This is a genomic window from Agrobacterium fabrum str. C58, assembly GCF_000092025.1.
GTDB classification, from domain to species: domain Bacteria; phylum Pseudomonadota; class Alphaproteobacteria; order Rhizobiales; family Rhizobiaceae; genus Agrobacterium; species Agrobacterium fabrum.
Genome location: NC_003063.2, coordinates 56927 through 286480, shown reverse-complemented (window position 1 = coordinate 286480; position 229554 = coordinate 56927). Strand labels below are relative to the sequence as shown.

206 protein-coding genes (1 of these 206 running past the window's edge) are annotated in these 229554 nt (G+C 59.7%); 121 read left to right on the top strand and 85 right to left on the bottom strand.

What is annotated here, in order from left to right; all coding sequences use genetic code 11:
* The 3 genes from ATU_RS15090 to ATU_RS15080 form a co-directional block, all read left to right on the top strand.
* A protein-coding gene (locus ATU_RS15090; RefSeq protein ID WP_006314855.1) for an ABC transporter permease crosses the window boundary here: on the top strand, positions 1-339 show its 3' end. The gene continues 537 nt to the left of window position 1, outside the view; the window shows 339 of its 876 coding nt (coding positions 538-876); the start codon falls outside the window, past its left edge; its stop codon occupies positions 337-339.
* 1 nt (position 340) lies between these two features.
* The gene (locus ATU_RS15085; protein ID WP_010972896.1) at positions 341-1564 is read left to right on the top strand and encodes an amidohydrolase/deacetylase family metallohydrolase; all 1224 of its coding nucleotides are present in this window, start codon (positions 341-343) and stop codon (positions 1562-1564) included.
* 83 nt (positions 1565-1647) lie between these two features.
* Positions 1648-2142 carry a RidA family protein gene (locus ATU_RS15080; RefSeq protein WP_006314849.1) on the top strand — a complete coding sequence of 165 codons (495 nt, stop codon included), beginning with the start codon at positions 1648-1650 and terminating at the stop codon, positions 2140-2142.
* A gap of 6 nt (positions 2143-2148) precedes the next feature.
* On the opposite strand, the gene ATU_RS15075 is transcribed toward ATU_RS15080, so the two are convergent.
* Positions 2149-2985 (bottom strand): IclR family transcriptional regulator, encoded by an 837-nt coding sequence (locus ATU_RS15075; RefSeq protein ID WP_035257411.1) that lies wholly within the window; start codon positions 2983-2985, stop codon positions 2149-2151.
* An 89-nt stretch (positions 2986-3074) separates the two neighbouring features.
* On the opposite strand from ATU_RS15075, the gene ATU_RS15070 reads away from it, so the two are divergent.
* The 4 genes from ATU_RS15070 (at position 3075) to ATU_RS15055 (ending at position 9098) form a co-directional block, all read left to right on the top strand.
* Positions 3075-4271, top strand: coding sequence for an aminotransferase class V-fold PLP-dependent enzyme (locus ATU_RS15070; protein ID WP_010972893.1), 1197 nt, complete (start codon positions 3075-3077; stop codon positions 4269-4271).
* Positions 4272-4326: 55 nt separating this feature from the next.
* A complete protein-coding gene (locus ATU_RS15065; RefSeq protein WP_010972892.1) occupies positions 4327-6162 on the top strand; it encodes an ABC transporter ATP-binding protein in 1836 nt (611 codons plus the stop codon).
* A 100-nt stretch (positions 6163-6262) separates the two neighbouring features.
* Positions 6263-8083, top strand: coding sequence for a TRAP transporter large permease (locus ATU_RS15060; RefSeq protein ID WP_010972891.1), 1821 nt, complete (start codon positions 6263-6265; stop codon positions 8081-8083).
* Between the two features lie 16 nt (positions 8084-8099).
* Entirely contained in the window at positions 8100-9098 is a 999-nt protein-coding gene (locus tag ATU_RS15055) for a TRAP transporter substrate-binding protein (RefSeq protein WP_010972890.1), read from the top strand.
* 53 nt (positions 9099-9151) lie between these two features.
* Here the strand turns inward: ATU_RS15055 and ATU_RS15050 are convergent, their stop codons facing one another.
* Positions 9152-10663: an aldehyde dehydrogenase (NADP(+)) gene (locus ATU_RS15050; RefSeq protein ID WP_010972889.1), complete on the bottom strand. Its 1512-nt coding sequence runs from the start codon at positions 10661-10663 to the stop codon at positions 9152-9154.
* Between the two features lie 243 nt (positions 10664-10906).
* On the opposite strand from ATU_RS15050, the gene ATU_RS15045 reads away from it, so the two are divergent.
* Positions 10907-11260, top strand: coding sequence for a hypothetical protein (locus ATU_RS15045; protein ID WP_035257548.1), 354 nt, complete (start codon positions 10907-10909; stop codon positions 11258-11260).
* 27 nt (positions 11261-11287) lie between these two features.
* On the opposite strand, the gene uxuA is transcribed toward ATU_RS15045, so the two are convergent.
* The 7 genes from uxuA to ATU_RS15010 all read right to left on the bottom strand — a co-directional run bounded on the left by uxuA (position 11288) and on the right by ATU_RS15010 (position 18284).
* A complete protein-coding gene (gene uxuA / locus ATU_RS15040) occupies positions 11288-12496 on the bottom strand; it encodes a mannonate dehydratase (RefSeq protein ID WP_010972887.1) in 1209 nt (402 codons plus the stop codon).
* A gap of 16 nt (positions 12497-12512) precedes the next feature.
* The gene (locus tag ATU_RS15035; protein ID WP_010972886.1) at positions 12513-13559 is read right to left on the bottom strand and encodes an L-idonate 5-dehydrogenase; all 1047 of its coding nucleotides are present in this window, start codon (positions 13557-13559) and stop codon (positions 12513-12515) included.
* 75 nt (positions 13560-13634) lie between these two features.
* Positions 13635-15041 (bottom strand): TRAP transporter large permease, encoded by a 1407-nt coding sequence (locus ATU_RS15030; protein WP_035257417.1) that lies wholly within the window; start codon positions 15039-15041, stop codon positions 13635-13637.
* Positions 15042-15045: 4 nt separating this feature from the next.
* Positions 15046-15618, bottom strand: coding sequence for a TRAP transporter small permease (locus ATU_RS15025; protein ID WP_010972884.1), 573 nt, complete (start codon positions 15616-15618; stop codon positions 15046-15048).
* A gap of 60 nt (positions 15619-15678) precedes the next feature.
* Positions 15679-16653: a sialic acid TRAP transporter substrate-binding protein SiaP gene (locus tag ATU_RS15020; RefSeq protein WP_010972883.1), complete on the bottom strand. Its 975-nt coding sequence runs from the start codon at positions 16651-16653 to the stop codon at positions 15679-15681.
* 62 nt (positions 16654-16715) lie between these two features.
* Positions 16716-17432 carry a FadR/GntR family transcriptional regulator gene (locus ATU_RS15015; RefSeq protein ID WP_010972882.1) on the bottom strand — a complete coding sequence of 239 codons (717 nt, stop codon included), beginning with the start codon at positions 17430-17432 and terminating at the stop codon, positions 16716-16718.
* A 165-nt stretch (positions 17433-17597) separates the two neighbouring features.
* Positions 17598-18284, bottom strand: a complete 687-nt coding sequence (locus ATU_RS15010) for an HAD family hydrolase (protein WP_010972881.1) — start codon at positions 18282-18284, stop codon at positions 17598-17600.
* Positions 18285-18693: 409 nt separating this feature from the next.
* Between ATU_RS15010 and minC the strand changes: the two genes are divergently transcribed.
* Genes minC through minE form a run of 3 tightly spaced genes read left to right on the top strand, consistent with a single transcriptional unit; the run spans position 18694 to position 20530 of the window.
* Positions 18694-19422: a septum site-determining protein MinC gene (minC, locus tag ATU_RS15005; protein ID WP_035257422.1), complete on the top strand. Its 729-nt coding sequence runs from the start codon at positions 18694-18696 to the stop codon at positions 19420-19422.
* Positions 19423-19457: 35 nt separating this feature from the next.
* On the top strand, positions 19458-20273 hold the full coding sequence (gene minD / locus ATU_RS15000; protein ID WP_006314831.1) for a septum site-determining protein MinD: 816 nt from the start codon (positions 19458-19460) through the stop codon (positions 20271-20273).
* A complete protein-coding gene (gene minE / locus ATU_RS14995; RefSeq protein WP_006314830.1) occupies positions 20270-20530 on the top strand; it encodes a cell division topological specificity factor MinE in 261 nt (86 codons plus the stop codon). Before minD ends, minE begins: the two co-directional genes overlap by 4 nt.
* Positions 20531-20572: 42 nt before the next feature.
* Here the strand turns inward: minE and ATU_RS14990 are convergent, their stop codons facing one another.
* The 3 genes from ATU_RS14990 to ATU_RS14980 form a co-directional block, all read right to left on the bottom strand.
* The gene (locus ATU_RS14990; RefSeq protein WP_010972878.1) at positions 20573-21475 is read right to left on the bottom strand and encodes an amino acid ABC transporter substrate-binding protein; all 903 of its coding nucleotides are present in this window, start codon (positions 21473-21475) and stop codon (positions 20573-20575) included.
* 71 nt (positions 21476-21546) lie between these two features.
* Complete coding sequence (locus ATU_RS14985; RefSeq protein WP_010972877.1) at positions 21547-22440, bottom strand: amino acid ABC transporter substrate-binding protein; 894 nt, start codon at positions 22438-22440, stop codon at positions 21547-21549.
* A 30-nt stretch (positions 22441-22470) separates the two neighbouring features.
* A complete protein-coding gene (locus tag ATU_RS14980; RefSeq protein WP_010972876.1) occupies positions 22471-24789 on the bottom strand; it encodes an EAL domain-containing protein in 2319 nt (772 codons plus the stop codon).
* A 310-nt stretch (positions 24790-25099) separates the two neighbouring features.
* On the opposite strand from ATU_RS14980, the gene ATU_RS14975 reads away from it, so the two are divergent.
* Positions 25100-26461 (top strand): amidase, encoded by a 1362-nt coding sequence (locus ATU_RS14975; protein ID WP_010972875.1) that lies wholly within the window; start codon positions 25100-25102, stop codon positions 26459-26461.
* A 41-nt stretch (positions 26462-26502) separates the two neighbouring features.
* On the opposite strand, the gene ATU_RS14970 is transcribed toward ATU_RS14975, so the two are convergent.
* The 3 genes from ATU_RS14970 to ATU_RS14960 are packed head-to-tail and all read right to left on the bottom strand — an operon-like array spanning position 26503 to position 29514.
* Positions 26503-27144 (bottom strand): ThuA domain-containing protein, encoded by a 642-nt coding sequence (locus ATU_RS14970; RefSeq protein WP_004438834.1) that lies wholly within the window; start codon positions 27142-27144, stop codon positions 26503-26505.
* A gap of 17 nt (positions 27145-27161) precedes the next feature.
* Positions 27162-28262: a Gfo/Idh/MocA family protein gene (locus ATU_RS14965; RefSeq protein WP_006314820.1), complete on the bottom strand. Its 1101-nt coding sequence runs from the start codon at positions 28260-28262 to the stop codon at positions 27162-27164.
* 52 nt (positions 28263-28314) lie between these two features.
* Complete coding sequence (locus ATU_RS14960; RefSeq protein WP_010972874.1) at positions 28315-29514, bottom strand: ROK family transcriptional regulator; 1200 nt, start codon at positions 29512-29514, stop codon at positions 28315-28317.
* 194 nt (positions 29515-29708) lie between these two features.
* Here ATU_RS14960 and ATU_RS14955 point away from each other — a divergent pair, with 194 nt between their 5' ends.
* From ATU_RS14955 to ATU_RS14930, 6 genes are all read left to right on the top strand, one after another.
* Positions 29709-31010, top strand: coding sequence for an extracellular solute-binding protein (locus ATU_RS14955; protein ID WP_010972873.1), 1302 nt, complete (start codon positions 29709-29711; stop codon positions 31008-31010).
* Between the two features lie 71 nt (positions 31011-31081).
* Positions 31082-32014, top strand: a complete 933-nt coding sequence (locus tag ATU_RS14950; protein ID WP_010972872.1) for a carbohydrate ABC transporter permease — start codon at positions 31082-31084, stop codon at positions 32012-32014.
* Positions 32007-32855 carry a carbohydrate ABC transporter permease gene (locus ATU_RS14945; protein WP_004438848.1) on the top strand — a complete coding sequence of 283 codons (849 nt, stop codon included), beginning with the start codon at positions 32007-32009 and terminating at the stop codon, positions 32853-32855. Before ATU_RS14950 ends, ATU_RS14945 begins: the two co-directional genes overlap by 8 nt.
* 17 nt (positions 32856-32872) lie before the next feature.
* Positions 32873-33946, top strand: a complete 1074-nt coding sequence (locus ATU_RS14940; protein ID WP_010972871.1) for an ABC transporter ATP-binding protein — start codon at positions 32873-32875, stop codon at positions 33944-33946.
* Between the two features lie 144 nt (positions 33947-34090).
* On the top strand, positions 34091-35143 hold the full coding sequence (locus tag ATU_RS14935; protein WP_010972870.1) for a sugar phosphate isomerase/epimerase family protein: 1053 nt from the start codon (positions 34091-34093) through the stop codon (positions 35141-35143).
* A 21-nt stretch (positions 35144-35164) separates the two neighbouring features.
* Positions 35165-36352, top strand: coding sequence for a Gfo/Idh/MocA family protein (locus ATU_RS14930; protein WP_010972869.1), 1188 nt, complete (start codon positions 35165-35167; stop codon positions 36350-36352).
* A 111-nt stretch (positions 36353-36463) separates the two neighbouring features.
* Here the strand turns inward: ATU_RS14930 and ATU_RS14925 are convergent, their stop codons facing one another.
* The 3 genes from ATU_RS14925 to ATU_RS14915 form a co-directional block, all read right to left on the bottom strand.
* Positions 36464-36712 carry a hypothetical protein gene (locus ATU_RS14925; RefSeq protein ID WP_035216164.1) on the bottom strand — a complete coding sequence of 83 codons (249 nt, stop codon included), beginning with the start codon at positions 36710-36712 and terminating at the stop codon, positions 36464-36466.
* A 119-nt stretch (positions 36713-36831) separates the two neighbouring features.
* Positions 36832-38103: a glycerate kinase type-2 family protein gene (locus ATU_RS14920; RefSeq protein WP_035257427.1), complete on the bottom strand. Its 1272-nt coding sequence runs from the start codon at positions 38101-38103 to the stop codon at positions 36832-36834.
* A 5-nt stretch (positions 38104-38108) separates the two neighbouring features.
* Positions 38109-38462, bottom strand: a complete 354-nt coding sequence (locus ATU_RS14915; RefSeq protein WP_035257550.1) for a DUF1304 domain-containing protein — start codon at positions 38460-38462, stop codon at positions 38109-38111.
* Between the two features lie 217 nt (positions 38463-38679).
* On the opposite strand from ATU_RS14915, the gene ATU_RS14910 reads away from it, so the two are divergent.
* From ATU_RS14910 to ATU_RS14900, 3 genes are read left to right on the top strand one after another with little or no spacing between them, the layout of a single operon-like run.
* Entirely contained in the window at positions 38680-39444 is a 765-nt protein-coding gene (locus ATU_RS14910; protein ID WP_010972865.1) for an ImuA family protein, read from the top strand.
* Complete coding sequence (locus ATU_RS14905) at positions 39359-40876, top strand: Y-family DNA polymerase (protein WP_035257431.1); 1518 nt, start codon at positions 39359-39361, stop codon at positions 40874-40876. Before ATU_RS14910 ends, ATU_RS14905 begins: the two co-directional genes overlap by 86 nt.
* Complete coding sequence (locus ATU_RS14900; RefSeq protein ID WP_010972863.1) at positions 40873-44148, top strand: error-prone DNA polymerase; 3276 nt, start codon at positions 40873-40875, stop codon at positions 44146-44148. Before ATU_RS14905 ends, ATU_RS14900 begins: the two co-directional genes overlap by 4 nt.
* A 7-nt stretch (positions 44149-44155) precedes the next feature.
* Here ATU_RS14900 and ATU_RS14895 read toward each other — a convergent pair whose 3' ends face one another.
* The 6 genes from ATU_RS14895 to ytfQ form a co-directional block, all read right to left on the bottom strand.
* A complete protein-coding gene (locus ATU_RS14895) occupies positions 44156-45094 on the bottom strand; it encodes an AraC family transcriptional regulator (protein ID WP_010972862.1) in 939 nt (312 codons plus the stop codon).
* A gap of 217 nt (positions 45095-45311) precedes the next feature.
* Positions 45312-46046: a FadR/GntR family transcriptional regulator gene (locus tag ATU_RS14890; RefSeq protein WP_010972861.1), complete on the bottom strand. Its 735-nt coding sequence runs from the start codon at positions 46044-46046 to the stop codon at positions 45312-45314.
* 17 nt (positions 46047-46063) lie between these two features.
* Positions 46064-47044, bottom strand: coding sequence for a galactofuranose ABC transporter, permease protein YjfF (gene yjfF, locus ATU_RS14885; RefSeq protein ID WP_010972860.1), 981 nt, complete (start codon positions 47042-47044; stop codon positions 46064-46066).
* Entirely contained in the window at positions 47041-48084 is a 1044-nt protein-coding gene (locus tag ATU_RS14880; protein WP_035257554.1) for an ABC transporter permease, read from the bottom strand. The genes yjfF and ATU_RS14880 overlap by 4 nt, the downstream gene beginning before the upstream one ends.
* Positions 48084-49607 carry a sugar ABC transporter ATP-binding protein gene (locus tag ATU_RS14875; RefSeq protein WP_010972858.1) on the bottom strand — a complete coding sequence of 508 codons (1524 nt, stop codon included), beginning with the start codon at positions 49605-49607 and terminating at the stop codon, positions 48084-48086. The genes ATU_RS14880 and ATU_RS14875 overlap by 1 nt, the downstream gene beginning before the upstream one ends.
* A 69-nt stretch (positions 49608-49676) precedes the next feature.
* Positions 49677-50636: a galactofuranose ABC transporter, galactofuranose-binding protein YtfQ gene (gene ytfQ / locus ATU_RS14870; protein WP_006314797.1), complete on the bottom strand. Its 960-nt coding sequence runs from the start codon at positions 50634-50636 to the stop codon at positions 49677-49679.
* A 227-nt stretch (positions 50637-50863) separates the two neighbouring features.
* On the opposite strand from ytfQ, the gene ATU_RS14865 reads away from it, so the two are divergent.
* Positions 50864-51103, top strand: a complete 240-nt coding sequence (locus tag ATU_RS14865) for a hypothetical protein (protein WP_162180332.1) — start codon at positions 50864-50866, stop codon at positions 51101-51103.
* A 57-nt stretch (positions 51104-51160) separates the two neighbouring features.
* Positions 51161-52972, top strand: a complete 1812-nt coding sequence (locus ATU_RS14860; protein ID WP_006314796.1) for an IlvD/Edd family dehydratase — start codon at positions 51161-51163, stop codon at positions 52970-52972.
* Positions 52973-53399: 427 nt separating this feature from the next.
* Here the strand turns inward: ATU_RS14860 and ATU_RS14855 are convergent, their stop codons facing one another.
* The 7 genes from ATU_RS14855 to ATU_RS14825 all read right to left on the bottom strand — a co-directional run bounded on the left by ATU_RS14855 (position 53400) and on the right by ATU_RS14825 (position 59890).
* Positions 53400-53588, bottom strand: a complete 189-nt coding sequence (locus ATU_RS14855; protein ID WP_006314794.1) for a hypothetical protein — start codon at positions 53586-53588, stop codon at positions 53400-53402.
* A gap of 164 nt (positions 53589-53752) precedes the next feature.
* On the bottom strand, positions 53753-54871 hold the full coding sequence (locus ATU_RS14850) for a pyridoxal-phosphate-dependent aminotransferase family protein (RefSeq protein ID WP_010972854.1): 1119 nt from the start codon (positions 54869-54871) through the stop codon (positions 53753-53755).
* A gap of 3 nt (positions 54872-54874) precedes the next feature.
* On the bottom strand, positions 54875-55660 hold the full coding sequence (locus tag ATU_RS14845; protein ID WP_010972853.1) for an ABC transporter ATP-binding protein: 786 nt from the start codon (positions 55658-55660) through the stop codon (positions 54875-54877).
* Entirely contained in the window at positions 55657-56460 is an 804-nt protein-coding gene (locus ATU_RS14840; protein ID WP_010972852.1) for an ATP-binding cassette domain-containing protein, read from the bottom strand. Before ATU_RS14840 ends, ATU_RS14845 begins: the two co-directional genes overlap by 4 nt.
* Positions 56457-57287 carry an ABC transporter permease gene (locus tag ATU_RS14835; protein WP_010972851.1) on the bottom strand — a complete coding sequence of 277 codons (831 nt, stop codon included), beginning with the start codon at positions 57285-57287 and terminating at the stop codon, positions 56457-56459. The genes ATU_RS14840 and ATU_RS14835 overlap by 4 nt, the downstream gene beginning before the upstream one ends.
* Entirely contained in the window at positions 57284-58273 is a 990-nt protein-coding gene (locus ATU_RS14830) for an ABC transporter permease (protein WP_010972850.1), read from the bottom strand. Before ATU_RS14830 ends, ATU_RS14835 begins: the two co-directional genes overlap by 4 nt.
* Positions 58274-58282: 9 nt before the next feature.
* Entirely contained in the window at positions 58283-59890 is a 1608-nt protein-coding gene (locus ATU_RS14825; RefSeq protein ID WP_035257436.1) for an ABC transporter substrate-binding protein, read from the bottom strand.
* Between ATU_RS14825 and ATU_RS14820 the strand changes: the two genes are divergently transcribed.
* From ATU_RS14820 to ATU_RS14810, 3 genes are all read left to right on the top strand, one after another.
* On the top strand, positions 59889-60113 hold the full coding sequence (locus ATU_RS14820; RefSeq protein ID WP_035257438.1) for a hypothetical protein: 225 nt from the start codon (positions 59889-59891) through the stop codon (positions 60111-60113). The two genes, ATU_RS14825 and ATU_RS14820, sit on opposite strands and share 2 nt — an antisense overlap.
* Positions 60114-60267: 154 nt before the next feature.
* Entirely contained in the window at positions 60268-63000 is a 2733-nt protein-coding gene (locus ATU_RS14815; protein WP_010972848.1) for a DNA translocase FtsK, read from the top strand.
* A gap of 281 nt (positions 63001-63281) precedes the next feature.
* Positions 63282-64358, top strand: a complete 1077-nt coding sequence (locus ATU_RS14810) for an Ldh family oxidoreductase (RefSeq protein ID WP_035257444.1) — start codon at positions 63282-63284, stop codon at positions 64356-64358.
* A gap of 37 nt (positions 64359-64395) precedes the next feature.
* Here the strand turns inward: ATU_RS14810 and ATU_RS14805 are convergent, their stop codons facing one another.
* Positions 64396-66390, bottom strand: a complete 1995-nt coding sequence (locus tag ATU_RS14805; protein WP_010972846.1) for a putative bifunctional diguanylate cyclase/phosphodiesterase — start codon at positions 66388-66390, stop codon at positions 64396-64398.
* 315 nt (positions 66391-66705) lie between these two features.
* On the opposite strand from ATU_RS14805, the gene ATU_RS14800 reads away from it, so the two are divergent.
* The 9 genes from ATU_RS14800 (at position 66706) to ATU_RS14760 (ending at position 79596) form a co-directional block, all read left to right on the top strand.
* Complete coding sequence (locus ATU_RS14800; RefSeq protein WP_035257447.1) at positions 66706-67752, top strand: class I SAM-dependent methyltransferase; 1047 nt, start codon at positions 66706-66708, stop codon at positions 67750-67752.
* A 91-nt stretch (positions 67753-67843) separates the two neighbouring features.
* Positions 67844-68668, top strand: a complete 825-nt coding sequence (locus tag ATU_RS14795; RefSeq protein WP_035257451.1) for a bifunctional allantoicase/(S)-ureidoglycine aminohydrolase — start codon at positions 67844-67846, stop codon at positions 68666-68668.
* Between the two features lie 169 nt (positions 68669-68837).
* A complete protein-coding gene (locus ATU_RS14790; protein ID WP_035257454.1) occupies positions 68838-70343 on the top strand; it encodes a sensor domain-containing diguanylate cyclase in 1506 nt (501 codons plus the stop codon).
* A 341-nt stretch (positions 70344-70684) separates the two neighbouring features.
* Positions 70685-71899 (top strand): efflux RND transporter periplasmic adaptor subunit, encoded by a 1215-nt coding sequence (locus ATU_RS14785; RefSeq protein ID WP_010972842.1) that lies wholly within the window; start codon positions 70685-70687, stop codon positions 71897-71899.
* Between the two features lie 12 nt (positions 71900-71911).
* Positions 71912-75046, top strand: coding sequence for an efflux RND transporter permease subunit (locus tag ATU_RS14780; protein WP_010972841.1), 3135 nt, complete (start codon positions 71912-71914; stop codon positions 75044-75046).
* A 129-nt stretch (positions 75047-75175) separates the two neighbouring features.
* Entirely contained in the window at positions 75176-75799 is a 624-nt protein-coding gene (locus ATU_RS14775; protein WP_010972840.1) for a TetR family transcriptional regulator, read from the top strand.
* A gap of 193 nt (positions 75800-75992) precedes the next feature.
* Positions 75993-77516, top strand: coding sequence for a sugar ABC transporter ATP-binding protein (locus ATU_RS14770; RefSeq protein ID WP_010972839.1), 1524 nt, complete (start codon positions 75993-75995; stop codon positions 77514-77516).
* A 52-nt stretch (positions 77517-77568) separates the two neighbouring features.
* Positions 77569-78570 carry an ABC transporter permease gene (locus ATU_RS14765; RefSeq protein ID WP_010972838.1) on the top strand — a complete coding sequence of 334 codons (1002 nt, stop codon included), beginning with the start codon at positions 77569-77571 and terminating at the stop codon, positions 78568-78570.
* A 72-nt stretch (positions 78571-78642) separates the two neighbouring features.
* Positions 78643-79596 carry a substrate-binding domain-containing protein gene (locus ATU_RS14760; protein ID WP_006314766.1) on the top strand — a complete coding sequence of 318 codons (954 nt, stop codon included), beginning with the start codon at positions 78643-78645 and terminating at the stop codon, positions 79594-79596.
* A gap of 72 nt (positions 79597-79668) precedes the next feature.
* Here ATU_RS14760 and ATU_RS14755 read toward each other — a convergent pair whose 3' ends face one another.
* Entirely contained in the window at positions 79669-80562 is an 894-nt protein-coding gene (locus tag ATU_RS14755; protein ID WP_010972837.1) for a LysR family transcriptional regulator, read from the bottom strand.
* A gap of 536 nt (positions 80563-81098) precedes the next feature.
* Here ATU_RS14755 and odc2 point away from each other — a divergent pair.
* The 7 genes from odc2 (at position 81099) to ATU_RS14720 (ending at position 87643) form a co-directional block, all read left to right on the top strand.
* The gene (gene odc2 / locus ATU_RS14750) at positions 81099-82232 is read left to right on the top strand and encodes an ornithine/lysine decarboxylase (RefSeq protein WP_006314764.1); all 1134 of its coding nucleotides are present in this window, start codon (positions 81099-81101) and stop codon (positions 82230-82232) included.
* Between the two features lie 250 nt (positions 82233-82482).
* Positions 82483-83052, top strand: coding sequence for a GNAT family N-acetyltransferase (locus tag ATU_RS14745; protein WP_006314763.1), 570 nt, complete (start codon positions 82483-82485; stop codon positions 83050-83052).
* 146 nt (positions 83053-83198) lie between these two features.
* Positions 83199-83600, top strand: coding sequence for a MarR family winged helix-turn-helix transcriptional regulator (locus tag ATU_RS14740; protein ID WP_010972836.1), 402 nt, complete (start codon positions 83199-83201; stop codon positions 83598-83600).
* 69 nt (positions 83601-83669) lie between these two features.
* Positions 83670-84965 carry an MFS transporter gene (locus tag ATU_RS14735; protein ID WP_006314759.1) on the top strand — a complete coding sequence of 432 codons (1296 nt, stop codon included), beginning with the start codon at positions 83670-83672 and terminating at the stop codon, positions 84963-84965.
* Between the two features lie 273 nt (positions 84966-85238).
* A complete protein-coding gene (locus tag ATU_RS14730; protein ID WP_010972835.1) occupies positions 85239-85925 on the top strand; it encodes an OmpW/AlkL family protein in 687 nt (228 codons plus the stop codon).
* Between the two features lie 209 nt (positions 85926-86134).
* Positions 86135-86578, top strand: coding sequence for a glyoxalase superfamily protein (locus ATU_RS14725; RefSeq protein WP_010972834.1), 444 nt, complete (start codon positions 86135-86137; stop codon positions 86576-86578).
* A gap of 321 nt (positions 86579-86899) precedes the next feature.
* Positions 86900-87643 (top strand): class I SAM-dependent methyltransferase, encoded by a 744-nt coding sequence (locus ATU_RS14720; protein ID WP_010972833.1) that lies wholly within the window; start codon positions 86900-86902, stop codon positions 87641-87643.
* A 60-nt stretch (positions 87644-87703) separates the two neighbouring features.
* Here ATU_RS14720 and ATU_RS14715 read toward each other — a convergent pair whose 3' ends face one another.
* From ATU_RS14715 to ugpB, 4 genes are all read right to left on the bottom strand, one after another.
* Positions 87704-88765: a sn-glycerol-3-phosphate import ATP-binding protein UgpC gene (locus ATU_RS14715; protein ID WP_010972832.1), complete on the bottom strand. Its 1062-nt coding sequence runs from the start codon at positions 88763-88765 to the stop codon at positions 87704-87706.
* Positions 88765-89613, bottom strand: coding sequence for a sn-glycerol-3-phosphate ABC transporter permease UgpE (gene ugpE / locus ATU_RS14710; protein ID WP_010972831.1), 849 nt, complete (start codon positions 89611-89613; stop codon positions 88765-88767). The genes ATU_RS14715 and ugpE overlap by 1 nt, the downstream gene beginning before the upstream one ends.
* Positions 89614-89622: 9 nt before the next feature.
* The gene (ugpA, locus tag ATU_RS14705; protein ID WP_010972830.1) at positions 89623-90504 is read right to left on the bottom strand and encodes a sn-glycerol-3-phosphate ABC transporter permease UgpA; all 882 of its coding nucleotides are present in this window, start codon (positions 90502-90504) and stop codon (positions 89623-89625) included.
* Between the two features lie 70 nt (positions 90505-90574).
* Positions 90575-91885: a sn-glycerol-3-phosphate ABC transporter substrate-binding protein UgpB gene (gene ugpB / locus ATU_RS14700; protein WP_006314481.1), complete on the bottom strand. Its 1311-nt coding sequence runs from the start codon at positions 91883-91885 to the stop codon at positions 90575-90577.
* A gap of 318 nt (positions 91886-92203) precedes the next feature.
* Here ugpB and ATU_RS14695 point away from each other — a divergent pair, with 318 nt between their 5' ends.
* The 3 genes from ATU_RS14695 to ATU_RS14685 all read left to right on the top strand — a co-directional run bounded on the left by ATU_RS14695 (position 92204) and on the right by ATU_RS14685 (position 94156).
* Positions 92204-93355 (top strand): CobW family GTP-binding protein, encoded by a 1152-nt coding sequence (locus ATU_RS14695; protein WP_046033624.1) that lies wholly within the window; start codon positions 92204-92206, stop codon positions 93353-93355.
* Positions 93352-93621 (top strand): hypothetical protein, encoded by a 270-nt coding sequence (locus ATU_RS14690; protein WP_010972827.1) that lies wholly within the window; start codon positions 93352-93354, stop codon positions 93619-93621. The genes ATU_RS14695 and ATU_RS14690 overlap by 4 nt, the downstream gene beginning before the upstream one ends.
* A gap of 97 nt (positions 93622-93718) precedes the next feature.
* Positions 93719-94156 (top strand): YqaA family protein, encoded by a 438-nt coding sequence (locus ATU_RS14685; protein WP_010972826.1) that lies wholly within the window; start codon positions 93719-93721, stop codon positions 94154-94156.
* A gap of 78 nt (positions 94157-94234) precedes the next feature.
* On the opposite strand, the gene zigA is transcribed toward ATU_RS14685, so the two are convergent.
* Positions 94235-95437 carry a zinc metallochaperone GTPase ZigA gene (gene zigA / locus ATU_RS14680; RefSeq protein ID WP_010972825.1) on the bottom strand — a complete coding sequence of 401 codons (1203 nt, stop codon included), beginning with the start codon at positions 95435-95437 and terminating at the stop codon, positions 94235-94237.
* Positions 95438-95737: 300 nt separating this feature from the next.
* Between zigA and aztA the strand changes: the two genes are divergently transcribed.
* The 10 genes from aztA to ATU_RS14630 all read left to right on the top strand — a co-directional run bounded on the left by aztA (position 95738) and on the right by ATU_RS14630 (position 105526).
* Positions 95738-96571: a zinc ABC transporter ATP-binding protein AztA gene (aztA, locus tag ATU_RS14675; protein WP_010972824.1), complete on the top strand. Its 834-nt coding sequence runs from the start codon at positions 95738-95740 to the stop codon at positions 96569-96571.
* Positions 96564-97430 carry a zinc ABC transporter permease AztB gene (gene aztB / locus ATU_RS14670; protein ID WP_010972823.1) on the top strand — a complete coding sequence of 289 codons (867 nt, stop codon included), beginning with the start codon at positions 96564-96566 and terminating at the stop codon, positions 97428-97430. Before aztA ends, aztB begins: the two co-directional genes overlap by 8 nt.
* A 28-nt stretch (positions 97431-97458) precedes the next feature.
* Positions 97459-98472 (top strand): zinc ABC transporter substrate-binding protein AztC, encoded by a 1014-nt coding sequence (gene aztC, locus ATU_RS14665; protein ID WP_010972822.1) that lies wholly within the window; start codon positions 97459-97461, stop codon positions 98470-98472.
* 170 nt (positions 98473-98642) lie between these two features.
* Positions 98643-99116: a ribonuclease H family protein gene (locus ATU_RS14660; protein ID WP_010972821.1), complete on the top strand. Its 474-nt coding sequence runs from the start codon at positions 98643-98645 to the stop codon at positions 99114-99116.
* 240 nt (positions 99117-99356) lie between these two features.
* Positions 99357-100049, top strand: coding sequence for a FadR/GntR family transcriptional regulator (locus ATU_RS14655; protein WP_006314470.1), 693 nt, complete (start codon positions 99357-99359; stop codon positions 100047-100049).
* Positions 100046-101218: a PLP-dependent transferase gene (locus tag ATU_RS14650; protein ID WP_010972819.1), complete on the top strand. Its 1173-nt coding sequence runs from the start codon at positions 100046-100048 to the stop codon at positions 101216-101218. The genes ATU_RS14655 and ATU_RS14650 overlap by 4 nt, the downstream gene beginning before the upstream one ends.
* Positions 101219-101256: 38 nt before the next feature.
* A complete protein-coding gene (locus ATU_RS14645) occupies positions 101257-102516 on the top strand; it encodes an ABC transporter substrate-binding protein (protein WP_010972818.1) in 1260 nt (419 codons plus the stop codon).
* A 150-nt stretch (positions 102517-102666) separates the two neighbouring features.
* Entirely contained in the window at positions 102667-103611 is a 945-nt protein-coding gene (locus tag ATU_RS14640) for a carbohydrate ABC transporter permease (protein ID WP_035257563.1), read from the top strand.
* Positions 103612-103614: 3 nt separating this feature from the next.
* On the top strand, positions 103615-104445 hold the full coding sequence (locus tag ATU_RS14635; protein ID WP_010972816.1) for a carbohydrate ABC transporter permease: 831 nt from the start codon (positions 103615-103617) through the stop codon (positions 104443-104445).
* Positions 104446-104449: 4 nt separating this feature from the next.
* On the top strand, positions 104450-105526 hold the full coding sequence (locus tag ATU_RS14630; protein WP_010972815.1) for an ABC transporter ATP-binding protein: 1077 nt from the start codon (positions 104450-104452) through the stop codon (positions 105524-105526).
* Between the two features lie 10 nt (positions 105527-105536).
* Here ATU_RS14630 and ATU_RS14625 read toward each other — a convergent pair whose 3' ends face one another.
* The 5 genes from ATU_RS14625 to ATU_RS14605 form a co-directional block, all read right to left on the bottom strand.
* A complete protein-coding gene (locus ATU_RS14625; protein ID WP_010972814.1) occupies positions 105537-106535 on the bottom strand; it encodes an ABC transporter ATP-binding protein in 999 nt (332 codons plus the stop codon).
* Positions 106536-106547: 12 nt separating this feature from the next.
* Entirely contained in the window at positions 106548-107372 is an 825-nt protein-coding gene (locus ATU_RS14620; RefSeq protein ID WP_006313219.1) for a carbohydrate ABC transporter permease, read from the bottom strand.
* 12 nt (positions 107373-107384) lie between these two features.
* Entirely contained in the window at positions 107385-108257 is an 873-nt protein-coding gene (locus tag ATU_RS14615; RefSeq protein WP_010972813.1) for a carbohydrate ABC transporter permease, read from the bottom strand.
* 123 nt (positions 108258-108380) lie between these two features.
* Positions 108381-109658, bottom strand: coding sequence for a D-tagatose-bisphosphate aldolase, class II, non-catalytic subunit (locus ATU_RS14610; protein WP_010972812.1), 1278 nt, complete (start codon positions 109656-109658; stop codon positions 108381-108383).
* On the bottom strand, positions 109655-110662 hold the full coding sequence (locus ATU_RS14605; RefSeq protein ID WP_035257467.1) for a tagatose kinase: 1008 nt from the start codon (positions 110660-110662) through the stop codon (positions 109655-109657). Before ATU_RS14605 ends, ATU_RS14610 begins: the two co-directional genes overlap by 4 nt.
* Positions 110663-110963: 301 nt before the next feature.
* On the opposite strand from ATU_RS14605, the gene ATU_RS14600 reads away from it, so the two are divergent.
* From ATU_RS14600 to ATU_RS14555, 10 genes are all read left to right on the top strand, one after another.
* Positions 110964-112277 carry an ABC transporter substrate-binding protein gene (locus tag ATU_RS14600; RefSeq protein WP_035257469.1) on the top strand — a complete coding sequence of 438 codons (1314 nt, stop codon included), beginning with the start codon at positions 110964-110966 and terminating at the stop codon, positions 112275-112277.
* Between the two features lie 259 nt (positions 112278-112536).
* The gene (locus ATU_RS14595; protein ID WP_010972809.1) at positions 112537-113307 is read left to right on the top strand and encodes a galactitol 2-dehydrogenase; all 771 of its coding nucleotides are present in this window, start codon (positions 112537-112539) and stop codon (positions 113305-113307) included.
* 16 nt (positions 113308-113323) lie between these two features.
* Positions 113324-114334, top strand: coding sequence for a D-altritol 5-dehydrogenase (locus tag ATU_RS14590; protein WP_010972808.1), 1011 nt, complete (start codon positions 113324-113326; stop codon positions 114332-114334).
* A gap of 114 nt (positions 114335-114448) precedes the next feature.
* Positions 114449-115462: a LacI family DNA-binding transcriptional regulator gene (locus ATU_RS14585; RefSeq protein WP_010972807.1), complete on the top strand. Its 1014-nt coding sequence runs from the start codon at positions 114449-114451 to the stop codon at positions 115460-115462.
* A gap of 262 nt (positions 115463-115724) precedes the next feature.
* Positions 115725-117083: an NAD(P)H-dependent oxidoreductase gene (locus tag ATU_RS14580; protein ID WP_035257566.1), complete on the top strand. Its 1359-nt coding sequence runs from the start codon at positions 115725-115727 to the stop codon at positions 117081-117083.
* A gap of 17 nt (positions 117084-117100) precedes the next feature.
* Positions 117101-117403, top strand: a complete 303-nt coding sequence (locus ATU_RS14575) for a putative quinol monooxygenase (protein WP_010972805.1) — start codon at positions 117101-117103, stop codon at positions 117401-117403.
* An 11-nt stretch (positions 117404-117414) separates the two neighbouring features.
* Entirely contained in the window at positions 117415-118341 is a 927-nt protein-coding gene (locus tag ATU_RS14570) for an NAD(P)-dependent oxidoreductase (RefSeq protein ID WP_035257568.1), read from the top strand.
* Positions 118342-118442: 101 nt separating this feature from the next.
* A complete protein-coding gene (locus ATU_RS14565) occupies positions 118443-119438 on the top strand; it encodes a DctP family TRAP transporter solute-binding subunit (RefSeq protein WP_010972803.1) in 996 nt (331 codons plus the stop codon).
* Positions 119439-119578: 140 nt separating this feature from the next.
* Positions 119579-120130, top strand: a complete 552-nt coding sequence (locus ATU_RS14560; protein ID WP_006313206.1) for a TRAP transporter small permease — start codon at positions 119579-119581, stop codon at positions 120128-120130.
* 3 nt (positions 120131-120133) lie between these two features.
* The gene (locus ATU_RS14555) at positions 120134-121414 is read left to right on the top strand and encodes a TRAP transporter large permease (RefSeq protein ID WP_006313207.1); all 1281 of its coding nucleotides are present in this window, start codon (positions 120134-120136) and stop codon (positions 121412-121414) included.
* Positions 121415-121438: 24 nt separating this feature from the next.
* Here the strand turns inward: ATU_RS14555 and ATU_RS14550 are convergent, their stop codons facing one another.
* Positions 121439-122335 (bottom strand): LysR substrate-binding domain-containing protein, encoded by an 897-nt coding sequence (locus ATU_RS14550; RefSeq protein WP_010972802.1) that lies wholly within the window; start codon positions 122333-122335, stop codon positions 121439-121441.
* Between the two features lie 83 nt (positions 122336-122418).
* Complete coding sequence (locus tag ATU_RS14545; protein ID WP_010972801.1) at positions 122419-123615, bottom strand: MFS transporter; 1197 nt, start codon at positions 123613-123615, stop codon at positions 122419-122421.
* A 125-nt stretch (positions 123616-123740) separates the two neighbouring features.
* Between ATU_RS14545 and ATU_RS14540 the strand changes: the two genes are divergently transcribed.
* Entirely contained in the window at positions 123741-124595 is an 855-nt protein-coding gene (locus tag ATU_RS14540; RefSeq protein WP_010972800.1) for an AraC family transcriptional regulator, read from the top strand.
* 192 nt (positions 124596-124787) lie between these two features.
* On the opposite strand, the gene ATU_RS14535 is transcribed toward ATU_RS14540, so the two are convergent.
* A complete protein-coding gene (locus ATU_RS14535; RefSeq protein ID WP_010972799.1) occupies positions 124788-125678 on the bottom strand; it encodes a helix-turn-helix domain-containing protein in 891 nt (296 codons plus the stop codon).
* 92 nt (positions 125679-125770) lie between these two features.
* On the opposite strand from ATU_RS14535, the gene ATU_RS14530 reads away from it, so the two are divergent.
* From ATU_RS14530 to ATU_RS14505, 6 genes are all read left to right on the top strand, one after another.
* Positions 125771-127042 (top strand): ABC transporter substrate-binding protein, encoded by a 1272-nt coding sequence (locus tag ATU_RS14530; RefSeq protein WP_010972798.1) that lies wholly within the window; start codon positions 125771-125773, stop codon positions 127040-127042.
* 257 nt (positions 127043-127299) lie between these two features.
* Complete coding sequence (locus tag ATU_RS14525; RefSeq protein ID WP_006311850.1) at positions 127300-128160, top strand: carbohydrate ABC transporter permease; 861 nt, start codon at positions 127300-127302, stop codon at positions 128158-128160.
* Positions 128157-128993 (top strand): carbohydrate ABC transporter permease, encoded by an 837-nt coding sequence (locus tag ATU_RS14520; RefSeq protein WP_006311851.1) that lies wholly within the window; start codon positions 128157-128159, stop codon positions 128991-128993. The genes ATU_RS14525 and ATU_RS14520 overlap by 4 nt, the downstream gene beginning before the upstream one ends.
* Positions 128994-129002: 9 nt before the next feature.
* Positions 129003-130088, top strand: a complete 1086-nt coding sequence (locus tag ATU_RS14515; RefSeq protein WP_010972797.1) for an ABC transporter ATP-binding protein — start codon at positions 129003-129005, stop codon at positions 130086-130088.
* A gap of 35 nt (positions 130089-130123) precedes the next feature.
* Positions 130124-132127, top strand: a complete 2004-nt coding sequence (locus ATU_RS14510) for an aldo/keto reductase (protein WP_010972796.1) — start codon at positions 130124-130126, stop codon at positions 132125-132127.
* A 234-nt stretch (positions 132128-132361) separates the two neighbouring features.
* Positions 132362-133594 carry a M24 family metallopeptidase gene (locus tag ATU_RS14505; protein ID WP_010972795.1) on the top strand — a complete coding sequence of 411 codons (1233 nt, stop codon included), beginning with the start codon at positions 132362-132364 and terminating at the stop codon, positions 133592-133594.
* Between the two features lie 22 nt (positions 133595-133616).
* Here ATU_RS14505 and ATU_RS14500 read toward each other — a convergent pair whose 3' ends face one another.
* From ATU_RS14500 to ATU_RS14490, 3 genes are all read right to left on the bottom strand, one after another.
* Positions 133617-133934 (bottom strand): cupin domain-containing protein, encoded by a 318-nt coding sequence (locus ATU_RS14500; protein WP_006311855.1) that lies wholly within the window; start codon positions 133932-133934, stop codon positions 133617-133619.
* A 50-nt stretch (positions 133935-133984) separates the two neighbouring features.
* Positions 133985-134722: a FadR/GntR family transcriptional regulator gene (locus tag ATU_RS14495; protein WP_010972794.1), complete on the bottom strand. Its 738-nt coding sequence runs from the start codon at positions 134720-134722 to the stop codon at positions 133985-133987.
* 89 nt (positions 134723-134811) lie between these two features.
* The gene (locus tag ATU_RS14490; RefSeq protein ID WP_010972793.1) at positions 134812-135609 is read right to left on the bottom strand and encodes an NAD-dependent epimerase/dehydratase family protein; all 798 of its coding nucleotides are present in this window, start codon (positions 135607-135609) and stop codon (positions 134812-134814) included.
* 138 nt (positions 135610-135747) lie between these two features.
* On the opposite strand from ATU_RS14490, the gene kduI reads away from it, so the two are divergent.
* The 8 genes from kduI (at position 135748) to ATU_RS14450 (ending at position 143368) form a co-directional block, all read left to right on the top strand.
* Positions 135748-136572 (top strand): 5-dehydro-4-deoxy-D-glucuronate isomerase, encoded by an 825-nt coding sequence (gene kduI / locus ATU_RS14485; protein WP_010972792.1) that lies wholly within the window; start codon positions 135748-135750, stop codon positions 136570-136572.
* The gene (gene kduD / locus ATU_RS14480; RefSeq protein WP_010972791.1) at positions 136569-137312 is read left to right on the top strand and encodes a 2-dehydro-3-deoxy-D-gluconate 5-dehydrogenase KduD; all 744 of its coding nucleotides are present in this window, start codon (positions 136569-136571) and stop codon (positions 137310-137312) included. The genes kduI and kduD overlap by 4 nt, the downstream gene beginning before the upstream one ends.
* Before the next feature lie 113 nt (positions 137313-137425).
* Complete coding sequence (gene kdgD, locus ATU_RS14475) at positions 137426-138337, top strand: 5-dehydro-4-deoxyglucarate dehydratase (protein WP_010972790.1); 912 nt, start codon at positions 137426-137428, stop codon at positions 138335-138337.
* A 25-nt stretch (positions 138338-138362) separates the two neighbouring features.
* A complete protein-coding gene (locus ATU_RS14470; RefSeq protein WP_010972789.1) occupies positions 138363-139499 on the top strand; it encodes a D-galactarolactone cycloisomerase in 1137 nt (378 codons plus the stop codon).
* Complete coding sequence (locus ATU_RS14465; protein ID WP_010972788.1) at positions 139496-140374, top strand: D-galactarolactone isomerase; 879 nt, start codon at positions 139496-139498, stop codon at positions 140372-140374. The genes ATU_RS14470 and ATU_RS14465 overlap by 4 nt, the downstream gene beginning before the upstream one ends.
* A gap of 143 nt (positions 140375-140517) precedes the next feature.
* Positions 140518-141495, top strand: a complete 978-nt coding sequence (locus ATU_RS14460) for a TRAP transporter substrate-binding protein (RefSeq protein ID WP_010972787.1) — start codon at positions 140518-140520, stop codon at positions 141493-141495.
* 70 nt (positions 141496-141565) lie between these two features.
* Positions 141566-142087: a TRAP transporter small permease gene (locus ATU_RS14455; RefSeq protein ID WP_010972786.1), complete on the top strand. Its 522-nt coding sequence runs from the start codon at positions 141566-141568 to the stop codon at positions 142085-142087.
* Positions 142088-143368, top strand: a complete 1281-nt coding sequence (locus ATU_RS14450) for a TRAP transporter large permease (RefSeq protein WP_010972785.1) — start codon at positions 142088-142090, stop codon at positions 143366-143368.
* A 29-nt stretch (positions 143369-143397) separates the two neighbouring features.
* On the opposite strand, the gene ATU_RS14445 is transcribed toward ATU_RS14450, so the two are convergent.
* On the bottom strand, positions 143398-144324 hold the full coding sequence (locus ATU_RS14445; protein ID WP_010972784.1) for a helix-turn-helix domain-containing protein: 927 nt from the start codon (positions 144322-144324) through the stop codon (positions 143398-143400).
* A gap of 212 nt (positions 144325-144536) precedes the next feature.
* On the opposite strand from ATU_RS14445, the gene ATU_RS14440 reads away from it, so the two are divergent.
* The 7 genes from ATU_RS14440 to ATU_RS14410 all read left to right on the top strand — a co-directional run bounded on the left by ATU_RS14440 (position 144537) and on the right by ATU_RS14410 (position 152745).
* Complete coding sequence (locus ATU_RS14440) at positions 144537-145418, top strand: carbohydrate ABC transporter permease (protein ID WP_006311867.1); 882 nt, start codon at positions 144537-144539, stop codon at positions 145416-145418.
* Positions 145419-145422: 4 nt separating this feature from the next.
* Entirely contained in the window at positions 145423-146307 is an 885-nt protein-coding gene (locus ATU_RS14435; RefSeq protein WP_010972783.1) for a carbohydrate ABC transporter permease, read from the top strand.
* Between the two features lie 2 nt (positions 146308-146309).
* On the top strand, positions 146310-147410 hold the full coding sequence (locus ATU_RS14430; RefSeq protein WP_010972782.1) for an ABC transporter ATP-binding protein: 1101 nt from the start codon (positions 146310-146312) through the stop codon (positions 147408-147410).
* A gap of 43 nt (positions 147411-147453) precedes the next feature.
* Positions 147454-148722 carry an ABC transporter substrate-binding protein gene (locus ATU_RS14425; protein WP_010972781.1) on the top strand — a complete coding sequence of 423 codons (1269 nt, stop codon included), beginning with the start codon at positions 147454-147456 and terminating at the stop codon, positions 148720-148722.
* Between the two features lie 112 nt (positions 148723-148834).
* Positions 148835-150388, top strand: a complete 1554-nt coding sequence (gene pglA / locus ATU_RS14420) for a polygalacturonase PglA (RefSeq protein WP_010972780.1) — start codon at positions 148835-148837, stop codon at positions 150386-150388.
* Between the two features lie 8 nt (positions 150389-150396).
* Positions 150397-151494, top strand: a complete 1098-nt coding sequence (locus ATU_RS14415; RefSeq protein WP_010972779.1) for a glycoside hydrolase family 88/105 protein — start codon at positions 150397-150399, stop codon at positions 151492-151494.
* Between the two features lie 153 nt (positions 151495-151647).
* Positions 151648-152745, top strand: a complete 1098-nt coding sequence (locus tag ATU_RS14410; RefSeq protein ID WP_010972778.1) for an acyltransferase family protein — start codon at positions 151648-151650, stop codon at positions 152743-152745.
* A 391-nt stretch (positions 152746-153136) separates the two neighbouring features.
* On the opposite strand, the gene ATU_RS14405 is transcribed toward ATU_RS14410, so the two are convergent.
* The 12 genes from ATU_RS14405 to ATU_RS14360 form a co-directional block, all read right to left on the bottom strand.
* Positions 153137-153424 carry a hypothetical protein gene (locus ATU_RS14405; RefSeq protein ID WP_010972777.1) on the bottom strand — a complete coding sequence of 96 codons (288 nt, stop codon included), beginning with the start codon at positions 153422-153424 and terminating at the stop codon, positions 153137-153139.
* 553 nt (positions 153425-153977) lie between these two features.
* Complete coding sequence (locus tag ATU_RS26570; RefSeq protein ID WP_006311876.1) at positions 153978-154115, bottom strand: hypothetical protein; 138 nt, start codon at positions 154113-154115, stop codon at positions 153978-153980.
* 47 nt (positions 154116-154162) lie between these two features.
* Positions 154163-154378: a hypothetical protein gene (locus ATU_RS14400; protein WP_006311877.1), complete on the bottom strand. Its 216-nt coding sequence runs from the start codon at positions 154376-154378 to the stop codon at positions 154163-154165.
* A gap of 36 nt (positions 154379-154414) precedes the next feature.
* A complete protein-coding gene (gene rpsU, locus ATU_RS14395; RefSeq protein WP_010972776.1) occupies positions 154415-154651 on the bottom strand; it encodes a 30S ribosomal protein S21 in 237 nt (78 codons plus the stop codon).
* 28 nt (positions 154652-154679) lie between these two features.
* Complete coding sequence (locus ATU_RS14390) at positions 154680-154970, bottom strand: cold-shock protein (RefSeq protein ID WP_006311879.1); 291 nt, start codon at positions 154968-154970, stop codon at positions 154680-154682.
* A gap of 111 nt (positions 154971-155081) precedes the next feature.
* Entirely contained in the window at positions 155082-155291 is a 210-nt protein-coding gene (locus tag ATU_RS14385; RefSeq protein WP_003508146.1) for a cold-shock protein, read from the bottom strand.
* Positions 155292-155551: 260 nt separating this feature from the next.
* Positions 155552-155722 carry a hypothetical protein gene (locus ATU_RS26565; protein WP_162854811.1) on the bottom strand — a complete coding sequence of 57 codons (171 nt, stop codon included), beginning with the start codon at positions 155720-155722 and terminating at the stop codon, positions 155552-155554.
* Between the two features lie 332 nt (positions 155723-156054).
* Positions 156055-157290 (bottom strand): Gfo/Idh/MocA family protein, encoded by a 1236-nt coding sequence (locus tag ATU_RS14380; RefSeq protein WP_010972774.1) that lies wholly within the window; start codon positions 157288-157290, stop codon positions 156055-156057.
* An 18-nt stretch (positions 157291-157308) separates the two neighbouring features.
* Positions 157309-158130 carry a sugar phosphate isomerase/epimerase family protein gene (locus tag ATU_RS14375; RefSeq protein WP_010972773.1) on the bottom strand — a complete coding sequence of 274 codons (822 nt, stop codon included), beginning with the start codon at positions 158128-158130 and terminating at the stop codon, positions 157309-157311.
* 24 nt (positions 158131-158154) lie between these two features.
* On the bottom strand, positions 158155-159318 hold the full coding sequence (locus tag ATU_RS14370; protein WP_010972772.1) for a dihydrodipicolinate synthase family protein: 1164 nt from the start codon (positions 159316-159318) through the stop codon (positions 158155-158157).
* A 10-nt stretch (positions 159319-159328) separates the two neighbouring features.
* Positions 159329-160471, bottom strand: a complete 1143-nt coding sequence (locus ATU_RS14365; protein ID WP_035257480.1) for a Gfo/Idh/MocA family protein — start codon at positions 160469-160471, stop codon at positions 159329-159331.
* Positions 160472-160716: 245 nt separating this feature from the next.
* Positions 160717-161415: a TetR/AcrR family transcriptional regulator gene (locus ATU_RS14360; protein ID WP_010972770.1), complete on the bottom strand. Its 699-nt coding sequence runs from the start codon at positions 161413-161415 to the stop codon at positions 160717-160719.
* 117 nt (positions 161416-161532) lie between these two features.
* Here ATU_RS14360 and ATU_RS14355 point away from each other — a divergent pair, with 117 nt between their 5' ends.
* From ATU_RS14355 to ATU_RS14340, 4 genes are all read left to right on the top strand, one after another.
* The gene (locus ATU_RS14355) at positions 161533-162822 is read left to right on the top strand and encodes an ABC transporter substrate-binding protein (protein ID WP_010972769.1); all 1290 of its coding nucleotides are present in this window, start codon (positions 161533-161535) and stop codon (positions 162820-162822) included.
* Positions 162823-162894: 72 nt separating this feature from the next.
* A complete protein-coding gene (locus ATU_RS14350) occupies positions 162895-163782 on the top strand; it encodes a carbohydrate ABC transporter permease (RefSeq protein WP_010972768.1) in 888 nt (295 codons plus the stop codon).
* Positions 163775-164650 (top strand): carbohydrate ABC transporter permease, encoded by an 876-nt coding sequence (locus ATU_RS14345; RefSeq protein ID WP_010972767.1) that lies wholly within the window; start codon positions 163775-163777, stop codon positions 164648-164650. The genes ATU_RS14350 and ATU_RS14345 overlap by 8 nt, the downstream gene beginning before the upstream one ends.
* A 91-nt stretch (positions 164651-164741) precedes the next feature.
* Positions 164742-165815 (top strand): ABC transporter ATP-binding protein, encoded by a 1074-nt coding sequence (locus ATU_RS14340; protein WP_010972766.1) that lies wholly within the window; start codon positions 164742-164744, stop codon positions 165813-165815.
* A 174-nt stretch (positions 165816-165989) separates the two neighbouring features.
* Here ATU_RS14340 and ATU_RS14335 read toward each other — a convergent pair whose 3' ends face one another.
* The 4 genes from ATU_RS14335 to ATU_RS14320 are packed head-to-tail and all read right to left on the bottom strand — an operon-like array spanning position 165990 to position 170725.
* Positions 165990-166778: a sugar phosphate isomerase/epimerase family protein gene (locus tag ATU_RS14335; protein WP_010972765.1), complete on the bottom strand. Its 789-nt coding sequence runs from the start codon at positions 166776-166778 to the stop codon at positions 165990-165992.
* Positions 166775-167791 carry a hydroxyacid dehydrogenase gene (locus tag ATU_RS14330; RefSeq protein WP_010972764.1) on the bottom strand — a complete coding sequence of 339 codons (1017 nt, stop codon included), beginning with the start codon at positions 167789-167791 and terminating at the stop codon, positions 166775-166777. Before ATU_RS14330 ends, ATU_RS14335 begins: the two co-directional genes overlap by 4 nt.
* A complete protein-coding gene (locus tag ATU_RS14325) occupies positions 167788-169659 on the bottom strand; it encodes a DUF2264 domain-containing protein (RefSeq protein WP_035257574.1) in 1872 nt (623 codons plus the stop codon). The genes ATU_RS14330 and ATU_RS14325 overlap by 4 nt, the downstream gene beginning before the upstream one ends.
* Positions 169660-169663: 4 nt before the next feature.
* Positions 169664-170725 carry a LacI family DNA-binding transcriptional regulator gene (locus tag ATU_RS14320; RefSeq protein WP_010972762.1) on the bottom strand — a complete coding sequence of 354 codons (1062 nt, stop codon included), beginning with the start codon at positions 170723-170725 and terminating at the stop codon, positions 169664-169666.
* A 112-nt stretch (positions 170726-170837) separates the two neighbouring features.
* Between ATU_RS14320 and ATU_RS14315 the strand changes: the two genes are divergently transcribed.
* The 7 genes from ATU_RS14315 to ATU_RS14285 all read left to right on the top strand — a co-directional run bounded on the left by ATU_RS14315 (position 170838) and on the right by ATU_RS14285 (position 179091).
* Entirely contained in the window at positions 170838-172130 is a 1293-nt protein-coding gene (locus tag ATU_RS14315; RefSeq protein ID WP_035257484.1) for an ABC transporter substrate-binding protein, read from the top strand.
* 193 nt (positions 172131-172323) lie between these two features.
* Entirely contained in the window at positions 172324-173253 is a 930-nt protein-coding gene (locus ATU_RS14310; protein ID WP_006311907.1) for an ArsR/SmtB family transcription factor, read from the top strand.
* Positions 173254-173373: 120 nt separating this feature from the next.
* Positions 173374-174885, top strand: a complete 1512-nt coding sequence (arfA, locus tag ATU_RS14305) for an arabinosylfuranosidase ArfA (RefSeq protein WP_010972760.1) — start codon at positions 173374-173376, stop codon at positions 174883-174885.
* Positions 174886-174892: 7 nt separating this feature from the next.
* The gene (locus ATU_RS14300; RefSeq protein ID WP_006311909.1) at positions 174893-175966 is read left to right on the top strand and encodes an ABC transporter ATP-binding protein; all 1074 of its coding nucleotides are present in this window, start codon (positions 174893-174895) and stop codon (positions 175964-175966) included.
* Between the two features lie 72 nt (positions 175967-176038).
* Positions 176039-177313: an extracellular solute-binding protein gene (locus ATU_RS14295; RefSeq protein ID WP_010972759.1), complete on the top strand. Its 1275-nt coding sequence runs from the start codon at positions 176039-176041 to the stop codon at positions 177311-177313.
* A 69-nt stretch (positions 177314-177382) separates the two neighbouring features.
* A complete protein-coding gene (locus ATU_RS14290) occupies positions 177383-178267 on the top strand; it encodes a carbohydrate ABC transporter permease (protein WP_006311911.1) in 885 nt (294 codons plus the stop codon).
* A complete protein-coding gene (locus tag ATU_RS14285) occupies positions 178264-179091 on the top strand; it encodes a carbohydrate ABC transporter permease (RefSeq protein ID WP_010972757.1) in 828 nt (275 codons plus the stop codon). Before ATU_RS14290 ends, ATU_RS14285 begins: the two co-directional genes overlap by 4 nt.
* 72 nt (positions 179092-179163) lie before the next feature.
* Here the strand turns inward: ATU_RS14285 and ATU_RS14280 are convergent, their stop codons facing one another.
* The 5 genes from ATU_RS14280 to ATU_RS14260 all read right to left on the bottom strand — a co-directional run bounded on the left by ATU_RS14280 (position 179164) and on the right by ATU_RS14260 (position 184259).
* Complete coding sequence (locus ATU_RS14280) at positions 179164-180285, bottom strand: sn-glycerol-3-phosphate import ATP-binding protein UgpC (protein ID WP_010972756.1); 1122 nt, start codon at positions 180283-180285, stop codon at positions 179164-179166.
* Between the two features lie 31 nt (positions 180286-180316).
* The gene (locus ATU_RS14275; protein WP_010972755.1) at positions 180317-181201 is read right to left on the bottom strand and encodes an ABC transporter permease subunit; all 885 of its coding nucleotides are present in this window, start codon (positions 181199-181201) and stop codon (positions 180317-180319) included.
* A 7-nt stretch (positions 181202-181208) separates the two neighbouring features.
* Positions 181209-182099 (bottom strand): carbohydrate ABC transporter permease, encoded by an 891-nt coding sequence (locus ATU_RS14270; RefSeq protein ID WP_010972754.1) that lies wholly within the window; start codon positions 182097-182099, stop codon positions 181209-181211.
* Between the two features lie 82 nt (positions 182100-182181).
* A complete protein-coding gene (locus tag ATU_RS14265; RefSeq protein WP_010972753.1) occupies positions 182182-183525 on the bottom strand; it encodes an extracellular solute-binding protein in 1344 nt (447 codons plus the stop codon).
* 260 nt (positions 183526-183785) lie between these two features.
* Positions 183786-184259, bottom strand: coding sequence for a VOC family protein (locus ATU_RS14260; protein ID WP_006311917.1), 474 nt, complete (start codon positions 184257-184259; stop codon positions 183786-183788).
* Between the two features lie 236 nt (positions 184260-184495).
* Between ATU_RS14260 and ATU_RS14255 the strand changes: the two genes are divergently transcribed.
* From ATU_RS14255 to ATU_RS14245, 3 genes are all read left to right on the top strand, one after another.
* Positions 184496-186280 carry a methyl-accepting chemotaxis protein gene (locus tag ATU_RS14255; RefSeq protein WP_010972752.1) on the top strand — a complete coding sequence of 595 codons (1785 nt, stop codon included), beginning with the start codon at positions 184496-184498 and terminating at the stop codon, positions 186278-186280.
* Between the two features lie 418 nt (positions 186281-186698).
* On the top strand, positions 186699-187592 hold the full coding sequence (locus ATU_RS14250; protein ID WP_010972751.1) for a transglycosylase SLT domain-containing protein: 894 nt from the start codon (positions 186699-186701) through the stop codon (positions 187590-187592).
* Between the two features lie 168 nt (positions 187593-187760).
* On the top strand, positions 187761-188174 hold the full coding sequence (locus ATU_RS14245; RefSeq protein WP_035257489.1) for a hypothetical protein: 414 nt from the start codon (positions 187761-187763) through the stop codon (positions 188172-188174).
* A gap of 36 nt (positions 188175-188210) precedes the next feature.
* Here ATU_RS14245 and ATU_RS14240 read toward each other — a convergent pair whose 3' ends face one another.
* Positions 188211-189113: a hypothetical protein gene (locus ATU_RS14240; protein WP_010972749.1), complete on the bottom strand. Its 903-nt coding sequence runs from the start codon at positions 189111-189113 to the stop codon at positions 188211-188213.
* 191 nt (positions 189114-189304) lie between these two features.
* On the opposite strand from ATU_RS14240, the gene ATU_RS14235 reads away from it, so the two are divergent.
* The 12 genes from ATU_RS14235 (at position 189305) to chrA (ending at position 201335) form a co-directional block, all read left to right on the top strand.
* Positions 189305-190285, top strand: a complete 981-nt coding sequence (locus ATU_RS14235) for a 3'-5' exonuclease (RefSeq protein WP_010972748.1) — start codon at positions 189305-189307, stop codon at positions 190283-190285.
* Positions 190286-190510: 225 nt separating this feature from the next.
* The gene (locus ATU_RS14230; RefSeq protein ID WP_010972747.1) at positions 190511-191596 is read left to right on the top strand and encodes an ABC transporter ATP-binding protein; all 1086 of its coding nucleotides are present in this window, start codon (positions 190511-190513) and stop codon (positions 191594-191596) included.
* A gap of 30 nt (positions 191597-191626) precedes the next feature.
* Positions 191627-192916: an ABC transporter substrate-binding protein gene (locus ATU_RS14225; protein WP_010972746.1), complete on the top strand. Its 1290-nt coding sequence runs from the start codon at positions 191627-191629 to the stop codon at positions 192914-192916.
* Between the two features lie 237 nt (positions 192917-193153).
* Positions 193154-194065, top strand: a complete 912-nt coding sequence (locus tag ATU_RS14220) for an ABC transporter permease (RefSeq protein ID WP_010972745.1) — start codon at positions 193154-193156, stop codon at positions 194063-194065.
* A gap of 3 nt (positions 194066-194068) precedes the next feature.
* Positions 194069-194887 (top strand): ABC transporter permease, encoded by an 819-nt coding sequence (locus ATU_RS14215; protein WP_010972744.1) that lies wholly within the window; start codon positions 194069-194071, stop codon positions 194885-194887.
* 11 nt (positions 194888-194898) lie between these two features.
* Positions 194899-195642 carry an aspartate/glutamate racemase family protein gene (locus ATU_RS14210; protein WP_010972743.1) on the top strand — a complete coding sequence of 248 codons (744 nt, stop codon included), beginning with the start codon at positions 194899-194901 and terminating at the stop codon, positions 195640-195642.
* Positions 195643-195793: 151 nt separating this feature from the next.
* Positions 195794-196336, top strand: coding sequence for an RNA polymerase sigma factor (locus ATU_RS14205; RefSeq protein WP_006311931.1), 543 nt, complete (start codon positions 195794-195796; stop codon positions 196334-196336).
* Positions 196333-196773, top strand: coding sequence for a hypothetical protein (locus tag ATU_RS14200; protein WP_010972742.1), 441 nt, complete (start codon positions 196333-196335; stop codon positions 196771-196773). Before ATU_RS14205 ends, ATU_RS14200 begins: the two co-directional genes overlap by 4 nt.
* Positions 196770-197219, top strand: a complete 450-nt coding sequence (locus tag ATU_RS14195; RefSeq protein ID WP_010972741.1) for a periplasmic heavy metal sensor — start codon at positions 196770-196772, stop codon at positions 197217-197219. Before ATU_RS14200 ends, ATU_RS14195 begins: the two co-directional genes overlap by 4 nt.
* A gap of 76 nt (positions 197220-197295) precedes the next feature.
* Positions 197296-198789, top strand: a complete 1494-nt coding sequence (locus ATU_RS14190; RefSeq protein ID WP_010972740.1) for a DUF1800 domain-containing protein — start codon at positions 197296-197298, stop codon at positions 198787-198789.
* A gap of 2 nt (positions 198790-198791) precedes the next feature.
* The gene (locus ATU_RS14185) at positions 198792-200015 is read left to right on the top strand and encodes a DUF1501 domain-containing protein (protein ID WP_010972739.1); all 1224 of its coding nucleotides are present in this window, start codon (positions 198792-198794) and stop codon (positions 200013-200015) included.
* A 102-nt stretch (positions 200016-200117) separates the two neighbouring features.
* Complete coding sequence (gene chrA / locus ATU_RS14180; protein ID WP_010972738.1) at positions 200118-201335, top strand: chromate efflux transporter; 1218 nt, start codon at positions 200118-200120, stop codon at positions 201333-201335.
* A 9-nt stretch (positions 201336-201344) separates the two neighbouring features.
* Here the strand turns inward: chrA and ATU_RS14175 are convergent, their stop codons facing one another.
* Positions 201345-202223 carry a LysR family transcriptional regulator gene (locus ATU_RS14175; protein ID WP_010972737.1) on the bottom strand — a complete coding sequence of 293 codons (879 nt, stop codon included), beginning with the start codon at positions 202221-202223 and terminating at the stop codon, positions 201345-201347.
* 134 nt (positions 202224-202357) lie between these two features.
* Between ATU_RS14175 and ampC the strand changes: the two genes are divergently transcribed.
* Both ampC and ATU_RS14165 read left to right on the top strand, forming a co-directional pair.
* The gene (gene ampC / locus ATU_RS14170; protein ID WP_010972736.1) at positions 202358-203515 is read left to right on the top strand and encodes a class C beta-lactamase; all 1158 of its coding nucleotides are present in this window, start codon (positions 202358-202360) and stop codon (positions 203513-203515) included.
* 255 nt (positions 203516-203770) lie between these two features.
* On the top strand, positions 203771-205093 hold the full coding sequence (locus ATU_RS14165; protein ID WP_010972735.1) for a solute carrier family 23 protein: 1323 nt from the start codon (positions 203771-203773) through the stop codon (positions 205091-205093).
* Positions 205094-205191: 98 nt separating this feature from the next.
* Here the strand turns inward: ATU_RS14165 and ATU_RS14160 are convergent, their stop codons facing one another.
* Positions 205192-205836, bottom strand: a complete 645-nt coding sequence (locus ATU_RS14160) for a TetR/AcrR family transcriptional regulator (RefSeq protein WP_010972734.1) — start codon at positions 205834-205836, stop codon at positions 205192-205194.
* An 87-nt stretch (positions 205837-205923) separates the two neighbouring features.
* Here ATU_RS14160 and ATU_RS14155 point away from each other — a divergent pair, with 87 nt between their 5' ends.
* The 3 genes from ATU_RS14155 to ATU_RS14145 all read left to right on the top strand — a co-directional run bounded on the left by ATU_RS14155 (position 205924) and on the right by ATU_RS14145 (position 211794).
* Positions 205924-206697, top strand: coding sequence for an SDR family NAD(P)-dependent oxidoreductase (locus tag ATU_RS14155; RefSeq protein WP_006311944.1), 774 nt, complete (start codon positions 205924-205926; stop codon positions 206695-206697).
* 205 nt (positions 206698-206902) lie between these two features.
* Positions 206903-207595, top strand: coding sequence for an aspartate/glutamate racemase family protein (locus ATU_RS14150; protein ID WP_010972733.1), 693 nt, complete (start codon positions 206903-206905; stop codon positions 207593-207595).
* A gap of 209 nt (positions 207596-207804) precedes the next feature.
* Entirely contained in the window at positions 207805-211794 is a 3990-nt protein-coding gene (locus ATU_RS14145; protein WP_197541448.1) for a Pls/PosA family non-ribosomal peptide synthetase, read from the top strand.
* A gap of 473 nt (positions 211795-212267) precedes the next feature.
* On the opposite strand, the gene ATU_RS14140 is transcribed toward ATU_RS14145, so the two are convergent.
* From ATU_RS14140 to ATU_RS14130, 3 genes are all read right to left on the bottom strand, one after another.
* Complete coding sequence (locus ATU_RS14140) at positions 212268-212753, bottom strand: cupin domain-containing protein (protein ID WP_010972731.1); 486 nt, start codon at positions 212751-212753, stop codon at positions 212268-212270.
* A gap of 103 nt (positions 212754-212856) precedes the next feature.
* Positions 212857-214098, bottom strand: a complete 1242-nt coding sequence (locus ATU_RS14135; protein WP_010972730.1) for a Zn-dependent hydrolase — start codon at positions 214096-214098, stop codon at positions 212857-212859.
* Positions 214099-214112: 14 nt separating this feature from the next.
* Positions 214113-214955 (bottom strand): BtpA/SgcQ family protein, encoded by an 843-nt coding sequence (locus ATU_RS14130; protein WP_010972729.1) that lies wholly within the window; start codon positions 214953-214955, stop codon positions 214113-214115.
* 24 nt (positions 214956-214979) lie between these two features.
* On the opposite strand from ATU_RS14130, the gene ATU_RS14125 reads away from it, so the two are divergent.
* A complete protein-coding gene (locus tag ATU_RS14125) occupies positions 214980-215876 on the top strand; it encodes a ribokinase (RefSeq protein ID WP_010972728.1) in 897 nt (298 codons plus the stop codon).
* Between the two features lie 9 nt (positions 215877-215885).
* On the opposite strand, the gene ATU_RS14120 is transcribed toward ATU_RS14125, so the two are convergent.
* The 7 genes from ATU_RS14120 to ATU_RS14090 all read right to left on the bottom strand — a co-directional run bounded on the left by ATU_RS14120 (position 215886) and on the right by ATU_RS14090 (position 223576).
* Complete coding sequence (locus ATU_RS14120) at positions 215886-216656, bottom strand: glutamine amidotransferase (protein WP_010972727.1); 771 nt, start codon at positions 216654-216656, stop codon at positions 215886-215888.
* A 24-nt stretch (positions 216657-216680) separates the two neighbouring features.
* Positions 216681-217748 (bottom strand): phosphotriesterase family protein, encoded by a 1068-nt coding sequence (locus ATU_RS14115; RefSeq protein WP_010972726.1) that lies wholly within the window; start codon positions 217746-217748, stop codon positions 216681-216683.
* Between the two features lie 4 nt (positions 217749-217752).
* Entirely contained in the window at positions 217753-218757 is a 1005-nt protein-coding gene (locus tag ATU_RS14110) for an ABC transporter permease (RefSeq protein WP_010972725.1), read from the bottom strand.
* Positions 218754-219557 (bottom strand): ATP-binding cassette domain-containing protein, encoded by an 804-nt coding sequence (locus ATU_RS14105; RefSeq protein ID WP_006311955.1) that lies wholly within the window; start codon positions 219555-219557, stop codon positions 218754-218756. The genes ATU_RS14110 and ATU_RS14105 overlap by 4 nt, the downstream gene beginning before the upstream one ends.
* Entirely contained in the window at positions 219554-220507 is a 954-nt protein-coding gene (locus ATU_RS14100) for an ABC transporter substrate-binding protein (protein ID WP_010972724.1), read from the bottom strand. The genes ATU_RS14105 and ATU_RS14100 overlap by 4 nt, the downstream gene beginning before the upstream one ends.
* 32 nt (positions 220508-220539) lie before the next feature.
* Positions 220540-221568, bottom strand: coding sequence for a LacI family DNA-binding transcriptional regulator (locus ATU_RS14095; protein ID WP_006311957.1), 1029 nt, complete (start codon positions 221566-221568; stop codon positions 220540-220542).
* Between the two features lie 238 nt (positions 221569-221806).
* Positions 221807-223576, bottom strand: coding sequence for a diguanylate cyclase (locus ATU_RS14090; RefSeq protein ID WP_010972723.1), 1770 nt, complete (start codon positions 223574-223576; stop codon positions 221807-221809).
* A 252-nt stretch (positions 223577-223828) separates the two neighbouring features.
* Here ATU_RS14090 and ATU_RS14085 point away from each other — a divergent pair, with 252 nt between their 5' ends.
* Positions 223829-225793: an ABC transporter ATP-binding protein/permease gene (locus ATU_RS14085; RefSeq protein ID WP_010972722.1), complete on the top strand. Its 1965-nt coding sequence runs from the start codon at positions 223829-223831 to the stop codon at positions 225791-225793.
* A 282-nt stretch (positions 225794-226075) separates the two neighbouring features.
* Here ATU_RS14085 and ATU_RS14080 read toward each other — a convergent pair whose 3' ends face one another.
* The gene (locus ATU_RS14080; RefSeq protein WP_006311961.1) at positions 226076-227659 is read right to left on the bottom strand and encodes a Na+/H+ antiporter; all 1584 of its coding nucleotides are present in this window, start codon (positions 227657-227659) and stop codon (positions 226076-226078) included.
* Between the two features lie 300 nt (positions 227660-227959).
* Between ATU_RS14080 and ATU_RS14075 the strand changes: the two genes are divergently transcribed.
* Positions 227960-229540: an HlyD family secretion protein gene (locus tag ATU_RS14075; RefSeq protein WP_230060536.1), complete on the top strand. Its 1581-nt coding sequence runs from the start codon at positions 227960-227962 to the stop codon at positions 229538-229540.
* Positions 229541-229554 lie beyond the last annotated feature (14 nt).

Genomic DNA, 229554 nt, shown 5'->3' with positions numbered 1-229554 from the left:
CCCTATGTGGAAGCGGCCAGGGCGCTCGGCATCTCCACCTTCCACATCATGACGCGGCATGTCCTGCGCAATCTGGTCTCGCCGATCCTCGTGCAATGCACCTTCCTTTTCGCCAGTGCCATGCTGGCCGAGGCCGGCCTGTCGTTTCTGGGGCTCGGTGTCAGCCCTGAAATTCCAACCTGGGGAACCATGATCTCCGCTGGTCGCCAATATATCGGTCAGGCTGACTGGATGACCTATTTCCCCGGCTTTGCCATCATTCTTTCCGTGCTGTCGCTGCAAATGGTCGGCGACGGGCTGCGGGACATGCTCGACCCAAGACTGCGAAGGGATTTGTAAGATGACATCAGGTGAACAGGCAAAAACGCCTCTTCAAGCTCCCATTCTTCTCACCAATGTCAAACCTGTCGGTTTCGGAAAGGGGGCGTCCCAATCCTCGACCGATATTCTGATCGGCGGCGACGGCAAGATCGCCGCGGTAGGTTCTGCCCTGCAGGCGCCTGCGGATACGCAGCGCATTGATGCCAAAGGCGCCTTCATTTCACCCGGCTGGGTCGATCTGCATGTGCATATCTGGCATGGCGGCACCGATATTTCCATCCGCCCCTCCGAATGCGGGGCGGAACGCGGCGTCACGACGCTGGTGGATGCCGGCTCGGCGGGGGAGGCGAATTTCCATGGTTTCCGCGAATATATCATCGAACCTTCGAGAGAGCGCATCAAGGCTTTCCTCAATCTCGGTTCCATCGGCCTCGTCGCCTGCAACCGCGTGCCGGAACTGCGCGACATCAAGGATATCGACCTCGATCGTATCCTCGAATGTTACGCCGAAAACAGCGAACATATTGTCGGCCTGAAGGTGCGGGCGAGCCATGTCATCACCGGTTCCTGGGGTGTGACGCCGGTGAAGCTCGGCAAGAAGATCGCCAAGATCCTCAAAGTGCCGATGATGGTGCATGTGGGCGAACCGCCCGCACTTTATGACGAGGTGCTGGAAATCCTCGGTCCCGGGGATGTCGTGACCCATTGCTTCAACGGCAAGTCGGGCTCCAGCATCATGGAAGACGAGGACCTGTTCAACCTTGCCGAACGCTGCGCGGGTGAAGGCATCCGGCTGGATATCGGCCATGGCGGCGCATCCTTCTCCTTCAAGGTGGCGGAGGCGGCGATTGCGCGCGGCCTGTTGCCGTTCTCGATCTCGACGGATTTGCACGGCCATTCGATGAATTTCCCGGTCTGGGACCTGGCGACGACCATGTCGAAGCTGCTGTCGGTTGATATGCCTTTCGAAAACGTCGTCGAGGCAGTCACCCGCAATCCGGCCTCCGTCATCCGCCTTGACATGGAAAACCGCCTCGATGTCGGCCAGCGGGCGGATTTTACGGTTTTCGATCTTGTCGATGCCGATCTGGAAGCCACGGATTCCAATGGTGACGTGTCGCGTCTGAAGCGCCTGTTCGAGCCGCGTTACGCGGTCATCGGTGCGGAAGCCATAGCCGCCAGCCGTTACATTCCAAGGGCGCGCAAGTTGGTGCGCCATAGCCATGGTTATTCCTGGCGCTGAACCCGACTGGAATGGCGCAGGGTCTGCCCTGCGCCTTCCGCAGACAAGGCGGGATACCCATCCCGGCATTATGAGGAATTCGCGTGAAACAGTCTTTGCTTGATGCTGAAGGGCACCTTTCGCCCTATGACCGGCTCGCTGCGCTCGGCATCTCTCTGCCGCCGCCGCCGCCGCCGATTGCCAATTTCGTCACCCATGTGGTGGAAGGCAACATGCTCTATCTTTCGGGGCAGGGGCCGCGGGAAGAAAACGGCCATCTTTACGCCGGCAAGGTTGGCGCGGAAATCGGGCTGGAAGAGGCCTATAATCATGCGCGCCTCACCGGCATCAACCTGCTTGCTGTCATGCATGAGGCGCTGGGGGACCTGTCGCGGGTGAAGAAGGTGGTCAAGCTGCTCGGCATGGTCAATGCCGTCAGCGATTTCCGCGATCATCCGAGCGTCATCAACGGCTGCTCCGATCTGTTCATCGACGTGTTCGGCGATGCGGGGCAGCATGCCCGCTCCGCCGTGGGTTTTGGCTCGCTGCCGGGCAACATTACCGTTGAAATCGAAGCCATCGTCGCGCTGAAGGGTTGAGGCTATTTAATGGTTGCGCCAGCCCATCAGCTTTTCGATCCGTTCCGCCGAGACCCTGACCTGTTCGGTATAGTGGTTTTCGTCCGCCAGCACCTTCTGTTCCGGCAGCACGATGGAAATCGTCGCGACGCATTCACCGTTGATGTCGCAGATCGGCGAGGCGATGCAGGCGACGGCGTAATCGGATTCGGCGACCTGTATCGACAGGCGGTCATGAAAAGCGGCCGCCGCCGATTGCGACAGGGTCTCGGGATTGATTTCCGCACGGCCCGTGGGCGAGGAGCGGGCGCAACGCCTGAAAAGTTCGAGGCGTTCGGTTTCCGGCAGATGACCGACGAGCAGGCGGCCGGATGCCGTCCAGTTCAGCGGAACACGGGTGCCGACGCGGGACGCAACCTGAAAGTGGCTGGGTCCATCGGCCATCGCCAGCACAAGCATATGATCACCATCGCGTCCGCAAAGCTGCACGGTTTCGCCGGCATGGCGGCACAGATCATGCATTTCATGGGTGGCGACACCCATGAAATCCAGCGAGCGCGCATAGGCGAGGCCATAGTGGTAAAGCCGTGCGCCAAGCCAGATGTTGCCGTCGGCGTTGCGCGCCAGCATGGTCTTCTCGACGAGATCGTCGACGATCACATAGACGGTGGAAAGCGGCGCCTTGATGGCCTTGGCAATCGCGTAAGCGCCGGCTGGCGATCCGGTTTCGTAAAGGTAGTCAATCACCTGCAGCGCACGGTCGATGCCGCTGACGCGCGAGCGCTTGGCCGCCTTCACGTCCGGGTTTTCCGCTGTGTCGGAAAGGGCGGTTGAAGCTATTTCGTCCAGTCGATGGGCGTCCAAATTCCGGCTCCTCATGCATTTTGAGAAGCTATTACATTATTATGGCATATATGTCGATGCCCATCGCATCGCAAAGACAGGAGAAAGACATGACCGAGGATATCAGAAGCAGGATCGGCCTTCGCCCGGTCATCAACGTCTCGGGCACAATGACGTCGCTCGGTGCTTCCATCGTCGTCCCCGAGGCGGTCGAGGCCATGGCGGCGATCCTTCCGCAATTCGTGGAGATCAACGATCTGCAGCGCAAGGCGAGCGCGATCATCGCGAGGCTGACGGGCGGCGAGGCCGGCTTCGTCACGGCGTCCTGCTCGTCCGGCATCAGCCTTGCTGTGGCGGGTGCGATTACCGGCAATAATCTGCTCGCCATCGAAAAATTGCCCGATATCGCGCCTGAAAAGAACGAGGTTCTGGTCCAGATGGGCCATGTGGTGAGCTACGGCGCGCCGGTGGATCAGGCGATCCGGCTCGGCGGTGGCAAGGTGGTGCTGGTCGGGCAGGCGACATCAACCCATCGCTACCACATGGAAAACGCCATCACTGAAAAAACCGCGGCAGCGGTCTATGTGGTCTCGCATCATGTGGTCGATTATGGGTTGCTGCATCTGTCCGAATTCGTCGAAATCGCCCATGCGAAGGGCGTGCCTGTCATCGTCGATGCGGCCTCCGAATATGATCTGGAGTTGTTTCTGGCGACGGGCGCGGATGTGGTGCTCTATTCCGGCCACAAGTTCCTTGGCGGCCCCACGTCCGGCATCGTCGCCGGAAGCAAGGAACTGGTGCGGCATGCCTTTCTGCAGAACATGGGCATCGGCCGCGGCATGAAGGTCGGCAAGGAAAGCATCTATGGCGTGATGGCGGCGCTGGAAGCCTGGGAAAAACGCGACCATGCCGGCATTCGCGAGCGCGAAACCGGCTATCTCAATCTCTGGAAAAAGACGCTGGACGGACGCCCGGGCGTGACGGCGCTGATCGAGCCCGACCCGACCAACAATCCGCTCGACCGCATGCGTGTCATCATCGATGCCGACGAAGCGCATATCACCGCCTGGGACCTGACGACGGCGCTGGCCAGAGGCAATCCGCCGATCATCACCCGCGATCACGAGGTCGAGCATCGCTATTTCTATCTCGACCCCTGCAACCTGCATCCCGGTCAGGAAACCATCGTGGCTTCCCGGCTGGCCGAGGAGCTGGACAAGGCACGCGCCTCCAACGAGATGATTGCGACACCGTTCGAAGACCGCAGCCGCCACCGCTTCGACGGCATGCTGTGCTGGCCGGACTGAGTAAGCGAGCGGGTGCCGCGAGCATTGCAACGACAATAAAGAGAAGGGAACGATCATGACCATGCCGCAGGCAGCACCGCTTGGTGCCGAAGATGCCGTGCTTTCCGTCCGCAATCTCACCACGTCCTTTCACGTGGATGGCGGCTGGAAACCGGTGGTGCGTGATATTTCCTTCGATGTCGGGCCGGGCGAGACCGTCGCGATCGTCGGTGAAAGCGGTTCGGGCAAGAGCGTGACGTCGCTCTCCATCATGCGGCTGCTGGATCGGGAAAGCAGCAGGGTTCAGGGTGAGATCTTGCTCGGCGGTCGCAACCTGCTGTCCCTTTCCGAAGACGCCATGCGGCGGGTCAGGGGTAACGAGGTCGCCATGATCTTTCAGGAGCCGATGACCAGCCTCAATCCGCTGTTCACCATCGGTGACCAGATTTCCGAAGCTCTGCTCTGCCACCAGCCAATGTCGAAAGCAGAGGCAAGAGCGGAGACGGTCCGCCTTCTTGAAAAGGTACGAATCCCTTCCGCTGCGTCCCGTTTCGATGAATATCCGCACCGCTTTTCCGGTGGCATGCGCCAACGCGTGATGATCGCCATGGCGCTTGCCTCAAAACCAAAGTTGTTGATCGCAGACGAACCGACGACTGCACTTGACGTCACGATCCAGGGCCAGATTCTCGACCTTATCAAGACGCTTCAGGAAGAGGAGGGCACCTCCGTCCTGTTCATCACCCATGATATGGGCGTGGTGGCCGAAATCGCCGACCGCACCGTCGTCATGTATCGCGGCGAGCAGGTGGAGGTCGGCGCGACGGCCGATATCTTCCATCGCGGCAAACACCCCTATACCCGTGCGCTTCTGTCCGCAGTTCCGGTTCTGGGGTCGATGAAGGGTGAAGAAAGGCCGCTCCGCTTCCCCATCGTCAACACCGCGACGGGGGAAACGCAGGAACCGGTTCGTCCGGCCGATACCGTCGATGCCAGCGCCCAGCCGGTGCTGAAGGTGGAGGGGCTGACCAAGCGTTTCGACATTCACTCCGGCCTGTTGGGACGGCTCAGCGGCCGGGTCCATGCGGTGGAGAATGTGTCGTTCGATCTCAGGGCCGGCGAAACATTGTCATTGGTCGGTGAAAGTGGCTGCGGCAAGTCCACCACCGGTCGCGCCATCATGCGGCTGATCGAGCCGGATGCCGGTTCTGTGGTGGTCAATGGCGAGAATATTCTTACCCTCGACAAATCAGGCATGCGCGAGATGCGCAAGACGGTGCAGATGATCTTTCAGGATCCTTTCGCCTCGCTCAATCCGCGTATGACGGTGGGGGCTGCGATTGCCGAACCTTTTCTGGAGCATCGCATGGGCAGCGCTCGCGAGGCGAAGGAGGTGGTCGCCGACATGCTGAACAAGGTCGGCCTCTCCCCTGATATGGCGGCGCGTTACCCGCACGAATTTTCCGGCGGCCAGCGTCAGCGCATCTGCATTGCCCGCGCGCTGGCATTGCAGCCGAAGGTCATCGTTGCCGATGAAAGCGTGTCGGCGCTTGACGTGTCGATCAAGGCGCAGGTCATCAACCTGATGCTGGATCTGCAGCAGAGCCTTGATCTCGCCTTCCTGTTCATTTCCCATGACATGGCGGTGGTGGAACGCGTGAGCCATCGCGTGGCGGTGATGTATCTCGGCGAGATCGTCGAAATCGGCCCGCGCGCTGATGTCTTCGACAATCCGCAGCATGATTACACCCGCAAGTTGATGGCCGCAGTGCCGGTGCCGGACCCGGACCGCCGGAATACGCGGCGTGGTGCGGCGAATGATGAGCTGAAAAGCCCGATCCGTCCGGTGGATTACACAGCCAATCCGCGGGCGTATCGCGAGGTTTCACCCGGCCACCTCGTGGCGCTCTGACTGCTGCCCCGTTTTCCCGGAGCGCGGCGCTTTACACCGGGGAACATTCTTCTATACCGCTTCTGGCCGCGTGACACCGATCACGCGCGGAAGGCGGATCATGGCGGTAGCGGAAAAGCAGAGGCGCAAAGGCTTCGAGACGGCGGCAGCGGTGATGCTGTCGCGCTTCGATGCCGTGCTCGGCGCGGTGGCCGCGTTGATCCTTGCGGCCCTTCTCTTGGTGGTGCTGATCAATGTCACCCTGCGATATCTGTTCCACACCGGCTTCATCGGCGCGGAAGATCTAGGCATATGGCTCAATGTGGCGATGATCGCCGTTGGCGCACCGCTCAGCCTCAAAAGCGCATTGGCGATGCGGCTTGATGTCTTCGTGCGCTTCCTGCCGCCGCGGTTTCATGCCGCCACTGAAATTCTCGCCGATGCCTTCTCCTTTGTTGCGGCGCTCATCCTCGCTTTGGGTGGGGTGGAGATCGCGGCGATGCTGGGTGGTACTTCGCCGACGCTCGGCCTGCCGGAATGGGTGCGTTTCGGTTTTCTTGGCGCAGGCGGCGCGCTTATCTTTGTCTATCTGACGCTTCAGCGTTTCAGCGAAGGCAAGACATTCGCCGTTCTGCTGTCCATGACCATCGCACTTGTGGCCTATGTCGGACTGCCGCAAATATTCGTTGATACGACCCTGCCGCCCAGCCTGTTTCTGGCGCTGACGGCGGCGGTGGGACTGGTTCTGGCGGCACCGCTCGCTCACGCTTTTCTTGCTGCCGCTTATGTGGCGATTGCCTTTGGCAGCACCTTGCCCGAGCCGGCGATCGTTTCCTCGACCGTAACGGGCATGTCGAAATTCCTGCTGCTCGCCATCCCCTTCTTCCTGCTGGCCGGAAGCCTGCTGACAATATCGGGTGTCGCCAACCAGCTCGTCCGTTTCGCCGCTTCCGTGGTCGGCCACCGCCGGGCGGGTCTGGCGCAGACGACGCTTTTGACCAGCGTGCTGTTTTCCGGCGCGTCCGGTTCATCGGTCGCCAACGCCGCCTTCGGCGCGTCCACCTTTCAGCCGGAACTCGTCAAACACGGCTATCCGCCGGCGCAGGCGGGCGCGATTATTGCCGCGACATCCGTGCTCGACAATGTCATTCCGCCGTCCATCGCTTTCCTGATCCTCGCCACGGCCACCAATCTTTCGGTGGGCTCGCTGCTGGTCGGCGGCTTTTTCGCCGGTGGGCTGATGGCGGTCTGCCTCGGCGTGGCGATCCATTTGAGCGTGCGCAGCGTCGATACCCTGCCACGCGCCACCGGGGCAGAGCGATGGCGCTCGGCCATCGCGGCCATACCGGCCTTCGGCCTCGGCGTCATCGTGGTGGTTGGCATCCGTATCGGCATCGTCACAACCACGGAAGCGGCGGCCCTTGCGGCGCTCTATACGCTGCTCCTTGGCTTCGGTTACCGGCTGGGCGTGGGCCGCATTTTCGCGACCTTCCGGCAATCGGCTGGGGAGGCGGCAGCAATTGGTCTTCTGATCGGCACCGCCGGTCCTTTCGCCTTTCTGCTGGCAGTGGACAATGTCTCCGGCCTCGTCACGGATTTTGTCACTGTGCTTGGCGGCAGCAAGATCACCGTATTGCTGCTCTCCAATCTCATCCTGCTCGCGGTCGGTCTGGTGCTGGATATCGGCGCGGCGATCCTGCTCTTCGGGCCCATCCTGCTGCCCGCCGCCGTGGCGGCCGGCATCGATCCCATTCATTTCGGTGTCATTCTGGTGGTTAATCTGATGATCCACGGCCTGACACCGCCGCTCGGCATGCTCATTTTCGTGGTCAGCGGCGTGACCCGTGTTCCGGCGGCAGCACTTTTCCGGGCGGTCATTCCCTATCTCGTCTCGCTGCTCGTTGCCCTCGCCATTTTATGCCTATGGGCCATATTGTTTTAAGTCAGAGGTTTTTGTCATGACCATTATCGATCGCCGTCATCTCCTCAAACTCTCCGCTCTCGGTGCCGCGACGCTTGCCGCACCGGCCCTGATGCGCCCGGCGCAGGCCAGGACCCGCCGCCTCACGGTCGCATCGCTATTTGCCGACGACAAGCCCGAGACGAAGATCTGGGTGAAGATCAGCGAGCTGGTGGAGGCGAAATTGCCCGGCCGTTTCCACTTCAACATCGTCAAGAGCGGGGCCCTGGGCGGCGAAAAGGAGGTGGCAGAAAACATCCGCCTCGGATCGGTTCAGGCGAGCCTCTCCACCGTCTCTTCCCTGTCCGGCTGGGTGCCGGAACTGCAGATCCTCGATCTGCCCTTCTTGTTTCGAGATAGTGAACATGTGCGCAAGGTGGTGACGGGTGAGACCGGCGAAGAACTGAAGACAAAGCTTGCCGCACAGCAATTCGTCGCCGCCGATTTCATCAATTACGGCGCACGTCATCTTCTGGCCAAGGAGCCTGTGACCCGGCCGGAACAGTTGAAGGGCAAGAAAATCCGCGTCATTCAGAGCCCGCTGCACACCAAATTGTGGAGCGCCTTCGGCATGACACCGGTCGGCATTCCGATCACCGAAACCTATAATGCGCTGGCGACCGGGGTGGCCGACGCCATGGACCTCACCAAATCGGCCTATGCCGGTTTCAAGCTTTACGAGGTCGTGCCTTATCTGACCGAGACCGGCCATATCTGGGCCACGGGCGTTGTTTATTACGGTGCAGCCTTCTGGAACCAGCTGGACGATGAGGAAAAGAAGGTCTTCTTGGAAGCCTCCAGCGAAGGTGCCCGTTATTTCAACCAGTTGATCGTGGAAGATGAAGTAAAGTCCGTCGACCTCGCGCTCTCGAAGGGTGGCAAGGTGCTGCAGCCGGAAATGCTGGATGAATGGCGCAAGGGCGCGCAGGGCGTCTGGCAGGATTTTGCCGGAATTGTCGGCGGTCTCGAAAAGATCGAAGCGATCCAGTCTATCTGAGTCAGCCGCATCGGACGTGAAAGGGAAGGCGCTTTTGCGCCTTCCCTTTTGTTTTAGCGGATGTCTTCGGGCAGAACGTCCGAAGGGATGTTCTGGTAGGAAACCGGGCGCATGAAGCGGCGGATCGACATGGTGCCGACAGAGGTTGCGCCGAAGTTCGTCGAGGCCGGGTAGGGGCCGCCGTGAACCATGGCTTCGGACACTTCCACGCCGGTCGGGAAACCGTTGGCAAGAACGCGGCCGGCCTTGCGCTCCAGGATCGGCAGCAGCTTGCGGCCGAGTTCCGCGTCGCCGGCATCCAGATGCATGGTCGCCGTCAGCTGGCCTTCGAAGCTCTTGGCGACTTCAAGCATTTCTTCCGCGCTATCAACAGTCACGATCAGGCCGAGTGGTCCGAAGACTTCTTCAGCAAGCGCGTGGTTGGCAACCCAGTCCTTGCCGGCAACACGGTAGAGATAAGGCGTTGCATTGCGCAGATTGCAGGTGGTCGTCAGCACGTCGCGCACGCCGTTGCCGGCAGCGATACGGTCGCGACCGTCACGATAGGCGGCGGCGATGCCGTCCGTCAGCATGACCTGCGGGCCGACTTCGGAAAGTGCTGCGCGGGCGGTTTCAGCCACGGCATCCGCCTGCTCGGAGAGAATGACGGCGATGCCGGGATTGGTGCAGAACTGGCCCGCACCCATGGTGAGCGAACCGGCCCAACCCTTGGCGATGGCTTCACCACGGGCGGCAACTGCTTCCGGCAGCAGGAACATCGGGTTGACGGAACCGAGTTCGCCGAAGAACGGGATCGGCTCGGGGCGTTGGGCGCAGAGATCGAACAGTGCGCGACCGCCGGCGAGCGAGCCGGTGAAACCGACCGCCTTGATGCGTGGATGCTGCACGAGTGCGGAACCGACATCGCGGCGACCGCCCTGGATCAGCGAGAAGACGCCGGGATGCAGATTGTGCTTCTTGACGGCAGCAAGCACGGCTTCGGCAACGATTTCACCGGTGCCGGGATGGGCGGAATGGCCCTTGACGACGACGGGGCAGCCGGCAGCCAGAGCAGCGGCGGTATCACCACCGGCCGTGGAGAAGGCGAGCGGGAAGTTGGAAGCGCCGAAGACGGCGACGGGGCCGATCGGACGCTGCATCAGGCGGATATCCGGGCGCGGCAGCGGCTGGCGATCCGGCAGGGCTTCGTCGTGGCGGCGGTCGAGATAATCGCCCTTGCGGATATGCGATGCGAAAAGGTGTAGCTGACCAACGGTGCGGCCACGTTCGCCCTGCAGGCGTCCGGCGGGCAGGCCGGTCTCGGACGAGCCGATTTCGGTGATGGCGTCGGCGCGGGCTTCGATTTCATCGGCGATGGTGTCGAGGAATGCGGCGCGCTCTTCGCGGGTGGTATAGCCGTAGCTCCAGAAGGCCTCTTCGGCTGCTTCTGCGGCCGCATTCACCAGATCGACGGTGCCGACCGAAAAATCGAAAGCTTCGCCATGTGCAGGCTCACTGCGGAATTTTGCTTCCGTTGCGACCCATTCTCCTGCAACCAGATGTTTGCCATGCGGCTTGAAACTCATTGTGCTCTTCCCTGAAAATCTGATCCTGTGTGGAAAATCCACCGATACCGTGACATCGCATCGAAAGGCGACAGCGCCAAGGCCATCAGCCACGATCCTCGTCCGGTTGCCTTCTGCCTTAGCCCGTGTGGGGCCTGAGCGAAAGCCGGTTTTTGAACTATCTGACCAAAAAGTGTGATTAATTGGGCGAGGCGTGAAAAAGACGTGCTTCCGTTTGCGCGGGTGGCACTCTATTGTTACGCCATGATGACAAACAGACTTCCAAAATATATCGCCTGGTCGGTTCTTCTACTGATCGTGATCGTTACAATCTGCCCGATCGGCTTTCGTCCGCACACGCTGACGAGTGTTGGCCTCGATCGCGCGGCTGCCTTTGCCTTCTGTTCGGCGGCCTTCGTGCTGGCCTATCCGCGTTATTGGCTGGCGATCATCGTGGCGGGTATTGTTGCGGCGTTCGGTATCGAGGCGTTGCAATTCCTCTCGCCGACACGCCACCCGCATCTGATGGACGCCACCGTGAAAGCCGCTGGAGCGGTTGCCGGCGGACTTGCAACCTTCTCCTATCTCACGTTCCGGGCGCGGTTGGCCGCAGGCTGACGCATCGCCTGCGGTCAATTTTCCCGCTCAGCCTTTGCCGGTCGCAAGGCCGAAACGGCCATGCGACAGCGTGCGCTCGATGCCGCGCAGCTCCGCCAGCCCCTTCAGCCTGCCGATGGCGGGATAACCGGGCTGCGCGCCGCGCGTCAGGTCGTCGAGTATTTCCTGACCGTGGTCGGGCCGCATCGGAATGGTATGGTCGTCGCGGCCCTCCGCCCGGCGACGGGCCTCTTCGGTGATGAGTGCGGCGATGACGGCGACCATATCAGTTCCGCCCTCCAGATGCTCGTCCTCGAAGAAGGAGCAGGGAACGGTATCGGTATCGCGCGTCACATTGCGCAGATGCACGAAATGAATACGATCGGCAAAACGGCCGGCAATGAAGGGCAGATCGTTATCGGCGCGCGCCCCGAGGGAGCCGGTGCACAGCGTCACGCCATTGGCGCGGCTGTCGACCTGAGACAGCATATGGGCGTAATCCGCTTCCGTTGACAGAATGCGCGGCAGGCCGAGCAGCGGCCATGGCGGATCGTCGCCATGGGCGCAGATGTTGATACCGACCTCTTCCGCAACCGGCGTCACTTCGGAGAGAAAGTCGATCAGGTTCTGCTGCAGTCTTCCCCGGTTGATGCCGTGATAGGAGCGCAGCTTTTCCAGAAGCTGGGCGAGCGTATAACCATCCGCCGACCCGGGCAGGCCCGCACCGATATTGCGCCCCAGAGCGGCAATTTTCGTATCCGGCATCTCGGCAAAACGTTTTGCCGCTTCCTCCAGCAGCCAGTCCGGATAATCTGCCTTTGCGTCAGGGCGTTTCAGAATATGAATGTCGAAAGCGGCGAAATCGGTGAGATCGAAACGCATCGCCCTTGCGCCATGTCTGGTTTCCCAGCGCAGGTCGGTGCGCGTCCAGTCCAGCACTGGCATGAAATTGTAACAAACGGTGCGGATGCCGGAGGCGGAGAGGCGGCGTAGCGTCTCCTGCCAGTTGGCGATGTGATTTTTCCAGTCGCCGGTCTGGGTCTTGATATCCTCGGAAACCGGCACGCTTTCCACCACGTCCCAATAAAGCCCGCCGGCCTTGATTGCTTCATGTCGTTTGGTGATTTCGTCCACCGGCCAGACATCGCCGGTTGTTATGTGATGCAGCGCGCTGACGATGCCTTCCGCGCCCGCCTGAGCCGCATCCTGAACCGTGACCTTGTCGACCGGGCCGAACCAGCGCCATGTATGTCTCATCTTTGATCCTCAAATATCAGTCTGCGGAAAATGTCAGCTGCACCTTGCAGGCGGCGGAGCGGTCTCCGGCCTGTTCGAATGCCGCTTTGGCGTCGCCAAGCGGGAAGCTGTGGGAAATGATCGGTCGCACATCGATTTTGCGCGACGAGATGAGCCCGGCGGCTATGGCGAATTCGTCATGGAAACGCTGCGACCCACGCCAGACAATCTCTTTGCCCACCAGCGCATTAAGCGGAATGGTGACGTCGCCTGTCACCCCCACCTGCACGATGGTGCCGCGCGGGCGGACGCAGGCGAAGGCGGAGCGGAGCGCGGGACCGGCGGCTGAACAATCGAAAATGACGTCGAAATAACCTTTGTTGTCCTGATAGGGCAAAAGCGCATCGGCGTCCTTTGCGACATTGATGGTGCGGTCCGCACCCATGGCGGGGGCCCGTTCCAGCGCCGCATCGGTGAGATCGGTGGCGACGATGATGCCTGCGCCGGCCTGGCGGGCAGCGGCTATGGTGAGGAGGCCGATGGGGCCGGCACCGGTCACCAGTACCTTCGCACCTGCCAGATCGCCAGCCTGTGCGACGGCATGCAGGCACACCGCAAGCGGCTCGGTACAGGCGGCCTCGGCGGGCGAGGTAGCGTCCGAAAATGTCGCGCATTGTTTTGCGGGAACAACCAGCCGGTCGCGGAACATGCCCTGCTCATGCGGCAGGCGCATGGCGCTGCCCATGAAGCGCATGTCGAGGCAATGGATCGGCTGGCCCTTCAGGCAGAACTGGCAGTGGCCGCAGGGCTGCGAGGGATTGACGGCGACGAGTTGGCCGATGGCAAGCCCACTGACACCCGCACCCAAAGCCGCGATATGGCCGGATGCCTCATGACCGCAGATGATCGGCTCGCGCACCCGCACCGGGCCGAAACCGCCATCCTGATAATAATGCAGATCGGAGCCGCAAATGCCACCTGCCGCCATGGCAAGCAACACTTCGCCGGGGCCGGGGGGCGCAACGTCCTGCGTTTCGACGCGGATATCTTCACGGGAATATAGACGTGCCACGCGTGTCTGCATGACGATGCCCTCATATAGTCTGTGTGTGGAAGGAATGAACCCGCACGGCGAACCGCGCGGGCGATGATGTTTGCCTTAGCGGATCAGGCCCATTTCGGTCGGCAGCCACAAGGTGATTGCCGGAATGAAGGTGATCAGCAGCAGCGCCACGAATAGCGGCACCAGCCAGGGCAGGATGGCGATGGTCGTGCGCTCGACCGAGAGTTTCGCCACGCGCGAGAGCACGAACAGCACCATGCCGAGCGGTGGATGCAGCAGCCCGATCATCAGGTTGAGCGTGATGATGAGGCCGAAATGCACCGGATCGATGTTGAATTGCAGCACCAGCGGCAGAAGGATCGGCACGAGGATGGTGATAGCCGCAATCGTGTCGAGGAAGCAGCCGACGAACAGCATCAACAGGTTGACCAGCACGAGGAAAATCCACTTGCTGTCAGTGATCGTCAGGATCGCCGCCGACAGAAGCTGTGCCGCCTGACTGACCGTCAGCAACCATGCGAAGACCGAGGCTGCCGCAACGATGAAGAGCACCGATGCGGTCGTCTCGATGGTGTCGAAGGTCGATTTCGCCAGCGTCTTGAAGGTCATCGTGCGATAACGGACGAGGCCGAGGAACAGCGACCAGAGAACGGCCGCAACGGCTGCCTCCGTCGGTGTAAACCAACCCATCGTCATGCCGCCGATCAGGATCACCGGCGTCATCAGCGCCATGACGGCGGAGAAATCGAAATACCAGTCGCAGGCAAGCAGGATGACCAGCACGATCAGGATCGACAGGTTGAGCGACAGGCCAAATGCCGTGAGGATATAGATGCCGAGCGGCACCATCATGACAACGAGGACTTCAAGCGATGCGCCGAAGATTGTCCTGAGATTAAACGGCGTATCGGAACCCCAGCCCTTGATATAGGCAAAGACCGCAACCGTGATCATCATCAGCAGCGTCATGACGACGCCCGGAACGATGCCGGCCATGAACAGCGCACCGATCGAGACATTCGCCATCATGCCGTAGATGACGAAGGGCAGGGACGGCGGGAAGATCGGCCCGAGCGTTGCGGAAGCGGCGGTGACGCCGACGGCCGCCTCGACCGGATAACCATGATCCTTCATGGCCTTGATTTCGATGGTGCCGATGCCGGCAGCATCGGCCAGTGCGGTGCCGGACATGCCGGAAAAGATCACCGAACCGATGATGTTGACCTGCGCGAGGCCGCCCTTCATCCAGCCGACGAGCGCGACAGCGAAGGAATAGATACGTCCCGTTACACCTGCCGTATTCATGAGATTGCCGGCAAGGATGAAGAAGGGAACCGCTAGGAGCGGGAAGCTTTCCACACCCGCAATCAGGCGCTGCGCCGCGATGATATCAGGCGCGACATTATAAAAGACGATGTAGAGCAGCGAAGCCGAGGCCATGGAAATGGCGACCGGAAGGCCGATCAGCATCAGAAGAAGGAATGAGCTGATGAGAAGCAACATGTGATCAATCCCCCGCGCTCTGGAATTCTTCTGGCCGTTCCAGAACGGAATAGCCACGTCGCATATTTTCAATGAAGACCTGCACGGAGCGGAAGAACATCAAAACGAAAGCCGCCAGAACGGTGTAGAAGACGATATTGCGCGGCAGCGCCACGGTGACCATCTCCTCATCCGCAACGATTTCCAGATAACGCCACATCAGCCAGGATGTGTAGGCGAAGAACAGGATGCGCAGCACATCGACCAGGATCGACATGGCGTGGGCCACCTGCGGCGGTACATAATGATAAAGCACATCCACCTGGATGTGGCGCGACATGCGCACGCACATGACGGAGCCTAAAAACACCACGCCAATCAGGCAGTTGACGGCGATTTCTTCCGTCCAGGCGTAGCTGTTGTTGAGAACGTAGCGGGTGAAGAACTGAAGGAACACGCAACCCGTCATCAACCAGAACAGGGCGAGCGTGACCCAGTCCTCGAAGGCGTAGACCTTGAGATCGACCTCGGGCGGTGCCTCGTCGAACGTATGGGCGAGTTCCTCAGGCGTGACCTGAGTATGGATTTCCTGCGACATTGAGATATCCCGTCTGGAGAGAAAGGGCGGTGCGGCGCAAGGGCCGCACCGGATCTTGGCTCACTTGACGGCGCGAATGGCTTCCCAGTCGGCCTTGTCGTAACCGAAGTCCTCGAACTTCACCTTCTCGATGACATTCTTTTCGAAGTCGGCCTTGTCGACCTCGGCGACGTTCAGGCCACGCTTCTTGAAGTCTTCCACGAGGCTTTTTTCGCGTCCTTCGATGGTCTTTGTGGTCCGCTCGGCGGCCTCTTGCATGACATCAGTGAAAATTTTCTTGTCTTCATCGGAAAGCTTGGACCATAGGTTCTTCGAGACAACCGTGTTGAGATGGTCAACGATGTGGCCCGTCAACACGATGTTCTTCTGCACTTCGAAGAACTTCTTCGCCTCGATGGTCGTCAGCGGGTTTTCCTGTGCATCGACGGTGCCGTTCTGAAGCGCCAGATAGACTTCCGCAAATGCAATCGGTGTCGTGTTGGCGCCGCAGGCGCGCGGCATGGCAAGATAGGCAGGAACGTCGGGAACGCGCATCTTTAAGCCAGCCATATCGGCGCAGGCGGCAATCGGCTTGTTGGATGTTGTGTGGCGCGTGCCGTAATAGCTGACAGCGGCGATGTGGTTGCCGGTCTTGTCTTCATAACCCTTGGCGAGGCGCTTGAAGATATCGCTCTTGGTATAGGCGATCAGATGGCTCGGATCGCGGAAGATGTAAGGGAAATAGGTGACGCCGATCGGCTTGAAGTCACGCGCGGCAAAGCTCGAACCGGAGATGATGATGTCAACGGTGCCGATCTTGAGACCCTGGTTGATATCGGCTTCCTTGCCAAGCTGCGAGGCCGGGAAAACATCCACCTTGTAACGGCCGTCGGTGCGTTTGGCGATTTCTTCCGCAGCCCAGACCGAATCCGTGTGGAACGGTTCGGATGTTTCGTAGACATGCGCCCATTTCAGAGTGGTTTCCGCCTGCGCCGCTAAGGCGGAAAGCAGGATGGCGGCTGTTGCGCCCATCAAAGTCGACAATCTGATTTTCATTCTTAACTCCTCCCGAATTAAAGCCAGATTTCTGTTTTTTCCCGACGCCGATCACGGCGCGGTCACTCTTCTCCGATCGTTTCCTCCCCGAAACTTTCGGAAAATCTCTTTTGCGACAGCGTCAGATGCTGTCGCATCGCCTCACGAGCCCCTTCCGGGTCGTTGGCGGCAATGGCGTCGCGGATCGCTCGGTGTTCCTGAACGGCGAGGTTCCAGGTGTACGGGCCCTCGAAATAGCTGGCGAGCTTTTCGAAAAAGGGCGACAGGCTGCGCTCGTCATAAATCAGGCCGGTGAAGCGATTGAGCGCCGAATTGCCGATGATGTCGGCGATGGCGGTGTGGAAGGCCCGGTCGAAATTGAGCGCCTGTGGCGAACTGTCGAGCGCGCCGGCCATGCGTTCGATGATGTCATCGAGCTTGGCGATGCATTCCGGCGTCGCAAGTCGCGCGGCTTCCTCCGCAATCGCGCTCTCGATGATGCAGCGCGCCTGCAGGATTTCGAATGGGCCATGCGCGTCTGGCACCGGCGGCTTTTCCCTCGCCTGCCTGCCGGCAGCGTTGACGTAAACGCCCGAACCCATGCGGATATGGATGTGGCCTTCCACTTCCAGAACGATGAGGGCTTCACGAACGGTAGGGCGGGAAACGCCGAAGCGTTCCGCAAGGTCACGCTCTGCCGGCAGGCGCTGACCTTCGGTCAGCTCCCCGCTCTCGATGAGCAAGCGAATTTGTTCCGCGACCAGCCGGTAAAGGCGGCGCGGCTCCAGAGCCACAAACATGATGTCCTCCCAGCGCGAAGGTCTCCCCCCGTTCGCGCAAGCGGTAAGATGGTCTTACCAATTTTATTAGGACGTATTTATGGATGGCTGTCAATTAGCCGTCTTGGAAAAGCTTACAGGTTATGCTTGAGGGCAGCTCAGCCGGTCGGTGGTCGCCGGCAGCTCTTAGGCTTTGCTGCTGGTCAGCTTCAGGCCACCATTCCCGTCGATCACCACATCCAGTTCACCGTAACTGCCGATGGCAAGATGCGGCGTCTCGATCGGGTGGGAATGGGTCACGTTGATGACCACCACCGCAGCCCCCATGCGTTCGCCGGCCTGGATGCCCGCGGGCGCATCTTCGAAGACGACGCAGCTTTCCGGCGCAACGCCGAGCCTTTCGGCGGCCTTCCGGTAACCTTCGGGATCGGGCTTGCCGTTGACCACATCGTCGGCGCAGATCATCACGGGTGGCGGTGTGATGCCGGCCGCCGCGAGCCGTTTTTCCGCCAGTTCACGCACGGCGGAGGTGACGATAGCCCATTTTCCCGCGGGCAAAGACGCAAGAAAGTCTGCGGCGCCCGGTATCGGAATGATGCCCTCCACGTCATCCATCTCGGCGCGCAAGATCATGTCGGCCTCGGCATCCACGTCCAGGCCGGGAACCGCCTCGCGGCGTATTACCTCGGAAGCCCGCATGCCATGGATACGTTGCAGAAATGCGTTCGGCTCGATACCGTTTGCAACGGCCCACTCCCGCCAGACGCGCTCGACAACGGCAATCGAATTGACCAGCGTTCCGTCCATGTCGAACAGGAAGGCCGCGAACTCTTGCGAAAATATCTGGGTCTGCGGCGGGACTTTGCTGTGCATCTTATTCTTCCGTTGGAACTCTCGGGTATAGCCGTATCTACAGTATCCGGAGACATAACGGAATCGCTTTTCGGCCGCCAGAAGCAGATGATCGTCTCCTGAGTGTTGAAAGAATGTTGTTCCAGAATCGGACGCTGCGTGATGCCTGCGAGTCGAGCCCGAAAAGCGGGGAGGGCGAGGGTTGCCTGCTGAAAGGAGGCGTCAGCTTGCAGCAAGGATGCTCTGCTATCATGCGTCTTCATTTGCAAGGCAGTGACATGAATTCAAGGCGTAACAGCTGTTTTCGAATGTTTTGCGCGAAGGCTTTTGCAAGCGGAATTTTATTAACGAATTCATCGCTTCAGGGGCTGCGTTAACCATTTGTTAACCATATTCGAGGTACCTAATTGTCAACGATTTGTTTACCAAGATGACCAAAGTGCTAACAGACCAGCGTTCGATCCGTATCAAAGGCCGCTCCTTCCTCGCGGTCGTCCTGTCCCCCGAATCTCCGGTCGATCAATGGCTCGAAAGGCTTGATGATCTGGCTGCCCGCTCGGCCGGGTTCTTCCTGTCGCGGCCGGTGGTTCTCGATGTGTCGGAGCTGTCGCTCGACAAGGCGGGCCTGAAGGAACTGCTGGCGGCGCTGAGAGAACGCAATGTCGGCATCATGGGCATTGAGGGTGTTCGCCCGTCGATGATCGAGCCGGGCATGCCGCCGTCGCTGAAGGGTGGCAAGCCTGCTTCCGATGTCGAGGTGGAGCCGGTCGCCGTAGCTGCCGAATTGCCGGAAGACAAGCCGCACGCTTCGGGCGAAGTTCGCGCCGTCGTGCAGTCGCTGGTCATCAATGAGCCGGTGCGCTCTGGTCAGTCGATCATGTTTCCGGAAGGTGACGTCACCGTCATCGGTTCGGTCGCCTCGGGCGCTGAAATCATCGCCGGCGGTTCGGTGCATATTTACGGTGCGCTGCGCGGACGGGCCATGGCGGGTTCGCTCGGCAATGTCTCGGCGCGCATCTTCTGCCGCAAGCTTGAAGCGGAGCTTTTGGCCATCGACGGCGTCTACAAGGTTGCCGAGGACATTGACGACAAGCTGCGCGGCCAGCCCGTTCAGCTCTGGCTGGAAAACGATACGATCAAGGCCGCGAAGCTCGGCTGATAACAGAGAAACGAACAGGAACAGGAGAGAGCCATATGGGGAAGGTAGTCGTTGTAACTTCCGGCAAGGGCGGGGTCGGCAAGACCACCTCGACCGCAGCGCTTGGCGCCGCATTGGCGCAGAACAAAGAGAAGGTCGTGGTCGTCGATTTTGATGTCGGGCTGCGCAATCTCGATCTCGTCATGGGTGCTGAACGCCGCGTGGTTTACGATCTCGTCAACGTCATCCAGGGCGACGCCAAGCTGACGCAGGCGCTGATCCGCGACAAGCGGCTCGAGACGCTGTTCCTTCTGCCGGCCTCGCAGACCCGCGACAAGGACAATCTGACGCCGGAAGGTGTCGAATGGGTCATCGCCGAGTTGAAGAAGCACTTCGACTGGGTGATCTGCGACAGCCCGGCCGGTATCGAACGCGGCGCAACGCTGGCCATGCGCCACGCGGATGTGGCTGTCGTCGTCACCAATCCGGAGGTCTCTTCGGTGCGTGACAGCGACCGCATCATCGGCCTGCTCGATTCCAAGACGCTGAAGGCCGAACGCGGCGAGCGCATGGAAAAGCACCTGCTCCTGACGCGTTATGATTCCGTCCGCGCCGAACGCGGCGACATGCTGAAAGTGGATGACGTCCTCGAAATCCTTTCCATTCCGCTGCTCGGCATCATTCCGGAAAGCACGGATGTGCTGCGTGCTTCGAACGTCGGTGCGCCTGTCACGCTGGCGGATGCCCGTTGCGCGCCGGCCATGGCCTATTTCGACGCCGCCCGTCGCCTCTCCGGCGAGGATATTCCGGTCGTCATCCCGGGCGAGAAGCGTGGCATCTTCTCCAAGATCTTCGCAAGGAGGGCTGCATGAGCATCTTCAGTATCTTCCGTAAACAGAAGTCCGCACCGCTTGCGCGTGAACGCCTGCAGGTGCTGCTCGCCCACGAAAGGGCGTCGTCGGGAACCGATCTCGTCGCCGTTCTGCGGGAAGAAATTCTTAGCGTCATCGCCAAGCATGTACAGATCGACAATGACCGGGTGCATGTGAAAATGGATCGCGACGAACATGTCTCCATATTGGAGATCGATGTCGAAATTCCGTTGGGCGCCCATCTGCGCGCTGCATAAGGCACTTGATAAGAGACTCCGCCCACCTCCGGGCGGCGTTTCTCATTCTGCCGTCGTATCCACAGGGCTTCGAAACGCTTCTGCCAGATCGCCGGGCAGCGGGCGTTTCAGGTTGATGCCATTCGGCGGGATCGGCGCGTTGAACCATTTGTCGTAGATTTTTTCGATTTCGCCGCTTTGATAAATCTGCCCCAGCGCTTCGTTGACGGCGTCCCGGAAGCCGGTATCGCCGTGCCGCAGCATCAGGCCATAGGGCTGCGGCGGGGCAAGATATTCGTTCGAGATGACGTAATCTTCCGGCCTGCCGGTCTCGGCGATGAAGGATCGCAGGAGGATATCGTCCATGACGAAGGCAGAGGCGCGATTTTCCGTCACCATGTCGAAACTGCCCTCCGTGCTGTCATTCTGCAGGACGGCGATGTTCATTCCCAGTTTGCGATTGAGCACGTTGAGCTGGCTGATATTGATGGTGCCTGTCGTCACCACCACCGTTCGCCCGGCAAGATCGGCGACAGTGTTCAGGCCGCTTGATTTCAGCGCGACATAACGCGTGCCGGTGATGAAGTGGCTGTAGGAAAACCAGACGGCCTTGCGTCTTTCCTCCGTATTCGTGCTCGCCACGCATTCCATGTCTATGGTGCCGTCATTGAGAAGCATGATGCGGTTGCTGGGCGTGCGCTTGACGAATTCGACCTTCAGTTCCGGCAGGGCGAGCTTTCTCTTGATGGAATCCGCCACGCGGAGGCACAGTTCGATGCTGTAGCCGATCGGCTCCGGGCCGGTGCCCAGATAGGAAAAGGGAATATTGCGATCGGCAAAACCGAGCCGGATCGTGCCGGTCCTGGCAATGGTTTCAAGTGTCGGTGGTTGGGCATTGTCGCTGGCCGCCGCCACGGGCAGAAAGCTCAGGAAAAACAACAACAGCCACAATGTCGATCTCTGCATCGCGCATCTCCAGCTAAAACAATCCGTTAAAACATCGTCATCAAATCAATGCGGTTCGGCGTCTTGCGCTTTCAGTCCTGGTATTCGCTCGGATGGTCGTAGGCCTGTTTCAGGGAGGCGGCCATCGGCAGGTTCAGGTTCATGCCGTTCGGCGGAATGGGTTTGGTGAACCACTTTTCATAAAGGCCGTGAATGGTCGAACTGGTGTACATATGCCGAAGACTATCATTGACCGCCGCCTTGAACGCCGGGTCGTTCCGCCGGAAAACCAGACCATAGGGTTCGGGAGCGCTGAGCGTTTCCTCGGAGAGTGCATAAAGGTCAGGATTTTCCGAGGTCGCCGCCAGCGCCGCCAGCAATATGCCATCCATCACGAAGGCGGAGGCCTTGCCGGCAACAACGAGGTCGAAGGCTTCTTCATTGGTCTTGGTCGGCATGACAGAGATATTGAGGTTCTTCGCCCGGTTCACGGCGTTCAGCTGTTCGATATTGACGGTGCCGGAAGCGGATGTGACGGATCGCCCGGCGAGATCGGCAAGGCTTTTCAAATTGTCCTGCTTGCGGGAGAGAAACTGTGTCGCGGTCATGAAATTGGGATAGGAGAAATCGACGATCTTGCGACGTTCGCTATTATTGGTCGTGGCGGCGCATTCAATGTCGATCTGGCCACTGCGGACAAGAATGAAGCGGGTCGCGGGCGTTGCCTTGACATATTCGAGCTCGATCTTGTCGAGCTTCAGCTTGCTGCGAATATCCTCGCTGATTGCCCTACAGAGATCGGTAGAGAAACCGGTGATTTCCCCGTTTGGCAATTGATAGGAAAAGGGCGGTTCGGCCTCGCGATAACCGATACGGATTTTTGCGGTTTTGGCAATCTGCTGAAGCGTGTCGCCTTCATCGGCGGCCTGCAGCGGGGTAACAGGAGCAAAGCATGTGAGGAAAAGGCAAAATACTGAAAGGCGCATTTTATGTCCTTTTGGTCGGCGGCTGGTTTCTCAAATCGCTTTTTGTGGTGGATGATAAGAACCCGGTGCCGACCGACCGGCATCGCCGTACTCGTCCTTGGCGGCCGGGGTAATAACAGCGCGGTTTTTGAAGATTCGGGCCAGAGGGGCAGGTTCAGCAAAATAATAGCCTTGCGCCTCATCGCATCCCGAAAGCTTGAGGGCTTCGACCTGATCCCTGTTTTCAACGCCCTCGGCGGTCACCTTCAGGCCGATCTGCTCGGCCATGTCGATGATGGTGTTGACGATGGCCGAACACATGGGATTGGTGGGCAGGCCGGAAACAAATTCGCGGTCGATCTTGATCTTGTCGAAGGCGACATGGGTCAGCGTGCTGAGCCCGGCATAACCGGTGCCGAAATCATCAAGTGCTAAACGGACGCCTCTTTCCTTCAGCAGTTTCAGCGCTTTCGTACTGCTGTCGCGCTCCAGCATCGCGGTTTCCGTCACTTCAAGCTCCAGCCGCTCGGCCGGGAAGCCGGATTTTTCCAATGCCCGGTCGACAACAGGGACGATATCGTCATTGGAGAGCTGAACGGCGGACAGATTGACGGCAAGCCTGATATCTTTCGGCCAGGTCATGGCATCCATGCAGGCCTGTGCCAGAACCCATTCACCCAATGGTTTGATGAAGTTGTTTTCTTCGGCGAGGGTGATGAAGCGGTCCGGGGTAATGAGGCCGAGTTTGCTGTGCCGCCAGCGGGCCAGCGCCTCGTAAGCGACGATGCGGCCGCTCTGCAGATTGACCACGGGCTGGTAATACAGCTCGAATTCCTGGTTTTCGAGCGCGGATTTCATGTCTATTTCCAGCGCATGCTTGTGCTTCGCCGCCATGTCCATGCCCGGCTCGTAAAACACGAAATAACCGCAGCCCATGGATTTTGCACGGTAAAGGCCAAGATCAGCATGTTGCAGAAGTTGTGTGGCCGATGTGCCATGGACCGGCGCGCAGGCGATGCCGATGCTGGTATCGATGCTGATGGTGCTGCCTTCCAGGCTGAAACTGCGCGAGACCGCGTGCACCACCCGCGCCGCCAGCATCGCTGCATCGCTCTCGCAGTCGGCGTTTGTTGACTGGATGATCGCGAACTCGTCGCCGCCAAGACGGCTCACCATGTCGTTTTCACCGAGCACGGCGGAAATGCGCGAGGCCACCGCCACCAAGAGGGCATCGCCTGCGGCGTGTCCCAGCGTGTCGTTGACGGCCTTGAAGCGGTCGAGATCGAGCAGCATGACATTGAATGGCTGGCCTGACGCGGAAAGATGTTCCAGCCTGGTTTCCAGCGTCTTCATCAGCAGCACGCGGTTGGGCAGTCCGGTCAGCGCATCGTGATGGGCCATATGTTCGAGTTGCTGCGCCATATCGCGTATCTGCCGCAGACGTCCGCGCTCCAGTACCGCCTCACGCAGCGTTTCGATGGCGGTCGCCATATCGCCGATCTCGTCCCGTCGTTCCTGAAACGGTGTGACGACGTCGGTTTCTTCGCGGGCAATTCGAAGTGTGGCCTGCACCAGCGCCGGGACCGGTTTGAGGAAATGCCGGGCAATGACGGTCACAAGCACGCCGGTGACGGTCAGGACCACGATCAGCGCGGCGAGCGAATTATAGATCAGCTTGCGCTGTGCGCCATAAAGCGCGTCCGAACCGCCGATGCTGACGGCGACCGCGCCGATGGGTTTCTTCGTTTCCGTGCTGATGATCGGCAGCAGGCCGATATAATGGCTGGACTCGCCGATGGTGGCAAAACCGGTCGAAAAACGCGCGGCAACTGCATCCCTCGAAAAGATGGGGTCGGTGGCAAGCGGTTTTTCGTTGTCGTCGGTGGCATTGTCAAAGGCCGCGGCGATCTGCCTGAAACCGGCATCGTCCTCGTCATAACGAAAAAGCCAGACGGCATTTTTTGTCTGTGCGCCGATGAGGGCGAGAACGTCGCTAGGATTGAAGCCGGTAACGAGAATGGATCCGTCGTCGCCAATCGGCTTGTCGCTCAATATGCCGTTGACCTGTCCGTCCGCATCGGCGGTGACGCTGACATAGGTATAGATGCTGCGCAACGTCGCGCTGGCGATCTGTGAATTGACGCGGGCCTGATTGAGCCATTGTTCGCTGGAGGCAGCCACGAACATGTACCAGCCGACGAGTGCACCAATACTGTAGGAAAAAATCACACCACCAAGGAATATCAGGGTTATCTTGCTGGCGAGCGAGCGCCGCCGCGAAAACCGGCCCATTTCCGGCTGCGTCGTTGAGCGAAGCGTTTGGCCGGGTTCAATCTGTCTATCTGTCCCCTGATAGGCAGTCTCTTCCATTCGCGATAGTCCCCCGCGATGTCGCGTTATAATTGTTTTATGGAATTTTTATAGGGCATGTATTTCGGCGGTGTCTGCTAAATAATTCAACAAAGTTTAGATGCGATTAAGAATTAGTCCGTCTTTTTATAGTCGTTGCTGATACGCTGCGTCACGGGCCTGTACCTGTGGTTGAAAAAACCGGTCTGGCGGAAACGCAGCGCGGGGTTATTTTACGCCGCCCGGTTGATCATGGCTGTGGTGATTGGCCTTGCCAAGTGGCCGAGAAACGGCATGTTGAGCGCGACATGCGGGTTTCAGGGAAGATATCATGGCTCACCGGGGCAAAAACATCGCGCAGCTTTCCGTTCTTATCCAAAGCGGCCATCTCGATCCGCGCGCCTTGGCGGAGGAGACGCTGGATGCGATCGGCAAAGAGGATGACCAGGCGATCTTTGTCAGCGTAACATCGGCGCGGGCCATGGCGGAGGCGGAAAGCGCCTCGAAACGCATTCGCGAGGGCCGTTCCTGCGGCGTGCTCGATGGGATTCCGGTGGCCTGGAAGGATCTGTTCGATCTCGAGGGGATGCCCACGACTGCCGGGTCGAAGGTATTGTCGGATGATGCGCCTGCGTCCCGCGATGCGGATGTGGTGGCGGCGCTGAAGCAGGCCGGAATGGTTTCCATCGGCCGCACCAATATGAGCGAGTTCGCTTTTTCCGGTCTCGGCATCAACCCGCATTACGGTACGCCGCGCAATCCCGTCTCCACGGATGGCCATCGCCTGCCGGGCGGTTCTTCATCGGGAGCGGGCGTTGTCGTTGCCGCCGGTCTGGTGCCGGTGGCTATCGGTACGGATACGGGTGGATCGGTGCGCATTCCGGCCGCCTTCAATGGCGTGGTTGGATATAAGGCGAGCCGTGGCCGCTATTCGATGCATGGGGTTTATCCTCTGGCGAAAAGCCTCGATTCGCTCGGGCCGCTTACCCGCACCGTGCAGGACGCCGTCTGGGTGGATGCCGCCATGCGCGGCAGAACGGCTGCGGATCTGGCGCGCATGCCTTTGTCCGGCGTGTCGTTGGTGGTGCCGGAAACGGTGGTTTTTGATGGCATCGAGCCGGGCGTCGCGGCCGCATTCGAACAGGCGGTGGAACGGTTGGTCCGTGCCGGCGCTTCGGTTCGGCGGCAGGCATTTCCGGTTTTTTCGGAATTGTTCGATCTCATCAGGGAAAAGGGCGCGCTGGTGACGGCGGAAGCCTTTTCCCTGCACAAAGCCCGACTTGAAGGTGCCGACGCCGCGCGCATGGACCCGCGCGTGGTCGTGCGAACAAGGCTCGGAGCGAATATCTCCATGCCTGATTATATCGCCATCATCGAGGCGCGCGACCGGATGATGGCGGCGTTTTCCGCCATGATCAGCAGGGACGAGATTCTGATTTCACCGACATTGCCACATGTCGCGGCCAAGGTGGCGCCGCTGGTTGAAAATGACGATGCCTTTTTCGCGATGAATGCCAAGACCTTGCGTAACACCCAGATCGGCAATTTCCTGGATCACTGTGGCGTGTCTATTCCCTGCGGAACCGGCGAGGCAGGCATGCCGGTCGGCCTGCTGCTTTCGGGCCTGTATGGAACGGACGACCGTCTGCTGGGTGTTGCGATGGCTGCGGAAGAAATTATCCGTGACTGGTAAGATGGAAGAGCGGCCTTTCAGGGCCGCTCTCGATGCAACCGTTAGCGTGCGGCCCAGTTGGCGCCGCGGCGGAACATGGTCTTCATCTGCGGCACGGAAAATTCCTTGGCCTGATGGCCGAGTGCCGAATAAAAGACGCGGCCCTTGCCGTATTTGCGCTTCCAGACGACCGGCATCACCACGCCGTCGATCCACCAGGCGTGATCGCCGGTGAATGTCGTTGTCGCCAGAACCTCGTTCGAGGGGTCGACATGCATGTAATATTGTTCCGACGTATAGGGGAAATCGGAAATCCCCTCCATCAGCGGATCATCCGGCCGGGTGATATTGACCGTGTAATCGATGATATTGCCGGGATGGGCGACCCACTGGCCGCCGATCATGAACTGATATTCCACACATTCGCGGAAACTGTCGCCTGCACCGCCATGGAAGCCGGCAATGCCGACGCCGTTTTCGACGGCGGCCGTCAGGTTCTTGATTTCTTCCTTCTCGATCTTCGACATGGTGACGATCGGCACCACAAGGCTGAGATCATGCACTGAAGGATCGGCGAAGGCTTCGGTGCTATGCTCGACATAGACCTTGAACCCGTCTTCCTCCAGAATGTCCTTGACGATGGTGGCACATTCCTGTGGCTCGTGGCCGCTCCAGCCGCCCCAGACGATGAGTGCTTCGCGCATTTATTTCCTCCTCAGGATTATTTGCCGAGCTGGCCGTCGACCAGCGATGTTTCAAGCGGAGCAGGGCGCTCCACCTTGGTGGTGATGGAAACGGTGGTGCCACTGTCCGATGCCGTCTGGAAAGCTTCCATGACCTCCAGCACATGTAGCGCAAGATCGCCATTGGCGCGGTGCGGACGGTTTTCGCGGATCGCATGGGCCATGTCCGCCACGCCGATCGAGCGGTAATTGCCATCAGCATAGGGGGATGACAGCGCCTGCGGTTCGAACTGGCCGCCCTTTTTCAGCAATTGCACCTCGCCGCCGAAGTGGTTGGGGTCGGGCACGATCAGTGTGCCTTCCGTGCCGTAGATTTCCAGCGGCACATGTTTATGGCCGGCGACATCGAAGCTCATTCCCACTTGCACCACAGCGCCATTCTCAAACGCCAGAACGCCGGAGACATGAGTCGCGACATGAACAGGGATTTTCTCGCCGTTCTTCGGTTCGCTGGTGATAAGACGCTCATTGCGCGGCGCAATGGCAAAGCCTGCGACCTTGGCGACCGGGCCGAACAGATTGACGAGATCGGTGATGTAATAGGGGCCCATGTCCAGCATAGGCCCGCCGCCAACCTCGTAATAGAAGGCGGGGTTGGGGTGCCAGCGCTCATGGCCGGGGCACATGAAAGTGGCCGTTCCGCCGACCGGCTGGCCCAGCACCCCCTCGTCGATCAACCGGCGTGCTGTCTGGTGGCCACCGCCGAGGAATGTATCCGGCGCCGAGCCGATACGCAGGCCCTTTGCTTTTGCCGCATCCGCAAGACGTTTGCCTTCGGTGAAATTGATGCCCAGCGGTTTTTCGGAATAGGCATGTTTGCCGGCGTCCAGCGCTCGCAGACCCACTTCCACATGCGCCTTGGGGATCGTCAGGTTGACGATGATTTCCACTGAAGGGTCAGAAAGAAGCGCGTCGACGCTTGTTGCCTGAAGGCCAAATTCTGCCGCGCGGGCCTTCGCCACCTCCTCGTTCATATCCGCCAGACCGCGAATATCGAGAATTGGAAACGAGGCCATGGCCTTGAGATAGGCGCTGGAAATGTTGCCGCAGCCGATGATGCCGATACCGACCTTTTTCATGTGATTCCTCCCGTAAATCAGAAATGCCGAATCCTGTGCACGAGCCTTTCGGCTAGAGCGCCGGCCCCGTGGTGTTCCATGGCGATTCGTAAAGTTCATAAAGCGCGACGGCCGCAGCCCCCTGCGCCCATAAGTCGTCGCTCGCAATGTCGAAAACCAGCTCCGCTACGCCGGCCAGTGATGGCGGCACGGCAGCATTGTAGCTGTTTCGAATGCTGGTGATGAAGGGCTCGCCAAGCTCCAGACTGGAGCCCGTGATGATGACCCGCGGCGGCGCAAACAGCGTGACGATATTGGCAAGTGTCAGGCCGAGGGCCGCACCGGCGCGCAACGCCGCAGCGATGAGATCGTGGTCTTCCGCCGCAATCAGCGCATGGGCATGCTGCATGCCGCGACCGAGCCGGATCGCCTCGGCAAAACGTCCGTCCACCGGACGAGAGCCAAGAATGGCATTTTCGCCCGCCTGGCTTGCCAGCCGCACCGTGCCTTCATTGGCAAGGCCGATGACGAGATCGCCGAGATTGTGGCTGAGGCCGCCCGCACCGCGGAAGAGCTGGTTCTGATGCAGCACGCCAAGCCCGAGCGTCTGTTCGAGCGAAATCAGCACCATGTCTTCGAGGTCACGCGCATGGCCGAACCAGTGGTGGGCGAGCGTGATGGCGTGGGCGTCGCTTTCGATGATGGTCGGCGAATTCAGCCGCGCCGTCATTTCCTCGGCGAAATTGACGTTTACTTCCCGCAGGATAGGGCTGCTGCGGATCCTGCCGGTGCGATGTTCGATGACGCCTGGCAGGCCAAGGCAGACCATGTCCACATCTTCCAGCGACAGTCCGGCATCGACCACGCAACGTCGCACCCCGTCTTCCACCAGATCGGCAATGACGCCGATCGGCTGGCGGTCTACACGGATCGGCAGGGCAAGAGTGGACAACACATTGCCGCAGAAATCAGTGACGACGAAAACCATGCGGTTCGCGGCGATCTTGGCACCCACTACGCGGGCGGCATCCGGGTTCAGCTCCAGCATCACGCGCGGTCTGCCGCGTGCGCCTTCGGTGCGGATATCGCCGATATGGCGGGTAAGGATAAGCCCGTCATCCAGCAGCGAGGCGGTGATCGCCGAAACGGTCGTGGTGGAGAGCTGCGTTCTTTCGCTGATTTCCACCCGCGAGATCGGCCCGTGGCGGCGGATGCTGTCCAGCACGCTCAGCCTGTTGATCGCGCGCATCAATTCTGGGTCTGCGGTCTTCATGGTGTCCTGCTGCGATCAATGCCGTTGCTTCCCGATTTATATCGGAATGCGGATTAAATAACGGGGTGGGGGTGGGGTGTGTCAAGCGTTAAGCGCAAAAAATCGGCATTGTGCCTTGACAATGAGCGAACCCTGATATGAATTAATCCGCATTGGGGAATAAATGAGGAAATCCCCGAGGGAGGATCACCATCATGACGATTTGGCACGCAGGCGCAAGCCTGGGCGGCAAGCTGACAGGCTTTGCCACAACGACAAGTATTGCTCTCATGCTCGGCGCCGCAAGCGCCTCGGCCGCGACGGTCGTTAAATGGATGCATGTGGAGCTTGACCCGAAATCCGTGGCTGTCTGGGAGGAGATTGCCAAGGAATATGAGGCCAAGCACCCCGATGTCGATGTTCAGCTGCAGTTCCTTGAAAACGAGGCCTTCAAGGCAAAATTGCCGACGCTGCTGCAATCCAACGACGTGCCTGACTTCTTTTACAGCTGGGGCGGCGGCGTCCTTGAAGAGCAGTCCAAAACCGGAGCGCTGAAGGACCTGACCGAAGTTTTCGATGCCGATGGCGGCAAGCTGCGCCAGGCCTATAATGCCTCCGCAATCGACGGCCTGTCTTTTGACGGCAAGGTCTGGGCCGTGCCGTATCGGGTCAGCCTCGTCAGCTTCTTTTACAACAAGGAGCTGTTCGCCAAGGCCGGCGTGAAGGCCGAGGATATCAAGACCTGGGCGGATTTCAGCACAACAGTCAAGAAGATCAAGGACGCGGGCATCGTGCCGATTGCCGGCGGTGGCGGTGAGAAATGGCCGATCCATTTCTACTGGAGCTACCTCGTCATGCGCAATGGCGGGCAGCCCGTGTTTGACGCCGCCCGCAAGGGCGAAGGCGAAGGCTTCATGGACCCTGCCATCATCAAGGCGGGTGAGCAACTGGCCGAGTTCGGCAAGCTCGAACCTTTCCAGCCCGGTTATCTCGGCTCCACCTGGCCGCAGGCGCTCGGCGTCTTCGGGGACGGCAAGGCGGCGATCATCCTCGGCTTCGATAATACCGAAGCCAACCAGCGCAAGAATGCCGGCGACGGCAAGGGGCTCGCCCCCGAAAATATCGGCCGCTTTGCCTTCCCGGTCGTTGAAGGCGGCGCCGGCAAGGCCACCGATACGCTGGGCGGCCTGAACGGTTGGGCGCTCACCAAGAACGCTTCCAAGGAAGCGATCGATTTCGCGACCTTCCTGACCAGCAAGGCAAGCGAAGAGAAGATGGCGACCGCTGGCATGATCCTGCCGGTTGCAACGGGCGCTGCCGGTGCGGTGAAAAACCCGCTGCTCGCGGATTCCGCCAAGCAGCTTGCCGCCTCCACCTGGCACCAGAACTTCTTCGACCAGACGCTGGGTGCTGCCGTCGGCCGCGTCGTCAACGACGTCTCGGTTGAGATCGTGTCCGGCCAGATGACCGCAGAGGAAGGCGCCAAGCAGATTCAGGACGCATTCGAACTGCGCTGATCTGACGATTTCCATGGTGGCGCCGCCGAATATGTGGCGCCGCCTATCTGCCTCCATGAAAGCGGATAGAGATGACGGATATTTCCATGACTTCTGCGTCCATACCGGCGCGGCGCGCGGCAAAGCGCAAGCAAAGCTCGGTCGCACATGACCGGGCGCTGACCCTGCTGGTGTTTCTGCCGCCGGCACTTCTGCTCTTTACCCTGTTCGTCATCCTGCCCATGGGCGAGGCGGCGTGGTACAGCCTTTATCGCTGGAACGGATACGGCACGCCGACCGATTTCGTGGGCTTGAAGAATTTCCAGGTCCTGTTCGGCAATGCCGCCTTCTCGCAGGCCTTGATGAATAATGGCCTGATCATCCTTATCTCGATCCTGATCCAGATTCCGCTGGCGATCTGGCTCGCCATGATGCTGGCGCACCGTATTCCCGGCGTCGTCGCCTTCCGGCTGGTGTTCTTTTTGCCCTATGTTTTGGCTGACGTTGCGGCGGGTCTGATCTGGCGTTTCGTTTATGATGGCGATTACGGTCTTTTCGCCGCCATCTCCAATTTCTTCGGCTTCGCCAATCCCTACGTGCTGGCCGACAAGGATGTGGCGATCTATGCCGTGCTCGGCGTCATCGTCTGGAAATATTTCGGTTTCCACATGATGCTGTTTATCGCTGGGCTTCAGTCCGTCGACAAGAACGTGCTGGAAGCGGCAGAAATCGACGGCGCGTCGGGCTGGCAGAAATTCCGTTACGTCACGCTGCCGATGCTTGGCTCCACGGTGCGCCTTTCCGTGTTCTTTGCGGTCATCGGCTCGCTGCAGCTGTTCGACATGATCATGCCGCTCACCGGCGGTGGCCCCTCCAACTCCACGCAGACCATGGTCACCTTCCTTTACACCTACGGCGTCATGCGCATGCAGGTGGGGCTTGGCAGCGCGGTCGGCGTCGTTCTCTTCGTCATCTGCGTAACGCTCGCCTTCGGTTACAAAAGGATTTTCATGCGCCATGACTGACACCTCCACCTCCGTCCGCATGCCGCTGCAAACCAAGCTTTATCTTTATATATCGCTGAGCCTGATTGCGGCCATCGTGCTCATCCCGCTTCTGACAACGGCGCTTGGCGGCTTCAAGACGCTGGGGGACCTGCGCGTCAACCCCTTCGGCATTCCGGCCGAATGGCAATGGGCCAATTACGGCGATATTCTCTTCGGCAAACGCTACTGGCTGCAAATCTTCAATTCGCTTGTTATCGCGCTGTTGACGGTGTTCCTGACGCTGACCGTCTCGGCCATGGCGGCTTTCACCTTCGCGCATGTGAAGTTTTTCGGCTCGTCCTTCCTGCTCAATTATTTCCTGCTGGGGCTGATGTTCCCGGCGGCCACCGCCATTCTGCCGCTGTTCATCCGCATCCGCGATCTCGGCCTGCTCGACACCTATTGGGGCGTGGTTCTGCCGCAGGTGGCCTTCGGGCTGGGCATGAGCATCCTTCTGTTCCGCAATTACTTCCGTAATCTGCCGGACGAGCTGTTTCAGGCAGCCTTCGTGGATGGCTGCGGTTATCTACGGTTCTTCTGGCATATTTCCGTGCCGCTTTCGCGGCCGATCGTGGCGACCGTTGGCATCGTTTCGTTTGTCGGCAGCTGGAACAGCTACATCCTGCCGCTGATCATGCTGAATTCGGAATCGAAATATCCCTGGCCGCTCGGCATCATGGTCTATCGCGGCGAATTCGGCACCGAATGGCAACTCGTGCTCGCCTTCATCACGCTGACGATCCTGCCGACTGTCATCGTCTTCTTCCTCGCCCAGAAACACATCATCGCGGGCCTGACGGCCGGTGCCGTCAAATCGTGACTTGAAAGGAGCAAAATATGGCTTCCGTCGAACTTAGGGATATCCGCAAGTCCTATGCCGCACTCGATGTCATTCACGGCATCTCGCTTGATATAGCCGACGGCGAATTCATCGCGCTGGTCGGGCCTTCGGGCTGCGGCAAGTCCACGCTGCTGCGCATGATCGCCGGGCTGGAGGAAATCACCGATGGGGATATTCTCATCGGCGACAAGGTAGTCAATTCCATGACCCCGCGAGAACGCAACATCGCCATGGTGTTCCAGTCCTATGCGCTTTATCCGCATATGACGGTGGCCGAAAACATGGGCTTCAACCTGAAGCTCGCCGGCCAGCCGAAAAACGTCATCGAGGAGCGCGTGGCGGAAGCCGCCCGCATGCTCGATCTCGGCAAGCTTCTGGATCGCAAGCCCTCGCAGCTTTCCGGCGGCCAGCGCCAGCGTGTCGCCATGGGCCGCGCAGTGGTGCGCAATCCGGCGGTTTTCCTGTTCGATGAGCCGCTCTCCAACCTGGATGCCAAGCTCCGCGTACAGATGCGGAGCGAAATCAAGGCTTTGCACCAGAAGGTCGGCACGACATCCATCTATGTCACCCATGACCAGATCGAAGCCATGACGCTGGCGGACCGGGTGGTGGTGCTCAATCACGGCCGCATCGAACAGCAGGGCACGCCGCTCGAGCTTTACAAGACGCCCGCCAATCTCTTCGTTGCCGCCTTTATCGGCTCACCCGCCATGAACCTCATCGAAGGCGTGGTCGACGGCGAGGGCGACCAGCCCGCTGCCCGGCTGAAGGATGGAACCGCGATCCGCATTGCCGCCTCCAGAAAGGTCAAACGCGGCCAGCCGGTGACGATTGGCTTGAGACCGGAACATATCGGCTCGAGCATCGGCGGCGATATTGCGCTATCCGGACGAACGGTGCTGGTGGAACCGACCGGCGCGCAGACGCATGTGGTCTTTGAATTGGCGGGTGATCAGGTGACGGCGGTGGTGGATGGCGAGCAGCCGGTGAAGGTCAATACGCCCTTCGCCGCCACCGTGCATCATGAGCGTGTGCATGTCTTCGACAGGGCGAGCGGCCTGGCGCTTTAAGCGCCATGTGCATTTTTAGTGGAGTGCGAAAATTCTTTTGTCCCTCCGCTTTTGGGGCTTGTTTGAAAACTACGAGCGGTTAGCTTGGCGCTGGAGAAAAAAGCGGGTTACCGCGCAACTGTATCGATGCAGGAGGAGATTTTAATGAGAACGATCAAGGGCCCGGGTCTTTTTCTCGGCCAGTTTGCCGGTGATGTTGCCCCCTTCAACAGCTGGGATGCCATCACCAAATGGGCGGCGGAAAAAGGTTATGCCGGCGTGCAGGTGCCAAGCTGGGCAGGCCAGCTGATCGATCTCAAAAAAGCGGCGGAATCGAAGGATTATTGCGACGAGTTCGCCGGTGTAGCGCGCCAGAACGGCGTGGAAGTAACGGAGCTTTCCACCCACTTGCAGGGCCAGCTCGTTGCGGTTCACCCCGCTTATGACGAAGCCTTTGATGGTTTTGCCGCACCGGAAGTGCGCGGCAACCCCAAAGCGCGCCAGGAGTGGGCGGTTGAGCAGGTGAAGTTTGCGCTGAAAGCCTCGAGGAATCTCGGCATCAAGGCGCATGCGACCTTTTCCGGCGCGCTTGCCTGGCCGTTCGTCTACCCGTGGCCACAGCGCCCGGCTGGTCTGGTGGAAACCGCCTTTGACGAGCTGGCAAAACGCTGGACGCCGATCCTTGATTATGCCGATGAGCAGGGCGTCGACGTCTGCTACGAAATTCATCCCGGCGAAGATCTGCATGACGGCGTCACCTTCGAGATGTTCCTGGAGCGGGTGAAGAACCATCCCCGCGCCAACATGCTCTACGACCCCTCGCATTACGTGCTGCAATGCCTTGATTATCTTGACAATATCGACATCTACAAGGATCGCATCAAGATGTTCCACGTCAAGGATGCGGAGTTCAATCCGACCGGACGGCAGGGCGTGTATGGCGGGTATCAGGGCTGGGTGAACCGTGCCGGCCGTTTCCGCTCGCTGGGCGACGGGCAGGTTGATTTCGGTGCGATCTTCTCGAAAATGGCGGCCAATGATTTCGACGGCTGGGCCGTGGTCGAGTGGGAATGCGCGCTGAAACACCCTGAAGATGGCGCGCGCGAAGGCGCCGAGTTCGTCAAGGCACATATCATCCGCGTCACGGAAAAGGCCTTTGACGATTTCGCATCTGGTGGCACCGACGATGCGGCCAACCGCCGTATGCTTGGGCTTTGAAAGCATTTCAGGGGAAATATTATGGCTATTGAAGGAAAGACAACCGACGTGGCGAACAAGCGGATTCGCCTCGGCATGGTCGGCGGCGGTTCGGGCGCATTCATCGGCGGCGTTCATCGCATGGCAGCGCGGCTCGACAATCGCTTCGATCTCGTGGCGGGGGCCCTGTCCTCGACACCGGAAAAATCCCTAGCTTCCGGGCGTGAGCTGGGGCTCGACTCTGAGCGTTGCTACGGCTCGTTTGAAGAAATGGCCGAAAAAGAAGCGCTGCGCGAGGATGGTATCGAGGCGGTGGCGATCGTCACCCCCAACCATGTGCACTATCCCGCTGCAAAGGCCTTCCTGGAGCGCGGCATCCATGTCATCTGCGACAAGCCGCTGACTTCCAATCTCGAAGACGCGAAAAAGCTGAAGGACGTGGCCGATAAGGCCGATGCGCTGTTCATCCTGACGCATAACTACACCGGTTATCCAATGGTGCGGCATGCGCGCGAGCTGGTGGAGGCCGGTGCACTCGGCAATATCCGTCTGGTGCAAATGGAATATCCGCAGGACTGGCTGACGGAGGCGGTGGAACAGACCGGCGCGAAACAGGCAGTCTGGCGTACCGATCCGGCCCAATCTGGCGTTGGCGGTTCCACCGGTGACATCGGCACCCATGCCTATAATCTCGGCTGCTTCATTTCCGGTCTCGAAGCGGATGAGCTGGCGGCGGATGTGCATACCTTCGTCGAAGGCCGTCGGCTCGATGACAATGCTCATGTGATGATGCGCTTCAAGCCCAAGGGCGGCAAGCAACCCGCCAGGGGCATGCTCTGGTGCAGCCAGGTGGCAGTCGGCCATGAAAATGGGCTGAAGATCCGCCTTTATGGCGACAAGGCCGGTCTCGAATGGACGCAGGCCGATCCGAATTATCTGTGGTTTACGAAGCTCGGCGAACCGAAGCAGTTGATCACCCGCGGCGGGGCCGGGGCAGGGGCCGCAGCCGCTCGCGTTACCCGCATACCCTCCGGCCATCCGGAAGGATATCTGGAAGCCTTCGCTACCATCTATACCGAGGCTGCGCATGCCATTGAGGCGCGCCGCACCGGTTCGGCGCTGGATAAGGCGGTCATCTATCCGACGGTGGATGACGGCGTCAAAGGTGTGGCCTTCGTCACGGCCTGCATCGAGTCAGGCAAGAAGAATGGCGGCTGGGTGAAGCTGTAAAACAACGTTGCGGCCTGGTTTCTTCTCCCCCTCGGGGGAGAAGCGGCCTCCGCTCGCTTCTTTCCTTTGCGATACGCCTCCGTGCTCCAGAGCCTGATCTGCCTCGACACATCAATTAACGCGTGTCGACTGCTGCTGTGTCCGCTCTGTCACCGGGCAGCCATCCTCGATCTTGGTCCAGGACGAAACATTGAGCTTCATCTCGCAGCGCGCGAGATAAGAAGCACCATCGACCTTCAGGCAGGATGTCTGGCCGAGTTCGAACATGGTGCCGCGATTTCGGCATTTGCAATTATGGGCATCCGCCAAGGCGGGGCTAAGGGCCACTATCAGGCCGGGTACGAGCACTCCAAGACGCATGGCTGAGGCTCCCAAGGATATGCCGCCAATTTATACCTCTCCGGCGGCATAGTCAAAAACGGCCTCTGCCTGAGGATACGCACGGCCGGACGGGAGAGCCGGCTCGAACGCTTACACCTTCACCATATCAAAATCGCCCTGATATCATTCACATTCGTCAGGGTCGGACCGGTCACGACAAGATCGCCCGCCGCCTTGAAAGCGGTATAGCTATCATGGCTCACCAGCGATTGGCGCGGATCGACACCGGCGGCGCGAATACGGTCAAGCGTATCCGGCGTCACCACGGCACCTGCCGCATCTTCCACGCCGTCTATGCCGTCGCTATCGCCTGCAATCGCCCAGATGCCGTCTGCGCCTTTCAGCGTCAGCGCGAGGCTCAGCAGGAACTCCGTGTTGCGGCCGCCCTTGCCGGCCGGTCCCTTGCCAATCGTGACCGTGGTTTCGCCGCCTGAAAGCAGCACGGCCGGACCTTTGACCGGCAGGCCCTTGCGGCTGGCGGAGGACGCGATGCCGGCCATGACGGCACCGACATCCCTGGATTCGCCTTCGAGGGAATCCCCGAGGATAAGCGGCGTCAGGCCGAGCTTCACGGCCTCATACGCCGCCGCCTGCAGGGCAAGCGAGGGCGCCGCGATCATCCTGACATCCTCTTCGATATCACCAGACTTCGGGGTTTCCTCACCCTTTTCCAGCACTTTGCGCACGGTTTCGGGAAGATCGAGCCCGTATCGGGCGACGATTTCGCGCACGGTCGCGATATCACTCGGATCGGCAACCGTCGGGCCGGAGGCGATCTCGGAGGGGTCGTCTCCGGGCACGTCGGAAATCAGCAGCGAAACAACCTTGGCCGGTTTGGCGGCCAGCGCCAGCCGTCCGCCCTTGATGCGGGAGAGATGTTTGCGCACGGCGTTCATTTCCGAAATTGTCGCACCGCTGGCAAGCAAAGCACGATTGACGGCCATCTTGTCGGCAAGCGTCATGCCTTCGGCCGGCGCCACCATCAGCGCCGAACCGCCGCCGGAAATCAGCGCGATGACCATATCGTCGGCAGTCAGTCCCTCAACGGCGGCGAGAATGCGTTTGGCCGCTTCCGCACTTTTGTCATCAGGTACGGGATGGGAGGCCTCGATGATCTCGATACGGGAGGTCGGAACCGCATGGCCATAACGCGTCACCACCACACCGGAGAGATCGACATGCGGCCATGCCTCTTCCAGCGCTGCGGCCATGGCGGCTGAGGCCTTGCCTGCACCGACGACCACGCAGCGACCCTTGGGTGGGGATGGGAGATGCTTTTGCAACACCTTCGCCGGATCAGCACTTGCGACTGCCGCCATGAATATCCGGTTGAGGGCATCTTTGGCGCGGGTGTCGTTCCATGCGGTCATCGGGTTCATGCTCCGATCCAGAGAAATCCGAGTGCAAACAAGGCTGGCAGTGCCTGAATGAACAGGATCTTCATATTGGCGGTAACGGCGCCGAAAATACCGGCCACCAGGACACACAGCAGGAAAAACACCTTGAAGCTCAGCCCTTCATCGCCCTGTGTGAGCCCATAGATCAGCCCGGCCGCCAGAAACCCGTTATAAAGCCCCTGATTGGCGGCGAGCACTTTCGTCTGCCGGGCAAAATCCGCCGAGAGACCGAAGGCCTTGCGGCCGGCCGGTTTTTCCCACAGCAGCATTTCCAGGATGACGATGTAGATATGGATGGCCGCAACCACGGCAATCAGAATGCTGGCGATCATCGGCGGTTCCTCCAAACCATGGTGTCCGGCGCCCGCGGTTTTCACAGGGCGAGCAGACATTTCCGTTTTAACGGCGGGACGAAGCGCTGCAAGGCCAGAATCCCCTCTTTCCGTGCAAACTGTTGAAGACCGGCAGCCTGTTGCTTGACTCTTTACTGAAATAGGAACAAAACAAGAACAGCAAGATTGAAAATCCGGAATTGAAACCTGTCATGCCATGCAAAAACGCGCGGACCAGTTGCTCGTTGTCGAAGAGCTGCGTGAAAGGCTGGAAAGGATCGGTAACGGCCCTGAGCGGCTGCACGAGACCTTGCCTTTCGGCGTGGATGCCATTGACCATCACCTGCCGGGAGGCGGGTTGAAGCTCGGTTGCCTGCATGAGCTGAGCGGCGGCGGCAATGGCGCTGCCGATGGCGCGGCAGCAGCGCTGTTTGCAGCCGGTGTGGCGGCAAGGCTTTCCGGCAAGGTTTTATGGTGTGTCACCCGTCGGGACCTGTTCATGCCGGGCCTGACGCAGGCCGGCCTGTCGCATAACCGGCTCATCATCGTTGAATGCCGCGATGAAAAAGGCGTGCTCGACTGTTTCGAGGAGGGACTGCGCTGCAACGGTTTCGGCGCGGTGATGGGTGAATTGTCAAAGTTGCCGATGACCGCCTCGCGGCGGCTGCAACTGGCAGCGGAAACCTCCGGTGTGACCGGCATTGCCATCCGCCGTTTCCGGCGTCCGGCCGATGCGGCGCTGTTCGGCGAACCGACGGCGGCCGTCACCCGCTGGCGTATCTCCGTGCGGCCCTCTTCGCCCCTGCCGGTGCCGGGGGTGGGCAGGCCACGCTGGTTTCTGGAACTCTTGCGATGTCGCGGCGGCGAAAGCGCCGAATTTGAAGTGGAAGCCTGTGATGCAAAGGGTCGTCTCGCTCTACCTGCCGACATGGCCGACGGATCGTTTCCGGCGTCTTTCGGGCAAGGACGCGCCGCCGGTTGAAACGCCGCTGGTCATGATCGGCCGCCAGGGCAGCCGCCGGCTGGTGCAGGCGCTCGACAAGGCGGCCAGGGCGGCGGGCATCCGGCCCGGCACGCCGGTCAGCAAGGCGCAGGCACTGGTGCCGGGCCTCCTCGTTGAAGATCTGGATGCGGCTGGTGATGCCCGCGCCCTGCAGCAGCTGGCCTTTCATTTCCTGCGCATCTATGCCCCGATCGTCGCCGCAGACCCGCCGGACGGGCTGGTGCTGGACACATCAGGCGCGGACCATCTTCACGGCAATGAGGCGCTGATGCTGAGCAGCATGCTCAACCGCCTGCACGCCGCCGGTTTTGCCGCCCGCGCCGCCATTGCCGATAGCTGGGGGGCGGCCCATGCGCTGGCGCGTTTTAGCCGCGAGGAGATCAGTATCGTGCCGCCGGGTGGCCAAAGAGCGGCGATCAGCGGCTTGCCGCTTTCCGCGTTGAGGCTGGAGGACCGTATCGTTTCCGGGCTGAAGGTGCTCGGTTTCCGCACCATTGGCGAGCTTGCCGAAGCCCCGCGAGCGCCGCTCACCCTGCGTTTCGGCCCCGAACTCGTCCGTCGTCGTTCCCAGGCTTTCGGGGAGATCGGCGACCCCATCGAACCGGTGAGAGTGGCCGAACTGGTGGAGGTGCGGCGCGTCTTTCCTGAGCCGATCGCTGCGGCGGAGACGATTGCCCGTTATAGCCAAAAGCTGGTAACGGCGCTTTGCGCCTCGCTGGAAAAGCGCGGTCTCGGCGCCCGCCGGGTCGATCTGGTGCTGCACCGGGTGGATAGCGGCCTGCAGGCCATACGGGCCGGCACCTCCAGGCCGGTGCGCGATGTCAAACAGCTTGTCCGACTTCTGACCGACCGTATCGACACCATCGATCCCGGCTTCGGCATCGAGATGATGGTGCTGACCGCCACCCATGCCGAGCCGCTTGTCGCCGCGCAGGCTCGTTCTTCACTGCTGGACGAGGGGCGTGCGGAAATCGCCGATACGGTCGATGTCATCCTCAATCGCGGCCACAGGGTCTATCGTTATGCGGCGGTGGCAAGCGACGTGCCGGAACGTTCTCTTGCCCGCGTTGCGGCGCTTGCGCCTGAGGATACGCTCGGCTGGCCCGGCCACTGGCCGCGCCCGGTCCGGCTTTTTGCAAGGCCGGAACCCATCGAGACGCTGGCCCTGCTGCCGGACCACCCGCCGCGTTATTTCCTCTGGAAGGGCGAGCGCCATAATGTGCGGCGCGCCGACGGGCCGGAACGGGTGTTCGGTGAATGGTGGAAACGCGACCGGGAAAAGGCCGCCGTGCGCGATTATTTCACGGTGGAAAATGAAGGCGGAGAACGCTTCTGGATTTTCCGCTCCGGTGATGGCGAACATGCCGAAACGGGCTCACAGGGCTGGTTCATCCACGGGGTCTTCGCATGAGCGCGCCCCGTTATGCCGAGCTTCAGGTGACCACGCATTTTTCCTTTCTGCGCGGTGCAAGCTCCTGCGATGAGCTTTTCGAACAGGCCAAAAACCTTGGCATAGAGGCGCTTGGCGTCGTTGATCGCAACAGCCTTGCGGCTATCCCCCGGGCCTATGAGGCCGCCAATAATCATGGCGTCCGCCTCGTCATCGGCTGCCGCCTCGATCTGGATGACGATCTTTCCGTGCTTGTTTATCCCATGGATCGTGCGGCTTACGGGCGGCTTTGCCGGCTGCTGTCGGTGGGCAAGAAACGGGGCGGCAAGGGGAAATGCCGGCTGAGTTGGGACGATCTCGTTGCCTATGGCGAAGGCCTGATCGTGGTGCTGCTCGCCGATCTGGCCGATGATCTCTGCGCGCTTCGCCTGCGTCGGTTGAAGGCAGCTTTTGCCGACCGGGCCTATATGGCGCTCAGTCTTCGAAGACGACCCAACGACCAGATGCGTCTTTTCGAGCTGTCAGGGATGGCGCAAGCCGCAGGCGTGCCGACTGTTGTTACCAATGACGTGCTGTTTCATGTGCCCGAACGGCGCATGCTGCAGGATGTCGTCACCTGCATAAGGCACAATTGCACCATCGACGAGGCGGGCTTCCGCCGCGAACGCCATGCCGACCGCTATATGAAACCGCCGGAAGAGATGCACCGGCTGTTTGCCCGTTACCCCGAAGCGCTCTCCCGCAGCCTCGAAATTGCAAAACGCTGCAAATTTTCGCTGAAGGAACTGGTCTATCAATATCCCGAGGAGCGCAGCCTGCCGGGACTGACGGCGCAGCAGGCGCTGGAGAAGATGGTCTGGGAGGCGGTGCCGGGGCGTTATCCGAACGGTTTGCCGGAGAAAGTGGAGAAGGCGCTGCATCATGAGCTGGATGTTGTCGGCAGATTGCAATATGCCTCCTATTTCCTGACCGTGAATGCCATTGTCCGTTATGCGCGTTCAAAAGATATTCTATGTCAGGGGCGTGGTTCGGCGGCCAATTCGGTTATCTGTTTTGTGCTTGGCATCACCGCCATCGATCCCGCTCTTTTCAGCAATCTCGTCTTCGAACGGTTCGTTTCCGAGAACCGGGGAGAACCGCCGGATATCGACGTGGATTTCGAACACCAGCGGCGTGAAGAGGTCATTCAGTGGGTCTATGACACCTATGGTCGTGACAAGGCGGCGCTCTGTTCCGTCGTTACCCGTTATCGCGGGCGTGGGGCGCTGCGCGATGTCGGCAAGGTTCTGGGCCTGCCGGAGGATTTGACCAAACTTCTGTCCTCGCAAGTCTGGCGCTGGAGCGAAGGAGTGGGCGAAAAACAGGTGAAGGAACTAAACCTCAATATGGAGGATCGTCGCCTGAAACTGGCTTTCGAGCTTGCCAACCAGCTTGTTGGCACGCCACGCCATCACAGTCAGCATCCGGGCGGCTTCGTACTTTCCCATGATAGGCTGGATGAGCTCGTGCCGATCGAACCAGCCGCCATGAATGATCGACAGATCATCGAATGGGATAAAGACGATATTGATATCGTGAAGTTCATGAAAATGGATTGCCTGGCGCTTGGAATGCTTTCCTGCATGAAGCGGGGCTTCGATCTGCTGGAGGCTCGCACAGGGGAAAAATACGATCTTGCTGCGATGCCACCGGATGATCCCGCAACGTTTGCAATGATCCAAAAAGCCGACACGCTAGGCACTTTCCAGATCGAAAGCCGGGCGCAGATGTCGATGTTGCCGCGCTTGAAGCCCGCCAAATTTTACGATCTTGTTATTCAGGTCGCTATCGTTCGTCCCGGCCCCATTCAGGGAGATATGGTACATCCCTATCTGCGGCGGCGTCAGGGTAAAGAGCCCGTTTTGTATGAAAAACCGCAACTTGAAAATATTCTAAAAAAGACGCTGGGGGTTCCGCTGTTTCAGGAACAGGCCATGCGGATTGCCATGGATTGCGCCGATTTCACCGCAGATGAGGCTGACCAGTTGCGCCGGGCCATGGCGACGTTCAAGAACGTTGGCACTATTTCCAAATTCAAGGAAAAACTGGTCACCGGCATGGTGGCGAATGGCTATGACAAGGAATTCGCCGAACGCATCTTCAAGCAGCTGGAAGGGTTCGGCAGTTATGGTTTCCCTGAAAGCCATGCGGCCTCTTTCGCGCTGATTGCCTATGCCTCCTCATGGCTGAAATGCCATCACCCCGATATTTTCTGTACGGCCATTCTCAATTCGCAGCCGATGGGGTTTTACGCCCCGGCGCAGATCGTGCGTGATGCGCGCGACCATGGCGTCGAGGTGCGCCCGGTCTGCGTTAATAACAGCCGCTTTGATTGTACGCTGGAGCCCACGGGCAAGAAGAATGACAAGGGTGAGGAGCGGTTTGCCGTGCGGCTTGGCCTGCGTATGGTGAAGGGGCTCTCCAACGATCACGCCGCCGATATTGTCGCCGCCCGGCAGGATCGGCCTTTCGCCTCCGTCGATGATCTCTGGCGAAGGGCGGGCGTTCCAGCTGCTGCCCTTGTGTGTCTTGCCGAAGCCGATGCCTTCCTGCCCTCGCTTCGTCTTGCCAGACGCGAGGCGCTGTGGGCCATTAAGGCCCTGCGGGATGAGCCGCTGCCGCTTTTCGCCGCCGCCGCCATCAGGGAAAATGCCGTTATCGAAGAGCTTCAGGAGCCTTCCGTTGCGCTTCGGCCCATGACTGATGGCGGCGAGGTGGTGCAGGATTACGGCCATGTGGGGCTGACCCTGCGCGAACACCCCATGACCTTCCTGCGGCGCGATCTTTCCCGCCGCCGCATCGTCACCTGTGCGGAGGCGGTGCGTGTGCGGGATGGCACATGGCTGGAAACGGCGGGTCTGGTGCTGGTGCGCCAGCGTCCCGGCTCGGCAAAGGGCGTGATCTTTATGACGCTGGAGGATGAGACGGGTATCGCCAATGCGGTTCTATGGGTGAAAACCTTCGAAAAATACCGGCGCGTGGTGCTGTCCGCTGGCATGGTCGGCATTTACGGCAAGATCCAGCGGGAAGGCGAGGTGGTGCATCTGGTCGCCCACCGGCTGACCGATCTGTCGCATGCGCTGGCGAGCGTGGGCGAGCGCAACAATGCTTTTCCCCTGCCGCACGGGCGTGGCGACGAATTCCACCACGGCATGCCGGATGATCATCGTGCTATCAGGAAACGTCCGCCGCCCTCCAACCATGATGACGATGAGGTCGAGCGGATAAAGGTCATTTCCCGCAATTTCCACTGACAAGCTTTTAAGCTGCTTCCTCCAGCCCGGCCGCATCCTTCCTGCGGAACTGGCTGGGCGGCGCGCCGAGTACACGTTTGAAGGCGCGGCTGAAGGAGGCCTCGGAATCATAGCCGAGCTTTTCCGCTGCCACTGTCACGCGCATGCCTTCGCGCAGCCACAGCCGTGCCTGATGCATGCGTACGCGCACCACATAACGCGCCGGGCTTTCGCCCACCACGCGGGTGAAGCGTTCCGCGAAACTGGAACGGGATGCACCCATCAACGATGCGAGTTCTTCCACGCTCCAGTCCTTTTCGGGGTTGAGATGGATAGCGGCCAGCACGCGGCCGAGTTCGGGATTGCGCACGGCGGCAAGCCAGCCGCTGGAATCGCCGCAGCCATGTTCCACCCATGTGCGGATCAGGGTTGCGGTCAATACATCGGCAAGCCTTGCCAGAATGCCGCCTGCGCCGACGCGATTGAGCTCCACCTCGCGCGTCATGGCTTCCAGCAAATGCGGAATGGCCGGATCGCTTTTGGCCAGATCGCTGGTCAACATCACATCCGGCATCAGTTGCAGGAGTGGGTGCAGATTATCCATGTTGAAACGCATCGAAGCGGTAAAGGCCACGGTATCACCGCCGGCGCTCGCGCATTGCAAGTCGAAAACACCCTGACAGACTTCCTTTTTGCCGAAGTGATCAAAGGGAGACGGCGTCACACTCTCACCACTGCCCAGCACATGGGCGTGGCCCCGGGGCAGAAGAACGGCATCGCCGCATGTCAGCGTCAGCCATTCGCCGGAAGGTTTCTGCAGTTTCGCCTGACCGACGCCGATGAAATGAAACCGCGCCGCGTCCTGTTCGGGAAAAGCCGTCGCCCAGGGTGTCGCCAGGCGGCAGCGGCCATACTCCACGCCGTCGAGCCTCAGGCCACGCAGCATTTCTGTCAGGGCATCATTCATGGCAGCTCTCGCAAATTCAGACGATTGGTTAAGGAATTTTGGTTTTATGGCATGAAAACGCCTGGATGTCACGCGTAGCGTGCAGAGTCGGATGCAAAGTGGTCAGCCGCGGTTTCGCTTAGGACTCACGTCTTCGGGCTGGTGGCAGCGGAGTTTCTGCCGGTCAGCCGCCTTCCCGGCGGCAAGGCGCAGACACCCGCGCCAGAGGCGCGCGCCTTCAGGTCGTCTTGATCGCGTTCTGCGTCCGGTCCTTGCCCACCTCGATCACATGACGCATGGCTTTCACCGCCGCATCCGTATCACGCGCGGCAATCGCATGCACGATGCGCAGATGGTTGGAGGCGATCTCGGCGATGGTGCCGGGCGAGGCGGCGGGCGAGGAAAGCTGGAAGGAAATGGCAAGGGCCGCTTCGATCAGCCCGCTTGCCGAGCGCATGAAGGGATTGCCGGACATATGCGCCACGGCCAGGTGGAATTCGAGATCGACCTTGGCGATGGTTTCCGGCGTATGTTTCGGATTGTCGAATTTGGCGGCGATGACATAGAGGGACACGATGTCGTCATTGGAGGCCTGCAGGGCCGCTGCTGCTGCCGCCGCCGGTTCCAGCGCCAGACGGATTTCCGCCAGATGCTTGACGAATTCCTGGTCTATGCCGGCCTCGCAGCGCCAGCCCAGCACGTCGGGATCGAAGAAATTCCAGCTTGAGCGATCAAGAACGCGGGTGCCGACCTTGGCCTTGGGTTCCACCAGCCGTTTGGCCGCCAGTGTCTTCATGGTTTCGCGCAACACTGTGCGCGAAACGCCGAAGCGCATGGAGAGTTCGGCATCATTGGGCAGCAGCGAGCCCTCCGCAATCCTGCCCGAGACGATGGCGCTGCCGAGTTCGGAGACCACATGGGCGTGGCTGTTCCGGCGTTTTCGCCCGCTTATCGTCGTTTCGAGCAGCCCCAAGAAAGCCTCCGTTTGCGTTATGCCGGATGTGGTCCGGCCAGTCTCCTGTTTGAATACCAGATGATTGCGCGCTGCAACACGATGAAGACGAAAAGCAGCACGCCAATGACGATTTTCGTCCACCAGGATGACAGCGTTCCGTCAAAAACGATGTAGGTCTGGATCAGCCCCTGGATCAGCAGGCCGACAAAGGTTCCCGCCACAAGTCCCGTGCCGCCTGTGAGAAGCGTGCCGCCGATGACGACTGCGGCGATGGCATCCAGCTCCACGCCAACCGTCGCCAGCGAATACCCCGACGAGGTGTAGAGCGTGTAGACGATGCCAGCGAGGCCGGAAAGGAAACCGGAAAGCGCATAGATGCCGATCGTCGTGCGCCCGATCGGAACGCCCATCAGTTCGGCCGATTGCGGGTTGCCGCCCAGCGCATAGACATTGGCGCCGAAGCGGGTGCGGCTGGCAATCAGCATGCCGGCGGCAAAGACGATGAGCATCAGCATGGCGAGCGCCGTCAGCCTGCCACCGCCCGGAAAGCGGAAATAAAAGCCTTGGATCTCGTCGATGAAGGGGTGCGAAATCGGCACCGATTGCGTGGAGATCAGATAGGCTGCACCGCGCGCCAGAAACATGCCCGCCAGCGTCACCACGAAAGGCGGGATCGACAGGAAGCGGATCATCGCTCCCATCAGGCAGCCGAACAGCGTGGAGACCACGAGCACGATGGCGAAGGCCAGAAGCGGGTGAATATTATAGGTGCCGACCATCACGGCCACGAAAACACTGGTGAAGGCGATGACCGAGCCGATGGACAGATCGATGCCGCCCGACAGGATGACGAAGGTCATGCCGACGGCGGCAATGCCGAGAAAGGCATTGTCGGTCAGAAGATTGCCTATCACCCGTGTCGACAGGATAGCCGGATATTGCAGCACGCACAGCAGATAGGCGATCACGAAGATCATCAGCGTGGTGAGGAAGGGCAGGTTGCGGCTGTGGATCATCGCGCGGTTCCTTCCTTGGTCATGCCGTTGGCAGCAGCCGGTTTTGCGTGCGGCTTGGGTGTTCTGACGAAGCCGAGAACCGCCATGATCGCCGGCGACTGCAGCGTCAGGACGACCATGATGATGCCGGCCTTGATGATGAGGTTGAATTCCGGCGGGAAACCGGAAACCAGAATGCCGGTATTGATGGTCTGGATGATGAGCGCCCCGATCAGCGATGCGGTGATGGAGAAGCGGCCGCCATTCAGCGATGTGCCGCCGATCACCACCGCCAGGATGGCGTCAAGTTCCAGCCACAGCCCGGCATTATTGGCATCCGCGCCGCGAATATCCGCAGTCACGATCATGCCGGCGATGGCCGCGCAGAGACCGGAGACGGCATAGACGAAAAACAGCAGGAAGCGCGCCCGCACCCCGGCAAGCGCCGCCGCGCGGCGATTGATGCCGGTCGCCTCGATCAGGAAGCCGAGCGCGCTCTTGCGCACCAGAACGCCGATGACGAGAGCCGCCGCCACCCAGATGATGACGGGCAGGGGAACGCCGGCAAAAGAGCCGGAGCCGATCGCGGCAAAGCCGTCATCGTTGAAGGTAAGGATGACACCTTCCGTGATGAGCTGGGCAATGCCGCGTCCCGCCACCATCAGGATCAGCGTGGCGATGATCGGCTGGATATCGAGAAGGGCGACAAGCACGCCGTTCCACAAGCCGCAGGCAATGCCAACCGCAAGCGAGACGGCAAGGACCGCGGGGATGGAATGGCCGTTGCTGATGAGCGTGGCGGCCACCGCGCCGCAAATGGCGATGACCGCGCCGATCGACAGATCGATGCCCTTGGTGGCGATCACCAGCGTCATGCCGATGGTCAAAAGCGCCACGGGGGCAGCGCGCACGAGAATATCGATCAGACTGCCATAGAGCCGCCCGTTCTGAAGCGAGACATCAAGAAAGCCAGGCGAAATGATTGTAATCGCTGCCAGAATGATGAAGAGGGCGGCGAGCTGGGGTGCAAGCCTCTTGAGGCGTCGTGTCACGGCCACCATCATGCCGCCTCCGTTTTCGCCGCCTCGGCGATCGCCCGCATGATGTTATCGGCGGTGACGTCACCACCCTTCAATTCGCTGACGTGGCGGCGGTCGGAGAGCACGACGACGCGATGGGCAACGGCGGTCAGCTCTTCGAGTTCGGACGAGATGACCACAAGCGACATGCCCTCGGTACAGAGTTTTTCGATCATTTTGAGAATTTCTGCATGGGCGCCGATATCGATGCCGCGGGTTGGTTCATCGAGAATCAGAAGCCGGGGATGGGTGGCGAGCCAGCGTGCCAGAATGGCTTTCTGCTGGTTGCCGCCGGACAGGAATTTTATCGGCCGGTTGGGATCGGCGGGACGGATATCGAGCGATTTGATGAAGCTTTCGGCAAGCTCCGCTTTTTGCCGACGGGACAATGGCCGTGCCCAGCCCTGACGGGCCTGAAGTGCCAGCGCAATATTGTCGGTCACCGAAAAATCGCCGATGATGCCGTCCGTCTTGCGCTCTTCCGGACAGAAGCCGAAGCCGGCGGTGATGGCGGCTTCGGGTGAGGAAATCGCCACCGTCTTTCCGTCTATCGTGGCCTTGCCGGTATCGGGCTTGTCGACGCCGAACAGCAGGAAAGCCGTTTCGGTGCGGCCGGAGCCGAGAAGACCGGCGACGCCGACGATTTCGCCGGGACGAATGCCAAGGTCGAAAGGGGCGATGCTGCCGCGTTTGCCGTAACCTTCGAAATGGATAGGCGGTTCGCCATCAACGACCGTATCATCCGCCGCCTGATGTTCGTGGGTGATGTGCTGCAATTCGCGGCCCAGCATCATCGCGATGAGTTCGGATCTGGGCAGGCTGCCGATATCGCGCGTGCCGACGAGACGACCATTGCGCAGAACCGTCACGCGGTCGGCGATATCATAGACCTGATTGAGGAAATGGGTGATGATGATGATACCGATGCCGCGCGCGCGCAGGTTTTTCAGCACGCCGAACAACATCTCGACCTCATGGGCGTCGAGACTGGCGGTCGGCTCGTCCAGCACCAGCACCTTGCCGGAAAGATCGACAGCGCGGGCAATGGCGATGATCTGGCGGATGGCGACGGAATAGCTGGACAGCAGGGCGTTGACGTCGATGGAAAGCCCGTATTGTGTTAGCAGCGCCTGGGACTGCTTCTGCATCGAGGCCCGGTCGATCATGCCGAAGCGATGCGGCTGGCGGCCGAGAAATAGGTTTTCCGCAACCGTGAGATTTTCGAGAAGGTTTACTTCCTGATAAACGGTGCCGATACCGAGCGCCTGTGCCTCGCCGACATTGGCGGGCGATATCTCGCTTCCGTCGAGAAAGATCGAGCCGCTGTCGCGGTGGTAAACGCCGGTCAGGATTTTGATGAGCGTCGACTTGCCCGCGCCGTTTTCGCCGAGAAGCGCATGGATTTCACCGCGTGCAAGCGAAAAATCAACGCCGTCCAGCGCCGTGATCCCCAGAAAGGATTTACCGATGGCGCGTGCTTCCAGAAGTGGTGCAGTTTCGGACATTGATGAGGTCCCGGATAAGAATGCGACGACGGAGCGGCACGGGGAGGTGCCGCTCCTCGAAGAAATGGCTTAGTAACCCAGGCCCTTCTTCGCCTCGTAGACCTTCATCGGGTCATCAGATGCCGTGTAGAGCTTGGATTCGGTCTGAATCCACTTCGCCGGTGCCTTCTTGTCTTTCAGATAGGCTTCAAGCGCGTCGAAGGCAGGGCCTGCCATGTCGGGTGTCAGTTCCACCGTCGCATTGGCTTCACCGGCAGCCATGGCCTTGAAGATATCAGGAACAGCATCGATGGAGACGACCTTGATGTCGGTTCCGGGCTTCAGGCCGGCTTCCTTGATGGCCTGGATTGCGCCGACGGCCATGTCGTCATTGTGGGCGTAAACGGCACAGATATCCTTGCCGCCGCCTTCAGCCTTGATGAAGCTTTCCATTACTTCCTTGCCCTTGGTACGGGTGAAGTCACCCGTCTGCGAGCGCACGATCTTGATGTTCTTGTGCGAAGCAATGGCTTCTTCGAAGCCCTTCTTACGGTTGATGGCAGGCGAAGAGCCGGTCGTGCCCTGAAGTTCGACGACCTTGCAATCCTTCGAACCGACATCCTTCACCAGCCAGTCGCCGGCAACCTTGCCTTCGTGGACCTGGTCCGAGGTAACGGCTGTCAGATAAAGATCGTCAGGCGCTTCGATCTGGCGATCAAGCAGGATGACGGGGATCTTTTCTTCCTTGGCTTCTTTCAGAACGGCGTCCCAGCCGGTTGCGACGACCGGTGCGATCAGGATTGCATCGACGCCCTGCGCGATAAAGCCGCGAACGGCCTTGATCTGGTTTTCCTGCTTTTGCTGCGCGTCGGCGAATTTCAGCGTAACGCCGCGTTTCTCGGCTTGCTGCTTGGTGACCGTGGTTTCAGCTGCACGCCAGCCGGATTCCGAACCGATCTGCGAGAAACCAACGGTGAGCGATTTTGCGGAAACACTGGATGCAAGGCACAGCGAAACGGCGACAGTGACTGTCGCGAGAGCTTTTCTCATCTTATTCCTCCCAGAGATGATGTCAGCGTGACGGACACACTATGAGCATATAGTAATACTCTTGAAAAGGGGCATTTTCGCATATTTCAATTTTAAAATGATGCCAAAATCATGAAATTCTGGAATAAGTTTATATAAATCAATAGTATAAGATATTCACGTTTTCTGGTTCGAACAGCCGGCATCCCCGCTTTGTCAAGCGCTATATCGCTTGACAGGATGTGGCAATGTCTAATAGTAATACAAATAAGAAGATGATTTTTGTCGGAATTTTGGGTCACAGTACCCGTGATTCAACCGGCAAAAGAGGGAGGGAGATTCCGTTGCGCAGTTCCGCGATGGCCGTAAATACCGAAAAATATTCGGTTAAAGCCGAAGAGCAGCCCAATGCCACTCGTCTGGGCTTGCACTGTCGGTTATGCGTGATCTCCGAGAAGCTGATTCCATTTTTCTTGCGCACAACATAAGCTTGTCGCATTTCGTAATATTTTACCGTTGGCCACTTCCGGCTGGAGACCCGCATCATGACGACATCTGATAATCTTCCTGCAACTCAGGGCAAGCTCCGTTCGCGCGCCTGGTTCGACAACCCAGCCAATGCGGACATGACCGCGCTTTATCTCGAGCGTTACATGAACTTCGGTCTCAGCCAGGCCGAGCTTCAGTCCGACCGCCCGATTATCGGTATTGCGCAGACCGGTTCCGACCTTTCGCCCTGCAACCGTCATCATCTGGAACTCGCCAACCGTCTGCGTGAAGGCATTCGTGAAGCCGGCGGCATCGCCATCGAATTCCCGGTGCATCCGATCCAGGAAACCGGTAAGCGTCCGACAGCGGGCCTTGATCGCAACCTGGCTTACCTCGGCCTCGTGGAAGTGCTTTATGGCTATCCGCTCGACGGCGTTGTTCTGACCATCGGCTGCGACAAGACCACGCCTGCCTGTCTTATGGCGGCGGCCACCGTCAACATTCCGGCCATCGCCCTTTCCGTCGGTCCCATGCTGAACGGCTGGTTCCGCGGTGAGCGCACCGGTTCCGGCACCATCGTCTGGAAGGCCCGCGAACTGCTGGCGAAGGGCGAGATCGATTACCAGGGCTTCGTCAAGCTCGTTGCCTCGTCTGCCCCGTCCACCGGCTATTGCAACACCATGGGCACGGCAACAACCATGAACTCGCTCGCCGAAGCGCTCGGCATGCAGCTTCCCGGCTCCGCCGCCATTCCGGCGCCTTACCGTGACCGTCAGGAAGTCTCTTACCTCACCGGCCTGCGCATCGTCGACATGGTCAGGGAAGACCTGAAACCATCAGACATCATGACCAAGGATGCCTTCATCAACGCCATCCGCGTTAATTCGGCGATCGGCGGTTCCACCAACGCGCCGATCCATCTAAACGGCCTTGCCCGCCATGTCGGCGTCGAGCTGACGGTGGATGACTGGCAGACCTATGGCGAAGACGTGCCGCTGCTCGTCAACCTGCAGCCGGCAGGCGAATATCTCGGCGAGGACTATTACCATGCCGGCGGCGTTCCCGCTGTCGTCAATCAGCTGATGACCCAAGGGCTGATCATGGAAGACGCCATGACCGTCAACGGCAAGACCATCGGCGACAATTGCCGTGGCGCGATCATCGAAGACGAGAAGGTCATCCGCCCCTATGAGCAGCCGCTCAAGGAGCGTGCCGGCTTCCGCGTTCTGCGCGGCAATCTGTTCTCCTCGGCCATCATGAAGACAAGCGTGATTTCGGAAGAATTCCGCGGTCGTTACCTCTCCAACCCTGATGATCCGGAAGCCTTCGAAGGCCGCGCCGTGGTGTTCGATGGTCCGGAGGATTACCATCATCGCATCGACGATCCGTCGCTTGGCATCGACGCCAACACCGTCCTGTTCATGCGCGGCGCCGGTCCGATCGGTTACCCGGGCGCAGCGGAAGTGGTGAACATGCGCGCGCCGGATTACCTTCTGAAGCAAGGCGTCAGTTCGCTGCCCTGCATCGGCGATGGCCGCCAGTCCGGCACGTCGGGCAGCCCATCCATCCTCAATGCCTCGCCGGAAGCGGCGGCCGGCGGCGGTCTGTCTATTCTGCAGACGGGTGACCGCGTCCGCATCGATGTGGGCCGCGGCAAGGCCGATATCCTGATATCAGGTGAAGAGCTCGCCAAGCGTTACGAGGCGCTGGCAGCTCAGGGCGGTTATAAGTTCCCCGACCACCAGACGCCGTGGCAGGAAATCCAGCGCGGTATCGTCAGCCAGATGGAAACCGGCGCGGTTCTGGAACCGGCCGTAAAGTATCAGCGCATCGCCCAGACCAAGGGCCTGCCGCGCGATAACCACTGAGGCGGCGTGGTTGACGTTTCAATGATGGGGAGGGCTTGCTCCTCTCCATCGTTATTCCCGCCTGTGCCGCAGCTGTCAGGTCTAATTGATCAGATATGCTGGATTATATTGATTTAGCAGGTGTTTGGAGGCGTTCGCAACGCTGCGGACGTAAACCGGGCACGACGTCATCAAATGAATGCCGAGGCTTGCTAGACCCTCAGTCGTCATCCTCGGGCTTGTCCCGAGGATCTGCAACCGATTGATTTTATTAGACGTGATTAGAACCTCGGCACAGGCCGAGGATGACGCTAAGGGGGTATCTACCGTCCCCGACCGGCGTCAGGCCTTAATGAAAATACAAACCGGATAGCAGTGTTTCCTTACGAGGACGCCGACTGTGGTTTTGGCACTCTTGGCGACGCGTTCGCGGCCTGCAGTCACAAACTTAAATCACCGGATAAAGCGACCAGAAGAACAGTTCATATTCCTGATCGCGGTCGTCGTCATGCGGTTCGTTGTCCGGTCTGCGCGGTGTTTTGTCCTGAAACTCGGTCTCCACCCGCTCATTGACGACGGGCATTCTTCGGCCGATGCCAAAGAGGTCAAAGGAGAGCATATTGAACCCTGCTACCATGGCCAGTTCCCTTCTTCACGCGAGTTAACGGGATGTTAAGTTTCGCGCGTTGCCATGATTTCGTCAAGATTGGCCATGGAATTTGTCTACCAATTTTAACAACAATGTCGTGATTGGCGTTTCACCGGGGCCGGATTTCACGCAATGAATGTTTATCCCTGCCGTCAGACCTCCTTCGCTGGGGCTTCGGAATAACCCTTCTCGGCCGCTTCCAGCGCGGAATCGGTGTTTGTTGAATGACCGAGGGTCTTCAGGGCGTTCGCGACGGCGGCGATATTGGCTTTCACCGCCTGCGGATGCGCGCGCCGGCCGGTGTGGTTGAGCCTTATCAACCGTTCCGCGCCGGGGCCGACGCCGACGGAAATATCCGCGCCATGCTGTCTGGATACAGCGGCGTGAAACGCTCCGGCTTCGACGCTATCCGGAAGGACGGCCGTGGAAACGAGGGCTGAGGCATGCGTTTCCTCCACCCAGTTGGCGATGCCGAGCGCCCTGATGCCATGACGGGTGGCAGCCGCTGCCCGCTCGTGGCGCGCATTGGCGGCTGGCAGACCCTCCGCCTCGATCCTGTCGAGTGCGGCGTCCAGCGCGTAAAATTCCAGCGGTGCTGGCGTTCCGGGCAGTGCGCCACGGCCGGCATCCAGCCAGAGCTGCTTCTGGTCGAGAAGCGAAAGCATGGAATTGGTGGGCGCCTTGTCGTGCGAAAGAAACTCCCATGCCTTCGGGCTGACCGAAATGGCCGATACGCCTGCCGGGCCGGCCAGCGCCTTCTGCGGCCCGATGACGGCGATATCAATACCCAGCTGGTCAACCTCGAAAGCGTGGCCGCCAATTGAGGCGACGGCATCCACCAGCGTGACGACGCCTCTGGTCTGCGCCAGCGCGGCGATGGCGGGCAGGGGGTTGAGAATGCCGCTTGCCGATTCCGCATGTACGATAGCGAGAAGATCGAAACCCGGCCCGTCATCCAGCGCCCGCTCCACCTCGGCGAGCGTCACCGGCTTTGCCGGGCTGGCCGTCAGGTTGCGCACCGTCGCGCCGCCGCGTTCCAGCCAGCCGCCGAACCATGCACCATAGGGGCTGGTGATGATGTTGAGCGCCCTCAGCCCCGGCCGCGCAAGGCTTGTCGCCGCTGCCTCCAGCGCCAGCACGGCTTCCGCCTGTATCAGCAGCACGTCGTTTTTTGTGCCCATCAGCGCCGCCAGCCGGTCGGCCAGCATGGCGTAACGCTCTGCAGGGAAAGCGGGCGGGTCGAGGAGCAATGCGTAATCCGGGGCAGGCATGTCTTATCCTTGCATGGTGGTGATGAGCCGCGGTGCGGCGTCGATCAGGCTTCTGGCGGTCGAGGATTGCGGCGCGGAAATGATCGCCCCCGTCTCGCCGATTTCGACGATCCGCCCCGTCTCCATGATCGCGACGCGGTGGCAGACGGCGCGGATGACCGCGAGATCGTGGGACACGAAAATACAGGAAATCGCCATTTCCCGCTGGATTTCCACCAGCAGTTCGAGAATCTGCCGGCGAACCGAAACATCGAGCGCCGATACCGCTTCGTCCAAAATGAGCAACGATGGCTTGAGTGCGATGGCGCGGGCAATCGCCACACGCTGCCTTTGCCCGCCCGAAAGCTCGAAAACGGAGCGGCCGGCATAGGCGGCGGGCAGGCCGACACGATCGAGAAGGCGGGATATTTCCGCCGCACGGTCGCGTCTTTTAACGATACGGTGAATGCGCAGCGGCTCGCTTATGGCATCTTCAACGGTGGCGCGTGGATTGAACGCACCATGCGTATCCTGAAACACCATCTGCATCTGCTGCCGCGCGGCTCGCAATTCGCTGCCGCCAAGCGCAAGCCAGTCGCGGTTTTCAAAACGCACAGTGCCCTCGTCGGCAGGAATAAGCCGCATGAGAATGCGTGCCAGCGTCGATTTTCCGCAGCCGGAGGGGCCGGCCAGCCCCAGCGTCTCGCCGCGCTTGAGCGAAAACGAGATATCGGAGAGCGCCGTCACCGTTCTTGCGCCGGTGCGGTAGGTCTTGGACAGGCCATCCACGCTCAGAAGGGCTTCGTTCATGGCGCGGCCTCGCTGATGAGCGGCGGGGTCGAAAGATCGAGATAATCGGCAAGCAGCGTGCGGGTGTAAGGATGTGTGGGTGCGGAAAGTACCCGGCGGGCCGGGCCGTGTTCCACAAGCTCTCCGGCGCTCAGAACCGCGATGTCATCGGCAAGGCTGGAGGCAAGGCCGATATCATGGGTGATGAAAACAAGCGTTGTTTCCTCTTCGCGTACGAGACCATCCAGCAGGGCGGCGATGGCTGCTTGCGTGACGGTGTCGAGAGCGCTCGTCGCCTCATCGGCAATCAGGATCGCGGGACGCGCCGCAATGGCGGCGGCAATCGCCACACGTTGCCTCTGCCCGCCGGACAGCTGGTGCGGATAGGCGGAAAGCAGGTGTGAAGGATGTGGCAGCCGCACCCTTTCCAGAAGATCGCGGGCAAGATCGCGCCCCTGCCGCCAAGAGAGACCGAGATGCCGCACTGCCCCTTCGGCCACCTGTTCGCCGATGGTCAGAACCGGGTTCAGCGTTGCGCCGGTATCCTGAAAGATCGTGCCGATATCGCGGCCCGGCATCGGTCTGCCGGTGAAAAGACCGCTGTCACGGCTCCAGGAAATATCACCCGAAACCTGCGCTCTTGCGGGCAGAAGCCCGGCGATTGCCTTGCCGAGTGTGGATTTGCCCGAGCCGCTTTCACCGATGATCGCCAGCCGCTGTCCCTGCCGTATCGTCAGTGAAGCCTTGCGCAGTGCCGGTGCGTCGGCCGCTGCATAACGGACGCTGAGATCGTCGATCCGGCAAAGCGCGTTGCCGCTCATGGCGCTTGCCTCCTCGTCGCCATTGCCCGGTTGATGCCTTCTCCGAAAAGATAGACGCCGAGCACGGTCACCAGCAGGCCGATGCCGGGGATGACGGACAGGAACGCCGCCGAGCGGAGCACGTTGCGTCCCTCGGCGATCATCGACCCCCAGGTAACGATATTGGGATCGCCAAGCCCGAGGAAGGACAGCGCCGCCTCGGTGAGGATGGCAGCGGCGACGATGATGGCGGCCAGCGCCAGAACCGGCGGCAGGGCGTTGGGCAATATTTGCCGGAAGGCGATTTCCAGCGGGTGCATGCCGATGGCGCGGGCGGATTGCACATAGTCCCGCTCGCGGATACTTAGCACCTGCGCCCGCATCAACCGCGCCGGATCCGCCCACGCACCGAGCGCAATGGCCAGAATGACAATGGGCATGGAAGGGCCGATGGTGCTGACGAAGGCGAGCGCCAGCAGGAAATTCGGCACGATCTGAAAGGCATCGGTGACGCGCATCAGCGCTTCATCCACGAGGCCGCCGGCAAAACCGGCAATCGTGCCGATGACGGTGCCGATGACAAGGGCGGCAGCGGCCGCACCCATGCCGACGAGCAGGGAGGCCTGCGCGCCATGGGCAAGCTCGGCCAGCACATTGCGGCCGAGCCGGTCAGTGCCGAGCGGCAGGGCCGCATCCGTGAAAGGCGCAATCAGCGGCTCTCCGATAATGGCCAGCGGATCGCCGGGAAACGCGAGAGGCGCGGCGAGCGCAGTCACCACAAGCAGTGCGAGAATGATGAAGCCAGTCACGCCTTCGAAACTGCGCAGGAGCCGGAGAGCGAAATTCATGCCGCACTCTCCCCGCTGCCGATGCGTGGATCGAAAACGGCATAGAGAATGTCGACGGCGAGATTGACGAGGATGACGAAGACGGCGCTGGTGAGGATAATGCCCATCAGGAGCGGCGTGTCGCGGCCGCTGACAGCCTCCTGCGCCAGCCGGCCGAAACCCGGAATGGCAAAGACACTTTCGATCACCACGCTGCCGCCCAGCATGGTGGCGGCCTGCAGGCCAAGCACGGTGACGAGCGGCAGCGCCGCGTTGCGGGCAACGTGACGCAGCACGATGCGCCGTCTGGAAAGCCCCTTGGCTTCTGCAAAAAGCACGAAATCCAGTGGCCAGATCGCCGCCATGGCGGTGCGCATGACGCGCAGGAACAGCGCCAGATAGATGAGGCCGAGGCTGGCGACGGGCAGGACGAGATGGCGGGCGATATCCAGCGCCCTTGCAAAACCCTGCTTGCCCGAGGCGATTGTTTCGATGCCTGAGGTTGGCAGCCAGCGAAGCTGTACGGCAAAGACGATGGCAAGCACGAGGCCGAGCCAGAAGCCGGGCGTGGCGTAAAGTGCAAGCGAAAGTGTTGAAAGGACACGGTCCATCAGCCCGCCGGGGCGCGCGCCGGCGACGATGCCGAGCGTGGTGCCGAGGATGAAGGCGAGTGCCGTGGCGCTGCCCATCAGGAGCAGCGTGTTCGGCAGTCGCTCGAGGATCAGTCCCAGCACCGGCCGATCAAAGGCAAGCGACCAGCCGAAATCGAGCCGCAGCACCGAACTGGCATAAAGCCAGAAACGGGCGAGCATCGAACCATTGAGGCCATATTGCTCGCGCAGCGCATCCCGCAGCCCGGCATCGCCGCCGCCGATGGAAACGAGATAGGCATCCACCGCATCACCGGAGGCATTTTCAAGAAGGACGAAGGTGAAGATGAGAACGATCAGCAACACCGGAATGGCGCTGATCGCCCTTCGCCGCAGTAATGTCGCCGCGCGTCTCACGGCGCTGCCTCAGCTATCGACCGCCGTATCCGCCCAGTTGGAAACTGCCCAGCGCGGATTGCTGGCGACATGTTTGACCGTGTCGCGCGCCACCGTGATGAAACCCCATTCTGCGACGTTTATCAGCGGCAGATCGGCGGCGACCTGTTTCTGGAAATCCTTGTAAAGTGCGGTGCGCGCAGCCGCATGCACGGTTTCCGCCGCCTTGTCGATCAGCGTATCGAGCGTCTTGTTCTCATACCCGCCCTGATTGGAGAAGCCGACGCCGGCCGGAATGCCGGAGCGCACAAGAATGGTGGTCGAGATCGCCGGATCGCCACGGAACACCGGCGGTGCAATGGCGAGATCGAAGGCGTGGTCGGTATAAACGGCCTTCTGGTGCGCGGCGGCGTCGTTATTGACCAGCTCGGCATCGATGCCAATCTCCTGGAGCGCCTGACGCAGATAGGAGCCGAACTGCTTGGTTTCGTTGAAATAGGGGGCGGGCAGAAGTTTCAGCGCAAAACGTGTGCCGTCCGGGCCGCGCGCATAACCGGCCTCGTCGAGCAGGGCGTTGGCCTTGGCGACGTCGAAGTCATAGGTCTCGACATCGTCGGTATAAAATTCCGGCGCGTTTTTCGGCACGGGGCCTGTCGATGCCGTGGCATAACCCAGGAACACCTTGTCGATGACGAATTTCTTGTCGATGGCGTGGGCGATGGCCTTTCTGACCTTCAGATCGGCCAGTTCCTTGCGGCGGTGGTTGATTTCCACCACCAGCTGATAGGTCAGCGCCTCGTAACCATCGGCGATCACCTTGATGCCCGGCTGCTTGGCAATGCGGGCGAGATCGGCCAGCGGTACGGCGGAGAAAGCTGCCAGCTGGATTTCTTCCGCTTCCAGCGCCGAAGCAGCGCCCGCGCGGTCGGGCAGGACGCGATAGATGATCTCGTCGAGCTGCGGCTGGTTCTTGGCCCAGTAATTGGGATTGCGGGTCAGGCGGTAATATTCGCCGGGCTTATATTCGGCAAACACGAATGGCCCGGTGCCGACCGGTTTGGTATTGGCCGGATTGGTGGCGATATCGGTGCCTTCATAGAGATGTTTCGGCACGACGCTGGTGACCACCGGCAAGGCATTGCGGATTAGCTGGAACGGCGTGGGCTTGGAAAAATGGAAGACGGCCGTGTGGTCGTTGGGCGTTTCCACCTTTTCGAGATTGGCGAAGACCAGCCGCCCGAGGTTCTGCAGCGGTTTCCACACGGAGAGCGCCGAAAAGGCCACGTCCGCCGAGGTGAAGGGTTTGCCGTCATGCCAGGTCACGCCCTCGCGCAGCTTGAAGGTGGCGCTGAGGCCATCATCCGATCCCTGCCATTCGGTCGCAAGCCGCGGCTCCAGCCCGCCCTTGCCGTTAAAGGAGGCTTCCGCCAGCGGCTCGACGATCTTGCTGGCGATATAAAACACGCCGTTGGAGGCCACGATGGCCGGATTGAGGTTTTTCGGCTCGGAATCGGCCGCAACTATTAACCGCCCCCCGGATTTCTCCTGCGCTGCGGCAATTCCCGCCAGTCCCGTGGTTGCGGCAAGAGCAAGCGAGGTCTTGAGAAGCGAGCGGCGGGAAAGCTGGACAGGCGACATGAATTTCACTCCGGAAATGAGGGCGAGACGGGCCTTTCCGCTTGGCCCGCGGCGCGCCGATCTTAAGGCTGCAACCTCGGCAGTGTCCACGTTAATTCGCGGGGTTTACAGCAATGATTTTACGTTGCGCGCGCCTTGGCTGAAACAATATGCCTTAAAGCGGCAATCGCTTTTCTCCCGCCGTGTCCAATACCTGATGGCGCCACCCAAAAACTGGATTTAATCCAGTAAAATGAGCGGCTTGGGATGGTATTTTCTCCGCAGGACGCGCCGCTCTTTGGCTGTGGAAGAGTTGAAAATCTGTTGCCATGGCCCGGTTTGGAAAGGGGTAATTAACCTTTATTTTCTATTTCAGGGAGACCGAAATATGTACGTTTATGATGAGTGTGCACGCTGCCATGAGCTTCTCCCGATCCAGATTCCAGAATTCGTCCAATAACGCAGGGGAGGGGAGCGACAACGCTCGTCATGCCGGCGGCAAGGCGGTTGCCGGGCAGCAGACGGCGATGAAAGCGGGTGCGACGCCCCGGCCGAATGCCGATGTCAGCGCGGCCGACGCCATTGAAGGCCGCACGGAGATGCCTGGCTGGCAGAATGCTTTTGTGCTTGGCCCCAATGTGCGCTTTACCCGTACGCCGGAAAGCGCCTTTAATCGACGCATGCCGGTCGAGACGCCGAATATTCCGGAAGAGCCCGAGATTTCCGATGAGGGAGTGGTTGCTGTCGCCGCGCCAGAGATGCTGGAGCCAGAGGCAGTAACGCAGGAAGAAACCACTGTCGCATCACAGCCGGTCGTAAAACCGGCGGAGCAGCGTGTGCCGCCGCAGCGCATGCCGTTTCTGCCGCAGCCGCCCGATGCGCGCGGTGCAAGGGCGCTGACCTATAAATTGCGTCTGGAACTTGCCCGCAAGCAGGCAGAAGAAGCCGCGACCGCCGCGCTGGCGCCGGCTCAGCCGCTGACGGCGGCGCCCTTGGTGGAAGCGCTGGCACAGCGGGTATTTTCCCCTGTTCAGCCGATGCCCGACGTACAGCCAGCGGCTGCGCCGCAGGCTACCGTGCCGGCTGCGTCCGTCCCAGCCTTTGCCGCCCATCTGCCGGATGAGCTGTTTTGGGAAGTCATGACGCTCGATCTGCCGGGTGGGGCAGTGGAGACCATTCCAGCCTATATCCGCGCCAATTTTGCCGATCCCACCTTCGTAAGCCCCGCTTTGACGAACCCGGCGCTGACGGCGTCCATCCCTGCTGTTTCCATGCCCGCTGCCGCTGCCGTCGTGCTTTCGTCCGAACCTCCGGTCGTCACCGTGCCGGGTGGTTCCGCGATCCGGATGTATCGGGAAATCGGTGTGCGTCAGGCCATCGTTCCTGCCGCCGAACAGGAGATCACGCAACAGCCGTTGGCGGAGGCCCCCGTGCTCGTCGAGCCGCAGCGGCCCGTCGAGCAGGTCAAGCCGATTGAAAGCCAGCCGGCAGAAAGAATAGTGGCGGAGCCGCGTTTCACCGTTCGCGCACCCATTCAGGCGTCGCAGCCAATGTTCCGCGAAGCGCCGGTCTTTGCCGAGGGAGAATATGAATATCCCTCCATCGATCTTCTGCAGCAGGCACGCGTCCAGCAGACCACGACCATGACGCCCGAAGCGCTGGAACAGAGCGCCGGGCTTCTCGAAAGCGTGCTTGAGGATTTTGGCATCAAGGGCGAGATCATCGATGTTCGCCCCGGCCCGGTCGTGACGCTTTACGAGTTCGAGCCGGCCCCCGGCGTCAAATCCTCGCGCGTCATCGGTCTGTCCGACGATATCGCCCGCTCCATGTCGGCGCTCTCGGCGCGTGTCGCCGTCGTGCCCGGCCGCAATGTCATCGGCATCGAACTGCCGAATCCCGTGCGTGAGACGGTCTATCTGCGTGAACTGATCGAAGCGACGGATTACGCCGAGACACGCCAGAAGCTCGCGCTCTGCCTCGGCAAGACCATCGGCGGCGAACCCGTCATCGCCGAACTGGCGAAGATGCCGCATCTACTCGTCGCCGGCACCACCGGTTCCGGCAAGTCGGTCGCCATCAACACCATGATCCTGTCGCTGCTCTACCGTCTGAAACCGGAAGAATGCCGCCTGATCATGGTCGATCCGAAGATGCTTGAGCTTTCCGTTTATGACGGCATCCCGCATCTCCTGACGCCCGTTGTCACCGATCCGAAAAAGGCGGTCATGGCGCTGAAATGGGCCGTGCGCGAAATGGAAGACCGCTATCGCAAGATGTCGCGTCTCGGCGTGCGCAATATCGACGGTTACAATGCAAGGGCGGCTGCCGCCCGCGCGAAGGGGGAGACGGTATTCTGCAACGTGCAGACCGGTTTTGACCGTGCGACAGGCGAAGCGGTTTACGAGCAGGAGGAAATGGATCTCACCGCCATGCCTTACATCGTCGTCATCGTCGATGAAATGGCCGACCTGATGATGGTCGCCGGCAAGGAGATCGAAGGCGCGATCCAGCGTCTGGCGCAGATGGCACGCGCTGCCGGCATCCACCTGATCATGGCGACCCAGCGCCCGTCAGTCGATGTCATTACCGGCACGATCAAGGCGAACTTCCCGACCCGTATCTCCTTCCAGGTGACCTCAAAGATCGATAGCCGCACCATCCTTGGCGAACAGGGCGCGGAGCATCTGCTCGGCCAGGGCGACATGCTGCACATGATGGGCGGCGGCCGCATTGCCCGTGTCCACGGTCCGTTCGTTTCGGACGAAGAAGTGGAAAAGGTCGTGGCGCATCTGAAGACCCAAGGTCGCCCGGAATATCTCGGCACCGTTACGGAAGACGCCGATGAGGCCGATGAAGAGGTCGAAGAGGATGCCGCTGTTTTCGACAAGACCGCCATGGGCGAGGATGACAGCGACGATCTCTATGAAAAGGCGGTCAAGGTGGTGATGCGCGACAAGAAGTGCTCGACCTCCTATATCCAGAGGCGCCTGTCCGTGGGTTATAATCGCGCTGCCTCGCTGGTGGAACGCATGGAGCAGGAAGGCATTGTGGGCCCGGCCAACCATGTCGGCAAACGCGCCATCATCGCCGGTGAGCGTGGTGGTTTCGAAACGGTCGGCGCGGACGACTGATTTCACACCGGTTCTACGGTGAGGATTTCAAGTGCCGCTCCTGCGACCTCGTGATGCCGGGCTCGACCCGGCATACAGCCACGTCGCGTGTGCGACGTGGAAGGGACTTCTTAGATCAAGGACTTGATCGCACTGGTTTCCGGCGCAAACCCGGAATCATGGATATGAGGTTGTCGTATCTTGAGCGCTTATTGGCGTTTCGGTCGCGATATTCGATTGCAAAAACGCGCCCCGTGAATAGCCTGTGCGGCATAGATTCTGGAATTGGGTAGGGTTCCCTTATGGCGCACGGTAACGAAAAGGCCACTGTTCTGGCGAGGCTGGACGAGTTGGAGCGGTTCTGCCGCGCCGTTTTTCTGGCCGTCGGCACCGATGAGGAAACGGCCGATGCGGCGACCCGCGCCATGATGCACGGCACAAGGCTCGGCGTGGACAGCCATGGCGTGCGCCTGCTTGCCCATTATGTCACGGCCCTTGAAGGCGGGCGCCTCAATCGGCGGCCGCAGATCAGCCGCGTGTCCGGTTTCGGTGCCGTGGAAACGATCGATGCCGATCATGCCCATGGCGCCCGCGCCACCTATGCGGCCATGGAGAATGCCATGGCGCTTGCGGAAAAATTCGGCATTGGCGCGGTGGCGATCCGCAACTCCTCGCATTTCGGCCCGGCCGGCGCTTATGCGCTGGAAGCGGCCCGGCAGGGTTATATCGGCCTTGCCTTCTGCAATTCGGACAGTTTCGTGCGTCTGCATGATGGTGCCATGCGGTTTCACGGCACCAACCCGATTGCCGTCGGTGTGCCGGCAGCGGATGACATGCCCTGGCTGCTGGATATGGCCACAAGCGCCGTGCCCTATAACCGTGTTCTGCTATACCGCAGCCTCGGCCAGCAACTGCCGCAAGGCGTCGCCTCGGATGGCGACGGCGTCGATACGCGCGACCCCAATGCCGTCGAGATGCTTGCCCCCGTTGGCGGTGAATTCGGTTTCAAGGGGGCGGCGCTGGCGGGAGTGGTCGAGATTTTCAGCGCAGTTCTCACCGGCATGAGGCTCAGTTTCGATCTCGCCCCCATGGGCGGGCCGGATTTTTCAACGCCGCGTGGGCTTGGAGCCTTCGTGCTGGCGCTGAAGCCGGAGGCCTTCCTGGAGCGGGACGTGTTCGACGAGAGCATGAAACGTTATCTCGAAGTGCTGCGCGGATCACCCGCCCGCGAAGATTGCAAGGTCATGGCGCCGGGCGACCGGGAATGGGCGGTTGCGGCAAAACGGGAGAGGGAAGGCGCGCCGGTCGATCCCGTCACACGGGCGGCCTTTTCGGAGCTTGCGGAAAAATTCTCGGTCAGCCCACCCACCTATCATTAAAGCCGCCTATGGATGACGACGGCCTACCATCGTGGGCTCAGGCGGGGCGCATCCGCATGTTTGGGCGCGGGTAGGGCGTTGCCGCCGCGCCCAGCCGTTCGGCGACGACCGGGCGGCCGATATAATAGCCCTGCGCGTAGTCGATCTCCATCTGGCGTACGAGTCTTAGCTGGTCTTCCGTCTCCACCCCTTCGATGAGGATATTGTGGCCGCGATTGCGGATGAGGCGGATCATGTCCTGCAGCATCGCCCGGCCGCGCGGCGTGTTGCTGTCCTGCAGGAAGGAGCGGTCGATCTTGACGGTGTCGAAATCCGTCATGCGCAGCCATGAAAGGCCGGCGAAACCGGTCCCGAAATCATCCAGCCAGATATTGATGCCAAGCGTCTTCAGGTCGCTCAGGCAGCGTAAAACGTCGGAATGCATCTCCATGTCGACGCCTTCCGTGATCTCGAAGGCAAGCCTGTTGCCGGCAATACCGGCCTCCACGAGGATGGCCGCAACCGAGGTGGCAAAACCCGGATTTTTCAATTGCATCGGCGAGACATTGACGCTGACGACATCCACCCTGTCATCGGCAAGAAGCTGCTTGCAGACGGTCTTGATGGTCCAAAGGCCCAATTCCATGATCGTGCCGGTGCGTTCGGCAATCGGAATGAAAATACCGGGCGACACCAGATTGCCGTCCAGCAGGCGAAGCCGCATCAGGGCCTCGACGCCTGCGGTCTCATTGGTCGAGACGTTGAGGATCGGCTGATAGACGAGGGAAACGAGATTTTCCGCGATGGCGATCTTCAGCAGGGCGGCAATGTTCTCGGTCTCATCGCTGGTCTGCGGATCTTCAGGATCGAACAGCTTCATGCAGTTGCGGCCGTTGCCCTTGGCGATATAGAGCGCGCGGTCGGCTTCGTTGATGATTTTCTCAAGCTTGCCGTCGGGATTGGGGCGAGTGAAAGAGGCGCCGATGCTGACGGTGACGATGAAAGTGCCGTCGCGACGTTGGTCATGCGCCAGCGAAAGCTCTTCAACGGTGTGGCGGATCGTCTCGGCAAGCTCGCCCACCTGCTGCTTGGATTTGAACGGCACCAGCACGATGAATTCTTCACCGCCGTAGCGGCCGATCGAGGCGCCGTGGTCGATGATTGCATCCTGCAGCGCGTTGCCCACCGTCATCAGGCATTTGTCGCCTTCCTGGTGGCCGTAGCGGTCGTTGTATTTCTTGAAGAAGTCGACGTCGATCAGAAGGACGGCGAAACCCTCTCCCTTTTTGCTCCAATTGTCCCACAGCAGCCGCAGATGATGGTCGATGGCGCGGCGGTTCTGCAGGCCGGTCAGGGAATCGGTATTGGAGAGCCGCAGCAGCGCCTGTCCACGCTCATCCGCTGCCTTCTGCTGCGCCTTTGCTTCCAGCGCGTTGAGGAAGACGTGGTAACGCTCGCGGTTGAGGTTCCAGTTCACATAGGAGGTGAAGACGAAGCACGAAATGTAGAAGGTGCCGAACGCGAATTTGTAGAAAACATCCTCGGGAAACTGCGTCGACGCCAGAAAATAGGTGACGAGAATGATGCCTGATGACACCAGCGACAGATGGAAGCGGAAGCTGAAAAACAGATTAGCGCCCATCATGAAGATAGCCCCGAAAACCATGTAGTAGGACATGTTTTCGATATTGTCGGTGAAAAGCGAAGGCACCAGCCAGCCGATATAGCCCATGACCAGCGCGGTGGCGCAGGTGAGATCAAGGGCTGCCGTGCTTGCGCCCTTGCGCAGCTGGATCTCTAGCGTCAGCAAAGAGGACAGGACGACGACGAAACGTGCGAAAATGGTATAAAATGCGACGTCGGGTATCAGAATGATGTCGGTTGCGGCAAACAGCAGATAGATAAAAACGGCCGTCCACAGGCCTCGCCGAATTGAACCGCGGCGACTGCGCTCGCCTTCCTGTTGGTAAAGGGCAAGAAGTTCATCAGAAAACCGGGAGTCCGGCCGCCGATAGTCTTGCTGTCCACTCACCTCTCCCAATGTGTGCTTCATGCACTTTCCCATAGTGTTGCGTATACTTAATCAAGTAACTGCTTATTCCACTTTTCCGTGTGCTAATGCACTGGCGCGGGTTCTCGTCAATCTCTCCCAATGCGAGCGGAAAACACCGGGAAGAAGAACGCATCATACGTTCGCAACATTAAGTTTCACTAAATCACGTATCCGCTTTCTCCCCTGCCCACGAGTGTGACCAAAAAAGTACGCTAATTTACTAATGTATCCCTACACCGCTGAAAAATCGAAAGCGAGTGGCCATCCGTCTCCCAGAAACGTATAGTTAACAATGTGTTAATACTGGAGGCTGATGTGGTGCGGGTAAAGAAGAAAAATCTTGACGGGGCAAGTCTGATCACCCCGGATACTGTCGCAAAAGAGATTTTTGCGCGAAGGACGGAAACTTTCGATGAGCAATTTGCGGTCGCGAAAGCAGAAATCGCGCTCATTCTCGAATTGGCACAGCAGCAATTCGACAATCGTGTTTCGGCTCATGAGATAATACATCGGACCGCGGGGGCGCTGCACGGTCTGCGAGAGAAGCTCCACTCAAGCGTGTGGGCTGAACTGATTCCGCTGGTACAGAATCACCCCGTGTCGGGCCGTTTTCTGGAAGACCCGTTCACGCGCTGGTCCTTCGAAAAGCCGCGCGGTTATTCGGGCGACGCGCAATTGCTGGATTTTATCTATGGTCATCCCAGCGTCGCCGAGCAGGTGAACAGGGCTACCCCGCTCGGTGCGGCCCTTTATGACTATACGAAGGATGCCAGTTCCTCGGTCGCTGTGCGCGAGCGGCGCGATTTGCTGACGCGTTTTGTTGACGAGGCCGCCGCCCGGCACGGCAAGGACACGGAAATCCTCACCATCGCTTCCGGCCATCTGCGCGAGGCCGATGCCTCCGCAGCGCTGAAAGAAGGCGCTATCAAGCGCTGGGTGGCGCTCGACCAGGACCCGCTCAGCGTCGGCTCCGTCGCGCGCGATTTCAACGGCACCTGCATCGAGGCGATCGACGGCTCGGTACGCGATATTGTGCTGCGCACGCAGGAACTCGGTAGCTTTGATCTCATCTATGCGGCTGGTCTTTACGATTATCTGAACGACCGCGTGGCGATCAAACTGACGCGGCGCTGCATGGAGATGCTGAAACCCGGCGGCATGTTCCTCTTTGCCAACTTCTCCGAGGATATCGTGGTGGATGGCTATATGGAGACCTTCATGAACTGGGCTCTGCTGCTGCGCTCGAAGGCGGATATGTGGCGGATCGTCAATGCCAGTGCCGATCCATCGAGCATCGAGGCGGAGGTGTTTTTCGGCGAGAACCACAACATCGTCTATGCGACGATGCGAAAGAAAGTGTAACCTCTTTCGGCCGGTCTCCGCCTTCCAATAACCATTTGCTTAAACGTCGTCGCGGGCCTAAGAATCCGCGCCGAATGCGTTGCAGAATGGAATGGCTGAAATGAAGAGATATTATTCGGATATGGGCGGTCTGCCGGGGCAGACGGAACTGCTGTCGAGCAAGGCTGTTTTCAAGACCGCCTATGCCGTCATCCCCAAGACCGTGATGTCCGATATCGTGACGAGCGTGCTGCCGCACTGGACCGGCACGCGGGCCTGGATCATCGCCCGGCCGATGACCGGTTTTTCCGAGACTTTCGCGCAATATATCGTTGAGGTGAAGCCCGGTGGTGGCAGTGAGCGGCCGGAGCCGGACGAAAGGGCTGAAGCCGCAATCTTCGTCGTGGAAGGCGAAATGACCGTGGTGTTCGACGGCGCGCAGCATGCCCTGCGGGAGGGTTCGTTTGCCTTCCTGCCGGCCGGCGCAGGCTGGCAGGTGAAGAATTCCAGTAAGGCGCCCGTCAAGTTCCACTGGGTCCGCAAGGTATTCCAGGCGGTTGACGGCCTTGAGCCGCCGCCGCCGATCTTTTCGCATGAAGACGAGATTGCCTTGTCGGCCATGCCTGACACGGAAGGCAAATGGGCGACGACGCGCTTCATCGATCCGGAAGACGTCCGTTACGATATGCATCTCAACATCGTCACCTTCGAACCGGGTGCGACCATTCCGTTCATGGAAACCCATGTGATGGAACACGGCCTTTATGTGCTGGAAGGCAAGGCCGTCTACCGGCTGAACGAGGACTGGGTTGAGGTGCAGGCTGGTGATTTCATGTGGCTGCGTGCCTATTGCCCACAGGCCTGTTATGCGGGTGGGCCAGGCCGGTTCCGTTACCTGCTCTATAAGGATGTGAACCGCCACGTGAAGCTCTGGTAACAGGCATCCATCGGCGAGACCCCTGATTTATCGCGCAATCCGGCGGTTTGCGCGATAAATGCTTGCTTAAAGTCCAATATCCCTAATAAATCTTGATATGCGGACGGCTGTCGCCGTTCCGTACCATTCCGGCATCCGCCTGCCTCTACTTTTCGAGAAGAATGCCCGTATGACTGAGACGATCGATACCAATGTCTTCAATCTTGCACCCGTGGCGATGTGGATCGAAGATTTCAGCGAGGTGAAGAGCCAGTTCGATATCTGGCGGGCTGAGGGTATAGAAGATATCAGAGCGTTTCTTCTGGAGGATTTATCGCGGGTGGCGGCCTGTTCGCAGAAAATCCGCGTGATAGAGGTCAACGCCAAGACGCTGGAACTGTTCGAGGCCCGCGACCAGGCGCATCTCGTTGACAATCTGCACCGGATTTTTCGCGACGACATGCTGGAAAGCCATGTGAACGAGCTTTCCGAACTCTGGGCGGGCCGGACGGAATTCACCAGCAATGCGGTGAACTATTCTATCGGCGGCAGGCGGCTCGACATCCAGCTGCGCGGCACCGTCATTCCCGGCCACGAGGATACGCTCGGCCGGCTGCTTTTGACGACGGAGGATGTGACGGAGCGGGAGGAAGCCCGCCGCAAGGAACTTCTCAACCGCCGTTATGCCGAGGGCATGTTCAAACATTCGCCGGTCTCCCTCTGGGTGGAAGATTTCAGCCGGGTGCGGCGGCTGATCGAAGAGGTGAGGGAACGCGGCATTGTCGATTTCCGGGTGTTCATGGATGTGCATCCCGAATTCGTGCGGCAATGCATGAGCGAAATCCGGGTGATCGACGTCAATCAGGCGACGCTCGACCTTTTCTGTGCGGCGGACCGGCAGGTTCTGTTGCAGCGGCTTGGCGATATTTTCCGCGGCGAGATGGAAAAGCCGTTCCGGGAACAGCTGATCGAGCTTTGGAACGGCAATCTCACCCATCACCGCGAGGTGGTGAATTATGCGCTCGACGGTTCGGAGCGGCACGTCCTCCTGCATTTTTCCGTCTTTCCCGGCCATGAGCGGGACTGGTCGCTGGTGCAGGTGGCGCTGACGGATATTACCGCGCGCAAGAAGGCGGAAGCCTATCTCGAATATCTCGGCAAGCACGATGTGCTGACCAAGCTGCATAACCGCGCTTTCTATTCGGACGAGCTGAACCGGCTGGAGCGCAGCGCGCTCAGGCCGGTTTCTGCCATCGTCATCGATCTCAACGGCCTGAAGGAGGCGAATGACAAGCTCGGCCATGATGCCGGCGACGCGTTGCTGCGGCGGGTGGGCGAGGTGCTGAACGGCGTGGTGACTGCGCCAAATCATGCCGCGCGCATCGGCGGCGACGAATTCGCCATCCTTCTTCCCGGCGCCGACAAGCAGGTGGCCGCCGCCATGGTCGACACGGTCTATGAGTTGCTGAAGATCAATAACCAGTTCTATTCCAGCGCGCCGCTCAGCCTGTCGCTGGGTGTGGCGACCACCGAAGCCGGTGAGACGATGGAATCACTAGTGCGCCGGGCCGATATGAACATGTACGAGCAGAAGAATGCCTATTATGCGGCCCTGCGCAATCGATCGGCCGACAATAACGACACGACGAAGGGCGGTTCGCAGTCGGAAACCACCTCCCTGAAACGCCTCTTCTGAAGATAAAGCGGCGAGATCGTTTCAAGGGGCGGGGCGTTCTTGTCTGTTGCGACGATTGCATCATCTCGACGTCATCCTTTGGCTTGTCTCAATGATCTAAACACGTCAACAAAATCAGGACCTTGCATATCCTTAGGACAAACCCGAGGATGACGTCGATGCGATTGGCCTGTTCCCACCCATTTCACGATTCCAGTCCCCCTTAGTGTCCGGTTAGGGCCGCACGCTTCTTCACAAGCGCGTGAGAGTGTTTTTGCGCTGCAACAATTCTATTGCCGGAATTTTACATACGTCTTAGTATGTATGTAAATGTGACTTATTTTATGGATTCGGAGCGCAGTATGGCGAAGAGATTTGGGCAGATCGCAGCGGTGTTGTTGACAGGCATCGTTCTGGTCGGGTGTAGCGATGAGCAGGCGTCCGCGCCCGCCGCACCTCCGCCCGGTGCGGTCAAGGTTGTGGCCGTGAAGCCGGAAGAACTGCCCATCACCAACGAATTGCCGGGGCGCATCGCGCCGACGCGGCTTGCCGAAGTGCGCCCACGCGTTTCCGGCATCATCGTGGAGCGGGTGTTTGAGCAGGGTTCGCTGGTGAAGGAAGGCGACGTTCTCTACCGGATCGATCGTGCGCCATTCCAGGTACGTGTCGATAGCGCCGAGGGTACGCTACGCCGGGCACAGGCCGCCCAACTGCAGGCGCGGCAGACCGCCGACCGGCAGCAGCAGCTGCGCCGCTCCAATGTCGGCTCGCAGCAGGAATTTGACAATGCCATCGCTTTGCTGGCGCAGGCCGATGCCGAAGTGGCGGTAGCGGAGGCCGGCGTTGCGGAAGCAAGGCTTAATCTGCAATATGCCGATGTGAAGGCCCCGATCAGCGGCGTCATCGGCCGGGCGCGCATCACCGAAGGCGCGCTTGTCAGCGCCACCGGTTCGGAAAACCTGGCAACGATCCAGCAGCTTGATCCGATCTATGCCGACTTCACCCAGCCCGCCGCCGATCTCATTCGCCTGCGCAAGGCGCTGCAGGACGGCCAGCTGATGACCGGCCAGAACGAGGCCGAAGTCAATCTGCTGTTTGATGACGGCAGCCGTTATCCGGTGTCCGGCCGCCTGCTGTTCTCCGAGGCGGCGGTGGATGAAACCACCGGCCAGGTGACGCTGCGCGGCGAATTCCCCAACCCGAATGGCGATCTTTTGCCGGGCATGTATGTCCGCGTCCAGATCCAGCAGGGCATTCAGAAGGCGGCCTTTGCCGTGCCGCAGCAGGCAGTGCAGCGCGATGCGGGCGGGCAGGCAAGCGTGCTTGTCGTCAATGCCGAGGATACCGTCGAACAGCGGCGCGTCAGCGTCGGCCGCTCCATCGGCGACCGCTGGGTGATTTCGGAAGGCCTTGACGATGGTGATCGCGTCGTCGCCGAAGGTTTCCAGAAAACCGCGCCGGGCGCCAAGGTGAAGCCCGAACCGTGGTCGCAGGAGCCTGATGTCGCTGCCGCTGCCGGCAGCGAGGGCGCTGCCCCGTCCGAGACCTCCTCTGAGACTCCGGCCGCGAAGCAATAAGGACCGATTTCCATGGCACGTTTTTTCATCGATCGGCCCATTTTTGCCTGGGTCGTCGCCATCTTCATCATGCTGGCGGGCCTGCTCGCCATTCCCATGCTGCCGATTGCGCAATATCCGAATGTGGCCCCGCCACAGATTTCGATCGGCACCAACTATCCGGGCGCCTCGCCGGAAGACATCTATCAGAGTGTCACCCGGCCCATCGAGGAAGAGCTGAACGGCGTTCCCGGTCTCATCTACTTTGAATCGACGTCGGAATCCTCCGGCCGTATTTCGATCAACGTGACCTTCGAGCCCGGTACCAATATCGGCGAAGCCCAGGTCGAAGTTCAAAACCGCATCGCGCGTGTCGAGCCCCGTCTGCCCCGGTCTGTGACGCAGCAGGGCCTGCGCGTGGAACAGGCCGGCACATCGTTTCTGATGATGGTGGCGCTGACCTCCGTCGACGGCAACACCGATGCCATCGGTCTTGGAGATTATCTCAGCCGTAACGTGCTGGGTGAATTGCGTCGTGTGCCGGGTGTCGGCAGCGCACAGCTGTTCGCTACCCAGCGCTCCATGCGCATCTGGATGGATCCCGACAAGATGTTGGGTCTCAGCCTGACCTCGGACGATGTCATCAACGCCATTCAGGCGCAGAACTCGCAGGTTGCCGCCGGCCGCATCGGCGCATCGCCAAACCCTGTCGGCCAGCAGATTTCCGCGACCGTCAACGTCCAGGGCCAGCTGACCTCGCCCGAGGAATTCGGCTCCATCGTGCTGCGCGCCAATCCCGACGGTTCATCGGTGCGGCTGCGTGATGTCGCGCGTGTCGAGGTGGGCGGCGAGAGCTACAATTTCTCGAGCCGCCTCAACGGTAAACCGAGTGCTGCCATCGGCGTACAGCTGTCACCAACGGCAAATGCCATGCAGACCTCCGAAGGCGTTCGCGCGACGATGGAAGAGTTGTCGCGTTATTTCCCGCAGGGCATCGAATATGAGATTCCCTATGATACCAGTCCCTTCGTCAAGATCTCGATCGAGAAGGTCATTCACACGCTGATCGAGGCAATGATCCTTGTCTTCGTGGTGATGTTCGTCTTCCTGCAGAACATCCGCTACACGATCATTCCGACACTGGTGGTGCCCGTGGCGCTGCTGGGCACGTGCGCCGTCATGTATGTCTCGGGGTTCTCGATCAACGTGCTCACCATGTTCGCGATGGTTCTCGCCATCGGCATTCTGGTGGACGACGCGATCGTCGTTGTCGAGAATGTCGAACGCATCATGGCTGAGGAGCATCTGTCGCCAAAGGAGGCGACCCGCAAGGCCATGGGCCAGATTTCGGGTGCCATCATAGGCATCACGCTGGTGCTGACCGCGGTGTTCGTGCCGATGGCCTTTTTCCCGGGCGCTGTCGGAATCATCTACCAACAGTTCAGTCTGACCATGGTGGTTTCCATCCTGTTCTCGGGCTTCCTCGCGCTGTCGCTCACGCCCGCGCTCTGCGCCTCGTTCTTGAAGCCGATCAAGGCAGGGCATCACGAGAAGAAAGGATTTTTTGGCTGGTTCAACCGCAATTTTGATAAGGCGTCGCACAAATACTCCTCCTCGGTGGGTGGCATCATCAAGCGTTCAGGTCGCTTCATGATCATCTATGCGGCTCTGCTTGCCGGCCTCGGCTGGGCCTATATGCAGCTGCCAAGCTCGTTCCTGCCGAACGAGGACCAAGGCTATCTGATCGTCGATATTCAGGCACCGGCGGAAGCCAGTACCGAGCGCACCCTGCAATCCATCCAGCAGATCGAGAAAATCTTCATGGAGGAGCCGGCGGTGGAGCGCGTCATTGCGATCTCGGGCTTCTCTTTCTCCGGGTCCGGCCAGAATGCCGGCCTTGCCTTCGCGACGCTGAAGGACTGGAGCGAACGTGGACCCGAGGACTCGGCTGCGGCCATCTCCGCGCGGATCAACGGCAAGCTTTGGGGCCTGCCGGATGCCATGTCGTTCGCCTTGTCGCCGCCGCCTATTCAGGGTCTGGGCAACTCGAGCGGTTTCACCTTCCGTCTTCAGGACAGGTCGGGTGCCGGTCAGACCGCACTTAGCGCAGCGGGCGCCCAGCTCATGGCCGCCGCCCGCCAGAGCCCCGTCCTTGCCGGTCTTCGCATCGAAGGCATGCCGGATGCGGCGCAGGTGAACCTCATCATCGACCGTGAAAAGGCCAATACCTTCGGTGTCACCTTCAGCGACATCAACGCCACCATCTCGGCCAATATGGGGTCGTCCTACGTCAACGACTTCCCCAATGCCGGCCGCATGCAGCGCGTGACGGTGCAGGCGGAGCAGGGCCAGCGTATGAAGACCGAGGATCTTTTGAACCTCAACGTCCGCAACGCCAATGGCGGCATGGTGCCCGTCAGCTCATTCGCTACGGTGGAATGGGTTCGCGGTCCCTCGCAGGTGGTCGGTTATAACGGCTATCCGGCGATCCGTGTCAGCGGCCAGTCCGCGCCCGGTTACTCCTCCGGTGATGCGATTGCCGAAATGGAGCGTCTGGCGCGTGAGTTACCTGGTGGTTTCGGTTTCGAATGGACTGGGCAGTCGCTGCAGGAAATCCAGTCGGGCTCGCAGGCGCCGGCACTTATCGGCCTCAGCGTGCTGTTCGTCTTCCTGCTGCTGGCGGCGCTTTATGAAAGCTGGTCCATTCCGCTCTCGGTCATGCTGGTGGTGCCGCTCGGCGTCATCGGCTCGGTGGCGGCGGTGATGCTGCGCGGCATGCCGAACGACGTCTACTTCCTCGTCGGCCTCGTCGCCATCATCGGGCTTTCGGCCAAGAACGCTATCCTGATCATCGAATTTGCCAAGGATCTGCGGGCGGAGGGCAAATCCACCTATGATGCGACAGTGGAGGCGGCCCACCTGCGTTTCCGGCCGATCCTGATGACCTCGCTCGCCTTCTCGCTCGGCGTGCTGCCGATGGCAATTGCTTCAGGCGCCAGTGCGGCGAGCCAGAACGCCATCGGCACCGGCGTTCTCGGCGGCATGATCTCGGCGACGATCCTCGCGATCTTCTTCGTTCCCGTGTTCTTCGTCTTTGTCATGAAGTTTTTCGGGGATCGGAAGAAGGACGACAAGATTGCTGCTGACGCCGTATCGCCGGCCGAATAAAATGGCCGAATAAAATGAATGGGAAGGCCGGGTTGATATCCGATGAAAGTATTCATCTGATTGACAGCCCGGCATCGCAAAGAGGCACGGTGCGAAAGCGCCGTGCCGTGATTGGAAGGAGACATCAGCATGCGCCGAACCAAGGCCGAGGCAGAAGAGACGCGTCAGGCGATCCTTGCCGCCGCCGAGCGGGTGTTCTTCAAAAAGGGTGTGGCCAATAGTTCACTGGACGAGGTGGCGGCCGCGGCCGGTGTCACGCGTGGCGCCATATACTGGCATTTTTCCAGCAAGGCCGACCTTTTCATTGGCCTTTACGAATCCGTAGCGCTGCCGGAATCGGATCTGCTGGATTTTGGCGATCCGGACCTCAAGGGGACAGCACTGCTGGCCAAGATCGAGGAGGCGACGTGCAAGTGGCTTGCGCTTCTGGCAGAAGACGAACAACGCCAGCGCATCATGACGATCAGCCTGCGTACCAATTATTCCGACGAGTTTGCCCCGGTCCTGCATGCGCAGGAAGAACTGGACCGTCACCACAAGGATGTGCTGGAGGCCGCTTTTCAGCGTGTACAGTCAGAGGGTGTCTTCAACGATAATTGGACGGCAGAGTCGGCGCTCGGTGCGCTTTACTGGCTGCTGAAAGGCATAGTCTATGACTGGCTGCTGTTCGGTAAACGTTTCGATCTGGTCAAGGAAGGGGCCGAGGCGATGCATCGTCTCATGAAGGGATTTCAACGTCCTCCAGTACCTTGACCGGAGCGCTGCATCACCCTCCCGCGCCGGTCAAATTTGAGTGTATTCTAAAAGACCAGCGAAAATTGCTTTACGTACCTCAAAACGGACGCTAGCTTCTTCCTGGAGCTTTGGGAGGAGTTCGCAGATGATCATTTCAGGTATAATCAAGGGGCAAATGCCGTCCGTTTCCGTTGGATATCGGTGACGGTACATGGCTTTTGCTGACGAATCTCCAGACCCGGGCCTGATCCGGACGGTTGGGCTGTCGAAGTCTTTCGGTCCGGTACAGGTCCTGAAGGATATCGAGATTGTGGTGCGGGCCGGCGAGGTCCACGCGATCATCGGTGAGAACGGTGCCGGCAAGTCGACGCTGATGAAGCTTCTGGCCGGCAACGAGAAGCCGTCGGGCGGGGAAATCCGCATCGATGGCGAGGCCGTTGCGCTGAGTGGACCGGTGGACGCCGAACATCGCGGCATCGTCCTCGTGCATCAGGAAATATTGCTGGCGCCGGATCTGACGGTGGCCCAGAACATCTATCTCGGCCGCGAATTGCGCCGGGGCCCGATGATGGACGACCGGGCCATGCGGGCGGGAGCGCGCAAGGCGATAGCCGATCTCGGCGGTACGATCGATCCCGATGCCATCGTCGGCAGTCTTTCGATTGCCCAGCGGCAACTGGTACAGATTGCCCGTGTTCTGCTCGTGCCGCATCGCGTCGTCATTTTCGATGAGCCGACCGCTAGCCTCACGCCCATCGAAACCGATGCGCTGCTGAACGTCATCAGGGACATCAGGGCCAAGGGCGTGGCCGTGCTTTATATTTCGCACCGCCTGCCTGAAGTGAAGGAGATCGCCGACCGGGTGACTGTCCTTCGTGATGGCCGGCTGGTGGCTTCGCACACGGCATCGGAGTTGCAGCCGGCCGATATGGCGCGGCTGATGGTGGGGCGCGATGTTGCCAAGCTCTATCCGGACCGGCATGCCGGCGGCGAGCGCGAACCGGTTCTGCAGGTGGAGCATTTCACCGTTCCCGGTTATGCGCAGGATGCCGGCTTCAGCCTGCGCAAGGGAGAAATCCTCGGTTTTGCGGGCCTGGTGGGGGCGGGGAGAACGGAGCTGATGGAAGGTGTCCTCGGCCTGCGGGCCGGGCGCGGAAATGTCCGCCATCTGGGTCGACAGGTGCATTTCGCAAAAGCGGAAGACAGTCTGAAGGCCGGCATCGTTTATCTGAGCGAAGACCGCAAGGGCAAAGGATTGCTGCTGACCAAGGATCTGCGGGTCAATCTCACGCTCGCTTCGCTCAACAAGTTCAGCCGGCTGTTTCAGATCGATATCCGCCGGGAGGCGCAGGCGCTCGACGATGCGGTGCGCGATTTCGACATCCGCACCGGCCGCAAGGACCTGCTGGCGGGCCAGCTGTCCGGCGGCAACCAGCAGAAGCTGCTGCTCGCCAAGATGATGCTGCTCGATCCGTCCATCGTCATCATCGATGAGCCGACGCGCGGTATCGATATCGGCACCAAGGAACAGATTTACCGTTTCATTGCCAGCCTTGCGGATGAGGGGCGGTCGATCATCGTCGTTTCCTCTGAAATGCCGGAGCTGATCGGCATCTGCGACCGTATTCTGGTGATGCGCTCGGGCCGGATCGTCGGCGAGGTGGCGGGCGAGCAGATGACCGAAAACGACATCGTGGCGCTGGCGACGGGCGTTCATACGCAGGAATTCGCCTGAGGCCCGCCTGTCATTTGAATAAGGCCTGAAGAAAAGACAATTGAGGGGAAATATGACTGAGGCCGCACTCGATAACGGCAAAACGCCGAAGACCTCGAAGGACTGGGACCTGCGCGCCGTTGCGCCTTTCGTGGCGCTGGCCCTGCTGCTGGTGCTCGGCACCATCGCCAATCCGAATTTCATCGGCATCGACAATCTTTTGAATGTCGTGACCCGTAGCGCCTTCATTGCCATCATCGCGCTCGGGGCCACCTATGTCATCACGTCGGGCGGGCTTGATCTTTCCGTCGGTGCCATGGTCGCCTTCGTCGCCAGCCTGATGATCCTGTTCATGAACAGCGGTGTCATCGCCAGCCCGCTCTTGATGCTGCTCACGGCCATGGCGCTGGCCATCGCCATTGGCGCCGCCTGCGGGCTGACGAATGGTCTCATCACCACCATCGGCCGCATCGAGCCTTTTATCGCCACGCTAGGCACCATGGGCATTTACCGAGGGCTCACCACCTGGCTGTCGCAGGGCGGAGCCATCACGCTGCGCAACCCGGACATCCAGACGCTTTATCGCCCGGTCTATTTCGGCAATGTGCTGGGCGTGCCGGTGCCGGTCATCGTGATTTTCGTGACCGCTGCCATCGCCGCCTTCGTGCTGTACCGCACCCGTTACGGCCGGCATCTGACAGCCGTCGGTTCCAGCGAGGACGTGGCGCGTTATTCCGGCATTTCGGTGGTTCGGGTCCGAACGATTGCCTATGTGGTTCAGGGGCTCTGCGTTGCCGTTGCCGTGCTTCTTTACGTTCCACGTCTCGCCTCCACCTCGGCCACGACAGGCATGTTGTGGGAATTGCAGGCCATCACCGCCGTTGTCGTTGGCGGCACGGCGCTGCGGGGTGGGGTGGGGCGCATCTGGGGCACGATCTGCGGCGCCTTCATTCTGGAGATCGTCGGCAACATCATGATCCTGTCGAACTTCGTCAGCGAATATCTGATCGGTGCCATTCAGGGGGCCATCATCATCATTGCCATGCTGGTGCAGCGCTCGCTCAGCCGCAGGTGACACATCACGCCGCGCTATGTGGGGCAGGTGCGGTTGGAGGAGGAACGCCCCGGTCTTGGGAGGAAAGAGACTATGCGTAGAAAATTCATCGGCGTGGCATTTGTCGCGCTGGCTGCCGTCCTTGCGGGTTCTGCTCAGGCGCAGGACAAGAAGGTGACGATCGGCGTGTCCATTCCGGCGGCCGACCATGGCTGGACGGCGGGCGTCGTTTACCACGCCGAGCGTGTGGCCAAGCTCCTGATGAAGGAGCATCCGGGGCTCAACGTCATCGTCAAGACCTCGCCGGATGCCGCCAACCAGGCAAACGCGCTGCAGGATCTTGCGGTGCAGGGGCTGGACGCACTGGTCGTGCTGCCGTCGGATCCCGATCCGCTCGTCAACGCCATCAAGGAAATCAAGGACAAGGGCACCTTCGTCGCGCTCGTCGACCGCGCGCCGAGCGTCAACGACAATTCGATCCGCGATCTTTACGTTGCTGGTAACAACCCGGCTCTCGGGCAGGTGGCTGGCGAATACATCAAGAAAACCACGCCTGACGCGGAAGTGGTGGTTATTCGTGGCCTGCCGATCCCGATCGACCAGCAGCGCCAGGATGGTTTCGACAAGGGTATTGCCGGCTCCGGCGTCAAGGTTCTCGACCGCCAGTACGGCAACTGGAACCGGGACGACGCCTTCCGCGTGATGCAGGACTATCTTACCAAATACAAGAAGATCGACGTGGTCTGGTGTCAGGACGACGACATGGCGATCGGCGTGCTGGAGGCGATCCAGCAGGCAAAACGCACCGATATCAAGTATATCGTTGCGGGTGCCGGTTCCAAGGACATGATCAAGAAGGTCATGGACGGCGACAAGCTGGTGCCGGTCGACGTGCTCTATCCGCCGGCTATGGTGGCGACCGCCATGCAGCTGACAGCAGGTCATTTCTACGATCAGGTGCCGGTTGCCGGCGAGTATATTCTCGACGCGACGCTCATCACCAAGGACAACGCCAAGCAGTTCTACTTCCCGGATTCGCCTTTCTGAGAATCCCGCACATGAAAACGCCCGCCAAAAGGCGGGCGTTTTTGTTTATTGGGGCCCGATGAAAACCTTTCCTCAGCCGCCCTTGCGAAACCACGCGGAGAGATAGTCCACGAAACTGCGCACCTTGGCGGGCAGGTAGCGGCGGTGCGGATAGACCGCATAGATACCGCGATCCTTGGAAATATAGTCGTCGAACAGGGTCACCAGCTCACCGGACTGGATGTGCGGACGGGCGATGAAATCCGGCACCATGGCGATGCCGAGCCCGGCGCGGGCGGCGCGCAACGTTGCCTGCGGACTGTTCACCTCGATCGGCCCGCTGATGGCGACCGAGTTCGATCCGCCATCCGGTTCGAAATAACGCACGGTATTATGAAAGCGGGTATTGGTGTCGATGATGAAGGGCACGCGGGCAAAATCTTGTGGCCCGTCGAGCGGTCCATGCTTCGCCACGAAATCCGCCGTCGCCACCGCATAAACCCGGAAATCAGAAAGCTTGCGGGCAATGAGACCCGAATCCTCCAGCCGTGTGATACGGATCGCAAGGTCGAAGCCTTCTTCGATCAGATCGACGAATCGGTCGTCGGCGACGATTTCCAGCACCAGTTCCGGATTTTCCTTGGCGAAATCGATCAGGCTCTGGCCGATATCGGCATCGATGAAGGTGCGCGGCACCGAGATCCTGAGCTTGCCCTTGAGATCGGCATTCTTTTCGCGCACCAGATCGGCAAGGTTGTCGATCTCCTTCAAAATGTCAGAGGCGGTGCGGTAATAGGTGTGTCCGGCCTCGGTCAGCGAGAACTGCCGGGTGGTGCGATTGAGAAGCAGCGCCCCGAGATCATCCTCCAGTTCCCGGACATATTTGGACAGAAGCGCTTTGGAACGCCCGGTCTTGCGGGCGGCGGCGGAAAAACCCTCCGCCTCGACAACATCGATAAAGGCGCGGATGCGGGTGAGCGTGTCCATGAAAATCCTCCGGTTCGTTCCATATAATTGAACGCTGGGCAGCGACTGTTCAACCCTAAAATCATTGCTGAAAAAATCCGCGTTTGATGAAAAAATTCTCTTGATTATGACTGCGAATATTCTTATCTCCCGTGCTGCCCAAAGTCGCACGTGCCCATGTGTGTCCGCCGAGTCCTCGATGTGGTGAGGATTTAGGTAAGGTACCTGGAACTAACCCCTCCAGTCGCTATTCCGGCCAACCGGGAAATGCGAGGACATATGAAGCAACGACGGTGCGGGCCTTTCTGGTTCTCTGCCGGCTTTCCATCAGCCGGGGTACTGAAGAGGCACACCATCATTGCCTGAAGTGCGGTCGGGTCATTCCCTCCAATCGATGGCAGACAAAGCCGAATGATGCTCTGGCAGGGCATCGTTCACATTCGCGCCTTGAGCGTATGCTATCGATTCTGCGCCTCCACCGGCTGATTCGAATGCATATCTCGAGCGTCCTTTGTCCTCCGGATTCTGCCGGAGTCGGTTTTATAGGGAATATATCGATGACGACTGCACGCATTCTCGACTTCATCAAGACCCGACGTCCCGAAGGCCCTTGCCTCGTGGTTGATCTCGACGTCGTGCGCGACAATTTCAACGCGTTCCGGCATTCCCTGCCGAACAGCGCGATCTATTATGCCGTCAAGGCAAACCCGGCTCCCGAAATCCTGAAGCTGCTCGCTTCGCTCGGCTCCAACTTCGATTGCGCCTCCGTGGCTGAAATCCAGATGGCGCTCGATGCCGGTGCAACGTCCGACCGGATTTCCTTCGGCAACACCATCAAGAAGGAACGCGACGTCGCCCGTGCTCACGCGCTCGGCATCGATCTCTTCGCCGTTGATAGCCATGAGGAAGTCGAGAAGGTTGCCCGTGCCGCCCCCGGCGCGCGTGTGTTCTGCCGCGTGCTGACGGATGGCGAAGGTGCTGAATGGCCTCTGTCGCGCAAGTTCGGCTGCGTGCCGCAGATGGCTGTCGATGTTCTGGTTTATGCGCATCAGATGGGTCTGGAATCCTACGGCGTTTCCTTCCATGTCGGTTCGCAGATGATGAATCTCGACGCATGGGATGCAGCACTTGCCGATGCCAAGCGCGTCTTTGCGTCGCTTGCCAAGCAGGGCATCCACCTGCAGATGGTCAACATGGGCGGTGGTTTCCCGACCAAGTACCTGCGCGACGTTCCGGCTGCCGAAGAATACGGCCAGGCGATTGACACGGCGCTGCGCAAGCACTTTGGCAACCAGATCCCGAAGACGATCATCGAGCCGGGCCGCGGCATGGTCGGCAATGCCGGCGTCATCAAGGCGGAAGTCGTTCTCGTGTCGAAGAAGTCCGACAACGACAACCACCGCTGGGTGTTCCTCGACATCGGCAAGTTCGGCGGTCTCGCCGAGACGATGGACGAGGCAATCCGTTACCCGATCCGCACCGAGCGTGATCAGGACGAGATGCAGCCCTGCGTTCTGGCCGGCCCGACCTGCGACAGCGCCGACGTGCTGTATGAAAAGAACATGTATCCGCTGCCGGTCTCGCTGACCATCGGCGATGAAGTTCTGATCGAAGGCACGGGTGCTTACACGACGACCTATTCGGCGGTTGCCTTTAATGGCTTCGAGCCGCTGAAGGCTTACGTCATCTAGGCATCGGGCCGAAAAGTGTAACGCGGTTTTCGGAAAACCCGATGCGCAGGTCAAAAAGTCCGAACGCCGCCCGCTGAACAGGGCGGCGTCTCGACCAAGCTTCCGTTCCGGCCCTGCCGATTGTGCTGTTGCGCAAATCCCTGCTTGCTGCACCTCTTCCAGCCGAGGAAAGCGTGTCGGCGGGCCGGAGCGGTTTCACCATTTTTCATCAAGGGCCGCGTGTGGGCGGTTGTGTGACGGGAGGCCAAGGATGGCCGCTCTTTTGAATTCGGTACGGGCATTTTTTACACCGCAGACATTTCATGTCGATCAGGAAAATCCGGGCGATGTCGTCGCCCGTGAGAACCTTCTCGACCGCGCCATGGGCGCTGGCCGCCGCCGCAAGTCTTCTGAAAAGCTGCGCGCCGGCCGCGTTCCGGCCGAAGGCCTGGCGCTTGTTGCTCGGGATGAGGATGGCCATGTCATTGCCACGGTGCGCCTTTGGAATGTCGAAGCCGGTATTTCACGCGAAGGCCGTCCTGTCGAGGCGTTGTTGCTTGGCCCGTTGGCCGTCGATGCCGCCCATGAGGGCAAGGGCATCGGCTCCGCACTGATGCGTGCGGCAATCGGTGAAGCCACCAAGCGCGGCCATGGCGCCATCCTCCTGGTCGGCGACGCGCCCTATTACGAGCGCTTCGGCTTTTTCGCCGACAAGGCCCAGCACCTCATCATGCCCGGCCCGTTCGAGCGCAACCGTTTTCTGGCGCTGGAGCTGAAAGCTGGCTGGCTCGAAGGTGCCGCCGGTCTTCTGGTGGCAAACGGCCGCCGGCTCTCGGCCTGAGGTGATACTCGCTGCTCACATCGAACCCCGGCCCAAAGCCGGGGTTTATTGTTTTTATTATACGGTTCATGCGCCCGACTTTACCCCGCCGACAATTTTCCAGACACCTCTTGCCTGCGATAAGTTGCGGGTATATACCCGAGACAATGCCAAATGATCGCTGCCACTGCATTCTGTTGCGCAAAGCATCCCGCAAGGTCTCGTCCTATTATGACGAGGCACTGGCACCGCTTGGCGTTAATATCGGCCAGTTCAGTCTGCTGCGGAACATTAACCGCACGGCGCCTGTGTCGCTGACCGACCTTGCCGCGCGGGTGGAGCTGGATCGCTCCACCGTCGGCCGCAATGCCAGGGTGCTGGCCCGGATGGGGCTGGTCGCCATCGGCCACGGTGAGGACCAGCGGGAGGCAATGCTGACCGTAACGGAGGAGGGGCAGGCGATCCTGAAGGCAGGTGCGCCGCTTTGGGACGGCGTGCAGGACGAGATTGAGGCCCGGCTGGGACCGGAAAAGACCGCGCAATTGCAGGAACTGCTCGCAGCCCTCTAATTTTTAGATCATGAAGCGGGTATCTACCCGTAAAACTCGGCCAGAGGCCGCTGGAAAGGGATTTTGAACATGCTCTCCACACGCCTTGCCAGCTGGATGGCCGGCAGAAACCTGCATTACGGTTGGGTCGTTGCCGTCACCACCTTTCTGACCATGCTGGCCACCGCCGGCGCGATGGGGTCTGCGGGGGTGATGATCCAGCCGCTGCATCAGGAGTTCGGCTGGGATATCGCCGATATTTCCTCCGCCATGGCGGTCCGGCTGGTGCTTTTTGGCCTGCTCGGGCCTTTCGCCGCCGCCTTCATGAACCATTTCGGCATCCGGCAGGTGGTATCGACGGCGCTCGCCCTGATCATGGGCGGCATCGTCGCATCCTTCTTCATGACGCAGGTCTGGCAATTGCTGCTTCTATGGGGTGTGGTGATCGGTGTGGGCACCGGCATGACCGCCCTGGTGCTGGGGGCTACGGTGGCGTCACGCTGGTTTTCCAAACGCCGGGGCCTTGTGATCGGCCTGATGACGGCCAGCAATGCCACGGGTCAGCTGGTGTTTCTGCCGCTGCTGGCGGCATTGACCGAGGCCTATGGCTGGCGGACGGCCCTGACGCTCTCCGTTGCGGTGATTGCAGCCGCCATGATCCTCGTTCTGCTTCTGATGCGCGATCACCCGTCCGATGTCGGCCTGCCAGCTTATGGTGAGACAGCGGTATCGAAGCCGCCGAAGCAGGACCACAATCTTCTCGCCACGCTGGCCTCACCGCTGGTGACGCTGAAAAGCGTGTCCGGCAACCCGGTTTTCTGGGTTCTGTTCGGCACATTCTTCGTTTGCGGGCTGTCCACCAATGGCCTGATCCAGACCCACTGGATTTCGATCTGCGGTGATTTCGGCATGGCCGCGGTTACGGCGGCGGGCACGCTGGCGGTGATCGGCATTTTCGATTTCTTCGGCACGATCTTCGCCGGCTGGCTTTCCGACCGTTTCGACAATCGGTTCCTGCTGTTCTGGTTTTACGGTCTGCGTGGCCTTTCCCTGATTTATCTTTCCTTCTCCGGTTTCAGTTTCGTGGAGCTTTCGGTCTTCGCCGTCTTCTACGGGCTGGACTGGGTGGCAACGGTGCCGCCGACGGTGAAGCTCGCCGCCGAGAATTTTGGCCGTGAAAAAGCAGGTCTGGTGTTCGGTTGGGTCTTCGCCGGCCATCAGCTGGGAGCGGCCACCGCCGCTTTCGGCGCCGGTTTCTTCAAGAGCGATTTTGACACCTATATGCCGGCGCTGCAGATTGCCGGCCTGATGTGTCTGATCGCGGCTTTCTCGGTGCTGCTTCTCAGGAAGCCGGGCTCCGCCGCCCTGACGCCGCAGGCGGCCTGAAGGTAAGGAAGGGCGCCGAACCGGCGCTCTTTTCCTTTTCAAGGGTATGAAACCGTCCGTCATAGGACAAGGTTTGTTGCGCAATTGTCACAATGCCGCTTGCTTCTTTGGCCTGACAGGCAATCGCCCTTCCCATTTGATCCATCTCAATCGGCCCACCCCGTCCATCGCCATAGTGGCTGCGATCCGGTGCGGTAGGCGAAGAGTCGCCAGCCCACCGTCATCAGCGGGTTTGGGAGTTGCCTGGCCGCGCTGCGCTATAGGAGAGATGGAATGACGAAGATGAACAGGAAGACCGCCCTGCTGGCCAGCGTTGCGGCAATGATGATGGTAAACGGTGCGCTGGCTGCCGATCTGGCCCCGCTGGCAACGGCGCCCACCGCCGAACAGGCGATTGCGGCGGCAAGCCCGTGGATGCTGCGCGTGCGCGGCCTCGGTGTCATCACAAATGACAGCGGCAGCGTCGACGGTCTACCCGGTGCGGGCCTGTCCTATTCAGATACCGTGATCCCCGAACTCGACATCAGCTACTTCTTCACCGACAACTTCGCCGCTGAACTCATCCTTGGCACCACCTATGCCAAGATCAATGGCGAGGGCGTGCTCGCCGGCACGCCTGTGGGCAAGACATGGCTGCTGCCGCCGACGCTAACGCTGCAATATCACTTTACTGATTTCGGTGCCTTCAAGCCCTATATCGGTGCGGGCGTGAACTATTCGCTGTTCTACAACCAGTCGGAAAAGCCCGGTTTCAGCAATCTCGATGTCAAGAACAAGCTCGGTGCAGCCGTACAGGTCGGTTTCGACTATATGCTGGATGAACATTGGGGCGTGAACTTCGACGTGAAGAAAATCTTTCTCAAGACCGACTGGACTGCCGAACTGGGCGGCACGCCGATCAGCGGCAAGGCGAAGCTCGATCCCTGGCTGATCGGCGCGGGTATCACCTATCGCTTCTGATTGACGGATGGGCCTGAGCCAACCTTTGACGAGCGGCGCTTTCTGAGCTATACGGACGGCCACGGGCAGAGAGCCCCGGCCGTCCGCAGGCATTTATGCCCCTGGTGAAGCTCTTTTCCTGATAACGGTCATCCCCATGTTTTGCATGTCGTCGATGGCAACGCGGACACCCCTCGGAAAATTCGGCATGTCTATGTTGGAGAACCGTTATGAACGTGTCCAAACCGCTGCCAGCGCTTGAGGGTCTGAAGGAACAGGCAAAACGCCTGCGCGCCGCCCTTGAAGAACAGGGGCAAACAATCACCCACTCGAAGGCGCTGGAACTCATCGCCGCGCAACATGGCTTCCGCGACTGGAACACCCTGCATGCGAGCGTTGGCAATCGCCCCGCCTTCAATCCCTATCTACTGGGTTCAAGGGTGGAAGGCTTTTACCTCGGCCAGCCTTTCGTAGCCTCCGTGCTCGGTGTGCAGGCGCTCGGCGGTGATCCCGAACGCTATCGGCTCACTCTCCACCTCGATGATCCGGTCGACGTCGTGACCTTCGAAAGCTTCTCCGCCTTCCGGCAGCGTGTTCACTGCAATATCGACACGTCAGGCCGCACGGTGGAGAAAACCTCCAATGGCCGGCCACAGGTGGAATTGGTTTGGTAGGTAGCGATAAGCTTGATTGGTCGTTCTCTTTGAGTGCGAGCGCAAGTGCTTCAAAACGATTTGAACTCCATTTCGGTCGCAACTGGAGTGGGGTTCAAATCGAGATTGATGTCACATCTGCTGACGGGGCTAACCCTGATATTAGTTTTATTGGATGTACATCAGCGTGAATATAAATGTACGTGTTATATTCAAGTAGTAAAATTTGAATTTCTAATATTTTTTATTTATATTTATGTGTTTACTTTATGCCGGAGGTTTGTATTTTGTATTTTGCAGTGACTATAATATTTTATCTGGCGCGTATTTTAGGGCAATTTTATGAGTGATACTCAGTGGCTCGAATGGGGCAGAAAAAATCCGTATTACGGCGTGTATTCGGAAGACCGGTTCAATACTTCAAATATCGAGTTAACGAAGAGCGAATTCTTCGAAACCGGTGAGGCCAACGTCTCGTGGATGCTGGGACGCGCAGAACAGCACTTCGGGCCATTGGGTAAGGGGCGTGTTTTAGAGTTTGGCGCCGGTGTGGCCCGCATGAGCATCCCGCTCGCCTCCCGTTTTGAAGCCGTAGTTGGCGTGGAATTATCTCCGGACATGCGTGCCGAAGCCCTCAAAAATTGTCAGTTGTACAACGTTAGCAATGTCGAGATGGTCCCTTCAGACGATGATTTGAGTCATGCTGAAGGCGAATATGACCTCGTCCTCAGCTATATCGTTCTTCAGCACATGGACGCCAGGAGAGGAGTTCTACTGATCGACAAGTTGCTCTCGAAAGTCGGACCGAACGGCGTCGCCATTCTCCAGACCAGTGTCAGAAGGCCGGAGCGCCGTTTGGCAGACCGGCTGCGTTATTATCTCCGCCACAATGTGCCAGCCTTGGCTGCCACATATAGGTTCCTGCGTGGAAAAGGCTGGAGTACTCTTTCCATGCGGATGTCCGAATATGATCCGATCGCCATCCTCGCCGCGTTCAGCCGCAACGGAATGAAGGACGTTTTGCTTTCCCAGCATTATCAGGGTGATGTTCTTACCTTCCACTTTACAGCAAGAAAGGGCGGCTAACACAGTGCTACGCCACGACTCGGCTGCCGGAACGTTCGAGGCGTAGCACCACACATTATTTCAAATCCGCTTGCCCGCCGCATCGAACAAATGGAAATCCTTAGCCTGCGCGGCGATCTTCAGCATCTCGCCTATGCGCAGCTGTGAGCGGCCCGGCACGCGAAAGACGATGGTGGTGCCGTCTGGAAACGAGCCGTGGACATAGCTTTCCGCCCCCACCAGTTCCACGGCGTCCACCTGCACCGTGCCGGCGAAGGCGGCATCGGCGGGTTCGGCTTCTGCCAGCGTGATGTCTTCCGGGCGGATGCCGAGCGTGGCGACGGTTGGCGGCAATGCGGCGGCGGCGTTCACCGACCAGCCGGCCGAGACATTGGACGAGGCCGCGCCGTGCGCCAGAAGGTTCATGGAGGGCGAACCTATGAAGGTGGCGACGAAGGTGGTGGCCGGTTTTTCGTAAAGCTCTATCGGCGTGCCCATCTGCTCGATGCGGCCGGCATTCAGCACCACCAGCCGGTCTGCCAGTGTCATGGCCTCCATCTGGTCATGGGTGACATAAACGCTTGTCGTGGCGAGCGAGCGTTGCAGGCGGCGGATTTCGACGCGCATCTGCACACGCAGCTTGGCATCGAGGTTGGAGAGCGGCTCGTCGAACAGGAAAGCCGCGGGCTTGCGCACGATGGCACGACCCATGGCCACTCGCTGACGCTGGCCGCCGGAAAGCTGGCGCGGTTTGCGCTCCAGGAACTGTTCGATTTCCAGAGCCTTGGCCGCCTCGGTGATGCGCCGCTCGATCTCCTCTTTCGGGGTGTTGCGGTTCTTCAGGCCGTAGGCAAGGTTCTGCCGCACCGTCATATGCGGATAAAGCGCATAGTTCTGGAACACCATGGCGATGTCGCGGTCTGAGGGCTCGAGATCGTTGACGACGCGGTCACCGATCATGATCTGGCCGCCGGAAATACCTTCCAGTCCGGCGATCATACGCAGCAAGGTGGATTTTCCGCAGCCGGACGGGCCGACGAGTACGATCATTTCGCCGTCGGCGATCTCCATCGATACGCTCTTGATGGCCTCGACATTGCCGCCATAAACCTTGCGGACGTCTTTCAGCGCAATTTTTGCCATTACTTCTCGGTCTCCACCAAACCTTTGACGAACCAGCGCTGCATCAGCACCACAACCATAACAGGGGGGATGATGGCGAGGATCGCCGTCACCATCACATAATTCCAGGGTGTCGAAGCGTCGGTGAAATCCACCATGCGCTTGAGGCCGATGATGATCGTGTTCATCTTGGCATCGTTGGTGACGAGCAGCGGCCAGAGATACTGGGTCCAGCCATAGATGAACAGAATCACGAAAAGAGCGGCGATATTGGTTCTCGACAGCGGCAGCAGAATATCGCGCATGAAGCGGAATGGGCCGGCATTGTCGATACGCGCCGCCTCGACCAGCTCACCGGGAATGGTGAGGAAAAACTGCCGGAACAGGAAAGTCGCCGTTGCCGATGCCATCAGCGGCAGCGTCAGTCCCGCATAGGTGTCGATCAGCCCGAGATCGACGATGACCTTGTAGGTCGGCAGGATGCGCACTTCCACCGGCAGCATGAGGGTGATGAAGATCATCCAGAAAAAGCCCATGCGGAAGGGAAAGCGGAAAAACACGATGGCGAATGCCGACAGGAACGAGATGACGATTTTGCCGATGGCGATGGCGAGCGCAACGACGAAGCTGTTGAACAGTAGCCGCTCGAGGCTGACGCCAACCACTCTTTCGACACCGCCGACCATGGCCTCGGTGTAATTCGCACTGAGATGATCGCCGGGCAGCAGCGACATGGGCGGGCGGATGATATCATTCGATGTCATGGAGGACGCGATGAAGGTGTAATAGATCGGGAAGGCCACGATGATGATGCCGAGAACCAGCATCAGATGGGCAATCACGCGGGCGATGGGGCGATTTTCAATCATCGGTGATCCTCAGCCGTAATGCACGCGCTTCTCGACGAAGCGGAACTGGAAGGCGGTCAGCGCAATGACGATCACCATCAGGATCACGGACTGCGCGGCGGAAGAACCGAGATTGAGGTTCACGAAGCCATCATTATAGACCTTGTAGACCAGCGTTTCCGTCGCCTTGGCGGGACCGCCACCGGTGACGGCATGGATGATACCGAAGGTGTCGAAGAAGGCGTAGACGGTGTTGACGACGAGAAGGAAGAAGGTTGTCGGTGCCAGCAGCGGAAAAACGATGGTCCAGAAGCGCCGCGAACCGCGTGCACCGTCAATGGAGGCCGCTTCCAGCAACGATTTCGGAATTGCCTGCAAACCCGCGACAAAGAACAGGAAATTATAGCTGATCTGTTTCCACGCAGCGGCGGCGACAACCAGCAGCATGGCCTGATTGCCGTCTAGCAGCGGATCCCACATGATGCCGTTGCGGCGAAGGATGTAGGACAATGTGCCCATGGCGGGGTTGAACATGAACAGCCACAACATGCCGGCGACAGCAGGTGCCACGGCATAGGGCATGATCATCATGGTGCGGTAAAAGCCCTTGCCGCGTACCACCCGGTCGGCAGCCGTTGCCAGAAGCAGCGCCAGTCCCATGGACACCAGCGCGGTCAGCACGCTGAAGATAACCGTGACCTTCAATGAGTTCAGATAACTCTCATCCGACAGCACGGCGGAAAAATTGGCCAGCCCGACGAAATTGCTACTCAGCCCGAAAGCGTCCTCGCGCATGGTCGACTGGTAGAGCGCCTGGCTTGCGGGCCAGAAGAAAAAGATCACCGTGAGGATAATCTGCGGGGCGACCAGCAGATAGGGCAGGATCTTGTTGGGGAATACGACGCTTTGCACGGCGATCTCCTGATGAGATGGAAAAGCCGCCCGCACCGGGTGAGCGATGCGGGCGGGGGGCAGGGATCGTTTAGTTGCCGGCGGCCTGCTTGATGGCGGCGTCACCACGCTCGACGATCTTGTCGAGGGCGGCTTTGGCGTCCTGCTTGCCGGCCAGCATCGCCTCGAACTCTTCGTTCATGATGTCGCGCACCTGCGGCAGGTTCACGAGGCGCACGCCCTTGGAGTTTTCTGTCGGCGGCTTGCCCATCATCTGCAGCAGCGGCGTTTCGCGGGCAGGGTTCTTGTCGTAGAAGCCGGATTTCTTGGTTTCCTCATAGGCCGCGATCGTCACTGGCATATAGCCGGAGACCTGATGCAGGCGAGACTGGATCTTGGTCTGCGAGAGGAAATGGAAGAATTCCGCCACGCCCTTATATTCGGCGTCGCTCTTGCCGCCGAACACCCAGAGGCTGGCGCCACCGGGAATCGTGTTTTGCGGCCCGTGGCCTTCATAATAGGGCAACTGACCGATGCCGTAATTCATGCCGGTCTTGACGATATCGCCGAGGCCGCCGGAGGATTCGGTCAGGATGCCGCATTCACCGGACATGAACAGCTGCTTGGCTTCGGAGGTGCGGCCGCCATAACGGAAGGTGCCATCCTTGGCGAGATCGGCAATGGCCTGGAAGTGTTCGACGAAGAGCGGCGCATTGACCGCAAGCTTCACATCGGTACCACCAAGCCCGTTTTCATTGCTGCCATAGGACACGTTGTTCCAGGCGGCGAAGTTCTCGGTCTGGATCCAGGTGAGCCAGGTGGAGGTGAAACCGCATTGTGCGGCACCGCTGGTCTTGATCTTCTTGGCGGCTTCGAAAACTTCCGGCCAGGTCTTCGGCGGGTTGGCGGCGTCGAGGCCTGCTTTCTGGAAGATGTCCTTGTTGTAATAGAGAATCGGCGAGGACGAATTATAGGGGAAGGACAGCATGGTGCCGTCGGGCTTGGAATAATAGGCGACGATGCCGGCCAGATATTCGTCCTTGTTGAAGGTATAGCCACCTTCCTTCAGCACGTCCGCCACCGGCTTGATGGCGCCGGCGGCGCCCATCATCACGCCGGAACCGGCGTCGAAGACCTGAATGATTGCTGGCGGCTGCTTGGCGCGGAAGGCGGCAATGCCGGCATTCAAGGTTTCCGGATAGGTGCCCTTGAAGACGGGCGTGATCTTGTAGTCTTTCTGGCTGTCGTTGAACTCTTTCGCAAGCGTGTCCACGACTTCGTTATTGGCGCCGGTCATGGCGTGCCACCACTGGATTTCCGTCGCAGCGAAAGCATTCGATGTGACAAAAAACGAAAGCGCGGATGCTGCAGCAAGGCGGTAGCTGAGTTTTTTCAAGGTCATTCCTCCCATTTTAAAAACAGTAAAAGATACAGCCCCTTATTGCAGCCTATCCTCCTCGATCCGGCTGCGGGCGATCTTTTCTGTATTAGCATTGCCGATTAAAAGCGAACTCTAACGAAAATGCAAGAGAACGTGGAACGATTAAAACGAAAGTGAATGGAATGGTTTTATTATTCCATTTTCGGGGCGTCTCGATTTTTTCGTGTGCTCGTTGGTATGACGCGATGAGGCAAGGTCATGCGGACAAACACCGTTATGGCAGAGCTCATTATATGTGGCGTGCATGAATGCTGTTGATATGTTATTACATTACATATTATGGTGCTGCGAATATGTGAATCGCAGGGTGCAGACGTGTTCGGAATCACACGAAAGAAGGCATTTGAACGCAAGGAGGATTCGGCTGTAGCGCCACCGGTTCAGACGGTGCCCGTCACCTTGCTCACCGGCTTTCTCGGTGCCGGCAAGACCACCTTGCTGAACGAGCTTCTGGCCGCGCCGGCCATGCGCGATGCGGCCGTCATCGTTAATGAATTCGGCTCGGTGCCCATCGATCACGGTCTGGTTCGAACCGGTTCGGAGCGTTATTTCCACACCACGACTGGCTGCATCTGCTGCACCGCCTCCAGCGATATCCGCACCTCGCTTTACGAATTGCATCAGGTCTCTCTCGAGGGGGTGATGCCTGAAATATCGCGGGTCGTGATCGAGACCACCGGCCTTGCCGATCCCGCACCGATCATCAACAGCCTGATTGCCGGCGGAACGCCGGCGCTTGGCCTGCGTGACCATATCGTTGCCCGCCACTTTCATCTTTCGGGCGTGGTCACGGTTTTTGATGTCATCTCGGGCCGGGCGATGCTCGACAGTTTCATCGAGGGCTGGAAACAGCTGGCCTTTGCCGATCACATCGTTCTTACCAAGACCGATCTCGCCGATGCGGCGGCAATCGACCAGAAGAGCCTCACCGATCTCAATCCCGCCGCCCACCTGCATGACCGCAACGCGGCCGATTTCGATCTCATGTCGCTTTTCTCAACGAAGGATTATTCGCTGCACGGCAAGACGGAGGACGTGCCGGGGTGGCTGGCCGCCGACAGGCTGAGCCTTCATGCCGGCCATGATCACGACATCAATCGCCATGGTGCCGGGGTAGAGGCCTTCGACCTCACCTTCGACGGCGCGCTCGATCCGCAGGCGATCGTCACCTTTCTCGAACTTGTCACCAGCAATGTGCATTCCGGCCTGCTGCGGCTCAAGGGAATTTTCGGCGCGACTGACGACCCGGAGCGGCCGGTTGTCGCCCACGCCGTGCAGCACCGGCTTTATCCCCTGATCCGGCTGGAAAGCTGGCCGGATGGCGATCGTTCGACCCGCATCGTCATGATCGGCATGGATGTGCCGCAACAGCCGATTCGCGACCTATTCAACGCATTGGCCGCGCAGGCGGGGCGAAAGGGCAGGGCATGAACAACCCGCTTGCACGCAGCGGTGCCGCGATCATCTCTAAGGCCCGCCTTGTGAAACAATGGGCGCGCGATTTGCTGCATCTTTGTGCCGAAGATATCGTCTCCGTCAGCGAGCTTTCCTGTGCGCTGCCGGATTGCCCGCCACGGGAAACGGTGATCGTTGTCCTGTTCGCCTGCGGCGAAACCAGGCAAATATCCATCCACAAGGCGCTGCTGGAAGTGGATCATGACGATATCGTGTGCGCCATTGCCGCGAATTCCGCCTGAGAACCCGTCTCCAACCGGCGGAGGCGCTTGACCGCCGCTTCCCTCATCCTCCACTTCAAGAGCGGCGGTGGGATTCTCGGACGATGAAGGGCAGGCAATGGCCGATCTGGCGGTATATGCGGGTTTGTTTCTGACGGCGTTCATCGCGGCGACCATTCTGCCCATGCAGTCGGAGGCGGCGCTTGCCGGTCTCATCCTGCTGAAATCCCAGCCTGTCTGGCTGCTCGTCGCCACGGCCAGCGTTGGCAATGTCGCCGGCTCTTTCGCAAACTGGCTGCTTGGGTGTGGCATCGAGCGTTTCCGGCATGAACGCTGGTTTCCCGTCGGGGAAGCTGCGCTGCAACGGGCGCAGAACTGGTACAGGCGTTACGGCAAATGGTCGCTTCTTCTAAGCTGGGCGCCGTTGATTGGTGATCCGCTGACCGTGGCAGCCGGGATCATGAAGGAACCGTTGCCGGTGTTTCTGCTGCTGGTCACCATTGCCAAGGTCGGGAGATACGTCGTGCTGGCGCTGCTGACGCTGAATTTTCTTTGAGCCAACCGTTGCTTCTCCCCGGGCGGGGAGAAGACTAAAACCGCTGCCGCTCGTATGAAATGCGGGCGGCGAGGGCAATCAGGCCGCCTGTCTATCCCAGTTCGCAAAGGGGTCGGGCAGGTGCCGCCAGGCGTCCGGCGTGAAGGCCTCAGTATCGATCAGGCAGGCATCCAGCTGCGCCCGGATGCGGGCCTCGCTCATCGGATCGGAACCGATGAACACGATTTCCTGCCGCCGGTCACCGAAGGTCGGGTCGAGATAGGGTTCCATCATGTCGAGGAACTGCTTTTCGCGCGGCCATTGTTCCCTGGGCACGGCGGACCACCACAAACCCATCTTGCCGGTGCGAACCAATGCGCCCGCCTGGCTGATCTCACCGACATAACGCGGCCGTGTCGCCAGCCAGAAGAAACCCTTGGCGCGCACCACGCCCGGCCAGGCACGATCGATGAAGCGCTGGAAGAGTACGGGGTCGAAGGGCTTTTTGGCGCGGTAAACGAAGGAGCGGATGCCATATTCCTCGGTCTCTGGAATGTGGTCCTTGAAGCCATGCAGCTCCTTGAACCAGAGGGGATGTTCTTCGGCCCTGGCGAAATCGAAGCGGCCGGTCCCCAGAACCTCCTTCAGTTCCACCTTGCCGAAATCCGCCTCGATGAGTTTTGCATCCGGGTTCAGCCCGACAATGATCTTGCGGGCCGCATCCCGTTCCTCCGGCGTGGCGGTGCCGATCTTGTTGAGGACGACCACATCGGCAAATTCGATCTGCTCTACCAGGAGGTCGACAATGGTGCGGTTGTCGCCATCACCCGCCGTTTCGCCCCGGTCGGCCAGAAAATCGGACGAACCGTAATCATTGAGAAGATTGGCGGCATCCACCACCGTCACCATCGTATCCAGCTGCGCAACATCCGACAGGCTGCGGCCGTTCTCATCGCGGAAATCGAAGGTGGCGGCCACGGGAAGTGGCTCGGCGATGCCGGTGGATTCGATCAGGAGATAATCGAATCGGCCCTGTTCGGCGAGCGCACGCACCTCGGTCAGAAGGTCATCGCGCAACGTGCAACAGATGCAGCCATTGGTCATTTCCACCAGCTGTTCCTCGGTGCGGGAAAGATTGGCGCCGCCATCGCGCACCAGCGCCGCATCGATGTTGATCTCGCTCATATCGTTGACGATCAACGCCACGCGCAGGCCATCGCGATTGGCGAGGATGTGGTTGAGAAGGGTGGTTTTGCCAGCGCCTAAAAAGCCGGAGAGGACGGTGACAGGGAGTTTTTTCATGGGGACCTCGTTCTGTGGCAACAGTCGCGTGGACGTCATGACGACCACGGCAGGCGATCTGGAAACGGAGGATTTTTGAAGTGCCGGTTCCAACTATGTAACGTAATAACATTACATATGTGCGACATGTCAACGGGCTTTGGAAAAAAAAGCATCTGCGCAAGAGTGAGGTATCTGCCCAACAGCGCGCCACTCTAACTTTCCAATAGTTAATGTTATTTCATTACATATTCATTTGACGAATGTAATAACATTACATATCAAGGGGCCAATGAATGAAATCCTGCCCCGGAGGGATCGATGAACGATCCGTGCCTCACTTTTACAAATCTGACGCTTGGATATGCCGGCCGTGCGGCTGTGCATCATCTGGATGGCGCTATCGCCAGGGGATCGCTCACCGCGGTTGTCGGCGCCAATGGCTCGGGAAAATCGACGCTCATGAAGGGCATCGCCGGCATCTTGAAACCGCTCGGCGGTGAGTGCCGGATCAGCTCAGGCATCTCCGTCGCCTATCTGCCGCAGCAGTCGGAACTCGACAGGTCGTTCCCGGCTCAGGTGCGCGATCTCGTTGCGCTGGGTCTCTGGCCCAAGCGCGGCCTGCTTGGCCGTCACCTTTCCCAGGACAAAGCGGCGATGGGCCGGGTGATGGAGGCGGTTGGGCTGTCCGGTTTTGAAAAGCGCAATATCGATTCGCTCTCCGGCGGCCAGATGCAACGCGCCCTGTTTGCCCGTGCCATGTTGCAGGATGCGCAGCTTATCCTGCTGGATGAACCCTTCAACGCCGTCGATGAGCGCACTGTCACTGATCTTCTGATGCTGATCAAGGCATGGGTTGCGGAAGGGCGCACGGTTCTCGCCGTCCTGCATGACCATCAGCTGGTGCGGCAGCATTTTCCACAGACCCTGTTCCTTGCCCGCAGGCTGGTCGGACTAGGGGCTACAGCCGATGTCTTGAAAGCGGAAAACATGCAGCAGGCGCGTCATTTCCACGAGGCATGGGCGGAAAATGCGCCGTGGTGCGGGCCGGGCGATGCGCCGATGACCGAACCGCTCGATGCAGGCCCGCGGACGGCGTCAGTCCATTCCCACCCTCACTCCCCCTCCCACGCAAATTCGAATGCCCATGGCTGATTTCTTCATCGAACCTTTCGTTCAATATGTCTTCATGCAGCGGGCGCTTGCCGGTGCGTTGATCCTTGCCATCAGCTGCGGGCCGGTCGGGGTGTTCCTGATGTTGCGGCGCATGAGCCTCACCGGCGACGCCATGTCGCACGCCATCCTGCCGGGCGCGGCGGTCGGATTTCTGTTTTACGGGCTGGAAATCCTGCCGATGACGATTGGCGGGCTGGTCGTTGGCCTCGTGGTGGCGCTGGGTGCCGGGGCGGTATCGCGTTTCACCGTCCAGAAGGAAGACGCCTCGCTTGCCGCCCTTTATCTGATTTCACTGGCGCTCGGCGTGCTGCTCGTTTCGTGGCGCGGCTCCAGCGTCGATCTCATGCATGTGCTGTTCGGCACGGTGCTGGCGCTGAACAACGAGGCGCTCGGTCTGATCGGCGGTATCTGCATCGTGACGCTGGTGGTGATGATCACCTTCTGGCGGGCGCTTCTGGCGGAATGCCTCGATCCCCTGTTCCTGCGCTCGGTCAGCAACTGGGGCAGCCCGGTGCATTTTCTGTTCCTCGCCATCGTCGTGCTTAATCTGGTTGGTGGCTTTCAGGCGCTTGGCACGCTGCTTTCGGTGGGCCTGATGATGTTGCCCGCCGCCGCCAGCCGGTTCTGGTCCAACCGCGTGGCACCCATGTGCTTCATCTCGATCGGCATCGGCATGGTCTCCTGCTTTGCCGGCCTCATCCTGTCCTATCACGCGTCGCTGCCATCCGGCCCGGCGATCGTCCTTTCGGCGGGCGTCATCTACGCGCTCTCTATTCTCGTCGGCACGCGCGGCGTGCTCGGCGATCTTCTCGGTTCCGGCCGCCACAGAACGGCCTGAAAACAGCGTTCGAAAAAGGAGAACCTTCATGTTCAGAACCTTCCGATTTGCCACCTGCGCAAGCCTTCTTACCATCTCGCCGGTGCTGATGGCGCAGGCTTCGGCTGCCGAACTCAAGGTCGTGGCCAGCTTCTCGATCATCGCCGATTTCGCCAAAAATGTCGGCGGCGACCGCGTCGAGATCACCACGCTCGTTGGACCGGATGGCGATGCGCATGTCTATGAACCGCGTCCGGCCGATGCCGTCGCCGTCAGCAAGGCGGATGTCGTTCTGGTCAATGGCCTGGAATTTGAAGGCTTTCTGAAGCGGCTGATCGACACCAGCGGCACCAAGGCCCCCGTCGTGGAGCTGACCAAAGGCGTGCAGCCATTGAAGCTTTCCGACGAGCCGGCCGGTCACGCCCACCCGGAAGCTGAGGAAGAAGGCCATGACCATAAGGCCGAAGAAGCCGGCCATAAACATGAGAAGGCCGAGGCCCATGATCACGGCCACGAGGGACATCATCACGGTGAATACGATCCACATGCCTGGCAGTCGATCAACAACGCCGAAATCTACGTGAAGAACATTGCTGGCGCATTTTGCGAAGTCGATAAGGCAGGTTGCACCACATACACCGCCAACTCGCAAGCCTATATCGCCAAGCTTGCCGCCCTGAACGAGAAGGTGAAGACCGAAATCGCCGCGATCCCGCCGGAAAGACGCGTCATCATTACCTCGCATGACGCCTTCGGTTATTTCGAGCACGCCTACGGCCTCAACTTCCTCGCGCCCGAGGGCATTTCGACGGAATCCGAAGCCTCGGCCGCCGATGTCGCCAAGCTGGTGGATCAGGTCAAACACGACAAGGCCTCGGCGATCTTTGTCGAAAACATCACCGACAAGCGGCTGATCGACCAGATCGCCAGCGAGACCGGCCTGAAGGTGGGTGGCACGCTCTATTCCGATGCGCTTTCCACCGCCGATGGCCCGGCCGCGACCTATATCGACATGATCAACCACAACATGAAGACGATTACGGCGGCCGTTCTCAGCCAGTAAAACGCACAGTTTCGGCGTGAATTAGGGGAGGGTGGCGTGCGCTGCCCTCTCTGCTTTTGTGGTGACCCCTGCCGCTTGCCGAGGAACGCGCTGCGGCATCGGAACGAAAGAATCCCTTCGCAATTGCCTGTTCCTTTAGCGATTTCCATTTCGGTGCTACACACCTCTTCATGTCCGATGCGCTCCACATCTTCACCGACGGCTCCTTCGACGATGCCACCCGATCCGGAGGATGGGCGTTCGTTGTTCATGAAGGGGGTGACCAGGTCCATTCCGCCACGGGCAAGGCGGCTGGCGCATCGAACAATAGTTTCGAGGTTCTCGCCGTCCTGAACGCCATGTCCTGGGTCGCCGCCGAAGCGCCCACGCGAGATGTCACGCTCTGGACGGATGCCGTTCATGTGATTGAGGGCTGCCGCCGCTACAGGGCGATCTGGCGCAACAACGGCTGGAAGCGGATCACGCCCAACCAGCGCGCCCGCCGAAGACCGATCCCCGACAGTGAAATCTGGCAGCAGCTCGACAAGCTGCTGGAGCGGCATCCCCATGTGGCCGTGGAATGGTGCAAAGGGCATTCCGGCTTGGTCGGCAATGAGCATGCCGATGCATTGGCGCGTGGTGTCGTCCAGACGACGGCGACTTAATCGGCGGCCATCAGTCGCCGTCATTCGGCACCTCAAGTTTCATTCCAGCCGCTCCCGGTCCCGACCCTTCCCCATCGAGCGGGTGCGCCGATATTTTACCGCACCGTCAACCCACTTAGCCACATGCGGTTACCTGAGCCGTATTCTTCGTTGCCTGTTGACAATCGATTTGCCCTTTGAAATGGTAAGATGTCAGACCAATTTAGAGGGTAAGTCTTGGACAGGTCCAGCCGGGAACTCATGCAGCCCATTCCGCCGAGCGACCGTGTGCGCCAGGTGGAGGCCGCGCTTTCCGACTATGTCGAGCGGGCAGGGCTGAAGGCAGGCGAACGGCTGCCGGCCGAGCGGGAGCTGATGGCGGCGCTGGGTGTCGGCCGCTCCACCATTCGCGAGGTCATCCGCAAATTTCAGGCGCTGGGCGTCATCGACAGCCGCAAGGGCAGCGGAAATTATCTGCTGAAGCCGATTTCCGCCGCCACCGTGCATATGCCGATTTCCATCGACGCCGAAAGCCTGCGCGATGCGCTGCTGATGACACTGGAAGTGCGGCGTGGCATTGAGGTCGAGGCATCGATGGCCGCCGCGCGCCGGCGCACGGCGGACGATATCGCCACCATGGAAGCGCGGCTCGATGAGATGGAGCGGGTGCATCTGGCCGAAGGCACCTCCGGCAAGGCCGACCTTGCCTTCCATCTGTCGATCTACGACGCCACACATAATTCGTTGTTCAAACAGCTGCTGGAGCAGATGCGTGAAGGTTTCGAACGCTTCTGGCTAAAGCCCTTCGATCGGCCGGATTTCGCCAGCCGCTCATTCCCCTTTCACCGCACGCTGTTTAACGCCATCGCCGCCGGCGATGCCGAAACCGCCCGTGAAGAAACACTGAAAATCCTCGCTGTCGTCGAGGAGGATATCAAGGACATGTCGAAATGAACCAAGGCAACGATCTCTTTGATCCCGCCTCCCTGATTGTCGCGCATGACGAGACCCACGCTTTCGAAGCCGTGGTGCCGCCTCTCGTGCAGACCTCGCTTTTCACCTTTTCCAGCTACGATGAAATGGTCTCCACCTATCGCGGTGAAAAGGTGCGACCGGTCTATACGCGCGGGCTTAACCCGACGGTGCGCATGTTCGAAGAAATGCTGGCCAGACTCGAAGGCGCTGAAGACGCGCTCGGTTTTGCCAGCGGCATGTCTGCTATCTCTTCCACCGTGCTGTCCTTCGTGTCGCCGGGCGACCGCATTGTCGCGGTGCGCCATGTCTATCCCGATGCCTTCCGCCTGTTCGGCACCTTCATGCAGCGCATGAATGTTGAGGTCGTCTATGTCGATGGTCGTGATGAGGCGGCGGTTGAAAAGGCGATGCCGGGCGCAAAGCTGTTCTACATGGAAAGCCCGACGAGCTGGGTGATGGAAGCCCATGATGTCGGTGCGCTGGCCGCCATCGGCAAACGGCATGGCGCGGTCACCGTCATCGACAATTCCTGGGCAAGCCCGGTCTTCCAGCAGCCGATCTCGCTTGGCGTCGATCTCGTCGTGCATTCGGCCTCGAAATATCTCGGCGGCCATAGCGATGTGGTCTCCGGCGTGGTGGCCGGTTCGAAGGCGATGATCGACCGCATCCGGGAGGAAACCTATCCCTATCTCGGTGGCAAGATGTCGCCTTTCGATGCGTGGCTGCTCATTCGCGGACTTCGCACCCTGCCGCTGCGCATGAAGGCGCATCAGGCTTCGGCGCTCGACATCGCAACCCGCCTGCAGGCGCTGGATGTGGTGGAGAAGGTCTGCCATCCGGGGCTGGCGAACCGCCTGCCGCCCGGCCTTCACGGCACGTCGGGCCTGTTTTCATTCATCTTCAAGGAAGGCGTGGATGTGCGGGCTTTTGCCGACCGCCTCCAGCTTTTCAAACTGGGCGTTTCCTGGGGCGGGCATGAAAGCCTGATCGTTCCGGGCGAAGTGGTGCTCGAACAGAAGGCGCAGCCAAACTCCGCCCACACGTTCGGCATCAGCGCGCGTTCGGTGCGCCTGCATGTCGGACTGGAGGGCACGGAAGCGCTCTGGAACGATCTCGAACCCGCGATCAAGGCGGCCTCAGCCGTCTGACGTGTTTTTAAACTGACGACAAAAAAGGGGAGAACGACATGAAAAAACTGGTAACAGCAGCAATCTTTACCGCCCTGATGACCGGAACGGCGCTGGCGGACACGACCTTGAAACTGGTCGAGGTCATCACCAGCCCGGAGCGCACCGAGACGCTGAAGGGCATCGTCTCGAAATTCGAGGCCGCCAATCCCGGCACCAAGGTGGAAATCATCTCGCTGCCGTGGAGCGAAGCCTTCCAGAAATTCGCCACCATGGTCTCGGCCGGCGATGTGCCTGATGTGATGGAAATGCCCGACACCTGGCTGTCGCTTTATGCCAATAACGGTATGCTGGAGAGCCTCGAACCCTATCTTGCCAAGTGGGAATACACCAAGGGTCTGAGCGAGCGCACGCTGGAACTTGGCCGCGATGTCAAAGAGACGGCCTATATGCTGCCTTACGGCTTCTACCTGCGCGCCATGTTCTACAACAAGAAACTGCTGGCCGAAGCCGGCGTGAAGGAACCGCCGAAGACGCTCGAGGAGTTTGCCGACGCCTCCAAGAAGGTCGCGGCACTGCCCGGCAAATACGGCTATTGCCTGCGCGGCGGCCCGGGTGGCCTGAACGGCTGGGTGATGTTCGGCGCATCCATGGCCGGTTCGAACGAGTTCTTCACCAAGGACGGCACCTCCACCTTCGACAGCCCCGGCTGGGTGAAGGGCCTGACCTATGTGATCGATCTCTACAAAAACGGGTTGGCGCCGAAGGACAGCGTCAACTGGGGCTTTAACGAGATCGTCGCCGGCTTTTATTCCGGCACCTGCGCCTTCCTCGATCAAGATCCGGATGCTCTTATTGCCATTGCCCAGCGCATGAAGCCCGAAGATTTCGGAGTCATGTCCATGCCGAAGGGACCCGACGGCAAGACCTTCCCGACCATCGGTTTTGCCGGCTGGTCGATCATGTCGGCCTCTGCCAACAAGGACCTCTCCTGGAAACTGGTCGAGACGCTCGAGGGGCCGGAAGGCAATATCGAGTGGAACAAGAAGACAGGCGCACTGCCGGTGCACAAGTCGGCGGAAAAGGACCCCTTCTATGCCAGCGAGCAGTTCAAGGGCTGGTTTGACGAGTTGGCCGACAAGAACGCCGTGCCGACGAAAATGCCGACCTATCTTGAGGAATTCGCCTTCTTCAAGGACTCGCTTGTCATCAAGACATCGCAGGAAGCGCTGCTCGGCGATATCACGCCGGAAGACCTCGCCAAGCAATGGGCTGATTACATGACGAAGGCGCAGCAGAAGTTCCTCGCCTCGAAATAAACGACTTGGGGCCGGCTGCGCGGGGGTAACCCGCGTGGCCGTTCTTCCGGGCTGCCAGAAAAGGCAGGCCGATTTGAAAACGTGCGGACCGGCTGGCCAGAGGCCATGAAAAACCTGGCTGCCCCGCCGTCCGATCAGGAGCGATCAATCATGTCCTATGCCCATGGCGCCGGACCCGTGGCCGCGCGCAACCGCGCCCGCAAGCCGGCAATGCGACGGTTTGCCGATTGGGCCGAACCCTGGCTCTACAGTGCGCCGGTGCTGGTGCTCATCGTTGCCGTCATGCTGGTGCCGCTGGTGCTCGGCCTGTCCTATGCGTTTCGCGACGTGCAGCTGCTCAACCCTTTTCCCGGCGGTTTCGTCGGCCTGAAACATCTGGAGGCACTGTCGCAGGACGCTGCCTTTTATCGGGCGCTGAAAAATACGCTGTGGTGGACGGGCGCTTCAGTTTTTCTGCAATTCTTCTTTGGCCTCATTCTGGCGCTGCTGCTCGATAAACCCTTTGCGGGCAGGGGGCTGGCGCAGGCGCTGGTATTCCTGCCATGGGCCGTGCCGACATTCCTTGCTGGCCTCAACTGGGCCTGGTTGTTCAACCCCGTCATCGGGCCGCTGCCGCACTGGATGGTTTCGCTCGGGCTGTTATCCGCACCCAACAATATTCTCGCCGATCCGCAGCTTGCCATGTGGGGGCCGATCATCGCCAATGTCTGGTGGGGCATTCCCTTCTTCGCCATTACCCTGCTGGCCGCACTTCAGGCCATCCCGCGCGATCTTTATGAAGCAGCGGAAATTGACGGGGCAAACCCGTTCCAGCGCTTCACCTCCATCACCCTGCCGTTTCTGGCGCCCACCATCGCCATCACGGTGCTGTTGCGCACCGTCTGGATCGCCAATTTCGCCGATCTCATCATCGTCATGACCAATGGCGGACCGGCGGACCGCACGCAGATCGTCGCCAGCTACATCTTCACGCAGGCCTTCCGGCGTCTCGATTTCGGTTATGCCTCGGCGATTGCACTGGTGCTGCTGGTCCTGCTTCTGGCCTATTCCATGCTGATTGTACTTTTGCGCCAGCGCCTGATCGAGAAGGACTGACCTATGGCATCAAAGATAGTCTTCACTTTTGCCCATCGTCTGGCGATCCTTGCCTATATCGTCTTTGCGCTGTTTCCGCTGTTCTGGCTGCTCAAGGTTTCGGTTACGCCTAACGACCTGCTTTACAGCGAAGGCGTCAGAATGTGGCCATCGCATGCGACGCTGGATCATTACCGTTACGTCATAGAAAACAGTGCCTTCCCGACGTTTTTTAAGAATAGCGTCATTGTTGCCGGCTCCACTGCACTTGCCGTAACGGTACTTTCCTCGCTGTCGGGTTATGCGCTGTCGCGTTTCCGCTTCAAGGGCAAATACTGGATCGTCGCGCTGATGCTGATCACCCAGATGTTCCCGCTGGTCATGCTGGTTGCGCCGATCTTCAAGATGCTGTCGCCGCTCGGCCTCACCAACAGCCTGACTGGCCTCGTCATCGTCTACACTGCGTTCAACGTGCCCTTTGCCACTTTCCTCATGCAGTCCTTCTTCGACGGCATTCCGAAGGATCTGGAGGAGGCGGCGATGATCGACGGGGCAAGCCGTTTCACGGCCTTCCGCCAGATCATCCTGCCGCTGACGCTGCCGGGCATTGCCGCGACGCTCGGTTTCGTTTTCACCGCCGCGTGGAGCGAGCTTCTGTTTGCGCTGATGCTGATTTCCGGCAACCAGAGCGCCACCTTCCCGGTTGGCCTTCTGACCTTCGTTTCCAAATTTTCCGTCGATTTCGGGCAGATGATGGCGGCGGGCGTTCTGGCGCTCATTCCGGCCTGCCTCTTCTTCCTGCTCATTCAACGTTATCTCGTGCAGGGCCTGACGGCCGGCGCGGTGAAAGGATAATTCCATGGCTTCCATCGAGCTGAAGAATGTCGGCAAGACCTATGGCGACCTCGCCGTGCTGCACGGCGTCGATCTTGATATCAGGGATGGCGAGTTCATCGTCCTCGTCGGCCCCTCCGGCTGCGGAAAATCGACGCTGCTGCGCATGATCGCCGGGCTTGAAGAGATAACATCCGGCGACCTGTCCATCGATGGCGAGCGGGTCAATGATCGCAGGCCGAAGGATCGCGACATCGCCATGGTGTTCCAGTCCTATGCGCTTTATCCTCATATGAGCGTTGCCGACAATATGAGCTACAGCCTGCGCCTGCGCCGCAGCACCAAGGAAACCATTGCGGCGGCGGTGGCCGGTGCTTCCGCCAAGCTCGGCCTCGACCCCTACCTCGCCCGCCGCCCGAAGGCGCTCTCCGGCGGCCAGCGCCAGCGCGTCGCCATGGGCCGCGCCATCGTGCGCCAACCCAAGGCGTTCCTGTTCGACGAACCACTTTCCAACCTCGATGCGCGGCTGCGCGAACAGATGCGTGCCGAAATCAAGCGCATGCATGCCGATCTCGGAGCCACCTCGGTCTACGTCACCCATGATCAGATCGAGGCAATGACGCTCGCATCCCGTATCGTCGCCATGAATGCCGGCCATGTGCAGCAGATCGGCGCGCCGCTCGATCTTTATGATCGCCCCGCCAATCTGTTCGTCGCCGGTTTCATCGGGTCTCCGGGCATGAATTTCCTCGAAGGGCGGCTCGGGCAGGAGAATGGCCGCAGTTTCGTCGTGCTGGGTGACGGCACGCGCCTTGCGCTTGGCCGGGAAGTAGACCTCGCCGATGGCGAGCCGGTCACGCTGGGCATCCGCCCGGAACATGTCACCGTTGCGCCGGCTGATGGCGGCGTCGAAGCGACGGTCGATCTGGTCGAGCCGACCGGCCTAGGCATTATCCTGCATCTGACCGTGCATGGATTGCCCTTCAAGCTGTTTTCGTCCGATCGGGCGCTGTTGCAACCGGGCAAGTCGCTGCGGGTCGGTTTCCCGCAGGAACGGCTGCATGTCTTTGACCGAAACGGTGTCAGGATCAACGAGGCCTGAACTTAAGGCCTCATATAGCGATGCCCTTGTCATCGAATCTGTGGATTTTGGTATCATCGGGTGTGATGAAGACGGTATCGCCGTGTTTGCATTCGAATTCACCGTCGGTCCTGGCGGTGATGGGGCCGATGCCTGACACCTCGAGATGCAGGAAGGTATCGGAGCCGAGATGTTCGGCAACCGTCACCTTGCCCTGCCACAGGCCGGTTTCTTTCGACAGCGTCAGATGTTCGGGCCGCACGCCGGCGGTGGTGGCGTTCTTGCTGCGGGCATAATCGCCGGTCATCAGGTTCATGCGCGGCGAGCCGATGAAGCCGGCGACGAACAGGTTGGCGGGCGAGCGGTAAAGCTGCATCGGCGAGCCGACCTGCTCGATATTGCCCCGGTTGAGGACCACGATCTTGTCGGCCATGGTCATGGCTTCCACCTGGTCGTGGGTGACATAGATCATCGTCGTCTTCAGCGTGTTGTGCAGCTCGGAGATTTCCAGCCGCATGGTGCCGCGCAAAGCCGCATCGAGGTTGGAGAGCGGCTCGTCGAACAGGAAGGCCTTGGGTTCGCGCACGATGGCGCGGCCGATGGCGACGCGCTGGCGCTGGCCGCCCGACAGCTGCGAGGGCCGGCGCTCCAGATAATCGGTGAGGTTGAGAATGCGGGCGGCATCCCCGACCTTCTTGTCGATGACGGCCTTGTCGAGCTTGGCCATCTTCAGCGGGAAGGCGATGTTGTTGCGCACGCTCATATGCGGATAGAGCGCATAGGACTGGAACACCATGGCAAGGCCGCGCTCGGCCGGCGCCTTTTCGGTGGCGTCGTTGCCGTCGATGACGATTTTGCCCCCGGAGACGTCTTCCAGCCCGGCAATCAGCCGCAGAAGCGTCGACTTGCCGCAGCCGGACGGGCCGACGAAGACGACGAATTCGCCGTCGTTGATATCCAGATCGATCGACGGGATGACTTTCGCCTCACCGAAGAGCTTGGACACGTTCTGAAGGGAAATGCTGCCCATGTTTGTCGTTCCTTATTTCACGGCGCCAAAGGTCAGGCCACGCACGAGTTGTTTCTGCGAGAACCAGCCGATGACGAGAATGGGGGCGATCGCCATCATCGAGGCGGCCGAGAGCTTTGCCCAGAACAGCCCCTGCGGTGAGGAGAACGAGGCGATGAAGGCCGTCAGCGGTGCTGCATTGGTGGTCGTCAGCCGGATGGTCCAGAAGGATTCGTTCCAGGCAAGGATGACGTTCAGAAGCAGCGTCGAGGCAATGCCCGGCACCGCCATCGGGGTCAGCACATGCACGATCTCGTTCCAGAGCGAGGCACCATCCATGCGGGCGGCTTCCAGAATCTCGCCGGGGATTTCGCGGAAGTAGGTATAAAGCATCCACACCACGATCGGCAGGTTGATGAAGGTGAGCATGACGGTGAGCCCGATGCGGGTATCGAGCAGGCCGGCATTGCGGAAGATCAGGTAGATCGGCACCAGCACCGCCACCCCCGGCATCATCTTGGTGGAGAGCATCCACATCAAGATGTCCTTGGTGCGTTTTGTCGGCGAGAACGCCATCGCCCAGGCGGCGGGAATGGCGATGATCAGCGCGATGATGGTCGAGCCGAGCGACAGCACGACCGAGTTCATGAACGGCTTGAAGTAATCGCGCTGGGTCTGGACGGTGATGTAGTTTTCGAGCGTACCCGATGGAAGGAGGCTGAAGCCTGCGATCGCCTCCGGCTCGGTCTTGATCGAGGTGAGGAAGGCGTAAAGGATCGGGAAGAACAGCAAGAGCGCCACGGCCCATGCCGCGATGGAAAAGCCGATCTTTGCGCGTGTGGTTGTCTTGCGGGCCATGATCGGTTCTCCTTAACGGTCCAGATTCTTGCCGACGGCGCGCATCAGGAAGATGGCGACGATATTGGCGAGTACGACGGCGATGATGCCACCGGCCGAAGCGCCGCCGACGTCGTAGCCTAAAAGCGCAGTGCGATAGATGAGGAAGGCAAGGTTGGTGGAGGCATAACCCGGGCCGCCATTGGTGGTGACGAGGATTTCCGCGTAGACGCCGAGCAGGAAGATCGTCTGGATGAGGATGACGACGGTGATGGCGCGGGCAAGATGCGGCAGGGTCAGATAGATGAAGCGGTTGACGAAGTTGGCACCATCCATCTCGGCCGCTTCCTTCTGCTCGCCATCAAGCGACTGCAGCGCGGTGAGCAGGATCAGGGTGGCAAAGGGCAGCCATTGCCAGGCAACGATGATGATGATCGACAGCAGCGGAAACTGCGCAAACCAGTCGACCGGCTGCAGGCCGAAGAAACGGGAGAGATCGGCAAGCACGCCATAACCGGGATGCATGATCATGTTCTTCCACACCAATGCGGCGACCGGCGGCATGACGAAGAAGGGCGAGATGATCATGATGCGCACGATGCCCTGACCAAAGATGTCATTGTCGAGAAGCAGCGCAATGGCGATGCCGCCGACGACGGTGATCAGCAGCACGCCGCCGACGATCAGCAGCGTGTTCCAGATCGACTGGAAGAAGGCCGGGTCGGTGTAGAAATACTGGTAATTGAACAGACCCGCAAAGCTGACATTGGCCGGGTTGAGGAGATTGTAGTTCTGGAACGAGAACCACAACGTCATCGCCAAAGGCACGATCATCCACACCAGCAAAAGCAGAACCGAAGGCGCAAGCATCACCCGCGCTAACCCGCTCGTGTTTCGTGTTGCCATTGGTAGTCCTCCCTCACGGATATAGTTATAAGTTTGAGCGGGATTTCAGGTGAAAACCGCTCACACTTCCCCCATTTCGCTCCGGCGGCCCCTGCCGCAGGGGCATCCGGATTATGATTGCCGTCAGTGGCGGCCTTCGCCCGTCGCCGCGTGATAGGTCGCCAGCACCTGATCCACCGCCGCGACCAGAACCTCCTCCGGTTCCTTTCCCGCAACCGCCGCGAGCGGCAATTCGCCGAGATATTGGCGCAGCAGGGTTTCGGGAATTGTCTTCCCATCCAGTGCCTTATGCAAGGTGGAAACGGCCGCGAGCGCTTCCGGTCGCGTCCAGTAGTAACGGATGCGGTCGCTGTAGCTGTAATGGCGTTGCAATCGGAGCGTGATGTCGTCGCCATGGTAATGGCCCTGCCAGTCGCCCGGCGCGCTTAACATCAATTTTTCCATAGTCCGCGCCAGCGGTCGGTCGCCATAGGTGCCGACCATTTCGGAGGCGATCATGTCGAGTGCATAAAGCGCTTCCCGGTAAGCGAAGGTGAGGCCCGGTCCAACTTTGAGGATCGGATATCCGTCGCGTACCAGTGCCGCAAGGGCAGGCTCGGTCTGGTAATCGGTCGAATGGGCTTCGAAGACCAGTCGCGGTTCGCCATCCAGCACGGCGCTCAGGCTCTGCGCTGCCTGCGGATCATAAGCGACGACATTGTCGCTGCCGAATTCCACACCCGGCTGCACGACAAAGGCGATGACCCGTTCGAACGCATCGGAAAGACCGTGCTGCGCAAAGATTTCGCGATGAAGATCGATGGTGTTGCGCGCCGCCTGCGGTTCGGTCGGTGCGACGGTCTCAAGCACATGGTCGGCACCGCCGGGCACCGGCACTTCGGTGCCCAGAATATAAAGCGGTTTTGGCAGGCCAGCCTCAGTGGCTGCCTTTTCGGCAACGGCTGTGAGTTTCGCGGCGCGGTGGGCGATGGTGACGTCATCCAGGGCTGCCGGCTCACCGGCGCAGCCCATCGATGCATCAAGGTGGATCTTGCGAAAACCAGCTGTGACATAGGCGTCGACCATGGCGGCGGCTTTTGTCAGCGCGTCCTCGGCCTTCTCCCTGCGCCAGGGATTGGGGCCGAGATGATCGCCGCCAAAGATCAGCAGTTCGGCGGGCAGTCCTTCTTCCGCGGCGATGCTGTTGACGAAGGCAACGAAGTCACGCGGTGTCATGCCGGTATAACCACCGAGATGATTGACCTGATTGCAGGTGGCCTCGATCAGTACGGCCGTTTGACTGGCGGCGGCGCGGCGGATTGCGGCGCGCAGGACAACGGGGTGGGCCGAGCAGACCGAAGTGATGCCCGCAGGTTTGCCGGCGCGGCGCGCGGCGGCGAGATTTTCCAAAATGGCGGTCATAGGACTTCCTCCGACAATTGCGCGGCCATGAAGGCGTCGAGTTCGGCAAGGCTGGCAGCGCCCTCCATCGGGCCGCGCTTTGTGACGTTGTGCGCGCCGGAGGCGTTGGCATAGACAAGCGCTTTTCCTGGACGCATGCCGAGGCGGCGGCAGGTGAGGTAGGTTGCGCCGAAACAGTCGCCGGCACCGGTCGGGTCGATTTCCTCCACTTCAAGGCCGGGGGCGTCGATGCGCCCATGGGCGCGGCTGAAATGGCTTGCGCCGTTTGCACCGCGTTTCAGCACGATCTCGCCGATACCGGCGGCGAGCAGCTTTTCTATCGCTGCTTCCTCATCGTCCAGACCGGAGGCGGCCTGAAGTTCCTCGCCTGACGGCAGCAGGAGATCGGTGACGGCAAGCAGATCGTCTATCAGTCTGCGGCCTTCATCGCCCTGCGCCAGTTCCTTGCGGATATTCGGATCGAATGATACCGAACCGCCGCGCGCTTTGACGCTTTTAACGGCCTCGAGAATGATCGCGCCAATGCCGGCAATCGCGAAGGCCGATCCCATGATGTGCACATGGCCCGCCTTTTCGATGAGCGCCTGCGCCTCATCCGTCATCCGTGTTTCGCTGGCCGCCGAATGGGCGATGTTGAAAACGAAATCCCGCGCGCCGTTTTCCCGGTAACGCACGAAGGCGCTGCCGGTCGGGCGGTCCGCTATGGTGGTGATGGCCGAGACATCGACGCCGTCGCGGCGCAGCCGCTCGATGTTGAGGCGGCCGAAATCATCGTCGCCGACAGCCGCGATGATGCCGGCGGTTCCGCCGCAACGCGCCACCTGATCGATGAAGATGGCGGGCGCGCCGCTCGGAAAGGGGCCGATCAGCGTCTGCGGCTCCAGAAAACCGTCGCCCACCGTCGTCGCCATGATCTCCACGAGGATTTCGCCAGCCGTGACGGTGGGTCCATTCGTATGCGGCGCCAGTACGGATGCCTGCCTCATCGTCTCCTCCATAAGCATGTGCCGCCACCCTGCCGGGCGGATGCAATTCCGGTCTGTTATTTTCTCGGATATCAGTTTAAGTTTACGCGCGTCAATATATTAATTGATGGGAAATCTGCTGCGATGCAGCAATGTAAATACGCAACATAATAAATTCTATCGTCAATGTATTCGTATAAACAGTGATTTAATCTCAATATGGAAGGCTCGATAGTGCCGTCATATATTTTTGGATATTGACAACGGACGCGAATTTACGAGATAAAAATTTACGCATGTATTGTTGTGCGTGGACATCCGTAAAGGAGGAGCGGGTCTCATGAGCAAATTCATTGGAATTCTGTCGTCGTCTGTGGTGGGAGTAGGCCTTTTGGCCGGGATGGCGCAGGCTGAAGAAATCAACGTCGCCACCGTCAATAACGGCGACATGATCATCATGCAGAAGCTTTCCAGCGCCTGGGAGAAGGAAACAGGAAACAAGATCAACTGGATCGTGCTGGAAGAGAATGTTCTTCGCGAACGCGTCACCACCGATATCGCCACCAATGGCGGCCAGTTCGACATCATGACCATCGGCGGTTACGAAGCGCCGATATGGGGCAAGCAGGGTTGGCTGGCGCCGGTCGACGATCTCGGCGACGATTACGATTACGCCGATCTGCTCGATCCGATCAAGAAAGGCCTGACGGTGGACGGCAAGCTTTACGCCGTGCCGTTCTATACCGAAAGCTCGTTCACGCTTTATCGCAAGGACCTGTTCGACGCCGCCGGTCTCAAGATGCCTGATAATCCGACCTACGACCAGATCAAGGATTTTGCCGCCAAGCTGACGGACAAGTCGAAACAGCAATATGGCATCTGCCTGCGCGGCAAGCCGGGCTGGGGCGAGAACATGGCGTTCCTTGGCACCATGATCAACACCTATGGCGGCCGCTGGTTCGACATGGACTGGAAACCGCAGCTGACGAGCGCGCCATGGAAAAAGGCGATTGCGGATTATGTGGCGCTGATGACCTCTTACGGCCCGCCCGGTGCGGCCGCCAACGGCTTCAACGAGAACCAGACGCTGTTTTCCTCCGGCCGCTGCGCCATGTGGATCGACGCCACCTCGGCGGCGGGCCGCGTTTATGATCCCAAACAGAGCCAGGTCGCCGACAAGACCGGTTTCACGCGCGCGCCGGTCGAGGTAACGCCGAACGGCTCGAGCTGGTCGTGGTCCTGGAACCTCGCCATTCCAAACAGCACGAAGAAGCTTGAAACCGCCAAGTCCTTCGTTAAATGGGCGACATCCAAGGCCTATGTGAAGACGGTTGGCGAAAGCGAGGGCTGGGTGGCTGTGCCGCCAGGCACGCGCAAATCCACCTATGAGCTGCCGGAATACAAGAAGGCGGCGCCCTTTGCGGATACAGTGCTGAAGGCGATCATGTCTGCTGATCCGTCCAAGCCGACCAAGGATCCGGTGCCCTATACCGGTGTGCAATTCGTCGCCATACCGGAGTTCCAGTCCATCGGCACGGTTGTCGGCCAGCAAATCGCGGCAGCCCTTTCCGGCCAGCAGACCGTCGATGCGGCGCTTGAAGGCGCGCAGAAGCAGGTCGAACGTGACATGACCCGCGCGGGCTACATCAAGTAGCCGCGTCCTCCCGGCGTGCCGCCCGTTCGCCTTCTGGTGGCGGGCGGCATAGCTGGGTTCACGCACCCGCCGCCCTCATTCCTGTGCTTGTCACAGGAATCCAGTCAGTCCAAATCTTTGGGCTGGAAGGACTCTCTCGCCGCGCAGACGCGCGTCGGCTGGATTCCTGTGACAAGCACAGGAATGAGGGGAGTGAGGAAAAGCATCGAACAACAAACGAGCATGGCCAATTGACTCACCATGCATGACGGAGATCGACATGAGATTGAACAACAAGGTCGCGCTGATCACCGGCGCCGCCCGCGGCATCGGCCTTGGTTTCGCCCAGGCTTTCGCTGCTGAGGGCGCAAAGGTCATCATCGCCGACATCGATATCGCCCGCGCAACTACCTCGGCTGCGGCCATCGGTCCCGCAGCCAAGGCCGTGAAGCTGGATGTGACCGACCTTGCCCAGATCGACGCGGTGGTAAAGGCGGTGGATGAGGAATTCGGCGGCATCGACATTCTCGTCAACAATGCGGCGATCTTCGATATGGCGCCGATCAACGGCATTACCGAAGAGAGCTATGAGCGGGTGTTCGACATCAATCTCAAGGGGCCGATGTTCATGATGAAGGCCGTCTCCAATGTCATGATCGCCCGCGCACGCGGCGGCAAGATCATCAATATGGCTAGCCAGGCCGGCCGGCGCGGCGAGGCGCTGGTGACGCTTTATTGCGCCTCCAAGGCGGCGATCATTTCCGCCACGCAATCGGCGGCGCTGGCGCTCGTCAAGCATGGCATCAATGTCAACGCCATAGCGCCGGGTGTGGTGGATGGCGAGCATTGGGAAGTGGTCGATGCGCATTTCGCCAAGTGGGAAGGTTTGAAGCCGGGTGAGAAAAAGGCCGCGGTGGCCAAATCCGTGCCGATCGGCCGTTTTGCGACGCCAGACGACATCAAGGGACTGGCGGTGTTCCTCGCCTCCGCCGACAGCGACTATATTCTCGCCCAGACATATAATGTCGACGGCGGCAACTGGATGAGCTGAAAAGCCGGAGATGACCATGCATGCCATTCAATTCGTCGAGAAGGGACGCGCCGTGCTGGCGGAACTCCCCGTCGCCGATCTGCCGCCGGGCCATGCGCTCGTGCGGGTCAAGGCTTCGGGGCTTTGCCATACCGATATCGACGTGCTGCATGCGCGTTATGGCGACGGTGCGTTCCCCGTCATTCCGGGGCATGAATATGCTGGCGAAGTCGCAGCCGTGGCTTCCGATGTGACAGTCTTCAAGGCTGGCGACCGGGTTGTCGTCGATCCCAATCTGCCCTGTGGCACCTGCGCCAGCTGCAGGAAAGGGCTGACCAACCTTTGCAGCACATTGAAAGCTTACGGCGTTTCCCACAATGGCGGCTTTGCGGAGTTCAGTGTGGTGCGTGCCGATCACCTGCACGGTATCGGTTCGATGCCCTATCACGTCGCGGCGCTGGCTGAGCCGCTTGCCTGTGTTGTCAATGGCATGCAGAGTGCGGGTATTGGCGAGAGTGGCGTGGTGCCGGAGAATGCGCTTGTTTTCGGTGCTGGGCCCATCGGCCTGCTGCTTGCCCTGTCGCTGAAATCACGCGGCATTGCGACGGTGACGATGGCCGATATCAATGAAAGCAGGCTGGCCTTTGCCCAGGACCTCGGGCTTCAGACGGCGGTATCCGGCTCGGAAGCGCTCTCGCGGCAGCGGAAGGAGTTCGATTTCGTGGCCGATGCGACGGGTATTGCCCCGGTCGCCGAGGCGATGATCCCGCTGGTTGCGGATGGCGGCACGGCGCTATTCTTCGGCGTCTGCGCGCCGGATGCCCGTATTTCGGTGGCACCGTTTGAAATCTTCCGGCGCCAGCTGAAACTTGTCGGCTCGCATTCGCTGAACCGCAACATACCGCAGGCGCTTGCCATTCTGGAGACGGATGGCGAGGTCATGGCGCGGCTCGTTTCGCACCGCTTGCCGCTTTCGGAGATGCTGCCGTTCTTTACGAAAAAACCGTCTGATCCGGCGACGATGAAAGTGCAATTTGCAGCCGAATGATCGTTTGGCCGTTGATAACCATTCGACCGGCTTTTCGTGCGAAGGCCGGTCGATATAGAGTACCACATGTAATATTTCATGGGGGCAAGCGCTTTGGCCAAATCTATCAGGACGATGGAAGAATTTTCGGAATTCGTCGGCCTTTCCCGCCCGACCGTTTCGAAATACTTCAATGATCCGGCCTCGGTCCGCAAAAAGACGCGGGATGCTATCGAGGATGCGCTGAAGAAATCGGGCTTCCGGCCGAATATCTTCGCCGTAAACCTCAACCGCCGCCGTTCCAATATCATCGGCATCATCATTCCGAACTCCACCGACCCGTTCTACATGGCGCTGACGAGCCGTATCGAGCTCATCGCCAACGAGGCCGGTTTCCTGGCCTTCGTGCTGTCGTCCGATGGCAAGGCGGAAATCGAGGATCGGGCTATCCGCACCTTCAAGTCGATGAATGTCGCGGGCGCCATCATCGCTCCGCTCGGCGTCAAATCCCACCGCGCAACGCTGGAGCAGCTGGCGGCCAGCATTCCGATCGTTTACGTCGATTCGCCGCTGGATGAGACCTCGGCCTTTGTCGGCACCGACAATCGCCAGAGCGTCGGGCTGATGGTGGATTATCTCTGCCGTTCGGGCGAGCCACCCTGTTTTTTCGATATGCCGCAGGTCAATACCAACGCTGCCACACGCCGCACGGCCTATGAGGAGGCGATGCAGCGTCTTGGTTTCGAGCCGCATGTCATCGGTGTTCCCGGCACCGTCACCTGGGATTTTGAGCGTTTCGCCTTCGATGAAGCGAGCCGGCTGCTGGATGGGACAGGGCACTTGCCGTCACGCACCATTTTATGCGCCAATGACCGTATCGCCTTCGGTGTCATCGCCGCCGCTTTCCAGAAGGGCATCAAGGTTGGCCACGGCGCGGATTATGACCTCAGGGTCGCCGGCCATGACGATCATCCGCTGTCGCGTTATGCCTGCCCGCCTATTACCACGGTGGCGCAGAATTATAACGAGATCGGCAGGCTGTCGATCGAGCTTCTGCTGCAGAAGCTGAACGAGGAGGCGAATGACACGACACGGATGCGGGAACGCATTCTCCTCAGCGCCGATCTGATGCTGCGCAAATCGGCCTGATAGTTTGTTAGATAAACTAAACGAAAAATCTGATTTTCTAAATAGAACTAATATCTGAACGCTCCTACTCTCTTCTCAAGGTTGCTTTGGGAGGCGACCGCGAGAGCCGGCGCAGAGGTGCGCCGGGATCCGGGAGGAACGCAGAAACGTCATGTGGCCAGCGCCGCGAAGGGTGAACCTTCGCAGCCTCGGTATCGCATGGCCTTCGCCGGGCGGACTGGACACTCTCGCCAGCAATTTCCCCAGCGAAGGATGTCAAAACATGAATCTCTATTCCCTTCTGTCAGCGCGTGCAGCCGGCGGCAAACCTGTCCGGGTCGGTCTCATCGGCGCTGGCAAGTTCGGCTCCATGGTGCTGGCGCAGGCGCAGCGCATCGCCGGTTTCCACATGGTCGCCGTCGCAGACCTCAATGTTGGCAAGGCGCGGGAATCGTTTGATCGTGTCGGCTGGCCGAAGGAACGTTACGATGCGACGAGCTGCGCCGACGCGCTGAAGAGTGGCAAGACCTATGTGACTGACGATGTGAACGAGCTGTTCGCCTGCGGCGAGATTGAATGCATTATCGAAGCGACCGGCCATCCGCTGGCCGGCGCGCGCCATGCGCTCGGTGCCATCGACCACAACAAGCACGTCGTCATGGTCAATGTCGAAGCCGACGTCATGGTCGGGCCGATCCTCGCTGAAAAGGCCCGGGCCAAGGGTCTGATCTATTCCATGGCTTATGGCGACCAGCCGGCCTTGATCTGCGAGCTGGTCGACTGGGCACGCGCCACCGGCTTCGAGGTGGTTTCTGCCGGCAAGGGCATGAATTTCGAGCCGCGTTACCGTTATTCGACGCCCGATACGGTCTGGAGCTATTTCGGCTGGACCGATGAGGAAGTGGCCAAGGGCGACTTCAATCCGAAAATGTACAATTCCTTCACCGACGGCACCAAGGCGGCCATCGAAATGGCGGCGGTCGCCAATGGCACAGGACTGGATTGCCCGGATGACGGTCTGGCCTTTCCGCCCGCCGGCCTGCACGATCTCGCCCGCGTCTTCCGCCCCGCAGCCGATGGCGGTCGCATGTCGCGCTCGGGTCTGGTCGATATCGCCGCGAGCCAGGAGCCGGACGGACGCGAGGTGTTCAACAACATCCGTTACGGTGTCTTTGTCACCTTCAAGGCGCATAACGACTATGCCCGCGCCTGCTTCAAGCAATATGGTCTCCTGACCGATCCGTCGGGCTGGTACGCCTCGATGTGGCGTCCATTCCACATCATTGGGCTGGAAACCTCGATCAGCGTGCTCTCCGCAGTCCTTCGCAACGAGCCGACGGGTTGCTCGAAGGAGTTTCGCGGCGATGCCGTCGCGACGGCCAAGAAGGACATGCAGCCCGGCGAAATGCTGGATGGTGAGGGCGGTTATGCGGTCTGGGCAAACGCCATTCCGGCGACGCGCAGCCTGGACATTAAGGCGTTGCCGATCGGCCTTGCCCATAATGTCAAGCTGAAGCGCCCCATCAAGAAAGACCAGATCGTCAGCTTCGACGATGTGGAGCTGGTGAGCGATCTGGATGTGGTCAAGCTTCGCCAGGACATGGAACACCAGTTCCGTCCGCAAAAAGACGCTGCGGCGTGATGGGCGGAGAAGCTGACATGTCCAATGGCGCTTTTGTGGTGATCGCGGAATTTCGGGTGAAGCCCGATGCGATGGATGCGTTTCTCGATGCAGCGCGCGATGACGCCAAGCATTCGGTTGAGGACGAACCCGGTTGCCGGCAATTCGATGTGGTGCGGCCGGAAGGCGGAAACAACGTGGTGTTCTACGAAGTCTATGATAACAGGCAGGCTTTCGACGACCATCTGAAAACACCGCATCTCGACCGTTTTCGCGAGGCGTTTCCTGCCCTCATCGAAGAAGAACTGCCGGTGCGTTTTCTGAACCGGCAGTGGCTTTGAAGATGGAGAACATGCAGGACATCCGTGACATCGCCGTCATCGGCACGGGTATCATGGGTGCGCCCATGGCGGCCCGTCTGGCTGAGGCCGGTTTTGCCGTCCGTGCCTGGAACCGCAGAGCTGAAAAAGCCGCTATCCTGGCGGAAAAAGGCGTGCGCCAGGCGGCGACCACCATCGATGCGGCGGTGGAAGCGGATGTCGTCATCTGCATGCTGAGTTCGGGGCCTGTTTGCGACGAGGTTCTGCTCGGCCCGTCGGGTGTCGTTTCAGCGATGAAACCCGGCTCGGTCCTTCTGGTAATGAGCTCGATTCCCGTCGATAGCGCGCGGGAACAGGCGCAGGCGGCCAGGGCTCACGGTGTGAGATATGTCGATGCGCCGGTCTCCGGCGGCGAGAAAGGCGCGATTGAGGGAACGCTCGCCATCATGGCCGGCGGCGAACAGCGGGATGTGGATGCGCTGCGGCCACTTCTGAATTGCCTCGGTCGTGTCACTCATGTCGGTCCGGTGGGTTGCGGTTCATTGGCCAAGCTCGCCAACCAGCTGATCGTCGCCTCGACAATCTGCGCCGTTGCCGAAGCTTTGACGCTGGTTGAAGCGGGGGGAGCCGACCCGGCACAGGTGCGGCAGGCTTTACTCGGCGGTTTTGCCGAGTCCACCGTCTTCCGCCAGCACGGAAAACGCATGGTGGAGGGCGATTTTCGCCCCGGCGGGCCGGCGAAATATCAGGTGAAGGATACGTCCACGGCGCTGGCTTTCGCCAAAAGCCGTGGCCTCAGTTTACCGGTCGGCGAGGAGGTTGACCGGCTGTTCCGTTCCATGGTCGAGCATGGCGCGGGCGAGCTTGATCACAGCGGTGTGATCCTTGAAATTAAACGCATGAATGCGTTCGGAGGAACGCTCGAAACTGTCCAGAGCATTTCCAGTAAAAGTGCGTAGCGGTTTTACGTCCGGATAATGCGCTAAAACAAAGAGATAGAGCACGTCCAAAGATTCCGTTTTAACCGGACGTGCTTCACAGACAACAAAGGGAGGAACACATGAAAATTTCAAAACTTTACGGGCTGGCTCTGGCCGCCACCATGCTGGTCGCATCGATCGCGCAGGCCGAAACGCTGACACTTTCGACGCCGGATGCCGACAATTCCGAAATCACGCTCTCCGCCAACAAGTTTGCAGAGCTGGTTTCGAAAAAGACCGACGGCAAACTCAAGATCAAGGTATTTCCGAACGGCACGCTTTATGGCGGCGACCCTTCAGCGGGCGTCAAGCAGCTGGCCGGCGGTTCGCTCGACATGCTCTTGAACTCCACCTCGCTTTACGCGACGTTCAATCCGAAGTTCACCGCCATCGCCATTCCCTACCAGTTCCGCGATATCGACCAGCTGCGCGTCTATCTCGACAGCGAACTCGGCAAGGAACTGTCCGGCGATCTGAGCAAGATCGGCATTCTCGGTCTCGATCTCTGGTCGCGGCCGCTGCGCCAGATCACCAATTCCAAGGCGCCGATCAAATCGCCGGTCGATTTGAAGGGCATGAAGCTGCGCGTGCCGAATAATCCGCTCTGGGTGGAATTCTTCGGTGCCATGGGGGCGGCCCCGACGCCGATGGCCTTCGCTGAAGTTTACAATGCGCTCCAGCTGAAGGTGGTGGATGGGCAGGAAAATCCGGTCAACGTGCCGGTCAGCGCCAAGCTTTACGAAGTTCAGAAGTATCTGACGATCAGCAATCACATTGCCGATGCCTGGGTGCTGGGCATGAACCCGGCGCGTTTCGAAGGTCTCGACGAGGGCTTCAAGACGGCGCTGAAGGAAGCGGCCGTCGAGACGGAGGCGTGGAAGGCGCAGAACGACGCTGCCGATATCGACAAGTCGCTGGAGACGCTGAAAAAGAACGGCATGGAGATCAACACGCTGACCGATGACGAGCGCAAGGCGTTCGTGGCTGTCGCGGTCGGTCTTTCGGCCAAGTTCTCGGCGCTGGTGAAAGATCAGGCGTTCTTCGACAAGACGCAGGCTTTCCTTAGGACGAACTGACGGTTTCGCGACGGCTGGCCGGGATTGCACGGATTGGCGACCCCGGCCACCGCAAACGTCAGCAGCAGTTGCTCTGCCGCAATGGCAGTGTGGCATTCGTTTTACCGGATATCCGGTTTCAGCAGTGGAAGGGTATTGTCATGCGCGATACGAAACCCTCGGTGCTCGGCACCATCGTCAAAGTCATCGCCGATATAGCCGCAGGGGCAGCCTGTGCCGGCATTCTCATCGTCGTTCTTCTCCAGGTCATCGGCCGCCTCATCGGCAACCCGCTGCCTTGGACCGAGGAGGCGACCCGCTTTCTGTTCATCTGGATGGTCTTCCTTGGCCTTGCTGCCGGTTTCCGCACCGTTGAAAGCGCCCGCGTCGTGGTATTCCTCGTACTTTTCCACCGCTTCTTCCGGCGGCTCGCGGTGCCGATCTATGTCGGCTCCTCAGTATTCTTCTTCGGCATGATGGGTTGGACAGGATTCACCCTGGTGCGCCAGCAGATCATGATGAACGAGACCGCCGCCACCCTGCCGATCCCGATGTGGGCCATCGGTATGGTTTTGCCCGTTTCCGCCATCATCGCTGTGCTGGCGATCATCGAATCGCTGCGCAGCCGGCGGGATCTGATCGCACTTCCCGAGCTTGGCCTTCCGGCGGACGAGATCGCGCACGCCGATATCTCCATTTCAGCAGGACACTGAGCCATGTCGGTCTTTCTTCTCATCGCCTTTTTCGGTCTCAGCATGCTCGGTGTGCCGCTTGCCATCGCGCTGGCGCTCGCCAGCGTCGGCACGCTGTGGCTCTTCACCTCCATGCCCATGGACCTGCTTTCACAGACGATGTTTTCGTCGATGAACTCTTTCCTCCTCGTCGCCGTGCCGCTTTTCATTCTCGTCGGCACGGTCATGGAACGGGGACGGGTGGCGGAACGCATCTTCGACTTTGCCGAGGCAATGGTCGGCTGGCTTCCCGGCGGGCTGGGCCACGTTAACGTCATCTCGTCGGTGATCTTTTCCGGTGTTTCCGGCTCGTCCGTCGCGGATATCGCCTCGGTTGGGGCGATCGAGATCAAGGCGATGGAACGCCATGGATTTCCAAAGGGTTATGCCGTCGGCATGACGCTCTGCACGTCGACGCTCTCCTCGATCATTCCGCCGTCGATCCTGATCGTGATTGCCGGCTCCATCGCCAATGTCTCGATCGGCACCCTGCTGATCGCTGGTCTGGTGCCCGGCCTCTTCATCGCGCTTGCCTTTCTGGTCTTCAACCACTTCTATTCGGTGCATTACGGCTACAATCCGCCGACCCCGTTCAATTTCCGTCTGGTCGTCGTCACCGGTTTGCGCGCCATCCTGCCGATGCTGACCCCGTTGATCCTGATCATCGGCATTGCCAGCGGCCTGTTCACGCCGACGGAAGCAGCAGCCATCGCGGTGGTCTATGTGGCGGTGCTCGGCGTCATCGTCTATCGCACCCTTCCGGTGCGGGAACTGCCGGAAATATTGATCTCCACGGCGCGCATTTCCGGCACCATCCTGTTCATCGCCGCCACCTCGCAGCTCGCCGCCTGGGTCTTCACCTTCGACGGCCTGCCGGAACAGGTGGCCGAACTTTTGAAGGCGATGAACCTAGGGCCCATGACGGGAATGCTTGTCATCTTCGTCTTCCTGCTGATCATCGGCATCTTCATGGAAGCGATCCCGGCCATGTTCATCCTAATCCCGGTGCTGATGCCGCCGGTGGAGGCGCTGGGTATCGATCCAATCCATTTCCTGATCGTGACCGTCATGACGCTGACGCTCGGGCTGGTGACACCGCCGGTTGGTGTCTGCCTGTTTGCCGCAGCCCAGGTGGCGAACATGAAGATAGAGGACGTCATTCGTGGTTCGCTGGCACCGATGACGGTGCTGACGCTCGCCATCTTCGCACTGGTGCTGTTCCCGATCCTGACGCTCGGGCCGATACGGCTGATGGGTCTTTATTGAGATTGAAGCAGGAAGCCCGAACTCTCAGACAACGCGACGGGTTTGCCACTCGTCGCGTTGTTTTCGCATCCACTCCAGAAACAGCATCACCTTTCTCTGCCGCAGATGGGAATGCGGGCAAACAATCCATTGGGTGACCAGCTTGATGCGCGGGGCGTCCGCTACGGCCGGAACCAGCATTTTGTCCTGCAGCTCCCGCTCCATCATCAGCGTGCTTTCCAGCGCCACGCCGATGCCAAGGACGGCGGCGTCGATGGCCATGTGGCTTCGATCGAACAGGACACGCCGCCAGCGCTTTTCAGCCGTTACGCCAGCCAGAGGAAACCAGTGGTTCCACTGCGCCTGCGCCTTGACCGAATGGATAAGCCGTTCATTCTGCAGTTCTTCGGGCAGAAATTTTCCTGCGCCCTGATAGTTGGGTGAACAGACCGGCAGGAATTCCTCCTCCACCAGCCCTTCGACGAACAGGCCCGGCCAGCGGCCATCGCCATGGCGCAATTCAATATCAACAAGCTCTTGTGAAAAATCGGTCGGCTCGTTGGTGCCGTCGAGGCGCACTTCGAGTTCCGGATGCTCCTCCAGAAACGAGCCGAGGCGCGGCAGCAGCCATTTGTTGGAAATGGTGGGCGTCGCCCGGATCGTCAGCGTGGTGACCGAGCGGAAGCCGCGAATACTGTCGGTGGCGTCGGAGATCTGCTCGATCTGGGCGGTGATCATCGAGAAATACCGCTCACCGGCTTCGGTCAGCGTCACCTTGCGGCCGGTTCGCGCCATCAGCGTCGTGCCGAGTTGGCCTTCCAGCAACTGTATCTGCTGGGAAACGGCCGAAGGTGTGACGCTCAATTCTTCCGCCGCTCTGGAAATGCTGCCTGCTCTTGCCGCGGCGTGGAAAACGAGGATCGATTTTATCGGGATTTGCATGGGTAGCTTTGCTCAACGGATCACGGCGGTCGCCTGAGTATCACAGGTGACCGCCGTGTTGAAAAGCGTTGAACGCGAAGCTTTTAGCGGTGGCTCGGCAGTTTTGGCAGGAACACCGTCAGAAGGCCGAGCAGCGGCATGTAGGAGCAGATGCGGTAGACGAATTCGATGCCTTCCCTATCCGCATAAACCCCCAGAACCGCAGCCCCGATGCCGCCGAAACCGAAGGCGAAACCGAAGAACATGCCGGCGATGAGGCCCACACGACCCGGCACCAGTTCCTGCGCGAACACGACGATGGCCGAGAAGGCGGAGGAGAAGACGAAGCCGATGACGACGACGAGAATGGCCGTCCAGAACAGGTTCGCATAGGGCAACATCAGCGCGAAGGGGATGACGCCGAGGATGGAGAACCAGATGACGACACGCGAGCCGAAACGGTCACCGATCGGGCCGCCGAAGAACACGCCGAGTGCCGAAGCGCCAAGGAAGAGGAAGAGCAGAACCTGCGCGTCCTGTACGCCAAGACCGAACTTGTCGATGGTGTAGAAGGTGAAGTAGCTCGACAGGCTGGCGAGATAGGCGTTCTTGGTGGCGGTCAGAACCACCAGCACCAGAAGCGTCATCATGACAGTGCCGCGGGCAAGCGGAAGGGTACGGCTGGCGGGTGCCTTGCCGACGTTCGCGCGCCGATGACGGGTGTACCAGACACCGACCCATGACAGCACGCCAAAACCGACGAGCGCGATCAGCGAAAACCAGCTGAGGCTCGACTGGCCGAGCGGGATGACGATGAAGGCTGCGAGCAGCGGGCCGATGGCCGTGCCGGTATTGCCGCCGACCTGGAAGAACGATTGCGCCAGGCCATGGCGGCCGCCGGAGGCGAGGCGGGCAACACGCGAGGCTTCCGGATGGAAGATCGCCGAGCCGACGCCGATGAGGCAGGCGCCGATCACCAGAACCTCGAAGCTGTGGGCAAAGGCAAGCGTGATGAGGCCGGCGCAGGTGGACAGCATGGCGACGGGCAGGGAGAACGGCATGGGCCAGCGGTCCGTCACCATGCCGACGACCGGCTGCAGCAACGATGCGGTGACCTGAAAGGCGAAGGTAAGCAGGCCGATCTGCATGAAGTCGAGCGCATAATTGGCTTTCAGCAACGGGTAAAGCGACGTCAGCAGCGATTGCATGATGTCGTTCAGCATGTGGCAGAAGCTGGCGGCTGCGATGATTGAAAACGCCGTGCGTTGCGGGTTGAAGCCGGCGCTGGTGACGGTGGCCATGGTAAATCCTCTTTAGATTCCCGCTCGATCAGCGGGAAACATGTCTTTCTTTCTTGCCGCTTTTTATTCATATTGTTCCTGGCCTGCATTTGTGTTCTGGACGATTTTCTTTGTGAGTGGGCCAAATGGCAAAAATCAAACCGCGACATCCACCTAGCCTGACACGGGACGAGCATGAGCGCAGCCTGAAATTGATCGACGGCACCAATGAGCCGGTGCTGGCGCTTCATCGTGTCTATCCGACGGGGCACAGGACGCCGCCGCACAGCCATAGTCGCGTCCAGATCTGGTGCGCCCGGCAGGGCGTGGTGCTGGTGAGCACGGCCGACGGGCGCTGGATGATACCGCCTGGTCACGGTCTCCTCATTCCCGCGGGGCTGCAACACGAAGCAGAGATCATATCCAATGTCGAGATGCATTCGATTTACGTTCATCCCGAACTATTCCAGGCGGAGTCTCCAAAGGTTGTGGAAATAACCGATCTGGCCTCGAGCCTTATTTCCGAATTGCTGGCCGAAGAACATCAGCCTTCAGCATTTCACCGGCAGGGGCTGGTGCGCGCTCTTTTGCTGGATGAAGTGAATCGACTGCCAGAACGTCCCCTTGGATTGCCGTTTCCGGATAATCAGCGTCTGGCGGCGCTCTGTCGTGATTTTCTCAGGAAGCCCGTGGCGCGGGTGGAGATCGACGAGTGGGCGGCGGCCATGAGTATCAGCCGCCGCTCCTTCACACGCCTTTTTCGCCGTGAACTCGGTGTCAGTTTTGTAACCTGGCGTCAGCAGGCCTGTATCTTCGCCTCGCTGCCGAGACTGGCGGCCGGCGAAGCGGTGACGAATGTGGCGCTGGATGCCGGTTATGAGAACATCCCGGCCTTCACCACCATGTTCCGGCGCATGCTCGGCAGTTCACCAAGGGCCTATCGGCAGGCGGCGCGGCAGCGCAGCGCTGCTTTCTCCGACTTGGAAGATATAGGGGACTAGGCTTAACGCTCCTCATCCCTGTGCTTGTCACAGGGATCCAGCCAGCCCAAGTCTTTGGGCTGAAAGGACTCTTCCCGCCGCGCAGACGCGCGTCGGCTGGATTCCTGTGACAAGCACAGGAATGAGGGGGTGGAGATGGGACGCGTCGGCGCCATGTAGGTTGCTTACAGTAACGGCTGCATTGGAAATACCCTAAGCCGCAGCCGCCCGCATATCGCGCCTAAAATCGGAAGGCGACATGCCTGATATCTGGCGGAATGCCTTGTTGAAGGCGCTGACGGAGCCGAAGCCGCTTTCCATGGCGATCTGCAGGATATTGTCCTTGCCGGTCATCAGCATTGCCTGCGCGCGGGAAAGCCGGAGTAACGTCAGATATTTGATCAGCGTCATGCCGGTGGATTTGCGAAACAGGTTCATCGCATATTTCGGGTGCAGCGAGGCGGCGCGGGCGATATCGGCCGCGTCGATATCGTCGAGAAAATTGGCGGCGATGAAATCGCACATGCGTACGACGCCGATGGAGGGCGCCATGCCTTCGTCGTCCTCTTTGCGTTTTCCATGGTCGGCAGACGATATGACGGAATAGGGTTCGAGAAACATCCGTTCCACCCTCAGCAGCAACTCCTCCACGGCGTGCTGCGCCTTTGCCGGATCACCCGAGGTGACGTAACGGAACCAGCGGCCGAAATTCTCCGCATCGGCCCTGTCGGTCTCACCGCTCACCATCGTTGCGCCGTCCATCAGCTGGCTGGAGATGGCGGCCGGCAGGCGCATGCGGAAGAAATGTACGAGCGGAAGATGCGCGCCGGCATAAAAGGAATCGTCGGAGGAGCGGTCCATCTGATGCGGCTGGCCACCCCAGAAAATACACATCTGCCCGGCATTCAGCGTCAGGTCGTGATCGCCCATGCGGTAATGCACCGATCCCGACATCACATAATTCACCTCCACCTGCGCGTGCCAGTGGGGGCGAAGCATGATGGGCGGGTGGTTGTGGAAAAGCTGAAGCGTTGTCGGCATGCCTTCGATGCTACTTGCACCGGGCTGGTAAAAGGCTCTTTCGGCAATCTTACTTTCCGCCAAATCGATGTTCCCTTTTTACGAGACAGATTTCCTGCCGCCGCTAATGTGCCCATGTTCGCTGAAGAACGGCAATTGAAAAAGGGAGGTTTTCAATGTGCTTGAAATTTCTTGGCGCGTCTACGGCTCTGCTGCTGCTTGCAGCCCCGGCTTTCGCGCAAACCGAAACCGTCACCATCTGGAGCTGGAACGTCGCGGCGTCCGCGCTGAAATCCACGGTCGAAGGTTTCAACAAGCAGAATCCTGACATTAAGATTGTTGTTGAAGATCTTGGAAACAATCAGGTTTTCGACAAGACGCTGGCAGCATGTGCAGCCGGTGGCGACGGTCTTCCTGATATTGTCACCGTCGAGAATTTCGAGGCGGAGCTGTTCTGGAGCCGTTTTCCCGATTGTTTCGCCAATCTGACCGAGCTTGGCTATACGCCTGAAAAACAGGCGCTTTTCCCTGACTTCAAGCGCACCGAACTTGAGGTTGACGGTGTCGCCTACGCGGTTCCGTGGGATTCTGGTCCGGTGGCGGTATTTTATCGCCGCGACTTCTATGAGAAGGCGGGCGTCGATCCTGCCACGATCAAGAGCTGGGACGATTTCATTGCCGCCGGCAAGAAGGTCATGGCCGCCAATCCCGGCACCGTCATGGCGCAGGCCGATTTCAACGGCGATAGCGAATGGTTCCGCATGATCGCCAATGAGCAGGGATGCGGTTACTTTTCGACTGATGGCCAGAATATCACGATCAACAAGCCTGCCTGTGTCGCGACCCTTGAAAAGGTCAAGGAAATGAAGGACGCGGGCATCATCACGGCGGCGATCTGGGATGAAAAAATCCAGGCCAATACGGCCGGCAAGGCCGCAAGCCAGATGTATGGCGCGTGGTATGAAGGCACGGTGCGTTCCGGCTCTCCTGACCTTTCCGGCAAGTGGGGCGTCTATCTGATGCCGAGCCTGACGGCCGATGGTCCGCATGCGGCCAATCTCGGCGGTTCGTCGCTGGCGATCAGCTCTACATCCCAGCGCAAGGAAGCGGCGTGGAAATATATCGACTATGCGCTCACCACCAATGAAGGTCAGGTGACGATGCTGAAATCCTTCGGCCTCGTTCCTTCGCTGCTGTCCGCCATCGACGATCCTTTCGTCAAGGAAAAGCAGCCCTATTGGGGCGGGCAGGCGGTGTGGACCGATATTCTCGCCACCCTGCCGAAGATCGTGCCGAGCCGCGGCACCGCGTTCCAGTCAGATGCGGATGCGATCTACAAGGCGACGCAGACGAAATATTTTGCCGGTGGATATCCCGATGCGAAGGCCGCCCTCGACGACGCCGCAAAGCAGATTGAAACGGCGACGGGGCTCCCCGTAGCGGAGTAAACCGGCGGTTTAGGAACCGAGCGGGGCCCCGGATTTCTTCTCCCCGAGGGGGAGAAGTCCGCGGCAGCGGGATGAGGGGGCGACGGTAGTGATAGACCGAGAGCGAGCTCCCTCATCCGACCCTTTGGGTCACCTTCTGCCCCTCAGGGAGAAGAAATACGCCGCGCCGTCCTGCAATGGCATTGCCCCTGAACGGGGCCGGCCTTTCTGAAGCTTTTCCATTTATCCGGCCCATCGGCCGGCATCTGGAGGTCGTCATGCCGTCTAGGAACAGGATCGCTTATGCTTTCCTCGCGCCCTATCTCCTGATTTTCGCCACCTTCTGGGTTTGGCCGATCATCAGCTCGTTCATGCTGTCGTTCCAGAACACGCGCATCAACCCGTGGCGGTTCGCGCCTTCCATGAACTGGGGGCGGCTCGTTTCCGATCCTGCGTTCTACAACGCGCTTTACAATACGCTGATCATTCTGGTCATTCAGGTGCCTGTGATGATCGCGCTCGCCACGGTCATGGCGGTGCTCTTGAATTCGCCGCTACTCAAAGTCCGGCCGCTTTACCGTTTTGCGTTTTTCGCGCCTGTCGTCGTCGGCGAGGTTGCGTATGCGGCGGTGTTCCGGCTGATGTTCAGCGCCGATTTCGGCATCATCAACAAGCTCATCACATCAGTCGGCCTCTCGCCCATCTCGTGGTTCGACAATGCCAATGCGGCCATGGCCCTTGTCATCATCGCGGTTACCTGGCGCTGGGCGGGGTATAACGCCATCATCATCCTCGCCGGGCTGCAATCCATCCCCGGTGACGTTTATGAGGCGGCGACGCTGGACAAGGTGAGCAAGCGCCAGCAGTTCTTTCATATCACCCTGCCGCTGCTCAAACCCATCATCCTCTTTTGCGTCGTCCTGTCGGTCATCGGCACCATGCAGCTGTTTGCCGAACCTTTCCTCATCACCAACAGGGGCGGGCCGGGTGGCGGCACGGAGACGCTCGGACTGTTCCTTTACCGGCAGGGCTTCACGTCGCTCAATTTCGGTTACGCCTCGGCCATCGCCTACACCATGGCGGCGCTCGCCATCGCCATTTCGCTGCTTAATCTGTGGGTCGGGAGGGAGCCGAAATGAGATCGAAATCCAGATCGCTGTTCTGGCAAAAGATGGCCCTGCATGCGACGCTGACGCCGCTCGCCATCATCTGGCTGTTTCCACTGTGGATGATGTTCGTGTTCTCGACCATGCCGGATTACGGCATTTTCAGCCCGGACATTGTTCTGGTGCCATCCACCAACTTTATGGAAAATTTAAGCAACCTTCAGGCGGATACGAATTTCCTGCGGGCGATGTTCATCTCCATCACCGTCGCCGTCATTTATACGGTTCTTTCGGTGTTCCTGACGTCGATGGCGGGCTGGGCGCTGGCGCGTTACCGTTTCGCCGGACGCAGGGTGGTGATCGCCATCATCCTCGGCACCATCACTCTGCCCTTCGCTGTCGTTGTCATTCCGCAATTCATCATGGTGGCGCGTGAATTCAAGCTCGCCAACACCTGGATCGCATTGATCGTGCCGCCGCTGTTCAACTCGCTCGGCGTGCTGTTCATGCGACAATCCTTCTCGATGATGCCGACCGAGCTTTTCGATGCGGCACGGGTGGAAGGCGTCAAGGAATGGCAGATCTTCCTGCGCATCGCCCTGCCGCTGGCGCGGCCCACCATGGCGGCGCTCTCGATCATTCTCTTCCTGGCCTCGTGGAATAATTATCTCTGGCCGCTTCTCATCAATTCCCGCCCAGGAATGATGACCGCACCCGTGGCCCTTGGCACCCTCATCGGGCTCACCAAGGTGTCATGGGGCGGCATCATGGCCGGCGCGGTGCTGCTCACCGCACCCATCCTCGTAGTTTTCGTGGCTTTGCAGCGTCACTTCATCGCCGGCATCTCAGCCGGGGCAGTCAAGTAAGGGGGCCGCATGGCGGAACTTTCGCTCAAAAACGTGGTCAAGCGTTACGGCGCGCTGGAGGTGATCCATGGTGCCAATCTGGAAGTGGAGGACGGCGAATTCGTCGTGTTTGTCGGCCCGTCCGGCTGCGGCAAATCCACGCTTCTCAGAATGATCGCCGGGCTGGAAGATATTTCCGGCGGCGATATCGTGATTGGCGGCAAGACGGTCAGCGACGCCGATCCGGCGGATCGCGGCATCGCCATGGTGTTCCAGTCCTACGCGCTCTATCCGCATATGACGGTCGCCGAAAACTTGTCCTTCGGTCTTCGGATGAACGGCAACCCCAAGGCCGATACGCAAAAGCGTGTCAGTCGCGCCGCCGAAATCCTGCAGATCAACGAATTGATGCAACGCCGCCCGAAACAGCTTTCCGGCGGCCAGCGGCAGCGTGTGGCTATCGGCCGCGCCATCGTGCGTGAACCCAAGGTTTTCCTGTTCGACGAGCCGCTCTCCAACCTCGATGCGGAATTACGGGTGCAGATGCGCGTGGAAATCTCGCGGCTGCACAAGCAGCTGGGCACCACGATGATCTATGTGACGCATGACCAGACAGAGGCGATGACGCTGGCCGACAAGATCGTTGTGCTGCGGGCGGGCAATATCGAACAGGTCGGCGCGCCGCTCGATCTCTATGACGATCCCGCCAACCGTTTCGTTGCCGGTTTTGTCGGTTCGCCGAAGATGAATTTTCTCGAGGCGACCATCATCGGCACCGGCGCTGAAAGCATAACACTTTCCCTCGACAGCGACCCAGCTGTGCGACTGACCTTGCCGATAAAGGAACGCATCAACGAGGGGGCCAAGGTTTCGCTTGGCATCCGGCCGGAGCATTTCGCCGATGCCGGCGCGGGTGACGCCGATCTCACCGTTCATGTCGATGTCGCCGAACATCTCGGCAATACCAGCTATGTCTATGCGCGCGCGCAGGGCGGCGAGCAGTTGATCATCGAGCGGCCGGAATCGCGCGATGTCGGCAATCGCGACAAGCTGACGGTCGGTCTTTCCGCCCACAAGGCTTTCCTTTTCGACAGCAAGGGCGAACGCCTGCGCTGATTTCTTCCCAAGCACCAATGTAAGACGAGGATTTCATGACAACCGAACAACCGATCCGCTGGGGCATCATCGGCCCGGGAACCATCGCAAAGACTTTCGCGGATGGTATCGCCCATTCCCGCACCGGCAGGTTAGAGGCCATCGCCACCCGCAATCCGGACAGGCCGGGCCTTGCCGAAGCCTTTGCTGGCGCGCGCATCATCAAGGGTTACGATGCGCTGCTTGCCGATCCCGATATCGATGCCGTCTATATCTCCACACCCCATACCGGCCATGCCGAATGGGCGATCAAGGCAATCCGGGCCGGCAAGAACGTGCTGGTGGAAAAACCCATCGCGCTCTCGGCCTATGATGCCGACGCCATTTTCCACGAGGCGAAAAAGGCGGGCGTCTTCGCCGGCGAAGCCTATATGTACCGCCTGCATCCGCAGACGGCGAAACTGCTCGAACTCGTCAAGAGCCGTGCCGTTGGCGATATCCGTATCATCCGCTCGAGCTTCGGTTTCAACATGGGTTCGTTCCGGGCCGATCACCGGCTTTTCGCCAATGAAATGGCGGGCGGCGGCATTCTCGATGTCGGCGGTTATCCGGTCTCCATGGTGCGGATGATCGCAGGTGCCGTGGAGGGAAAACCCTTTGTCGAGCCGGAAAAGGTGGCGGGCGCGGCCCATCTCGGCCAGTCAGGCGTCGATGAATGGGCCTCGGCCGTGCTGAAATTCGCAAACGGCATCGTCGCGGAAGTTTCGTGCTCGATCATGGCGGCGCAGGACAATGTGCTGCGCATCATCGGCTCGGAAGGCCGTATCGAGGTCAAGGATTTCTGGTTCGCCGCCGGCCACAAGGGCGGCACCGGCCGTATAGACATCATCCGCGGCGACAAGGTCGACACCATCGAATTGCCGGAGGATCGCTGGCTTTATTCCTTCGAGGTCGATGCGGCCGGCGAGGCAATTCGCCAGGGTAAAAAGGAATTCGATGCACCCGGCATGGCCTGGGCCGACAGCCTCGGCAACCTGCGTGTCATGGATCAATGGCGGGCCTCGGTCGGGCTGGAATACAGCGTCGAGAAGGCGACCTCCCGCATCGCAAACATTGCCGGCGGCACGGTTGTGGCCGGAAATACGGTTCCGAAGCGGCAGATACCGGGCCTTGTCAAACCCGCCTCCGTGATCGCGCTCGGTTTCGAATTTTTCCCTAATTTTGCCTCCGCATCCCTGACGCTCGATGCATTTTATGAAGCAGGCGGCAATCTCTTCGATACGGCCTATGTCTATGGCGCCGGAAAAACCGAGGCGATTTTTGGTGACTGGCATACGAGCCGCAACGTGCCGCGCGATGAGATCGTGCTGATTGGCAAGGGCGCGCATTCGCCGCTCTGCTATCCTGACATGATTGCCAAACAGCTCGATCAGTCGCTTGAACGGCTGAAGACGGATTATGTCGATGCCTATTTCATGCATCGTGATAATCTGGACGTTCCGGTTGGCGAATTCGTTGATGTCATGGATTCCGAAGTCCGGCGCGGCCGCATTCGCGGCATTTTCGGCGGCTCGAACTGGACGCGCGAGCGTATGGATGAGGCTGCCGCCTATGCGCAGAAGAATGGCAAGCAGGCCCCGGGCGCGCTTTCCAACAACTTCTCGCTCGCCGAAATGCTCGATCCCATCTGGGCGGGCTGCGTGGCGGCATCGGATGACGAGTGGAAGGAATGGCTGAAATCCCGCCAGATCCCTAACTTCGCCTGGTCGAGCCAGGGGCGCGGCTTCTTCACCGAGCGGGCAGGGCGCGACAAGCAGGATGATGAGGAAATCGTCCGCGTCTGGTATTCTGACCGAAACTTCGTGCGCCGCGACCGGGCGATCGAGCTTGCTCAGAAACTCGGGCGGCACCCGATCCATATCGCGTTAGCTTATGTCATCGCCCAGCCTTTCCCGGTCATCCCGCTGATCGGGCCGCGCACGATTGCGGAGCTGGAGGACAGCCTTTCGGCACTGGATATTGCGCTGACCGCTGAGCAGGTGAAGTGGCTGGAGGCGTGAATGACAATGAGGCCGCGGATTTATCCGCCGCCTCATTTGGATAGGACAAGGCGTTACGGCGTATTTCTTCTCCCCGGCGAGGAGAAGAAACAAGTGGCATGCGTTCGCTCCAGATGACGACCGTTGTGGTGGAGATGTCATCTTCCACCTTCTTTCCTCTCCCGGTGACTGCTAAAGCGTAGTTTCATAAAATGCGCCGCAAGACACGGCAGGCAAACAATCACCGGGGTTCCCATGAGCGATATCGACCGAAGCCGTGCGCAGCAGTTGATGTGGGAGGCGGATATCGATGCGCTGGTGCTGTTCCAGCCCGAAGCCTTCCGATATGCGGTCGGCGCTCACGCCGGTGTTGCGACAATGTGGGGCAGGGCCGGTTCGGCGATTGCGCTTGTTCCGGCAGATGCCGGGGCGGGGCTTGCCGCCATCGTCAGCGATCATGCTGCCCCGCTCATCAGGAAGGCTGCGCCAGATATCGATCTGCGCTGCCACCGCATATGGATCGACATGGTCGATCTGTCGGGTGTCGAAACCGTCCGCCAAGTGGATAACGCCTATCGCCGCAACAATTCGGGCGGCCCGAGGCCGGAGACGTTTGACCGCGCGGTCTGTTTCAAACTTCTCGCGGACCTCCTGCGGGAGCGCGGTTTAGCATCGGCGCGCATCGGTGCCGATCTCGAATTCATGCCGGCCGCTGATTTTCTGGCGTTGCGTCAGGCACTTCCCGATGTGAACTGGATCGATGGTTCGGCCGTGCTGCGGCGTCTGCGCGCGGTGAAATCCGAACGCGAGATCGAACTTCTGCGGCGCGCGGCGGCGGCGGCTGAGGCGGGGCTGGTCGCGATGGCGGCAGCCGCCAGGCCGGGCGCGGCGCTTGGTGGGCTTTCTGCCGCCTGGAAGGCTGGCGCGCAGGCGCATGCCGCGACGTCAGGTTTTTCGCTGAGCGGACATTGGGACTACATATCCGTCGGGCCCGCCTTGTCGGATATGGCGGCTGTGGTGACGCCGGGCGCATTGATCAAGGGCGATGTCGGCACGTTGGTCGATGGTTATTCGTCTGACGGTGCAAGAACCTTCTCATGGGGCCTGGTCTTGCCTCTGGCGGTGGATATCTTCAAGGCGCTGGAAGCGGCCTTCGAAAGCGGGCTGGACGCGCTTCGTCCCGGCAGCAGCTTCGGCGCGGTGCACGCAGCCATGCTGGCCTCGATGCGCAGGGATGGTTTCAGTGAGTATTATCGCGGCCATTTCGGCCACTCCGTCGGCGGCGGGGTGGGCATCGAGGAGTGGCCGTTCTTTTCCCATGACAACGCGGAAATTATTCTTCCCGGTATGGTGGTTGCGCTCGAAGCGCCATTTTACGGCGAGGGGCTGGGTGCGCTGATGATCGAGGATCAGTTCCTCGTCACATCGTCAGGCACAGAATGCATGAACAAGCTGCCACGCACTCTGCGGGATTTGTCACGGGAATGATGGCTCGCGGCCGTCTGCTGCCTTAGAGAAAATCGTCGCGGCGCGGGGTGAAGCAGTCGATCAGCTCACCCTCTTCCAGACAGAGGCAACCATGTTCAATATGGCCGGGAACGACCAGGCTATCGCCTTTCTGAAGGTCATAGGCGTCGCCATCGCGGTAAAAGCGGAAACTGCCGCTGGCGACATAGGTGGACTGCACATGCGGATGGCTGTGCAGCTTGCCTTCGGCGCCGGTCTTGAAGCGGAAGGACACGACCATCAGCTCGGGTGCTTCGGAAAGCACGGTGCGTTCGACGCCATCGTCGGGCGAAACGGTGGGGAATGTCGGAAGCTGCTGCATGGGTTTCTCCTCAGTCTTTAATGCGGTTCAGGGCGTTCAGGCGGGCAGTCTCAGCGCGGCGCGCGCAACATGGCGCGGTAACGCGTCTGGCTGCTTTTCAGGTGGCTGCGCATGGCGCTTCGCGCCGCATCCTCGTTACCATCCTGTATGGCGATCAGGATCGCCTCGTGCTCGCCGACGAGACGGCTGAGATCGGCGGGTGAAAGCACGGTTTCGGCACCATTTTCGGCGACCGCACGGCGCGGAATGACGGTCGGGCCAAGCACCTGCAGGAATTCGCTGAAGCGGGGATTGTTGGTCGCTTCGGCGACCGCGATGTGAAAGGCGAAATCGGCCTCGGCCGTTGGCATGCCCCTGGCGGCGCTGGCGCGGAAGGCATCGAAGGCCTCGATGATCTTTTCTTCCTGTGCCGGCGAACGGCGAATGGCGGCAAGGCCGGCGGCATCGCCTTCCACGGCGGTGCGCAGTTCCAGCATCTCGATCAGCGAGGAAACACGCGCAAGATCGACATTGTGGAACGGCCGCCGCTCCACGGGGGCGGGCTCCAGGACGAAGACGCCGGCGCCCTGACGGGGCTCAACCAGACCGTCGGAGCGCAGCGAGGCAACCGCCTCGCGCACCACCGTGCGGCTCACGCCGAATTCCTGCGTCATCTGCGCTTCGGAGGGCAGGCGGTCGCCGGTTTTGTAGCGGCCCTTGGCGATCTGGCTGCGGAGTTCCTCCGAAACCTTCACCACAAGCGTTCTGCCCTGTGGAGCTGCCGGTTCGGAGGTGGTCGCTTTTGTCATCTGTGTCGCCGTTCTAAAATGGGTGCGGGGTTGCGTCCGGAAGTCCTCGATACGTCATTCGCGGCCCGGCTTGCAATCCCGCTGATCATTCAGCTCTGTTTGAAGATCGGGTTGTCGACAAACGTACCGCCCTGGAACCGCACCAACGCGTCATTCGGGTCCGGTGGCGGTGTCGTCTCGGTTATATGCCGCCGGAAGGCCTCGGCATTATCCTTCGGTTTCCAGCCCAGAAAGCCAAGATGCGAATTGTCCCACCAGCCCGCATCATTGGCCGATGCCCCCCAGACGACCGGGCAGCCGAGCACCGGCGCGCGAAACACCGCCTCGATCAGCGACACGAAATCATCGTGCGAAAACCAGGTGGACAGCATGCGGTAATTGTTGGGTTCCGGCGTACAGGAGCCGATGCGCACCAGCGCCGTCTCCTGCCCGAATTTATCGAAATACATGCGGGCGAGGTTTTCGCCGAAACATTTGGAGACGCCGTAAAGACCGTCCGGCCGCGCCGGAACATCCGGACCGAGCCGTTCGGTCTGCGGATAATAGCCGATCGTGTGGTTGGAGCTGGCAAAGACGATGCGTGGCTGTCCATGGGCGCGGGCGGCCTCGTAGAGATTATAAAGCCCGATGATATTGCCCTGAAGGATTTGTTCGAAGGGCTTCTCCACCGAGATGCCGCCGAGATGAACAATACCGTCGCAACCGGCGACCATGGCATTCACGGCATTGGCATCGGCAAGGTCGCATTGCACGCATTCTTCGTTCGGCCCTGCCGGGTCGAGCGGGGAGAGATCGGCAAGGCGCAGTATCTCCGCCATCGGTGCGAGACGCTCGCGCATGACGCGGCCAAGCTGGCCCGCCGCACCGGTAACAAGAAGCCGTTTCATCGCCATTCTTCCAAGCCTTTTCTGCGTCTTTGCTGTGGTCGAGAGTACCTTCACCTCTTGACCTTGTCATACAGATCGTACAAAAAGCGGATAACATATATTATGTGCCATGCGCAACAATCATGAAGGATGAGTTTGATGCTGACCGTCGAAACCAGGCAGGCCGTGAACCCGGACTATGCAAAAACGCTGGATACCGAAGGGCTCCGCCGGCATTTCCTCGCCAACGACATGTTCCGTTCCGGTGAAATCAGGCTGATCTATACCCATTACGATCGTTTCGTCATGGGCGGTGCGGTGCCCAATGGCGCGCCACTGACGCTGGACAAGGTGGAAGAAACCAAGACGCCATCCTTCCTCGACCGGCGCGAGATGGGCATCGTCAATATAGGAGAAACCGGCACCGTCAGCGCCGGCGACGAGACCTACACGCTCAATCGCGGCGACGTGCTTTATCTCGGTGCGGGCAGCAGGGCTGTCACCTTCGATGGTGCTGGCCGGTTCTACATCACGTCCTGCCCGGCCCATCGCAGCCTGCCGGCAAAGCTTGTCAGCCTCGCTGACAGCAAGGAGGTCAAGCTCGGCGCGACCGAGACCTCCAACAAGCGCACCATCAACCAGTTCATCCATCCGCTGGTCATGGAAAGCTGCCAGCTGGTGCTGGGTTATACGATGCTGGAGGATGGCTCGGTCTGGAACACCATTCCTTCGCATATTCATGATCGCCGCATGGAGGCCTATCTCTATTTCGGTATGGATGAAAAGTCGCGCGTGCTGCATCTGATGGGCGAACCGCAGGAAACCCGCCATCTGTTCATTTCCAATGAAGAAGGCGCCATTTCGCCGCCCTGGTCGATCCATTCCGGTGCTGGCATCGGCTCTTACACCTTCATCTGGGCGATGGCCGGCGACAATGTTGATTATACCGACATGGACTTCATCCAGCCGGGGGATCTGAAATGAAAAATCCCTTTTCGCTTGAGGGCCGCAAGGCGCTCGTAACGGGCGCGAATACGGGGCTTGGCCAGGCGATTGCGGTGGGTCTTGCCGCTGCCGGTGCGGAGGTGGTCTGCGCCGCTCGCCGTGCGCCGGACGAAACGCTTGATATCATCGCAAAAGACGGCGGCAATGCGAGTGCGCTGCTCATCGATTTTGCCGATCCGCTGGCGGCGAAGGATAGCTTTACCGACGCCGGTTTCGATATTCTCGTCAACAATGCCGGCATCATCCGCCGCGCCGATTCCGTCGAGTTTTCCGAACTCGACTGGGACGAGGTGATGGACGTCAATCTCAAGGCGCTGTTTTTCACCACGCAGGCCTTCGCGAAGGAGCTTTTGGCGAAAGGTCGGTCCGGCAAGGTGGTCAATATAGCCTCGCTCCTGTCGTTTCAGGGCGGCATTCGTGTGCCGTCCTACACCGCGGCGAAACATGGCGTTGCAGGTCTCACCAAGCTTCTGGCGAATGAATGGGCGGCAAAGGGCATCAATGTGAACGCTATTGCACCCGGTTACATCGAAACCAACAATACCGAGGCGCTGCGCGCCGATGCAGCCCGCAACAAGGCCATTCTGGAGCGTATTCCGGCCGGCCGCTGGGGGCATTCGGAAGACATTGCCGGGGCGGCGGTTTTCCTGTCATCTGCGGCGGCAGATTATGTGCATGGCGCTATTCTCAACGTCGATGGCGGCTGGCTGGCGCGCTGATTTGCGCCAGTTTCTAAAATTCATCATATAACTTGTATGATGACTTGTTGACAAATATACGGCAAGCGGTTTAGGTGGCTTTCAGTCAGTGAACTTGCAGAGGAATTTCGATGATGAACCCTGAACAAATCAAGACGGCGCTCGGCTCCGGTCTTTTGTCTTTCCCGGTCACCCATTTCGATGCCGAGGGTCGTTTTGCGGCAGATAGCTACAGGGAGCATGTCGAATGGCTCGCCGGTTACAAGGCTCCGGTGCTGTTTGCCGCTGGCGGCACGGGCGAGTTCTTCTCGCTGAAGCCGGATGAAATCCCAACGATCGTTGCCGCCGCCAAGGAAGTGGCCGGCGAAACGGCCATCGTGTCCGGCTGTGGTTACGGCACCGAGATCGCCGTCGATATCGCCCGCTCCGTCGAAAAGGTCGGTGCCGATGGTATCCTGCTTCTGCCGCATTACCTCATCGATGCGCCGCAGGAAGGGCTTTACGCCCACATCAAGAAGGTTTGTCAGTCGGTCGGCATCGGCGTGATGGTTTATAACCGTGACAATTCCGTGCTGCAGGCCGATACGCTGGCGCGTCTTTGCGACGAATGCCCGAACCTCGTCGGCTTCAAGGATGGCACCGGCGATATCGGCCTCGTGCGCCAGATCACCGCCAAGATGGGTGACCGTCTGATGTATCTCGGTGGCATGCCGACGGCGGAATTGTTTGCCGAAGCCTATCTCGGCGCTGGTTTCACCACCTATTCCTCGGCCGTGTTCAACTTCGTGCCGGGTCTTGCCAATGAGTTCTACGCCGCCCTGCGTGCCGGCGAGCGCGCCACCTGCGAACGCATTCTCGTTGATTTCTTCTATCCGTTCATGGCGATCCGTAACCGCGCCAAGGGTTATGCCGTCTCCGCCGTCAAGGCCGGTGTTCGCCTGCAGGGCTTCAACGCCGGTCCGGTGCGCGCGCCGCTGAAGGATCTGACGAATGAGGAAATCGGCATGCTCGAAGCCCTGATCGGCACACACAAGCGCAAAGCCTGATTAAGGGAAAAACGGGAGGGGAGCCATGAAAATCACGGCGGTGCGCACGCATCTGCTCGAACACCGGCTGGACACGCCGTTTGAAAGCGCATCCATGCGCTTCGACCGGCGGGCCCATGTTCTGGTGGAGATCGAATGTGATGACGGGACCGTCGGCTGGGGCGAATGCCTCGGCCCGGCGAGGCCCAACGCGGCCGTGGTTCAGGCTTACTCAGGCTGGCTCATCGGCCAGGATCCGCGCCAGACCGAAAAGATCTGGGCCGTGCTTTATAATGCCCTGCGCGATCAGGGCCAGCGCGGCCTCAGCCTCACGGCCTTGTCCGGTATCGATATCGCGCTCTGGGATATCAAGGGCAAGCATTACGGCGCTTCCATCTCGATGCTGCTTGGCGGGCGCTGGCGCGAAAGCGTGCGCGCCTATGCCACCGGCAGCTTCAAGCGCGACAACGTGGATCGCGTCTCCGACAATGCCTCCGAGATGGCGGAGCGCCGGGCGGAGGGTTTTCACGCCTGCAAGATCAAGATCGGTTTCGGTGTCGAAGAAGACCTCAGGGTCATTGCCGCGGTGCGTGAGGCGATCGGGCCGGATATGCGGCTGATGATCGACGCCAATCACGGTTATACCGTCACCGAGGCCATCACGCTCGGCGACCGTGCCGCCGGATTCGGCATCGACTGGTTCGAGGAGCCGGTTGTCCCGGAACAGCTTGATGCCTATGCCCGGGTGCGGGCCGGCCAGCCGATCCCGGTTGCGGGTGGCGAGACCTGGCACGGGCGTTATGGCATGTGGCAGGCGCTTTCCGCCGGTGCCGTGGATATTCTCCAGCCCGATCTCTGCGGCTGCGGCGGATTTTCCGAAATACAGAAGATCGCCACGCTGGCGACACTTCACGGCGTGCGCATCGTGCCGCATGTCTGGGGCACCGGCGTGCAGATTGCCGCCGCGTTGCAATTCATGGCAGCGATGACGCCTGACCCGGTGCGCGTGAACCCCATTGAGCCGATCATGGAATTTGACCGCACTCATAATCCGTTCCGCCAGGCCGTGCTGCGTGAGCCTCTCGAAGCGGTGAACGGCGTCGTTACCATTCCCGACGGGCCCGGTCTCGGCATCGAGATCAACCGCGATGCATTGACTGAATTCAGGATGCCAGACCCATGAGCGAACTCGTCAGAAAACTGAGCGGCACAGCGCCGAACCCCGCCTTTCCGAGAGGCGCGGTGGATACGCAGATGCACATGTATCTGCCCGGCTATCCTGCCTTGCCGGGTGGTCCTGGCCTGCCGCCGGGCGCTCTGCCGGGGCCGGAGGATTATCGTCGCCTCATGCAATGGCTCGGCATAGACCGGGTCATCATCACGCAGGGCAACGCCCATCAGCGCGATAATGGCAACACACTGGCTTGCGTTGCCGAAATGGGCGAGGCGGCCCACGCCGTTGTCATCATCGATGCGACCACGACCGAAAAGGACATGGAAAAGCTCACCGCCGCCGGTACGGTCGGCGCGCGTATCATGGATTTGCCGGGCGGCGCGGTGAACCTGTCCGAATTGGACGCGGTGGACGAGCGGGCACATGCGGCCGACTGGATGGTGGCAGTGCAGTTCGACGGCAACGGTCTTCTCGATCATCTGCCGCGCCTTCAGAAAATCCGCTCCCGCTGGGTGTTTGATCATCACGGCAAGTTTTTCAAGGGCATCAGGACGGATGGGCCGGAAATGGCGGCCCTTCTGAAGCTCATCGACCGAGGCAATCTCTGGTTCAAATTCGCTGGCGTTTATGAAAGCTCCCGCAAAAGCTGGCCCTATGCCGATGTCGCCGCCTTTTCGCGGGTGATCGCCGCCCATGCGCCGGAGCGCATCGTCTGGGGCACCAACTGGCCGCATAATTCGGTGCGCGAGACGGCGGCCTATCCCGACGATGCCCGTCTTGCGGAACTGACGCTCGGCTGGCTGCCGGATGAGGCGGCGCGTCATCGGGCGCTGGTCGAAAACCCGGAAGCGCTGTTCAAGCTGTCGCCGGTCAAGGCGACCTAGTTTTACAAGGGATGGTTGGGAATGGGAGGCCCCATCATCCTTTTCAAGTGAAAGGACTTTGCATGCCGGCCCGGATGGGCGTCAAAAAATCGGTCCGATAGCCTTGGAGGGGCTGGGCCGTTTCAACAATGGAGGAGGAAAGCATGAAAAAGATTGCAAGCATGATGTGCGTCGCGATGGGGATCGCGCTGTCAGGTGTTTCCGCCAGCGCACAGGAAATCACCCTGCGCTCCGCCGATATCCACCCGGATGGTTATCCGACCGTCGAGGCCGTGAAATATATGGGCGAGTTGCTGGCTGAGCGCAGCAAGGGCCGCATCAAGATACAGGTGATGAACAATTCCGTTCTCGGCGGCGAGAAGGACACCATCGAGCAGACCCGCTTCGGCGTCATCGACATGAACCGCGTCAACGCCGCCCCCTTCAACAATCTGGTCAAGGAAACCACCGTTCTCGGCCTGCCTTTCCTGTTCCGTTCGACGGAGCACATGCATAACACCGTTGATGGCCCGATCGGTGATGAAGTTCTGGCGGCCTTCGAACCGCACGGCCTCATCGGTCTTGCCTTTTACGATTCCGGTGCACGTTCCTTCTACACCACCAAAAAGCCGATTGAAAAACTGGCGGACCTGAAGGGTCTTAAAATCCGCGTGCAGCAGTCGGATCTGTGGATTTCGATGATGCAGGCCTTTGGCGCCAACCCGACACCGATGCCGATGGGCGAGGTCTATTCCTCGCTGGAAACCGGTGTCGTCGACGGTGCCGAAAACAACTGGCCGTCCTACGAATCCGCTCGCCATTACGAGGTCGCGAAAAACTACTCGCTGACGGAACATTCCCTCAACCCGGAAATCCTCGTCATTTCCAAGATCTCCTATGACAAGCTCTCGCCGGAAGACCAGAAGCTGCTGCGCCAGGCGGCCAAGGATTCGGTCGGCAAGATGCGCGAACTCTGGAGTGCCCGCGAAAAAGCGTCGGAAGAAAAAGTCCGCGCCGGTGGCGCCAACGTCATCAAGGTCAACAAGGAGGAATTCGCTGCGGCGATGGGTCCGGTCTACGACAAGTTCGTCACCGACCCGAAGATGAAAGACCTTCTGGAACGGGTGAAAGCGGTCAAGTAACGCGCGGAAAACCGGCCCTGGAAACAGGGCCGGTTTTCTTTTGTTGCCGTTGATGCGGGAGGAACAGACAATGCGAAATTTCATGCGGGCAATTCGCCCTTTTCTCGGCGCGCTCAGCCACGCGTCGCTTTATATTGCCGGTATCGGCATGATCGCCATGACGCTCATCGTCGGCTGGCAGGTCTTTGCCCGTTATATCCTCAATGATTCACCGAGCTGGTCGGAGCCGCTGTCGCTGCATCTCATGTCCTGGTTCATCATGCTGGGGGCAGCCGTTGGCGTGCGCGAAAGCGTGCATCTAGGGCTCGATATTCTGCGCTATATGATGCCGCCGCGCGTGCAGAAGGGCATGGACCTGACGAGCCTTGCGCTGATCTTCTTCTTCGGCGCGGGCATGGCCTGGTATGGCACCTCACTTTCCATGGGCACCTGGACGGCGACCATTCCGGTTCTCGGCTGGCCGGGCGGGACGGATTTCTTCCCGCTGATCGGTGGTGGTTTCCTCATCGCGCTGTTTGCAGCGGAACGTTTCGCCGATCTTGCCATCGGCGAGGACATCGCGGCTGACGTCATCGTGCAGGAGGCCGCATAAATGGCTTACACCATTCTTTTCGGTGTCTTCACCCTGCTGATGCTGATCGGAACGCCGATCGCATTCTGCCTCGGCATCGCCTCCTTCGCCACGGTTCTTTATCTCGGCCTGCCGCCCATCGTGGTGTTCCAGCAGATGAATTCCGGCATGAATGTCTTTGCGATGATGGCGATCCCGTTCTTCATTTTCGCAGGGGACCTGATGGTGCGTGGCGGCATCGCCCATCGCCTCATCCGGTTTGCCGCCGGTCTCGTCGGGCACCTGCGTGGCGGTCTTGGCCAGGTCAATATCGTGGCCTCGACCCTGTTCGGCGGCATTTCCGGCTCGGCCGTCGCCGATGCTTCCGCCGTTGGCGGTTTGATGATCCCGCAAATGGCCAAGCGCGGTTACGACAAGGACTATGCCGTCAATGTCACCGTCAATGCCGCCATCATCGCGCTGATGATCCCGCCTTCGCACAACATGATCCTCTATTCGATCGCGGCGGGTGGCAATGTCTCGGTGGCCGATCTCTTCACCGCCGGCATCATTCCGGGTCTGCTGCTTGCTGCGGCGCTGATGGTGACGGCCTATATCGTCGCCCGGCGCAAAGGCTATCCGTCCGAGCCGTTCCCGGGTTTCTCCAAGCTGATGTATTATCTGCTGGCCTCGTTCCCCGGCATCCTGCTGATCGGCATCATCTTTGGCGGTGTGCGTTCGGGCATCTTCACCGCGACGGAAAGCTCGTGCATCGCCGTGCTCTATGCTTTCCTCGTCGCCATGCTGGTTTATCGCGAGCTGAACTGGGACGGTTTTGTGGAAGCTGTCATGGGTGCGGTCCGCACCACGGCCATGGTTCTGCTGGTCATCGGCACGGCGGCATCCTTCGGCTGGCTGATGGCCTTTCTGCAGGTTCAGACGTTGATGATTGCGGCAATCAGCGCGATTTCGGACAATCCGATCATCGTGCTGCTCGTCATCAACGTCATCCTGCTGCTGCTCGGCACCTTCATGGATATGGCGCCGATGGTCATCATCTCCACGCCGGTGCTTCTGCCTGTCGTGAAGGCCTTCGGCATCGACCCCGTGCATTTCGGCGTGGTGATGATCCTGAACGCCGGTATCGGCCTCAACACGCCGCCGGTGGGAACGGTGCTCTTTGTCGGCTGCGCGGTGGGCGGCATCACGATACGGGAGGCGATGCGGACGATCTGGCCGTTCTTCGGCGCCAGTATCGCCGTGCTGCTGGCTGTTACCTATATTCCGTCTCTGTCCCTGTGGTTGCCGTCACTGTTCCGGTAATTCCCGAGCTTGCAAACGAGAAGGCCCCGCTATGCCGGGGCCTTTTCCATTTCAGCGGCAAGCAGCCTTTGCTGTTCGTGTTCGTCAAACGCCATGAGATTGCCGTGCCGGCTGCGGCGTATCCGGTTCATGTGGTCGCGCGGACTTAAGCCCAATGTACGCTTGAACATCCGTGAGAAATAATAGGGGTCGCCATAACCCACCTCGGCGGCGGCTGCCGAGACCGAAAGCCCCGCCTCGAGAAAATGCATGGCGCGTTCCATACGCTTGAATTCCTGGTATTTGCGCGGCGTCCGACCGACCCGCTTCTGGAATTCCCGCAGGAAATAATCGCGATTATAGGGGGCTGCGTCGGTCGCCCTGCCGGCAATTTCAGGGTCGAGCGGATTGGCCGAAATCATCGTGATCGCCTTCATCACCGCAAGGTCGAGGCCTTCCGTGCCCTCCGGCTGGAAACTCGGGCGGTCCACCCATCCAAGAAAGGCATCGTCAATAAAGGCAATCAGCAGCACCATGAAAAGATGGTGCTGGCCGAGTGTCACGGAGGAGGGCGGGGCGCTCTGCCGGTAGTGGCGAACGAGTGGCTCCAGCAACGACCAGCGGCTAAGCCTCACCTTTGGTTTCAGGTCCATCTGCGCGATCAGGTTGTGGCGGCCGTAAATATCGAGGTTGAAGTGCTGCGCCACGCCGCGATAGATCACGGCCTGCTCGTTCCAGCCGACGAAGCGCTGCCCCCTGAAAATCAGCATGGCGTCACCCGGCTCCAGCACCCGTGCTTCACCATCCACGAGATAATGCCCGCGCCCTTCCAGGCAGATGATGAGATCGTCCACCGGGTTGGATTTGTCGATCTGCCAGGTGCGCGAATGCTCCATCTTGATCGTCGCACGCGTGAGATTGAGGTTGAGCGCCGCGGGCGGAACGGATGACAGAATGCCACCTTCGATTTCGTCCATCTTTTTCCTCGTCTTTGTTAATTCACCTTGGCGCGGAAATTTGGTTTTGTCACCGTATAAATCGCATTTACGCGCCGTATCAATGAGGGAGGAGAACGGTCGCGACGTGACATTGCGCTTTTATGCGCCCGTCGCCGATTGTTCCGGGAGAATCACTTGTACGAAATTGAATTCTGTCATTCGCGTCCCATCGGGGCGCGGGGAGGCGCATCATGAAATCTCAGCGCTTCCTGGGGCTGGGATATCTGACGCCCTATATCGTCGGGCTGCTGGTCTTCACCGCAATCCCTTTCCTTGGCTCCCTTTATCTCAGCTTTACCCGTTACGACCTGATGAGCGATCCCACATGGGCGGGGCTTGCCAATTACGAACGGCTGTTCACCCGCGACCGTACCTTCATGAAGTCGCTGAACGTCACCCTGTTCTACGTGTTCCTGACGGTGCCGCTGAAGCTTGCCTTTGCCCTCTTCATTGCGGCGATCCTCAATTACAAGCTGCAATTCATCAACTTCTTCCGCACTGCCTTTTATGTGCCATCCATCCTTGGAGGCTCGATTGCGATTGCCGTTCTGTGGCGTTATATCTTCGCGAGCGAAGGGCTGGCCAACATGGCGCTGGCGGCAATCGGCCTGTCACCCGTCGACTGGTTCGGCGATCCGGGCAATGCGCTTTTCACCATCACGCTGCTGCGCTGCTGGCAGTTCGGTTCGGCCATGGTGATCTTCCTCGCCGCGCTGCAATCCATCGACAAGTCGCTTTATGAAGCGGCCGCCATTGATGGCGCGGGCAAGGTGAAGACCTTCTTCTTCATCACGCTTCCCCTGCTGACACCGGTGATCTTCTTCAACCTCATCATGCAGATGGTACAGGCGTTTCAGGAGTTTAACGGTCCTTACATCATCACCCAGGGCGGGCCGCTGAAGTCCACTTACCTCTTGCCTCTCTACATCTACGACGAGGCCTTCAAGAAGTTCAACATGGGTTATGCCTCCGCCATTGCCTGGGTGCTCTTCACCATCATCACCGTGCTGACCCTCGTCGCCTTCTGGTCGTCGAAGAAGTGGGTCTATTACGCCGGCGACAAGCGGAACTGATGCCATGACCGATATCGCAACCCTCAACGACATGCAGGCGGCCCGCCGGGCAAGGCTCAGGCTGCTCTCCACCTCTGTGCGCTACGTGCTTCTCTTCGCGGTCGGCCTCGTCATGCTTTATCCGCTGATCTGGCTGGTGGGCGCGAGCTTCAAGACCAATTCGGAAATCTTCTCCGGTGCCGGCTTCATCCCCGAAAACCCGACACTGGACGGCTATATTCGCGGCTGGCAAACCTCGACGCCCTATACATTTGGCCGGTTCTTCTGGAATTCCTTTCTGATCATCCTGCCGAAGGTCATCGGCACGGCGATTTCCTGCACCATGGCGGCCTATGCCTTTGCCCGCTTCGATTTTCCGCTGAAGAAAATCCTGTTTGGCTCGGTTATCGCCATTCTGCTTTTGCCGAATGTCGTCACCCGCATTCCGCAATATATCCTTTTCCGCGATCTCGGCTGGCTGGACAGTTTCCTGCCGCTCTGGGTGCCCTCGGCTTTTGCCGGTGATGCCTTCTTCGTCTTCATGCTGGTGCAGTTCCTGCGCTCGCTGCCATCGGACATGGAAGAGGCGGCCCGGGTGGATGGCGCCAATAGCCTGCAGGCACTCATCTACATCGTCGTACCGATGCTGGCGCCAGCGCTGATTTCGGTCTGCCTGTTCCAGTTCATGTGGACGATGAACGATTTCCTCGGGCCGCTGATCTACCTGTCCTCGGTCGACAAATATCCGGTGAGCCTTGCGCTCAAACTCTCCATCGACACCACCGAAGCCTTTGAATGGAACCGCATCCTGGCGATGTCGGTGCTGACGATCGCGCCCGCGCTGATCGTGTTCTTCGCGGCGCAACGGTATTTCATTGAAGGGATCTCGTCTGGCGGGGTCAAGGGCTGAAAATGGCAAGCGTTCAACTTAAAAATCTCGAAAAAGTCTATGGTGGCAGCTTCAAGGCTGTGCACGGCATCAATCTCGATGTCGAGGATGGCGAGTTCATGGTGTTCGTCGGTCCTTCCGGCTGCGCCAAATCCACGACGCTGCGCATGGTGGCAGGGCTGGAGGAAATCACCGGTGGTGAAATCCTGATCGGCGACCAGCGCGTCAACGACCTGCCACCCGGCAAGCGCTCCATTGCCATGGTGTTCCAGAATTATGCGCTTTATCCGCATATGAAGGTGCGCGGCAATCTGGCCTTCGGCCTGAAGATCGCCGGTGTCGCCAAACCCGAGATCGAAAAGGCAATCGACGATGTCGCGCGCATTCTCGAAATCGAACCGCTGCTCGACCGATTGCCGAAGCAGCTATCCGGTGGGCAGGCGCAGCGTGTGGCGCTGGGCCGCGCGCTCATCAAGAAGCCGGGCGTGTTCCTGTTCGATGAGCCTCTGTCCAATCTCGATGCCAAGCTGCGTGCCTCCATGCGGGTGCGGATCACCGATCTGCATCGTCAGCTGAAGGCGGAAGGCCTGTCCTCGACGGTTATTTACGTCACCCACGACCAGACGGAAGCCATGACCATGGGCGACCGTATCTGCGTCATGCAGGCGGGCCGCATCATGCAGGTTGCTACTCCGAAGGAGCTGTATAACCGCCCTGCCAATCTGTTCGTGGCCGGTTTCATCGGCATGCCGGAAATGAACCTGGTGGATGTGGCCATTGATGGCGCGGAATTCGTCATTGGCGGACAGCGTCTGCCGATCGGTGGGCATCTGGAACAGCGGTTATCGGCGAGACCCGCAGATGCTGTCATCGGTATCCGCCCGCAGCATCTTTCGCTGGCGGGGGAAGCCGGTGGTCCGGCGCTGGAGGCGAAACTCACCAATGCGGAGTTCATGGGGCACGAGGTCTATCTGCACGCCGATCTCGGTGGCCAGAAGCTGGTGAGTGTTGTGGGTGCGGCAGAATTCGAGGCGCTCGGGCGCGACGGCATCCTGCGGCTGAAACCGGACCCGGAGAAGCTGCATATTTTCGACAAGGCCGATGGCCGCAACGTCTCGCTGTGAGGAGGGGACGGGCGTGCCTGATTTTTCGAGGAGGAGAACAACAATGAAGATGATGACAAGAATGATGGCCATGCTTGCCGGTGCCGCCTATGTGGCGATGGCAACTGCCCCGGCCGCCGGCGCTGCCGAAATGCGCATGTCGTGGTGGGGCGGTGAAAGCCGTCATGTCGCCACCCAGAAGGCAATTGCCGCCTGCGGCGAGAAATATGGCCATACAGTCAAGGGCGAATTCACCGGCTTCGACGGGTATCTTGAAAAGCTCACCACCCAGATGGCGGGCAAGACGGAGGCCGATATCGTTCAGGTCAACTGGCCGTGGCTGCCGCTGTTTTCCAAGAACGGCGAGGGTTTTGCCGATCTGCGTCAGCTGAAGCCGCTCGATCTTTCGCAATGGGCCGAGAGCGATCTGGAGGCGGGGTCGATGAACGGTGTGCTGCAGGGGCTTTCCGTCTCCACCACCGGCCGCGTCTTTTTCTTCAACGCCACCACCTTCGAAAAGGCGGGCGTCGAAATTCCGAAGACATGGGACGAATTCTTCGCCGCAACGAAGACCATCAAGGAAAAGCTCGGCAAGGACCACTATACCTTCAATGCCGTGAAGGAGACTGCCCAGCTTCTGGCGACGCTGGCCGTCGTGCAGAAGACCGGCAAGGATCTGGTCGACCCGAAGACCAACCGTGTCGCCTGGACACCGGCGGAACTGGCTGAAGGCATCTCCTTCGTCGGCAAGCTGGTTGAGACCGGCTCCATCCGCTCCCAGAAAGAGGAAGCGGCTGATGGCAACGTCAACCTTTATGAAAAACCGTCATGGTCCGAGGGCCGCATTGCCGGCTCCTACGAATGGGATTCGACCTATTCGAAATACGCCGATCCACTGAAGGAAGGGCAGGTTCTGAAACCCGTGCCGATGCTGAAGCTCGCAGATGCGGTAACCGATGGCGTCTATCGCAAACCTTCCATGGTGTTTTCGATCTCGAAAAACTCGAAGAACCCGGAAGCGGCCGCGCAAATCCTGAACTGCCTGCTGAACGAACCGGAGGGTATCGATGCACTCGGCACCTCGCGTGGCCTGCCTGCGTCAAAGGCTGCGGCGGAGCGTCTGGGCAACAAGGGTGAGCCGGAAGTCCGCGCTGCCAATGCCATCGTCATGGCGGCATCGGGGCCGGTGGTATCGCCCTTCAATGAACATCCGGAAATCCGCTCGGGCTTCATCGATACGCTGGAGGAATATGCCTATGGCCAGCTGACGGCGGAAGAGGCGGCCGAGCAGATCATCGATACGACCAACGATGTTCTGGCCAAGTTCGACTGAAACAAACGGTCCCGCCGGCAACTTGCGGCGGGGCCATTTTCCGGCCGCCGGGTGATAGGCTGCATGTCCGGCAACAGATTGGCCGGACAGGCGTGAAAGACGAGAAGAGAGCATGAACGAACCCCTTATCATCGCGCTTTCGGCGCGAACGGCAGCACTTTGCCTTGCCGCACCAGATGCGCGCTATCACCTGCCGGCACAAACGGCATGGCATCTGTCCTCGCCGGATGGCGATGGTCAGCACGGCGAAGCTACGACCGTCGTGACGCTGCTGCATGATCTGCGCCCGGATACGCGCTATGTCTTCGAAGCCGAGGGGTTCGGCAGTCTGGAATTCAGAACCGCGCCCTGTGCCGGACTCGTCGAAGCCACAGCGTTTTCCCTACGCCCGGATATTGCGCTTGACGATGAAGAAGGTGCGCGCGCCAATGCGACGGCGCTCGAAAACGCTGTCGCCGCCGTGCCGGCTGGCGGCACCCTGCGTCTGGGGCCCGGTGTCTGGACGGCCTTTCCGGTGCGGCTGAAAAGCGACATGACGCTGCACCTTGCGGAAGGTGCCGTGCTGCGCGCGCCATCCGTCCGTAACAGGTGGCCGATCCTGCCCGCGCGCGATGAGGCCGGGCGCATGCTTGGCAGCTGGGAGGGACTACCGGATGCCTGTTTCGCCGCGCCTGTTCATGCGATCGGGGCGGATAATCTCGTGATCGAGGGCAGGGGTATCCTGGATGGCTCTGGCGACAAGGGCGACTGGTGGAGCTGGCCGAAGGAAACCCGTGAGGGCGCGCGCCGGCCACGCGGCCTGCATCTCGTGTCCTGCCACAAAACACAGCTTTTGGGGTTCACGATCCGCAATGCCGCCTCGTGGACGATCCATCCGCAGGGCTGCGAGGATCTGACGGCCGCCGGCCTCACCATCATCGCGCCGCATGACAGTCCCAATACCGATGGTTTCAACCCTGAAAGCTGCCGTAACGTGATGATATCAGGCGTGCGCTTTTCCGTGGGTGATGACTGCATCGCGGTGAAGGCGGGAAAACGCGGGCCTGATGGTGAGGACGATCATTTGGCGGAGACACGCGGTATCAGCGTGCGCCATTGCCTGATGCAGCGCGGCCATGGCGGGCTGGTCATCGGTTCGGAAATGTCCGGCGGGGTCCATGATGTGACGGTGGAAGATTGCGACATGATCGGCACGGATCGCGGCCTGCGTCTCAAGACGCGGCGCGGTCGCGGCGGTATGGTCGGCAACATCACCATGCGCCGGGTGTTGCTGGACGGTGTGCAGACTGCACTTTCCGCCAACGCCCATTATCATTGTGATGCCGATGGGCATGATGACTGGGTGCAGTCGCGAAACCCGGCGCCGGTCAATGACGGCACGCCGTTCGTCGACGGCATCACCGTGGAAGATGTCGAAATCCGCAATCTCGCCCATGCGGCAGGTGTCTTTCTCGGTCTGCCGGAGGCTCCCATCCGCAACATCGTTGTCCGCAACCTCACCATCGTCTCGCATGATCCTTCGGCTGTTGCGACGCCGCCGATCATGGCCGACCGCGTGCGCCCCATGCGCCATGAGGCGATCGTCTTCGAGCAGGCGGATGTCGTCTGCGATGATCCGGCGCTTCTGAATGACGCCCCCGTTTCCATTTCGTCATATTTCGATTGAGAAAAGCCATGAAAGCCACTGAATATTTTGATCAATTCTCTCGCCGATACAAACATTACAAAGGCGGCAGCTGGTGTTATGAGGATGGTTGTGTCTATCGCGGTCTGCAGCAGCTGCTCGAGGCGACGGGCGAGGCCCGCTGGAATGACCATTTGCACCGTCTCGCCGATCCCCAGATTGGTGCGGATGGAACGCTGGCCGGTTATGATCCGCAGGAATATAATATCGACCATATTCTTGCCGGACGCATTCTCTTTCCCCTGTCGGCGCAAACCGGGGATGCACGCTATCTGGCGGCAGCGGGGCATCTGGCAGGCCAACTTCGAAGCCATCCACGCACCAATGCCGGCAATTATTGGCACAAGAAGCGTTACCCGCATCAGGTCTGGCTCGATGGCCTCTATATGGGGCTGCCATTCCAGATCGAATATGGTCAGACGACGGGCCGCCCGGAGCTGATCGAGGATGCGTTGCGTCAGTTTTCAGCGGCACTTGCGCTGACGGCGGATGCTGGTGGTCTATACGTTCACGGTTATGACGAGAGCCGCAACCAGCGCTGGGCTAATCCTGCGAGCGGCAAATCACCGGCCATCTGGGCGCGGGCGGTGGGCTGGCTTGCCATGGCGCTGGTGGATGCGCTGGTCATCTTGCCGGACGACAGTGCGACGGCCGAGCTTCGCGAGAGGACGCGACGTCTTCTGGCTGGTATCATTGCCCGGCAGACGCAGGCCGGTCTATGGATGCAGGTGCTCGACAATCAGGGCCTTGCCGGCAATTATGCGGAAACATCCGCCTCCGCCATGTTCGCTTATGCCCTGCTGCGTGCGGCCCGGCTGGGGCTCTTGCGGGGTGAAGAGGCGAAGGCTGCCCTTTCTGCTGGTCGCCAGGCGCTTGCCGCACTTCTGGAAACGCGCCTCGAGCTGGATGAGCAGGGCGTCGCGCGGCTAACCGGCATCGTGCATGTCGCCGGGCTCGGCGGTTTCGACGGTAATTATCGAGATGGAACGCCGGACTATTATCTGACGGAGCCGGTCGTATCCGACGATGCAAAGGGTGTCGGGCCGCTGATGATGGCCTATGCGGAAAGCCTGCTTCTGGCCCGCTGAAGCCGGATACTTGCCGGAAATGGTGATATAAACGCGGCGCCGATAGAATCCGGGTTGCGCTGAACGGTTTGTGACTGGAAGAAATGAACCGCTGCGGGATAAACCTCGTTTTTGCGATATAACCGGAATCCAGTGTCACCGAGCCCCAATGCCATGAGCCAGTCACCCCCGGAACGTTTCATCCTGCTGGACGGCATAAGGGGTGTGGCTGCGCTTTTTATCGTTCACCGCCATGCCGAACAGTTTTTCGGACGGGACCCGGCCTCGAGCTATCTTGCCGTGGACCTGTTTTTTGCGCTCAGCGGCTTCGTGCTGGCCCATGCCTATGGCAAGAAACTTTATGAGGGGACAATCACGCCGGGCTTTTTCCTGAAGGCTCGCTTTGCCCGTCTTTATCCACTCTATGTGCTGGCGCTGGCGCTGATGGCGGCCTATTTCATCTGCCTTTACGTGCTGGGCCTGCCGACGCCGATCGATGATCTGCATCGTCTCATTGATCCCGGCGAGCTGGCTTTCGCTCTTGTCACAGGACTTCTGTTCCTGCCCGCGCCCTTCACACTCACCCTGAACGGCGCGCTGTTTCTGGTCAGCCCGGCATGGTCGCTGTTCAACGAACTGGTGGTGAATGCGGTTTATGCCCGCTGGGGTGCGCGCGCGACAATGAAACAGACGGTTTTGGTGCTCGCCGTCAGCGCCGTCGTGCTGATGGTGGCGGCGGCGGAATTCGGCAAGCTGCATGCGGGTTTCCGCTGGCATGAAATGTATGCTGGCATGGGTCGGGTATTTTTCTCGTTTTTTGCCGGTGTGCTGATCTACCGTTTCCGCAACCGCGTGCCGGTGTTGAAGCCGGTGCAGGCCGGTCTTTGTCTACTGCTGGTCTGCTTCATCCTCGCAGTGCCCATGTCAAGCGCGTTGCGGCCGTTTTTCGATCTCGCTGTTGTGCTGATCGTCTGGCCGCTGCTGCTGTTTGTGGCCAGCAAGACCGTACCGGGCCCAAAGATAGGGGCGGTGTCGGTGTTTCTCGCCACGGCATCCTACGCGGTCTATGTGCTGCATATTCCGCTTCTGGCCTGGACGGAGTTTCTGGTCCCGGCGGCCACGCGGGAAACGATCGCCCTGCCGGCCGGGATGGTTTTCCTCGTTACCGTAACCTGCCTGTCATGGTGGCTGACGGTCTATTATGATCAACCCGTTCAGAAATGGCTGAAGAAGCGTCTGAGAAAACGCGCGGAAATCCGCCAGCCGGTCTAGTCCAGCGGGCGGACTGTCGATCTCAAATATGGCGATCTCAAATATGCGCGAAAATCGGAGCCGTCAGCACGAAGGCTGCCACGAGGCTGATGATCGTCAGTTTTGCCGCTCGCATGCGCCGCATTCGGCGGCCGCTCCAGTCATACGTCATACTCACCCTCCACGCAGACGCTACGCCGGTATGGAACCGTTCGGGCTTGGCGCAGACCGGTCATGGTTGCGCAATCAGCCTGAAGCATTGGTCCATTCCCAGGCACCCCTGGCGCGCCTGATCGCGCGCGGGACGCCCAACTTCAGTGTTGCCTGATATACGGCTTTTGCCAAGCCGCTATTTTCATCGGTGATTTTGACGGCTCAATCGCGGGTTGGCCGCGAGCGTCTGGCACCACAATCACCGGTACAGGGGCGGCAGGCCCTGGATGGCGTAACGCGGTAGCGGTTTCCACGCTCTGACACGCTCATGTTTGTGAACGCCGAACAGAAACAGCATTTCCTCTGAAATATCCGCGGGGTTTGTCAAACCATCCTGAAAAAGCTCAATCACCTTGCGGGCGGCATTGTTATAGAGCATGGCATCGTCATCCATGCTGTCGCGCTCGTAGCCGAGACCTTCCAGCACGCACTGGAGCATATTGAGGTCCTGCGACGTGATGATGCAGTTTTGAAAAGTGGAAGACATGACGCCCTCCTTTCTTGTGGGGTTCACAAAAGCCGCAGCGCCGGGCAGGTGTGCCGTGACGCTTCAACGCTTCAAAAGACAGACGTCGACTAGGAACGATTCCCTGTCCGTGCCGTAACGCAATGTCGTGTAAATGCCGGAAGTTGCTGCCGGTCGACGAAAATGCACAGGGCCGGGGCTGGGATACGCCATAGAGGCCTGACAGCGGCAACGCCAGTCAATGATCGATGAGGAAGAGTGCGCCCTTTGGGTGGAATAGGCAAGGCAATTCCGAAGGTGGCGCATGCAAAAGGGATATCTAAAATGTCACCGCTGAAGACAACAAAAAAGGCCGGGGCAATATTGCACCGACCTTCCTCATATCGCTCTTAACACCAGTGCCAGTACATCCGTGGTCAAAAGTCTGAAGCGACAAAACAACTGCGAACGACAATTTCATTCGCGCTCACCAGCAGTTGCTATAAGAACTATCTAGTAGGGCAATGTGGCCAAAACAAGTCCGGCATCCATAATGATACTTTTATCGTCGTGACTTGCCGGCCGATGCCGTGCCCTACTTCTTTTTGCCATCCGCTGCCGTGGCGTTTGCGAACTTCACCTGCGAACCGGCTGGCGCCGCGGCAGGTGTTTTCGTCTTGTCCTTCTTCGGTTTGCGGACTTCCTTGTTACTGCGTACTTGACCCTTAGCCATGATATCGTCCTCCTGAGTTAACCGGGGGGGCGGTAAAAAACCGCCCGCTATTTCTTGCCGGATCGCTTCTTCGCGGGCACCGGTTCGGCGACGACAATAGTCGCTTCCTGTGCCTCGCGAAGCTGGCGAAGGCGCTCTGTCTTGCGAGCGCGCAGGTCGGCTTCGGCGTTGATGATCTGCTTTGCCGCGCTATCGGTCAATGATGCTTTGTCCTGCGCGGATAGTTTGCCGGGCTTGAAAAAAGCTTCTTTTGTCGCGGCCATGGCAGTTCTCCTTCACGGAAGAGCGGTATCGAACAATTACCGGGTACGGACGGCCTTTTTGGGCGCTGGCAGCAGGCCTTCGCGCTGCATTTTCTTCTTTTCCAGCTTGCGGTGGCGGCGCACGGCCTCGGCCTGTTCGCGAACGCGCTTTTCCGACGGCTTTTCATAGGATTCCCGGGCGCGCATCTCGCGGAAAATGCCTTCACGCTGCATTCTCTTTTTCAGGACGCGAAGGGCTTGCTCTACATTGTTGTCTCTGACGAGTACTTGCAAGAATATCTCCTTTAAGCAGCCGATGCCGCTATTTTCTGATTTTGATCGTATTCAGATTGATCCAGCTCGATCCGGTTTCGCGTGGCGCATGGCTTTCGCCCTTGCCTGGCCGCGATGCCGTCGACATCTGCGCATCAATGTCATCGAGCGCGACGCTGCGCTCGAAATTCTCGTGCTGGAAACGTACCCTGTAACGAACCGTTCCCTGCGCTTCGGGCATGACTGACGTGATCCGGCCTGGGCCGTCGGGTTGGGTATTGCCGAGGACCCCTGACTTCAAAAACACGTCATCGCCACAACGATAGGGATTTTTGCGCATTAAGGACCTCCATGGCCCAAAAACAAAAGGCCGGGCTTTTACCCGACCTCTCACAGTCATTTGCACCTGCAGCCAGTACATCCGTGGTCTGCGGGGCCAAAATGACGAATATCAAGCTGCCTGAAGGTTATCGGCAGAGCTTTTTCCGGACCGGCGGTCCTGAACGATCTCATAGCTGATCTTCTGGCCGTCGTTCAGCGAACGCATGCCAGCGCGCTCAACAGCAGAAATGTGAACGAAAACGTCCGTGCCGCCGTTGTCAGGCTGAATGAAGCCGAAGCCCTTGGTGGCGTTAAACCACTTTACAGTACCAGTGTTCATAACGATCTCCTTTTTAGAATCGTTGTGGTTCCCGCGATACCTTGCGGGATTAGATCGATTTTTGAGAGGAAATCCGACGGGGAACACGAGGTTCCGGTAACGACGTCACAAGCAATGGTCGATGGAGATAAATATAGGCACAATTTTCGATTTTGCAATGACCGGGCCCGGAAAATAGGGTTCGTTCCCCATTTGATGGTTTAACCGATTGTTTTATAAGTAAAATATCTTGCTTAAAGATGGTCTGGCGCAGCTGTTTTTCAGCCCGCGCCAGGGGTCACCTCCCGGCTGTCATCGTCCGGCAGGCTACCGGCGCCCGGGGTCTTTTCGTGGTCGGTCAGTGAGGGTTTGGCGTGCGGACCGGCGGGCGGAATCTCACTTGCCTTCGAAGGTTTTTTGTCGGCGGTTTTCGGTTCTTGCTGCTGTGTCATGGGCGTTCTCCTTTGGCAGGAAACGCCGAAAAGGGGGTGAAGTTCCGCAAACACGCAGGCTGGTCACGGCGCGGCAGCGTCAGCGACGGGTGCGCGGCTTCTTTTCTTCGCGGTTCATATCGCGTCCCACCCATTTGAAAAACAGGAAGAGGCTGACGCCGATGATGACGAGCGGAACAAAGGATTCAAAACTGGACATGATTCACTCTTTCTTCCCCCCGGAGAGCATTTTACCGGTATGGAAGAAGCGCGTAATCTGCGGAATATCGTCTGTTCTTTTTGGCAGTTGCCGTCTGTGGCCCGCGGTTTGACACGCCACGGGCCAGAATCGGTCAGAGCGGCAGTGATTTTATCGGCTGGGAGCCGCCGTCGCGGGCGCTTTTCAGCGCTGCCACACCACAGAGGACAGACATGGCGCCGGCGCGTGATCCCGCCCGCTGCCGCAGCCGGTCGTTGGAGCCCGGCTTGAAGATCATGTCGCGCATGCGGTTATCGCCACCATAATGGCCGCCCGGCTCATGCGGCACCCAGATGCGTTCGACACCACCACCGAAGCTCTTCACGACAAGGATTTCGTCGGCCGGCGGTTCCGCCCATGGCTGCTTTTCATATTGGCGCATCTCGATTCGGCCCTTATGGCCGTTAAAGGCAATGTGATGACCCTCGATCGGCATATAGGTATTGAGCGAATAGGAAACCTGCACGCCGCTGGCATAACGGATCGAGGCGCTCATCGTATCGGGAATATCGATCTCTTCGCGGAAAACGCAGGCGTCGCGCATATAACCGTCAATGCTCGACGGATCTTCATAGAGGGCGTCGAGGAAGGGATCTGCGCCGAGATCCATGAAATAATCGCACTCATCCTTGTGCGGACAGGTGCGACAGCGCGTTCCGCGGAACGGGCCGTTCTTGCCGTAGTGCAGCAATTGCCCGAAGCCCTTCACTTCCACGGGATCGGAATCGAGATACCAGTTCAGAAGATCGAAATGGTGGGTGGCCTTGTGCACGAACAGGCTGCCGGAATGTTCGGTGAAGGCGTGCCAGCGGCGGAAGTAGTCCGCGCCGTGCTGGTTATCCAGATACCAGTGGAAATCGACTGACGTGACGGTGCCGATGGCCCCGTCGTCGATCAGTTCCTTGATCCGCGCGGCGGTGGGAGAGAAACGGTAATTGAAGGACACATCGACCCGGCGGCCGCTTTTGGCCTCCGCCGCGCGAATACGGTCGATCTTTTCCGGGGTGGTGGTCATGGGTTTTTCGCTGATGACATCAGCCCCGCCTTCCAGCGCGCGGATGATGATGTCGTCATGGGTATCGTCAGGGGTGCAGACGATCACCAGTTCCGGGCGTTGCTCCACCATCATCCGGTCGAAATCGTCGTAAAGCGGCGCGTTCGATCCCATCATGGCGCGGGCGCGTTCGGCGCGCATCAGGTTCAGGTCGCAAATGCCGACCAGCTCGACATAATCGCTCCAGCCGGCCAAAAGTTCGCGGCCCCACATGGTGGTGCCGCGATTGCCGGTGCCAACCAGCGCATAACGTTTGCGTTTCACCCTTTCAGGCATTGTCTCTCTCCCGGATAATCAACAAACAGTCTTGAAACGCTCGACCACGGTGGCGAGAACCTCGTCCATCGGCCGTGCCTGCCAGCGATGCGAAAAGATTTCTACTTCCTGCGGGCCGTGGAAGCCGGCGGCCTCGATCATGGCGCGAAATGCCTTGAGGTCAATCACACCGTCACCCATCATGCCGCGATCATTGAGGGGATCGGTGGTCGGCACCAGCCAGTCGCAGATGTGGTGGGCAAGGATTTGCCCGTTCCGGCCGGCCCGCGCCACCTGCTCCTCCAGTTCCGGGTCCCACCAGACATGGTAGACATCGATGGCGACACCGGTGCCGGCACCCAGCCGGTCGCAGAGATCAAGCGACTGTTTCAATGTGTTGAAGCAGGCTCGCTCGGCGGCGTAAAAGGGGTGAAGCGGTTCGATGGCCAGCGGCACGCCGGCGGCGCGGGCATAGGGCAGAAGCTTGGCCATGCCGTCTTCCACCATCTGCCGTGCGCCCTTCAGATCACGCGAGCCGGCGGGCAGGCCACCCACGACAAGCACGAGACAATCCGCCTTCATGGCGGCGGCTTCATCGACGGCGCGTTTATTATCCTCGATGGCGCGGCGGCGGCCATCGGCATCGATGGCGGGGAAAAAGCCGCCGCGGCAATGGCCGCTGAGGCGCAGGCCATTCTGCTCGACGATGCGGGCGGCTTCCGCGAGACCGACACCGTGCACCTGTTCGCGCCAGGGCGAAATGGCGGTGATGCCATGCGCAAGGCAGGCATCGACAATGGCGCCGAAATTGCCGCCCTGGCGCACGGTGGCGAAATTGATGGAAAGGCCTTCAAGGCTCATGTCATTATCTCCCCTCGTTCTTTTTCAGCCGATGCCGCGGACGGCCAGAAACGCCTTCATGCGGTGGGTGGCGAGATCCGGCTCGGCCAGCACATTGGCCTTGTCCGCCAGCCGGAAAAGCTCAGTGAAATGCTGGGTGGAGCGGGTGCTTTCCTGCCCGCCGACCATGGTGAAATGGTCCTGCAACCCGTTGAGATAGGCGAGGAACACCACGCCGGTCTTATAAAAGCGGGTCGGGGCCTTGAAGATATGGCGCGACAGCGCCACCGTCGGTTCCAGAATATCGAAAAACTCATTGTCCGCACCGCGCTTCAGGCTGGCGAGCGCCTTTGAAGCGGCCGGCGCGATGGCGTCGAAGATGCCGAGCAGGGCGTCCGAATGGCCCTGTTCGTCACCGGCGATCAGTTCGGCATAGTTGAAGTCGTCGCCGGTATACATGCGCACGCCTGCTGGCAGGCGGCGGCGCATGACGATTTCCTTGTCCTTGGAGAGAAGCGAAATCTTGATGCCGTCGATCTTTTCGGCATTTTCCTCGATCATGGCGAGGCAGGTTTCCATGGCGGCCATGTGGTCACCGGAACCCCAATAACCCTTGAGCGCCGGGTCGAACATTTCGCCCAGCCAGTGGATCACCACTTTCTGCTCGGCGCGGGAAAGTACCCTGGCATAAGCCTTGAGATAATCGTCCGGGGAACGGGCAGCAGCGGCCAACGCGCGACTCGCCATCAGGATAACGCGACCGCCTTCTCCCTGAACAAAATCAAGCTGTTCCAGATAAGAGTCAATAATCTGGTTTAGATCATAACCGCCACTATCAAGATGGTCTGTGCCGACGCCGCAGGCAATCAGCGCATCCTTGCGGCTGGCCGCTTCCTTCAGCGAACGGGAGATCAATTCCTGCGCCTGCGGCCAGGCCAGCCCCATGCCGCGCTGCGCCGTATCCATCGCCTCGGCAACGCCAAGACCGAGGTCCCACAGACGGTGGCGGAAACGCAGCGTCGCCTCCCAGTCAATGGCGGGCGTCAGCCACGGGTCGTTATCGGCAAAAGGATCGGCCACCACATGGGCGGCGGCGAAAGCGACGCGGTTGAAATCCGCGGCACTTCGTTTTTCAACGGCGACGGGCGTGCCTGATAGCCGGTAGACCTCGATACTGCGGTCGTCCTTTGGAAGCTTGAGTTCGCTCACATCTGCCTCCTTAGGAAATAGCGGGAACGTCGAGCCAGCGGCGTTCCTTCCACGATCTCAACCCCAGTTCGGCAAGCTGCACGCCCTTCACGCCTTCCATCAGCCCATAGGGCCACGGCTCGTTGTCGACGAGGTGGCGAACGAACATTTCCCACTGCGCCTTGAAGCCGTTGTCATAGACGATATTGTCCGGCACTTCCTGCCAGGTCTTGTAGAAATCGATAGTCTGCGGCTGGTCGGGGTTCCATACCGGCTTTGGTGTGTTGGTGCGATGCTGGGTAAAGCATTTGGTCAGGCCCGCCACCGCCGAACCATGGGTGCCATCCACCTGGAAGGTCACGAGGTCATCGCGGCGCACCCGCACCGCCCATGAGGAGTTGATATGGGCGATGGCGCCGCCTTCCAGCTCGAAGGTGGCATAGGCCGCATCGTCCGCATCTGCCTTATAAGCTTTGCCCTGCTCGTCGAAACGTTCCGGAATATGGGTGGCGCCGAGGCAGCTTACCGATTTCACCGGGCCGAACAGATTGTCGAGCACATACCGCCAATGGCACAGCATATCGAGAATGATACCGCCGCCATCCTTCAGGCGGTAGTTCCATGAGGGGCGCTGCGCCGGCTGCCAGTCGCCCTCGAACACCCAATAGCCGAACTCGCCGCGCACCGAGAGGATTTTGCCGAAAAAGCCGCTATCGCGCAGCATGGCAAGCTTGCGAAGGCCCGGAAGGAACAGCTTGTCCTGCACGACGCCGTGCTTGATGCCCGCACTTTCGGCCAGCCGGGCAATCGCCAGCGCCTCTTCCATCGTGTCGGAAATCGGCTTTTCGCAATAAACGTTCTTGCCGGCCTTGATGGCTTTCTCCAGCAGGCTGCCGCGCATCTGCGTCGTGCCGGCATCGAAGAACAGCGTGTCGTCAGGGTTTGCGAGCGCCGCATCGATATCGGTCGTCCAGCGGGCGACATTGTGCTTTCTGGCGATTTCCTCGATCTTCGCACCGTTGCGGCCGACCAGAATGGGGTCGAGCATCACCCTTTCACCATTCTTCAAAAGCACGCCGCCCTGATCGCGAATGGCGAGAACGGAGCGCACGAGATGCTGGTTGTAACCCATGCGGCCGGTAATGCCGTGCATGATGACGCCGATACGTTTCATGAATTTCCTCCCAAGGCGGCCTTTTCCCGAAGGCCGCTTCCGTCAAACATGGCAATTTGTAACCATTTGGTTATTTGTGATCGTGAAGAATGCGATCTGTCAAGGTGTTTTTGGCAGGAAAAAACTGGATTTCGTGTGCCGCCGCCATAGTGCATCTTCGCCGCGCCGCAACAGAAAACGACGCGCTTCGCGGTTGCGAATGGCACGTCGTCACTGTTGTTAAAGGAGAATTCGGTTCAGCCGGATCAGACCGGCCGCACCGCAGCAAGCAGGGTGCTGACGATGTGCTGACCCCAGCGTTCAAGTTCGGCCGGGTCGGTCAGGTCGCGCTGGAAAATGGTGGACAGCGTGAACCGGTTCGACAGATAAAAGGCGCCGAGTGAAGCGATGGTCAGATAGACGTCGATCGGATCCAGCCCGTCGCGAAATTCGCCTGCATCGCTGCCTCGCCGCAGCACGTCTTCAAGCTCCGAAATGAAATTCGAATGCATCGCGGCAATTGTCGGGGATTGCCTGAGATAGCGGGCTTTATTGAGGTTTTCCGTGGCGAGAATGCTCAGGAATTCGGGATGGTCGAGGAAATAATGCCAGGTGAAAAGCGCAAGCTCCCGCAACCCTTCCGCTGGGGGTTTGCGTGTCAGGTCAAGACGCCTTTCGGTGTGGCGGATATGGCGATAGGCATCCTCCAGAACGGCAAGATAAAGCGCATCCTTGTCGCCGAAATAATGATAGATCATCCGCTTGTTGGTGCCGGCGCGGCGGGCGACGACATCGATTCGAGCGCCGGCCAGACCTTTCGCTGCCACTTCGCGGCGGGCCGCTTCAAGGATCGCGGCCCGGGTTCTTTCAGGGTTCCGTACCTGTGTTGTCGCGCGTTTGCGCTTGGGCGGTAGCGTTTCTTCCGGGGCCGCATCGAGTGGCTGGTTTTTTGTCGTTTTTTCCATTTCAGCACCCGCTTGACAATGTTGGTGATCGGTGTTCCCATGTAACCAATTAGTTATAAAACGGCAAGTGTCGTTTACGTTCATCATCAATTGGCAGTCAATAGGGAGGAGTTGCCAATGCCCATGATGCTTAAGAGGAGAACTGTGCTTTCGACGGGGCTTGCGGCCCTGTCGCTCGCAACATTGGGGGGAGGGTCGGCGCAGGCGCAGGCCGCGCGCCTTCGCATGTTGTGGTGGGGGTCGCAGGAGCGTGCCGATCGCACCAACAAGGCGATATCGGCCTATAAGCAGGTGAAGCCCGATCTCGACATTGCCGGCGAATTTGCCGGCTGGAGCGATTATTGGCCGCGCCTTGCCACGCAGGTGGCGGGCCGCAATGCGCCCGATCTGATCCAGATGGATTATCGCTATATCTTCGAATATGGCCGTCGCGGCGCGCTTGCGCCGCTGGACGATTATATCGGCAAGGGCCTGAAAATCGAGGATTTCGGCAAGATGAACATCGATTCCGGCAGGGTCGATGGCAAGCTTTACGGCATCAATCTCGGGGTCAATTCCAGCGCTGTCTTCTTTGACAAGGCGGCGTGGGAAAAATCCGGCGCCACACCGCCGGCGACCGGGCAGACCTGGGAGGAATTCGCCGAAAACGCCGCCAGGCTCAGCAAGAACAAGCCGAAACCCGGTTATTATGCCACGGCCGATGCGAGCGGCGTGGAACCGAGCTTCGAAAACTGGCTGCGCCAGAACGGCAAGTCGCTTTATACGCAGGATGGCGCCATCGGCTTCGATCCTACTGACGCGACCAAGTGGTTCTCCCTGTGGGCCGACCTGCGCAAGAGCGGCGCCTGCGTGCCGGCCGATGTGCAGGCGCTGGACCAGCTCAATATCGAAACCAACCCTTTGACGACTGGCAAGGCGGCTACCGCTTTTGCCCATTCCAACCAGTTCGTCGGTTATCAGAAGCTCAACAAGTCCAAGCTTGCGATAAGCTCCTATCCGAAGAGCAAGAAGGATGGGCCTTCCGGCCATTATCTGAAGCCCTCCATGCTCATCAGCGTCGCCAATGGCAGTGCAGGCATCGAGCAGGCGGTTGGTTTCATCAACTTCCTCGTCGCCGAACCTGAGGGCATCGATATTCTCGGTGTCGAGCGCGGCGTTCCGGCCTCGGAATCCATGCGCAACGCCCTGAGCAGCAAGCTCGACGAGGTCAGCAAGATCATGGTGGACTATATTGCCGAGATTACCCCCGGCGTCGGCGATCTGCCGCCGGCGCCGCCTCCGGGTGCGGGCGAGTTCGCCTTCGTCCTGAAACGCACGGCGGAAGAAGTCGGTTTCGGCAAGATTTCGCCGGAAGAGGGCGGTGACCGCCTCGTCAAGGAATCCGAAACCGTTATCAAACGGAAGTGATGGTTTATGGCCTTTCGATCTGAAACTCTTGTGGGGGAGAGCCGTGGCGCGGCTCTCCCGAAGCGGGGCGGCATGAGGCGGATGTTTGACCGCAACATTCACGCCTACCTGTTTCTCCTGCCCTGGCTTATCGGCTTTTTCGGCCTCACGCTGGGCCCGGCGCTTGCTTCGCTTTATCTGTCTTTCACCAATTACGACCTGTTGCAGTCGCCGGACTGGGTGGGGGCGGCCAATTATGTGCGCATCGCCACCGCCGACCCAAAATTCGCCGCGGCCATGCAGGTGACTTTTACCTATGTGCTGCTTTCGGTGCCGCTGAAGCTGATCTTCGCGCTGCTGGTGGCGCTTGCCTTTAATCGCGGCATCCGTGGTCTTACGCTTTACCGGGCGATTTTTTACCTGCCGTCGCTGCTCGGTTCCAGCGTGGCGATCGCCGTTCTCTGGCGCCAGCTTTTTGCGTCGGATGGTCTTGTCAACATGATCCTGTGGCAGGCTTTCGGTTATGAAGGGCCAAGCTGGATTTCCAATCCGGATTATTCGATCTACACGCTGGTCATCCTGTCCGTCTGGCAGTTCGGCTCGCCGATGATCATCTTCCTCGCTGGCCTTAGACAAATTCCGCAGGATATGTATGAGGCTGCCGAAATAGATGGTGCCAGCAAGGTGCGGCAGTTCTTCCGCATTACCCTGCCGCTTTTGACCCCGGTGATCTTCTTCAACGCGGTGATCCAGACGATCGATGCCTTCAAGGCTTTCACCCCCGCCTTCATCATCTCCGAAGGCACCGGCGGGCCGATCAATTCGACGCTGTTCTACACGCTCTATCTCTATCAGGAAGCCTTCGGTTTCTTCCGCATGGGCTATGCTTCCGCACTTGCCTGGATTTTGGTGATCATCATCTCGCTGTTCACGGCCTTCTCGTTCCTCAGCGCGAAATACTGGGTGCATTACGATGACTGACGCTGTTACCGCTCCCCGGCCGGGACAAGGCCCGCAACGCTCGCCGCTGAAATCGGTGATGCTCCACACGGCGCTGATCATCGCCTCCTTTGCGATGCTCTACCCGATCCTGTGGATGATTTCAGGCTCCTTCCGGCCGCAGGACGAGTTGTTCGGCTCGTCGTCGCTTATCCCCTCGGCAGTCGATGTCGGCGGTTATATCAGAGGCTGGACGGGGCTACAGGTGAGCTTCGGGCAGTTCTTCTGGAACTCCTTCTTCATCTCGGTGCTCGCTACCATTGGCAATGTGGTCGGCTGCTCGCTCACCGCCTTTGCTTTTGCAAGGCTTCGGTTCGGTGGGCGCAATTTCTGGTTCGCGCTGATGCTCGGCACCCTGATGTTGCCCTATCATGTCGTGCTCATCCCGCAATATATCCTGTTTCTGGAAATGGGCTGGGTGAACACCTCGCTGCCGCTGATAGTGCCGAAGTACCTCGCGACGGATGCCTTCTTCATCTTCCTGATGGTGCAGTTCTTCCGCGGTATTCCGCGTGAACTGGACGAGGCGGCTGTCATGGATGGCTGCTCGCCCTTCCGCATCTACTGGAAGATCATGCTGCCGCTGTCGATGCCGGTACTGGCCACGGCCGCCATTTTTTCCTTCATCTGGACCTGGGACGATTTCTTCGGCCCGCTGATCTATCTGAACGACATCAACACCTACACCGTACAGCTCGGTCTCCGATCCTTCGTGGATTCCACCGGCAGCTCGGACTGGACCTCGCTTTTCGCCATGTCCAACCTGTCGCTGGTGCCGGTCTTCCTGTTTTTCCTGTTTTTCCAGCGGCTGCTGATCGAAGGCATCGCCACGACGGGAATGAAACGCTGAACCGGGGAAGCCGGACCGAGAATGCATTTTATAAGACCATCAACACTGTCGCCGCCGCCGTTTGCGCGGTGCGACAGTCGGGAGAAACAGCATGGCAAGCAGCATTACTCTGGAAAAAATCGTCAAGCGGTTCGGCGCTTTTCCGGTCGTTCACGGTATCGATCTCAAGATCGAGCCGGGTGAATTCACGGTGTTCGTCGGCCCTTCGGGCTGCGGCAAATCCACGCTTCTGCGCATGATCGCCGGTCTCGAAGAAATCTCCGAGGGTGATCTTCGCATCGATGGCGAAAGGGTGAACGAAACAGCCGCCTCCAAGCGCGGCATTGCCATGGTTTTCCAGTCCTATGCGCTCTATCCGCATATGAGCGTTTACAAAAACCTCGCTTTCGGGCTGGAAACGGCGGGTTACAAGAAACCGGAAGTCGAGGCGCGGGTGCAGAAAGCCGCCGATATCCTGCAGATCGGCCCGTTGTTGCAGCGCAAGCCGAAGGCGCTTTCCGGCGGCCAGCGCCAGCGCGTCGCCATCGGCCGCGCCATCGTGCGCGAGCCGAAAATCTTCCTGTTCGATGAGCCTCTGTCCAACCTCGATGCCGAACTGCGCGTGCAGATGCGTGTCGAAATCGCCAAGCTGCACCAGACGCTCGGCAGCACCATGATCTATGTAACGCACGACCAGGTGGAGGCCATGACCATGGCTGACAAGATCGTCGTCCTGCGCGACGGCCGCATCATGCAGGTCGGCCGCCCGCTCGATCTCTACAACAATCCGGCCAACCAGTTCGTGGCCGGCTTCATCGGCTCGCCGAAGATGAACTTCCTCTCCGCCAAAGTGGTTTCAGGCGACAGTTCCAACCGCACAATAGAGGTGGCCGGTCAGCGAATCGTGCTGGAAAAACCGGTCGCGGCTCAGCAGGGCGAAACTCTGACCTTCGGCGTGCGCCCCGAACACGTCAACCCGCAGGCGCAGTCCTCGCTCGGTGAAGCGTCGATCCAGCTAGTGGAACATCTCGGTGGCTCGACGGTGGTTTACACCAGTACACCCGATGGTCAGCCCGCCACCGTGCTGCTGGACGGCCAGCGCCATATCCGCATTGGCGAGACCATTCCTTTTGCATTTGATCTGGCGAAAACGCATCTGTTCGGGGCGGATGGACGGCGGATATGAGAATGAGTGTGTGGGAGCTGTCTCACCGTAGGGCGGCTAACGAAGTCCGCAAAGCTTGCGTTCGTCATCCCCGAGTTTGTCCCTAGGATCTGCAACCTGTTGATTTTGTTCAACGTGATTAGATCCTCGGCACAGGGCCGAGGATGACGTCGCGTGTGAGGTTGCAATCGTGCACTAATCGGCCACTCTGTGGCCAGCGAGTATCTCGCTTAGCGTCACCGCATCTTCCGCAAACTGGCCGACATCGTCACCTTTGACGAATTCCAGCATCGCATAAGCCGGTTTCGTCCATTCGCTCTCCGGCAACGCCTCGACACACGACTGCCAATAATCCACTCGGTCGGCAAGCGGCAGACGGTTGGTGTCGGCAAGCCATGCAAAGATGTGCAGATGGCAGACGCGTGAGCCGATTTTCGATATTTCAGCGAGAGCCTTTTCGAGCGGCAGGCCGGGTGCCGGCTGCCAGTAGAAAAAGAGGTTGGGTAGGGCCAAATCCTGCGCCAGTTGCAGGGCCGAGGGCAGGGTGTCTGTCAGTGAATTGGGGTGATATTCGAGGCCGATCGTCATGTCGTAATCCTGCGCTTGGCGGGCGATCTCTGCCAGCGCCTCGGTGGCCGTGCGGCGCTCGGCGGGAGAGTAGTCCGTGGAAGGCCTTTTACGTTGGCCCGGCCAGATACGGATATGGCCGGTGCCGAGCGCTTTGGCGGTTTCCAGCACGGCGGTCAGATCTTTCCGCGTAAAATCCGGCGCGAAGATGTAGGAGCCGTAGGAGGAGACGGCGAGGCCCGCTTTAGCGGTCCGCTCGGCCACATCCCTTGCATTTTCGAGGTCGCCGGCGGGAACGTGGATATCCGCGCCCCATTCGATTGCCCTGATGCCGTTTGCGACGGCAAGGTCGATGACGGCCTGCGGCGACAGAGAGCGGAAGGTGACGGAGCAGAGGCCCGGCTCGAAAATCCTCATGCGATCAGTTCCAGATGTTCAGGCCGCACCTCCTGCTCAAGCGCCCGGCCGAGACAGAAACGTTCGATCTCGGCTATCGCCATGTCGCCGAGGCGCGCACGCTCCAGACCGGTGGCGCCGGCGATATGCGGTGTCAGAAATACATTCGGTAGGCTGTAGAAGAGCGAATCCGGCGGCGGCACTTCCGGATCGGTCACGTCGATGACGGCTTCGATGCGGCCGGTCTTCAGTTCGCTCAGAAGCGCATTTTCATCCACCAGCGCGCCGCGTGCCGTGTTGATGAGTGTCGCGCCATCCTTCATCCGGGCGATTTCCTGCGCGCCGATCATATGCCGCGTTTGCGGCAGGGAGGGCGCATGCAGGGATATGACATCGCTTATCGCCATCAGCGCATCAAGCGACACGAGGCGCACGCCGAGCCGTTCCGCCTCCGCCGGGTTTAGAAAAGGGTCAAAGAGAACAAGATCGAGATCGAAGGGGCGCAGGAGCGCGATGACGCGCCGTCCGATCCGCGACGCCCCAACGATGCCGACGGTAAGGCCGAGATTGCCGATAGGCTCGGATTGCAGTCGTTCGACATTGCTCCGCCCGCGATCATTTTTGTAGAGGCGCCTGAAGCCGAAGGCGCGTTTGCCAGCCAGCAGGATCATCGCCAGCGTAAATTCGGCGACCGGCTGCGCATTTGCCTCCGCCGCGCTGCACACGGTGATGCCGCGTTCGAAGACCGCTTGCGACAGGAAATATTTGACCGTGCCGGCGGCATGGGAGATCAGCTTCAGTCGTGGCATCCGTGCCAGTTCCCTTGCGCCTACCTCAGGACAACCCCAGCCGGTCAGGAGAATATCCGTGTGTTCCAGCCGATCCTGCACGGATGGATCGTGAAAATCGTAGATCCGGGCCATATCGAGGATTTCAACGCTGTGCGACAACCTCTCGAGCGCCTGAGGTGTCAGCACGTGCTGCGTCCGCTCCGGGTCCATGGCAAGGCTGAGACGCGGAAGCGGGCTCGTCATTGCGGTTCTCCCGCCATGGCGCTGACGGGAACGCCCCTATCCGCAAACAGGCGGTCTAGCGCCTCAAGGTCCGGGCATGCGGGAACGGCGGCAAGCGCCCGTTCACTCTCTGCTCCCGCCACGCCCGCAAAGACGGCGCAGGCGAGCATGGTTTCGCCAGCCGGAATCTCGCCGCGCAATTGCGGCACGGTTGTTTTGGCGTTGATGAGATTGGTATTGGGCAGCGCCTTCAGCGCCACGCCGTGACGGCTTATCGTCGAGCCGAGATCGACGATGGCGGATATGTCGGTGCCGCAATCGGCCGTCGCTTTTCCACCTGTTTCGCTGACGACATCGCGTTCGCCATCGTTGCGGTTGATCGCAAAGCCGCCTTCGGCAACGGCAAGAGCACGCGCGGAGGTGATACGGTGCAGCCTGACATGCCAGTTTTCGGCCGCAACCAGTGTCGTTTCAACCGTCACATCCGGGAAGGGCTTCCACGTCGCGCGCAGATTTGCCCCGGCCATCAGGACCTTCCGGTTGGTCTCTCGCACGCGGTAATGCAGGCCGTCGTCGGAGAAGGCCAGTATATTGTCAAAACCATTGGTCCTGAAGCCGCGCTCGTCCACCTCGACGCCAAAGCCGTAACGGGAGGAATAGGCGAATTTGGCGTATTTCTCGGGCCCGCCGCGCATGGCGAGGTTTTCCTGGCCGCTCGAAAGCGCGGTGACGTTGCCCTTCGCCCGCATCATTACCATGCCGGGATGGACGAGTGGGTGCGGGTTGGTGGACACCTTGGGCAATGTCTCCTGCGCCTGCCAGAAGGGGTGGCTCTCCGGTAAAGCCAGCGGCAGAAAGGCCTTGAAGGCCCAATAGGGCGAACCGGCCGAATTGTAGCTTTCCGACATGGTCAGCTGCGGATAGGCGTAACCGATGGAGAGCACACCGTCGCGGTCCGCAATCGGCTTTTCCGCCCACCAGCGCAGATGACTGAGATAAAGCCCCTTGATCTCGCCCCAGGGCAGTGCTTCCTCATCTGCAAAGGCAAGGCCGGCCCAGAAGCCGCCGCAGGCGAAACGATAGGTCATGGAACGACCGAATGCGAGCGCGCCGCCATCCTCATCGAACCAGCTGGCGAAATCGCCGGCGAAGAGACGGGCGCGCTCGCGATAACGTTTGGCGTAGGCATCGTCAGGCTTGCTGAGCCTGGCATAGATCAAGCCGTAAAAATGCATGGCGAAGGCGATATAGTGATCGATGCGGCGATAGTTGCCGTCGCGATACCAGCCGTCGGCAATGTAGAAATCGTCCAGTTCCTTCTGGAATGTCTCGGTCAGGCTGCGGTCGAAACCGATACCGAGATGGTCGAGCGCCATGTCGACCATCACCCGGAAGAACTTCCAGTTATTGTCGGCATAATTGCGCTCGCGTGCCGCCAACAGATAGCGGCTGACATTCTCCTTCTGCGCGTCGGACAGCGGCTCCCAGAGGTGTTGCGGCGCGAGGCGCAGCGCAAAACCAATTGCTGCAAGCTCGACCAGCCGCTGATCTTTCTGGCGCACATCGCCCCAATAATCGGGGTGGGCGGGGTCGGTGCCGTTGGCGATTCCCTTTGCCAGAAGTGGCCAATGGGCGAATGTATCGCCGCTCAACGCAAGCGGCGCGATGCCCCAGAGCGGCCGGGCGAAACCTTCGAGATCGGCTGCGGCCCGGTCGAAATGCGCGGCGGTGCCGCTTAGTGCCACTCTTGCTCCGCCCGGTGAAAAATAAGGGAGCAGCGGCGCGAAACTGTCGTCGAGTGCGCGCCGGACATCGGCGCGGCTCTTGAGCGGATTGCCATGCAACGGGTTAAATCTTGCCATATCGCTTCTGGTCCCCGTGTCATGCATTTTGTCATGCATCGCCTGCTGCCTTTCCGGTGTTTTTTGCCTGCCCGGCGGTCTGCCCTTCCACTAGCTGCACGCCGAGCTGTATGTGTCGGGCATTGGCGGAAGGTTCCGTCATCCGGCGCCGCAGCAGCTCCACCGCTTCGCGGGCAATTTCACGGCGATCAACCCTGATCGTGCTGAGCCTCGGGGTGGAGAGTTCGGCAAAGGGCAGGTCGTCGAAGCCGATGATGGAAAGATCGTCCGGAACGCTGAGGCCAAGCTCCTGCGCAGCACCCAGCGCGCCGAGCGCAATCGCGTCGTTCATGCAGAAAATGCCTGTTGTCCCAGGGTCTTTGGCAAGCAGCTGGCGAACCGCATCGCCGGCCTGTCCGAAACCGCTCTCCACCGTTGAAAGCAGGCATTCTTCATAGGTTGCTCCCTCTTCCTCGATCGTTTGCCGGAAACCGCGCATGCGCTCCCGGATGGTGTGGCGATGATGCGGGCCGATATAGGCGACCTTGCGGTGGCCGAGTTCCAGAAGCCGCCGCGCCGCCATCGCGCCGCCGTAAAAGTTGGAGGGTGAAATGCAGTCCAGCAGCATCGCAGGATCGGCGCTGTTGACCAGAACCGGCTGCACCACACCCTGCGTGATGCGGTGAATGATTTCGTCTTCGGGGTCGAGACCGATGGCGAGAAGGCCGTCTACTTCGCAGACGCGCTGCGTGAGCGCCTCGTCGATCTGCTTCTGGTGCAGGAGCCGGATATCGAGTTCGAAGCCATCTGTCTGGGCAAGGCTGCGCAGCGTGTCGAAAATATCGTGATAGAAGGCACCGATGTCGCCGGTCGCTCTTTCCGCAGCCATCAGCGCAAGAATTTTTTTGCCCTCCAGCGTCACGCCGCTCGCCTGGTTTCCGGTCGCGCGCAACGGATAACCAAGCTCGGCGGCCACACCCAGCACCTTTGTCTGGATCGAAGCGCTGATGCCTTTTTCCCCCGCTAGAACGCGAGAAACCGTGCTGATGGAGACACCGGCGCGTTGGGCGATATCCGACTGGCGCGGGCGGCTGATGTCGGGCGTATCGTTCATGTCGTCTCCTGCGCTTGCATAAAAAACTAATATGATGCAAATATTGCAAACTAAGAAAATTTGCAAGAATTTAAGTGGAATATGAAAAATTTGCAAAACGCGGGAGGAGCAGATGCAAATGATCGATAGACGTGGATTTCTGGTGACGGCGGCGCTGGCCGGCCTGGGGGCTGCGGCGGGTGGTTTTCGCGCTATGGCGGCGGAAACCCGGCTTCGTTGCGTATGGTGGGGGTCAGCAGATCGCAACAAGCGCACCAATGAGGTGATTTCGCTTTACCAGAAGGCCGATCCGCAAACGGTGGTGAGCGGCGAGATGATTGCCGGTTCTGACTACTGGACCAAGCTAGCCACCTCCATGGCCGGGCGCAATGTCGCCGATATCTTCCAGCTCGAGCCTTCCACGATTGCTGATTATTCCGGTCGTGGCGCCTGCATGGAACTCGACCAGTTCGTCGGCTCGGCGCTTGATCTTTCCAACTTCGGCAAAAGCGAGATCGATCTTTGTCGTATCGATGGCAAGCTTTATGGCGTTGGCCTCGGGCTCAACTCCTTCTGCATGATGTATGATGCCGAGGCGCTGAAAGAAGCGGGCGTCTCCATGCCGGCGGGCCAGATCACCTGGACGGCGCTGGCGGAACTGGCACGCGATTTCAAGAAGAATGGCCCGGCAAAAAGAAACTACTGGGCGGTGCCCTATGGCGCGCGGTATCATTATGTTTTCGACGTCTGGCTGCGCCAGCGCGGCAAACTCCTGTTCCAGGATGGCACCATCGGTTTCAACAAGGAAGACGCCAAGGAATGGTTCGCCTATTGGGAGAAACTGCGCGAGGACAAGCTCTGCGTTTCCGCCGATATCCAGACGCGTGATGACAATACCATCGAATCCAACGCTTTGACGCTTGGAAATTCGGCCATCGGTTTTGCTTATTCCAACCAGCTCGTGGGTTACCAGGCGCTCAACAAGAAGACGCTGTCCATCGGCATGCTGCCCGGTGAGGGCGAGGGCAAACCGACCGGACATTATTACCGGCCGGGCCTTATCTGGTGCATTTCCTCCACCTCCACCAATCCGGAAGCGGCGGCCAAGTTCATCAACTTCTTCGTCAACGATGTCGACGCCGGCAAGGTTCTCGGTGTCGAGCGCGGTGTGCCGCCGGCGAAAAAGGTGCGCGAGGCGGTGTTGCCAAGCCTCAACGAGACCGAACGCAAGACGGTGGATTATATCGAGGGCCTGTCCGGCAAGCTCGATCCCTATCCGGAACCTGCCCCGATCGGCGCCAATGAATTCGACCGTGGTGTGATGCGGCCGATTGCCGATTCGCTTGCCTTCGGTCGCGCCAGCGTCGATGAGGCGGCGCAGAATCTTGTCGACACCGGCACGCGGACCCTGCGCAAGCGCGGTTGACGACAAAAAGGGCACCGCCACACGGCCTCGCAGCCGTGTGGCGTTGCTTTTTTCATTGATCGCGAGAGGACCGCGACGAGATGAGCGGCGCTTTACGCCCTCTGCTACGGCTTTATGACAAACAGGGCTGGACAAGGGCAGGGCATTTAAGCCAGAAATTCTGATCTGGATCGATAAATCTGAAGATTAGACCATGGCGCCCAATTTCCTCCTCGTTGATGCTGAAAAAGAATTCGATGTGCTGAAGGCGGCTGCGTCGCTGATCCGCGTGCAGATATTGAAGTTGCTGCATGAGGCCAATGGCCTGAACGTCAACGAGATCGCCCAGAGGCTGGCGCTGCCGCAATCCACCGTATCGGCCGGCGTGGCGGTTCTCGAAGAGGCGGGGTTGTTGCGAACGGAGACGCGCAAGGCGCGCAAGGGCAGTCAGAAAATCTGCTTTGCCACCTGCGACGAGCTCATCGTTTCTTTCCGAAAACCGGAGACGCCAGCAGCTTCCAACTATATCGCAGTGGCGATGCCGCTCGGTCTTTATACGCAGAGTTCGGTCACCGCGCCCTGCGGCATCTGCTCGCCGGAGGGTATCATCGGGCTGCTGGATGTGCCCGATACATTCATGGATCCGGACCGCATGAAGACGGCGCTGCTGTGGCTGACCTCGGGTTTCGTGGAGTATCAATTCCCCAATAATGCCAAGATTCAGGGCCGGAACGTCGAGGAAATCGAATTTTCGATGGAAGTGAGTTCCGAGGTGCCGGGAACCCACAGCAATTGGCCGTCCGATATCACGCTGTCCGTGAACGGCAAGGAAATCGGTGTCTGGACCTCGCCGGGCGACTTCGGCGACAAGCGGGGCGTCTTTACGCCGGACTGGTGGAAACTGTCCGGTTCCCAATATGGCATGCTGAAAACATGGCGTATCACACCGCAGGGAACCTATGTCGACGGAACGCGGATTTCGGATGTCACGCTTGCGGATATTGATCTAGCAAGCCACCGTTCCATTCGCTTGCGCATTGAGGTCAAGGCCGATGCAAAACATCCCGGCGGGTTGAATATATTCGGTCGCGGTTTCGGCAATTACGATCAGGACATCGTCCTGCGTCTGCGAACGGCCGTCTGATCCAGCAAATTTAATAAGTATGATTTTAGCGGTTGACAGGCGCGGATTCTCTCGGCAACTATATTACGAAATATGGTTTATATCATATTCTAAGATATAAATGCGCAGGGAGGAGAGCCTATGAAAGCGCGGGTTTCAGTCCACCGGGACTTCCGGATTGGGCGTATCGACGATCGCCTATATTCCGCCTTCATCGAACATATGGGGCGTGCGATCTATGGCGGGATTTACGAGCCCGGCCATCCGCAGGCGGATGCGAACGGCTTTCGCAAGGACGTCCTGAAATTCGTGCAGGACCTGAAAATCCCGGCCATCCGTTATCCCGGCGGCAACTTCGTCTCTGCCTATCGCTGGGAAGACGGCATCGGCCCGCGCGACCAGCGTCCCATCCGTCTCGACCTTGCCTGGCGCTCGAAGGAAACCAACCAGATCGGCATCAATGAGTTTGCCGACTGGGCGCAGATGGCCGGCATCGAGATGATGCTTGCCGTCAATCTCGGTTCCCGTGGCCTGGATGATGCCCGCAACTTTCTCGAATATGTGAATTTTCCAGGCGGTACGGCGCTCAGCGATCTGCGCCGCAGCCACGGCACCGAAAAGCCGCATGGCGTGAAAATGTGGTGCCTCGGCAACGAGATGGACGGCCCCTGGCAGATCGGCCACAAGACGGCAGTGGAATATGGCCGTCTGGCCAACGAAACCGCCAAGGCCTTCAAGGGCTTCGATCCCACCATTGAAGCGATTGTCTGCGGCAGTTCCAATGACGGCATGCCGACCTATCCCGAATGGGAGCGCGAGGTGCTGGAGGAGTGCTACGAGAATGTCGATCACATCTCGCTGCACAAATATTTCGGCAATAACAGCCGCGACACGCTGAATTATTTCGGCAAGATCGAGGAAACCGGGCGTTACATCCAGACCATTGCCGGTGTCATCGATTACGTGAAGGCGAAGAAGCGCGCCAAGAACGACGTGTCCATCTGCTTTGACGAATGGAATGTCTGGTATCACATCCGCGAAGACGACGGCAAACGCATCAAGAGCTGGGACTGGCCGGAAGCGCCGGCGCTGCTGGAAGAGACTTACAACTTCGAGGATGCGCTGTTTGTCGCCGGCCTGCTCAACGAATTCATCCGCCGTTCGGATCGCGTGCGCATCGCCTGCATCGCCCAGCTCGTCAATGTCATCGCTCCCATCCGGGCGGAAAAGAACGGGCCCGCCTGGCGCCAGACGATCTATTACCCCTATCAGTTCGCCTCGCTTTATGGCCGTGGCGTTGCGCTGAATGTCGCGGTCGATTGCCCGACTTATGATTGCAACGCGGCCGATGACGTCAAATATCTCGACGTCGCCGGTGTTTATGATGAAGCCGAAGGTATGGTGACGCTGTTCGTCCTCAACCGGCATCTCACCGAGGCGGCCGATATCAATGTCGGCCTCACCGGGTTCTCGTCGGCCACGCTCGACCTGCATCTTGCCATGGCGGGATATGATCTGCGCGTCGGCAACGGCCCGGATCAGCCGGATCGCGTCGTGCCGGTGCCGGGCAGCGGCGTTGGTGTCGAGGATGGGGCGCTGAAGGGTTCCGTGTCGGCACTGTCCTATCACGTGCTGCGGCTGAAGGTTCAGTGAGGCGGCCATGGGTGTCCGTCTCAACAATATAGCCAAGTCCTTCGGATCTTTCGCAGCGATCCGGGATGTCTCGATGGAAATCCCGACCGGCAGCTTTGCGGTCTTTGTCGGGCCTTCCGGTTGCGGCAAATCCACGCTGCTGCGGATGATCGCCGGTCTTGAAGAGACCAGCGGCGGCCGCATCGCCATCGACGACCGCGATGTCACGGCCGTCGAACCGGCCGAACGCGGCGTCGCCATGGTGTTCCAGAACTATGCGCTTTATCCACATCTCAGCGTGTTCGAGAACATGGCTTTCAGCCTGCGGCTTGCCCGCAGGCCGAAAGCCGAGGTGAATGAAAGGGTGGGCGAAGCTGCGCGCATCCTGCAGCTTGAAGACCATCTGCATAAAAAACCGTCGCAGCTTTCGGGCGGGCAGCGGCAGCGCGTGGCGATCGGCCGCGCCATCGTGCGGCAGCCGAAGGTCTTCCTTTTCGACGAGCCGCTGTCCAACCTCGATGCGGAGCTGCGCGTCCAGATGCGGTTGGAACTGACGCGTCTTCACCGCAAGCTCGGCGCCACGATGATCTATGTCACGCATGACCAGGTGGAGGCCATGACGCTTGCGGACAAGATTTTCGTGCTGAAGGGCGGCGTCGTGCAGCAGGCGGGTGCGCCGCTCACCCTTTATGACGATCCGGATAACCGGTTCGTGGCCGGCTTCATCGGCTCGCCGGCGATGAACTTCCTGCAGGCGGAGATTGTCGAACAGCGAAATGGTGTCGTGACGCTTTCACTCGATGGCGGCCAGAGACATCTCGAAGCGCGGCTTTCGCAGCCTGTTTCCGTTGGCCAGCGGGTCGAAATCGGCGTTCGGCCAGAGCATCTGACGATCGCGCAGGAGGGCGCCCTGCCTGTCAATGTCGAGGTGGCGGAGGAGCTGGGGGATGTTTCCTATCTCTACACACGCGCGACCTCCGGCAAGGAAATCATCGTGCAACGACAGGGCTCGCGCGAAAGTCTCGATGGCCGGTCCGTCCTGCTGAGCGCCTCGCCCGACCACATCATGGTTTTCGATAGCGACGGTAAAAGATTGCGATAGGCGCGAGGAGGCGCCTTTCGATGCAGCAGACCGCCCCCAGGGGTGTTTCCACATAAACGGGAGGAGTGAACGATGCGACTGATCAAGACATTGCTTGTGGGCACGGTTCTGGGTTTGACCGCCCTGCCGGCGCTGGCCAAACAGGATATCGTCTGGTGGGATTTTCTGTCCGGCGGTGACGGCGTGCGCATGAAGGCGCTGATCGATGCCTTCAACAAGGAGCACCCGGATATCCAGGTCAAGGGAACAACGCTGGAATGGGGCGTGCCCTTCTATACCAAGGTGCGGACCGCCTCTGCCGTCGGGGAGGGCCCCGATGTCATGACCTACCACCTGTCGCGCGCGCCGCTTGCCCTGCAGGAAAAGGTGCTGAGCGAGATTACCGACAAGGACCTTGAGGAGGCCGGCCTGAAGAAGGACGATTTCTTCAGCGCGCCGCTCGAGGCGGCCACTCATGATGGCAAGCTTTATGCCGTGCCTTTCGATATTCACGCGCTTGTTCTTTATTACAACGCCGATCTTCTCAAAGGCTCGCCCTATCTCGATGCCGAAGGCAAGCTCACCGGCATCAAGTCAATGGATGATTTCGAAAAGGCGCTGGCCTGGGCGAAAGAAAAGGGCGTCCAGACGCCGGTCACCTATCAGTCCGGCGGCGAAGCCGGTGTCTGGCGCGTCTTCTATACGTTGTTCTCGCAACAGGGCGGCGAACTGGTCACCAATGGCGAGGTGCTGGCCGGCGACAATGCCGAGAAAGCCGCAAAAGCGATCGACACCATGTCGAAATGGCGCGAAAACAGCTGGGCGCCGGAACAGGCCGAATATCCGGCCTCCGTTGCACTCTTCTCCGCCGGAAAATCCGCCTTCCAGCTGAACGGCGTCTGGGAAGTGCCGACTTACAAGGATCTCGAGAAAAACGGCAAGCTGGGCTTCAAGTGGAGCGCGGTCGAGGTGCCGCCCTTCATGGGCAAACGCGCCACCTGGGCGGATTCGCACGCCTTTGCCATTCCCAACCAGGGTGACAAGACCGTTTCCGGCGAGAAGCGCGCTGCCGTGATGAAAGTGATCGGCTGGATGGAAAAACACGCCATCAGCTGGGCCGATGCCGGTCATATCCCGGCCTATAAATCGATCACTGAAAGCAGTGACTACAAGGCGATGCAGCCGAATGCCACCTATGCGTCGCTCGCGGAAGCGGCGGAGTTCGATCCGAAAACCACGATCACCGGTGTTGCCTCGCCCGCCTATGATGCCGCTCTCAATGTCATCGCTCCGGCGATTCAGGGCTTCATGAGCGGCACGGATGCGGTGGAGCAGATCAAGGAAGAGCTCCAAAGCAAGCTGAAGTAACAGGAAACCAACCCTCCGGTCTCTGGCCGGAGGGTTGCCCTGCAATGCGTAATGTCCCGGAGACCGTTCATGGCTATGATTGAAAACCGGCGCAAGAAATCGCTGATCGCGCTGTCGATGGTGACGCCGTTCATCGTGGTCTTCGCCACTTTTTTCCTTTATCCGCTGATCGAGATGGTGCGCATCAGCTTCACCGATGCACCCTTGATCGGTGAGGGCAACTGGGTGGGGTTTGCGAACTACACAAAGCTGCTAAGCGACCGCCTCTTTGTGACCTCTTTGAAAAACAACGGCTATTTCGTGCTTTTGACCGTTGTTCCGACGACCGTCATCGCCCTGACGATCGCGCTCGCCGTCAGCCGCCTGTCGGGCGTGAAGCAGACGATCGCCATGAGCCTCTTCTTCCTGCCCTATGTGCTGCCGGTTTCTGTCGTCACTGAAATCTGGGCGTGGATGCTCGATCTGCAGTTCGGTATTCTCCAGCCAGTGATCTCGCTGATTGCCGGAAAGCCGGTCGCGGTCTTCAAGAATCCCTATTGGGTGATGCCGATGGTCGCCGTGGTCACCATCTGGTGGACGAACGGCTTTAATGTGCTGCTCTTCATAGCCGGATTGCGCAATATTCCGACCGAGCTTTATGAGGCTGCGTCTCTCGATGGCGCAACGACCTGGCAGCGCTTCTGGCGGGTGACATGGCCGCTTCTCTGGCCCGTCACGGCACTGGTTCTCACCCTGCAACTGATTCTGCAGCTGAAGATATTCGATCAGATCTATCTCCTGAGCGGCGGTGGGCCCTTCAATTCCAGTTTTGTGCTTCTGCTGAAGGTCTATCGCGAGGCGTTCCAGTTGAACAATGGTGGTTACGCTTCCGCCGTTTCCACCGTGCTGTTCCTGCTGATCGTCATCGTTTCCATTCTCCAGTTCCAGTTGCTGCGCATCCGGAGGAACTCATGAGCCTCACTAGAAGACTAGAAAACATTATCCTGACCGTGCTGACCTTTTCTGCGGCACTGGTCTGGATTTTCCCGCTCTACTGGACATTTGTGACGTCCATCCGTTCGGATGAGAATGTCGCGGGCAATACATCGCTGATCCCCGATGAATTCCGGCTGAGCGCCTATGTCAGCGCCATCTTCAATACGAAGTTGATGAACTGGTATATCAATTCCGTCGGCACGGCGGCGATCGTCACCGTATCGGTGCTGCTGATTTCGATGTTGTGTGCCTATGCGCTGTCGCAAATCCGCTTTCCGGGCAGGCGACTGCTTTACGGTATCGTGCTGGCGAGTTTCATGGTGCCGGCGCAAACGCTTGTGGTCACCCAGTTCATCCTGATGAAGAACCTCAACCTCATCAACACCTGGGCGGGCATCATCCTGCCGCAACTCATCACGCCCATCGTCATCATCGTCTACAAACAGTTCTTCGACAGCGTGCCGAAGGAGATGCGCGAGGCTGTGGTTCTGGATGGTGGCGGCGAATACACCATTCTTTTCAAGGTCTATCTACCCTTGAACTGGGGCATTACCACCGCCATGGCAATCGTGACGTTCATCACGGTCTGGAACGCCTTCTTCTGGCCATTCCTCGTCGTCACCTCGGAAGACATGATGACGATCCCTGTTGGCATCACCCAGGTAAACGACACCTTCGGCGTCGCTTATGCGCGGCTGATGGCTATCGCCATGCTGGCGGCGCTACCGGTCATCATCGCCTATGTCGTCTTCCAGCGACGCGTCACGGAAGCGATCATGATTTCGTCAGGCGTGAAAGGGTGACGGTCACTCGATTGCTTGTCCGGCGCGGGCAGAGAATTTTCTAAACCGCGACGGACATATCTTGCACCCGCCTCAAACCGCGAGCAGCGTCTCGTTCTTGCTTCGGGCAGTCTCCGCCGTTCCCTCCGTTTCGATCCGCTTGCCGGTGGCCGGGTCGAAGAAATGGAGATGGGCGGTGGGAAGATCGAGATGGATGCGCTGGCCGGGTTTTACCAGGAGATCCTCACCGATGGCGGCAGAGAAGGTTTCGCCGGCTATGTCCGCATGCACGATGCGACCGGAGCCAAGTTCTTCGACGAAATCCACGATAGCAGGCACGCCGGGGCCATCCATGCTCACCACGCATTGTTCCGGGCGGATGCCGACCGTCACATTGCGGCCGCGCAGTTCCAGCGCGGTTTCCGGGAAGAGTTTCACCGGGGTACCGGAGAGTATCACGGCAGGGGTCTCCACTTCCACCTTTGTGGTAAAAAGGTTCATGGCGGGTGAGCCGATGAAGGAGGCGACAAAGGTGCTGGCCGGGCGGTGATAGATATCGAGCGGATGGCCGACCTGCTCGACATTGCCCTTGTTCATCACCACCAGCCGGTCGGCCAGCGTCATGGCTTCCACCTGGTCGTGGGTGACGAAAATGGAGGTGGCCGAGAGGCGCTGGTGCAGCTTGCGGATTTCAGCGCGCATGGATACGCGCAGCTTGGCATCGAGGTTGGACAGCGGCTCGTCGAACAGAAACACGGCGGGTTCGCGGATGATGGCGCGGGCCATGGCCACGCGCTGGCGCTGGCCGCCGGAAAGGGCGGCCGGCTTGCGTTCCAGATAGTCGGACAGGCCGACAATCTTGGCGGTCTCCTCGATGCGGCGCTGGCGCTCGGCCTTTGGAACGCCGGCGACCTTCAGCGCATAACCGATATTGGCGGCCACCGACATATGCGGATAAAGCGCATAATTCTGGAACACCATGGCACAGCCGCGCTCACGCGGCTCCAGCGTGTTGACCACGCGCCCGCCGATGGCGATCTCGCCCGAGGTGATCTCCTCCAGGCCGGCGATCATGCGCAGAAGCGTGGATTTGCCGCAGCCCGAAGGGCCGAGGATGACGACGAATTCGCCGGAGTCGAAAGAAAGATCCACCCCGTGCAGGGTCGGCGTCTTGCCATAGGATTTGCGGACCTGACGAATATCGATCTGAGCCATGATAGAAAACCTTGTTGTTGAAAGCCGCGCGTCACTTGTCGGACGAGACGAGGCCACGGACGAACCAGCGTTGCAGGAAGGCCACGACGAAAAGCGGCGGCAGGATGATGATGAGGGAACCGGCCAGCGTCACGTTCCAGTCCGGGGTGCCGTCATCGGCGGGCAACAGCGCCCTGAGCGACATCATCACCGTCTTGTAGGAAGGGTCCGTGACCATCAGCAGCGGCCACAGATACTGGTTCCAGGCATAAACGAACATGATGGTGGTGAGTGCCAGCATGTTGGTGCGCGAGAGCGGCAGCAGCATGTCGACGAAGAAACGTGCGGCGCCCGAACCATCCATGCGGGCCGCTTCGGCCAGCTCGTCCGGGATCGTCATGAAGAACTGCCGGTAGAGAAAGGTGCCGGTGGCTGTGGCGACAAGCGGCAGGGTCAGGCCGGCATAGGAGTTCAGGAGGTTCCATTCCAGCGTCATCTCGATGCCGAACAGGCCGAGAATGGAGCGGAGCGGCTGGAAAAGATCGGCGGCGACCGAATAGGTCGGGACCACGCGCACTTCGAGCGGCAGCATCAGGGTGATGAAGACCGTCCAGAAGAACAGATGCTTCAGCGGCGAGCGGAAGAAGACGATGGCGAAGGCGGTGAAGGCGGAAAGCGCCACCTTGCCGATGGTCACCAGCGTCGCCATGATCAGGCTGTTCCAGAGGGCGTTGCCAAGATTCGCGCGTGCCCAGGCGGTCTGCGCATTGGCGAGGAATTCGCCTTGCGGCATGAAGCTGAACGGCACGCTGTTGACCTGCTGAACAGACTGGCTCGCGCCGGAAATGACGACGAGGAAGGGGCCGATGAGCAGGAGAAAGCCCGCCACCATGATCGCGTAGGTCAGGGCGTCGGCATAGGGTGTGCGCTGGATCATCGCCGCCTCACTTGTAATGGACTTGCCGCTCGACGAAGCGGAACTGAATGAAGGTGAAGACCATGATGAGGCCGATGAGGACGAGGCTCTGGGCCGAGGCGCCGGAGTAGTTCAGCCCCTCGAAGGCCTCGCTGACGATGCGATAGACCATCACTTCCGTGGCGTGGTTTGGACCACCCTCGGTCGTGGAGGCGACGATGCCGAATGTATCGGCGCCGACGAAACCCTCGGTCATCATGATAACGGTCAGGAAGAACAGGGTGGGCGCAAGCAGCGGCACCTGGATGTCGATGGCGCGGCGGATCGGCCCGGAACCATCCATGGCAGCGGCCTCGGTCAGCGAGCGCGGCACCGATTGCAGGCCGGCGAACAGGAAGATGAAGGTGTAGCCCGCCCATTTCCAGATGAAGATGACAATGATGAGGGCCAGCGCATGTTCATTATATTTGGCCGGGTTCCAGATATCGGGCCACCAGGCGTTCAGCGAGGCGGCGAGACCGCGTTCCGGTGACAGGATGAAGCGGAAGGCCATGCCCGCGGCGGGACCGGCAATCGCATAGGGCAGGATATAAAGTACCCGGAAGAAACCTGAACCGGGAAGCTGGCGATCGACTGCAAGGGCCAGCACGAGGCCGATGAGAATGGCAAAAAACGGTCCGACGATGGCGAAGGTCAGGCTCGTGACGATCGATTGCCAGTAAATCGGATCGCCGAAGGTCTCCACGAAATTGGCGAGGCCCACAAATTCCGCCGGGCCGCCGAAGGGCGGTTCGAGGGTGAATGCCCAGTTCAGTACCGCGACAACCGGCCAATAGAAGAACAGAAGGATGAGCAGGAACTGCGGTAGGGCGAAGAGCACAGGCAGCCATGTGCTTTTGAAAACGGTACGTTTTTCCATTGGAGACCGGCAATGTTCGAGATTGAGGCGGGCCTGCCCGGAGGATGTCCGGACAGGCCTTATGACGGCAATGAAAACGGGCTTAGTTCAGCTTGGCGCCTTCATAGGTCTTTTCGAAGCGGCGCAGACCGGCATTGGAGCGCTCGACGGCCTTGTCGAGTTCGGCCTGAATATCGGCGTTCTGCATGAAGATGGCTTCAAGCGAGGTCGCGACTTCCTTGCGGATCTGCGTGAAGCCGCCGAGGCGGATACCGCGGGTATATTCGGAAGGCGGTGTAAAGGTCAGGCTTTCGATTGCCTTTTCGCGACCTTTGTAGGGAGCCTTGTCGTAAAAACCGTTGGCCTTCATGGCGTCGAAACCGGTCTTGGTGACGGGGATGTAGCCGGTGACCGTTGACCACCACTCAACCATGTCAGGCTGGGCGATGAAGTTCAGGAATGCGGCGGCACCCTTGTATTCGGCATCCGGACGACCGGCCATGACCCACAGCGAAGCGCCGCCGACCAGCGAATTGTGACGCTCTGTGCCCTTCCAGATCGGCAGCATGACGACGTCCCACTTTACGCCGGCTGGCATGCCTTTGCCGACGGTGCCGTGGTTGGCGATCGAGGTCATGAACATCTGGCAGGTCTGCGACGTGAAGGCGGGCAGAATATCCATGCCGAGCTGCTTGGTCTTGACGACGAACAGCTTCTCGTCCTGCATCTTCTTGAAGAATTTGACCTGGTCGACGAACTTGGTCTTGTTGATCGTCAGTTCGGCGTCGAGACCCTGATAGCCGTTGGCCTTGGTGGCGATCGGCTGATTGTGGATGGCGGAGAACTGCTCCATCAGCATCCAGGTGTCGAAGTTGAAGGCGAGCGGGCATTCGAAACCAGCGGCTTTAAGCTTCTTCGAAGCCTCCTCAACCTCTTCCCAGGTGTCGGGCTTGAAGGTGATGCCAGCTTTTTCGAAGGCATCGACATTATAATAAAAGACGGCGGTGGAGGAATTATAGGGGAAGGAATTCAGCTCGCCCGAGGCCGTGGCGTAATAATTGGCGATGCCGGGGAAATAATTGTTCCAGTCGATCTTGTAGCCATTGTCGGCCATCAGCTTTTTGGCGGGAACGAAGGCCTTGGACAGCATCATATCCAACGTGCCGGCGTCGTAAATCTGGGTGATGGCGGGCTGTTTCTTGGCGCGATAGGCAGCAATGGTGTTCTGCAGGGTGGATTCGTAATCGTTCTGCGAGGTGCAGACGATCTCGAAATCGGCCTGGGCATCGTTGAACTTCTTGCAGGTTTCCTGAACGCGCTCGCCGAGATCGCCGGAAAGGCCGTACCAGAATTCGAACTTGGTCTTTTCTGCGTGGGCAGCCGTTGCGCCGAAAGCGGCGGCGACGGCAATGCCGGCCACGAAGGAAGTCAGAGCGGAAGATTTCATGAGTTGAGCCCCGTTAATGGAATGATGGCCTGCTCGGCAAGGACATCACGTCCCCGGCACGACGCCACGGGCTCTGCTAACAGCCGTCTTTGACGGCTCGCTTACATTTTGTTGAACGTTTTGTGATGACTGGCCGCGCAGGGCATTCTGCGCGGCTGCAAATGTGCCTTAAATCCTAGAAATAGAATTTTTTATTTAGTTTTCAGTCACTTGCGATTTTTGCTTAACTTCGCTACTTGCTGCTGAGTCGGTCGTCCGCGTCAACCGCGACGTGCGGCCTCGATGGCGGCGACGTCGATTTTCTTCATATCCATCATCGCGTCGAAGGCGCGTTTGGCCTCTGCGCCACCGGCAGCCATGGCGTCCATCAGCACGCGTGGCGTGATCTGCCAGGAGACCCCCCATTTGTCCTTGCACCATCCGCAGGCGCTTTCTTCACCGCCATTGCCGACGATGGCGTTCCAGTAACGGTCGGTTTCTTCCTGGTCTTCGGTCGATATCTGGAACGAGAAAGCCTCGCTGTGCTTGAAGGTCGGTCCGCCGTTGAGGCCGATGCAGGAAACGCCGGCTACGGTGAATTGCACGGTCAGCACATCGCCCTTCTTGCCGGAGTGAAAATCGCTCGGCGCATGATGCACGGCGGTCACGGCGCTATCGGGAAAGGTCTCGGCATAAAATCTGGCGGCAGCCTCCGCGTCCTTGTCGTACCAGATACAGATCGTGTTCTTTTCCATGTGCATGATCCTCCCAAAGTTGAAATCTTTCCCGGCCGGTGGAATTCAATGGCCGATTGCCCATTCCTCATCAGGCATAAAATGCGACCGTGCGAAAAACGTTCCGAAAATTCCGGGCCCCGCCGTCCCAATCCTGATGGCGAAAGTCAATATTATCCTTAAATATTATTTAATAATGCAATCATAATATTCATGAATAATTTTCGATATGAACTTATTTCATCGGAGGACTGCGCGTGACTATTCTTGATCGTGGTGCCAATGCTGTCGCGGTTCTCGCCGCACTTTCCAAATCCCAGGCCATCATAGAATTTGACCTCTCCGGAAAGATTCTGACGGCCAATGAAAGTTTCTGTCGGGCGATCGGTTATGAGCTTGCCGAAATCGTCGGCCGGCATCACAGCCTGTTCGTCGAGCCCTCCGTCGTGTCGTCACCGGACTACAAGGCCTTCTGGTCCAAGCTTGCATCCGGCCAGTTCGATCAGCGGCAATATAAGCGCATCGGCAAGGGAGGCCGCGAAGTGTGGATCGAGGCCTCCTATAATCCGGTGTTCCGCCGCGGCAGGCCGGTGAAAGTGGTCAAGATCGCCACCGATATCACCGAACGCAAACTGAGGGCGGCGGAAGATGCGGGCAAGATCGATGCCCTGTCGCGGGCGCAGGCCATCATCGAATTTTCCCCCGAGGGCGAGGTTCTGACCGCCAACGACAATTTCCTGGCGGCGCTGGGGTATTCGCTCAGTGAAGTGCAGGGCAGACATCATTCCATGTTCTGCGATCCGGCCTATACACAATCGTCGGAATATAAGCAGTTCTGGCAGAGGCTTGCCGGCGGCGATCTGGTTGCGGATGAGTTCATGCGGCTCGGCAAGGGCGGCCGCAAGGTGTTCATCCAGGCCTCCTATAATCCGATCTTCGATATGAACGGCAAGGTGTTCAAGGTCGTCAAATTCGCGACTGACGTGACCGGTCGCGTCGAGAATGTCGAGACACTGGCGCAATGCCTCAACGATCTCGCCGAGGGCGATCTGGCGCAGAGCATCGACAAGCCTTTCATTCCTTCTCTTGAAAGACTGCGCACGGATTTCAACGCGGCTTCGGAAAAGCTGAAGAGGGCCATGACGCTGGTCTCCGAAAATGCCGGTGCGATTTCCTCGGGTTCGAACGAGATACGCTCCGCTGCCGATGATCTGGCCAAACGCACCGAACAGCAGGCCGCCTCGATCGAGGAAACGGCCGCCGCCCTCGAGGAGATCACCACGGCGGTCAATGATTCCAGCCGCCGGGCGGACGAGGCCGGCAAGATCGTCGCCCGTGCCCGCGATCATGCGGAACATTCCGGCCAGGTGGTGCGCGATGCGATCAGCGCCATGGATCAGATCGAAAAATCGTCCCGCGAGATTTCCAACATCATTGGCGTGATCGACGAAATCGCCTTCCAGACCAATCTTCTGGCGCTGAATGCGGGTGTCGAAGCGGCGCGTGCGGGGGAGGCGGGCAAGGGTTTTGCCGTCGTGGCACAGGAGGTTCGCGAACTCGCCCAGCGTTCGGCAACCGCGGCGAAGGAAATCAAGAGCCTGATCAATGCCTCGGGCGCGCAGGTGGAAAATGGCGTCGGCCTTGTCACCAGGGCTGGTTCGGCCCTGCAGGAAATCGCCGAGCAGGTGCGTGACATCAACACCAATGTCGTTGCGATCGTTGAGGCTGCCCGCGAACAGTCCACGGCGCTTGCCGAGATCAACCAGGCGGTCAACACCGTCGATCAGGGCACCCAGCAGAATGCGGCGATGGTCGAAGAGCAGACTGCCGCAAGCCATAGCCTTGCAAGGGAAGCGGCGGCGCTGTTTGAGCTTCTCGGGCAATTCCGGTTCGAGGATGCGCCGCGATCGACCTCCTCCTCTCGCAACCGCTTCGAGCAGCAGGCCGCGCCCGTTAGTCCGCGCCACAGCCCATCTCGTCCGCTTGCGGCACGCGGTTCGGCCGCTGTTGCGGTCAAGCATGAAGAGTGGCAGGACTTTTAAGGCAGGCTAAGTCGCCCTGAAGTCGATACTGAGGGCGCACATGCTCTCGACGTCATCCTCGCACTGAAGCATAGCGGTGGATGTGGGATGACAGATCGTACCAAACTCTCCAACGTCATCCTCGGGCTTGTCCCGAGGATCTGCAACCGATTGATTTTATTCGACGTGATTAGATCCTCGGCACAGGGGCCGAGGGGATGTTTACTCTTCCCAACCGGCTTCAGGCCTCTATCAAAAAACCGGACAGCAGTGGGCAGGCCCGAGGATGAAGTTGGCATGATTGGTTTGGTCTTTCTCGGTGTTCGATATGTGATGACAAGCCCGAAAGCGGGGCATATCTTCCCCATTGACGGATAATCGGCACGTCACGGTTGGAGTTTTCGAGGACACTCGCTTGGCAGGAATATCAACAAGCCGCATGGCTCTTGCCTTCTATTTGCTTTTCTCAGCCTCCGGCGCGGCGAAAGCCGAAGAGCCCGCCCGGAAAAACACCGCCTGCGCCTATTCCCATGATGTCTCACCGGAACTGTGCATCAACGCCGGCAGTTACAATAATGATCTTTGCCGCGCCATCGAGGTTCTCGCCGCCCGCCACGCCGTTCCGCCGGACTATTTCGCCCGGTTGATCTGGCGGGAAAGCCTGTTCCGGGCCAGTGCGGTCAGCCCGAAAGGGGCGGAGGGCATTGCCCAGTTCATGCCCGGCACCGCACGGCTGCGTGGTCTCGAAGACAGTTTCAACATCATTGCCGCCCTTGAGGCCTCGTCGCGTTACCTCTCGGAACTGAACGTGCAGTTCGGCAATTTCGGTCTTGCCGCCGCAGCCTATAATGCGGGTGAGGCGGGCCTGCGGAATTTCATCGCCACCGGCCGCCTGCCGACGGAGACCCGCGACTATGTGTTTGCGATCACCGGATATCCCGTGGAGAACTGGAAGGACAATCCGCCAGAAAAGGCGGCACCGGCGCTGGATGACAACCGATCCTTCCTCGATGCCTGCGTGCGTCTGGCCGATACCCGCACCATGAACGATCCCGTCCTCATTGCCTCGGCCGACTGGGCGCCCTGGGGCGTGCAGCTTGCTGCGCATTATAGTCCTGGTGTGGCGAACCGGCTTTTCACCCGGGCGATATTGCAGCTTTCACAACCGCTGAATGCCGAACGAGCCCTGATCGTGCGGCAGCGGGGCGGGAACTTCGGCTCGCGGCCGCGTTATGCCGCCCGTATCGGCCGTGAAACCCGCACCGAAGCCAACATGCTTTGTGGCGAGATCAGGCGGGCGGGAGTTCCCTGCACCGTGTTCCGCAACCGTTAGCAGCGGCGGGCGCCGGACCGATATGTCTTCGCTCCGCAGGCACGTCGATCATAACAAGTTGATCGGCTTTGCGGCTGTCCCACCTTTCGGGGCGGCATGATCGTGCATAGATTTGCCGCCAATACTGGCCAACGGGGTCCGGCCGCAGGTGTGGGGAATGATCTGGAAATGAAATGGTTTGAAACCGGATGTCTTGTGGCCGTTCTGGTCGTCGTTGCGGCGTGCACCAGCACCGGGGAGACGGAGATTTCCCGCACCGTTGCGGGCTTCGTGGGGCAACCGCGCGATGCCGCAATCGCAAGGCTCGGCCGCCCTAACAAGGTCATCATCGAAAACGGCGAAACCGAATCCTACTGGCTGAAGGTCGATGTGGAGACCTATGCCGGGCTCAGCAACCGGCGCGAAATCAGGACCGTGGACGGGCAGGCGCGGATTTCGGAAACGGAGGGCATGAAGATCAAGGAACATCGTCGCGATTGCATCATCAAGATCACCGCGAATGCCGCCTCCACCATCAAGACGAGCGAGGTCATCGGCAATCCCGCCAATTGCGCGGATCTTCTCGATCGTGCGGCTTCGTGAGGCGGTCGGTCGCGACCGCCCCGGTTGCCAGATGTCTCAAAGCTCCATCTTGATGGTCAGCATATATTCGGTGCCCTTCGCCCGGTCGCGCGTGCGGGATACTTCAAGTGTGACCTTGTCCAGCTTGTGCCCGAGGCTTTCCTTGATCGATCCGCCCGGCGTATCCTCGCGTCGGAACGAGGTGTTGCCGTAACCGACGCCCATTTTGCGAGTGATGGCGTTTTCCGTGTAGGTTCTTCCGAACATCGCCGAAGCCTGGCCGCTGCGCACCGTCGTCTCGAAACCGCGGGAATCAATGTCCCGATAGGCTGAGGCGGCAATCGAATTGTCTGAACTGCTATAGCTGCCGCCCGCACTTATTTTGGCGAGGCGATGGCCGTCGTGCTCGAGAGAGACATTGCCGTCGGCCGAAGGTCCGTAACGACCGCCGCTCATGCTGTCCTTATAGGTGAAGCGGAAGCGGCCGCTGCGCGCATCGACCTGATAATTATAGGAGGCGTCGCCACTGCGGATCTGAATGCCCGGCGCCGGTTCGCTGCCGAGGATCGGTGAGACCTTGTCCGCAAACTGGAACAGCGGTTTCGTAACCTGATCGAACTCCGACTTCGACAATTCCAGCGGTTTGCCATCCGGGTCGAACTTTCCGACCGCCAGGCATGGGCGCTGGTTAATGATGCTTTTCAGGGCAAAGACCGTGCAATTGTCGCTGGTCATGCCGGCAATGGCGGCATGCACGGAGTTGCGCAGGGTGTAGCTGCCGCAGCAGGAGAAGGCTTCATTGTCCACGTTCGCATCTCGCGTATACCCCGTGAAAACAATGCCGCTCGCCCCGTTGCTGAGACCTACATTGGCGAAATGCGGGCCACTTTGCAGCGGAAACAGCTTCAATTGGCTCTGGTCGGCAAGCGTTTTCGGGTTGGAAGGTGATGGAAGCGGCATTCTTCTTCTCTCCTGAAACACGGGAACGGTGCGCTTTTTTTACCATCGTAAATTGAAGTCGCAACCCTCAACTGTACCCTATGAAATATCCCGTTCCTGTGGATGAGGCTGGACGCTGTTGTTACTGTGAGCCTCTGCGCATATGTTGGAGTACTCAATCTTGATTTCCGGGAACGACGGACACGCGCATAATGACCTCCCAGATGGATTTTTTTGCCCCCGCGGCCGCGCGGCTTCCTCAGGCTGAAAGGGGACGAAAGTCGGGTGGTCGCGAAGCGGTGCCAAAGGCCGGCACGGATGATGAAGCACTTGCCACGCATCTTGAAGCCACCGGCAATTATCGTGTCCTGCGAAGGCTGCAGCCGCGTCCGGTCGTCGATCGCCCGAGACCGGAATTCCCGCGCCAGGGCGTGATCCTCGATACGGAAACGACGGGCCTTGATCATCGCACCGACGAGATCATCGAAATCGGCGTCATCACCTTCACCTTTGATGACCAGGGTGCGATCGGCGATGTCACCGGCATCTATGGCGGGTTGCGGCAGCCGGGCGTTGCCATTCCCGAAGACATAACCCGCCTGACGGGGATTACCGACGAGATGGTGGCCGGACAGTCGATCGACATGATGCGCCTGACTTCGCTCATTGCCCATGCCGATCTGATCATCGCCCATAATGCCGGCTTTGATCGTCCATTCTGCGAGGCCTTCTCGCCGATTTTCCGTGACAAGGCCTGGGCTTGTTCCGTTTCGGAAATTGACTGGCGGGTGCGTGGTTTTGAGGGCAACAAGCTCGGTTATCTGATCGGTCAGTCAGGCTATTTCCATGACGGCCATCGTGCGGTGGATGATTGTTTCGCCCTGCTGGAGGTGCTGGAACAGAGGCGCTCCGGTCAGAATATCACGCCTTTTGCAGAGCTCTACGAAGCAAGCGGGCGTTCGCGCGTGCGGATTTACGCGGAAAACAGCCCTTTCGATATGAAGGATCACCTGAAGAAGCGGGGTTATCGCTGGTCCGATGGTTCCGATGGCCGGCCGAAATCCTGGTGGGTGGAACTGCCGGGAGAGAAGCTCGAAGAGGAACTGCATTTCCTGCGCACCGAAATCTATCGCTGGGATGCCGATCCGACCGTCAAACATCTCACCGCCTTCGACCGCTTCAGGGCGGGATAGGCAAGCCGGTTTGCCGGCGCTGCCGCGACAAGTGTTTGCCAGCGGAGACTATCTACAATCTGGCGCCAGATTGAATACAATTTTGCCAATCAATCGAAAACAATCGCTGCAAATTTAAGCAGTCGGTTGGATGGCGATGCGGTTGTGTTAAAAACTCCGTTTTATATCAACGGCTAAGCCGATTGGCACGCCTCCTGCATGACAAAGATGTCGCAGGAGAGTGTTATGAGCAAAGCCGCCGCAATCGACATCGCGTCCGTATCCAAGATTTACGGCACCACCACCGCCGTGCATGCGATCAGCCTCAAGATACCGGCTGGAAGTTATTGCTGCCTGCTTGGTCCTTCGGGCTGCGGTAAGACCTCGACGCTTCGAATGATTGCCGGGCACGAGAGCATTTCCAGCGGCGATATCAGGCTCGGTAATATGGTGGTCACCGATCTGCCGCCGGCGCGGCGCGGCACGGCGATGATGTTCCAGTCCTATGCGCTGTTTCCGCATCTCGATCTCGTCGACAATGTCGCCTTCAGCCTCAAGATGAAGGGTGCGGATAAGGAGACCCGGCGGGCCAAGGCGCTCGAGATGTTGCAGCTGATGCAGCTCGAGCCCTATGCCAACCGCCGTCCGGCCCAGCTTTCCGGCGGCCAGCAGCAACGTGTGGCACTGGCCCGGGCGCTGATTACCGATCCGGAGGCGCTGTTGCTGGATGAGCCGCTGTCGGCACTCGATCCATTTCTCAAGATCCGCATGCGCGCCGAGCTAAAGAAGCTGCAGACCTTGCTCGGCATCACCTTCGTGCACGTCACCCACAGCCAGGAAGAGGCGATGGCGCTTGCTGATATCGTCGTCGTCATGAATGACGGCCGCATCGAACAGGCAGCCACACCGCGTGAGGTGTTCGAGCGCCCGGCCACCGCTTTCGTTGCCCGTTTCATGGGGGATCATAACGTCATCTCCGGCCGCTACCGCGAAAAATCGGGCGATCTCGTGACGCTCGAAGTGGCGGGCGGTGGCACATTTGTCGCCAGTGGCATGGCCCCGGATGACGGCGCGGTCGACATCGCCGTGCGTACCGACCGGGTCCGCGTCGGCGAGGCCGAGCAGCCGGGCCTCGGTTTCACCGGCATCGTCTCGAACGTCGAATATCGCGGTGCGAGCGTGAAGATCGCGGTGACGGGCGCGGGTATCGAGGATTTCAACGTCATCCTCAGCGATGCCGCCTTTTTCGAAAATCCGGTCAGGACCGGCGACGCCATACCGCTTTCATGGAATGCGGCCGATGCCATCGTGCTCGGCCGGGTAGAGAAGTGACCCCAAAAATAACCAGAGGAGAACTTTGAAATGACCGATATCACCAACAGCAATAAGGGACTGTCCCGCCGCGGCCTTCTGAAGGCAGGCGCGGCCGCCACAGGTGCGGCGATCGGCTCCGGCCTCATCACCGGCTTCCCGACCATCTGGGCGCAGAACCCGATCACCATCCGCCAGTTCGGCACCGGCGTCTCGAACCTCAATGCCATCGCCGAGAAGTGCAAGGCCGATCTCGGCATCACGCTCGAAATGACGGCGACGGATTCGGATGCGGCCGCCCAGCGCGCCGTCACCCAGCCAAATTCCTACGACATCGCCGATATCGAATACTGGATCCTGAAAAAGGTCTATCCCGCCGGCGTCATCCAGCCGATGGAAATCAAGAAGCTCAAATATTACGACAAGATCGTGCCGCTGTTCAAAAACGGCAAGCTGACGCCTGATAGCGTCGTGGCGCAGGGCACCGCTCCGCACACGGTCGGTTTCGTCGAAAAGCCCGGCGACAAGAAATTTGCGAAGAGCGAGACCGAATATTTCACCATGGTTCCGACCATCTACAATGCCGATACGCTCGGCATCCGTCCTGATCTCGTCGGCCGCGATATCACCAGCTGGGCCGATATCATGGACCCGAAGTTCAAGGGCAAAACCTCGATCCTCAACATTCCTTCCATCGGCATCATGGATGCCGCGATGATCATGGAAGCCATGGGCAACATCAAATATGCCGACAAGGGCAACATGACGAAGGAGGAGATCGACAAGACCATCGATTTCCTCATCAAGGCCAAGAAGGACGGCCAGTTCCGTGCCTTCTGGAAGAGCTTCGATGAAAGCGTCAACCTCATGGCCTCGGGTGAAGTCATCATCCAGTCCATGTGGTCGCCCGCTGTTGCAGCCGTCCGTTCCAAGGGCATCGCCTGCAAATACCAGCCGCTGAAGGAAGGCTATCGCTCCTGGGGCGGTGGTCTTGGCCTTGCCAAGCACCTCTCCGGTGCGAAGCTCGACGCGGCCTATGAATATATCAACTGGTACACCTCCGGCTGGGTTGGCGCCTATCTCAACCGTCAGGGTTATTATTCCGCCGCCATGGATACGGCGAAAGAACACATGTCCGCCGATGAGTGGGGTTACTGGGTCGAAGGCAAGCCCGCGCAGGGCGATATCATCGCGCCCGATGGCAAGGTCATGGAAAAGGCCGGTGCGGTGCGCGACGGCGGCTCCTTCCAGGAGCGCATGGGCAAGGTCGCCTGCTGGAACTCCGTCATGGACGAAGACCGCTACATGGTCCGCCGCTGGAACGAGTTCATCGCTGCTTAGTACTCCGAGACAGACGAGATCGGTAGCGTTGGCCGCCGATCTCGATAGTAACAGAGCCTCTAAACTCTCCGTCATCCTCGGGCTTGACCCGAGGATCTAACGAACCACCACATCAAACGTGGTTGGATCCTCGGGACAAGCCCGAGGATGACGTCGCGTTTGAAGAGAGCTTTGCCTGACACACTACCCGGTGCGAAAGCCGCCGGTACTTCTGCAAATCCAACGAAAGGCTCCCCCATGGTGACGGTTAGGCTCATCGGCGTCAGTGAAAAAAAGGAGAAGCTGTCCCGCAGCTTCGCCCTGCCGCAGAAGCTTGTGTCCTATATTCAGGCCACGCCGCTTTTCCTGATCCTCGGCTTTTTCCTGGCCCTGCCGATCCTCATGATCGCCGTTGTCAGCTTTTGGGACTACGACTTCGCCCAGATGTATCCCGATTTCGTCACCTTCAACTACCTGGAGACGCTCGGTTCCTGGGTGATCTGGCAGACCTATCTCAACACGCTGAAATACGCGGCCATCGTCTGGGCGATCACGCTGTTCTGCGGTTTCTGGGTTGCCTATTTCCTCGCCTTCCACATTCGCACCACCACCATGCAGATGGTGCTGTTCCTCGTCTGCACCGTGCCGTTCCTGACATCGAACATCATCCGCATGATTTCCTGGATTCCCGTTCTCGGACGAAACGGTCTCGTCAACAGCGCGCTGGTCGGCACCGGCATCCTTCCCGAGCCGGTCGAGTGGCTGCTTTATTCCGATTTCGCCGTGGTGCTGGCCATGGTGCATCTTTATACGCTGTTCATGGTCACGCCGATCTTCAACACGCTGATGCGCATCGACAAATCGCTGATCGAGGCGGCGCGTGACGCCGGCGCGACGGGATGGCAGACACTCAGCAATGTCATTATTCCGCTTGCCAAACCCGGCATGGCTATCGGCAGCATCTTCGTCGTGACGCTGGTCATGGCGGATTTCTCCACCGTTCAGGTCATGTCCGGTGGCCAGAGCGCGTCGGTGGCGCTGATGATGAAGAACCAGATGTCGCTACTGCAATATCCGGCGGCAGCCGCGAACGCCGTCATCCTGCTCATCCTCGTTCTGCTGATGGTCGCGGGCATCCTGCGCATCGTCGATATCCGCAAGGAGCTTTGATCCATGCATCAGGAAAAACGCGGCCGCGAATTCTACATTCTCGCCTTCTTCTTCGTCCTCTTCGTGCTGTTTCTCTACGGCCCGCTATCGGCCATCCTCATCCTTGCCTTTCAGGGGCCGAATGGCGGGCTGACCTTTCCGCTGAACGGCGTTTCGCTGCACTGGTTCGGCAATCTCTTCGAACAGCAGGCGGTCGGCGATTTCGGCGGCTCGTTCCGCCGGTCTTTCGGTCTCGGGCTGATGGTCATGACCGTCACCGTCTTCGTCTCGCTGCTGGCAGGCCTTGCCTTCAGGCGCAAATTCATCGGCGCGACGCCGCTTTTTTACCTCTCGGTCGCGAGCCTGGTGGTGCCATCGATCATCATCTCGCTTGGCATTGGTGTTCTTTTCCAGCAGCTTGGGCTGGAACCTTCATGGTATACATCAGCTTTCGGCGCGCATCTCACCTGGACGCTTCCTTTCGGCGTGCTCATCATGCTCGCCGTCTTCAATCGCTTTTCGCCTTCCTATGAGGAGGCGGCCCGCGATCTCGGCGCGTCCTCCTGGCAGACCTTCGCCCATGTGGTGCTGCCGATGATTGCACCGAGCCTGATCGGTGTCGGCCTCTTCGGTTTCACGCTTTCTTATGACGAGTTCGCCCGCACGCTGATGACATCAGGCACCTACAACACGCTGCCGCTGGAAATCTACGGCATGACCACCAATGTCACGACGCCGGTGCTTTATGCGCTGGGTGCCGTCACGACGCTGTTTTCCCTTCTGGTGATTGCGGCCACGCTCGGCCTGATCGTCACCCTCAACCGCCGCCATTCACGCGGATAAAGAAACGTCCAATGCGCATCCTCGTCGTCAATCCCAATACCACCCGATCCATGACCGCAACGATCGCTGACGCCGCCATGCGGGTGGTCGGCCGGGATACCGAAATTCTTGGCGTGACATCCTCCATGGGGCCTGTCTCCATCGAAGGTTATTATGACGAGGTTTTTGCCGTGCCCGGCCTGCTGCTTGAACTTGCCAAGGCTCCGGCGCTTGGCGTTGACGCGGCCGTCATCGCCTGTTTCGACGATACCGGGCTCGATGCGGCGCGCGCATTTTGCGATATACCGGTCATCGGCCTCTGCGAGGCGGCGGTCTCCGCCACTGCCTTCATCGCGCAGAAATTCACCATCGTGACGACGATGGAGCGTTCCCGGTTGCCGCTCGAACACCTGGTTCATCGTTATGGCATGTCCGCCCGCTGCAATGTGCGCGCCGCCGATATTCCCGTCCTGTCGCTCGAAGATCCCGCTTCGAACGCCCGCGAAAGGCTGCGGCAGGAGATTGCGCTGGCTCTGAAGGAAGACCGGGCGGAGGCAATCGTTCTCGGCTGCGCCGGCATGGCAGACCTGACCGCCGAGCTGCGCGCCGAATTCGGCGTGCCGGTCGTTGATGGTGTCGCAGCCGCCGTTAAACAGGCCGAATCCCTTGTTTCCATGGGGCTTTCCACCGCCAAAAGCGGTGCTTATGCCAAGCCGGTCGCCAAGCCCTATCACGGCCTGCTGGAGGCATTTCGGCCGGACCGCATGACGGCGTGAATCCGCCTTCATCGTTGCTGAAAAAAATTTCGAAACGCCGCGACGGATTTTCGCGCCTTTCCCCGTTAAAGTCGAAAATTGCGTGTAAAACGTCATTTATCGACATTCCTTGTCCAGCTTTGCAGGACCGCAACGGAGATTCGACCGGAGCATGGTGAGCGACCCCGATGCAAAGCTCGTGGCAGATGTCGCGGCAGGAGATATCAGGGCGATGCGGACACTGGTTGAGGCAAAATTGCCGAGGATCATGGCGCTGGCAACCCGCATGCTGGGAGATCCGGTCGAGGCGGAGGATGTCGCGCAGGAGACCTTTCTGCGGATATGGAAACACGCGGGAACATGGAGGCAGGGCGCTGCGCGGTTTGATACGTGGATACACCGTGTAGCGCTGAACCTGTGTTATGACCGGCTGCGGAAGCGACGTGAAATATCCGTCGCCCAGCCGTCCGACCTTGCCGATGCGCGCACGTCGTCGGAAAACGGCGGCGCTGATATCGACGAGGGCGAGGCTGTCGGGCGGGCGCTCTCCCTTATTCCCGAGCGGCAACGGGAGGCGATCATTCTGGTCTATTATCAGGAAATGTCGAACCGGGAGGCCGCCGACATCATGCATGTCAGCGTCGACGCACTGGAAAGTCTTCTGTCGCGCGGGCGCAGAGCGTTGCAGAAAATCTTGAACGAGGATGAGACATGAGCGGGTCGAGGGAAGACGGCATGGACGGGCAGGCATTTTCCGCCCTCGTTTCGGCATATGGCGCCGATCCAAGACGCTGGCCCGAGGATCGTCGCGCGAAAGCCGAGCTTTATTCCGAAACAGCCGATGGTCAGCGTCTGCTCAGCGACGCGGCGCAGCTGGACCGCGCCTTGGCCGCTTTCCGGCCCAAGGCTGCGCCCTCCGCCGCACTTCAGGGACGCATTCTTGCAGAAGGCACATCCCGGCTTTCGCGCCACCGGCGGTTCGTCCGTTTCGGGCTCGGCGCCGGCATGGTCGGCATCAGCCTTGCGGGTGCCCTGACCGGTGCTGTCGCCGTCATCAATCTCACCCCGCCGCCGTCTTTCTCGTTTGGCGACAATCTGACGGCATTCGGAAATTTGCAAAGTGAAAACGAGTTGGCTGAGGACGCGAAATGACCGATCAGAATTTCCGCTGGATTGTCGTTGTGCTGCTCGTCGTCAATACATTCCTCGTCTGCGCCCTTGCCGGCGCCGGTTTCGTTTATTTGCGCAACGATACCACAGCCTCGGCATCACGGATGCCGCTTGCCGGAGAGCAGCTGCCCAAGGCGGAGCGGGAGGCCTTTCGCCAGATGCTCAGCGATGCACGCAAACCCCTGCGCGAGACCTCGGCCGAGGCGCGGCAGGCCCGCATCGAGGCTGCTTCACTGATGGGCGCCGACACGCTGGACACAAAAGCGCTGTCCGACGCGCTGGAACGCGCCCGCAAGGCGGAATATGCGGTCCGCGCCGCCGTCGAGCTTCAGGCGGTAGAATTTGCCCGCACGCTTTCGCTGGATGCAAGACGGCGTCTCGCGGAAGGCCTGCTCTCCCGCGAGGCGCCGAAGCCTGCCACGAAATGATCACAATTCGGCGGCGACGGATTTGCGATATCCACGCCGTTAAAGGGCCGATAACGAAACGGAGTTCGTATCGGCCATGTCAAATACGACGCCTAATTCCAGTCAAGTGGATGCCGCGCTGTGCCTCTGGCGCTTCGGTCTTGGTGCCCGGCAGGGAGACCTGCAGGCAATTGCGGATGATCCACGCGATCTCTTGCGGTCAGAAGTAACCGAACATGCGGTGCCGATTCCGGTTGGCCCGCTATTGCACTCCAGCGCCGATCTTATGGTCTCGCTCATTGCCTTCAACAGGCAGGTGAAAGCCGAACGTGAAAAACCGGCGGTGACCGCCGTCTCTGTTGAGAAGGCGATGACTGAGACGGACAACAGGATGGATAAGGCTGGAATGGCGGCCGCGCCGACCATGCCGCCACCCATGTCAAAAGACAAACCGGCCGACGTGGCCAATAAGAGACCCTATCTTCCCCAACAGATATTGCTGGCGGAGGTCGATGCGCGGTTTAATGGCACCGTCCGCCAGCCTCTGATCGGGTTTGGCGAACGTCTTGCGATGTTCTGGGCAAACCACTTCTCCGTCGCCATCGGTAAGGGTGGCGATGTGCACATCCTCGCCGGCGCCTTCGAGCGCGAAGCGATCCGCCCGCATATATTCGGCAATTTCGAGGACATGCTGCTTGCCGTGGAAACCCATCCTGCCATGTTGTTCTTTCTCGACAACCAGCAATCGATCGGTCCCAACTCACCGGCCAACAAAAACGGCAAGCGCGGCCTGAACGAAAATCTGGCCCGCGAGATCATGGAACTTCACACGCTGGGCGTGGATGGCGGTTACAATCAGGCTGACGTGACGGAGCTTGCGCGCATCATCACCGGCTGGACCGTTTATCGTGACGAGAACAGGCCGGGGCCGGTCGGGCGCTTCAGCTTCAATGCCAACAGCCACGAGCCGGGTGATCACGCGGTGATGGGCATCACCTATGCCGATGCCGGGATGGAGCAGGGGCGGCGGGCGCTGCGCGATCTCGCCCATCACCCATCCACCGCCCGCCACCTTGCCTTCAAACTGGCAAGGCACTTCGTCAGCGACCAGCCGCCTGTGGCGCTGGTGACCAAGATCGCCGCTGCCTACACCAAATCCCACGGCGATCTCGCCGCCACCTATCTTGCCATGCTGGATGCGGAAGAAGCCTGGGATCCCACTCTCAAGAAGTTGCGGCCACCGCTCGATTTCGTCACCGCCGTGCTGCGCAGCGGCGATGTCAAGCCGAAACCTGAACAGATCGTTTCGGTGCTGAAGGCGCTCGGGCAGCCTTTCTGGGACCCCTCCGGACCGAACGGTTTTTCCGATGTGAGCGATAGTTGGGGTTCCTCCGAGGGGCTGGCAACGCGGATCGATGCCGCGAGCCTTTTTGCCCATCAGGTTGCCGGCGGTATCGACCCCCGTGACTTTGTTGCCGATCGGTTCGGCCCGCTTCTCACGCGTGAGACCGCCCAGGCCGTTCAGCGCGCGGAAACCAAGCCGCAAGGGCTGACCATCGCTTTCCTTTCCCCCGAATTTCAGAGGCGCTAACCATGCTGTGCGAAGATTTCTCTCCCACCCGCCGCGCCGTTCTCGGTGCAACCGGCGCTCTTTTTGCCTGGGCCTTCATGCCACGTTTTGCCCATGCGGCCTCCGGGCGTGATCCGCGTTTCGTGACGATCATCCTGCGTGGCGCGCTTGACGGGCTGACCGCCGTGCCACCGGTCGGCGATCCCGATTACGAAGCGCTAAGACAGCAATTGACGCTGCGAACGGAAGGCGAAAACCCGGCGCTGGCGCTGGATGGGTATTTCGCGCTGCATCCTTCGCTACGCAATTTCCAGCGGCTTTACCGCAAGGGTGAGGCGGCCGTGGTGCATGCCAGCGCCACCGGTTATCGCGACCGATCCCACTTTGACGGGCAGGATGTTCTTGAATCCGGTTTTGCGACACCAGGCCATGTCGAAAGCGGCTGGCTCAACCGGCTGCTGGAGCAGATGCCGGCGGGAGAAACGATCAATCCTGCCGCCGGCGACCGGGTGAGCGGGCTTGCCATCGGGGCCAGCGCACCGCTCGTCATTCGCGGCAAGGCACCCATCCTTGGATGGGCGCCATCCGTGCTGCGGCCTGCCGATGGCGATCTCGCACCCCGGCTTGCCGATCTCTACGGCCAGACGGACCCGATGCTTGCCGCCCTACTGGCCGAAGGTGTGGAGACCGGCAGGATCGCATCGGGTGTCGACATCAAGGCGCGCGGCGGCCCCGGTGATCCGCAGGGAATGGAGCAGATGGCGCGTGGCGCAGCACGGCTGATTGCCCATCCGGAAGGCCCCCGCGTGGCGGCGCTGGCTTTCGAGGGCTGGGATACCCATGCGCAGGAGGTCGATCGCCTAGCCAAGCTCTTGTCCGGTCTGGATAATGCCCTTGCGGCCTTCGAACAGGAGCTGGGGCCGGTCTGGAAGGATACTGTGATACTCGTGGCCACGGAATTTGGCCGCACCGCGCGTATCAACGGCACTGATGGCACCGACCACGGCACCGCCACCACCGCCTTTCTGGCCGGTGGCAGCATCCGCGGCGGCCGTGTCATCGCCGATTGGCCGGGCCTGAAGGAAGCGCAGCTACGTGACGGCCGCGACCTTGCCGCGACCACCGATCTACGCGCCGTCATCAAGGGGCTCGCCATCGATCATCTCGGCGCGAGCGCCGGAGCCCTGGACAAGCTTGTGTTTCCCGGATCTGATCTCATTCGCCCTCTGAAGGGCCTGATCGCCTGAGACCTGGTCGTCTTGGGGACGGGCCCTTCATGTTCCTGTTGCAATAGTGTCTGATATCCACCCAGTGCCGACGAGTCGCCGCGGCACTGTGTGGAGAGAGATGTGGCATCGCAGGAACGTGAAGGTAATAGAGCGCCGCAGGGCACACCGGGGGAGGTTTTCGCAGCCTTTCTGAAGCTTGGCGTCACCTCCTTCGGCGGCCCCATCGCCCATCTCGGTTATTTCCGCGACGAGCTTGTCGTGCGGCGCAAATGGATCGACGAGGCTGGTTATGCCGATCTCGTGGCGCTCTGCCAGTTTCTGCCGGGCCCGGCCTCCAGCCAGGTGGGGTTTGCGTTGGGGCTGCTCAGGGCAGGGCCGTTCGGTGCGCTGGCGGCCTGGGCGGCATTCACTTTGCCATCGGCCATTCTCCTCATTCTTTTCGCCATGGTCGCCGCCTCGATCGAAGGGCCGGTCGGCACCGGTCTGTTGCACGGTTTGAAGATCGTCGCTGTCGCCGTGGTGGCGCAGGCCGTGTGGGGCATGGCGAAAAGCCTCGCGCCGGATCGTCAGCGTGCCAGCATTGCGCTTGCCGGCATCGTCTGCGTGGTGTTCGTCGCGGGTGCATTCGGGCAGGTTCTGGCGCTTGGCCTCGGCGCATTCGCCGGGCTTGTCTTCTGTCGCTCCGGTGCCGCGGGACAGGCCACCCACCTCAGCTTCCGGGTGTCGAAAAGCGTCGGATATGGTGCGCTCGCCACCTTCGCCCTGCTTCTCGGCCTTTTGCCGCTGCTTGCAGCAGGGGCATCGTCGCAGGGCATCTCCCTGTTTGATGCTTTTTATCGCGCCGGCGCGCTGGTCTTTGGCGGCGGCCATGTGGTGTTGCCGCTGCTGCAATCAGAAGTCGTCGCGACCGGCTGGGTCACAAAAGACGCTTTTATTGCCGGTTATGGCGCAACACAGGCGGTGCCCGGCCCGCTCTTCACCTTCGCCGCCTATCTCGGCGCGGTGGTGGGCCCGCAGCCTAACGGCATTGTGGGTGCGGCGATCGCTCTTGTCGCGATCTTCTTGCCGGGCATGCTGCTGCTCGTCGGCGCGCTTCCCTTCTGGGAAGGTTTCCGCAAACACCTGACGGTGCAGGCCGCCATGCGCGGGGCACACGCCGCCGTCGTCGGCATTCTCGGCGCCGCCCTTTATGACCCGGTGTGGACGAGCGCGATCTTCACGCCGAAGGATTTTACCCTTGCGTTCACCGGCTTCATCCTGCTGGCGGTGTGGAAAACGCCACCATGGGCCGTGGTTCTGCTCTGCGCGGTCGGCGGCGTTCTGCTTGCCTTGATGTGATAGGGCCGGTCACGCCGTTCCGATGGTCTCGAGCAGCCAGTCGGAAAAGGCCTGCATGGCTGATGTCTGCGGTTTCGATTGCAGGCGGGTCAGCCAGTAGCTTCCAAGCGAGATGGTGACGGGAAAGGGCTGCATGACCGCGCCCGACGTCAGATGCCGCGAAAACATCGATGGCGGCGCGAGCGCCACGCCCAGCCCCTGAAGCGCCGCTTCCATCATGCCGAGCGACGTGTCGAAGACGATGCCGGCATTCACCTGCGCCGCCGGTGAAACGCCCGCCGCGGCAAACCATGTGCTCCACTCATCGGCGCGGTAGCTGCGCAGCAATGTTGCATCCATCAGGTCGGCGGGCTCTTTCAGCATTTCCGCCAGTTTCGGCGTGCAGAGCGGCGAAAGCGGCGCCTCGAACAGACGGAAGGCATCCGTGCCATGCCAGGAGCCCTGGCCGAAACGAATGGCGAAATCCAGCCCCTCCGCGGCCATGTCCACCCGGTTGTTGTTGGTGGAAACCCTGACATCGATAAACGGATGCCGCTTTTGAAATGCCGCGAGCCGCGGCAGCAGCCAGCCGACGGCGAAGGTGCCCACGACCCCGAGAAACAGCAATTCGCGCACCTGTCCGGCCTCGATCCGGTCGAGCGTCGTCGCCATCTGGTCGAAGGAACTGGTCACCGTCGGCAACAGGGCCTCACCTTCGGCGGTGATCTTCAAGCCGCGCGGAAGCCGCTGGAAAAGGGCGACACCCAGCCGCTTTTCCAGCCCTTTCACCTGCTGGCTCACAGCTGCCTGCGTCACGCACAGTTCAATGGCAGCGCGGGTGAAGCTCAGATGCCGAGCGGATGCCTCGAAGGCCCGCAGACCGTTTAAGGGAAGAAATTGCCGAACCATTCAAGACCTAGATTTTCTTGTGTCTCCTCCGAGATATCATGGTTTGTTCGTGCAATGTAGGGCGGCTAAACGTCTTTTCGCTGGGGATGGCGGAGAAGCCGACAATCCACCTTAGGTTTTGGAGAACACGAAAGATGAAATTTAATCGCAGACATATCGCACTGGCCGCTTTGGTCTCGACGGGCCTGGTCACGCAGGCTTCTGCCGCTGATGATGCGAGGCTGAAGGCGATAACGGATGCTGCAATCAAGCCCGTCATGGAGAAAAACGGCATTCCGGGTCTGGCCGTCGGTATCAGCATCAACGGCGAAAACCACATCTTCACCTATGGCGTTCTGTCCAAGAGCACGGAAAAGCCCGTCACCCCGCAGACGCTGTTCGAACTCGGCTCCATCTCCAAGACCTTCACGGTCACCCTCAGCACCTATGCGGAACTGAATGGCCAGCTGTCACTGTCGGGCAAGGTCAGCGAGTATCTTCCGTCCATGAAGGGAAAACCCTTCGGCGATGTCGCGCTGATGCATCTCGGCACCCACACCGCTGGCGGCTTTCCCATTCAGGTGCCTGACGACGTCAAGACGGAACAGCAGCTGATGGCCTATCTCAAGGCCTGGAAGCCTACATACAAGGCCGGCACCCACAGAAGTTATGCCAATCCCAGCATCGGCATGCTCGGCTATATCACTGCAAAGGCGATGGGCCAGGGTTTCGACGGTGCCATGCAGGACACGCTTTTCCCGGCGCTTGGGCTGAAGAACACCTTCACCGTGGTGCCGAAGGCGAAGATGGATGATTATGCGCAGGGTTATAAAAGAACAGGTGAACCGGCTCGCGTAACACCGGGCGTCCTTTCCTCGGAGGCCTATGGCGTCAAATCGACGGCGGAGGACATGATCCGCTTCGTCAATGCCAATATGGGTCTCGAACAACTGGACGGAAAAATCCAGCAGGCGATCACCAACACCCATGCGGGATATTTCAGCGTCGGCGCCATGACGCAGGACATGGTCTGGGAGCAATATACACACCCGGCTCCCCTGAAGACACTGAGGGAGTTGAACGGCGGTGCGCTTCTGAAGACCGTGCCGGTCTCCGAAATATCGCCGCCGATGAAACCGCGCGAAGACGTTTTCATCAACAAGACCGGCTCCACCAATGGTTTCGGCGCTTATGTGGCGTTCATACCGAAGGAGAAATTGGGCATCGTCATTCTGGCCAATAAAAACTATCCCAATGAGGAACGCGTCTCTGCGGCCTATGAGATTTTGACGGCGCTCGAAAAGGCGCAATAACCCTGTCCGCCGTTTGATGTTTTTATCCCGGCGCGGGAGCTGATTGCTCCTGCGCCAAAACGCGTAACGGTGGGAAATAATCCAATCCCGATGACAGCGGCGGGCAATCGCGCTAACCGGGAAAAGATGCGCCGGCAACCGATTCGGTCTCGGGCGACGGGCGCAAATCACAAAGAGCAGATTTTTTTGCACGGCGATGAACCGGGATGGGAAAGCCCGGAAGATGCATGCCGGGCATTTCCTGGGGGGACGACGATGAGCGATACCGGTGGTTATTTTCCTCGCTGGCGGCTGAAAACCGAAGGGCGCATCATGCCGGATGAGCGGCTGCCCGCCGGGCAGACCGCCGTGCTTGGCCTGCAGCATGTCGTGGCCATGTTCGGTTCTACAGTGCTGGCGCCGCTGATCATGGGTTTCGATCCCAACGTCTCCATCCTGTTTTCAGGCATCTCGACGCTGATCTTCTTCATCGCCGTCGGTGGGCGTGTGCCGAGTTATCTCGGCTCGTCCTTCGCTTTTATCGGTCCCGTGCTGGTGGCAACGGGGGCGGCTGCGGGTGCGGCCAGCCCTGATATCGCGCTGGCACTCGGCGGCATCATCGCGGCCGGCGTGCTTTATGCGCTGATTGGCGTCATCGTCATGATTGTCGGCCATAACTGGATCGAAAAGCTGATGCCGCCGGTTCTAACCGGCGCGATCGTCGCCGCAATCGGTCTCGTGCTGGCACCAATCGCGATCGCAAGCGCCTCCGGCACAGGGCCGGGTAATCCCGATGGCGACCAGTTGTCGCGCTGGATTGCGATTTTGACGGTGACGTCGGTCGGTGCGATCGCGGTCTATGCGCCCGGCATGACGCGCCGGCTGCCCATTCTTCTCGGCGGCGCGATTGCCTATCTCGCCTATCTCGTGCTCGCAAACGGTTTCGGTCTCGGCAAGCCCGTTGATTTTGCAGGTGTTGCGGCCGCAGCCTGGTTCGGATTGCCGGCCTTCACCACGCCGGTGTTTTCCGCACCGGCGATTGCCCTGATCGCCCCGGTCGTCGTCATTCTGGTGGCGGAAAATCTCGGGCATATCAAGGCGATCGGCGCGATGACCGGCCGTAATCTCGACCCCTATCTCGGCCGTGCCTTTATTGGTGACGGCATCGCGACGATCTTTTCCGGCGCCTTCGGCGGCACCGGCATGACGACCTATGCCGAAAACATGGGCGTGATGGCGATCACCCGTATCTTCTCGACGCTCGTCTTCATCGTCGCAGCACTGGTTGCCATCATCCTCGGCTTCTCACCGAAATTTGGCGCCCTCATCCAGACGATACCGGGACCCGTCATCGGCGGCCTGTCGGTTGTGGTCTTCGGCCTGATCGCGGCGACCGCAGGGCGCATCTGGGTGGAAAACAAGGTCGATTTCTCCGAACCGCGCAACCTCATCACCGTGGGCATCGCGCTGGTTCTGGGCGCCGGCAATTTCAAGCTCAATGTCGCCGGTTTCACGCTGGATGGCATCGGCACGGCGACAATCGGCGCGATTGCGTTTTACCACCTTTTGGGTCTCGGCAGACCGGCGCAGGGCAGGTGACGCTGAGCAGCCCAGGCGATAGGTATGGAAAGCATGGGCGCGTAATCAGGACTATTGGGGATCACTAGCAGCCATGTGAAACGAGGCCTCAACAAGGATCACTTGTTGAGGCCGCTCCATCGGCCGCTAGCGCCTTGCTTTCCCGGCCACGCCATCAGCGCCACGTCGACGACGGCCTTTAATGTCTCCGTACATGCACCGTCGCAAGCCTGGGCAGACATGCCCTGAATAATTGCGCCATAAAAGCGCGCAAGGGTGTCCGTATCGGTTTGTTCCGGTAGCTCACCGTCATGGATGGCGCGATCGAACCGCGCCTTGAGAATCTGTATCGCCCCCTCGCGCAATGCTGCCGTGGCACGGGCGACGGAGGCGTTTTCTTCCGAATGCTGGAGAACGGCGGTCGAAACGATGCATCCGCGCGGCTTGTCCGGCTGGGTGTCGCCTTCTGCAATATCGTAAAGGTACGCGGCAAGCGCCTCGTGGGCCGGTATTTTCGCCTGCAATAGTCCGGCACGGCGCTCGCTTTGTTGCGCGATATGATGATCGAGCGCCAGCCGGAACAGTTCTTCCTTCGAACCGAAGGTCGCATAAAGAGATGGCGGCGTGATCCCCATCGCATGGGTGAGATCCGCTATCGAGGTTCCCTCATATCCCCGCTCCCAGAACAGCCGGGCCGCGATGTCGAGCCCGGTATTCCGATCGAGCAGGCGCGGCCTGCCGCGTTTTCGCGTCGTTTCAGTCATTATTATATCGATCACTATAAAAATGTTGACAGATCATGTTCGGCTTTTATTATATCGATCGCTAGTTAAATCGCAACGGAGAGATCCATGTCTCAGAAACTGTCGAACAAAGTCGCCCTCATAACGGGAAGTTCAAGGGGCATCGGCCGTGCCGCCGCCCTGGCATTTGCCAAGGAGGGCGCAGGTCTTATCGGCGTCCATTATGGCGCAAACCCCGATGCCGCGCAGGCGACGATCCGCGAGATCGAAGCCCTCGGCTCGAAGGCGATCGCCCTCAAGGCCGATCTACGCGATGGGAAAGCGGCAACAGACAACCTGTGGGATCAGTTCAAGCAAGCGTCCATCGCTTTCACCGGCACGCCATCGCTCGACATTCTCGTCAATAATGCGGGCATCGCGCCGGCGACACCGTTGAAAGACATGACCGAGGCCGCGTTCGACGAGTTGATGACGATCAACTTCAAAGCGCCCTTCTTCCTCATCCAGGCTGTCGCCGATCATCTCCGCGACAATGGCCGTATCATCAATATCTCGACCGGTTTCACCCGCATCGCGGCACCGACCCATCCGGCTTATGCCGCTTCCAAGGGGGCGCTTGAAACATTGACGCTGGCGCTTGCACCGGAATTCGGCCGGCGCGGAATTACTGTTAATTCGGTGCTTCCGGGCGTGACTGAAACCGACATGAACGCCGGATGGCTGGCAGCGCCTGAAGCGCGTGCCGGTGCCGAAGCCCTGTCGGTCTTCTCACGGATCGGCCGCGCCGAGGACATCGCTGACGTCATTACGTTCCTCGCCTCCGATGATGCCCGCTGGACGACCGGGCAGATGATTGACGCGACGGGTGGTGCGCGGATTTGATTTAAGGTCATCAGGTGGCCCCGCACAGCACAATGTTCGGGGCACTTCGCGGCTTGTGGAATGACGAAAGGTCACCGTGAGCCATGGCTGCTCGGTTGCTTTGATATGTGGGCTTGAGACCCGCACTCGGCCTGTGCCAGAATGTTGCGACAGTTCAACCGGGCGTCCGTCTCCTATTCCACCTAAACGCATTGATGATCAGCAGATGAAAACTATCGGAATTCTCGGCGGCATGTCGGCCGCATCGACGCAGATCTATTATCGCAAGCTCTGCGAGATCACCCGTGATCGCCTTGGCGGCCTTCATTCCCCCGAGCTTTTGATCCGCTCGCTTGATTTTGCGAAGATCGAGACATTGCAGGCGCGCGGCGAATGGGGTGCCGCCGCAGCCATATTGAACGCCGAAGCTAAAGCCCTGCAGCGGGGCGGCGCGGACTTCATCCTGCTTGCGACCAACACGATGCACAAGCTCGCCCGGGACATGATGGAGGGTGTCGATATTCCACTGCTGCATATCGCTGACGCTACCGCTGATCGTATATTAAGCGCAGGGCTCAGCCGGCCGGGCCTGATAGCAACTGCCTTCACCATGGAGCAGAGCTTCTACAAGGACAGGCTGGTTGCGGCGTCGCTCCACCCCGTCCTTCCAGACGCTGACGACCGCAGGACGGTGCACCGCATCATCTACGACGAACTCTGCAGGGAAATTATCCGGGATGAAAGCCGTTCGACCTATGAAGATGTCGCCCGTCGACTGGTCGATGCGGGCGCCGATTGCATGATTCTCGGCTGTACCGAAGTCGGTATGCTCCTCAATCAAAACAATGTTTCGGTCCCCGTCTTCGATACCACGCTCATTCATTGCGAGGCGGCTATCGATCTTGCTCTGGCAACCTGAGGGCATGGTGCTCGTCTCGCCGATCCGAATTCGGAGAGGCCGGCCCGTCCGCCGTGAATGGCCGCCGAGCTAGTCCCGCGTCACCGCAAAATGACAGCTCCCGGTGCCTGATTGCCCCTCCTTTCGGCGCAATTCCAAATCATGTATAGGGGCATCACTTTTACATGCCTGGTGCCCCTATGGATCGCAATGTGACCGCCGAAAGGCAGTTGGAACCTACAGTATTCGCGCCGATTGCTCCGTCGCTACCAGTCCGAGAGGATGAGCCTTACGCCCGCGACGAGATGCTGCACGAAATATTCGAGCAGACAGCCAAACGATTTCAGGCCAAATGCGCCGTCAGGCTGCTTGGCCACGATCCCGAAAACAGCCGCCGCACCCGGCTCAGCTACGCGCAGCTGGCCGAGCGTGCCACCCGGTTTGCCCGCCAGCTTCGCGCGATGGGGGTTCAGCGGGGGGATCGCGTCGTCATCTGCCTGCCGCGCGGCCTTGATCAATATATGGCCATCCTCGGCACCCTCTGGGCCGGCGCCTGTTATGTGCCGGTTGACTGGAGCTATCCGCAGGATCGGATCGATTTCATTGCCGAGGATAGCGGTGCCACCCTCATCGTCACGGATGCGGAACGGGCCGGCGGCATGCGGGTAACAACGCTTGTGGTCAACGAGACGCTCGGTGATCTGGCCGCCCAGGATGCCGTGCCGATCACCCGCGCCGAAAGCGGCGCGTCTCCCGATGACCTCGCCTATATCATCTACACGTCGGGAACTACCGGTCGCCCGAAGGGCGTGATGATTTCCCACCGCAGCGCCTGCCATTTCCTGCGCTCCGAAGGGGCGATCCTCGCCATTGAAGAAAGCGACAGGGTTTTCGGCGGCTTCAGCATCGCCTTCGACATGTCGATCGAGACGATGTGGAGTGCTTTTTCCGCCGGTGCGGAGTTGCTCGTCGCCACTGAGGCGCTGCATAAGGCGGGGCCTGATGTGGGTATCACTCTGGCGGCTGAAAGCGTTACCGTCTGGCATGTGGTGCCGTCGCTCTTCACCCTCGTTGAGGCGGAAATACCCACGCTCCGCATCGTCAACCTGGGCGGAGAGGCATGTCCGCCTGATCTCGTCGAGCGCTGGGCGCGACCGGGGCTTCGGATTCTCAACACCTATGGACCGACCGAGACGACTGTGACGGCCACCTGGACCGAGGTGCAGCCCGGCCGGCGTGTCACCATCGGCCGGCCCCTGCCGGGATATACGGCCTGGATCGTCGACGAAAAACTTTGGCCGGTCGCTGCCGGCGCTGAAGGTGAACTTGTCATCGGCGGCCCCGGTCTCAGCGGCGGTTATGTGAACCGTCCCGATCTCACCGCGGACAAGTTCGTCAACACGCCGTTTTATGGCCCGGACGGGCTTCCTGCCCGGATTTATCGCTCTGGGGACCTCGTGCGTCTCGATGCGGTCGGCGACATCGAGTTCATGGGGCGCATCGATACGCAGGTGAAAATCCGCGGTTTTCGCGTCGAACTCGCGGAAATCGAAGCGGTCATTGCCGAAGATGCGTCGGTCGCGCAGGCCGTCGTCCATCTTTTCCGCGATAATGACGGATCGGAACTGCTGGCTGCATTCCTTGTTGCGCGCGGCAACGCCGCAATCGACATGGAAGCCGCCCGGAAACGGGTGAATGATCGTCTGCCGAACTATATGCGGCCGGTCGTTTATCAGGTGCTGGACGCCCTGCCGACCCTGCCGGCCTCCGGCAAGGTGGATCGAAAGGCGCTGCAGCGGCCGGTCGTCGTTGCCGTCACGGATCGGGAAACCGTCGCGCCCGAAACGCCGCTTGAAATCCAGCTCCATGCCATCTGGTCCGAGGCTTTCGCACCGCAGAAAGTTTCGGTGGAAGACGATCTGTTCGAGGATCTCGGTGGCCATTCGCTGAAGGCTGCCCGTCTCGCCTCGGCAATCCGCAAATCGTCGGGCCTTTCCGGCGTTTCCATTCAGGATCTCTATGCCGCACCCACGATCCGGCGGCTTGCCGAACGGCTGCGCGACCGCGTGACGGCAGATACGGCGGTGCTGGAACCTTTCCACCGCGTCAGCGAATTCCAGAAACGCCTGTGCTGGGCGCTCCAGACGATCGCTCTGGTGCCGATCTATGCGGTGGCGGGATTGCAGTGGTTCTTCCCCTACCTCGCCTATACCTATCTGGTCGAAGATTTTGGTCGTGTCTCCGCCCTCCTTCTCGGCGGCCTCAGCTTCGTTTTCATTCCGCCATTGGGAATGGTGTTCGCCATTATCGTCAAATGGCTGATCATCGGCCGCTACAAGCCCGGCGATTATCCATTATGGGGCAGCTATTATCTGCGCTGGTGGCTGGTGCGGCGCCTCTCCGACATCATCGCCACGCCTTATCTCAGCGGCACGCCGATGATCCGTTTTTATTACCGGCTGCTGGGCGCCCGGATCGGTCGTCGCGCCTTTATCGGCACGGTCAGCATCGATACCGCCGATCTCGTCACCATCGGCGATGACGCCATCGTCAGCGATTATGCCATGCTGGCGACCAGTTCGGTTGAGCGGGGTCTGCTGCGCATCGGCTCGGTCAGGATCGGCAACAGCGCTTTCATCGGCACCATGTCGGTGGTTGGACGCAACAGCGCGATTGGTGATGCGGCCGCGCTTGACGATCTCTCTTCCCTGCCTATGAACCAGTCGATCCCTTCAGGGGAAAGCTGGAGCGGCTCTCCCGCCAAGTGCATCGCAACCGGGCGTATCGCCCAGCGGGACGGGGAGGCGGGCTTTCTGCGTCGTCTGCTGGTTGGCTTCGGACTGTTCATCGCTGCGGTCATTCTTCCTCTGGTCGCGATCCTGCCGATTGCGCCGGGTCTGATCGCGATGATCGAAATCGACTGGAATACCGATGGTTATTCCTACCTGCTGATTTCGCCGTTCCTCGCGCTTACCTACATCATCCTGATGTGTGTTTTGACCGTTGCCGCCAAACGCCTGATCCTCGGGCCGGTCCGGCCCGGGCGATATTCGATCCATAGCTGGTTCTATCTGCGGTTCTGGTTCGTCCAGCAGGTGACCGATCTGGCGCTGGCGCTGCTTCATCCGATCTACGCGACGCTCTACGTCATCCCCTGGTATCGTGCGCTCGGCGTGCGGATCGGCAAGCGCGCCGAAATCTCGACGGCTGCGAAAATCGTGCCCGATCTCGTCGATATCGGGCCGGAAAGCTTCATTGCGGACGCGGTTGTCTTCGGTGCGGCGCGCCATGAGCCGGGCATTATCGAGCTGGCGCATACCCGGATCGGGCGACGGTCCTTCATCGGCAACTCGGCCGTGTTGCCAACAGGTGCAACCATTGCCGACGGCGTCCTGATCGGTGTGCTTTCCAAGCCGCCAGCAGATGGCGGTGCCGAGCAGCCGGACGGAACCTGGTTCGGTTCCCCGCCGATTTCGCTGCCCGTGCGGCAAGCCGTCGGCCTGTTCGATGAGGGCGCGCGCTTTAATCCGCGGCCGCGCCTTGTCGCGATGCGGCTGGCCATCGAGGCCATCCGGGTGATCCTGCCGCTGACATTGTTTCTGGCATTTTTTAGCCTGCTTTTCTCTGTTGTGGGCGATATCCAGGATTATGACGACAGCCACTTGCTGATCGCCGTGATTTTCCCCTTCCTTTACATTGGCTTTGCGCTCGCCTGCGGCCTCAGCGTCGTTGCGCTCAAATGGCTGGTGATGGGGCGGTATAAACCGACGACAAAGCCGCTCTGGAGCACCTTCGTCTGGCGAACGGAACTGGTGACGGCGACCTATGAAAACCTGGCGGTGCCGAACCTGCTGCAACCGCTGCGGGGCACGCCCTGGCTGGCGTTTTTTCTTCGCCTTCTGGGCTGCAAGATCGGCCGTGACTGCTTTATCGACACGACTGACATTACCGAACATGATCTGGTGCGAATTGGCGACGAAGTGGCGCTCAATGAATTCTCCGGTCTGCAAACCCACCTGTTTGAAGACCGCGTCATGAAAGTGAGCGGCGTGACGGTCGGTGACCGCGCCGTGATCGGCTCCTATGCCATCGTGCTCTACGATGCCGAAATCGGGGAGGACGCCCAGCTTGGCGATCTTTCCGTGGTCATGAAAGGCGAGACGCTGCCGGCCGGAACATCGTGGGAAGGCTCTCCGGCGCAACTCGTGCGCAATGCATGAGCGAGGCCGCCCTGGTGTTCAGGCTCTGAAGGCCTGAATGCAAAAACGGGTGACGCGGCAGTGGTCTGGCGCGTGCGCCTCGCGTGCAGCAGGCCATGCGCGAAAGGACACCGGTCGGGCCGCCTTTTTTGATCAGCCTGTCCTTCAGCGCTCCCAGCCCAGCTGATCCTCAAACGGCAGGCGTCCCCGAGCCGCAGAGCCGAACAAGACTTGAGGCTCGAAACCGGAATGCCAATAGTCCCTAGATCACCGAACTATCCACGGCCCGGAGGAAAGCGCGATGATGCAGCTTTTGCCGATCCCGTATTTCGCGTGAAGGCCATAAAAAGTGAGCTTCCTGAACTCTTCTTAGGACATGCATAAATCGATAGAGCGCCAGTTGGGCAAGTTCTAGCTGTCTCGCGCTCCCACGCACGGCGCTGCCCCGACCACGCGTTTTGCCAGCGGAGATCTATTGGGCGGCAGACAACGGGTTACCACAGTTCGACCAGACCGCCTGATACACCGTTTACTGGATCGGTCTCGGGCTTGGGCAGGGACTTTATTCGCGCGCGCATCTCTTCTGTTGGTGCTGAGGTCTGAATGTCAGCCTGCTGCCCGGGCGGATATGCGCCCACGACCTGAAAATCCGCGGAGGATTTCAGCCTCATATGACCGGTGCCTGCCGGTAAAATCAGACAGTCTCCCTGAGTGACCTCCAGGGCCTGTCCGTCAGCCCCGCCGATCTGCAATGTTGCCTGACCACGCCCGACGCCGAGAACCTCATGCGCGCCGCTGTGGTAATGGTGGTAGTCGAATACGCCGTTGCGCCAGATCCCTGTCCAGCCGTTGCGGGAAAACAACGCCTCGAACGCGGCTGTGTCCGGTTGCGAATTGACCTGCCGATAGATGATGACTGGAAATGACTGGTTATTGGGAATTTGATCACCGGCATCGAAGATGTGTGTTTCGGTTCTCATACCTGTCTCGTTATGTGGTTTGAATGGCCCGGAGGGGCAGAGTATCGCAACATTAGCGGGCCTGCTACCGCTCGCCATTCAAAACGGGATGGCCGTGCGTGATCTACTGGAGAACTTGAAGCGTTGAGGCCAAAAGCATGTTGCATCCCGCCATGCTGTGTTCGGGTTCGACGTACTCGGCCTCATTGTGACTGAGGCCATCGCGACAGGGCACGAAAATCATGGCCGACGGCGCAACGCGATTCATGAAGAGGGCGTCGTGGAACGCACCGGATAGCATTCGTTGCGTTGCCAAACCCCGATCCTGTGCGGCGTTATCCAAGGTCGCGAGAATATCCTCCGGGAAATTCGCCGGCGGCATATCGAAGATCTGTGTGATCGTCGCTTCACAATTTTGGTCCCTCGCAGCCGCCTGGGTGACCGCGCGAATTTTATTTTCCATTGCGTCAAGCGTTTCGGAAGAGGGGTGCCTGATATCGACGGTAAAAACCGCGGTCTGCGGAATGGCGTTGACCGCAGCGGGTTGTAAAGCCATTCGCCCCACCGTGAAACGGGCGGCCGGATCGGAGGGCATCATGGCGGGAAACAGCGATCCAAGCGCGTTAACCGCCGCGTGAAACGGATCGCGTCGATACATCAGTGCCGTCGTGCCCGCATGAGCGGTCTGGCCGGTGATCGATACCTCCAGCCAGCGTGTGCCCTGTATGCCCGTCACTATTCCAATTGGAACTCCCCGTTTCTCAAGGGAAGGGCCCTGCTCGATGTGCACCTCGATATAGGCAAACACCGGAAAACCGAGATCGCGCATCGTGGCTTCCGGCAGGCTTTCCAGGGTTGCGGAAAGTTCTCCCGCAAAATCGGCTCCGTTATCTGTGGCAAGTAGCTTCTGCCACTCTTGTGGTATCGTTCCGGAGGCGAAAGCCATTGATCCCATGCAGCCCGGGGCGAAACGGCAACCTTCCTCGTTGGTGAAGGCGACGACCTCGACCGGACGTTCCGTCTCGATCCCGAAATCATCGAGCGTTTCCAGCACCTCGAATGCGCAAAGCGTCCCGAGCGCGCCGTCAAACCGCCCGCCGGCGGGCTGGCTGTCAAGGTGGCTGCCGATCAGAAGCGGTGCACGTGTTTCGTCGCGGCCGTTCCGGCGAATGAAGAGATTGGCGACGGGATCCTGGAATACCGAAAATCCTCTGTCGATCGCAAGTTTCGCCAGCAGCCGTCTTGCCTCGCGATCCAGTTCAGTGAGCGCCTGCCGGTTGACGCCACCCTTTTCGGTTGCTCCGATCGCTGCAAACCGGTCCAGATTTGCCAGCAGTCTTTCACCGTTGATCGAAAATTCTGCCATGGTTGTCTCCCCCTTCAGGCTTCGAGGCCGGGGCGGGCTGCGGCAACAAAAGAGCGTACCCGCGCCAGTTCGACCGGGTTCCACCAGACGCCACCCTCCTTGAGTGAAGAAGCGACGATAACACCGCTGGTCCGTTTGAGGATCTCGACGATGTTGCCTTCATTGACACCCGAGCCGACAAGCAGCGGCAGATGTGTCGCTGCACCGATTTCCTCGATCTCCTCCAGGGATGCACTGTTGCCGGTGCGCTGTCCCGTTGCGATGACGCCGTCGGCATCGAAGAAGGCAAGGTCGCGCGTCAGTTCATCGATGCTGCGATCCGCCGTGATGGCATGGGCTCCGTGTTTGACGTGGCTGTCGGCGAAAACCTTGATATGCTCTGCCCTCAGCAGCGAGCGGTAGCGCATCGCCTCGGCCGCGCGCCCTTCCATAAAGCCCTCATTGGCCACATAGGCATTGGCCCATTGGTTGACGCGGATGAACTTTGCCCCGCCCGCCTTGGCGATGGCGAAGGCCGGGATGGGAGCATTCGCCAGCACGTTGATGCCGACAGGCACACCGGCGGTGCGAACGATGCGGTCGGTCACCACGCTCATGAAGGCTGACGTTTCGGGCCCGATATCATCTGGCTTGGAGAAGGGCACGTCTCCGTGGTTTTCGACGATCAGGCCGTGCATGCCGCCTTCGATGAGGCGCTCGGCATCGCGCATGCAGGCATCATAGATGGCGTCCATGCTCGCGTTGCGATAACGCGGCGCTCCCGGAAACGCCGGGCAATGGATCATGCCGATCAGCGCCTTGCTGCGACCGAAAATTTCCTGGATAGCATTGGCCGCGTTGTCGGATATGGTCTGCATTTCAGTCCCTTTCGAAAGTTCTCCATGCGCGCCTTTGTTATCGGCAATATCGCACTTGATGAAACCTATTCCATTGCCGCACTGCCTCAGGCAGGCGCTTCAATCTTCGGCGAGCAGGCCTCGCGCAGTCTCGGTGGCAAAGGCTGCAACCAGGCCATTGTTCTTGCACGGTGCGGCGTCGAAACCACCTTGGTCGCCGCCGTCGGCACGGATGACCGCGCCATTGCGATCGGTAAATCGCTCACCCGCGAGCATCTGACACCAAAGCTCATTCCCGTTGATAGCGCCACCAGCGATATTTCCATCATTCTGACGACCCCTGACGGTGAAAACTCGATCATCACCACCCGGTCCGCAGCCGCAGCGCTTGATAGAGACGCAGCCCTGGACGCACTTGGCGACACTGTCTCCGGCGACCTCGTCATCCTGCAGGGCAATCTCTCGGAAGAGACAACCCTCGTCATCCTCAATGCGGCGAGATCGAAGGGGCTGACGACGGCCTTCAATCCTTCACCGCTGCAGCCGTGGTTTGCAAGCATTCTGCCGCTCATCGACATCGCCGTCCTCAATCGCATCGAGGCAGAGGCGCTGACCGGTGAGAGCGGCGCCGGGGCGGGCGCTTTTCTGCTGCGTGCCGGCGTCGGCCTCGTCATCATCACACTCGGCGGACAGGGCTGCGTGCTCGTGTCTGCCAATGGTGCAATCGAGGTCGCGGCAGCGCCCGCTACAATCGTCGATACCACGGGTGCCGGCGATTGCTTTACGGGTGTTGCGCTTGCCTCCGCCATACGTCGCGGCGTCGCTATCGATGCGCGCGCGCTGGAGGATGCTTCGAGAGCGGCAGCCATCACCGTCGGCCGCCGTGGCACGCAGGATGCCTTTCCCAGCCATGAGGAGATGATGGCCATTCTGCGGGCCTGAGCCTGTCGATCACGGCTTTTCCGTCAGCCAGCCGAGAATGTTCTTCCACAGGCGCCCGTACCCATCCCATTCGCAGAAGGCGGGTGAGAGCCAGTGCGGACCAATATCGGACGTCCATGCTGCCGTTCGGCCCTGGCCAAAACCTCCGGTCACGAGCAGCGGATGGGAGCCCTGATCTTCCGGCAGCCGGGCAACCACTTCGACATCGGTGCGATCACGCACCTCGACCTCGTTGACACCGAGCAGGAGCGGCCACTCGCCGGAAAGGCCTGCGACGGTCGGATGGTCTGGTTTCAGAATATCGGCTGTCGAGCCTTCCGGAATTTCCACGCGGTCGTCCCATGGAAGGCAGGTAACGGGAAGCGTATCTTCCACCGGCGTGCGGCGCCAGCGCGCCTTGCCGTCGATGCCCTGGAAGGAGAAATAGCCACCAACCATCAGCAGGCCGCCACCCTTTTCCACCCATGCCTTGATGAGCTTCAACCGGTTCGGCACGGTTTTCGAGTGCAGCCAGACGGCCGGCGGCAACAGGAGCGAGTTCGAACCGATATCCGAGAGGATGATGGCGTCATAGGCATCGAGCCCTGCCATCTCGAAGGGAAACTTCTCCACCGCATCATGGGCAGTCATATAAGTCAGCTCGTATTCGCTGCCCTCGAGTGCCTTCACCAGCGGCTCTGCGCCCAGGTGAAAGGTGACGCTGCCAAATTGATCGAAGCCCTTGTAGTGGGTGGCGGAACTGACCCAGCTTTCACCGACGAGAAGCACTTTTTTTGTCATGATCTTTCCGTTTCCATAGGTTCGTCAGGTCTTCGCCTGGAAGACCGAGCGCGGATTATCCCGCATAAGGGTTTGAAGAGTGACGTCGTCGAGCCCATGCCGTTTCAGGCGCGGCAGGAAGTGCTTGAGAATATAGGCGTAGCCATTGCCGCCATATCGCGTCAGCATCATTTTCAGGAAGACGTCGTGGGAAAGCAGAATGCGGTCGAGGTAACCGCCTTCCACCAGCGTGACGATAGAACGGGCAGCGTCCTCGTCGCTGGGGCACTGCACCTGCTGGTCGGCATAGAAAAAATCCATGCCGATCATGTCATATTCGATAAAGGCGCCGCGGCCTGCAAGTTCGCTCTGGTAGGCAATGTCGGCATGGGACGGGTTCATGTGGCAAAGAACGGTATGGTTCAGATCCGCACCTTCCTCCGCGACGACGTCGAGAACCCGGTGTCCCAGCCGAAGCCATCCCGGCAGATGAACCATCAGGGGCAGGCCGGTGCGCACATGCGCCTGCGCAGCCCCGCGAAGGGACTTTTCCTCCGCAGCCGTGAAATCCGCCGATACCCCAATTTCGCCTATCAGACCGATGCGGACATCGGTGCCATCGACGCCGTGTCGCGCCTCCTGCACGATCTCGTCGGCGATGGCATCGACCGTCAGCCCGGCCACCTTTTCGGGGTGGGAGGACGCAAGGTAATAACCCGCTCCCATGACGATGTTGAGCCCGGTCGCTTGTGAAATCCGTCGCATCGCCAGCGGATTTCTGCCGATACCCTGGCAGGTCGGCTCCACAACCGTCTGTCCACCGGCAGCGACGAAATCCTTCAGTTCCGCAATCGCCAGCGGTTCGTCATCCAGCGTGATATTGTGCTTGTTGACGAAGGGATCCTGGCGTAGCTCGCCGATGATTTCCATGCAGACGAAACCTTCGGCAAGATATTGCCTCTCCGCTGTCTTGGGGGCGTTCCACCAGCAACGGCAATCGTTGAGGATGTGCTCGTGCATCAGCGTGACGCCGAGTTGATCCGTAGCGATCGGGCCACGCACGGTCATGATCTTTCCCGACCGGATATGTCCTTCAGACAGTTCCGTGGTCATCGCATCAGCCCTTTCTCTTCACGCCAAGGCGGAAGTTCGCGGTGAAGATGCGTGTGTTGAGCCAGATTGCGGCAAGGATGATGGCGCCCGTCACGATCTGGGTGAAGAAGGGAGAGATGTGCATGAGGATAAGACCGTTGCCGATAACGGCGATGGTCATGGTGCCCAGTACCGTGCCAAGAATGGTGCCGCGTCCGCCCATCAGCGACGTGCCGCCCAGAACCACGGCCGCCACCACCTGAAGCTCGAACCCGACTGCCGCATTCGACGATCCTGACCCCAGCCGCGCCGCAATCATGAGCCCGGCAATGGCTGAAGCCACGCCTGCGGCCAGATAGACCGAGGCGAGAATCCATTTGGCGGGCATTCCCACGCGGCGCGCCGCTTCCGGATTGGAGCCGACCGCGACGACACGACGACCATAGCGGGTGCTCGAAAGAACGATATAGGCGATCACGGTAACGACGACGCCGATCAGGGCAGGGACGGGCATACCGAGAAAATCACCCCTGCCGAGGTAAAAGAACCCCGGCGCATCCGGTATCGGAACGGAATATCCCTGTGTGATGTAGAGGGCGACACCGCGCAGGATGGAGAGACCGGCAAGCGTGACGATGAAGGCCGGAATACCTTGATAGGCAATGAACCAGCCCTGCACCAGGCCAAGCCCGCCGCCGAGCACCAGCATGGCAACGACAACCAGCGGCCAGGGGTAACCGGCCGCGAGCAGGATGGCGCCAACGGCGTTGATCAGGGCGACCATCGAGCCGACAGACAGATCGATACCGCCCGTGATGATGACGAATGTCATCGCGACGGAGACGATCAGGATCGGTGCGGCCTGACGGACGACGTTCAGAAGATTGCCGGCCGTCAGAAACGTATCCGTGGTCACGGAGAAGAACACCATGCAGAGGGCAAAAAAGGCTGCGATGGAAAGCACCTGTGCATTCTCGGCGAAGAAATCCGAGAGCGGCGAGCCTTTGGCGCGTTCGGTATAGACGGTCAATGACGTTGCCCTCCCACGATCAGCCGCACGAGATCCTCGAGGCTGGTGTCGTTGATCTGGCGCTCCGCCACCTTGGTGCCCTCATACATGACGGCGATGCGGTCGCAGACACGGAAGAGATCCTGAAGGCGGTGGGTGATGAGGATGACTGACACGCCCTTTGCCTTGACTCGATTGATAAGCGAGAGCACGGCTTCCACTTCAGCCACGGCAAGCGCCGATGTCGGCTCGTCCATGATCAGAACCTTCGGATTGAAGGAGGCCGCCCGCGCAATGGCAATTGCCTGCCGCTGGCCACCGGACAGTTTCTCCACCTTGGAGGTGAGACGCGGAATGCGGATTTCCAGCGCATCCAGCATCTTGCGGGCTTCCGAAAGCATGGTTGGCCGGTCGAGAAACGGACCCTTGGTAATCTCGCGCCCGAGAAAGAGATTACCCACGACATCGATATGGTCGCAGAGGCTGAGGTCCTGGAAAACCATCTCGATGTTGCGGTTGCGGGCATCGGCAGGGCCTGAAAAGCGAATGGCTTCGCCTTCCATGGTGATCGTGCCGTCGTCCGGGATGTAGGTTCCGGAGATCACCTTGGTGAGGGTTGATTTACCGGCCGCATTGTCCCCGACGAGGCCGAGGCATTCGCCGGGAAAGATATCGAGATCGACGCCGCGTAGCGCCTGATGCGAGCCGAATGTCTTGCGGATATTACGCAGTGAGATACGCGCTTCACGATCGGGCTGCCGGGAGAGAACATCTCCCCCGGCGCCGTCGACAGCGCCTGTGGGCTGTCCGGCGGCAATCATTTGAAAACCGCGCGGTAAGGTTCGACATTGGCCTTGGTGACGATGGTGACCGGCACGGCGATGGTCTTTTCGACGGTGCCGCCATCGGCGACCGTCTTGAGCGCCTTGACTGCGGCTGCACCCATCTCGGCAGGATCCTGCTGGATGACGCCTGCGACATAACCCGCATCAATGCCGGTGATCGCCTGTTTGGTCAGATCCCAGCCAAACACCTTGATGTCTTTCTGCTTGCTCTGGCTTTCAACGGCGGCAACCGCTCCGAGAAGAGCCGGCTCACCCGTGGCATAAATTGCCGTCATATCTGGATTGCCGGTGATCAGGTTTTCCGCTGCCGACAGTGCAGTGTCCTGAACGTTCTGGCCATCGACGACACCAGCCGTCGTGATACCGGTCTTGTCCTTGATCGTGTCTTCAAAACCCTTCTGGCGGATGTTCTGGATGAAGGAGTTCAGCGCACCAACGACGCCGATCTTGGCCTTGCCGCCCATATCGGACTTCACGTAGTCGAGGAAAAATTTTCCCATGTCGGCGCCGGCTTTGCCGTTATCCACGCCGATCTGCGCCTTCTGCGGACCCTCCGGCAGGATGGCGTCAATCGCGACGACGGGAATATTGGCGGCGGCGGCCTGTTTTACGGCCGGCATGATGCCGTTGACATCGATGGCGACCACGGCGATGCCGTCAACCTTCTGCTGGATGTAGGTTTCGATGGCGCTGTTCTGGGCTGCGGGATCGTTGTTGGCGTTAAAGATCACCAGCTTGACGCCGGCTTCCTTAGCGGCCTTTTCCGCTCCTTCGTTCATCTGGTTGAAAAACAGCGCCTGCTGGTTGATCTGCACCAGGGCAATGGTCTTTTCGGCAGCCTGGACCAGACCAGCGGATAAAGTCGCGCCGGCAAGGACGGTTGCGGCGAGAGCGGCGGAGAAATATCGACGTTTGAAATTTGGCATTATCGTTCTTCCTCTGTTGGTTTCGTTGCTTTTTATTTGATCGCGGGCGGCGCAACGGATTCACGCACGACGATTTCGACGGGTAGCAGCTCCTCCGACAGCGGTGGAGCGCCCTCATCCCAGTTGGTTTCAAGCAGAAGCGACAAAGCGCGTTGGCCGATTGCACTGACCGGCTGGCGAATGGCGGTGAGCGGCGGGGCAAACAGATGCAGCGGCCCGACGTCGTCGAAACCGATCATCGAGACATCCTGCGGGATACGCACGCCTTCAGACCGCAGCACTTCGACGAAACCGATGGCGATTTCGTCCGAACTCGCAAATACCGCCGTCGCCGGCCGGCCCTCGTCAAGAAACCTGCGAGCAGCGGCCCTGCCGAATTCCACGGTGTAGGCGCCACAATATCTTGTAATCGAAAGCTCTGCCTCGCACTTTCGTTCGGCAAGGGCGGATGTCATTCCGCGAAAACGGCGTTCGGTACTGATCATGTCCTCCGGGCCGCCGACATAAAGAACCCGGCTGTGTCCATGCTCTGCCAGATGCGCGCCTGCCAGGCGGCCGCCCTGTTCATTGTCGCAGAAGAGTTTTGGAACGGTTGCGCCGGGAACGTCTTCATCGACGACCACGACCTTGCCGGTGGTATTGATCAGTTCCGCCAGTTCATCGGTATTGGGATGGTTGGTGATGAAGACGAGACCATCGACGTGATTGCGGGCGAGCAATCTCAGATACGACAATTCGCGGCCCTTGCGGTTCAGCGTCGCAAACAGCGACAGGGCAAGGCCGCGCCTGTCGGCTTCTTCTTCCACGGCCGCGACCAGCATTCCGAAAAACGGGTTGCCAATGTCGGGAACGACCAGGCCGATCGTATCCGAGCGGCCCCGGCTCAAGCGCCGGGCGTGGGGATTGGGAACGTAATTGAGCTCACGAATGGCGGTCTCGATCCGCGTCTTCGTTTCCGAGGGCAGCTCCAGCGTGCCGTTCAACAGACGCGATACGGTCGCGACGGAAACCCCTGCCGCCTGGGCAACATCTTTGAGACTGGTCGCATGGTTACGCGCCATTGAACTTCCGCTTTCTGTTCCACTCAATCCGGGCCTTCTCGACCTCTACCGGCTTTGTAAAGCGATTTACTAAACCGGTTTACAAGGAAATGTAAAAACGCTGGGCTGTCAATGTCATTTTTCGAGATTTGCGTTCTACCGTCGGAAACCCAGCGCCTGCCGGCTGACGGCAAGCCTCTTCTCCGGAGACCGCAGCCAGCGGGAAGCGGCGAAATAAATCGCGATTAATGCCTTCGATTCACATGGAATCGGACGATACCCATTTGTTCCGGCCGGTCTGTTTGGCGCTTAACAACGCGGCGTCCGCCCTTTCCAGGACGCTGCTCACGGTCCCTGCGCCCGGTGCGGTTGCGATGCCGATGGATATGGTTACCGGGTCGAGCAGGCGGCCTCTGTAGGTGAAGGGCGCCCGTTCTACGGCGTGCCGGAGTTTCTCCGCAAGCTTGGTCGCATCCTCAATGCCTGCATCTGGCATCAGCACGGTGAATTCCTCGCCGCCGAACCGAAACAGCGTACCCTGATCGCTGGTCGCCTCGGAAAGCACCTGGGCGACATATTGCATCACCGCATCACCGGCATCATGGCCGAAGCGATCATTGAAGCGCTTGAAATGGTCGATGTCCAGCATCAGACAGGCAAGCGAACCGGTTGGCTTCTCAATGTGCCGGTTCAACGCCTCGTCAAGTGACCGGCGGTTTAGCAGGCCGGTCAAGGCGTCCTGCCTTGCCATGCCAACCAGCCGCTGACGGAGCTGGAGGTTTGCGACGGCAAGGCCGATATTTTCGGCAAGGAGTTCCAGATACAGACGCTCTGTCTCCAGCGTGTCGGTCTTCTTTGGAATTTCGAGATAAAGCAAGCCGACGGTTTCGCCCAAAGCCGTCAGCGGTATGCACAGGCCGGTTCCGAAACTCCCCTGAAGGTGATGGCAGACGACATCGTCGCCGTCCTGGTTGCTGACGTGGGGACGTCCACGACGCAGAGCCCAGCAATCGTCGATCAAAAATTCCGGGGCGGAGAACGAAGGGTCGGACCATTGTCCGGTCGATTGGAGAAGCGAACTGTTTTCCTTGAGCACAAGCAGGCGGCCGGCAATAGCGGGGAAAATCTGCGGCATGAATTTCGAAACGACGTCGGACAGTTCGTCCTGATTCTGACATGCCTGAATGCGATGCATCATCTGCAGGATCAGATCCTTGATGCGCTGGTTCCGGCGGTGTTCTGCGTCAAGCCGATCCCTTTCCAGCCCGTTGCTGCGGAAAATCCTGATCGCCTGGTTCATTTCCCCAATCTCGTCCCGACGTCCTTCGTCGGGCACGTCGATACTGTAGTCCTGCCGCGCAAGGCGCATGACGATATTGCTCATCCTGATGAGCGGTGCCGCAACGCGTCTGCTGAGGACGAAATAGAGCACGGCCAGAAACATCAACGCGGTCAGGGCGAGCATCACCTTGGCGATCGATCCGTAGAAATCGCTTCGGCTTTTGGCCTGGTCCACAGTTGCCTGCGTGCGGGTCGCAAGTGTTTCTCTCAGCGTCTCGACGGTATCCAGCAGGCCCCTGTGCAGTCGGTAATACTCATCGCCGAACAAGACCTGTTGTGCTTCGCTCTGGCGGCTGGAGCGATAAAAACCGATGGCCTCGCGCTCCATCCTGTCGAGGACGTCGGCGCTTTTTCTTATTTCCTCGAAGGATGTCGCCTCTTGCGGCGAAACACCGTGTGCAGCGAGTTTATCCAAGGTGTTTTCGAGGTGCTTTTCCTGATCTTCGTCGACGTAGAATTTTGCAAGATGCTGCTCGTCGCCGCGCATGACGTAAAGTCGCGCTTCCTCGGTGCGCTCATCCGCGATGATTGCCAGTTCCTCGGCAAGATCGCTGATGTCGAGATGATCCTGGATTGCCGCCCTCTCTTGAGAGGCGCTTCTGGCTGACAGAATGAAAGTGGTCGCCGATACCGTCGTGAGTATCAGGGTCACAGCATAGGCCAGGTTCGTGATGGTACTAAGTCGCATGATGGCGCCGTCTGCTTGCCGCGTGGTCGTACAAACCTCAGCGGCGGGTCCAATTCCAGAGTCTCGTTGTTCTAGGACATATCGTCAAACGGGAAATCAGCAAGCGGTTAACCATCGATTTGATCTGTCGCGGCGAAACCAGAAAGTCGCGGATCTGGAGGCCTATGAAAAGCTCTGCGCAACACCGGCACTATATTTCATGCGGCATCACGAAACCGTGAAACCTTTCAACGCATCGTTCGTTTAGCGCCCATGAGTGACAAAGACGCAGGACCGAAACCGGTCGTTGGTGCCGACGAGACTGGCACCCAAACCGCATCTCAACAGGATGCTCCTGACACCGATGAGCCGCCTCCGCCGGAGGAGATGGAACCCGCTTCGGACTTGACCCCGGAGCAGGCGGAAGAGGTTCGCAGGAAATACCTGCTGAAACGCTTCTGGATCAGCGCTCGCGGCTTCTGGAGCCGGCGCGGCGATGCGTTGGCATGGCCGTTCACGCTCGGACTATTGGTGATGATCGGTATAAATGTCGGCTTTCAGTATGGCATCAATATCTGGAATCGCGGCATTTTCGACGCTATCGAGAAGCGGGACGCGTCGACGGTTTATTTTCTCGCCTCGATTTTCCCCCCGCTGGTCCTCGGTAGCGTCTTCATCGTCACCTCACAGGTTTATGTGAGAATGCGTATTCAGCGGCGCTGGCGTTCCTGGCTCACGAAGGCACTCGTTGGCAGGTGGATTGCAAATGGCCGTTATTATCAGCTGAACCTGATTGATGGTGACCACCAAAATCCCGAAGCACGGCTCTCGGAGGATATGCGGATTGCGACGGAAGCACCGGTGGACTTTGTGTCCGGTGTCATCGCGGCCTTCGTGTCTGCCTCCACCTTCATCGTTGTCCTGTGGACGATCGGCGGCGCGTTGACTGTTTCGATCGGCGGGGCCGGCGTCACGATCCCCGGCTTCCTTGTCATTGCGGCAGTGATCTATGCCGCCATTACCTCCACGTCCATCGCCTTCATCGCGCGCAATTTCGTCAAGGTTTCCGAAGTCAAAAACCAGGTCGAGGCGGAATTCCGCTATACGCTCACGCGCGTCAGGGAAAATGGTGAGAGTATCGCCCTGCTTGGCGGCGAGGAGGAAGAACGAAGCGATCTCGACAAGAGGTTCGGCAATGTCCGACGGCAATGGCGTCTCATGGCGCAACAGTACATGCGAACGACGGTCGTCTCGAACGGCTCGATGCTGATCGCGCCCGTCGTACCGCTTCTCCTGTGCGCACCCAAGTTTCTCGATGGAAGCATGTCGCTTGGTCAGGTCATGCAGGCCGCTTCCGCTTTCACGATTGTCCAGTCCGCGTTTGGCTGGCTGGTCGACAACTATCCGCGTCTCGCCGACTGGAATGCCTGCGCCCGGCGTGTTGCCTCGCTGATGATGTCGCTCGATGGCCTCGAACGGGCTGAAAAAAGCGATACGGTCGGCAGGATAGTGCGCGGCGAGACGGAAGGGGAGACAATACTCAGTCTCAAGGATGTTTCCGTTTCTCTGGGTGACGGCACGGCGGTCGTCAAGGAGACGGACGTCGAAATCGGCGCCGGAGAGAGAGTGCTGGTGGCTGGAGAATCCGGCTCCGGCAAGAGCACGCTGGTGCGGGCCATCTCCGGTCTCTGGCCCTGGGGTGGGGGAAGCGTCAACTTCCGCGCCGACAGTAGATTGTTCATGCTGCCGCAACGGCCATATATTCCGGCCGGTACGCTTCGTCGCGCTGTCTGTTATCCGCAGCCCGCCGAAAGCTGGACGTCCGAAGAGATTGGCGCTGCGCTCGACAAGGTCGGTCTTGGTCAGCTCAAGGAAAAAATCGAGGACGAGGCGCCCTGGGACCAAACATTGTCCGGCGGAGAAAAACAGCGGCTGACCTTCGCGCGCCTGTTGCTGAACGCTCCCGATATCATCGTCATGGACGAGGCGACGGCAGCTCTTGACGAGAAAAGTCAGGATAAGATGATGCAGACGGTGATCGAAGAACTTCCCGATGCAACGATTATCAGCGTGGCGCACCGTGCCGAACTGGAAGCGTTCCACAGCCGCAAAATCACGCTGGAGCGCCGGGATGGCGGGGCGAAGCTGGTCAGCGACATCGAACTCATTCCACGGAAGGCAAGAGCGGGCTCGATGCTTCGTAGAATGGTCAAGCGTAAGAATGGATCGAAGCGGTAGCTGACCTCGTTTTGTCGGAGGTACGGTGCGGCAAGGGATGTCCAAGAGGTGCGCTGCTCTCCGAGGCTTGGAAGCCTGAGGTAGGCGGGCAGCACAATCGTCGTGCCGCAACGGTGTGGATGCCGGCAAGAATCGGACTATCGCAAGGTGTTGGAGTTTTTGGAGGCCGCCTTGCCGGACAGGGCGTCAGTATCCGCCATTTGCATATTCCTGTGCGTTCCTGGCGGGAGTGGATTTTGATTTTGACCTTTACCCCGTCAGCGCGCAGGAACCGACGAATATTCACGCCTTGGCCGATATCGCAGTCAGTTCCTCGAGGTCGAGATCATGCTCAAGCTCTCTGAGCGTTTCGTCATCGATCTGTCCCTCACGACGTAGACGTATGAGTTCCTTCCTGCCGGCGGCAACGGCCTTGAGCACGACATCAAAATGAGCATGCAGAAGCGGTGAGTATTTTTCGGTGCTTTCAGCGTATTTCACACTGGCCGCGAGTCGATGTTCATACCTCTTGAGGAGTTGCGGATGGATGAGTTCGCCGTTTTCGTCGTATGCAAGACCTTGAACAGTCGTGAATTGCACCTGGGCCATGGATGCTTCGGCCTCACTCATCGTCATCGGCGCGCGTTCCGGTTCTATCCCTCCAAGCCCCGCCCATGCGATGATCCGTCCGAGCGTTGTCCCCTGTATGAGAACGGTTCCCATGATGACGGCGAAAGCCATGACCAGAATGAAATCGCGACCAGGAAAATCTTCCGGAAGGCTCAGGGCAAGAGCCAGCGTAACAACACCGCGCATGCCAGCCCAACCGAGTGCGGTAACCGCTCCTGGTCCAAGAGGCTTCGAGTGGGCGAGTTTCAGGCCGTGAAACAACCTGATGACCAAGTCGGATGCGAATATCCACACGAACCGTGCCGCTACCAGCGTGACAAGGACGGCAAGTGCAGGCAATGCCATTGAACTGGCTATCGAGCCAAAGCCGCCGCCGCGTTCAACGACATCGCGGAGGGATAATCCGATGAGAATGAACACCATGGCCTCCATCAGGAAGACCAGGACATTCCAGAAGGACGTGCCGCGCATTCGTGTTGCGGCAGATAACACGGTGTGCTGATGCCAGGACGCAATCAATCCCGCGGTAACAGTTGCAATCACACCTGATGTCTGAGCCTGCTCTGCCAAAATATACGCGGCCCAGGACAGGACAGCGGTCGCGGCAATCATCAAATATTCGTCGCCCAGATGGCGAACGGTTTTTACCCACAGGAGACCAACGAACGCGCCCACTGCGGCGCCACCGACGGCCAGGAAGAAGAATTCACCAAGGGCATCCACCGTGCTGAAAACCCCACCCGCTGCGGCGGCGACAGCAAAACGAAAAAGCACAAGCCCGCTGGCATCGTTCAAAAGGCTTTCTCCCTCCAACAGAATCTGGAGGCGTCTGGGTATCCTGATCCTCTCCAGCACGGCCCTTGCCGAGACCGCGTCAGGAGGGGAGACAATAGCGCCGAGGGCCGCGCAGGCAGCCCATGGCAATGAGGGCATCAGAAAGTGCACGACAACTGCGACGATGACGGTTGTGAACAGCACTGCACCGATTGCCAGAGACGCAATTCCGAAGACGTGTCGTTTCAAACGGTCAACAGAGATGGACCACGCGCCATCCAGCAGCAGCGGCGGCAAGAAGATCACCAACACCAACTCCGGATTGACGGAGATTGTCGGCAGCCCAGGCACGAAGGCCAAGGTTCCCCCGCCTGCGAGCAGCGCCACGGAAGGGGGCAGTCCCAAGCGATGCGCAATATAATGCAGCACGATAATGGCAAGAAACATCGCAATCACGAGTTCGAAGAGATGCGTGCCGTCCATATGTGTCCCCAATCCAGCTTGGACCGACATCAAATGACGAGTTCTGGGAAAAAGCAACGGCACTTCCATACCGACTTGAGGCGCTAACGCGCTTGCAGTCTGGAAATTGACCTACCCGGCGGCAGGCCTTTGCGACGGCATGCCGTCGCCCCCATAAGTTGCATATGCGAAATGGCGAAGCCAGGGTGTGTTTTCCAAGCACGCCATTTAAAAGGCAATTCTAATATGAAACGATTGAAATTTCGTCTTTCAAATTCTCTTCGATGAATTTTCGCGTCCCCAAAATCGTCAGATGCCTATTTGTTGGTCAAAATTGGAAAATTAGTTAATGCAATTTTTACTATGTTGCGGCGCACAAGAACTTCATTCACCATTTCAATACTGCGGGAGGAACGGTTTCTCAACAACAGAGGAGTTGATTTCATGCTGTTCCGCAATAAGCCTGACGCAAAATATAAAGGCGCATCCGTAAGATTAGCCTCCTATACTGTTCTCGGTGTGGTGGCGACGGTGTTTTCTTCTTCCGTGTTTCCGCCTGTATTCACCTCTCAAACGAGCCGTGCTCTGATCAATGCCCCCATTATTCCCTTGACGACGCCGATCAGCGGCGTTGTGAAAACATCGAACGACAGGGGCGGTGCCACCATCGAGAACGACAAGGTGGACAATACAACGCTGATCGGCCTGAAGGTTCAACTGGCGGCGCTTGACAATGAGATGCGCCAGAAGAACTCGATCGTTTCGGACTATGCCTCGCGGATCGACGACCTGAACAGGGATCTTTCCAGCCAGCAGGCGGCTTTGCTGCTGCGGACAGAGTCCGATCTCGAGGCTGCAGAGGCGGCCTTGCAGATGGTTACCTATTCCACGCGGATCGCAAAAGCCGAAGCGGCTCGCAAACAAAAACTCGTCGACAAGGGCGTTTTTCAAGGCATAAGCGAAGACATCGCCGATACGATACAACTTGAAGATACAAAACTGAAGGCGGCGCGTGTCGCTGTCAACAAGCTGAACAAGGACATGACCTTCGCGCGGCAGGGGATTTATATTGGATCCGATCTGCAATCGCTGCAGAACCTCCAGCAGGAAATCCGCACCAGAACGGCTGACCTGATGCAGGTGCGGATGCAGATGACCACACTTGAAACACGGAGAAGCGAACTCGAGACCCTGGCAACGACTGAGGCCTCGCGCATCGACAGGTTGACGCATGCAGATCTCGCCATTCCGCCGGGAACGACGCTCTACAAGCCTGTGGCTGCGACCGGGCGGGAAGTTGTCGCCGGTGACACGCTTGCAGAGGCACTCGATTGCCGCAACGCGTTTGTTGTCGCTATCTTCTCCGAGCGCCAGGCGCAGGCACTCTCCGTTGGCTCGCGTGTCAAGGTCGATGCGGGGAGCTGGGCCCAGGAGAGCAGTGGCACGGTGGAAAGGTTGGTGCCGCGCACAACTGAACGGGTGGATCTTGATTACGCTGTCCCATTTCCGCCAACAGAGAGACGCGAACTTTATGCGTTCATCCGCATGGATGGTACCGATCAGCCCGATCTTTCGCATCAGAAATCCTGCTCGGTCGGCACATGGGTCAATGTGACCCTGCCAAACGAATGGCTGGACAGGACGCGAAACTACGTTCACGAAGCGTCCGCTGATCTCCTCCAATATGCGAAGAACTCCGCGAAGGAGATTCCGTCTGTCACGCAGGCAGCCATGGCGCTCCTTGAATCGTCGCGGAACAGGATCTTCGCCTATATGGGAATGGAACAGCCGCGCCAGGGACGGCTGCCGGAGCTTGCAGCGCCGAACCGTCAACTGGATGACACAAGGCATGCCGCGAACGGGCCCGTTCCCCAGACCAAGATTTCGCGAACTCAATCCTGACACCCGCATGGATT

Excerpts from the sequence above, each read along its gene's own strand:
- ATU_RS14585 (WP_010972807.1), top strand. The coding sequence starts at position 114,449 with ATGGAAGAATTTTCGGAATTCGTCGGCCTTTCCCGCCCGACCGTTTCG.
- ATU_RS14790 (WP_035257454.1), top strand. The coding sequence starts at position 68,838 with ATGACTGAGACGATCGATACCAATGTCTTCAATCTTGCACCCGTGGCG.
- ATU_RS14955 (WP_010972873.1), top strand. The coding sequence starts at position 29,709 with ATGACGATTTGGCACGCAGGCGCAAGCCTGGGCGGCAAGCTGACAGGC.
- ATU_RS14095 (WP_006311957.1), bottom strand. The coding sequence starts at position 221,568 with ATGGCGCGTAACCATGCGACCAGTCTCAAAGATGTTGCCCAGGCGGCA.
- ATU_RS14105 (WP_006311955.1), bottom strand. The coding sequence starts at position 219,557 with ATGATTGCCGCCGGACAGCCCACAGGCGCTGTCGACGGCGCCGGGGGA.
- ATU_RS14990 (WP_010972878.1), bottom strand. The coding sequence starts at position 21,475 with ATGCAGAGATCGACATTGTGGCTGTTGTTGTTTTTCCTGAGCTTTCTG.
- ATU_RS14575 (WP_010972805.1), top strand. The coding sequence starts at position 117,101 with ATGTCCAATGGCGCTTTTGTGGTGATCGCGGAATTTCGGGTGAAGCCC.
- ATU_RS14510 (WP_010972796.1), top strand. The coding sequence starts at position 130,124 with ATGACAACCGAACAACCGATCCGCTGGGGCATCATCGGCCCGGGAACC.
- ATU_RS14435 (WP_010972783.1), top strand. The coding sequence starts at position 145,423 with ATGACCGATATCGCAACCCTCAACGACATGCAGGCGGCCCGCCGGGCA.
- ATU_RS14900 (WP_010972863.1), top strand. The coding sequence starts at position 40,873 with ATGAGCGCGCCCCGTTATGCCGAGCTTCAGGTGACCACGCATTTTTCC.
- ATU_RS14835 (WP_010972851.1), bottom strand. The coding sequence starts at position 57,287 with ATGAATTTCGCTCTCCGGCTCCTGCGCAGTTTCGAAGGCGTGACTGGC.
- ATU_RS14650 (WP_010972819.1), top strand. The coding sequence starts at position 100,046 with ATGAACCAAGGCAACGATCTCTTTGATCCCGCCTCCCTGATTGTCGCG.
- ATU_RS14915 (WP_035257550.1), bottom strand. The coding sequence starts at position 38,462 with ATGATCGCCAGCATTCTGATTGCCGTGGTTGCGGCCATCCATATCTAC.
- ATU_RS14215 (WP_010972744.1), top strand. The coding sequence starts at position 194,069 with ATGCATCAGGAAAAACGCGGCCGCGAATTCTACATTCTCGCCTTCTTC.
- ATU_RS14500 (WP_006311855.1), bottom strand. The coding sequence starts at position 133,934 with ATGCAGCAGCTTCCGACATTCCCCACCGTTTCGCCCGACGATGGCGTC.
- ATU_RS14860 (WP_006314796.1), top strand. The coding sequence starts at position 51,161 with ATGACGACATCTGATAATCTTCCTGCAACTCAGGGCAAGCTCCGTTCG.
- ATU_RS14365 (WP_035257480.1), bottom strand. The coding sequence starts at position 160,471 with ATGAAACGTATCGGCGTCATCATGCACGGCATTACCGGCCGCATGGGT.
- ATU_RS14430 (WP_010972782.1), top strand. The coding sequence starts at position 146,310 with ATGGCAAGCGTTCAACTTAAAAATCTCGAAAAAGTCTATGGTGGCAGC.
- ATU_RS14540 (WP_010972800.1), top strand. The coding sequence starts at position 123,741 with ATGGCAAAAATCAAACCGCGACATCCACCTAGCCTGACACGGGACGAG.
- ATU_RS14985 (WP_010972877.1), bottom strand. The coding sequence starts at position 22,440 with ATGCGCCTTTCAGTATTTTGCCTTTTCCTCACATGCTTTGCTCCTGTT.
- ATU_RS14230 (WP_010972747.1), top strand. The coding sequence starts at position 190,511 with ATGAGCAAAGCCGCCGCAATCGACATCGCGTCCGTATCCAAGATTTAC.
- ATU_RS14205 (WP_006311931.1), top strand. The coding sequence starts at position 195,794 with ATGGTGAGCGACCCCGATGCAAAGCTCGTGGCAGATGTCGCGGCAGGA.
- ATU_RS14975 (WP_010972875.1), top strand. The coding sequence starts at position 25,100 with ATGGCTCACCGGGGCAAAAACATCGCGCAGCTTTCCGTTCTTATCCAA.
- ATU_RS14645 (WP_010972818.1), top strand. The coding sequence starts at position 101,257 with ATGAAAAAACTGGTAACAGCAGCAATCTTTACCGCCCTGATGACCGGA.
- ATU_RS14290 (WP_006311911.1), top strand. The coding sequence starts at position 177,383 with ATGGCTATGATTGAAAACCGGCGCAAGAAATCGCTGATCGCGCTGTCG.
- ATU_RS14285 (WP_010972757.1), top strand. The coding sequence starts at position 178,264 with ATGAGCCTCACTAGAAGACTAGAAAACATTATCCTGACCGTGCTGACC.
- ATU_RS14200 (WP_010972742.1), top strand. The coding sequence starts at position 196,333 with ATGAGCGGGTCGAGGGAAGACGGCATGGACGGGCAGGCATTTTCCGCC.
- ATU_RS14155 (WP_006311944.1), top strand. The coding sequence starts at position 205,924 with ATGTCTCAGAAACTGTCGAACAAAGTCGCCCTCATAACGGGAAGTTCA.
- ATU_RS14150 (WP_010972733.1), top strand. The coding sequence starts at position 206,903 with ATGAAAACTATCGGAATTCTCGGCGGCATGTCGGCCGCATCGACGCAG.
- ATU_RS14390 (WP_006311879.1), bottom strand. The coding sequence starts at position 154,970 with ATGCGCAAAAATCCCTATCGTTGTGGCGATGACGTGTTTTTGAAGTCA.
- ATU_RS14350 (WP_010972768.1), top strand. The coding sequence starts at position 162,895 with ATGAGGCGGATGTTTGACCGCAACATTCACGCCTACCTGTTTCTCCTG.
- ATU_RS26565 (WP_162854811.1), bottom strand. The coding sequence starts at position 155,722 with ATGACACAGCAGCAAGAACCGAAAACCGCCGACAAAAAACCTTCGAAG.
- ATU_RS14935 (WP_010972870.1), top strand. The coding sequence starts at position 34,091 with ATGAGAACGATCAAGGGCCCGGGTCTTTTTCTCGGCCAGTTTGCCGGT.
- ugpE (WP_010972831.1), bottom strand. The coding sequence starts at position 89,613 with ATGATTGAAAATCGCCCCATCGCCCGCGTGATTGCCCATCTGATGCTG.
- ATU_RS14930 (WP_010972869.1), top strand. The coding sequence starts at position 35,165 with ATGGCTATTGAAGGAAAGACAACCGACGTGGCGAACAAGCGGATTCGC.
- ATU_RS14980 (WP_010972876.1), bottom strand. The coding sequence starts at position 24,789 with ATGGAAGAGACTGCCTATCAGGGGACAGATAGACAGATTGAACCCGGC.
- ATU_RS15060 (WP_010972891.1), top strand. The coding sequence starts at position 6,263 with ATGGCGGTAGCGGAAAAGCAGAGGCGCAAAGGCTTCGAGACGGCGGCA.
- uxuA (WP_010972887.1), bottom strand. The coding sequence starts at position 12,496 with ATGAGACATACATGGCGCTGGTTCGGCCCGGTCGACAAGGTCACGGTT.
- ATU_RS14455 (WP_010972786.1), top strand. The coding sequence starts at position 141,566 with ATGCGAAATTTCATGCGGGCAATTCGCCCTTTTCTCGGCGCGCTCAGC.
- ATU_RS14655 (WP_006314470.1), top strand. The coding sequence starts at position 99,357 with ATGCAGCCCATTCCGCCGAGCGACCGTGTGCGCCAGGTGGAGGCCGCG.
- ATU_RS14730 (WP_010972835.1), top strand. The coding sequence starts at position 85,239 with ATGACGAAGATGAACAGGAAGACCGCCCTGCTGGCCAGCGTTGCGGCA.
- ATU_RS14795 (WP_035257451.1), top strand. The coding sequence starts at position 67,844 with ATGGCTGAAATGAAGAGATATTATTCGGATATGGGCGGTCTGCCGGGG.
- ATU_RS14895 (WP_010972862.1), bottom strand. The coding sequence starts at position 45,094 with ATGAATGATGCCCTGACAGAAATGCTGCGTGGCCTGAGGCTCGACGGC.
- aztB (WP_010972823.1), top strand. The coding sequence starts at position 96,564 with ATGGCTGATTTCTTCATCGAACCTTTCGTTCAATATGTCTTCATGCAG.
- kduD (WP_010972791.1), top strand. The coding sequence starts at position 136,569 with ATGAAAAATCCCTTTTCGCTTGAGGGCCGCAAGGCGCTCGTAACGGGC.
- ATU_RS14400 (WP_006311877.1), bottom strand. The coding sequence starts at position 154,378 with ATGGCCGCGACAAAAGAAGCTTTTTTCAAGCCCGGCAAACTATCCGCG.
- ATU_RS14825 (WP_035257436.1), bottom strand. The coding sequence starts at position 59,890 with ATGTCGCCTGTCCAGCTTTCCCGCCGCTCGCTTCTCAAGACCTCGCTT.
- ATU_RS14630 (WP_010972815.1), top strand. The coding sequence starts at position 104,450 with ATGGCTTCCATCGAGCTGAAGAATGTCGGCAAGACCTATGGCGACCTC.
- ATU_RS14130 (WP_010972729.1), bottom strand. The coding sequence starts at position 214,955 with ATGCAGACCATATCCGACAACGCGGCCAATGCTATCCAGGAAATTTTC.
- ATU_RS14950 (WP_010972872.1), top strand. The coding sequence starts at position 31,082 with ATGACGGATATTTCCATGACTTCTGCGTCCATACCGGCGCGGCGCGCG.
- ATU_RS14165 (WP_010972735.1), top strand. The coding sequence starts at position 203,771 with ATGAGCGATACCGGTGGTTATTTTCCTCGCTGGCGGCTGAAAACCGAA.
- ugpB (WP_006314481.1), bottom strand. The coding sequence starts at position 91,885 with ATGACCTTGAAAAAACTCAGCTACCGCCTTGCTGCAGCATCCGCGCTT.
- ATU_RS14190 (WP_010972740.1), top strand. The coding sequence starts at position 197,296 with ATGTCAAATACGACGCCTAATTCCAGTCAAGTGGATGCCGCGCTGTGC.
- ATU_RS14495 (WP_010972794.1), bottom strand. The coding sequence starts at position 134,722 with ATGACAAAAGCGACCACCTCCGAACCGGCAGCTCCACAGGGCAGAACG.
- ATU_RS14745 (WP_006314763.1), top strand. The coding sequence starts at position 82,483 with ATGGCCGCTCTTTTGAATTCGGTACGGGCATTTTTTACACCGCAGACA.
- ytfQ (WP_006314797.1), bottom strand. The coding sequence starts at position 50,636 with ATGAGAAAAGCTCTCGCGACAGTCACTGTCGCCGTTTCGCTGTGCCTT.
- ATU_RS14685 (WP_010972826.1), top strand. The coding sequence starts at position 93,719 with ATGGCCGATCTGGCGGTATATGCGGGTTTGTTTCTGACGGCGTTCATC.
- ATU_RS14405 (WP_010972777.1), bottom strand. The coding sequence starts at position 153,424 with ATGTCTTCCACTTTTCAAAACTGCATCATCACGTCGCAGGACCTCAAT.
- ATU_RS15065 (WP_010972892.1), top strand. The coding sequence starts at position 4,327 with ATGACCATGCCGCAGGCAGCACCGCTTGGTGCCGAAGATGCCGTGCTT.
- ATU_RS14855 (WP_006314794.1), bottom strand. The coding sequence starts at position 53,588 with ATGGTAGCAGGGTTCAATATGCTCTCCTTTGACCTCTTTGGCATCGGC.
- ATU_RS14850 (WP_010972854.1), bottom strand. The coding sequence starts at position 54,871 with ATGCCTGCCCCGGATTACGCATTGCTCCTCGACCCGCCCGCTTTCCCT.
- yjfF (WP_010972860.1), bottom strand. The coding sequence starts at position 47,044 with ATGATCCACAGCCGCAACCTGCCCTTCCTCACCACGCTGATGATCTTC.
- ATU_RS14520 (WP_006311851.1), top strand. The coding sequence starts at position 128,157 with ATGAGATCGAAATCCAGATCGCTGTTCTGGCAAAAGATGGCCCTGCAT.
- ATU_RS14330 (WP_010972764.1), bottom strand. The coding sequence starts at position 167,791 with ATGACGAGCCCGCTTCCGCGTCTCAGCCTTGCCATGGACCCGGAGCGG.
- ATU_RS14965 (WP_006314820.1), bottom strand. The coding sequence starts at position 28,262 with ATGAAAAAGGTCGGTATCGGCATCATCGGCTGCGGCAACATTTCCAGC.
- ATU_RS14755 (WP_010972837.1), bottom strand. The coding sequence starts at position 80,562 with ATGGACACGCTCACCCGCATCCGCGCCTTTATCGATGTTGTCGAGGCG.
- ATU_RS14820 (WP_035257438.1), top strand. The coding sequence starts at position 59,889 with ATGAATTTCACTCCGGAAATGAGGGCGAGACGGGCCTTTCCGCTTGGC.
- ATU_RS14085 (WP_010972722.1), top strand. The coding sequence starts at position 223,829 with ATGAGTGACAAAGACGCAGGACCGAAACCGGTCGTTGGTGCCGACGAG.
- ATU_RS14530 (WP_010972798.1), top strand. The coding sequence starts at position 125,771 with ATGTGCTTGAAATTTCTTGGCGCGTCTACGGCTCTGCTGCTGCTTGCA.
- ATU_RS14360 (WP_010972770.1), bottom strand. The coding sequence starts at position 161,415 with ATGGAAAAAACGACAAAAAACCAGCCACTCGATGCGGCCCCGGAAGAA.
- arfA (WP_010972760.1), top strand. The coding sequence starts at position 173,374 with ATGAAAGCGCGGGTTTCAGTCCACCGGGACTTCCGGATTGGGCGTATC.
- ATU_RS14840 (WP_010972852.1), bottom strand. The coding sequence starts at position 56,460 with ATGAGCGGCAACGCGCTTTGCCGGATCGACGATCTCAGCGTCCGTTAT.
- ATU_RS14545 (WP_010972801.1), bottom strand. The coding sequence starts at position 123,615 with ATGGCCACCGTCACCAGCGCCGGCTTCAACCCGCAACGCACGGCGTTT.
- ATU_RS14590 (WP_010972808.1), top strand. The coding sequence starts at position 113,324 with ATGCATGCCATTCAATTCGTCGAGAAGGGACGCGCCGTGCTGGCGGAA.
- ATU_RS14345 (WP_010972767.1), top strand. The coding sequence starts at position 163,775 with ATGACTGACGCTGTTACCGCTCCCCGGCCGGGACAAGGCCCGCAACGC.
- ATU_RS14805 (WP_010972846.1), bottom strand. The coding sequence starts at position 66,390 with ATGAAGCACACATTGGGAGAGGTGAGTGGACAGCAAGACTATCGGCGG.
- ATU_RS14460 (WP_010972787.1), top strand. The coding sequence starts at position 140,518 with ATGAAAAAGATTGCAAGCATGATGTGCGTCGCGATGGGGATCGCGCTG.
- ATU_RS14910 (WP_010972865.1), top strand. The coding sequence starts at position 38,680 with ATGCAAAAACGCGCGGACCAGTTGCTCGTTGTCGAAGAGCTGCGTGAA.
- ATU_RS14780 (WP_010972841.1), top strand. The coding sequence starts at position 71,912 with ATGGCACGTTTTTTCATCGATCGGCCCATTTTTGCCTGGGTCGTCGCC.
- ATU_RS14925 (WP_035216164.1), bottom strand. The coding sequence starts at position 36,712 with ATGCGTCTTGGAGTGCTCGTACCCGGCCTGATAGTGGCCCTTAGCCCC.
- ATU_RS14940 (WP_010972871.1), top strand. The coding sequence starts at position 32,873 with ATGGCTTCCGTCGAACTTAGGGATATCCGCAAGTCCTATGCCGCACTC.
- ATU_RS14100 (WP_010972724.1), bottom strand. The coding sequence starts at position 220,507 with ATGCCAAATTTCAAACGTCGATATTTCTCCGCCGCTCTCGCCGCAACC.
- ATU_RS26570 (WP_006311876.1), bottom strand. The coding sequence starts at position 154,115 with ATGGCTAAGGGTCAAGTACGCAGTAACAAGGAAGTCCGCAAACCGAAG.
- ATU_RS14845 (WP_010972853.1), bottom strand. The coding sequence starts at position 55,660 with ATGAACGAAGCCCTTCTGAGCGTGGATGGCCTGTCCAAGACCTACCGC.
- ATU_RS14490 (WP_010972793.1), bottom strand. The coding sequence starts at position 135,609 with ATGAAACGGCTTCTTGTTACCGGTGCGGCGGGCCAGCTTGGCCGCGTC.
- ATU_RS14315 (WP_035257484.1), top strand. The coding sequence starts at position 170,838 with ATGCAAATGATCGATAGACGTGGATTTCTGGTGACGGCGGCGCTGGCC.
- ATU_RS14220 (WP_010972745.1), top strand. The coding sequence starts at position 193,154 with ATGGTGACGGTTAGGCTCATCGGCGTCAGTGAAAAAAAGGAGAAGCTG.
- ATU_RS14620 (WP_006313219.1), bottom strand. The coding sequence starts at position 107,372 with ATGGCCCGCAAGACAACCACACGCGCAAAGATCGGCTTTTCCATCGCG.
- ATU_RS14600 (WP_035257469.1), top strand. The coding sequence starts at position 110,964 with ATGAGCAAATTCATTGGAATTCTGTCGTCGTCTGTGGTGGGAGTAGGC.
- minC (WP_035257422.1), top strand. The coding sequence starts at position 18,694 with ATGACCAAAGTGCTAACAGACCAGCGTTCGATCCGTATCAAAGGCCGC.
- ATU_RS14265 (WP_010972753.1), bottom strand. The coding sequence starts at position 183,525 with ATGAAATCTTCCGCTCTGACTTCCTTCGTGGCCGGCATTGCCGTCGCC.
- ATU_RS14640 (WP_035257563.1), top strand. The coding sequence starts at position 102,667 with ATGTCCTATGCCCATGGCGCCGGACCCGTGGCCGCGCGCAACCGCGCC.
- ATU_RS14240 (WP_010972749.1), bottom strand. The coding sequence starts at position 189,113 with ATGCCGCTTCCATCACCTTCCAACCCGAAAACGCTTGCCGACCAGAGC.
- ATU_RS15050 (WP_010972889.1), bottom strand. The coding sequence starts at position 10,663 with ATGAGTTTCAAGCCGCATGGCAAACATCTGGTTGCAGGAGAATGGGTC.
- ATU_RS14905 (WP_035257431.1), top strand. The coding sequence starts at position 39,359 with ATGCAAAGGGTCGTCTCGCTCTACCTGCCGACATGGCCGACGGATCGT.
- ATU_RS14565 (WP_010972803.1), top strand. The coding sequence starts at position 118,443 with ATGAAAATTTCAAAACTTTACGGGCTGGCTCTGGCCGCCACCATGCTG.
- ATU_RS14445 (WP_010972784.1), bottom strand. The coding sequence starts at position 144,324 with ATGGACGAAATCGAAGGTGGCATTCTGTCATCCGTTCCGCCCGCGGCG.
- ATU_RS15030 (WP_035257417.1), bottom strand. The coding sequence starts at position 15,041 with ATGTTGCTTCTCATCAGCTCATTCCTTCTTCTGATGCTGATCGGCCTT.
- ATU_RS15020 (WP_010972883.1), bottom strand. The coding sequence starts at position 16,653 with ATGAAAATCAGATTGTCGACTTTGATGGGCGCAACAGCCGCCATCCTG.
- ATU_RS14740 (WP_010972836.1), top strand. The coding sequence starts at position 83,199 with ATGCCAAATGATCGCTGCCACTGCATTCTGTTGCGCAAAGCATCCCGC.
- ATU_RS14410 (WP_010972778.1), top strand. The coding sequence starts at position 151,648 with ATGAGCCAGTCACCCCCGGAACGTTTCATCCTGCTGGACGGCATAAGG.
- ATU_RS14775 (WP_010972840.1), top strand. The coding sequence starts at position 75,176 with ATGCGCCGAACCAAGGCCGAGGCAGAAGAGACGCGTCAGGCGATCCTT.
- ATU_RS14770 (WP_010972839.1), top strand. The coding sequence starts at position 75,993 with ATGGCTTTTGCTGACGAATCTCCAGACCCGGGCCTGATCCGGACGGTT.
- minE (WP_006314830.1), top strand. The coding sequence starts at position 20,270 with ATGAGCATCTTCAGTATCTTCCGTAAACAGAAGTCCGCACCGCTTGCG.
- ATU_RS14560 (WP_006313206.1), top strand. The coding sequence starts at position 119,579 with ATGCGCGATACGAAACCCTCGGTGCTCGGCACCATCGTCAAAGTCATC.
- ATU_RS14210 (WP_010972743.1), top strand. The coding sequence starts at position 194,899 with ATGCGCATCCTCGTCGTCAATCCCAATACCACCCGATCCATGACCGCA.
- ATU_RS14695 (WP_046033624.1), top strand. The coding sequence starts at position 92,204 with ATGGTGCTGCGAATATGTGAATCGCAGGGTGCAGACGTGTTCGGAATC.
- ATU_RS14270 (WP_010972754.1), bottom strand. The coding sequence starts at position 182,099 with ATGGAAAAACGTACCGTTTTCAAAAGCACATGGCTGCCTGTGCTCTTC.
- ATU_RS14580 (WP_035257566.1), top strand. The coding sequence starts at position 115,725 with ATGAATCTCTATTCCCTTCTGTCAGCGCGTGCAGCCGGCGGCAAACCT.
- ATU_RS14615 (WP_010972813.1), bottom strand. The coding sequence starts at position 108,257 with ATGGCAACACGAAACACGAGCGGGTTAGCGCGGGTGATGCTTGCGCCT.
- ATU_RS14340 (WP_010972766.1), top strand. The coding sequence starts at position 164,742 with ATGGCAAGCAGCATTACTCTGGAAAAAATCGTCAAGCGGTTCGGCGCT.
- ATU_RS15010 (WP_010972881.1), bottom strand. The coding sequence starts at position 18,284 with ATGCACAGCAAAGTCCCGCCGCAGACCCAGATATTTTCGCAAGAGTTC.
- ATU_RS14260 (WP_006311917.1), bottom strand. The coding sequence starts at position 184,259 with ATGGAAAAGAACACGATCTGTATCTGGTACGACAAGGACGCGGAGGCT.
- ATU_RS15015 (WP_010972882.1), bottom strand. The coding sequence starts at position 17,432 with ATGTTTGTGGCTCTGGAGCCGCGCCGCCTTTACCGGCTGGTCGCGGAA.
- ATU_RS14250 (WP_010972751.1), top strand. The coding sequence starts at position 186,699 with ATGGCTCTTGCCTTCTATTTGCTTTTCTCAGCCTCCGGCGCGGCGAAA.
- minD (WP_006314831.1), top strand. The coding sequence starts at position 19,458 with ATGGGGAAGGTAGTCGTTGTAACTTCCGGCAAGGGCGGGGTCGGCAAG.
- odc2 (WP_006314764.1), top strand. The coding sequence starts at position 81,099 with ATGACGACTGCACGCATTCTCGACTTCATCAAGACCCGACGTCCCGAA.
- ATU_RS14335 (WP_010972765.1), bottom strand. The coding sequence starts at position 166,778 with ATGAGGATTTTCGAGCCGGGCCTCTGCTCCGTCACCTTCCGCTCTCTG.
- ATU_RS15070 (WP_010972893.1), top strand. The coding sequence starts at position 3,075 with ATGACCGAGGATATCAGAAGCAGGATCGGCCTTCGCCCGGTCATCAAC.
- ATU_RS14310 (WP_006311907.1), top strand. The coding sequence starts at position 172,324 with ATGGCGCCCAATTTCCTCCTCGTTGATGCTGAAAAAGAATTCGATGTG.
- ATU_RS14810 (WP_035257444.1), top strand. The coding sequence starts at position 63,282 with ATGGCGCACGGTAACGAAAAGGCCACTGTTCTGGCGAGGCTGGACGAG.
- ATU_RS14125 (WP_010972728.1), top strand. The coding sequence starts at position 214,980 with ATGCGCGCCTTTGTTATCGGCAATATCGCACTTGATGAAACCTATTCC.
- ATU_RS14425 (WP_010972781.1), top strand. The coding sequence starts at position 147,454 with ATGAAGATGATGACAAGAATGATGGCCATGCTTGCCGGTGCCGCCTAT.
- ATU_RS14385 (WP_003508146.1), bottom strand. The coding sequence starts at position 155,291 with ATGAACACTGGTACTGTAAAGTGGTTTAACGCCACCAAGGGCTTCGGC.
- ATU_RS14550 (WP_010972802.1), bottom strand. The coding sequence starts at position 122,335 with ATGCAAATCCCGATAAAATCGATCCTCGTTTTCCACGCCGCGGCAAGA.
- ATU_RS14595 (WP_010972809.1), top strand. The coding sequence starts at position 112,537 with ATGAGATTGAACAACAAGGTCGCGCTGATCACCGGCGCCGCCCGCGGC.
- ATU_RS14175 (WP_010972737.1), bottom strand. The coding sequence starts at position 202,223 with ATGGTTCGGCAATTTCTTCCCTTAAACGGTCTGCGGGCCTTCGAGGCA.
- ampC (WP_010972736.1), top strand. The coding sequence starts at position 202,358 with ATGAAATTTAATCGCAGACATATCGCACTGGCCGCTTTGGTCTCGACG.
- ATU_RS14605 (WP_035257467.1), bottom strand. The coding sequence starts at position 110,662 with ATGCTTATGGAGGAGACGATGAGGCAGGCATCCGTACTGGCGCCGCAT.
- ATU_RS14320 (WP_010972762.1), bottom strand. The coding sequence starts at position 170,725 with ATGAACGATACGCCCGACATCAGCCGCCCGCGCCAGTCGGATATCGCC.
- ATU_RS14185 (WP_010972739.1), top strand. The coding sequence starts at position 198,792 with ATGCTGTGCGAAGATTTCTCTCCCACCCGCCGCGCCGTTCTCGGTGCA.
- ATU_RS14785 (WP_010972842.1), top strand. The coding sequence starts at position 70,685 with ATGGCGAAGAGATTTGGGCAGATCGCAGCGGTGTTGTTGACAGGCATC.
- ATU_RS15035 (WP_010972886.1), bottom strand. The coding sequence starts at position 13,559 with ATGCAGACACGCGTGGCACGTCTATATTCCCGTGAAGATATCCGCGTC.
- ATU_RS14450 (WP_010972785.1), top strand. The coding sequence starts at position 142,088 with ATGGCTTACACCATTCTTTTCGGTGTCTTCACCCTGCTGATGCTGATC.
- ATU_RS14465 (WP_010972788.1), top strand. The coding sequence starts at position 139,496 with ATGAGCGAACTCGTCAGAAAACTGAGCGGCACAGCGCCGAACCCCGCC.
- zigA (WP_010972825.1), bottom strand. The coding sequence starts at position 95,437 with ATGAAAAAACTCCCTGTCACCGTCCTCTCCGGCTTTTTAGGCGCTGGC.
- ATU_RS14295 (WP_010972759.1), top strand. The coding sequence starts at position 176,039 with ATGCGACTGATCAAGACATTGCTTGTGGGCACGGTTCTGGGTTTGACC.
- ATU_RS14625 (WP_010972814.1), bottom strand. The coding sequence starts at position 106,535 with ATGGGCAGCATTTCCCTTCAGAACGTGTCCAAGCTCTTCGGTGAGGCG.
- ATU_RS14470 (WP_010972789.1), top strand. The coding sequence starts at position 138,363 with ATGAAAATCACGGCGGTGCGCACGCATCTGCTCGAACACCGGCTGGAC.
- ATU_RS14115 (WP_010972726.1), bottom strand. The coding sequence starts at position 217,748 with ATGACCACGGAACTGTCTGAAGGACATATCCGGTCGGGAAAGATCATG.
- ATU_RS14970 (WP_004438834.1), bottom strand. The coding sequence starts at position 27,144 with ATGCGCGAAGCACTCATCGTCTGGGGCGGCTGGAGCGGCCACGAGCCA.
- ATU_RS14610 (WP_010972812.1), bottom strand. The coding sequence starts at position 109,658 with ATGACCGCCATTTTGGAAAATCTCGCCGCCGCGCGCCGCGCCGGCAAA.
- ATU_RS15045 (WP_035257548.1), top strand. The coding sequence starts at position 10,907 with ATGATGACAAACAGACTTCCAAAATATATCGCCTGGTCGGTTCTTCTA.
- ATU_RS14875 (WP_010972858.1), bottom strand. The coding sequence starts at position 49,607 with ATGTCCGAAACTGCACCACTTCTGGAAGCACGCGCCATCGGTAAATCC.
- ATU_RS14090 (WP_010972723.1), bottom strand. The coding sequence starts at position 223,576 with ATGCGACTTAGTACCATCACGAACCTGGCCTATGCTGTGACCCTGATA.
- kdgD (WP_010972790.1), top strand. The coding sequence starts at position 137,426 with ATGAACCCTGAACAAATCAAGACGGCGCTCGGCTCCGGTCTTTTGTCT.
- ATU_RS14380 (WP_010972774.1), bottom strand. The coding sequence starts at position 157,290 with ATGCCTGAAAGGGTGAAACGCAAACGTTATGCGCTGGTTGGCACCGGC.
- ATU_RS14735 (WP_006314759.1), top strand. The coding sequence starts at position 83,670 with ATGCTCTCCACACGCCTTGCCAGCTGGATGGCCGGCAGAAACCTGCAT.
- ATU_RS14570 (WP_035257568.1), top strand. The coding sequence starts at position 117,415 with ATGCAGGACATCCGTGACATCGCCGTCATCGGCACGGGTATCATGGGT.
- ATU_RS14245 (WP_035257489.1), top strand. The coding sequence starts at position 187,761 with ATGAAATGGTTTGAAACCGGATGTCTTGTGGCCGTTCTGGTCGTCGTT.
- ATU_RS14415 (WP_010972779.1), top strand. The coding sequence starts at position 150,397 with ATGAAAGCCACTGAATATTTTGATCAATTCTCTCGCCGATACAAACAT.
- aztA (WP_010972824.1), top strand. The coding sequence starts at position 95,738 with ATGAACGATCCGTGCCTCACTTTTACAAATCTGACGCTTGGATATGCC.
- ATU_RS14080 (WP_006311961.1), bottom strand. The coding sequence starts at position 227,659 with ATGGACGGCACGCATCTCTTCGAACTCGTGATTGCGATGTTTCTTGCC.
- ATU_RS14325 (WP_035257574.1), bottom strand. The coding sequence starts at position 169,659 with ATGCATGACACGGGGACCAGAAGCGATATGGCAAGATTTAACCCGTTG.
- ATU_RS14945 (WP_004438848.1), top strand. The coding sequence starts at position 32,007 with ATGACTGACACCTCCACCTCCGTCCGCATGCCGCTGCAAACCAAGCTT.
- ATU_RS14865 (WP_162180332.1), top strand. The coding sequence starts at position 50,864 with ATGTCTAATAGTAATACAAATAAGAAGATGATTTTTGTCGGAATTTTG.
- ATU_RS14120 (WP_010972727.1), bottom strand. The coding sequence starts at position 216,656 with ATGACAAAAAAAGTGCTTCTCGTCGGTGAAAGCTGGGTCAGTTCCGCC.
- ATU_RS14160 (WP_010972734.1), bottom strand. The coding sequence starts at position 205,836 with ATGACTGAAACGACGCGAAAACGCGGCAGGCCGCGCCTGCTCGATCGG.
- kduI (WP_010972792.1), top strand. The coding sequence starts at position 135,748 with ATGCTGACCGTCGAAACCAGGCAGGCCGTGAACCCGGACTATGCAAAA.
- ATU_RS14690 (WP_010972827.1), top strand. The coding sequence starts at position 93,352 with ATGAACAACCCGCTTGCACGCAGCGGTGCCGCGATCATCTCTAAGGCC.
- ATU_RS14920 (WP_035257427.1), bottom strand. The coding sequence starts at position 38,103 with ATGACCGCATGGAACGACACCCGCGCCAAAGATGCCCTCAACCGGATA.
- ATU_RS14440 (WP_006311867.1), top strand. The coding sequence starts at position 144,537 with ATGAAATCTCAGCGCTTCCTGGGGCTGGGATATCTGACGCCCTATATC.
- ATU_RS14280 (WP_010972756.1), bottom strand. The coding sequence starts at position 180,285 with ATGGCTCAGATCGATATTCGTCAGGTCCGCAAATCCTATGGCAAGACG.
- ATU_RS14515 (WP_010972797.1), top strand. The coding sequence starts at position 129,003 with ATGGCGGAACTTTCGCTCAAAAACGTGGTCAAGCGTTACGGCGCGCTG.
- pglA (WP_010972780.1), top strand. The coding sequence starts at position 148,835 with ATGAACGAACCCCTTATCATCGCGCTTTCGGCGCGAACGGCAGCACTT.
- ATU_RS14525 (WP_006311850.1), top strand. The coding sequence starts at position 127,300 with ATGCCGTCTAGGAACAGGATCGCTTATGCTTTCCTCGCGCCCTATCTC.
- ATU_RS14660 (WP_010972821.1), top strand. The coding sequence starts at position 98,643 with ATGTCCGATGCGCTCCACATCTTCACCGACGGCTCCTTCGACGATGCC.
- ATU_RS14765 (WP_010972838.1), top strand. The coding sequence starts at position 77,569 with ATGACTGAGGCCGCACTCGATAACGGCAAAACGCCGAAGACCTCGAAG.
- ATU_RS14715 (WP_010972832.1), bottom strand. The coding sequence starts at position 88,765 with ATGGCAAAAATTGCGCTGAAAGACGTCCGCAAGGTTTATGGCGGCAAT.
- ATU_RS14760 (WP_006314766.1), top strand. The coding sequence starts at position 78,643 with ATGCGTAGAAAATTCATCGGCGTGGCATTTGTCGCGCTGGCTGCCGTC.
- ATU_RS15085 (WP_010972896.1), top strand. The coding sequence starts at position 341 with ATGACATCAGGTGAACAGGCAAAAACGCCTCTTCAAGCTCCCATTCTT.
- ATU_RS14235 (WP_010972748.1), top strand. The coding sequence starts at position 189,305 with ATGACCTCCCAGATGGATTTTTTTGCCCCCGCGGCCGCGCGGCTTCCT.
- aztC (WP_010972822.1), top strand. The coding sequence starts at position 97,459 with ATGTTCAGAACCTTCCGATTTGCCACCTGCGCAAGCCTTCTTACCATC.
- ATU_RS14135 (WP_010972730.1), bottom strand. The coding sequence starts at position 214,098 with ATGGCAGAATTTTCGATCAACGGTGAAAGACTGCTGGCAAATCTGGAC.
- ATU_RS14555 (WP_006313207.1), top strand. The coding sequence starts at position 120,134 with ATGTCGGTCTTTCTTCTCATCGCCTTTTTCGGTCTCAGCATGCTCGGT.
- ATU_RS15025 (WP_010972884.1), bottom strand. The coding sequence starts at position 15,618 with ATGTCGCAGGAAATCCATACTCAGGTCACGCCTGAGGAACTCGCCCAT.
- ATU_RS14635 (WP_010972816.1), top strand. The coding sequence starts at position 103,615 with ATGGCATCAAAGATAGTCTTCACTTTTGCCCATCGTCTGGCGATCCTT.
- ATU_RS14275 (WP_010972755.1), bottom strand. The coding sequence starts at position 181,201 with ATGATCCAGCGCACACCCTATGCCGACGCCCTGACCTACGCGATCATG.
- ATU_RS14720 (WP_010972833.1), top strand. The coding sequence starts at position 86,900 with ATGAGTGATACTCAGTGGCTCGAATGGGGCAGAAAAAATCCGTATTAC.
- ATU_RS14725 (WP_010972834.1), top strand. The coding sequence starts at position 86,135 with ATGAACGTGTCCAAACCGCTGCCAGCGCTTGAGGGTCTGAAGGAACAG.
- ATU_RS14505 (WP_010972795.1), top strand. The coding sequence starts at position 132,362 with ATGAGCGATATCGACCGAAGCCGTGCGCAGCAGTTGATGTGGGAGGCG.
- ATU_RS14225 (WP_010972746.1), top strand. The coding sequence starts at position 191,627 with ATGACCGATATCACCAACAGCAATAAGGGACTGTCCCGCCGCGGCCTT.
- ATU_RS14195 (WP_010972741.1), top strand. The coding sequence starts at position 196,770 with ATGACCGATCAGAATTTCCGCTGGATTGTCGTTGTGCTGCTCGTCGTC.
- ATU_RS15055 (WP_010972890.1), top strand. The coding sequence starts at position 8,100 with ATGACCATTATCGATCGCCGTCATCTCCTCAAACTCTCCGCTCTCGGT.
- ATU_RS14960 (WP_010972874.1), bottom strand. The coding sequence starts at position 29,514 with ATGAAGACCGCAGACCCAGAATTGATGCGCGCGATCAACAGGCTGAGC.
- ATU_RS14880 (WP_035257554.1), bottom strand. The coding sequence starts at position 48,084 with ATGGTGGCCGTGACACGACGCCTCAAGAGGCTTGCACCCCAGCTCGCC.
- ATU_RS14355 (WP_010972769.1), top strand. The coding sequence starts at position 161,533 with ATGCCCATGATGCTTAAGAGGAGAACTGTGCTTTCGACGGGGCTTGCG.
- ATU_RS14300 (WP_006311909.1), top strand. The coding sequence starts at position 174,893 with ATGGGTGTCCGTCTCAACAATATAGCCAAGTCCTTCGGATCTTTCGCA.
- ATU_RS14140 (WP_010972731.1), bottom strand. The coding sequence starts at position 212,753 with ATGAGAACCGAAACACACATCTTCGATGCCGGTGATCAAATTCCCAAT.
- ATU_RS14375 (WP_010972773.1), bottom strand. The coding sequence starts at position 158,130 with ATGAGCCTTGAAGGCCTTTCCATCAATTTCGCCACCGTGCGCCAGGGC.
- ATU_RS14815 (WP_010972848.1), top strand. The coding sequence starts at position 60,268 with ATGATGAGTGTGCACGCTGCCATGAGCTTCTCCCGATCCAGATTCCAG.